Source organism: Corallococcus exercitus, from assembly GCF_042231735.1.
Taxonomy (GTDB): Bacteria; Myxococcota; Myxococcia; order Myxococcales; family Myxococcaceae; genus Corallococcus; species Corallococcus exercitus_B.
In genome coordinates, this window is sequence record NZ_CP102577.1 from 87,501 (window position 1) to 318,186 (window position 230,686).

Here is a 230,686-nt window from a genome sequence, read left to right on the forward strand (position 1 = left end):
TGAGGGGAGTCAAAAGAACCTGAAACCGCATGTCTACAAGCAGTTCGAGCACTACGGCGCAAGCCAGTGCGAGAGCGTACCTTTTGCATCATGATTCGGCGACTTAATATACGTAGCGAGGCTAAGCCGATAGGTGGAGCCGGAGCGAAAGCGAGTCCGAATAGGGCGCTAAGTTGCGTGTATTATAACCCGAAGCGGGGTGATCTACACATGGCCAGGTTGAAGTGCGGGTAACACCGCATGGAGGACCGAACTCATGAAAGTTGAAAATTTCTGGGATGAGCTGTGTGTAGGGGTGAAAGGCCAATCAAACTCCGTGATAGCTGGTTCTCCCCGAAAGATATTTAGGTATCGGCTCGGGTAATTCAATGCCGGAGGTAGAGCACTGAAACGGCTAGGGGTCTCACCAGATTACCAAACCGTATCAAACTCCGAATGCCGGCAATTGTTATCCCGGGACGCAGTCAGTGGGTGATAACGTCCATTGGCAAGAGGGGAATAACCCAGACCGACAGCTAAGGCCCCCAAATCTAGTCTAAGTGAACACTAGAAAGGATGTGGCAGGTCATTGACAACCAGGAGGTTGGCTTAGAAGCAGCCATCCTTTAAAGAAAGCGTAATAGCTCACTGGTCAAGACAGGCCGCGCCGAAAATGTAACGGGGCTCAAGACTAGTGCCGAAGCTTCGGGTCATGCGCGTCAGGCGCGTATGGCGGTAGGGGAGCGTCCCAGTTGCAGCGAAGGTAGACCGAAAGGGCTGCTGGAGCGACTGGGAGTGCTGATGCCGAAATGAGTAGCGATAAAGGGGGTGAGAAACCCCCTCGCCGTAAACCCAAGGTTTCCTGGGTCAAGTTAATCTTCCCAGGGTTAGCCGGGTCCTAAGCCGAGGCCGAAAGGCGTAGGTGATGGCAAGCAGGTTAATATTCCTGCGCCATCTTGCAGACGTTGAACTGAGGGAGGACGGAGAAAGCTAGGCGAGCTGACCGGTGGTTGTGTCAGTCTAAAGGCGTAGGGGTGTCGCGTACGAATAAAGGCGCGGCAGCTATCCCCGAGACCCCATGGCGCCCCGCAAGGGGTAAGTCGCTGATGCTCGGCTTCCAAGAAAAGTCCCGCAGGGAGTCTGCAGGGTGTCCGTACCGCAAACCGACACAGGTGGGTGAGGAGAAAATCCTAAGGCGCTTGAGAGAACTCTCCTCCAAGGAACTAGGCAAATTTCCACCGTAACTTCGGAAGAAGGTGGGCCTCTGGTAGGTGTAGGCGTACAGCCGAAGCCGAGAGAGGTTGCAGAGAAATGGCGGTAGCGACTGTTTACCAAAAACACAGGACTCTGCGAAGGCGACAAGCCGACGTATAGGGTCTGACTCCTGCCCGGTGCTGGAAGGTTAAGGGGATTCGTCAGCCGCAAGGCGAAGCGATGATCCGAAGCCCCAGTAAACGGCGGCCGTAACTATAACGGTCCTAAGGTAGCGAAATTCCTTGTCGGGTAAGTTCCGACCTGCACGAATGGAGTAACGACTTCCGCACTGTCTCGGAGAGGGACTCAGCGAAATTGAAATAGCTGTGCCGATGCAGTTTACCCGCAGCAAGACGGAAAGACCCCGTGAACCTTTACTACAACTTGACAGTGACACTAGGGATTGACTGTGTAGGATAGGTGGGAGCCTTTGAAGCCGGGCCGCTAGGTTCGGTGGAGGCAACGGTGAAATACCACCCTGTTGATTTCTGGTGTCTAACCATGTCTCGTCAGCCGGGACTGGGACACTGTCTGGTGGGTAGTTTGACTGGGGCGGTCGCCTCCCAAAAAGTAACGGAGGCGCGCGATGGTTCCCTCAGCCCGATTGGAAACCGGGCGTCGAGTGCAATGGCATAAGGGAGCTTGACTGCGAGACCGACAGGTCGAGCAGGTGCGAAAGCAGGTCATAGTGATCCGGTGGTCCTGAATGGAAGGGCCATCGCTCAACGGATAAAAGGTACTCCGGGGATAACAGGCTTATCTCCCCCAAGAGTTCACATCGACGGGGAGGTTTGGCACCTCGATGTCGGCTCATCGCATCCTGGGGCTGGAGCAGGTCCCAAGGGTTTGGCTGTTCGCCAATTAAAGCGGTACGCGAGCTGGGTTCAAAACGTCGTGAGACAGTTTGGTCCCTATCTGCTGTGGGCGTAGGATACTTGAGAGGCTCTGACCTTAGTACGAGAGGACCGGGTTGGAGGCACCGCTGGTGTACCAGTTGTCTCGCCAGAGGCATCGCTGGGTAGCCATGTGCCGATTGGATAACCGCTGAAAGCATCTAAGCGGGAAACCGACCTCAAGACCAGGTATCCCGGGCGCAAGCCCCTGAAGACTCGTGGAAGACTACCACGTTGATAGGCTGGGTGTGTAAGCGCGGTAACGCGTTAAGCTAACCAGTACTAATAAGTCGAGCGGCTTACTTCCCCCCTTCTCTTGCATGCCCCCACGCGGGGAGTAAGGGACTCGGGGCCAAGGCCGAGGCCAGGACGCCGTATGCGCGTCCGCCCGGAAGACATCAGCTATTCTCAATTGCTTCTTCGACTTCTCGAAGAGGCTTCATTCACGCAGAAACCTGCAACTTACCCTTCGTATGCACCGTCATTCGCTTTTCCGGTGGCAATGTCGGAGGGGTCACACCCGTTCCCATCCCGAACACGGAAGTTAAGCCCTCCAGAGCCGATGGTACTCCGCGGGAAACCGCGTGGGAGAGTAGGTCGCTGCCGGATTCTTTTTGAAAGCCCCTGACGCCGCAAGGCGCCAGGGGCTTTGTCTTTGCGGGCTTCGCTGCCGCCTGCGGCCGTCGCCGGCTTTAGCGTTGCTCCCGTGCTCGCGGGTGGCTCATTTCCCCCACGGGACCGAGGGGGAACCGGCCTGGTGGACTGCGGTCCTGCGCACGCCGAGGGTCGCACCGGGCCGACGTGGGGAGGCGGGTGGGTCAGTTCTGGCGGAAGGGGACGCCAAGTTCTCGGATTCCTTGGGGAAATGCGTCATCGTGGATGTTTGACCGGCGTTCCCACTGGATCTAGAGTCTCTGCTCCCCCCGGTCTGCGCACCGCCTGCCGCGGTCCGTACTCGCCGGCGTCGGGCAGCCCCGCGAGATGAAGAAGCCGACCTTCTTTGGGAAGTACCTGCTCCTCGAGCGCATCAACGTCGGCGGCATGGCCGAGGTCTTCATCGCGAAGGCCTTTGGCGTCGAAGGCTTCGAGCGCATCCTCGCCATCAAGAAGATCCTTCCGACGATGGCGGAGGATGACGAGTTCATCACGATGTTCATCGACGAGGCGCGGATCAGCGTTCAGCTGAACCACGCCAACATCGTGCACATCCACGAGCTCGGGAAGCACGAGGACACGTACTTCATCGCCATGGAGTACGTGGCGGGCCGTGACGTCCGCACGCTCCTGGAGCGCTACCGTCGCCGCAAGGAGATCATGCCCACCGCTCAGGCGGTGTTCATCGTCTCCAAGATGTGTGAAGGCCTGGACTACGCCCACCGCAAGAAGGACGCGCGCGGCCAGGATCTGCACATCATCCACCGCGACGTCTCTCCGCAGAACATCCTCGTCTCGTACGAAGGCGAGGTGAAGATCATCGACTTTGGCATCGCCAAGGCCGCCAACCGCTCGCAGAAGACGCAGGCCGGCATCCTCAAGGGGAAGTTCGGCTACATGAGCCCGGAGCAGGTCCGGGGCATGCCCATCGACCGGCGCAGCGACATCTTCGCGGTCGGCGTGCTGCTCTACGAGATGCTCACGGGCGAGAAGCTCTTCGTGGGCGAGTCGGACTTCTCCACGCTGGAGAAGGTGCGCAACGCGGACATCCCGCTGCCGCGCGAGTTCAATCCGAACATCTCCGCGGGCCTGGAGAAGGTCGTCCTCAAGGCGCTCGCGCGCGAGCCCGAGGATCGCTACCAGTGGGCGTCGGACCTGCAGGAGGACCTGATGCGCTTCCTCCTCGCGGGGGACGCCATCTACTCGTCGAAGCACCTGTCCGGCTTCATGAAGGAGGCCTTCGCCGAGGACATGCTCCGTGAGGCGGAGAAGATGGAGCGCTATGCCTCTGTCGAGCGCCCGGACCAGATCGAACACTCGGGCGTGACGGTTCCGCCCCCGGCCGCGGCGCCTCGCGCGACCGCGCAGAAGAAGTCACCCGCGCCTTCGCCTTCGGGCTCTCCCGCGGGCCGCGCCTCCACGGCGCCTGCCCAGCCCGCGCCTGGCTACATCCCTCCGCCCACCGACGAGGAGTTGGCGGAGATGGATGGCGCCGCGGACAAGACGCAGATCGTGGACTCCACGCACACGTTCCGGGCCCCGGAGACGCGGATCGCCGACAGCAGCGTCGTCGTGGACGACAGCATCACCGGCCGCTCGGAGAACCCCATTGACCGGGCGGGGCACCACACCAGCGCTTCTCCCTTCGCTCAGGACGACGGGAGAGGCGGCAAGGGCAAGAGCGGTCCCAAGTCCCAGGTCATCATCGGGGACGAGGGTGGGGAGGCCTACGCGGGCGCGACCATGATTGGCCCTGCGCCGACGGCGCCGCCTTCGCGCTCACGGGGGGGCTCTGCCGCCCCGGTGCTGGATCCCGAGGAAGAGGAGACCACTGGCAACATCACCCTCCCGGTGGGCGCGCGCCACAACGGCCTTCGCCCCCAGGCCGCTGAAGCGGACGACCCGGAAGGCGCCTACGACGACCAGGGCGACGATTTCGAGCGCGACGGCCAGGAGGACTACGGAGACGAGGGGCAGGACGGCGAGGAGCCGCCCTACGACGACGAGGCTGACGGCCCTGCGACCATCCCGCAGAAGGCTTCCAAGATGGCGAAGCCGGCCCCGGCCGCCAAGGTCGATGCCAAGGCCAAGGCCAAGGCACCCGCCGGACCGAAGAAGCCGCTGCCCAAGCCCGCCATCATCGGCGTGGCCGCGGGCGTGGCCCTGCTCCTCATCGTGGGCGTGATCTTCGTGGTGCGTGGCTCATCCACGGGCTCCGTGAACTTCGTCGCGCCCGTGGGAGCCACCGTCCTCGTGGACGGGGAGACCGTCAACGCCAACCAGGTCATCGAGCTCTCCGCGGGCCTGCACAATGTGACCGCGTCCGCCCCGGGCTACCAGCCCGTGACGCAGCAGATCGAGGTCACCGCCGGACAGGCGGCGGCCCCCATCCTCCTCAGCCTGAAGGCGGAGGCGGCTTCCAAGCCTCCAGAGCCCAAGCCCGTGGAGCCCCCGCCCTCGCCTCCGGCGACGCCTCCGGTGGTCGAGAACAAGCCGCCTCCCACGACGCCGGAGCCCCCTCCCGAGAAGCCCGTCGAGCCGCCCGCGCCGAAGACGTTCACGGCCCTGTTCGAAGGACAGGAGGGCGCGGAGATCACCGTCAACGGCAAGTCCCTGGGCAAGGTCCCCGGGGCGAAGCTCGGCGACCTGGAGATGGGCAAGAAGTACACCTTCACGGCGAAGCGCGCGGGCTACAAGCCGTTCTCCGGCGACTTCACGTCCAACGGTGACTCCGAGGTGCGTGTCCCCGTGGACATGGTGGCCGAAGCCCCGCCGCCCGAGCCGACGCCGAAGCCCACGCCTGCTCCTCCGAAGCCCAAGCCGCCGGTGGTCGCGGACCCGGCCCCGAAGCCCCAGCCCAAGCCTCCGCCTGCGAAGCCCGCCGTTGCCGCGACGGGCAAGTTCGCCTGCAGCACGTCACCGGCGGGCGCTCAAATCTGGGTGGACGGGAAGAACACGAACCGCGTGACCCCGGTGCCGCTGGGCAATCCGCTGACGCTGCCGGTGGGCAAGCGCAAGGTCGTCTTCAAGCTCAACGGCAAGTCGACCAAGCCCCAGGTCGTCGTCGTCGAGGCGGAAGGCGTGGCCAAGCTCATCAACATCAAGGTGGAGTGAACGGACGCACCGCGCCATCGGGCATCTTGTGCCCCCTGCGATTGTTGAACAGGGATGTCAGGGGGCAGGCTATGACGCCTCGCCCACGACGCTCCTTACGTTGAGGTGATGTGTTCATGAGCACGACGTCCACTCGAGGCAAGCCCGACGCTGGCCCCGCGCAGCAGCCGTTCACCTATCCCCTTCGCAAGGAGTTCGTGGAGCCCGACTGGCGGCGCATCCCGGGCTACAAGGACGTCACCGCGGCGGAGTGGGAGAGCTCGGTGTGGCAGCGCAAGCACACCGTGAAGAACCTGCGCGAGCTGAAGGCGACGCTCGGGGGGCTGCTGCCGGACGACCTGGCCGCGAGCATGGAGCTGGACCAGAAGGAGCGGGCGACGATGTCCATCCTCGTCCCGCCCCAGATGCTCAACACCATGAACCTGGAGGACCTGTGGAACGACCCGGTCCGCAGGTACATGCTGCCGGCGCTCGCCGACCGCCGCACGGACTGGCCCAACCACCCGCGCGCCAGCCGTGACAGCCTCCACGAGGCGGACATGTGGGTCGTCGAGGGCCTGACGCACCGCTATCCGACGAAGGTGCTGGCGGAGATGCTGCCCACGTGCCCGCAGTACTGCGGCCACTGCACGCGCATGGACCTGGTGGGCAACGACGTCCCGCAGGTGTCCAAGCACAAGTTCGCGACGGGGCAGAAGGAGCGCTACGAGCAGATGCTGGACTACCTGCGCCGCACGCCCACCGTGCGCGACGTGGTGGTGTCCGGCGGCGACATCGCGAACCTGCCCATCCAGGCGCTGGAGCCGTTCGTCAGCGCGCTGATGGACATCCCGAACATCCGCGACATCCGCCTGGCGTCCAAGGGACTCATGGCGCTGCCGCAGCACTTCCTCCAGGACAGCGTGCTGGCGGGGCTGGACCGGCTGGCGAAGAAGGCCGTGGAGCGCGGGGTGGACCTGGCGCTGCACACGCACGTGAACCACGCGCAGCAGCTCACGCCGCTGGTGGGCAAGGCGGTGCGCAAGCTGCTCGACATGGGCTTCCGCGACGTGCGCAACCAGGGCGTGCTCTTGCGCGGCGTGAACGACAGCCCCAAGGCGCTGCTGGACCTGTGCTTCACGCTGCTCGACCACGCGAAGATCCTGCCGTACTACTTCTACATGTGCGACATGATCCCCAACAGCGAGCACTGGCGGCTGTCGGTGGCGCAGGCGCAGAAGCTCCAGCACGACATCATGGGCTACATGCCGGGCTTCGCCACGCCGCGCATCGTCTGTGACGTGCCGTTCGTGGGGAAGCGGTGGATCCACCAGGTGGCGGAGTACGACCGCGAGCGCGGCATCTCCTACTGGACCAAGAACTACCGCACGAGCGTGGAAGCGAACGACGCCGGCGCACTTGAGCGGAAGTACGAGTACTTCGATCCCATCGACACGCTGCCGGAGTCCGGCCAGGCGTGGTGGCGGGAGCAGCCCAAGGCGGCGTGATGGACTCCTCCGCGGGCGCGACGGCGCCCATGTCGTCCCCCCGTCCCTCGCTCAGTGCCGAGGGGCGGGCCCGGTTGTTCCCGTCCGCGACCGACGCGGAGTGGACGGACTGGCGCTGGCAGCAGCGTCACTCGGTGCGCAACCTGGAGCAGCTGGAGCGCTACGTGCGCCTGACCCCGGAGGAGCGCGCCGGGGTGCAGGAGACGTCCTCGCTGTTCCGGATTGGCATCAGCCCGTACTACCTGTCGCTCATCGACCCGGAGCACGCGTCGTGTCCGGTGCGCATGCAGTCCATCCCGGTGCGCGCGGAGGCCCGGGTGCGGCCCGGGGAGCTGGAGGATCCGCTCGGCGAGGACAAGACGCGCCCGGAGGAGTGCATCGTCCACAAGTATCCGGACCGGGTGCTGTTCCTGGCCCTCGATACGTGCTCGGTCTACTGCCGCCACTGCACGCGGCGGCGCATCACCAAGGGCGGTGAGGCGGAGCTCACCAAGGACCAGATGCGCCGGGGCATCGACTACGTGCGCAGCCACCCGGAGGTGCGCGACGTGCTCATCTCCGGAGGCGATCCGTTCCTGCTGAGCGAGGAGCGGCTGGAGTCGCTGCTCGCGCCGCTGAGCGAGATTCCCCACGTGGAGATGATCCGCATCGGGACGCGCGTGCCGGTGGTGCTGCCCATGCGCGTCACCGACTCGCTGGCGCGCCTGCTGCGCCGGTACGCGCCCGTCTACGTCATCACCCACTTCAACCACCCGAAGGAAGTGACGCCCGAGGCCCGGGAGGCGTGCGAGCGGCTGGTGGACCATGGCGTGCCGGTGGAGAACCAAGCGGTGCTGATGCGGCAGCTCAACTCGGATGCGCGCATCATCAAGGAGCTGTCGCACGTGCTCCTGCGCAGCCGCGTGCGGCCGTACTACCTGCACCAGATGGACGTGGCTGAAGGGTGCGAGCACCTGCGCACGCCCATCGCCAAGGGGCTGGAGATCCTCCAGCAGCTGCGCGGTCACACCAGCGGGCTCGCGGTGCCGCACCTCGCGGTGGACCTGCCCGGTGGGGGAGGGAAGGTCACCCTCCAGCCCGACTACGTCATCGAGCGGGGTGAGCGGGAGACCCTGTTCCGCAACTACAAGGGCCAGACGTACGCCTACCCGGAGCCGGAGGAGACCGACTGCTCCTGCCCGTACGACGAGGTGTGGCAGGCTCGGTCGCGGGAGCTGGGCTCCAGGGGCCGCTGACGGCCGTCGCGGCGGGGCTACCTGCCGCGGCGCGAGCCTGACCTGGAGGCCTTCTTCCGGCTGATGGAGGACTTCGCCGGCACGCCGGCGGGGGCGCCCATCTCCACGACCGGCGAGTTCTCCAGGCTGCTGTCGACGTCCACGGAGGGCTCCGCGCCCTCCTCGGACTCCAGCTCCACGGGGTCCGCGTCGCTGAAGCCCTGCTGGATGTGGACCTCGCCGTCGCCCTTGCGCTTCTTCGCCTCGGCTTCCTTCTCCGCCTTGGCCTTGTCGTCGAGCCGCCTGGCCTCGTTGGCGACGCGCTGGTTGTCTTCGGGCGTCATCCGGGCCGTGAAGGTGGCGAACTCCTTCGCGGAGACGCCGTGCTTCTCCATGACCTTGGCGGCTTCCTTCTGCTGGTCGCGGATGGACTGGCCGCGCTCGGCGTTGCTCATCTCCGACGGCTTGCGGTTGCCGTAGTCGGCGTTCACCTTCGCCAGGGCCGCGGCCTCATCGCGCTGGATGGCCGCCACCTTCTCCGGCGTCAGGCCGTCGTCCTCCGCGAGGGCAGGGGCCGCCAGCATGAGCGACGAGGCAGCGAGCATCAACGAGAGACGGGTCTTCATGGGGAGGCTCCTCAATCCGGCCCATCATAGGCACGGAGTCAGAGGCGACGCATGGGCGGTTCTTCAGGGCGCCTGACACCGCGCGCAGCCGTCACCCGCGCCCGCGCACTGCTCGCGCGCCCTGGCGCAGCGCGGCGGCAGGTCGTCCCGGTCCGCCTGCTGCTCCACGAGGCCGCAGAGCTCCTCCGCCGTGGCGCACGTCTTCGCGGAGACGTCGCACTGCTGCGCGCACGTCAGGCCGTCTCCCTGCTCGCGGGCGCGGAGCTCGTCGAGGCGGGCCTCGATGCCGTCGATGGCCGCGTCGTCGTCCCCGGCCACCCGGGTGTCCACGTGCTTCGTGCAGCCCGCCAGCGTGATTCCCGCGATGAGGAGGGCCAGCCATGACCGGGTCGCTCGCATGGTCCTACCCATATGCGTCCGCTCAGGGCCGCGTCCAGTCAGCGGCGCTCAGGGGAGCGCATGCGGCGCTCGGGGCGGGGCTCGGGTTCAGGGGGACGGCTCCAATAGAGCCAGGCCGTGAGGGCCAGGAGCGCGGCCACGGCCAGCCTCCGCAGCCATTCCTCCCGCGCCCTCCCGGGCGAGTCCGCGTCGGCCTCGGCGGCCCGGGCCAGCGCGGCCTCCACTTCGGGTCCCAGCTCATGCATCCGCCGGCACAGCCAGGCCACGGGGGCGAGCGCCACCGGCACGGGCGCGGTGTCCTTCTCCACGGCCACGGCCAGCATGCGCTCCCAGGCGGTGGCTTCCTCCTGGCTCTCGGGGGACCTGGCGGACAGTCCCAGCTGACGGGACAGGGCCTCCGCGGAACGGAGCAGGAGCACCGCGAAGGCGTCGCTTGAAATCCCGTACCAGGCCGCGCACTCCGCCAGGGGACGGCGCTCCACGAGCCGGCGGACCAGCACGGCGGCCGTGCGGGGCTCCAGCTCGCGCAGGGCCGTGACGAGGGCCTCGGGGGACAGGCGGGCGGCTTCGGGGACGGAGGCGGTCACGGGGCTCCATTCTGCGGCATCCGCCTGGGGTTTTCGCGGGCTCCGGCCGTGGGGGTGCACCGGACTCCGGCCGATTTCTTGAGGCGGATCGCTCCGCCCCTAGACTGTTGGACCATGTTGCAACGTGTGGCACTGCTGCTGCTCCTGCTCGCGTCGTCGCGGGCGTTCGCCGTGGAGACGATGCGCATTGCCATGGATGACCCCGGCGACGAGGTCCGCGTGAGCGGCCGGGGCCTGGGCTTCGGCCCCGATGCCGAGGACGGCGCCTTCGTCCCCATCACCGCGGGCCAGGCCACCGTGCGCCGCCGCAACGGCAAGCTGGAGGTCAACGGTGCGCCTGTCATCGGGGATGCCATCCGCTTCCGGGGCGGCCTGGAGGCCACCGACGCGGGCGGCCCCGGCAATGAACCGCTCAAGGCGGGGAGCGCGCAGGTGCGTGGCGACGTCGTCGTGCGCCTCTTCAAGAGCAGCCTCCAGCTCATCAACGTCATCCCCCTGGAGGACTACCTCGCGGCGGTACTCGGCAGCGAGATGCCCGTGTCCTTCCCCCTGGAGGCCCTCAAGGCCCAGGCCGTGGCCGCGCGGACGTACGCGCTGCAGAAGAAGCTCGACGCCTACGGCGCCGCCTTCCACATGGGCAGCAGCGTGCTCCACCAGGTGTACGGCGGCGTGAACCGCGAGGACGCCAAGACGCGCGCCGCCGTGGAGGCCACGCGGGGCGAGGTGCTCACGTATGACCTGGCCCCCATCGAGGCGTACTTCCATGCCTCCTGCGGCGGGCACACCGAGTCCGGCCAGGACGCCCTCCAGCGGAACCTGCCGTACCTGCAGCCCGTCGACTGCCCCTGCGGCAAGCTGCCCGCCAGCCGCTGGACCGCGACCCTCTCCGAGGCGGAGCTGCGCAAGGCGCTGAAGTCCCCAGCGGACGGCATGCGCGTCACCGGCCGCACGCCCACGCACCGGGTGACCCGCGTGACGCTGGCGGATGGCACCGTGGTGGACGGCGTGCAGTTCCGCCGCAAGCTGGGCTACACGCGCCTCAAGAGCCTGGACTTCGACGTGGAAGCCTCCGGCAAGAACTACGTGTTCACCGGGCGTGGCTACGGCCACGGGGCGGGGCTGTGCCAGTGGGGCGCCAAGGCCTTCGCCGACCAGGGCAAGCCGTACCGGGAGATCCTCTCCCACTACTACCCGGGCGCCGAGTTCCAGCAGCTCTACTGACCTCCCACGCCGGTTCCGCGAGGGCGCGGGGGCTGCTACAAGCGCCAACCCCGTGTCGTCCCTCCTCTCCGACTACGATTTCGAGCTCCCCGAGGCGCAGATCGCCCAGGCCCCGCTGCCCGACCGGGACGCGTCGCGCCTGATGGTCGTCAGCCGCGCCACCGGCGCCTGGAGCCACCAGCACTTCACCGACCTCGTGGACCTGCTGCGCGAGGGCGACCTGCTCGTCCTCAACGACGCGCGCGTCATCCCCGCGCGCCTGCTGGGCCAGAAGAGCGGCACCGGCGGCCGCGTGGAACTGCTCGTGGTGCGGCCCGCCGCGGCGGCCACGCTCACCTCCGCCGCGCTCGGCGGCGCGCCTGAATCCCTCGAGTGGGTCTGCCTGGGTCAGGCGTCCAAGGGGCTCAAGCCCGGCCAGTCCGTCACCTTCGCCGGGGGCCTGTCCGCCGAAATCCTGGAGGCCCTGGGGGGAGGGGAGTACCGGGTGCGCTTCCACGCGGCCCCGGGCACGTCGCTCGCCAGCCTCCTGGACGCGGCGGGACGGCTGCCCCTGCCTCCGTACATCACCCGCGAGCCCAGCAGCGCGGACGCCGAGCGCTACCAGACCGTGTACGCGCGCGCGTCCGGCGCCGTGGCCGCGCCCACCGCCGGCCTGCACTTCACGCCCGAGGTCTTCGCGAAGCTCGCGGCGAAGGGCGTGCGGCGCGCGGAGGTGACGCTCGACGTGGGGCCCGGCACCTTCCTCCCCGTGCGTGAGGAGGTGCTGGACAAGCACCACATGCACCCGGAGCGCTTCACCGTGCCGGAGGCCACCGCCGCCGCCGTGAACGCCGCGAAGGCGCAAGGCCGCCGCGTGGTCGCCGTGGGCACCACCGTGGTGCGCACGCTGGAGTCCGCCACCGACCCGGACACGGGCCGGCTGCGCAGCGGCCCCGGCGAGACGGCGATGTTCATCCGGCCCGGCTATGTCTTCCGCCAGGTGGACGTGCTCCTCACGAACTTCCACCTGCCGCGCTCCACGCTGGTGATGCTGGTGAGCGCGCTCCTGGGGCGGGAGCGCACGCTCGCCGCGTACCAGGAGGCCGTGCGCGCGGGCTACCGGTTCTTCAGTTACGGCGATGCCATGTTGGTGAAGGAGTGAGTGCCGTGGTCGACGAGCAGGGCAGGGAAAAGGGCGAGAAGGGCGATACCCGCGTGCCCCCGGGGCTGGTGCGCTTCGAGCTGTTGCACGAGGACCAGAGCGGCACCAAGGCGCGGCGCGGCCGGCTGCACACGCCGCATGGCCCCATCGAGACGCCCATCTTCATGCCCGTGGGCACCGTGGGCAGCGTCAAGGGCGTGGGCCCGGATGACCTGAAGACCCTGGACGCGCAGATCATCCTGGGCAACACCTACCACCTGATGCTCCGCCCCGGAGAGCCGCTCATCGGGGAGATGGGCGGCCTGCACCGCTTCATCTCCTGGGACCGGCCCATGCTCACCGACAGCGGCGGCTTCCAGGTGTTCAGCCTGTCGGAGAAGCGGAAGATCACCGAGGAGGGCGCCGCGTTCCAGTCGCACCTGGACGGCTCGCGGCACTCGCTGTCGCCGGAGCGCTCCATTGAAATCCAGGAGACGCTGGGCGCGGACGTCATCATGGCGTTCGACGAGTGCCCCCCGTCCACCGAGGACCGGGCCTACCTGGAGAAGTCCCTGGCGCGCACCACGCGCTGGCTGCACCGGTGCGTGAAGGCGTGGAGCCGCGAGCGCTCGTCGCTCTTCGGCATCGTGCAGGGCGGCCTCCACGAGGACCTGCGCAAGCGCCACGCGGAGGAGATCTGCGCGGTGGACCTGCCCGGCTACGCGCTGGGGGGCTACTCCGTGGGCGAGGCGCCGGAGGCGATGCACGCGGGCGTGGCGTACTCGGCGCCGCTCCTGCCCCGGGACAAGCCGCGCTACCTCATGGGCGTGGGCACGCCGCTGGACCTGGTGACGTGCGTGGAGCAGGGCGTGGACATGTTCGACTGCGTGCTGCCCACGCGGTGCGCCCGCAACGGCCTGCTCTTCACCTCGGAGGGCAAGCTGGTCATCCGCAACGCGGCCTACGCCAAGGACCCCCGCCCGGTGGACCCTGCGTGCTCCTGCTACACCTGCCGCACGTTCAGCCGGTCCTACCTGCGGCACCTGTTCGCGGCGGGAGAAATCCTGGCGATGCGGCTCAACACCCTGCACAACCTCCACTACTTCCTGGACCTGATGGCCCAGGTGCGCCGGGCCATCGCCGAGGACCGCTTCGCCGCGTTCGCCCGGGACTTCCGGCAGAAGGCCATGGCGCAGGAGGCCGAACGCAAAGGCGGCCGGTGAGCGGGCAACGGGATTGCCGCGCTTCCGGCGTTCACTTGCTCACATGGGGCGCCCTTGCTAAGAGGCCACCCTTTCGGATGTTTTGACCCCACCCGTACGCCGGGTCGGGGCCTTTCCGAGTCCTTCCTCCCAAACGACGAGGCAGTACGTGGCTGACAGTTTCCTGATTCTCGCGCAGGCCGGGGCCGGTTCCCCCCTGGGGACCTTCGGCTTCCTCGCCGTGCTGGTGGCCATCATGTACTTCGTGATGATCCGCCCCCAGCAGAAGCAGCTCAAGGAGCACCGCAACCTGCTCGCGGGGCTGAAGAAGGGCGATGACGTCGTGACGTCCGGCGGCATCCTCGGTCGCATCCACCAGGTGGACGACTCCACCGTGACGCTGGAAGTCGCCAGCGGGGTGCGCGTGCGCGTGCTCAAGACGGCTGTCAGTGCGAAGGGAACCGTTCCGGTGGCGGGCGCCCCGGCGGCGGCCCCCGCTGAGAAGAAGGAGGAGAAGTAATGGACCGCGGCTGGTGGTGGAAGTTCGGAATGATTGTCGCGGTGACGCTGGGAACGATCTGGTTCCTCGTCCCGACGTACTACTCGCTGGTGGTGTTGGACCGCTCCGAGCGCAACAACATCGCCGTGCTGGAGCAGCGGCTGCCCGCGTGGGCGCCCCCCGCGAAGTACCGCCTCAACCTGGGGCTGGACCTGCAGGGCGGCATCCACATGGTGATGCGGGTGGACACCAAGACGGCCCTGCAGAAGCGCACCGAGCGCCGCGGGACGCAGATCGCCACCTACGTCAACGACAAGAAGCTGGGCGAGGTGACGGCGGACACGGATCCGGAGCGGCTGCAGCTGACGCTGACCGCGAAGGACCCGGCGACCATGGACGCCATCCAGAAGGAAGTGCTCGCCACCTTCACGGACTTCACCCTGGAGTCGCGCAACGGCGGCACGCTGGTGCTCAAGCCGGACGAGGGCCAGGTGAACCGCTTCCGTGACGAGGCCGTGGACCAGGCCATGCTCGTCATCCGCCGCCGCATCGACAAGTGGGGCGTGGCGGAAGTGGACGTGCGCAAGCTGGGCACGGACTCCATCCAGATTTCGCTGCCCGGCCGCAGCAACCCGGAGCAGGCCAAGGAACTGGTGGGCACCACCGCGCAGCTGGAGTTCCGGATGGTGGACGACACCAACCCGCAGGTGTTCGCGCAGATGTTCCAGCAGAACCCGCCCCCGGCGGAGAGCAACATCACCCTGGTGGAGGACGAGGGCTTCCCGCAGCTGTCCTCGCCCAACCGCGAGGCGCTGCTGGCGTACGCGAAGGACAAGACGCCGGAAGGCCGCGACGTCGTCACCGAGTGCGTGGCGAACCCGGTGAAGAAGAACGACTGCATCGCGTACCGCAGCTACCTCTTGGACAAGAACGTTCCGCTCACGGGTGAGAGCCTGGCGGGCGCGGACGCGTCCGTCAGCCAGATGAACGAGCCCGAGGTGAACATCGCGTTCGACCCGGCGGGCTCGCGCGAGTTCGAGCGGCTCACCGAGGCCGCCGTGGGCCGCCGCATGGCCATCGTGCTGGACGACAACGTGCACACCGCCCCGCGCATCAACGAGAAGATTGGCGGCGGCCGCGCGCGCATCACCATGGGCCGCGCCAGCGGGCGCAGCTTCGAGGAGTGGCTGGGCGAGGCGCAGACGCTGGCGCTGGTGCTCAAGGCCGGCGCGCTGCCCGCGCCGGTGACGGTGGGCGAAATCCGTCAGGTGGGCGCGACGCTGGGCGACGAGCTCATCAAGAAGGGCAGCCTGGCCGCGCTGGTGGGCCTGGCGCTCGTCATCGTCTTCATGGCCATCTACTACCGCAAGTCCGGCCTCATCGCGGACGTGGCGCTCCTGCTCAACGGCCTGCTCATCCTGGCGGGCCTGGCGTTCTTCAACGCCACGCTGACCCTGCCGGGCATCGCGGGCTTCGTGCTCACGCTGGGCATCGCGGTGGACGCGAACGTGCTCATCAACGAGCGCATCCGCGAGGAGCTGTCCCACGGCAAGTCCGCGCGCGCGGCGGTGGACCAGGGCTACGACCGCGCCTTCTGGACCATCTTCGACGCGCACGTGACGACGCTCATCGCGGGCTTCATCCTGTTCTTCACGGGAACGGGGCCCGTCCGCGGCTTCGCCACCACGCTCATCGTGGGCCTGCTGGCGTCGCTGTTCACGTCCATCGTCGTGACGCGCGTCATCACGACCTACTTCGTCCACGGCCGTAACGCGCAGTCGGTGTCCGTCTAACCGGCCCCCACAGGCGCCACGGGAAATCCGCCATGCAGATTCTCAAGCACAAGACGAACATCGACTTCATCGGCAAGCGCAAGCCGGCGCTCTTCATCTCCACGCTCATCAACCTGGCCATCATCGTCGGCATCGCCGCGGTGGGGTTCAACTTCGGCGTGGACTTCGCCGGCGGCACGGTGGTGGAGCTGAAGTACAACACGCCCACCACCGCGGAGCAGGTGCGTGAGAAGGCCCAGGCTGGCGGCCTTCACGACGTCAGCGTCCAGGGCGTGGGCGCGGCCGAGGAGAACTCCTTCCTCCTGCGCATGGGCGGCGTCACGCAGCTCACCGCGGAGAACGCCGAGCGCGCGAAGGCGGCCATCCAGGGCCTGGGTGAGGTGCGCAACGTCTACGCCGACATGGCCAACGGCATCGTGAACTTCCGCTCCGCGCAGCCCATGTCCGCGGAGGCGGTGAAGAAGGCCGTGCAGGACGGCGCGGGCATTGGCGTGCAGGAGGTGCGTGACCTGGGCGCGAACCAGGGCGGCACCGGCTACGACTACCAGGTCGTCGCGAGCGGCATGGCGGACAAGGTGTTCGCCGCGCTGAGCGCGGGCTCCGACAAGCCCGACTTCGAGCAGCGCCGCGTGGACTACGTGGGTCCGCAGGTGGGCAAGCAGCTGCGCAACCGCGGCATCATGGCGCTGGTGTATTCCATGGTCGCCATCCTCATCTACGTGGCGTTCCGCTTCGACTTCAAGTTCGGCCCGGGCGCGCTGCTCGCCATGCTCCACGACGTCATCATGGTGGCGGGCTACTACCTGGTGAGCCAGCGCGAGTTCAACCTCACGTCCATCGCCGCGCTGCTCACCATCGTGGGCTACTCGGTGAACGACACCATCGTCATCTACGACCGCATCCGCGAGGACATGGTGAAGTACAAGGGCAAGCCGCTGCCGGAGGTCATCAACATCGCCGTCAACGACACGCTGGGGCGCACCATCCTCACCTCCGGCGTGACGGCGCTGTCGCTCATCGGTCTGCTCATCTTCGGCGTGGGCGAAATCTTCGACTTCGCCATGGCGATGCTGGTGGGCATCCTCGTGGGCACGTACTCGTCCGTGTACATCGCCAGCCCGCTGGTCATCTGGCTGGACGAGCGCGCGCACGCCCGCGAGGGGCACTCCGGCGGCGCCAAGCAGGAACCGAAGACGGCCTGAGCCGGCCTCCGAGCCGGTTGACGCCTGGAAGCAACGAGGGCCCTCCTCCCATGCGTGGGAGCGAGGGCCCTTCGCTTTAGAAGCGCGCGCCCAGCGTGAGCGACGCGTCCATGAGGCCGCCGCCCGCGTCGTCCGTGGCGGTGGCTTCCGCGAAGTCCTGGTCGATGAGGACGCGGTACGTGCCGCGCACGCCCGCGGTGAGGCCGCCGGTGTTGAACTCCAGGCCCACCGCGAGCGGCACCTCTTCCATCAGGTCGCTGTCGTAGAGCCCCGCGCCCGCGCCGCGCACGTCCACGTAGGACAGGCCCAGGCCCACGCCCGCGAAGGGGCGCACCGCGGTGAGGAAGGGCGGCGACACCTTCACCAGCGCGCTGCCGCCGTTGCGCACCAGCGAGGGCGCGTCGAAGAGGCGCGTGTCGGCGACCTTGTTCTGCGAGCCCTCGTAGCCGACCTCGAAGCCGAGGAAGGTGGTGGGCTGGAGGTTGAGCGTGAGGCCCCACAGCGGGCCGGTGCTCGACAGGTCGCCCAGGTCGCCCGTGTAGTCGCCAATGCCGCCGCGCAGGAACACGTTCACGTCCCCCTGCTTCTTCTGCGCGAGCGCGGGCCCCGCGCCCAACACGACGACCATCAGGGCACCGCCCTGGAGAAACCTGCGAAGCATGCGGACCTCCTCTGTCCACGGGTGTGCACTCAAGCTGGGCACCGCGTACCCGCCGTGCAGGTCCACAGCAGGAAGGCAGGCGAGCGCACGGCTGAACACGCGTGCAGGAGGGAGGTGTGAGTGGACGGGTTGGACTGCCTTGGTCGGACGTCTGAGGTACTGTCCTCCTCCATGCGGTGGTTGCTTCCAGATGTCGTCGAGCAGGAGGTCGGTTCGCTTGCGGGTGAGCTGTCGCTGCACCCGTTGGCGGCGAGGGTGTTGCTCCACCGGGGCTACCGTACGCCGGAGGCGGCGTCGGCCTTCCTGTCGGACCGGCTGGCGGACCTGCCGGACCCGTTCCGGATGAAGGGCATGGGCCCCGCGGTGGAGCGCGTGCTGCGCGCGGTGCGGCTCAAGGAGAAGGTGACGCTCTACGGGGACTACGACGTGGACGGCGTGTCCTCCACGTCGCTCATGTACCTGTTCCTCAAGGAGCTGGGGGCCGCCCCCGCCACGTACATCCCGCACCGGCTGGACGAGGGCTACGGCCTCAACCTGGCCGCGGTGGAGCGCATCGCGCAGGACGGCACGCGCCTGCTGGTGACCTTGGACTGCGGCATCACCTCCGTGGCGGAGATTGCCCGCGCGAAGGAGATGGGCCTGGACGTCGTGGTGGTGGACCACCACACGGTGCCGCCCACGCTGCCGCCCGCCACGGCGGTGCTCAACCCGCACCAGCCCGGCTGCGAGTACCCCACGAAGGTGCTGTGCGCCGCGGGCGTGGCCTTCAACCTGTGCATGGGGCTGCGCAAGCGGCTGCGCGACGACGGCTTCTTCGCCACGCGCAAAGAACCCAACCTCAAGGCGCTGATGGACCTGGTGGCGCTGGCCACCGTGGCGGATGTGGTGCCGCTCACCGGCGCCAACCGCATCCTCGTGGCGCACGGCCTCCAGGAGCTGTCCCAGGGCCGCCGCCCCGGCATCCGCGCGCTGAAGGAGGTGGCCGGCATGGAGCCGGACGCGTCCGTCACCGCGGGGCAGGTGGGCTTCCGCCTGGGGCCCCGCATCAACGCCGCGGGCCGCCTGCACGACGCGTCGCTGGGCCTCCAGCTCCTGTGCGCGGACTCCGTGGAGACGGCGCGCTCGCTGGCGCAGGTGTTGGATCGCGCGAACGCGGAGCGGCAGGGCATTGAGAGCAGCATCCTCACGCAGGCGCTGGCGCAGGCGGAGGAGCACAAGGACGCGCGCGGGCTGGTGCTCTACGACGAGGGCTGGCACCCGGGCGTCATCGGCATCGTGGCGTCGCGCGTGGTGGAGCGCTACCACCGGCCCACGGTGATGGTGGGCGTGAAGGACGGGGTGGGGAAGGGCTCGGCGCGCAGCATCGAGGCGTTCCACCTGTACGACGCGCTCACCGGCTGCTCGGACCTGCTCATGCGCTACGGCGGGCACAAGCACGCCGCCGGCCTCACCGTGGACGCGAAGCAGCTGCCCGCCTTGCGCGAGGCCTTCGCGAAGATTGCCCTCCAGCGCCTGACGCCCGAGGACCTGATTCCGCGCTGCCGCGTGGACGCGGTGGTGAACCCGCGCGACCTGGACGCGACGGCGGTGGAGTCGCTGCAGAAGCTGGGGCCCTTTGGCCAGGGCAACCCGGAGCCGGTGCTGGTGCTGCGCGGCCAGCAGGCCCGGCCGCGCGTGCTGCCCCCGAAGTCCGGCGCCAGCGGCGCGGGGCACCTCAAGCTCGCGCTCGTGGACGCGCCGGAGCTGGACGCCATCGGCTTCGGCATGGCGGACCGCGTGTCGCTGGTGGAGGGGCCGGTGGACCTGGCCTTCCAGGCCGGCTTCGACACCTTCCGGGGCCAGCGCAAGCTGTCCCTGCGCCTCAAGGACGTGCGTCAGGCCGCCTGACGCCGTCCGCGGTACTCCTTCGCTACGCGAGCCCCCAGCGCACCCGGCCCGGCGACATCAGCGCGCCGGCCCGCGCCAGCTCGTTGAGGCGGAAGCGCTCCGCCTGGCGCTCGAAGGCGGTGCGGCAGCCCTCCGAGCAGAAGAAGTACCGGCGCTTCTTGTACTCCGACGAGGGATGGCCCTCCGGGGCCTCCAGGTGCCGGCCGCACACCGGATCCCAGTGCCGCGTGTTGCCCTGTTCCTGTTCCTGACCACCGTTCATCTTCCACCTCCAGCCCGACGCCCCAGACTCCCCCACCCGGGGCGAGTGTAAGCAGGGGTCGTGCCAGCGGTCCATCTCCTTGGAAGGCCAAGGAGCGCGGCCCTGGAGGGAGGGCAAAAGGGGGAAAAAGTTCAGCCCCCGCCACCGCTTCCCGGGTGGGAAGGGCGCGGGGGCCGAAGGGACGTCCAAGGGCCAGGCGCTAGAAGCCGACGCCGGCGCTGCCGCCGATGAAGAAGTCGTTGGCGTAGCCGCGCCTGAAGCCCATGGCCTCCAGGCGGAAGGTGAGGTTCAGCGTGCGCGACAGCGCGGGCCGGCCGCGGATGCCCAGGCCGTACTGGACGACGGGCTTGAGGCCGTTCACCTGGGTCTCGTCCTCGCCAATGGTGATGCCGGTGTTCTGATAGGCGAGTCCGCCACCGGCCTGGAGGAACAGACCGAAGGGCGAGTCGCCGAAGCGGAACAACCAGGCGGGTGCGAGCGTGAAGTAGTGAAGCCGCGTGTCCCCCTTGATGAATTCCGTGCCGTCACTGAGGCTGCCGTAGATCCAGCGCAGGTCCGCGAAGAGGGCCTCGCGCAGGGTCTCGTTCTCGGTGAAGAACGAGCGGCCGAACTCCCAGGTGGCGCGCACGCCCAGGCCGGGCTTGTTGTCGGAGAAGTCACCGCGGGCGCTGTCCACCATCAACAGGCCGGCCACCAGCTCCACCGCGACGCCCAGGTTGGGGTCGTCCAGGCGGGCCATGGCCCGGAAGCCGTCGTCGTTCTCGCGCTCGGCGGCCTCGCGGAACTCGTCCGTTTCATCCACCAGCTTGCGGCGCCGCTCGTACGCGTCGTCGTCCTCCTTCTGGGCCTTCTCCTGGGCGCGTTCGGCTTCCTGCTCCGGGTAGGCGTAGGGGTCGTCGTCGTCCGCGCTCTGGGCGAAGGCGGCGGGGGTGATGAGCAGGCTGCCAGCGAGGCAGGCCTTGAGCCAGGTGTTCAAGGGAGCGGGCCTCATTCGAAGATGCTGGGGCAGGTGGTGCCGCCCGCCGCGCTGGCCGGGCAGAGGTTGTCGCCGATGAGGTCCGCGCGCGGGATCTGCAGGTGGTCCATGAACTCGTTGCAGACGGCCTTGCGCAGCTCCAGGTCGGTGATGTGCGAGATGATGGCCCGGGCGGGGATGGCCAGCGTGAACAGCGACTGGTCCCCCAGCACCATCTGCGTGTACTGGTAGATGCCCGGCTTGCCAGGGTCCGTGTCGTAGTACGCGGAGACGATGTCGCGCTGCAGCTGGGCCTCCTGGCCGGTGGAGCGGCCCGCCTGGTAGAGCGCGGTCGCCAGCAGCGTGCCCACCATGTACTCGGCGCCGTCGGCGGAGAAGGTGTTCAGGTCCTGCTGCTGCACGCGGGCGTACAGGAGCGCGCTCATGCAGCGGTTGCCGTTGGACAGGTCCCGCGCGTCGGTGACGCCGGCGTAGGGGCCGCCGTCGAAGGAGGGCGCCATGAAGCGGGGGTCACACCCGCTGGGGCTGCGGCAGGTGGCGCCGTAGGCGTGGTAGTCCGCCAGGCCTTCGTCAAAGGACTTGAGCACGTTGGCGCCCTGGCTGGGCGCCTGCGAGCCCCAGACGGACAGCGCCAGGGGCAGCGACTGGCCGGCGTACGCCAGCCGGTTGAACACGAGGTGCGAGTACTCGTGCGCCATCACCGCCGCGTTGAGGGGCAGCGGGGCGCGCTGGATCTTCTCGAACGGGAGCACCAGGAACGACTGGAGCACCGGGTAGAAGATGGCGTTGTCCTCCGCCGGCTCCTTGCTCACCTGCGTCTGGATGAACTCCGGGAAGTAGTAGAGCGTCGGCGTGGGCTCGAAGGTCACGACCTTCACGTTGGCGACGGTGCGGAAGTACTCGTTGGCGCGCTCGAGGTTGTAATACGAGGTCACCATGTTCCAGGAGTGGAAGTCCGCGGGCCAGAGGACGTCCTCGCCCGTCTTCTCATCCTTCTGGGTGATGTAGCTGGCCTTCACGTCGTGGCCGGACTTCTTGAGCAGCACGTCCGCGATGGTGTCCTCCGTGGCGTTCTGGAGCCCGGGGTCGTTCGCGTCGATGACGATGCGGGCGCCGCCCTGGAGGTCGCCGACGGTGCCCTTCAGGCCGACGACGTCCTCGATGGTGGTGAGTTCGACCTGCGTGGGGACGTACTGGCCATTGCTGGAGCGGGACAGGACGGAGACCTTCACGGGGGCCTCGCTGTCCGGCGCGCAGCCCGTGGCCAGGGTCAGCCCGACGGCGGCGGTGATGACTGTTCGGAGCATGACGCCCGTTTTACTCCGGACCGCCCGGAACGTGTATTCCCCTCCGAACGAGACCGGGCTGGCGGGCAGCCACGAGGGGGGCGCCCGAGCCAGGATTCCTTGACGCGTCGTTTCCTCGATCCGCTATGGTGCCCGGCCTTCCTTCCCGAACCAAACGCAGGCGGTCTCCATGGCGGTCCCGTTCATTTCAGAGGTCAAGCGTACCCACACCTGCGGTCAGCTCACGGCCGCGAACGTTGGCGAAGAGGTGGTCCTCTTCGGCTGGGTGCACAACCGCCGAGACCACGGTGGCGCGGTGTTCATCGACCTGCGGGATCGCGAAGGGCTCACCCAGGTGGTGTTCGAGCCGGACAGCAAGGAAGCCCACGAGACGGCCGGCCACCTGCGCCTGGAGTACTGCATCGGCATCAAGGGCAAGGTGCTGTCGCGCGGCAAGAACGTGAACCCGAAGATGAAGACGGGGGAGATCGAGGTGAAGGCCTCGGACCTGACCATCTTCAACCGCTCGGAGCCCACGCCGTTCCTCATCGAGGACAACGTGGACACGTCCGAGGAGAAGCGCCTGGCGCACCGCTACCTGGACCTGCGCCGCGGGCCCCTCCAGAAGACGCTGATGACGCGCTCGAAGATGAACACGCTCGCGCGTTCCTACATGGCGGGCAACGGCTTCCTGGAGCTGGAGACGCCCTTCATGGGCAAGTACACGCCGGGCGGCGCGCGCAACTTCCTGGTCCCCAGCCGCCTGAACCCGGGCAAGTTCTACGCGCTGGCGGAGAGCCCGCAGCTCTACAAGCAGCTGTTCATGGTCGCGGGCTTCGACCGGTACTTCCAGATCGTGAAGTGCTTCCGCGATGAAGACCTGCGCCTGGACCGGCAGCCGGAGTTCACGCAGATCGACGTGGAGATGAGCTTCGTCACCCAGGACGACATCTTCACCATCATCGAAGGCCTGCTGAAGAAGCTGTGGGGCGAGGTGCTGGGCATCGACATCCCGACGCCCTTCATGCGCATGGACTTCTACGAGTCCATGGCGAAGTACGGCAACGACAAGCCGGACCTGCGCTTCGGGCTGGAGCACGTGGTGCTCACCGACGTCATCCGCGAGCACGGCGCCCAGGGCGGCGTGCCCATGATGTGGGAGGCGGTGCAGGACAAGGGCATCGTCAAGGCGATGGTCGTCCCGGCGGAGAAGGCGCTGTCCCGCGCGGAGAGCGACAAGCTGGAGGACTTCGCGAAGCAGGCGGGCGCCAAGGGCCTGGCGCGCGCGAAGGTGGGCGAGGGCGGTGAGTGGACCCAGTCCCCGCTGTCCAAGACGATTACGCCGGCGCTGCGGCAGGCCATCAACCAGGCCGTGAACGCGAAGACGGGCGACCTCATCCTGTTCCAGTTCGGCCGCGAGTCGCTGGTGCACACGGTGATGGCGAACCTGCGCGTGCACGTGGCGAAGAAGCTGGGGCTCATCCCCGAGTACGGCAGCGGCGGCCAGTGGAAGTTCCTCTGGGTGGTGAACCCGCCCCTCTTCGAGTTCGACGAGGAGACGAACACCTGGGCCGCGGCGCACCACGCCTTCACCCGGCCGCACGACGAGGACGTGCAGTACCTGGGGACCGACCCCGGCCGCGTGAAGTGCCACCGCTACGACGTGGTGCTCAACGGCTTCGAGATTGGCGGCGGCTCCATCCGCCTGCATGACCCGAAGGTGCAGAGCGAGGTCTTCAAGGCGCTGGGCATCCAGGAGGAGGAGGCGCGCGTGAAGTTCGGCTTCCTGCTGGACGCGCTCAAGTTCGGCGCGCCCCCGCACGGCGGCATCGCGCTGGGCATGGACCGCCTGGTGATGCTGCTGACGGGCGCGGAGTCCCTGCGCGACGTGATTCCGTTCCCCAAGACGAAGACGGGCACGGACACGATGACGGGCGCCCCCGGCGACGTGGACGAGAAGCAGCTGCGCGACCTGCACGTGCGCACGGTGCCGCTGCCGCAGAAGTAGTCAGCGTTACGACGCCGGGTGGAGGACACTCCCGGCGTGCCGCTTTCGTTCCTCGCCGCACCCCGGGCCCCGCGAAAGGCCCGGGGAGTGGCGGGAAGGTGACGGACGGCCCTCCTGCACGGCTGGACATCCTGACGCGCGTTGCCATTGAGGACCCGTGGCGTGCGAGGGAGCGGGCGCGATGCGGGCACGGGCCGTATGGGCGTGGGGGTTGGCGTGGGCCCTGCTGTGCGCGGGACCGGCCTTCGCCGCCGAGACGAAGATGCCCCCGGGCCTCAGCGGTGGATGGGGCGGGGCGCGCGGGCTGCTCTTCGAGCTGGGTGTCGGGCTCCAGGCCCGCTACGTGACGGAGCTTGCCTACAACGCGCGCGGCGGCAAGGGGCACGCGCTGCGGCAGGCGGGCCAGCTCAACGTGGGGCTGGGGCTGGACCTGGAGAAGCTGGCCGGGCTCAAGGGTGGCACCTTCCAGTTCACGTTCACGCACCGCAACGGCAACAACCTGAACGCGGACATGGCGTTGGGGAACCTCCAGCTGGTGCAGGAGGTGTACGGGCGCGGCAACGTCGGGCGCCTCACGCAGCTCTGGTACGACCAGCTCCTCTGGGACGGGCGGGTGCACCTGAAGCTGGGCCGCGTCCCCATGGGCGAGGACACGGCGGACTTCCCCTGCGACTTCCAGAACCTGAACTTCTGCGGCGCGCAGCCCGGCAACATCGTGGGCAACTACTGGTTCAACTGGCCGGTGAGCCAGTGGGGCACGCGGCTGCGCGTGGACGTGGCGAAGGTGGCCTACGTGCAGCTGGCCGCCTACGAGGTGAACCCGCGCAACCTGGAGGAGGCCTTCTACCTGGGGCACTTCAGCGGCGCGACGGGCGTGATGCTGCCCCTGGAGCTGGGGTGGAACCCGAAGTTCCTGGGCGGGCGGCTGGAGGGGCTCTACAAGCTGGGCGTCTGGTACGACACGTCCAACGCGCCGGACGTGCTCCTGGCCGACGTGGAGCGCGACGGGCGCTACGGCGCGTACCTCGTCGCGCGCCAGCAGCTCACGCACGTCCTGGGCGCGGAGAACGCGGCGCAGGGGCTCAACGTCTTCCTGCGCCTGACGCACACGGACCGGAGGACCTCCGCGCAGGACAGCCAGTACTCGCTGGGCCTGGGGTACACGGGCGTCTTCGGCCGGGCGGATGACGACGTGGGCTTCGCGCTGGGCCGCACGCACTCCAACGGGCGCTACGTCACCGCGCAGCGGCTGAAGCAGGCACAGGACCCCACCACGGTGGTGCCTCGCACGGAGTACCTGGGCGAGCTGTACTACAGCCTCCACGCGACGCCGTGGCTCGTGCTGCGGCCCAACCTCCAATACATCCGCCCCGGCGGTGACGAGGACGCGCGCAACATCGTGGTGCTGGGCCTCAAGGGGGCGTTGACCCTGTAGGGCATGTGGGGAGAGGGCCCCCTTTCCGTGCCGCTTCGCGGGTGGCCTAGAGTGGGGCCATGGCCCTGTCACCCTCGTGGGATGCGTGGCTGTCGGAGAACCTGCTGCGTGGCGTGCCCGTGGAGGCGCTGGCCCGGGCACTGGTCGCCGGAGGGATGGCCCCGGAGGAGGCCCGTTCGGAAGTCGCGCGCGCAGGGCGGCACCCGGCGGTGGAGGCCGGGGGGGCGCACGGGGCGCGGGCGGCGGAGGTGGTGTCGCTCCTGGACGCGCGCGCTTCGCTGCATGGGCAGTCGCGCCGGGGAGTGGAGCGGCGGCGGGGCGTGTCCGCGGAGGAGTTCCAGGCGCGCTACTACCGGGCGCACCGCCCTGTCGTGCTGGAGGACTTCCTGGAGGGCTGGCCGCTCTTGGAGCGCTGGCGGCCGGAGGCGCTGGCGCGCGACTACGGCGACGTGGAGGTGGAGGTCATGGCGGGCCGCGAAGCCCGCGCGGACCATGACCTGTCCCCGGACGCGTGCCGCACGGTGATGCGGCTGGCGGACTTCCTCCACCGGCTGGAGCAGGGCGGGCCCACCAACGACCTGTACCTCACCGCTCGCAACTTCGCGCTGGAGCGGCCGGAGCTGCGGGGGCTGCTGGAGGACCTGCGGCCGGCCCCGGGCTTCGTGTACCCGAAGCGGCAGCACGGGGGCCTCAAGCTGTGGGTGGGCCCGGCGGGCACGCGCACGGCGCTGCACCATGACGTGGACTCGGTGCTGTTCTGCCAGGTCCACGGGCGCAAGCGCTTCTGGTTGGTTCCGTCCTTCGAGACGCCTCGCCTGTACAACCACGAGCACGTGTGGAGCGCCGTGGACGCCGCGGCGCCGGACCTGGAGCGCTTCCCGGACTTCGCCGCCGCGCACGTGCACGAGGTGGTGGTGGGCCCGGGGGAGATGCTCTTCATCCCCGTGGGCTGGTGGCACCAGGTGTACGCGCTGGACGTGAGCGTGTCGCTGACGTTCCAGTCACTGGAGGTCCCGGGCGGAAACGCGCGGTGGCACACCTTCGGTTGAGGTGTGCCTTGTCCCGCTTCAATGGCTTGCGTCAGTCGTTGAGGTTTTCGCCCTTCGGCGTTTGAGGAAGGGGCGGCGTGGAAGGCGGCGGCGTGGGCGCGGGGACTTCAGGCGCCCGCTTCCGGCGGAGGTCCTCCTGCTCGGGGGCAACCGGGGGATTGGGGTTCGGGACGATTTTGTATGAGTTCTCGGGAGGCGTCATGGAGTCCGCTCGTGGTGGATGTGGACGACCCAAATGGTTCAGCCCGACTCAAGGGGGCCGGCGATGACGTCTTCCTTCCCCCCTGAATGGAGAACGTGGCTCGCGAATAACCTTGCGCGTGGGGTGCCCCCCGAGAGCCTGCGAGCCCGGTTGGAGGCGGCGGGAGTGGCCCCGGAGGTTGTCTGGGAAACGATTCGGGACGCGGAGACACATCCCGTCCTGACGCGGGCTCGTGAATTCACGACACGTCTGGGATTGCTTGAATCGTTGCTCGCGACGCGGTCGGCCTTGCGAAGACAGGCATTGCCAGGTCCGCGCGTGGAGCGGCGGTCGCGGCTGGCTCCGGCGGAGTTCTTCAATGAATACTACCGGCGCAACCAGCCGGTTGTGATTGAGGGGCTGATGGAGGACTGGCCGGCTCGGACGCGGTGGACGCCCGCGTGGCTGGCCGAGCATTTCGGGGACGAGACGGTGGAGGTGATGGCGGGGCGCGATGCCCAGGCGCTGCCGGACCTCCACGCGGACCGCCTGCGCCGGGACGTGCCGCTGCGGGAGCTGCTGGCGCGGTTCGACGGTGCGCCGGCGAACGACATGTATCTGGTGGCTCGAAACAGCCTGCTCTTGCGCGATGCGTTCCGGCCGCTGCTGGAGGACCTGCGTGCGCCGGAGGGCTACATCCAGCCGGACCTGCGCGAGCCCGACCGCGTGCACCTGTGGCTGGGGCCGGCGGGGACGCTGTCCAACCTGCACCATGATCACCTCAACGTCCTGTTCTGTCAGGTGTGGGGGCGCAAGCAGGTGTGGCTGGCGCCTTCGTGGGAGACGCCGTGGATGGCCAACGTGCGCGGCTTCTACAGCGCGGTGGACGTGCTGGCGCCGGACCTGGAGCGCTTCCCGGACTTCGCCCGGGTGGCGTTGCACACGGTGGAGGTGGGGCCGGGGGACACGCTCTTCATCCCGGTGGGGTGGTGGCATGCGCTGCGGGCGCTGGACCCGAGCCTGTCGGTGACGTTCGTGAGCTTCGAGCAGACACCCGGGATGAACACCTGCTGGCGGGAGGGCTGGCTGGGCGCCACGCCCTCGGAGGAGCACCGATGAGAGCTTCGCGAGAGGTGGAGGCGGGGACCTCGCCGCTGACGCCCGAGTGGCGGCGGTGGCTGGTGGAGAACCTGGTGCGCGGTGCGTCGCCGAAGGAGCTGGTGGCGTCGCTGGAGCAGGCGGGCGTGACGGCGGAGCAGGCGCGGCGGGCGGTGGAGGTGGAGCAACAGGAGCCCATCGTCGCGGGAGCGCTGCGCGCGGTGGGCATGCAGCGCAAGCTGGAGGGGCTGCTGGACGTGTACGCGGAGCTGTTCCAGCAGACGGAAGGGCCTCCGCGGGTGGACCGGCATGAAGCGCTGGCGCCCGCCGCGTTCTTCGACCGCTACTACTTCGACAACCTGCCGGTGGTGCTGCGGGAGGGCTGGAGCGCGTCGCTGGAGTCGCGGGCCTGGAGCCCCGGGAACGTCGCCGCGCTCCTGGGCGAGCGTGAGGCGAGACACGCGTGCTGCGTGCCGTTGTTCGAGGACCCCCGGCTGGAGTCCCTGGCTCGGGGCCTGACGACGCTCCGGGGCTTCACGGCGGAGGACGCTCGCGCGTGCGAGCCCCGGCTGTGGTGGGAGCCGCCCGGGGCGGAGGTCCCCCTGCGCTCGGCGCGGCGCAACGTGCTGCTGGCGCAGGTGCACGGGGAGCGGCGGCTCCAGCTCGTCCCGGCGTTCGAGCTGCGGCGCGTAACCACGGCGTCGGCCGAGCCCGGGGGCGACGACGCCCCGTTGCGCCTGGAGGTGAGGCTGTCGCCCGGAGAGCTGCTGCTGCTGCCGGTGGGGTGGTGGTACGGCTTCAGTGCGCCAGACGGCGGCGTCGCCGTCTCGTTCGAGTCCTTCGCGCTGCCTGAACCCAACGTGACGTGGGACGCCGACGCGGAGCCCCAGCCGTCGCCCCTGCCTCCGAGGGACTGAGCCGCGCCGGGCGCTACTGGTACAGCAGGACCTTGTCCACCCAGCGCATGCCGGGCTGTTTCTTGCGCCAGTCGAGGCGCTCGGCGCGCAGGGCCTGGGAGGGTTCCTCGCCGGACTGGATGCGCTCGCGCACCGCGCGGAAGAAGGCGCCCGCGTCGTTGGGAATCTCCGCCGTGGCGGCGAAGACCGCCCGGGCTCCCGACGCGACGAACGCCTGCGGCAGCGATGACGTCTCATGCAGGATGGGCGCGAGGCGGGCCGCGCTGCAGGCGCCCAGCACCACCAGCGGCGCACCCTGCAGGTGACGGCGGCGCAGCTCCTCCGCGGTGAGCGCGTAGCGGCCGTCCTGCTGCGGCGACAGCGCGATGACCGTGGCGTCCGACAGCGCGCGGTCCACCACGCCGTGCGCGTGGATGTCGATGTCCGTGGCCTGCTCCATCGCCTCCAGCACGCGCTCGGGCGTGGCCTGCGCGCCCTTGAGCCGCAAGAGCCGCTGCGCCCCCGCCAGGTCCACGTCCGTCGCGGAAGGCAGCCGCGCCAGCCTCAGCGTCATCGGCGGCTCCACGTCCGAGACGACGACGTGCAGCGGGGGCTTCGCGGGGGAGCTCGCGTGCGCGCCCGTGCTGACCCGGTAGCTCCAGGCCAGGTTCGCCGGCAGGATGCCCGCGCGGCTGTCCAGCGGGGGCGCGGCCAGCACCGCCACGCGGGGACAGTCGCGCAGCAGGTCCACCAGGTCCGCGGGCACCAGCCCCGTCAAATCGTCGCGCAGGGGCGTGGTGCGCGAGGCGTCATAGCGTCCCTGCACCTGGCCCTGTGGCCCGCGCACCACCGTCACGGTGCGCTCGGCCTCCACCGCCGCCGCCAGCACGCAGCCCTCCGGCACGGGCACATGGAGGCTTTCGGCCACCACGTCCATCGCTTCCCGGAAGGCCCCGGCGTGGCCCGCGCTCACCGCCAGCGTCTGGAAGGCCACCGCCCTCGCGTCGCGTGCATCCGCGTTCACGCGCAAGAGCGGCTCCGCCTCCGCGATGGCCTGCCGGAGCACCCGCTGGCCCTCGCGCCAGTCCCGGTCCACCTCGAACCGTCCCCGGATGAGCGTGGCCAGCACGCGCCGCCCCGCGTCTTCCCGCAGCGGTGACACCCGCTCCAGCTGCGCGCTCAGGCGTGCCGCGTCGGATGGCCGGGGCGCCAGGCGCGCCAGGTCCGCGAGGATCCACGCGGCCTGGAGCCCCGGCGACTGACTGCAGGCCAGTGACTCCTCCAGCTCCTGCCGCGCCTCCTGCGGACGGAAGCGCATCAGCGCCAGCGAGGCCAGGTTGAGGTGCGCCTGCGTGCGGGCCTTGCAGTCATCGGGCTGGCGAGCCAGGGACTCCATGAGGTAGGCGCGCGAGAGCGCCACCCGCACCTGGAAGCGCGTCGCGTTGGCCATCATCACCAGCGCCGCGCCCTCGCGGTCCCATTCCCCCAGCGCGGCGGCCTCCTGCCACGCGGTGCTCGCGGCCTCCTCCGCCTCCATCAGCCGGTTGGACGCGGTCGCGCGGCTGCTCAGCCGCAGGAGCACGTCCACGCAGCGCAGGGGCAGCTTGCGCGCGCGGCATTCCTTCAGCGTCTCCCGCAGCCGGTCCCCGGCCTGGGGCCCCTGTCCCGACAGGTCGTCCAGCCGCGCTTCCTCCTGCGCCACGCGTAGGAGGATCCACGGGTCCGTCTCTCCCACCGTCAGGGCGCGCAGCTCTTCATGCGTGCGCGCCACGCCCGGGGTGCGCAGGAGCGCGCCGAGCAGCACATCCTTCGCCGTGGCCTCCTGGCGCAGCCGTTCGATGAAGCCCGCCGGACTGGGATGCGCGTCCTGCACCAGCTTCGCGTACTCCCGAGCGAGCGGCGCCCGGCGCGCGAAGTCCAGCTTCGCCACCCGCCGCACGGTGTCCTCCAGCACGGTGCCTCCGGCCGCGTGGTCCAGCACCCGCGCCAGCGGCAGCAGCTCCTCCACCCGCGCGGAGTCCTCCGCCGTCGCCAGCAGGTCGTAGAAGGACTCGCGCGCCAGGCCCGGGAAGCGGGCCGCTCCCTCCACCGGCAGCGGCGCCTGGGGCGAGCGCAGCCGGGCGAGGAGCGCCTCGCGCGTGGCCTTCCATGCATCCGCCCGCGCCTGGAACCGGGCGCGCAACGTCCGCGCCTGCTCGCGCGCCTCGTCGCTCCAGCCGGGCTCGCCCTTCGCGGCCACCGCCTCGAACGCCGTGGCCGCGAGGAGCGTCAGCCCCAGCTCGCGCGCCATCACGGCCTGGTTCCAGCGCGCCTGCGGGTGCTCGGGCATGGCCTCCAGCGTGGCGTCCAGCAACGTCAGGGCTTCGTCGGAGCGGCCGCGCAGGATGGCGACGGCGGCCAGGTCGCTGTCCCGGTCCAACGACGGGGACGTGCGCATCAGGTACGCGCGCGCCTGCTCCGTGTCGCCATGCAGCAGGTAGCTGACGCCCACGCCGTGCGCATCCCCGCGCTCCTCCAGGCGGGACAGCGCGCCCAGGGGCACCGGCGGGGCCAGCGTGTCCCCGCCCCGGGGCGGCGCATGGGGGCGGTACACGTCCGCGGCAGGGAGGCTCAGCCGCACCTCCAGGGGACGGTGGGACGCGTCCGAGAGCCACAGCGCCGGGGTCTCCGGCCCGGTGCCTCGCTGCCTCCAGGCGCGCACGGCGACGAAGCCCAGCGCCATGCAGAGCGCCAGGGCCAGCAGGCCTCCCACGCGCGTCACGCCTTCGCGCCCCGGAAGGCGCGTGCCCCGGGGCGTTTGCCACATGCCTGCCATCCGGGGCCTCCCGCGCGCCCCCGCACCTGCTCCGCGGGTCCAGCGGGCACCAGTCTAGGGCCAATGCCCCCGGGCATGACAAACCGGGGGGCAAGGCGGCGTCCGGTGGCGGACCGCCTACTCCACCTTCTGGGGGGCCCGCGTGGACTCCACCACCCGGTGGATGGGGTACAGCTCGCCCACCTTGAGGCTGTCGTCCAGGAACTGCCAGCGGCAGAAGCCGTCGTCCGAGTGCGGCTCCAGCAGGTAGGTGATGAGCGTGCCCGTGCGCTGGTCGGTACCGACCAGGAGGGTGCCGGCGGGGAACTCCTGCTCGGAGCGCTCGGGGGCCACGGTGAGGATGGTCTCGAAGCGCACCGGCTTGGGCTTCTGGCTGAGCGGCACCTCGTCCTGGCCCGGGGGCGGCACGTTGGCGGCGACGTCCGGGCTGAAGGTCTCCTCGCGGCGGGCGATGCGGTAGCTGTCCACCTGGAAGCGCTGCGCCTTGGCCAGCTTCTCGTAGCGGATGCCGTGGCCGTCCAGGCGCGAGGCCAGCGACGCGGGCACCAGGTACCCGGCCGGCGTGCTCACCGCCTGCGTGGGCACGAAGGTGCGGTGGTGCGGCGTCTTGTAGACCTTCTTGCGCTTGCCCGGGTATCGGCGGCCCTGGATGCTGGCCTCGTCGAAGGAGTTGATGACGGCCGTGTCACCGTCCTTCACGTAGGCCGGGTAGTCGAACACCAGCGCGCCGTCCGACGCGCGCTGCGCGACGCCGTAGTTGATGCCCACCCACTCGCGCACGTTGGGGTTCTGGCCGCGCGCGATGATGGCGGCCTCCTCGAACTCGGTGACCCGGCGGTACTCCTTCGCGTAGCGGGCCGCGTCGCGGATGAGCTCCAGCACCCACGCGCGGATGACGGCGCAGCGGCGGGGGAAGTCGATGTAGCTGTACGTCTCCAGCAGCACGTCCAGCCGGCCCAGCAGGCCGCGGTAGTGGCTGCCGAAGCGGGGCAGGGCGGGGTAGGTGTGCCAGCCGGAGCGCGGGTCGCCCTCCTTGCGGAAGTTGCCGTACCAGAAGCTGTCGAAGCCGTGCTTCGTCTTCACCGCGGCGGACACGCGCTCGGCCAGCTCGCGGTTGTAGTCGCGCGAGGTGTGCAGGAGGTCCGCGTTGCCGTGCGGGATGTCGAAGGTGAGGTCGAACCCGTGGATGCTGCCGTCGGTGGTGTGGCAGTCCACGAAGAGGTGCGGCCACCACGCCTGGTACAGCTTCGCGAGGGCGCGCGTCTCCGGCGCCTCCTGCTTCATGTTGTCGCGGTTGAGGTTCCAGCCCTCGCCCGTGTAGCGCATGCCCACGCCGCCGGGCGGGTTCACCTGGCCCTCCAGGTTCTTCAGGTCCAGCGCGCGGTTGCCCTTGCTGATGCGGTCGTTGCCGTCCGGGTTGAAGTTGGGGACGAAGACGATGCACAGCCGGTCCAGCAGCTTCTTGCCCATGGACGTGAGCGTGAGGTCGCGCGCGAGCGCCTGGAGGGTCTCCTTGCCCTCCACCTCGCCGGCGTGGATGTTGGCCTCCACCATCACGATGAGCTTCTTCTGCTTCTTCGCCAGCTCCGGCGTGAAGCAGTTGCGGTCGCTCAGGATGAGCGACATGAGCGGCTGGCCTTCACCGCTCTGGCCGAAGTCCACGCGCTTCGCGAGCTTCGTCTGGGCACAGAGGGCGTCGACGAAGGCGACCACGTCGGCGCTGCGAGACGTTTCCTGGTAGTCGGTGGCTTCCGCGCGGGTGAGCAGCTTGGGAGTGGGCATAGGTGCCGCGCATCCGAGCGCTCCGGACCTGCGGCGTCAAGCACGCGCGAAGTGGGGCCGTCTTGCCGCGCCGTGGCGGTGTCCCATATGAAACCCGACGGAAAAAGTGCAGTGGAGGGGGCTTCATGACGCGGAGTGATCAGCGGCGCGGGAACGCGCTGGGTGTGCTGCTGCTGGGATGCGCGGCGGTGTGGGGCGCCGGGTGCAAGAAGGAGCAGCCCCCCGCGAGCGCGCCCGTGGACGCGGGCGTGGTGGCCGTCGCCGTGGCGGACGCGGGCGCTCCGGACGCGGGGACGGTCGCGAAGGTGGTGAAGCCGCTGCGGTTCTCGGACGTGACGCTCAAGTTCCAGGACAACCGCATGGCGGTGACCTACACGCTGACCAATCCGGGCACGGCGCAGGGGCGCGGGGATGCATGCCTGTCGCTGCACGACGACCAGGGCAGGGTCATTGAAGTGAAGCGGATGGGCGGCATCACCGTGAAGGGTGGGACGACGGACACGTTTGAGGACAAGGTGTCCCTGGGCGGGACGTCCTGGAAGCAGACCCGGACCGTGATGCTCTACACGGCCGGCGAATACCGCTGTTCGAGCGGAGCCCCCGTGGCGACCAGTGAGTTGCTGCGCCTGCTGCCCACGGGCCAGCCCGCTCCGGCGGACGCGCCTCCGCCTCAGCCGCAGCAGGACTCGAAGGCGACCGACTTCGAGGTGTCCGGCGTCGAGCTGACCCAGGCCGGGCTGTCCGACGACTACACCCTCACGTACACGGTGAAGAACGTGAGTGACCACCGGTCGTCGGGCTCGGGGTGCCTGCGGGCGTATGTGGGGCAGGAGGGCGCCCCCCACCTGGAGGAGTCGCCGGAGGGAGACTTCAGCCTGGCCCCGGGGGCTTCGGAGACGATCAAGGACTCCGTCATCTTCGACAACGACCGGAACTGGGACCGGGTGACGGTGCTGCGCCTCTTCACCAGCCCCTTTGGCTGCGCGGACGACGCGGACACGGACAACACCGGCTTCAAGTTCATGAAACCCGAGTCCGTCCATGCGCCGGAGGAGGGGGTGGAGGCCGAGCCCGTCAGTTACCCCGAGGACGAAACGGGGATGGACTCGAGCGACGCCTACGACCCGGAAGAGGAGTTCAACCACGAGCCGCCTGCCGCGGACGACGCGTCGCCGGAAACCCCGGGGAACTGATGCCGTGGTGGAAGCCGTGGGAGGACATCCCCGTCTAAGTAGGTGGCCAGAAGTTGATGAACAAGGCCTGCGGCCTGAAGGTTCTCCGCGAAGACGCGCGCCTTGCGAAGCGCAGCGGTGAGTCGCGACGGTGTGCATCCGCGGGCGTGACGGCGGGCCCACGGGCGGGGGCGCCCGCCGGGCGCGCCTTCGCCAAACCTGTCTGACAGTCGGACAGGTTCGCACTGCCTGGGGCCCAGGCCGGCCTGGCCCGGCAGCCGCCGAGAACAATGTGCCCACGCGTCCATGTCAGACCCCTCTGGTTGGATGGGCGAGGCTGAGACGAGGAGGAGGACGGTGATGGTGCGGGTGGGGCTCGTGGCGTACGTGGAGGAGCAACTCGAGCGCGAGATTTCGCTCGGGAGGCTGCCGAGGAACGGGCAGATTGGCTCGGAGCAGGTGCTGGCGCGTCGCTATGGGGTGAGTCGAGGCACCGTGCGCGAAGCGCTGCGGCGGCTGGCGGCGCGAGGCCTGGTGGTGCAGCGTCCCGGCCGGGTGACGCGTGCGGTGGCGCTGGATGAGTCGCTGACGCTGGAGAACCTGGGCCTGGCGCTGCATGACGCGCGCTCCGAGGAATGCCGGCGGCTGCTGGAGGGCTTCTTCAGCCTCAAGCGGCAGGTGCTGGTGGAGCTCCTGGCGGACTGCTGCGCGAGTGCCTCCGAGCGGGACGTGAGCCTGCTGGAGGACACCTGCTACAGGCTCTCGGACGCGGCGCACTGGAACCCCGGGGCACGGTGCGCGCAGCTGGAATTCGAGTTGCTGCGGCTGGCGGCCCAGGCGGCGTCACGTCCAGGGCACCTACTCCTCATTCAGTCCCTGCAACGGGCCCTGAGAGGCAACGCGGCCCGGCTGCTGTCCTTCATGGGCGGCGAATCCCTGCGCCAGTGGGCCCTGTGCGCGATGCACGCCTTGAGCGAGCGCGACGCGCAGGCACTTCAGCACCAGCTGCCTACGCTGATGAAGGCGTGCGATGAGGGCGTGCTCAACCGCTTCGCACCAGCCCCCCAGGAGCCTGTGTCTCCCGAGGTCCAGTGCGCCCAGGAGGGCCTCCTCGAAGCCCCCGCGTCAGCCACCGTGCAGGACGATGCGCTTGATGCACGCCCGTATGTTGAGGAGCACGGCCTTGATGCCCCCGCGTCAGTCACTGCGCAAGACGACGCTTTTGAGACACACCCTTCCGTGGAGGAGCACGGCCTCGGCGCCCCCACGTCAGCCACCGAGGCGCTCGGAACTTCCCCCTGCGCGCCCAATGAGGGGGGCGTTGGGTGGGCGTGCCGGGCGCGACCTTGGGAAGCCCCATCCGACTGTCGGACGGACTGCATCACGCCACCCAGGCCCCCAGGCCCAGGGGACTGCGCGCCTCCGGAAGCTCCGTTGCTCGCTCACCAGGGCGACCTGCTTCGTGTGCAGCCACGGCCCTTCGCTTCTTCCATCGTCCATGAAGACCCGCACGTCGCCCCTCTGAAAGAGCACTCCTGTGCCGACTGCCCCCGACGTATCCGCTTGAGCCGTGCCTCCGCCCCGGATGAGGCAACGAACTCCTGAGGGCCTATCTAAGTAGGGAGCCACAAGTTCCGAGACGAATGCAGGGGCCTTGCCCGTTCCCCCCCGCTTCGCCTCGGATTCGTTCAGGAACATTTGGCGACCTACTTAGCGCGCGGGCATCCCGAGCACGTAGGTGACGGCGCCCTTGCCCTTCTCGCGCACCTGGCCCACCTCCCAGGTGTAGCCGGGGCGCTGGAGGCCCCGCGTCAGGGCCTTCAGTTCCTCCGGCCGGTGGGCCCGGAGCGTGGACACCAGCCCGTCCCATGCGAGCGCCAGCGGCGCCACCGGCACCGCGTACGTGAGCAACAGGCGCAGCGGCGTCAGCGGCCGGATGAGCGGCGTGAAGAGCAGCACCAGCAGCGGCACGAGCAGCGTGCCCAGGACGCCGCCCGGTGTGCGGTGCACCACCTCGAAGGCCGCGAAAGCCTCACCCCTGCGCTGCGCGTCCTCCAGCACCTCGCGGACCTCCTCCGGGCGGAAGTGGTGCAGGGCGTTGAAGAGCGTGCGCATGCCGCGCAGGTCCTCCGGCACCTGCCGCGCATCCACCGGCCGGGACAGGTACGTCGCGCCTTCCGTCCGCGCCCGCTGGGCGGCCTCCGCGTTGGGGTAGAGGTCCGTGAGCACCGCCCGCGTCTCCAGGCCGTGCCGGGACTTCAGCAGCCGCTGCAGGCGGAGCACGGGCCCCTGGCCGCCGGAGCCCAGGTCCACCAGCGTGTCCGTGCCGGACGCCCGCAGCCCCTTCGCGAGCACGTCCGCCGCCGCGTCGAACAGCCCCATCCGCGTGGACACCGTGTGCAGGTAGTCCGTGGACAGGTTGCGCACCGCTGGCGGATACCAGGATTGATCAATCAGCTCGAACAGGTGCAGGCGGGGCAGCAGGGCAGGGGGCTCGGTGGCGGTGGAGTCCATGCGGGACAAGGTGCCGTCCACGCGCGTCCGGTGCACTGACCGCTCGCGCCAGAACGGCTTGCCGCCCGCGCCAGGCGGTCGCTAGCGTCCCTGCCCGTGACGTCCTCCGCTCCCCCTTCGCTCTCCGCCCGGCTGGCACGGCAGGGCCTGCTCGCGGCGGCGAAGCGTGGCGTGCCCGCGGAACGGCTCTGCGAGGAGCTGGGACTGCGGTGGTCGGACCTGGACGACCCGGAGGCGCGCATCCCCTACGCCGTCCTCGACGACATCCTGGAGCGCGCCGTGGCGCTAACCGGGGATGACCACCTGGGCCTGCACATGACCGGGCTGGACGTGATGGACGCGGACGATCCCGCGTCGCTCGTCATCCTCACCAGCACCCACCTTCGCGAGGCCCTGGTGCGCGGCTGCCGCTACCAGCGCGTGTGGGGCGACGGCGAGCGCTTCGTCGTGGAGGACACGCCGCACGGGGTGCGCATGCGCTTCACGCCGGTGGGCCCCTGCTGGCGGCCCGCGCACCGGCACCTCACGGAGCTGGCGCTGGTGCAGCTCGCCATGGGCGTGCGCGTCTTCACCGGCGCGGACGTGCGGCCCCTGCGCGCGCGCTTCGTCCACGCGGCGCCCGCGGACACGCGCGAGCACGAGGCCCTCTTCGGCTGTCCGCTGGAGTTCGATGCCCCGGCCAGCGACCTGGAGTTCTCCCACGCGGACGCGGACCGGCCCTTCGTCCACGCGGACGCGCTGCTCAACGCCGTCTTCGAACACCACGCGCGCCGCGCGCTGGAGCGGCTGCCCGTCACGGACACCCTGTCGGACCGCGTGCGCGAACAGGTGCGGCGGACGCTGGCGGGGGGCGACTTCTCCTTCACCGCCGTGGCGCGGGCCCTGCGCGTCCCACCCCGCACCTTGCAGCGGCAGCTGGCGGCGGAGGGCCGCACCTACGCGGGCATCGTGGAGGCGCTCCGGCGCGAGCTGTCCCAGGGCTACCTCCAGCGGCGCATGTCCATCGCGGAGGTGTCCTTCCTGCTGGGGTACGCGGATCCGGTGGCCTTCCACCGCGCCTTCAAGCGCTGGTGGCGCACGTCCCCCGAAGCCTTCCGCCGGGCCCGGGCTGGGAGCTGACAGGCAAGCGGGCCCCGGGCGCCTTCCGGGAAGGAAGCCGGGACTTTGTCGGGGAGCAGGCGTGCCTACGTTTTCCCCCATGAGGGCCGGGACCCTCGGGGAGACGACCATGTGGACACGCCACTTCAACGGGCTCGTCGTGCTGGGTGTGATTGGAACCGTGAGCTTCACGACGGGCTGCAATGAGCGGCAGCAACAGGCCGTCAACGAGAACGCCCGGCAGGTCGGGCAGGAGGTAGGCGAGGCCGCCAAGGACGTCCAGCACGGCGCCAGCAAGGCCGCGGACAGCCTCCGCGAGTCCAGCCGCGAGGCCGCCGACGGCTTCCAGGAAGGGGTGGGCGGCTCCGGCGACACGGCCTCCGAGGAACAGAAGGCCGATGAGCGCAGCGGTGACGGGCCGGACATCGGCCGCGACCCGGGCGTCATCCACGACGGCGAGGGTCCGCTGGAAGAACGCTGAAAGACGCAACGCGCCGGACACGCTGCGGCCCGGCGGTGTGTTTGAATGTGGACCATGGTCGCGGCCCCAGCCCTCCGTGGTCTTCCGGTGTCTCCCGCCCGCTGGCTGTGCCTGTTGCCGTGCCTGCTGACGGTGGCGTGCGTGACCACGCAGGAGGCGACGCGTGCCCCCTCGTTGGAAGAGAAGTGCGACGGCGGGAGCGCCTGGGCCTGCGAGACCTGGGCGAAGCAGCTCCAGGTGGATGGCCGCATGGAGGAGGCGGACCGGGCCTTCGGGCTCGCGTGCGCGATGGGCTCCACGTCCGCCTGCCTGACGCAGGGCAAGGATCGGCTGGCGCGCGGCGACCTGGACGGCGCGGAGCCGCCGCTGCGCAAGGTGTACGACGAGGACTCGGAAGAGGCCGCGCTGGCGCTCGCGGACATCCAGGACGCGCGCGGGGACGCAGCGGGCGCGGCGCACTTCCGCTACGAGGCGCTGGCCATCGACAAGTCGACGACGGAGTTCGCGATCGGCTGGCGCGTTCCGTTCGATGGCGGGTTGGGGTGGGCGCTGGACGTGAACGTGCAGCCCATGGGGCTCAAGGCGCGCCGGCTGACGCTGGGCGCCAACATGGGCCTGGACTCGAGGCGGCTGTCGCTGAACGCCACCGTGGGTTACCAGCACTTCGTGACGAACTGGTTCGCGCCCTATGGCCGGGCGCTGGTGGGCCCGTACCTGGACAACTCGCCCTCGCGGCGCACCCCCATCAACCTGGGGGCCGAGCTGGGCATGAAGTTCTTCGCGGGGCCCCTGGGCCACCTGGGCACCGGGTTCGGCACGTCGCTGGACGGCTCCACCTACTACTTCCTCGAAGCCGGACTGGACTGGGTGCTGACGCTGGCGGTGCTCGCGCACCTGTGACGGCTCAGGTCACGCCCAGCTTCGGGCACACGTCGTTGAAGACGCACTCCGCGCACTTGGGCTTCTTGGCCACGCAGGTGTAGCGGCCGTGCAGCACCACGGCGGGGCCGAAGAAGGTCCAGTCGTCCTTCGGCACCAGCTTCATCAGGTCCGTCTCGATGGCCTCCGGCTTCTCCTGCTTCGTCAGGCCCAGGCGCTGGCTGACGCGGGCGACGTGCGTGTCCACGATGACGCCGGAGGCCTGCTGGAAGGCGGTGTTGAGCACGACGTTGGCCGTCTTGCGCGCCACGCCGGGCAGCTCCACCAGGTCCTCCATGCGCGGCGGCACCTCGCCCCCGTGGGCGTCCAGCAGCGCGCGGCTCATGGCCTGCACCGTCTTGGTCTTCTGCTTGAAGAAGCCGGTGGGCTTGAGGTCCTCCTCCAGCTCGGCGGTGTCCGCGTCCGCGATGGCCTGGGGGCCGTCGTACTTCTTCCACAGCTCGGCGGTGACGCGGTTGACGCGCTCGTCGGTGCACTGCGCGGCCAGGATGGTGGCCACCAGCAGCTGGTAGGGGGTGTTCCAGTTCAGCTCGTACTTCGCGTCGGGATACTTCTCGCGCAGGCGTTCGAGCACCACGGGGACAAGGGCGGCGGGTTTCATGGGCGGGTCCTCACATCGACCGTTCGACGAGCGTCGTCAACTCCGCGTCGGTGAGCGGGAGCGGATTGCCCTTCATGCTGCTGGCGGCGCGGGCCTTGACGACGAGGCCGGGCACCGCCGCGTCGGTGAGGCCCATGTCGCGCAGGCCCCGGATGCGCACGGCGTGGACCAGGTCCTTCACCCAGGTGATGCTGTCCTCGGCGCGGGCGTTGGACTGGCCGGTGAGCAGCACCGCCAGCTCGCGGAAGCGGGGCAGGGCGGGGTGGTCCGGAGCGCGGGAGCGCAGCGCCTCCAGGTTCACCTCCAGGGTGGCCCCGAGCAGCGCGGCGCACAGCGCGCCATGGGCCGCGCCGAGCATCCCGCCCAGCGGCGCCGCGAAGCCATGCACCGCGCCCAGGCCCGCGTTGGCGAGGCACAGGCCGCCGAAGAGGCTGGCGAGGGCCAGGTCCTCGCGCTCCGCCGGGCCGGGGCCGTGCAGCACCGCTTTGCGCAGGGAGCGCGCCGAGCGCTGCATGCCTTCGCGCGCGAGCGCATCCGTGAGCGGCTGGGCGCGGATGGACAGGAACGGTTCAATGAGCTGCGACAGCGCGTCCAGGCCGCCCGCCGCGAGCACGGCCGCAGGCGCGTGCTCCAGCAGGTCCGGATCCACCAGGGCCACGCGGGGGAGCATCATCGGGCTGCGCAGGCTGGCCTTCACGCCGGCCTCCTTCGAGCCCAGCACCGCGTTGCGCGTCACCTCCGAGCCGGTGCCCGCCGTGGTCGGCACGGCCACGAACGGCAGCGGCGGCTTCGTCAGGGCCTGGCCCCGGCCGATGACCTCCAGGTAGTCCAGCGGGTCGCCTCCATTCGCGGCGAGCGCGGCGATGGCCTTGCCCGCGTCGAGCGCGCTGCCACCGCCCAGGGCGACGACCGCGTCACAGCCCGCGTCCACGGCGGCGGCGGTGCCTTCGCGCGCGAGGTCGACGGTGGGCTCGCCCGCGACGCGGAAGGAGGCGGAAGGGATGCCCAGCCGTTCGAGCCCCGCGCGGACGGGCTCGGCGCGGGCGGGATTGGTCCCGGTGACGAGCAGGACCTTCCGGCCGCCGAGGCCGCGCACGAGGTCGGGGACTTCCTGGACGCGGCCCGGGCCGAAGAGGACGCGGGTGGCGGTGGCGAACTCGAAGGGGGCGGACGTCATGTCACCAGGCCGCGTCGTCGGGGAAGCGGTTGGCGTAGCGGCGGGCGGTGCGGGGCTCGGCCATCATGGGGGCGACGGTGTCACGCCACGTGAGGTAGTGGGCGGTCTCCTTGTGCGCGGCGGGGGCGTCCGGGGAGCGGTAGGCCTCCACGAGGACGAAGCGGGTGGGGTCTTCGTTGTCCTGGCAGACGTCGAAGCGGGCGATGCCGGGCTCCTTCACGCTCTCGCGGGCGTTGGCGAGGGTGGCCTGGAGGAAGGCGTCGACGTGCTGGGGCAGCACGTGCACGTGGACATGGACGACGAGCAGGCTCGTGGGCATGGCGCGCACGGTAGCGCGGGCGTCCCCGAGCGGAAACCGCTAGGGTTCCGGGCCGTTCACTCCCTCAATTTCGGAGCAAGACAGCGCATGGTCTCGGACCTCTTCGACGCGTCCCGCTGGCAGCCGGTGGAAGGCCACAAGTTCAAGGACATCACGTTCCACCGCGCGGTGGATCAGGGCACGGTGCGCATCGCGTTCAACCGGCCGGAGGTGCGCAACGCGTTCCGTCCGAAGACGGTGGACGAGCTGGCCCGGGCGCTGGAGGCCACGCGGTTCATGACGGACGTGGGCGTGGTGCTGCTCACGGGCAACGGGCCGTCGCCGAAGGACGGCGGGTGGGCGTTCTGCTCGGGAGGCGACCAGCGCATCCGAGGCAAGGACGGCTACAAGTACGAGCCCGGCGAGGACGCGGCGGATCCGGCGCGGCTGGGGCGGCTGCACATCCTGGAGGTGCAGCGGCAGATCCGCTTCCTGCCGAAGGTGGTGATGGCGGTGGTGCCGGGCTGGACGGCGGGTGGCGGGCACAGCCTGCATGTCGTCTGTGACCTGACCATCGCGAGCAAGGAACACGGGATGTTCAAGCAGACGGACGCGGACGTGGCCAGCTACGACGCGGGCTACGGCAGCGCGCTCCTGGCGCGGCAGGTGGGGCAGAAGCGCGCGCGGGAGATCTTCTTCCTGGGCCAGGCCTACACTGCGGACGAGGCGTTCCAGATGAACGCCATCAACAAGTCCGTGCCGCACAAGGACCTGGAGAAGGTGGCGCTGGAGTGGGCGGCGGAGATCAACACCAAGAGCCCCACGGCCATCAAGATGCTGAAGTATGCCTTCAACCTCCCGGACGACGGGCTCGTGGGCCAGCAGCTCTTCGCCGGTGAGGCCACGCGTCTGGGTTACGGCACGGAAGAGGCACAGGAAGGCCGCGACGCGTTTGTTCAAAAGCGCAAGCGCGACTTCAAGCGCTTCCCCTGGACGTACTGAGCTTGAGATTCGGGTTGGATGGGGCATACCTACCCTGGTAGGTTGTCCCTCCATGCGCGTACTCCCACTGCTCAGGTATGGCCTCCTGCTTGTCCTGATCGCTTCGCCGTCCCTGGCGAGGGAGGTGTCAGACAAGCTCACAATCCGGACTCTCAAGGTCCCAGCTCATCCAGCACAGGAGGCGTCGTCCATCTATGTCTCCTGGCAGGTGGTGACAGCGCTTCGATTCGAGACGGAAGTGGATCCCGCCCGGACGAAGTTCCTGGGGTGGGAAGGACGTTTCGAAGCGCCGTTGATCGGAGGCAAGAAGGTCATCCTTGAGCCGCTGCGTGAGCTCGATAGCGGCGAAGCGTTACCCCTGCTGGTGACACTCGTTGATGGAACAGAGTTTACGTTCCTCGTGAGGGCCAAGAGCCGCGAGAGCTGGGGCTGGATCGACTATCAGGTCAACGTGTTCAAGGACCCCGACAGTTATAACGCGGTCCTCTCGTCGCTCTATGACTCGCTCAGCCGTGAGCGCAAGCTGAGTGAGGAGAATGAACGCTTCAAGAAGGAAGAGAACTCGGTTGACCACGCCTATGCGACGCTTCTCGCGAATGGACAGGTCAGGAAGACGCCGTTTCGGCGTGCGAAGTTCTGGCGCTCGAAGAACGAAGACATGGACATGGTTGTTGAAGTCTTTTCGGGTCCAGAAAAGGCAGCGGCCGTGATTCACCTGACGAACACCTATCATGGCCAGCCCTGGAGGTTCGATGGGGCCTATCTCACTCGCGACTTCTCCAGCTACACCGCTCGCCCGTTCGCGCTTCGCCTGAATCGCTCCGTTCTCGTTTCGGGGCAGTCGGGAAGGATCGCCGTCGTCGTCGACAAGAGCGCCTTTGAGGACAAGGATGGGCAACTGGCTGATCTGGCCCTCCAAATCTTCCGGGACGATGGGCTCCTCCAGGTGCTTGTCGCGATGGATCACACCCTGCTTCGGCAGTAGAAGTGGCGCTCATGCGCATGCCCAAGGCCCTGTTGCTCGGCTCCGTTCTCCTGCTTGGCGCCCCTTCCGGCTGCACAACGGCGGGCGGTGTAGCGCTACGCCCCGACGGAACCCCAGGACCGCAGGAGTGCCCGGCGAAGGCCCTCGAAGTCATGCGGTACCTGCGGCTGCGCGTCGGGGATGCAGCGCTGGCGGATCTCGATGCCAACCAGATCGACGCCCGCCGCATCTCGCTCTACGACGGACCCATTGAGAGCATCCTCAAGGACGACATGGGCACCCTTGAGGCGACGACACGCTTGTATGGGCAGGTCTGGACGAGCGGGCCCCAGGTCGTCATCCGCTGGTACGAGGCCCACCCACCAGACGGCGACAAGGTTCCCATCTGCGCCGTGGCGCGGCTCAGCCGGGATCAGATGAGGAAGTTGCCTGAGTCAAAGCCCGGAATGGCGATTCTCGACGGCTCTGTTGCGGCTGCCTACATCGTCGATTCATTTCGCTGAGCGTTAACGGAATTGTAGGAAGACCCAATGGCATACAACGCCAATTTTGACGTCGATGCCGTGATGGGCGTCCTTGGGACGATCAGTGAGAGGTTCCAGGACGGAACGCCCGAGGACGAGGCCCTGAGAATCGCCGCGGTGGCGTTGCTCTACGTCCGCGAGAACGGGAAGCTGGAAGACTATCGCGAGTACTTCCGGAGGTTCTTCATCCCCGCCACGGAGTCCATTGTCGTAGTCCAGTCGTTCTCGACGACAGAGGAGGCTGACGCCTGGCTCGCGCGGGGGCAGGGGAAGGAGGGCGACCTTGTTCGTGTCGCGGGAAGGGGCTTCCGGGTCATCCCTCGCAGGAAGGGCAGCGGGCTGATGTTTCTGCGCACGCCACTTCCCGAAGAGATGGAGCCCTGAGCTGGCTCAGATGTTGATGCGGGAGCTGACCGTCCGCACGTCCAGGCCCAAGGCCGCGAACTGCGCGGCGTGGGCCCGGAGCAATTCCAGCAGCCGGGGATGCACATCTTCTTCTTCGTTGGACAGGATGAAGCCGTAGTTCGTCTTGGACAACATCCAGGAGATCCACAGCATCTCCGTGGCCTCGTCCGGCGTGGGCGCGACGTCCAGGTCCGCTTCCGTCGACAGCGCGCCTCCCTTGCCCCAGCGCAATCCCAGACACGAGTACAGGACCTCGCCCGCGTCCTCCCACTGGAGGTTGTTCGCCCAGGCGTGCCGGAACGTCGCGAAGAAGATGACGTAGCGACAGAGGCTCTTCAGCGCCTCCAACTCACCGGGCTGCGGCGCATCCGTCCGCGTCACCGCGCTCACGGCCTTGGATGCCGGCTCCGAGACCTTCGCGCCCAGGTCCATGCGCTCGGAGCGCACGAACCACGGCGCTTCCTTGCCCGGCACCCGCGCCCGCAGGTAACGACAGACGAACGCTGGCGCTGAATGCGCCACCAGGTCGTCCGAGAACCGGTGCACCTCCTGCCATTGCGCTTCAATCTCCGCGCCGTGCTCCGCGAAGAACGCGTCGATGTGCTCCCCGAGCAGCTTCCAGAACAGCTGCCCCGCATGCGCGTAGCGGTGCCCCTCGCAGACCGGCGTCGCGGGCGCGAAGCCCTTCCAGTCGTAGCTGCCCAGCAGATGCTCCAGCCGCTGGTTGATGCTTCGTTCCGTCAACGCACTGGCCCGCGAGATGTACCCCGTGGGCCCCACCAGGAACCCGTTGGCGGCATGGTTGATCAACACCACCTCCCGCAGGTGCGGCATCAACAACCAGCGCAAGGGATTGCGCCGCAGGTTCCGGTGCGCGGCGATGGCGTACTGCTCCACGTTGAAGTGGCATTGCCCCAGGTGGTTGCCCAGCTCCACGTCCAGCGTCGCGCTCACCCGCGCCATCCGCTTCGCCGCTTCCCACTCCGCGCCATCCGAGGGCGTGAACGTCCGGCGCGTCACCGGTGAGCCGGGGGCCGTCGCTCCAGGCTCCCGCATCCCCAGGATGATCCGCTGGGGCATCAGCTTGCCGTCCACCAGCCGCAGCCGGAGGTCCACGTCCGGCAGGCAGTGCACGCCGTCCTGCTCATAGGCGTTCCAGGGCAGGTACAGCCGGAACGCCTGTGCATCCTCCGGGTCCCGGTCCAGGATGCTGGAGAACATCCCGTTGAGCAGCCGCTCCCCGAACCAGGCGTCGCTGCGCGAGGAGCCCGGTGACTCCCGCTCCATCCGGACCGTCGTCGTCTCCGGATAGTCCGCCTGGATCTTCGCGAGGCTCGGCGCCTGCCCCAGGCGGATCTGCAGCTGGTGCTGCCGCTTCACCAGCTCGATGGGCGCGACGGCCTTGAGCATCGCCAGCGCACGTCCCGGCGCGTAGGCCGTCGGCGGGGTGCCTTCCTCCACCACGAGCAGCCGGGCCAGCGGCGTCGATGGGTCGTATTCCCAGTACGGCAGCCGGAGCGTCCCGAAGTCGTGCTCCAACCCGCCGTGGTCGTCCGGCCCGCGCTCGGAACCGATGCGCTTCCACGTCTCCACCACGCGGCCGTCCTGGCGGAACGTGTGCTGCGGTTCGAAGAAGCGCAGCTCCAGGTCCGGCAGGTCCCCTTCACCCGCGTCCGCCGGGTCGTAGCGGATCTCGAACGCGCCATCCGGGCCCGTGAAGGTCTCGCCCAGGAAGTCGTCCGGCGTGCCGAGGTCCCGGTCCCACAGCTCCACCTTGATGTGGTGCAAGGGGATGGGCCCTTGCGGTCCGTCCTGCTCGAACACGAGCCGGCCCCGGGCCCGCGCGGGCAGGGTGGAGGCATCCCTCAGCGCTCGCGGCGCCCGCACCTGCTTGACCAGGTTGCGGCTGACCGCCAGCCGCTCCTTCATTCCCAGCCCCGCGTACCACCGGGCCAGCTCCTCCGCCTCCAGGAGCGGCGGCTCCCCGGCCTTGGAGGAGAACCCCAGCGAGGTCAGCAGGCGGCGCCACGCGGTGCGCATCAGCTCCGCGCCTCGAGATGGGAACGACGGGAAGCGGGCTTCATCGCGCGGGAAGGTACCATGCCTGCGGTAATCCCATACTCGTGCCCCCGCCCCCGAGGGCAGGCGGCTATTGGATCCACGGCAGCCCGCTCTCGTCACCTGCTCCGCATGAGCCGTGGCGCCTCCCCACATTGTCCGCCCTGCTTCCACCGGCGTACCTTCCGCGCCTCGTGCTAGTGGGAGATTCCATGAGTACCGATTACACGCTGACGATTCGCACGAGCTCGAAGCTCGGCGCGGGAACCAACTCGGCCATCTCCGTGGTCCTGGTGGGTACGAAGGGCGAGAGCCAGCCGTACCTGCTGGACAAGCGCTTCCACAATGACTTCGAGGCCGGCGCGGTGGATGCCTACACCGTCAAGGCCGAGGACCTGGGCGACCTGCTCCTGCTCCGGTTCTCCAACGCGGGCGGCGGCGTCGGAGGCGACTGGCTCCTCGACTCGGTGACCGTCACCACGACGGGGAGGCACTGGTTCTTCCCGTACTACCGCTGGGTCCTGGGCAAGACCTCCGCCGAGGTCCTCGAGGGCACCGCGCGGCTGCCCCAGCAGGTCCGGCACGAGCGGGAGCAGGTGGCCCGCAACGACCTGCTCCTGGCCCGCCAGCGCATGTATCCCTGGCGCCCCGCGGAGGCGACCGCCGGGCTGCCCGGGGCGCTCGACATCTCGGAGGAGCGGCCGCTGCCGAAGGACGAGCTCTACCGGGGCCTCGTGGACGGCAGCTACGAGGTCGTCATCGCGAAGACGCTCGCGGCCATCAAGCTGCACATGCCCGTGCTGAGCAAGGCGTGGAACGGCCTCGTGGACATCTTCGACTTCTTCAAGGGCCTCGAGCTGCCCACGCTCGCGAAGCGCTGGCAGGACGACGCGGAGTTCGCCCGGCAGGCCGTGCAGGGCATCAGCCCCGTCCACATCCAGTCCATCACCGCGCTGCCGGAGGGCATGCCCCTCACGGACGGTGAGCTGCGCGGGCTGCTGTCTCCGGGCACGACGCTCCAGCAGGCGCTGGCCGGCAAGCGCGTCTTCCTGCTCGACTTCGAGATCCTGGGCGACGTGCCCATGTTCAAGAAGACCGACAAGGACGGCGTCGAGGAGCGCCGGTGGGCGCCCGCGTCCCGCTGCCTGCTGTACCTGGATGACACGCGGCAGCTGCGGCCCATCGCCATCCAGCTGGGCCGCGACCCGGAGCTGGATCCGGTGTTCACGCCCAATGACAGTCCGCACGACTGGCTGGCCGCGAAGATCTACGTCCGGTGCAGCGAGGGCAACACGCACCAGATGGTGGGCCACGCGCTCAGGACCCACTTCATCGCCGAGCCGTTCGTGATGGCGACGATGCGCAACCTTCCGGACCCGCACCCGGTCTACAAGCTGCTGCGCCGCCACTTCCGCTACACGCTCGCCATCAACGATGGCGCCCGGAAGGGGCTGCTCGCGGCGGGCGGCGTGTTCGACGACCTCATCGCCACCGGCGGCCCCGACCAGGGACACGTGTTCCTGGGCAAGAAGGGCTACAAGGCCTGGACGCTCGCGGACAACAAGCCGCGCCCGGACATCGAGCGCCGTGGCGTGCTCGACCCGGCGGTGCTCCCGCACTACCCGTACCGCGACGACTCGCTGCCCCTGTGGGAGGCGCTGGAGGAGTACGTCGGCGGGGTGCTGGGGCATTTCTACAAGTCGGACGAGGACCTGGTGCGCGACACCGACATGCAGCGCTGGTGGAAGGACCTCACCGAGCACGGCATGTCCGTGGAGAAGCTGCCCTGCGCGGAGTTGAAGCGCGTCTCCGACCTCACCGACATCCTCACCACGGTGCTCTTCACGGTCAGCGTCCAGCACGCGGCGGTGAACTACCTCCAGTACGAGCACTACGCCTTCGTGCCCAACGCGCCCCTGTGCATGCGCCAGGCGCCTCCGCGCAAGAAGGGTGTCCTGGGGGAGAAGGACCTCGACGCGATGATTCCTTCCAAGACGCAGATGCTCTGGCAGGTGGCCGTGGGCCGCGCGCTGTCCAGCTTCGGGGAGGACGAGGAGTACCTCCTCCACGAGGGCGGCTGGCGCGAGGACTACTTCCAGGAGCCGGAGCTGCTCGCCATCCGCGACCGCTTCCACTCCCGCCTGCGCGCGCAGAGCGAGGCCGTGAAGGCGCGCAACGCGAAGAGCGCGGTGCCGTACACCGTCCTGCAGGCCGACCGCATCCCCTGCGGCATCACCGTCTAGCGCCGTCAGGAGACTCCGTCCGTGCCCAACGCTCTTTCTCGCGGCATCTTCAACCTGTTCTTCGGAGCGAAGCGCAAGCCGTTCGCGTCGCTGCCCGGTCCCCAGCCGGGAATCCTCGGCACCGCCGGGGACTTCCTGGGGGCGTCTCCCTGGGACGTCTGCGCGCGCTACGGCCGCGAGTACGGCGGCGTCACCCTCATCTGGATGGGGCCCAACCCCGGGCTGGTGCTCAACGACCCGGCGCTCATCGCGGAGGTCTACGAGTCCCCGCGCCGGATGGAGTTCGAGAAGGGGAACATCAGCGAGCAGATCCGCCCCTCGACGACGGACGACACGGCGTTCACGGCGGAGCTGCGCGGGGACTGGGTGCAGAAGCGCGCCCTGGAGCCCTCCGCGCAGTCGTGGGCTCCGGAGGCGCTGGCGGACCTGGTGGGCCCCATGCAGGCGTCCATCTCCGAGTCCCTGGATGCACTGCTGAAGCAAGAGCGCATCGACGACCTCGCGCCCGTGCTGCGCCGGCTGACGTTCGACGCGTTCTCGGTGGCTCAGGTGGGGGAGAAGCTGTCGGATCAGGTGTTCGAGGACTTCATGCTGCTCGCGCGGGCGGCGGACGCGCGAATCCAGTCGAAGCTGCCCCTGAAGTTCGTGAAGCCGCCCAAGGACTTCGAGGCGGTGAAGGCGCGCTTCTACGGGCACTTCGTGGACCGCATCCGCGAGGCGCGCAAGCGCCAGGACCCGCGTGCCATGGACCTCATGTCGCGCTACCTGCGGGAGACGCCGGGCATTGATGATCAGGTGCTGGCGCACATGCTCGGGGGCACCTATTTCGGCGGTGCGTTCTCCTCCAGCGTCACGCTGGTGGGGGCGTTCCACCAGCTCAACAAGTATCCCCAGGCCGAAGCGCGCCTTGTGGCCGAGGCAGCCTCGCTGGTGGCCGACGGCCCGCTGACGTCCGGGAAGCTGGAGGGCGCGAAGTGGGCGGAGGCCGTGGCCTACGAGGCGCTGCGCATCCTGCCGGCGGTCCGGGTGATGACGCGCACGCCGTCGAAGGACGCGCAGCTGGCCGGCGTCACGTTGCCGGCGGGGTCGATGATCATGATCTCGAACCAGCACCTGCACCGCGACCCGAAGCACTGGGAGGACCCGGACACGTTCAAGCCGGAGCGCTGGCTGGACGGGGGCGCGGCGAGGGACCCCCTGGGGAGCGGCTACTTCTTCCCGTTCGGAAGGGGGCCGCGAGCCTGCGTGGGCGCGGACTTCGCGATGGTGTTCCTGAAGACAGCGCTGACGACGATTGCCTCCCGCGTGAAGGTCCAGCTCGATTCGACGGATCCCTTCGAGGAGGGCTTCTTCTTCGGCGTGGTGCTGCCCAAGGGCGTCACCGGAAAGCTCGTCGCCCGGACGGCTCAGGCATCACAGGACGTGCGCGCCCGGAGCGCCTAGAACGGAGGGGTCGAGCAGAGCCGCCTCGCCCCCCCGCGGCCGCTGCTACTGGCTCGCGAGCGCGTACGGCCTGAGAGACACCACCGCGTTGCCGCGTGCTCCGCTGTAGTTGGTGTAGGTCTGGTTCTTCTCCAGGGTGTAGAACGAATCGACATAGTCGTCGTCGTTGGTGAACCATTCACCCGGCATGCGATCCACCAGCCCGCTGCCCAGGGCCACCAGGGCGCCGATCTCCGGCTGGCCGATGGCGGTCAGGATCTGGCTTGCGACATTGAACAGGTAGCTCACCAGCTCCTGGTAGCTGGTGTTGTCGTCGTGCTCCATGAGGATGACGTTCGCCGCGGCCCAGCGGTAACGCTCCCAGAAGATCAGGACCTGGTTCGGGGCGTAGATCCTGCCGTCCGTGTCCAGATAGGGCATGTCGACGATATCCAACTGCGGCGCGTCACGGCTGGGGTCGACACCATTGACGATGGCATAGACCTCCGCGTTACCGGAGATCCACGGCTCCTCGTCGTTGTTCAGGTAGATGCGGTCGAGGATCGTCACCGGAGTGCTGGTCACCGCGGCGGCCGTGTCCAGAACGGGCAGGGGACGTTGCCCGAGGGCCACGAGCTGCTCGCGCATCAGCTTGATGCCGGCGGCCAGGTCCCTGCGCGCGTCGATGTCCACCACCAACACCGGCTGGCCGGGCATGCGGTGCACGTCGAGGCGGTGCACGCGGCCAAGGCCATCGAAGGCCTCGATGAATCGCCACTGGGAATCATCGCCATCCGGTTCGTACGCGTAGAGGGGTTCAACGCCTTGCTGCAATGCCGTCAGCATGGACGCGCTGGCCAGACGAAGCTGCAGCAGGCTGTCGAGCTCACGATCGATGCCCTTGAGCCGACGGATGCTCAGGTCCGCTCGCTCCGCCACGCTCGTGACGGAAGCCGGGGCCGGCACGGTGCTCAGCCACTGCTTCAGGTCCACCGCGAGCTGCTCGCCGCTCAAGCGGGAAGCGAGAGCCTTTCGCAGCACCGGGTCCTGCTTCGCCAGGGTCAGCGCCACCTCGCGCTTGTCGGCGGCCAGCGACACGCTGATGCGTTCGCGCAGCGCCGCTGGCTTCATGGCGGCGGCTCGAGCTTGGGGGGCTGCGTTCACACAAACGAACAGCGCGATGACCATCCCTATCCGCTTCATTGGATTCTCCGATGGGTGAGAGAGGGCGCTGGTCTGAACCGTCAGATGCCTGATTTTCGCCCTTTCCTCAGAATGGACAATCCCAGGCATTCAAATCAAGATCCCTTTGTATGGGTGGGAATGGCCCCGATCGTTGATGTGTGTCCAATGTCAGGGGCTACGTCGCATCATGGAAAATGATGCCCATCGTGTGCCTCAGGCCTGAGCGCACGCGGCTGACACCGTGCCGCAGGTTGACGCGGTAGGGGCCTCGCGTGCCCTGGACAGGGCGATGATGCACCGCGAAGACGACTGCGTCTCCCTGACGCAGGGAGACGACCTCCGCGCGTGACTGCATTCGGGGGCGCTGCTCCGTCAGCACGAACTCGCCGCCTGTGAAGTCCCGGCCGGGTTCGGAGAGGAGAAGGGCCACCTGGAGCGGGAAGACGTGCTCGCCATACAGGTCCTGGTGCAGGCAGTTGTAGTCGTCCACGCCGTAGCGCAGGAGCAGGGGAGTGGGCCGCACCTGTCCGGCTTCGTGGCAGCGCGCGAGGAAGTCCGCGTGCGCGTCCGGATACCGCACGTCGATGCCCATGGCCGTGTTCCAGCGGTTCGCGACGGGCGCGAGGCACGGGTACAGCGCCGTGCGCAGCTCCGTCACGACCTCCGGCAGCGGATGGTCGAAGTATTTGTATTCACCCCGGCCGAAGCCGTGTCTTGCCATCACCACGCGGCTGCGGAAGGCGTCCTCCACGTCGTAGAGCAGCGCCAAGGCCTCACACTCATCGGGCGTGAGCAGGTGCTCCAGCACCGCGCACCCACGGGCATCCAGCTCCCGGCCCGTTGCCTCCCAGTCCACCACTCGCACCCGCGCCGGGACTCCCGCCACGGAACGGACCGCGAGCGCACCGCCGCGCCGTGCGCTCATCCCTGGGCCCCCCGCTTGAGCCCTTCTCGCCTGGAGGCCTCCGCCTCGCGGTCCAGCAGCGTGCGCTTGCGCTCCACGCCCCAGCGATAGCCAGACAGCGCTCCGTCGTTGCGCACCACCCGGTGGCAGGGAATCACCACCGCCAGCGCGTTCGCGCCGCACGCCTGGGCCACCGCGCGCACCGACTTCGGTGAACCAATCCGCTCCGCGATGTCCGTGTAGCTCGCCGTCTTCCCGGCCGGAATCTCCCGCAGCGCCTGCCACACGCGCTGCTGGAACGCCGTGCCCCGCACGTCCAGCGGCAGGTCCAGCCCCACACCCGGCGCCTCCACGAAGCCCACGACCTTCGCCACCAGCTGCTCGAACGTCGCGTCCCCGCCCACCAGCGTCGCCTGCGGGAAGCGGTCCTGGAGGTCCTTCGCCAGTGCGTCCGGATCATCCCCCATCAGGATGGCGCACACGCCCCGGTCGCTTGTGGCCACGAGGATGGGCCCCAGCGAGCACTCCGCGATGGCGAAGCGGATCTCCGTGTTCGCGCCCCCGGCGCGGAAGTTCGTCGGCGTCATGCCCAGGACCTGGCTGGAGGTTTCGTAGAAGCGGCCGCTGGAGTTGAACCCGGCGTCGTAGATGGCTTCGGTGACGGAGCCACGCTTCGTCAGGCCCGTGCGGATCCGCTCCGCCCGCTGCGCCGCCGCGTACCCCTTGGGCGTCAGGCCCGTCACGGCCTTGAACACGCGGTGCAGGTGATACGGCGACAGCCCCGCGCGCTCCGCCAGTTGCTCCAGGCTCGGCATCTCCTCGGACGCCTGGATGAAGCGGCACAGCTCGGCCACCCGGTCCGCGTGCTTCACGGCGAGCGAGGGCTCCCCCGGCTTGCAGCGCATGCACGCGCGAAACCCCGCCTGCTCCGCCGCCGCCACCGACGCGTGGAACTCCACGTTCTCCGGCCGGGGCGTCCTCGCACCACACGACGGCCGGCAGTACACGCCCGTCGTCCGCACGGAATAGAAGAAGCGCCCATCCGCCGCCGCATCCCGAGCGACGACCGCCGCCCAGCGCGGGTCACCCACCGTCGCCGCCGCGAGGGCTTCCGTCTTCGTCGCCATGCACTGCCTCCCTTCGATGTCCACGAGGCGAAACCTAACCCCCGGCATCCAGGCCAGCACTCCGCGCCTTGCGGTCGAATTCGGACCCGCGCCCCGGAAGACCCCCGGGGCGCGGGAAGAGCACTCCCGCTACCCGCAGGCGTCCACGAGCCTGCGCTCCGGCCGCTGCTCCCAGCCACGCCCGTGGAAGGCGGCGCCCACCACCAGCGGCATCGTCACCGTGGCCTCTCCGTACACCATCTGCTCGTGCACGGTGGACACCTTGCCCCAGCTGCTGGCCTCGCGCAGCGTGGAGCCGGACAGCGCGCCGTCACGCTCGTCCGCCACCGTGAGCTGCACCGCGTACTTGTGCATGGCCACCGGCTGCTCCACGAAGTCCGCCGCCACCACGATGTCCTGGGCGAAGTTCTTCGGCACGCCGCCGCCCACCATGAACAACCCCGAGTCCTCCATCCGCAGCCGGCACTTCGTCAGCTCCAGGAAGTCCCTCGCGCTGTCGATGGACACCTGGGGCTTCCCCGCGCGGTGCCACTGGTGGTGCACCAGCCCGAACCCCGCCGAGCAGTCGCTGAACGCCGGGACGAAGATGGGCACGCCCATTTCATGCGCCGCCAGCACCACGCTGTCGCGCGTCTTGCCGTGCTTCACCAGGTAGCGGCCCATCTCCCCGATGAACTCGCGCGACGAGTACGGGCGCGGCTCCAGCTCCGCCGCGATGCGCGCGATGGTGGCGTCGCACTCGCGCAGCTCGTCCTCGTCGATGTACGTGTCGTAGATGCGGTCGATGTGCAGCTCGCGCAGCGCGTTGTCGTCCGCGTCCGCGCGGCCCTTGTAGTGGCGGAAGCCCAGGGCCTCGAAGAAGTCCTGGTCCACGATGAGCGCCCCGGTGGAGACGATGGCGTCCACCATCCGGTGACGCACCATGTCCACCACCACCTGCTTCAGGCCGGCGGAGAACAGGCTGCCGGCGAGGCAGAGGATGACGCCGCACCTCTCGTCACGGAGCATGGCGTCATAGAGCCCCGCGGCGCGGCTCAGGTTGCGCGCCTGGAAGGCCATGTGCCCCATGGCCTCCACGAGGGGCCGCACGTCCAGGGCCTTGATGTCGATGTGCTGGATGGGAGCGCGAAGCAGCCCGGTCTTGCTGGGAGTGTCTGTCACGGCGGGTGTACCCCGACGGCCTGTGATGGAGGTCGGGAGGCCCTGGGCCGACAACAAGCGCCACCCGAGACGTCCTACGGTCCGGCCTCGGGGAGAGGGGGGACCGCCATCGGAGACGTCAGGTGGCGTGCGACCCCTGCTCCCTAACACGCCCGCCAGCCGGGTGCGAGCAATGCGTGGCGGCACGTCCGCGTATGACGTGACAGGATGCCGCACCCCAGTTCCTCCTTCCCATGAGCAAGCCATGTCCCACCTGCGTCTGATGTGGAAGCGCTCCCGTCTGCTCTGGCCCACGCTGGCCGCCTGCGCCGCGGTCCCCGCCTGGGCCGCTCCCGCGCCCATCGCCGTCCCCAACGCCGGCTTCGAAGCCGCCGCCTCCACCGGCCTGCCCCAGGGCTGGACCGCCTCCGGTCAGGGCAAGGTGTCCGCCCGCGGCGACGCGAAGGCGGAGGGCAGCCGCAGCCTGGCCATTGAAAGCCCCCAGGGCGGCGCGGAGACCACCGTCGCATCCGAGCCCGTGAAGCTCCAGGTGGGCCGCCTCTACCGGCTCTCCGCCTGGGTCCGCACGAAGGGCGTGCAGGCGGACGCGCAGGCCCGCTACCCCACGGCGCTGGGCGCATGTCTGTCCATGCAGAGCTTTCCCTTCACCAACTGCTCGCCGCCGCAGGGCGCGGACGCCAGCGGCCGGGTGCAGGTGCTGTTCTTCGCCACCCAGTCCAGTGACCGCGTGCGCGCGCACCTGGGCCACAACGGCAAGGCCACCGGCACCGCGTGGTTCGACGACGTGAAGCTGGAGGAGGTGGACGACATCACCGCGTACGTCCCCATGGAGAGCGTGCGCTGGGCCGGCAAGGGCTTCCGCTACGACGACGGCGGCTGGGTGTACGTGCACATCGAGGGCGAGCCCTACGAGCGCGGCCGGCAGTACGGCGAGCTCGTGTCGCAGGAGATCGTCCGCTACATCGAGAAGCTGGGCATCCAGAAGGACAAGGCGGACGCCGCGAAGGGCTGGGCGCAGGTGCGCCTGCTGGCGGACTCGCTGTTCCTGCGCCGCTTCGACCCTGAGTTCCTGGAGGAGATGAAGGGCATCGCCGACGGCGCCAACGTGGGCGGCGCGAAGTTCAAGGGCCCGGATGGCAAGGAGCGCGACCTGGACGTCCTGGACGTCGTCGCCCTCAACTCCGCGGTGGACCTGGGCCAGCTGGAGGATGCCAACCGCGTCACCGCGTCCCCGCTCTCCGGCCGCACCTTCCTCAAGGGCGAGGACGAGAACGGCCGGGCAGGGGAGGGCGACCACTGCTCGTCCTTCGTGGCCACCAAGTCCGCGACGAAGGACGGCCGCGTCGTCATGGGGCAGATCTTCATGTGGAACGGCTACACCGGCGTCCACTGGGACGTGGTGCTGGACGTGCAGCCCACCAAGGGCCACCGCTTCGTGATGCAGACCTTCCCGGGCGGCATCCACAGCGGCTCCGACTGGATGCTCAACGACGCGGGCATCGTCATCGGTGAGACGACGGTGGGCCAGACGCCCTTCAACATCGACGGCACCCCGCAGAGCAACCGCATCCGCAAGGCCGTGCAGTACGCGAACTCCATCGACGACGTGGAGCGCATCCTCAAGGACCGCAACAACGGCCTCTACACCAACGACTGGACGCTGGCGGACACCAAGACGGACGAGGGCGCGTGCCTGCTCCTGGGCACCGCGAAGACGCGCCTGTGGCGCACCGGCAGCAAGGGCAAGCCCTCCGACACGCCCGGAAACCTCAAGGACTTCATCTGGGCCAACAACAACAACCGCGACCCGGAGGTGCGCAAGGAGTCCGTGCCCAACGCGAGCAACGCCCCGGTGGACCTGGCCTTCAACACCTGGAACCGCGACATCGCCTTCCAGGAGGCCTACGCGAAGTACGGCAAGGGCGGCTTCGACGTGGACAGCGCCACGCGGATGATGGCCTCCAGCCCCATCAACCGCCCCCACGCGTGTGACGGCAAAATCACGACGTCGGAGATGACGGAGAAGCTGATGTTCCTCGCGCACTACGGCAAGACGACGCTGCGCGAGAAGATGGTGGGCAGCCGCTGGATTCCGGACCTGCCGGGCGCCACGCCGCACCTGTCCCTGGGCTACACCGCCTTCAGCCCCATCTACGTGGCGGACAAGCTCAAGGCCGCCAAGGCGAAGCAGAAGCCGGAGCCCAAGGCGGACAAGCCCCAGCGCGACTTCGCCCGCGTGAAGGACGCGCTCCGCTTCGACGAGAAGAAGCTCTGGGCCAACACGGTGTTCCCCGCGACGGACGCGGACAACTGGTTCGGCAGCGGGTCCGCCGCGTACTGGACCCAGCTCCGGGACCTGCCGGAGGGGGATGACCTCGCCAAGGCCTTCGACGCCCAGCGCGACGCGCTCGCGGAGCTCAACGCCCGCTACCTGTACATCACCGCCCGCGAGGGCGACGTGGTGCCCACCGCCGCGCGCACGGACTACGGCCGCTACGGCGCGTACGCGGTGCCGCGCATCAAGGGCACGTACCTCTTGCACCAGCTGCGGCTGACCCTGGGCAACGCGAAGTTCGCCAAGGTGATGGACGCGGTGCACGGGAAGTTCGCCAACAAGAAGCTCACCACGCAGGACTTCATCCGCACCGCCTCGGAGGCCGCGGGCCAGGACGTGGGCCCGCTCGTGAAGCAGTGGGTGGCGCGCGGGGGGCTGCCCGCGCCGCGCCTCACCACGCGCGCCCAGAAGGCGAAGGAGGGCTACGAAGTCACGCTGAAGGTGGACCAGTCCGGCACGCCCTGGCGCTTCGCCACGCTGGTGGAGGTGCAGACGGAGAAGGGCAGCGTGCTGGAGCGCGTGGAGGTGAAGGGCGCCAGCGACACCTTCACCGTGAAGGTCGCGGACCGGCCGGTGCGCGTGGTGTTCAACGCGGGCAACGACATCCCCGTGGCCCGCGAGCGCTACCAGACCCTGTCCAACACCCTGGACGACTGGGAGAAGCTCCTCTTCGTCTACGGCTCCGCGCGCCAGGTGGAGTCCATGCGCACGCTGGCGACGAACTACCGCGAGCAGCTGGCGGACGCGTCCCCGGAGCGGCTGGCCCCGCTCAAGCCGGACGCGGAGGTGACGGACGCGGAGCTGGCGGACCGCGACCTCGTCGTCTTCGGTGGTCTGGAGGACAACGGGCTGCTGGCGCGCCTGGCGGCGGAGAAGAAGCTGCCGGTGGAGCTGGGCCGGCGCTACTTCCGGTGGCAGGGCAAGACGTACGGCCGCGCGGATGACGGCCTGGCCATGGCGCTGCCCAACCCCTGGAACCCGAAGCGGACGCTGTACCTCTTCGTCGCCAACAGCGGCCTGGAGCTGTGGCACATGACGCGCTCCTTCCAGCGCGGCCTCCAGAGCTGGGCCCTGTTCCGCGCGGGCGAGGTGAGCGGCAAGGGCTTCCACGCCGCCGACGGCCTCACCCAGGAGCTGTCCGTGGAGCTGCCCGCGCCCAAGCTGGGCATGCTCACGCCCTGAAGAACGGCGCCCGAAACCGCGCGGAAGGCAGGAGTCCTTCCGCGCGGTGGGGGCGGGCCGCCGCGTCAGGGGGCTGGCGCGGGGCCGTGGTACTTCGGGACCAGCCGGGCCGCGAGGTCCATGGCCAGGGCCACCATGGTCATGGTCGGGTTCCAGGAGCCGCCCTGCGGCCAGAGGGCGCCTCCGGTGACGTAGACGTTCTTCGTTCCCCTCAGCAGGTAGTCCAGGGTGACCGGCGCGCTGTCGTCCTCGCCAATGTGGAGCGTCGAGCTCTCGTGCACGAGGGCGTCCACCCGCCGCTCCTTCTGTTCCGGGCGGTTGGAGGTCCAGGTCCCCGCGTCGGGAAGGCCGTGCCAGTACTGCACCCGGTCCGGTCCCTTCGGGCTGAGTATCTTCTCCAGGACCTCGAAGGTGCTCTGGTCCATCACGTCCCAGGTGTGCTGGTCGGACTCGTTCTCCGTCACCCGGAGCAATGAGTTGGTCGTGGGGTCCGCGTCCGCGCCGTTCGCCCGGAACCACGAGTTCGGATTGCGGTAGTCCAGCTCGCCGAGCACCGCGCAGACGAACACCACGTACTCCTTGGAGGACTGGAGCTGCGCCATGGAGGCGGTGGCCACCACGTCCGGCATGTACCGCAGCGCGGTGCCCGCGTTGCGCTCGGGGGCTCGGTCCGACAGCGCCGAAAGCTGGATGTGGAACTGCTGGGACCAGTCCTGTCCCTTGCCGGCGACGTAGCACGCGCCCAGCTCCAGGTTCCCGAGCTCCCCCCGGGGGTCCAGGTCCGCGCGGGGCACTCGCGCGACGATGGAGGTGATGAAGTGGGCGGAGAAGCGCTCCCCGACATTCTTGAGGTGGGGAAAGGAATTGCGCACGAGCGTCGTCGGAGGGAGCGTGCCCATGGCCAGGATGAGCTTCGCGTCATTGAGCGGCAGCACCCCGCGCGAGGTCACCAGCGCGGTCGCCCTGCCATCCTGCTGCACGATGCTTTCGACGATGCACTCCGTGGCGATGTCGAGCGGCGCGCCCTTGTGCTCCAGGTCCAACTGCCGCTGATGCATCACCAGATCGAGCAGGGGACCGGGGGTCGCATACTTCTGGAAGTCGATGCCGTTCGTGTCCGGGGAGCCGGAGGCGAGCGGCGCCGGTTCGGTCCGGTACATGGCGGGCGCCTGTCCCAGGCCCTGCTCCAGCAGGCGCTGGACGGTGAGCTGCAGGGCGCCGTACACGGGCCGCTGCTGCTGGATGATGCTCAGCTCCTCCGGGCCCCGGTGGGCGTCCACCTTGTCCGCGGGCCGCACCTGGAGCAGCGCCTCCGCGCGGGCGAAGTTCTCCTCGGCCGCCGCGATGGTGCGCGCCGGCCACCCCTGCAGCTCCTGGCCCTTGGGGCGGGGGCACCACGCGCTCCACTGGATGGACCGCCCTCCGAAGAAGGGCACCATGCCGTGCTGCCACCTGACGGTGCCATCCTCGCCGCTCGCCGTGGACGCCGCCAGCGTCCACGGGAACGTCTCCGTCAGGCCGCCCAGCGTTCCGACGAAAGGCAGCGGCAGGTTCTGGAAGTGTTCCGGCAGGAAGAAGGGGCCTCGCTCCAGCATCAGGATGCGGCAATGCGGGTTCTGCTCCAGCGCGCGGTGCGCGACGGCGAGCGCGCAGAAGCCCGTTCCGACAATCACCAGGTCGTACTTCTTCTCCTCCCGGGCCTTCTTCCACCCTGCGTTGGACAGGAAGAAGACGTGGTCCATCACCCGCTGCCCCGTGGGGGACTGGGGCCCGGGCGTGGGAAAGCCATGTTGGAAATTGGGAGTCGACGAAGCAGCGGACATGAGCGCTCCTTGTGGACAGTCCCGTGGGCCGGGATTGTCAGACAAAATCCTCCCATCGTGCGTGGCTCGGCTGTCAATGGTGAGAGGGATTGAAATGACTGGCACCGCGGTCGCGGGTCCCCTCGGACCTGTCATCGAGGGCAAGCCAGGCCTCGTATGGTTGACAGTCTGGATTCGCGGCTTGCATTCCCGCGCCTGTCCGGAGGCACCGGCGCCCGCTTCTCCCTGCTGGCGCCCGACAACACGCGTCCGGCACCTTCGTGAAGGTGGTGCAGCGCGTGCCCGTGCGGCTTCCCGGCAGCGACGCATGAACCTGTCCGACTGTCGGACAGGTTCGGGCCGCGTCGGGCGGAGGCCCCGGCCAGCACGGGGCCGGGGCTGGCACGGAGGCTGCCGTCAGAGCGTGACGGCCATCTCCACGTCCGCGCGCGAATAGCCGGTCTCCCGCGATACCTCCGGGCCGCTACGCGTCACGACGAAGCCATGCTTGCGGTACAGGCCCAGCGCGGGCCCCAGGGCGCTGTTGGTGACGAGGTACATCCGCTTCGCGCCGCGCTCGCGGGCCGTGGCCAGCGCGGCCCGCATCAGCGCGTCGCCCAGGTCGCGGCCCCGAGCCTCCGGGGCTACCGCCATCTTGCACAGCTCGAACGTCTCCGCGTCCTCGCGCCTCAGCGCGCACGTGCCCAGCACCTGCCCGTCCACGAGCGCGAAGAACACCTCGCCCCCCGGCGCCACGAACATGCCGTGGGGATCCGCGAACGAGGCCGCGTCCGAGCCCTCGATGCGGAAGTCCTTTTCAATCCACTGCCGGTTGAGCCGCTCGAAGTGCTCACGCAGCTCCGGCCGGTAGGGGACGACCTCGACGGAGGAGGGGGCCATGGCGCTCACGCGGTGGCGGTGGCGGCGGCGGGCTTCTTGCGCAGGAAGAGCGCGAAGATGAGCGCCACGATGCTGATGCCCACCAGCGTGATGAGGCCGTCCGCCGCGATGGTGGCGCGCGGTCCGATGTTCCGGAACTCCGACGCGTGCCCGTCCAGCGCCGTCGTGTAGCTGATGGCGAAGTTGGAGGCCGCGACGAAGAGCGAGTACTTCGTCGTCACCGCCGCGCCGTCGCTCACCATCTCCAGCACCATGCCGGCGAAGGCCGCGAAGCCCGCGCCGTTGGCCAGGCTGTACGCGAGCGAGCCCCAGATGAACGTGCTCGTCGTCATGGGCCCCGCCGCCATGGCGAAGGCACACAGCGCCGTGGCGCCGCCCATCAGCGCGTACGCGAGCTTGCGGTTCATCCGGTCCGACAGCCAGCCGCCCAGCAGCGAGCCCACCGCGCCGGTGACGCCCATGCCCAGGCCGCTCACCAGCTCCACCGTGTGCTCCGGCACCTGGTACGCGCCCGCCATCGCGCTGAAGAGGTTGGTGAGCGCGCCGCAGCTCACCGGTGCCAGGCAGAGGATGAGCATGATGAACCCGTCGCGGCTGAACGCCGTCTTCGCCAGGTCCACCACGATGCTCTTCACCCGGTTCACCGCCGTCCGGAACAGCGGCCCCGTGGGTGCCGTCGTGGGGTCGTGCCGCTCGGTGATCCAGAAGATGCCCGCGCCGCTCGCCAGCACCAGCGTGGAGAGCACGATGCCCGCCACCTGCCGGGAGAACCGGCTCGCGAGGAAGATGGCCAGCGCGCCCATGAGCGCGGTGGAGCCCACGTTGCCCGCCATCTGCCAGCCGCCCGTGCGCCCCTTGTCGGCCGGCTTGGACGTCGTGGCCATCAGCCCGTTGAGCGCCGCGTGCGCCGTCGTCGCCGCCGCCTGCAGCGCGGTGAGCAGCAGCGTGAAGAGGCCCAGGTGCCGGGCGGGCTCCGGGAACACCGCGCACGCGAGGATCAGCACCGCGGTGAGCAGCGTGCTCACGCCGTACCAGACGCGGCGCCACGGCCCCAGGTCGATGAGCGGCACCCACAGCAGCTTCCACGCGTGCGGGGAGAAGGCCGTGCCCGACAGCACGCCAATCTCCGCCAGCGGCATCCCGTCCTTCGCCAGCCAGTACGGCACCGCCGTCTGCAGGTAGCCCACGGCGGCGCCGAACTGCACCTCCAGCAGGCCGAACAGCGGGGGCCAGGACCAACGCGCTTCCTCGGCGGGCGCCGTGGCGGGAAGGGCTGTCTCTTGTTCAATCAAGGGCGACACCTACAGGTGGGGACAAAGGGAGGGTGGGATTCTAGACAGCTCCCGCGTCCTGCACAGCGCGACGCACCGCGCTGTCCCCTGGGCTGCACGGGGTGGGAGGGTTGCCTCCAACGGGCAGTCCTGGTCCGTGTCGGAAGGCAGGACTAGCTTGCCGCCCGCTTCCTCCCCAACCCCGAGGTCCCCCGATGACGTTGAAGACCCGACTGCTGGTCGTCTCCACGGCCGGCCTGTTCGCCGCCGCGCCCGCCGTGGCCAAGCCGCTGGATGGTGCCAGCACCGACGTGATGATCCAGGGCTTCCACTGGAACTCCGCCAGCGCGGGCGGGTGGTGGAACACGGTGAAGAACAACGCGGCCACGCTGAAGTCCGCGGGCTTCACGATGATCTGGCTGCCGCCGCCCTCCGACGCTGCGTCCACCCAGGGCTACCTGCCCCGGCAGCTCAACGTGCTCAACTCCAGCTACGGCACGGAAGCGGAGCTCACCCAGGCGCTCGCCGCGCTCAACGCGCAGGGCGTGAAGCCCATCGCGGACATCGTGGTGAACCACCGCGTGGGCACCGCCAACTGGGCGGACTTCACCAACCCGACGTGGGGCGGTTGCAGCGCGGTGGCCGCGGGCGATGAATGGCCGAGCGCCTGCGGCAACGCCGACAGCGGCGAGGGCTACGCCGCGGCGCGCGACCTGGACCACTCGCAGGCGAACGTGCGCGCGGACCTGAAGACGTGGATGAACACGCGGCTGAAGGGCGTGGGCTTCGCGGGCTGGCGGTTCGACTTCGTGAAGGGCTTCGCGGGCAGCTACGTGAAGGAGTACGTCACCGCGACGGACCCGTGGTTCTGCGTCGGTGAGTTCTGGCCGACGAACTACTTCGACGCGAACAACCCCAACAACTGGAAGCAGCAGATCACCAACTGGGTGGACGCGACCACGGGCAGCTGCGCCGCGTTCGACTTCGCCACCAAGGGCCTGCTCAACGACGCGCTCACCAACAACAACTACGCGCGCCTGAAGGCAGCCGACGGCAAGCCCGCGGGCGGCATCGGCTGGTGGGCCAGCCGCCACGTCACCTTCGTGGACAACCACGACACCGGCCCCAGCGAGGCGTGCGGCAACGGGCAGAACCACTGGCCGGTGCCGTGCACCAAGGTGATGCAGGGCTACGCCTACGTGCTCACCCACCCGGGCATCCCCACCGTCTACTGGGCGCACTACTTCAACTGGGGCCTGGGCAGCTCCATCAAGACGCTGATGGACATCCGCAAGAACGCGGGCCTCACCTCCGAGTCCACCGTCAGCATCCAGCGCGCGGAGAGCGGCCTGTACGCGGCCATCATCGGCGGCAAGGTGGCCATGAAGATCGGCAGCGGCGCCTGGAGCCCCGGCACCGGCTGGACGCAGGCCGCCTCCGGCACCGACTACACCGTGTGGACCTCCAATGGCACCACGCCGCCCCCCACCACCGCCAACGTGGAGTTCGTGTGCAACAACGGCACGACCGTGATGGGCCAGAACGTCTACGTCACCGGCAGCGTCGCGGCGCTCGACAGCTGGAGCCCCACCACCACGAAGATTCTCAGCCCCACCGCGTACCCCACCTGGCGCGGCACCTACGCGCTGCCCGCGAACACCACCGTGCAGTGGAAGTGCCTGAAGCGTGACGGCAGCGGCAACGTCGTGTGGCAGGGCGGGAGCAACAACTCCGTCACCACCCCGGCCGCCGGCGGCAGCATCACCGCCACCGCCAGCTTCTAAGACGCCGAGACAGGCGCCCCTGTTACATGTCTCTCCGGGGGCGCCTGTGTTTCATCTGTTACTTGAGTTCCTGTCTTCAAGCTGTCACAGGGAGCGGTTGACTCCCAGGGCGGGTTCCCCCACTCGCCCTCCTTGAAAAGGTGGACGCGATGAAGCGTGGAACGGCAGTGCGAAGCGTGGTGCTGGGCATGTCCGCGGTGGGCCTGATGGGTGCCTGTGGCGGCCAGCCGGAGCAGGCCCCGGCCCCCGAGTCCGGCGACACGGTGACGACGGCGACGCAGCAGCTGGTGCCGGCTCCGCCCACGCCGTTCGACAACTACCTGTACATCGCGGGCAACCTCTCCGTGGGCAGCGCGGTGACGGGGAACACCGGCACGTCGGCGAACTACGAGGGCTACACGCTCACCGTTCCCGCGCACACGCAGGTGGCGCTGGAGGTGACGCACCTGGGCACCGGCATGGGCGTGGACACGGGCCTCTACGTGTACGGCCCGAAGACGCAGTACGGCTACGGCTACCGCCCGCTCTACGGGGACGACGACTCCGGCTACGGCGAGCTGAGCAAGCTTCCGCTCGCGACCTTCGACGCGGCGGGCGAGTACCTGGTGGTGGTGGGCTGGAGCAACGGCCTGGCCAAGAACTACCGCCTCCAGGCCTCCTGCGTGGGCGGCGCGTGCGTGGCGAACCCCAGCCCGGCGCCGGCCAACACCCCGGTGAAGCTGGCGGCGTTCCCCCTGGAGGGAAACCTCCAGGCGCTGCTCAACGGCGGCAACGCGTACCGCGAGGACATGTACTCGTTCCTGGACCGGTATGACTTCGCGTGGCCGTACTCGACGCCCGCGTCGCTGGACGCCGCCGCGGCGGCGGTGCTCGCGCGCAGCGAGTACCAGGGCTACCGCAACGACGTGCCGGACACGTACACCTACGCGGCGTTCCTGTCGCGGATGTACAGCCAGTTCCAGCCGCTGCACCAGGCCATCCTCGACACCTACGGCGAGAGCGGCGCGAACGCGCAGGTGAAGAGCTACTTCCGCGAGTTCAGCACCGGCCCCAACGGCGACAACTGGCGCACGCTCAACATCATCCTGCTGCCCGAGTCCCGCCACGTCCTCGTGTACGAGCAGACCGCCCACGAGATCTGACGCACGCGGCAGGCCCCGAAAACACCACCGCCCTCCTCTTCGCGTACCGGAAGGGGAGGGCGGTCTGTTTTCGAAGCGCTGTGCTTCGGTGTGTCAGCTCACGGCGCGTGGGCCGGGGCCGGCTCGTGCGGCGTGGGCGTCTCCTCCTCACCGCTGGACCGCTTCGCGTCCCCACGCACCTTCTGCATGAGGATGTAGAGGCCGGGGATGAAGATGAGGTTGACGATGGTGGACACCAGCATGCCGCCGAACACCGCGGTGCCCAGCGAGTTGCGCGCCGCCGCGCCCGCGCCGGACGCCGTCATCAGCGGCACGACGCCCAGGAGGAACGCGATGGACGTCATGAGGATGGGGCGCAGGCGGACTTCGGCCGCCGTCACCACCGCCTCCAGGGCGCTCTTGCCCTGCTCACGCAGCTGCTCCGCGAACTCCACGATGAGGATGGCGTTCTTGGAGGACAGGCCCACCAGCATCACCAGACCCACCTGGCAGAACACGTCGTTGGCGAAGCCGCGCGCCACCTGCAACCCGAGGGCGCCCATGATGGCCAGCGGCACCGACAGGATGATGACGAACGGGAGGCTGAAGCTCTCGTACTGCGCCGCCAGCACCAGGAACACGAAGAGGATGCCCAGGGCGAAGATGATCATCGTCTGCCCGCCGGACTCCTTCTGCTCCAGGCTGATGCCCGTCCACTCCGACGACATGCCCTGGGGCAGCGACGCCTGGGCCACCTGCTCCATGGCCTCCAGCGCCTGACCGGACGACACGCCGGGAGCGCCCTGGCCGTTGATCTCCACGGAGCGGAACAGGTTGTAGTGCTTGATGACCTGCGCGGAGACGATGGGCGTCACCTTCACCAGCGACTCCAGCGGAATCATGTCCCCGGTCTCCGTGCGCGCGTAGAACGAACCGATGTCCTGGGGGCTGTCGCGGAACTGCTGCTCGGCCTGGACGTACACGCGGTAGGTGCGGCTGGCGTAGTTGAAGTCGTTGACGTACTGGCTGCCCATGTAGAGCTGCATCACGCCGAAGATCTGCTCGATGGGCACGCCCAGCGCCTTGGCCTTCTGGCGGTCCACCTCCACGTCCAGGATGGGCGTGTTGGCGTTGAAGGGGGTGAAGACGCCGCGCAGGCGGCCCTCCTCGTTGCCCTTCTGCACCATCTCCTGCGTGGCGTTGGCCAGGTCCTCCAGCGAGTGGTTGCCGGCGACGTCCTCCACGATGAACTGGAAGCCGCCCACGCTGCCCACGCCGCGGATGGCCGGGGGCTGGAAGGGGATGACGCGCGCGCTGCCAATCTTGCCCAGCGGCCCGCGCAGCCGCTCCACCAGCGCGGCCACGGACTGGTCCTTGCCCGTGCGCTCCTCCCACGGCTTGAGGGCCGTGAAGACGGTGGCGTAGTTGGACCCGTTGCCGCTGGGGGAGAAGCCACCGATGGCGAACATCACGTTCACCTCCGGCTGGGCCTTGAGCACCGCCTCCACCTCCTGGAGCACCTTCTCCGTCTGGGTGAGGGACATGCCCTCCGGCCCCTGCACGGAGATGATGACGTAGCCCTGGTCCTCGTCCGGGATGAAGCCCGTGGGCGCCGAGCGGAACAGCATCACCGTGGCGCCGATGCAGGCGAGGAACGCGACCAGCACGAGGAGGGGGTGCGCCAGCAGCTTGCGCAGGCCCCTGCCGTAGGTGTCGCGCGTCCAGTCCAGCACCTGGTCCACCTTGCGGAAGAAGATCCACTTGGGGCCGTGGTGGTGCTTGAGCAGCCGCGCGGACAGCGCGGGCGTGAGCGTCAGCGCGCAGAAGGTGGACAGGGCCACCGACGCGGCGATGGTGAGCGCGAACTGCCGGTAGATGGAGCCCGTGGTGCCCGGGAAGAGGGCCACCGGGATGAACACCGCCACCAGCACCACGGAGATGGCCACCACCGCGCCGGCCACCTCCTTCATGCCCTCGCGCGCCGCCTGGAACGGCTTGAGCCCGCGCTCCGCCATCAGGCGCTCGATGTTCTCGATGACCACGATGGCGTCGTCCACGACGAGGCCCGTGGCCAGGGTGAGGCCGAAGAGGGTGAGGGTGTTGATGGAGAAGCCCATCAGGTAGACGAACGCGAACGTGCCCACGAGCGACACCGGCAGGGTGAGCGCGGTGATGAGCACGCTGCGCCACCCGTGCAGGAACAGGAAGATGACCAGGATGACGAGCACGATGGCTTCAATCAGCGTGTGGACCACCTCGTTGACGGAGGCGCGCACCGCGAGCGTGGTGTCCGTACCGGTGCGGTACTCCAGGCCCGGCGGGAAGGCCTGCGCCAGCCGGTCCAGTTCCTTGATGACGCCGTCGCGCACGTCCAGCGCGTTGGCGGTGGGCAGCTGGAAGATGGCCAGACCCACGCCGGTGCGGCCGTTGAAGCGGAGCAGGGTGCTGTAGTTCTCCGCGCCCAGCTCCACGCGGCCCACGTCCTTCACCGTGACGGCGCGGCCGTCGTTGTTGCGCATGAGGACGATGTCGCCGAACTCCTCCGGCTCCACCAGGCGGCCCCGGGCGCGCACGGCGATCTGATACGGCTGCGCGTCGCTGGAGGGCGGCTGGCCCACCTGGCCGGCGGCCACCTGGAGGTTCTGCTCCTGGAGGGCGCGCACCACGTCCTGCGGCGTCATGTTGCGCCGGGCCAGCTCCGAGGGGTCCAGCCACAGGCGCATGGAGAACTTGCGCTCACCGAAGATGCGCACCTCGCCCACGCCCCGGACGCGCTTGATGGCGTCCTTGAGGTTCACGTCCGCGTAGTTGGAGAGGAACTTCGCGTCGTAGCGGTTGTCCGGGGAGGACAGGCCCACCGTCAGCAGCATCTGGCTGGAGGCCTTGTTCACCACGATGCCCGTCTGGTTCACCTGCGCGGGCAGGCGGGCCGCGGCGCGGCTCACGCGGTTCTGCACGTCCACCGCCGCCACCTCGATGTTGCGCGTGGGGGCGAAGGTGACGGTGATGGTGCTGGTGCCGTCGTTGCTGCTGGTGGAGGTGATGTAGCGCATGTCCTCCACGCCGTTGAGCTCCTGCTCCAACGGGATGGTGACGGCGGACTCCACCACCTCGGCGCTCGCGCCGACGTAGGTGCTGGTGACGGTGACTTGCGGCGGCGCCAGGTCCGGATACTGCGCGATGGGCAGCGTCGGGATGGCGATGACGCCCACCAGCGTCAGGATGATGGAGCAGACGATGGCGAAGACAGGCCTGCGGATGAAGAAGTCGACGAACACGGTGTGGCGCCTCTCTTGCGAATCGCCTGCTAGCGGCTGCCGCCGGTGGTGCCGCCACCACCGGAGGCTGTGCGCGGCAGCTGGGAGGACTCGTCGGTGTTCACGGTGACCTGCTTGGGGATGACGGGCATGCCGTCGCGCAGCATGTGCAGCGACGACACCGCGACGAGGTCGCCCTGCTTCAGGCCCCCCTCGACGACGTAGGACATGTCGCCCAGCGCGCCCAGGGCCACCGGGCGGCGCTCCACCAGCGTCTTGCCGTCCTTCTTCTCCACCACCATGGCGAAGGGCTGGCCGCTCTGGCGCACCACCGCGAGCGCCGGAATCTGGAGCGCGTCCCGCGTGGCGTACACCAGCCGCGCCCGCAAGAGCTCACTGGGGCGCAGGCCCACGGTGTTGCGGAAGGCGGCCTTCACCTCCACCAGCTGCGTGCGAGGGTCCGCCTGCGGCGCCACGTAGAAGACGGTGCTGGAGAGGATGACCTTGCCCTGCTGATCCAACAGCTCCAGCTGGGTGTCCGGCTTGAGCGACCGCGCGCGGAACGCCGGCACCGACACGCTGACCTCCAGCGCGTCCGCCTGGGCCACCGTCGTGAGCGTCGTGGTGGCGCTCACGAAGTCACCCACGCGCACCAGCACGTCGCCCATGGTGCCCGCGAACGGCGCGCGCACCACGTGGAACTGCAGCTGCACCTGGCGCTGGGCCACCGTCGCGCCCGCCGCGCGCGACGCCGCCTCCGCCGCCTTCACCGCCGCCTGGGCGCGCTCCAGCTCCTGCACGCTCGCCAGGCCCTCGCGGTTGAGGGACTCCGTGCGCGCCAGGGTGCGCCGGGCCAGCTCCAGCTCCACCGTGGTGGAGCTCTGCTGGGCCTGCGCGCTGTCCAGCGCCGCGGTCTCCTCGCGCGCGTCCACCTCAATCAGCGGCGCGCCGGCCTCCACCTTCTGGCCCGGCTTCACCAGAATCTTGCGCACGTAGCCGTTCACCTGCGGCAGCACCGTCACGCTCTGCCGCGACAGCAGCGAGCCCAGGTACTCCCCGGTGTCCCGCACCTCGTGCGGCGCCAGCGCCACCACCTGCACCTCGCGCGGCGGCGGAGCGGCCTTCGCCTCCGGCTTGCCCGAGCACCCGGCCACGCCAGCCACCAGCGCCGCGCCCAACACCGTCCTCGTCATCAGCGCCTTCAGGGGGCGTACCCTCGTCACCAGTCGCACCGGGCCTCCGTCAGGAACGCGTCCAGGCGGGCCTGGACGAGCTCGAATTCCCTCAAAACCAACGCGAGCTGGGCCTGGCGAAGGGCGGCTCCGCTCTGCACCAGCTCCAAGCTGCTACCTCGACCCACCTCGAAGGCCCGGCGCGTGAGCCGGTCCGTCCGGTCCGCGAGCTCCAGGGACTCGGCGGCGGTCTTCAACAATGCTTCGGCCACTTCCACTCCACGCCGCGCGCGGGAAATTTCCACGCCCACGTTGCGGCGGGTGGCCTCCAGCGACTGGGCCGCCTGCTGCTCGATGCCTTCGCGCTCGCGCACGAGCCCGCCGCGCTGACCGCCCTCCCACAGGGGGACGGACAGCACCGCGGACACGTTCCAGGTGGCGAAGCGGCCAAAGCCGGGGTCGGTGGTGAAGCCCACGAGCGTGCTGCTCAGTCCCAGGGTAGGCAGGTAGCCGGCGGACGCCTGGCGCCGGCTCTCCCGGGCCGCGTCCACGTTGGAGCGCTGGGCCACCAGGTCCGGCCGCGCGCTCACGTCCTGCAGGGGCGCGCAGTCCCGGCGCGTCTGGTCCACCAGCCCCGCGAGGTTGAAGGCCGGGTTGACGCCCACGCCGTGGTCCTCGCCCAGGGACAGGCCCAGCGACTCGCGCGTCCGCCGGAGCTGTTCGTCCCCGGCCACCAGCGACTGCCGGGCCACCGCCACGTCCTGGCCCACCCGCACCACGTCCAGCTGCGTGCCGGCGCCCAGTTCAAACGAGCGCTGGGTGAGGGCCTGACGCTCCAGGGCCTGACGCAGGCCCACGCGGTTGATCTCCGCGGCGCGCTCGGCGGCCACCGTGGCCACCAGCACCTGCGCCAGCCCCTGGGTGAGGCGGCGCTGCACGTCCTGGAGGTTGGCCACCGAGGCGCTCTCCGACGCCTTCGCGGAAGCCAGGCCCCGCCACGCGCTGACGTCGATGATGGACTGGGTGAGGGTGGCGGACAGCGTGCCCAGGGGGGCGCTGGGGGCCTTGGTCCCGGTGCCGGTGTTGGAGCCGCCCACGAAGCCGCCGCCCGCGGCGGACGGGACATCCGGGTGGAGCACGTCCACGCCCACGCCCGCCGTGGCCCGCGCGTTGGGCAGCAGCAGCCCCAGCGACTGGCGCCACCGGCCCTGCGCCCGCGTCACGCCGGCTTCCGCGCTGCGCAGGTCCGTGGACTGCTGGCGCACCCGGGTGAGGGCCTCGTCCCACGTCTTCACCTGCTCCGGCGCGGGAGGGACGGGCGCGAGCATCGGGTCATCCACCTTCGGCTGGAAGGGGACGGGGGCCGCGGTGGAGGCGCCGGCCTCAGGCGTGGCCGGCTGTTGCCGGGGCGCCGGGGCGGCGGAGGGGGTGGGAGACGGGGCCTGCGGCGCTGCGGCGAGGAGGAGGACGAGGAGGGCGCTGGGGGTGGCCATACTCTGGAGCGGCAGGTCTTTCCGGCAGGAGCGAGTGGTGGTACCCACCCCGGGATCTCTGCGCGCGGTCAAGATGTAATTGACAACCGTTGTTGAATGCAATCATCTCTTACGCCCATGACCCTCGCCGAGCAAGTGGCATCGACGCGACGCGCAGTGGTCCGGCTGCTCACCCAGAAAGTGGGAGAGCAAACGGACCGGCCGCTGATGCAACTGCTCGTGCTGAAGTACATCGGCGCGCACGGCATCCACAGTCAGGCCGCCATCGCGGAGCGGCTGCTCGTGGACGCGCCCGCCGTGAGCCGGCTGGTGGACCGCCTGGAAGAGGATGGGCTGGTGGCGCGCCGCGCGGGGGAGAACCGTCGCTGCGTGCGCCTGGAGATCACCGACGCGGGGCGCAAGGAGTGCCAGGCGCTGGAGCGCGCCGCGGAGTGGGTGGACGCCCAGGCGCGCACGTACCTGGCGCCGCCGGAGCTCGAGGAGCTGTCGCGCCTGCTGGACAAGCTCCAGACGGGGCTGTGCCAGCTGCTGGGCACCGAGCCCGCCGCGGCCCCGCGCAAGGACGACCCGTCCTGTGCGCCAGCCACCTCCAACGACAACGGGTGACGACGGGAGGAGGGAAGCCGGGCGCGTCCTGCCCGGCCTGCCGCCGCCCGCCGCCACCCGTGTGCCACGTCCGGGGGGAGTGGAGCGTCTGACTACCGGTGACGCGGGATGTTGCGGGCCACGTGCAGGGCCCACGCCTCGGCGGAGTCCAGCTCCGCGCGGGCTTCCGCGTAGCGGTCCTTCGCCTCTTCACTGGCGTCGTTGGCGAAGATGGCGTCGTGCAGCTCCTTCTGCGCCCGGGTCAGCCGCAGGCTGGTCTGCAACCACAGCCGGGCCGCCATGCGCGGCGTAATCACCACCTGGGTGGGATCCCACACCTCCAGGGCGGCGTAGTCAGCGGAAGACAGCTCTTCGTAGTGGGGGGCCTGCTCGGTTCGTGCGTTCATGCCCGGATGTTCGCCATGGATTCCGGGCAGGGCATCCGGGCCGCCTGGGCAGGAAGACGGCCACTGGTGAGCAGTCGAGGACAGTTCCTTCATCCCCTGGGGTACTCGCCTTCCTTGATTTGCGGGAAAACTTCATACAGTGAGGCTGGGGAAATGCTTCCCACACTGCAACCATGGAGGGACTGGGTGGCCTTCTCCTAGAATCCTCCGCTCCATGCGTGACGTGAGAGGGATTCCCTGGACCTGAACACCTTGAACAAGTTGCTCACCGTCGGCGTCCAGAACGGGGCTTCGGACATCCACTTCCGCCCGGGTGATCCGCCCATCTACCGGGTGAACGGCGTGCTGCGGCCGCTGAAGATGGAAAAGCTCCAAGCGGATCACACGAAGCAGGTGGCGCTGCACGTGATGAATGATCCGATGATGAAGGCGCAGGTGGACAGCGTGCAGGAGTGCGACTCGTCCTACAGCCTTCCGGGCGTGGCGCGTTTCCGGGTGAACATCTACCGGCAGCGCGGCTCGCTGGCGTGCATCCTGCGCATCATCCCGGATGAGATTCCCAGCATCGACGGGCTGGGGCTGCCGCAGGTGCTGAAGACCATCGCGGGCAACGAGCGCGGGCTGGTGCTGGTGACGGGGGCGACGGGGTCCGGCAAGAGCTCCACGCTGGCGTCGATGATCAACCACATCAACCACACGGAGAGCCTGCACATCCTCACCATCGAGGACCCCATCGAGTTCATCTACAAGAACGTGAAGTCCTCCATCTCCCAGCGCGAGATTGGCCCGGACACGCAGAACTTCGCCATCGCGCTGCGGGCCGCGCTGCGTCAGGATCCGGACGTCATCCTGGTGGGCGAGATGCGCGACACGGAGACCATCGACATCGCGCTGAAGGCTTCGGAGACGGGCCACCTGGTGCTGTCCACGGTGCACACCACGGACGCGTCGCGCACCATCAACCGCCTGGTGTCGGTGTTCCCGGCGGAGGAGCAGACCATGGTGCGCATGCGCCTGGCGGACTCGCTCAAGGCGACCGTGTCCCAGCGCCTGCTGCCGCGCGCCACCGGCAAGGGCCGCACGGTGGCGCTGGAGATCATGGTGCAGACGAAGACGGTGGAGCAGTACATCCGGGACGACCGCGCCGCGGAGCTGAAGGACGTCATCGAGAAGGGCCGCGACATGTTCGGCATGCAGTCCTTCGACCAGCACCTGACGCAGCTGTACCGCAACGGGGACATCACGCTGGAGACGGCGCAGAGCGCGGCCTCCAACCCGGCGGACTTCCAGCGCGCGCTCGAGTTCGACTGACGCGCGCGCCGGAAGGCAGGGCCTTGCGGACTACTTCTTCGCGGACGGCTTGTTGATGTTCGCGAAGAAGTCGTTGCCCTTGTCGTCCACGACGATGAAGGCCGGGAAGTCGACCACGTCAATCTTCCACACGGCCTCCATGCCCAGCTCGGCGTACTCCAGCACCTCCACCTTCTTGATGCAGTCCTGCGCGAGCCGCGCCGCCGGGCCGCCGATGGAGCCCAGGTAGAAGCCGCCGTGCTTCTTGCACGCCTCCGTGACGGCCGGGGAGCGGTTGCCCTTGGCGAGCATCACGAAGCTGCCGCCCTCCGCCTGGAACTGATCCACGTACGCGTCCATGCGGCCCGCGGTGGTGGGGCCGAAGGAGCCGGACGCGTAGCCCTCCGGCGTCTTCGCCGGGCCCGCGTAGTAGACCATGTGGTCCTTGAGGTACTGGGGCATGCCCTCGCCCCGGTCCAGACGCTCCTTGATCTTCGCGTGCGCGATGTCGCGCGCCACCACCAGCGAGCCCGACAGCGACAGGCGCGTCTTGATGGGGTAGCGCGACAGCTCCGCGCGCAGGTCGCTCATGGGGCGGTTCAGGTCCAGCTTCACCACGTCACCGGACAGGTCCGACTCCGCCGTCTCCGGCAGGTACTTCGCCGGGTCCGTCTCCAGCGCCTCCAGGAAGACGCCGTCGCGGGTGATCTTCCCCAGCGCCTGCCGGTCCGCGGAGCAGGACACGGCGATGGCCACCGGGCAGGACGCGCCGTGGCGCGGCAGGCGGATGACGCGCACGTCGTGGCAGAAGTACTTGCCGCCGAACTGCGCGCCAATGCCGGTGCGCTGCGTGAGCTTGAGCACCTCCTGCTCCAGCTCCACGTCGCGGAAGCCCCGGCCCAGCGCGTTGCCGGACGTGGGCAGGGTGTCCAGGTAGCGCGCGGAGGCGTACTTCGCCGTCTTCAGCGCGAACTCCGCGGACGTGCCACCCACCACGATGGCCAGGTGGTACGGCGGGCACGCGGCGGTGCCCAGCGAGCGGATCTTCTGCTCCAGGAACGCGAGCAGGCTCTGCGGGTTGAGGACGGCCTTCGTCTCCTGGAAGAGGTAGCTCTTGTTCGCGGAGCCGCCGCCCTTGGCCATGAAGAGGAACTTGTAGGCGTCGCCGTCGGTCGCGTAGAGCTCGATCTGCGCGGGCAGGTTGTTGCCCGTGTTGACCTCCTTGTACATGTCCAGCGGCGCCATCTGCGAGTAGCGCAGGTTGGACGTGAGGTACGTGTCGAACACGCCCCGGGAGATGGCCGCTTCATCACCGCCACGGGTGAGGACGTACTGGCCCTTCTTGCCCATCACGATGGCGGTGCCGGTGTCCTGGCAGGAGGGGAGCACGCCGCCCGCGGCGATGTTCGCGTTCTTGAGCAGCTCCACCGCCACGAACTTGTCGTTGGACGACGCCTCCGGGTCCTTGAGGATGTTGGAGAGCTGCTGGAGGTGGCCCGGGCGCAAGAGGTGGGAGATGTCCCGCATGGCCTCGCGGGTGAGCAGCGTGAGCGCCTCCGGCTCCACCTGGAGGAAGCTGCGCCCGCCGGCCTCGAACGTGGAGACGCCCTCCTTCGTGAGCAGGCGGTAGGGCGTCTCGTCCTTGCCAAGCGGCAGCATGTCCTGGAACTGGAAGTCACTCATCGCGGGCGGTCTCTTCGGAGAAGGGGTGGACGGCAGGGGACTCTACTCACCGGGCGGCGCGCGGGGCGGCACTTCGTAGAGGTAGACGGGCGTGCGGTACAGGTCCTGGAGCCTCACGAACCGCACCGGGTTCCACCCCCGGAGTCCGAAGGTGTGACTGAGGATGCGAGCCCCTTCCGGAAGCTCGGCGGCGAAGCGGGGCGCCAGGCGCGTCATGATGCCCGGGGACAGGTAGCAGACGACGCAGGTTGCGTCCTGGAAGGACGCGGCGAAGAAGTCCCCGCGTACCAGCGTGAGGTTTCCGCGCGGGAAGAGGCGCTGGCGCAGCCGGCTGAAGCACCAGGGCAGCCAGGACAGCTCGTACGCGACGATGCGCGCCTGGGGGCAGTGGTCCGCCAGGGCGAAGGCCACGTCCCCCCACCCCGAGCCCAGGTCCAGCACGGTGCCCCGCGTGTCCGCCGGGAGCATGGCCAGCAGCGCCCGCCGCACCCGGGGCGAGCTGGGCATGGGCGGCGCGCCCGTGCGCAGGGTGGACACGACGATGGACAGCACCCCCACGAGGAGCACCGCCCAGAAGAGCAGCAGGAGGAGGAAGGAGCCGGTCGCGCTCACGGAAAGGCGCGCATCATCGCGCGGGGGCGCCCTCGCGTGGGGCCCTACTTGCGCGGGTGGCCGGCGTCCGCCCGGACGACGCGGGGCGGGCTGGAGTCCGCCCGGGCGTTGGCGGGGGCCGGGGCGGGGGGCGGCTCAACCTCTTCGAAGAGGGCCCGGCCCAACACGAGGCAGAATGAGGCCCCTACGCAGAGTGCCACCACATGGAAGTAGTACGCCATGGCACTTGGGTCCAAGCATGGACCATACCAGCGGCGACCCTCCTCGGAAGGTGGGGGTCGGCGGGCCCCAGCTGTGACCGTCCTGGCTACAAGGCCCGTCCACCGGTGGCCGCCCAGGCAACAGCCCCCTCACCCGGGGTTCAACCCTTCGGACGCGTTGGTTTTCACCGGGCGCCCGCGAGGCCTCAGACGGAGGGCGCGGCCTCGGTGGGGTCCTGTTCGGGGGCGGGCGGGCGGTGCGCGGCGGACTCCAGCCGGTCCACGTTGCGCAGCTCCGGGAAGAGCCAGGCCCAGAGGCCCACGACGACCAACGTGCCCACGGCGCCAATGACCACCGCGTGCACGGCGCCCAGGGCCTCCGCGAGCGAGCCCGCGCGGAACTCGCCCAGCTCGTTGGAGGCGCCGATGCACATCATGTTCACCGCGCCCACGCGGCCGCGCATGTCGTCCGGCGTGGAGACCAGCTCCAGGGTGTGGCGCACCACCACGCTCACCATGTCCGCCGCCCCGCCAATGGCGAGCGCCGCGAGCGACAGGGGCAGGGACCTGCTCAGGCCGAACACCAGCGTGGCCGCGCCGAACACCGCCACCGCGGCGAACATCTTCCACCCGGCGTGGCCGCCCAGCGGCCGGAACGCGAGCAGCACCGCCACCACCGCGGCGCCCGCGGCCGGAGCGCTGCGCAAGAGGCCCAGGCCCCACGGGCCGGTGTGCAGCACGTCGCGCGCGTAGATGGGCAGCAGCGCCACCGCGCCGCCCAGCAGCACCGCGAAGAGGTCCAGGGTGAGGCTGCCCAGCAGCATCCGCTTCTGGCGCACGAAGCGCAGGCCCGCGACGAGCGTCTTCAGGGAGATGGGCTCGCGCGACGCGCTGCCGGTGCGCACCTTGAGCGAGAGGATCCAGACAATCGTGAGCGCGCACAGCGACGCGGACGTGATGTAGACGCCCTTGCCGCCCAGCCACCCGTAGAGCAGGCCGCCCAGGGCGGGGCCGGTGATGGTGGCCACCTGCCACGTGATGGAGTTCACCGCCACCGCGCGCGTCAGCTCCTCCGGCGGCACCAGGTAGGGCGTGAGCGCGGAGCCCGCGGGCGCGTAGAAGGCCCTCGCGGTGCCGAACAGCACCAGCACGCCGTAGACGAACCGCACGTCCGTGATGTGGCCCAGCGTGAAGACCAGGAGCAGCAGGCTGCACACCAGCATCACGCCCTGGCAGATGGCCAGGATGCGGCGGCGGTCGAAGCGGTCCGCCACCTGTCCGCCCAGCAGGCTGAAGAGGAGGAAGGGGACGAACTGGGCCAGGCCCGTGTAGCCCAGCGCGAGCGCGCTCCCGGTGAGCTCGTACACCTGCCAGCCGATGGCCACCGACTCGATCTGCGCCGCGAGCACCGCGCACAGGCGGGCGATCTGGTACAGCCGGAAGTCGCGGAAACGGAAGATGGACGTGGCGAGGACGGAAGGGGTGGCCATGGAAGTGGCTGCGCTGTAACGCAGCCCGTCCCCCGCCGCCAGCCACAAGGGGCGCTGGGGCCCCCGCGCGGCTTATGAGGTCGCGCGCATCCGGTTGAGCCGGTCGTAGTGGCGGTAGCCCAGCTTGTCGAGCGCGGCGGGCGGCGCGAGGCCGATGTCCACCAGCGTCTTGATGTCGTACGTGCCCGCGAGCACCGGCGGCGCGTAGTTGGCCACCGCCTCCGGCGTGCGGAAGCCGGGCAGCGGGAAGAGCACCTGGCTGGTGTGCACGTGCATGAAGTGCGCGGCGGACTGGCGCTGCCACCCCGGCACGCCCGGCGCGGTGATGACGTGCGGCGTGGCGAGGAACGTGCCGCCCGTCAGGATTTCCAGCTGCTGGCCCACCTGCGCCACGATGCAGCCCGCGGGCGCGGTGCCGCGCACCAGCTGGCCCTGCGGCGCGTCCGGCGTCGCGCGCGTGCGCAGGTACAGGCCGCTCTTGTCATCCGGCTTCGCGGCGGGGCGGCCCTCCGGGTCCAGGAACCGGCCGCCGGGCAGGAGCGTCAGCAGGTTGAAGTCGGTGTGCTCCTCGCCCCAGAGGATGCCGGTGTTCACCTGGGTGGGGCCCAGCGGCAGGTACTGGAGCGCGCGCGTGACGTGGGGCGCCTTGTCGCACGCGGCGGTGAAGGTGTCCTCTGGCAGGTTCAGCGCCAGGGCGGCGCCGCGCAAGAGCTTGAGGCCGGCCTCGTGCAGCGCGCGGCCCAGGGTGAGCAGGCCCTCCTGGAAGAAGGGCGGCGCGTCGTCCGGCCAGATGTTCTCCGGGTACAGCTCCGGGAACTCCATGGCGGACTGCGGGTCCGTGGGGGTGGGCGCCGCGAAGTAGCACTCCTTGAAGTCCGGCTGCCCGTTGCTCGCGACGGCGACCTCCGTGTTGGGAGGCGTCCAGCCGCGCTGGTACCAGAAGTCCGCGCGGCCCAGGGGGCGCTTCTCCGCGTCCGGACGGGCCACGAAGGCGGAGAACGCGTCGTAGAAGCGCTCCAGCGCCGGCGCGTCCACGCCGTGGTTCTTCACGAACACGAGACCGAAGACGCCAAAGGCCTCGCGAAGGGCCGCCGCGGCGCGCTCGAGGCGAGCCGGTTCACCCGACGCGAGGTCCAGCAGGTCGACCGTCGGAATGTTCATCGAGGAGGTGTCCGCCATGGTGGGCCCAGGTGTATCGCGCCCGGGCCCGCCTGAGGAGGGGGACCGTGCCTGTCCGCCCCCTGCCGTTCCGGGGAAATCCAGGAGGGCCCCTTCCTCCGTGCGCGCCGCTTCAGCGCGCGGCGACCGTCACGTCCACCGGGGCGCACGTCACCGGGGTGGACTTGTAGTCGCCGCCCGGCCGGGGGACGTCCTCCTTGCGCGTGGCCACGTCCATCAGCGGGTCGCCGAAGGTGATGCGGTAGGTGCCCGGCTTCTTGAAGTCATACGCCTGCGTCACCTCCACGGTGTTCTCCACCGTCGCGCCCGGCGCGATGGCCGTGTAGCTGTCCGCGGACGGGGCGGCGCGCTTCACCATGGGGCCCTGGTACTGCACCTCCTCACCATCGCGGGTGACGTGGAACACGGTGCCCAGGATGCCCTCCAGCGGCGTCTGCCACTTGAGGACCCAGGCGGGCGTGTCGGCGCGGTTGGTGAGCTTGAAGAGGACCTCCACGGGCTCGCCGACCTTGACCTTCGAGGGGGCGCTCAGGGCGCACTCCAGCCTGGGGGTCGTCATGGCGGAGGGCTCCGGAGCGGGCTCGGCGGCGGGCGGGGGCGTGGCGGCGGGAGGCGGCGTCGCGGCGACGGGGGCCTGCTGTTGCGCGGGCGGCTCCGCGGGCTTCGGCGTACAGGCGGTGACACCGGCGGCGGCGGACAGCACCGCGAGCCATGCGAGGTTCCTTCGTCCCAGCCCCATCACGTGATGCTCCTTGTGTTCGTGTGGCGAATAGAAAAGGGGCGCGAGCCCATGTGGCCCGCGCCCCCGGTCAACGGCCCAGCGTCACCTTACGGCAGCGCGGGGGTGTTCTCCGCGAAGTATTCGTGGCTGTCCGCGTTGTCACGCGCGCGCGTGGGGTTGGACCTGGCCAGGTTCTTGGCGGCCGTCTGGCCGTAGGCCCAGTCGTCCGTGCCGGCCACGACGGTGAAGTGGCTCATCTCGTGGACCAGCGTGCCCGCGCGCGAGTCCGTGCCCGTGTTGGGGGCGTTCCAGAAGGCGCCGCACACGTAGATCTTGTACGGCGAGGACGGGTACACGTACGCGTAGGTGCCGCTCTCGTTGCAGCTGCAGTCCACGACGACGGAGGCGGACGCAAACGCGTTCTTGATGCTGTTGAAGTGCGTCTTGATGGTGTTCCAGTTGGTGCTGGAGTACGTGCCGAACCACGTGGTGTAGCGCGTGGTCGCGGACGGCGTACCGCTCAGGTAGCTGTACGAGTTGTTGGAGTAGGTCTGCGCGCTGCTGAACGCGGTGGCGATGGCGCTCTGCTCGGAGCTGGTGCACGCGCCGGAGTAGGACAGACCCTGCGCCGTCACCTGGCGCATCGCCTCGGCCTCGTCGCGGGTGTTGCGGCGGCCCTCGATGAAGAGGCTGACCGCGTTGGAGGACAGCGCCGTCACGCCCTCACGCTGCTCCAGCTCGTAGCGGATGGTGTAGGTGCCGGAGACGGACAGGTCATACGCGTCCGACACGACGACCGGACCGGAGATGCTCTGGCCGGGGGCCAGGGTGATGAGGTCCTCGGAGCGGCCCAGCACGCGCTTGAAGTGCGCGCCGGTGTACTCCACGGCCTGGCCGTCACGCGACACCGACAGGCGGCCCTCGTTGAGGCCCTCGCCCGGCGCGTCCCACTTGTAGAGGCTGACCGGCGAGGAAGAGGTGTTGGTCAGCGTCACCTCCACCGTCACGCGCTCGCTGGCGGCCATGGAGGCCTTGCCCACGGACACCTGCGCCGTCAGGGCGCCCTGGGCCTGCTCCGTGGCCCCGGCCGGGGTGGACTCGCCCTCCGCCGGAGGAGCGCCGCAACCACTCAGCAGGGAGACGCCGACCACCGTGCCCATCAGCCACTTGAAACCGCGAAGGCTCTTGCTCACGAGGAACTTCCTTTCGGAAACGACGCGACGGAACACCCAAGGGGGAATGCCCGGGTCCGCATGCTTATAGGAGAAACCGGGCCCACTGATGATGGCATGAAATACTGTGAAATAAATGCCTACCGACTATTCGGGTTCACGCCGGGTCGCGGCCGACCGTGGCCGGCAGCGTTAGTCTTCACGCGGCAACTGGCACCAACGAAGACACGGCGAAGGGGTGGCGGACGATGCGCGCGGTGGTGTTCGAGCACGAGGAGCACGAGGGGCCGGGCCTGCTGGGGCCGGCGCTGGAGGCGGCGGGGTTCACGCTGGTGCGGCGCTTCCGGACGGTGAAGCGCGAGGACGTGGACGCGCCGCTGGTGGTGGTGATGGGCGGACCCATGGGCGTGTACGAGGCGGACGCCCATCCGTTCCTCAACGAGGAGCTGGCGCTCCTGGGGGAGCGGCTGGCGAACGACCGCGCGTGCGTGGGCGTGTGCCTGGGTGCGCAATTGCTGGCGGCGGCGGCGGGGGCGACGGTGTCTCCGGGCAAGAACGGCTTCGAGGTGGGCGTGGGGCCGGTGCGCTGGACGCAGGACGCGCTGAAGGACCCGGTGGTGGCGGGCGTGAAGCCGCGCACGGCGGTGGCGCACTGGCACGGGGACACGTACACGCCGGTGCCCGGCGCGACGCTGCTCGCGTCCACGGACCGCTACACGCAGCAGGCGTTCCGGCTGGGCAAGTCCTACGGCTTCCAGTTCCACCTGGAGCTGACGGCGCGGGAGCTGGGGCGCTGGCTGGAACTGGGGGCGGAGGACCTGGTCACCCGGGGCAAGGACGTGGAGGCGCTGAAGGCGCAGCTGCCCAAGCTGCAGGCGGCGGAGGCGGAGAACACGGAGCTCCTGCACCGGCTCGCGCATCAGCTGGCCAAGGGCCTACGCTGAGGGCGGTCCCCGGGGAGGGCCGGACGCCATGAAGCTGACCCGCCTGCATGTGCACCACTACCGCGGGCTCGCGCCGGACACGGTGCTGACGTTCGGCCCCGCGCTCAACGTGGTGGTGGGCGCGACGGGCAGCGGCCGCACGACGCTGCTGGAGCTGGTGTCCGCGGTGCTGTGCTCGGACTTCTCCGGGCTCCTGCGTGAGCCGTTCGCGCTGGACTACGCGCTGCGCTTCGACGCGCTGACGGTGGACGTGGCCGTGCGCAACGAACCCCCCGCGGCGCTGCCCGCCACGGCGGGGGAGGGTGGACCTGAAAAGGCAGGCCCGGGGGCCGCGCTGGCGCTGCCGCCCGGAGCGCTGGCGCACGGGCTGATGCCCTCCATCGTGGCGACGGTGCGGTGGGACGCGGCGGAGGACGCGCGGCTCGTCATGCGCGCGAGCGCCACGGGCTTCGCGTGCGAGGTGGCGGGCGCGGCCGGCTTCTCCAAGCGCATGCACTGGTCTGTGTTGGATCGCTCCGTGTGGACGCTGCTCTTCATGGCCGCGCAGTACCTGGAGCGCGGCGTGAAGGACCGGCTGAAGGACCTGCTGCGGGAGACGTTCCTGCTGGCGCCGCCGCGCTTCGACGAATCCCTGGGCATGTTCGAGCGCATCGGCGCCATCCGCTACGCGATGGAGCAGCGCGGAGAAGAGCTGTTTCCGCTGGGCCTCATGGCGCTGCCCACCTGGATGCCCGGCTGGCTGCGCGAGCAGGTGGAGCACGAGCCCGTGCCTCCGGCGCTGCTCCTGCGCCACGACGCCATGCCCCGGAGCTTCCTCGCGCGCTTCGTGACGCTGGCGGGCTTCGCGTCGGGCACGCTGTCCGTGGACGTGACGGAGACGACGCCGCTGTCCCAGGGCGGGCGGCTGGGCTTCAGCGGCTTCCGCTTCGCGTTCGTGCGCGCGGACGGCACGCCGGTGACGCAGGAGCAGCTGGGCCATGGCCAGAAGAGGCTGTTGTCCTTCCTCTACTACCTGGACGTGCACGAGGCCTTCGTCATCGCGGACGAGCTGGCGGACGGGCTGCATCCGGACCTGGTGCGCGCGTGCGTGCACGACGTGGGCGAACGGCAGGCCTTCGTCACCAGCCAGAGCCCGCTCGTGTTCGAACACCTGACGTTCGCCAGCGCGGAGCAGCTGCGCACGTCGTTGATCCGCTGCGAGACGGGCGCGGGACGCGGCGGCTGGCGGTGGACGCAGCCGACGCCGGAGGAGGCCGCGCGGTGGTTCGACGCGTACCGCGCGGGCTCCGTGCCGCTGGGCGCGGTGCTGCGCGCCCAGGGCTTCGGGTGAGGCTCAGGGGCCCGTCAGCCCCTTGAACAGGAAGCCATCGTCGAACCCGCGCGAGACGTAAGCCGTGGTGCCCAGGTTCAGGGTGCCGGAGAAGGTCCCCGCCCCCACGAACCCGCCCTGCTTGTTCACCGCCACGTCCGTGAAGTACGGGCGGCCCGTCGAGGAGTACGTGCGCCGCCACTGCTGCTGTCCCTGGAGGCGCTCCAGCCTCGCGGTGAAGAGCGTGTAGCCAGCGGACGAATCCACCGCGGTGGAGGCTCCGCCCACCACCACGCTGTCGTCCTCGGCCATGGCCACCGCGCCCACGGGCTGCGGGTAGCTGTGCGCCCAGCGCTCCTCGCCGGCCCGGGTCCACGCGACGAGGAAGCCCGCGTTCTTGCCCGAGCCGGGACCCGGGAAGTCTTGACCCGCGAACGTGAAGGCGTCGTTGAGTTGGCCGCCCGCCACCACGCGGTTGCCGTGCACCGCCACGCCGAGCGCGCCGCCGCTCGCACCCACCAACGCCCGCGTCCAGGCCACCGTGCCCGTGGGGGCCACCTTCCAGACTTGCGGGTCGGGGTACTGGATGCCCGCGAAGTAGAAGGCATCCATTTCATCCACAGCGACGCTGCTGCCGCCGCTCAGGTTCCACTGCTCGCGCACGGTCCACTGCGGCGTGCCGGCGGCGTTGAACTTCGTGAGGAAGGCCGTCTGCACGTCCGTCACCATCGAGGAATTGGGCCCCAGGCCAAAGTCCACCGTGAGCCAGGCACTGCCCGTCAGCGCGATGGCGTCCTGCGAGTCGGTGACCACGTCCGTGGGGAAGACCCTGCCCGTGAAATGCCGGGCCCACCGGAACTGCCCCGTCTTGCTCAGCTTCAGGAGGAAGGCGCCCGCCGGCTTTACGCCCTCGCCCAGGTCGACGGGCTGGTACGCATCCCCTGAGATGATGACGTTGCGCTCGCGGTCCACCGTGAGCCCCTGCGCGGCGACGGTGGTCTGCTGGCCGGGCTGGAGTACGCCCTCGAAGGTCCGGGTCCACAAGAGCGCGCCGGCCGGCGTGTACTTCGCCACCGCGAGCCCAAACTGATTGGAATTGCCCGAGCCGACCGGGCCCGCGCCCAGGTCCACGCTGCCTTGATAGTTGAACAGCGCGAGAATGTTGCCGTCGCGGTCGAAGGCCACCGCACGGGCCTGGTCCGAACCGGAGGAGCCCAGGTGCTTCGTCCAGACGAAGTCACCCCCCGCGAGCTCCGTCTCCTGTGAGCGCGGGGCGGACTCGGGCGCCTCCACGGGCTCGCACCCACCGAGCGCCACCGCCACCACGACGCTCCAGAGAAGCCGCTCGCCCATCCACCTGCATGTCATTCCCATGTGCACCCCGCTGTGTCCCCAAAGACAGACAGTGCGAGTTAGGAATGACCCGGGGTTTGGGACACTGCCCTGGAGGGCAGCGTGGGTTTGACGTTTGAACAGTCGTCAGTGGCCGGACAGCAGCTCCGTGCTGAAGGAGAAGCCGCCCAGCAGGTAGGGCATGGCGTTCACGCGGTTCTCGTGTTGGAGGTACCAGCCGGCGATGAGCAGCACGGTGGGCTTGCTCATGAGGCCGCCCGGCTTCGTGTCAAAGGCATACGCGACGATGGGGCCCACGCGGACGTGCGCATTGGTGGGCAGGGTGCGCCCGGGCAGCGGCTCCACCGCGGCGGTGTCTTCGTTGTAGCGGGGCCACACCGCGGAGAGCCGGGCGCCCAGGGTCCACTGTCCGGCCAGCCAGAGCAGGTCCGTGTCGTTGGCGAGCACCCAGCCCTTGCCGGGCACCAGCGTGTCCAGCGTCGGGTCGTAGAACGTGCCGCGCTCCCCGCCGTCGCGCAGCGACACGTTCCAGTACTCGATGGCCAGCTTCGTGCGCAGCGCCACCGACTTCACCTTCGCCTGGAGCATGGGCTCCACGAAGAAGTGGTGTCCGGAGGTGCCGTAGGCCGCGTCGTTGGTCGCGCTGCGCAGGTCGTCGTCGTAGGGCTGGAAGGAGTCCGGGTACGACTGGACGCTGCCGAAGGTGCCGAAGAACTGGACGTACTCGTAGCCGGCGCGGAGGTTGAACATCGCCACCGGTTGCAGCTCCACCACGGGGCCCAGCTTGAAGAACGCGGGGCTCAGCTTGAGGCTCGCGCCGGCGCTCGCGTACGTGTCGCGCAGCAGCAGGGAAGGGCTGTCGAAGAGGCGCTTCTGGTAGACGAGCCGGTTCTGCGACTCGAGCCCCAGCGGGTTGTAGCGGACGACGTTGAGCGTGGTGAAGTAGACGCGGCGCTCGGGCAGGGACGGCTGCACCGGGGGCGGCACGTCCTCCGTGATGGGCGGCTGGGGCTGCTGCGCGGCCACGGGCGCGCCCAGGCCCAGGAGGGCGAGCAGCGCGGCGCGCGTGAGCCCCTTCGACAGGGACGGTGAGCGGACAGGCGTCGGGCGCTGCGGGTACTCGTTCGCGGGCATGCGTCCTCTTCGGCGGGCGTCCGCGGGAGGGCCCCCGGGCAAGGGCCCCTCGTCGCGGGCAGCGGGAGCGTCGTGCACCTGACGCGCGCGCTTCAAGACGCACCAGGACGAAGCCGGGTGACACCGGGCGTCACCGGCGGCCTTCTCCGGCCGCGGGGCCGGGCTTCAGGAGGAAGGACGGCGCGCGCCCCTTGAAGGGCAGGGCGAAGACGCGCGCGGCCAGGTCGAAGTTGGCGTCGGTGGTGGCGTCGGTGCTGGCGCCGTCGGGGTCGCCATTCACCACCGCCAGCGAGTACTGCCACCGGCCGCCTTCGCCCTCGCCGTGCAGCTCCAGGCCCTCGTCGCGGTTGGGGACCAGGTCCACCGTGAGCGAGCGCTCGATGAAGGGGTTGTCCATGTCCGACTGGAGCAGCTCCAGCCCGAACGGCGTCTTGAACCGGCCCGTGCGCAGGCGGCCCCATTCCCCCGGACGGAAGTCGATGCCCGCGTCCTGGATGATGGATTGCCCGACGCCGAAGTCCGGCATGAAGCGGAAGTCGACGAAGCCGAAGCGCGTCCCGTCCAGGATGGGGCGCATGCGCCGCACGATGAACGTGTTGGTGCCGGTGCGCTCCGGGTCCTCCAGGAAGAAGCGCCCGTCGCCCTGGCGCTGCCCGCGCAGCTTGAGCACGAAGGCCTTGTCCGCGGACGACAGCGTGAAGCCCTCCTCCGACGCCTGGACGACCGCAGGCTCCGAGGCCTTCGGAGGCTCCGGGGCCTGGGCCCGTGCCTGAGGCGAAGCGAGCAGCAGGCCCGTGGCGGCGCCGAGGGCGGACACGCGGAGGCCTCTTGGGGGGAACGGGGGCCAGGGGCGGGAGTGCCCCGTGCCGGGAGGGCGCGACCGGGAAGCAGGCGGGCACGTTGAGAGTGGGAAAGTCCTGCTGTCAAGGATCGCAGGGAAGACCCGTTGTCACCTTCACTTGCCGGAGCCGGGGAGGTCTGGTTCATGCTGGGCGCCATGTCCGTGACAAGACCCCGCGCCGCATCGATGTACGTCGACCTGGACCGCGACGCGTGGCGCGAGCTCCGGGACTCCACGCCGATGACGCTGACGGCGGAGGAGGTGGAGCGGCTGCGGGGCCTGGGCGACCGGCTGGACATCCACGAGGTGGAGGACGTCTACCTGCCGCTGTCGCGCCTCCTGCACCTGCAGGTGGCGTCGGCGCAGTCGCTGTGGGCGGCGCAGCAGGCGTTCATGGGGCACTCGGTGCGCAAGGTGCCGTTCATCATCGCCGTGGCGGGCAGCGTGGCGGTGGGCAAGAGCACCACGTCGCGCATCCTCCAGGCGCTCCTGGCGCGCTGGCCGGATCATCCGCGCGTGGCGCTGGTGACGACGGACGGGTTCCTGCATCCCAACCGGGTGCTCGCCGAGCGGGGCATCATGAACCGCAAGGGCTTTCCGGAGAGCTATGACCGGCGCGCGCTGGTGCGCTTCCTGGCGGAGCTGAAGGCGGGGCGCGAGGAGGTGACGGCGCCGGTGTACTCGCACCTCGTCTACGACATCGTGCCGGAGGAGGCGCAGTCCATCCGGCAGCCGGACATCCTCATCCTGGAGGGGCTCAACGTCCTGCAGACGGGGCCGGTGGAGGGCGGGCGGCTGCCGCAGACGTTCCTGTCGGACTTCTTCGACTTCTCCATCTACGTGGACGCGAACGAGACGGACATCCGCCACTGGTACGTCGAGCGCTTCCTGCACCTGTGGGAGACGGCGTTCCGCGACGAGCGGTCCTTCTTCCGCCGCTTCTCGGAGCTCACGCGTGAGCAGGCCATCGCGCGGGCCGCGTCGGTGTGGGCGGAGATCAACGGGCCCAACCTGGCGGAGAACATCGCGCCCACGCGTTCACGGGCGCGGCTCATCCTGGTGAAGGGCAGCGACCACAAGGTCCGCCGCGTGCGGATGCGCAAGCTGTGAGCAGCGCTTCGGGAAGGACGGACATGGCTCCACGAATGGGTTCGCTCTGGGACGCGGTGGGGAACACGCCGCTGTTGCGCATTGGGTCGCTCAGCCGCCAGACGGGCTGCGACCTCGTCGCCAAGGCGGAGTTCATGAACCCGGGCGGCAGCATCAAGGACCGGGCCGCGAAGGGCATGATTCAACGCGCGGAGGCCACGGGGCAGCTGAAGCCCGGCGGCACGATTGTCGAAGGCACCGCGGGCAACACGGGCATCGGCCTGGGGTTGCTGGGGCGCGAGCGGGGCTACCGCGTGGTGGTGACGATGCCGGACAACCAGGCGCGCGAGAAGTACGAGCTCCTGGAGGCAATGGGCGTGGAGGTGCGGCGGGTGCCGGCGGTGCCGTTCTCCAATCCCTCGCATTTCTTCCACCAGGCGCGGGTGCTGGCGGAGGCGAACGGCTGGGCGTGGATGAACCAGTTCGAGAACACGGCGAACGGCGACTTCCACTACGAGACGACGGGGCCGGAGATCTGGGAGCAGGCGGAAGGCAAGGTGGACGTGTTGGTGGCGGCGGTGGGCAGCGGCGGCACGCTGTCCGGGACGAGCCGCTACCTGAAGGAGAAGAACCCGGCCCTGCGCGTGGTGTTGGTGGATCCGCCGGGGTCGGGGCTCTACTGCCAGGTGCGCACGGGGAAGATGGAGACGGCGGGCAGCTCCATCACGGAAGGCATTGGCATCATGCGGCTGACGGAGAACTTCCGGCAGGCGCGCGTGGATGAGGCGATGCGCCTGGAGGACCAGGACATGCTGGAGATGCTCTACCACCTGGCGCGCGAGGACGCGCTGGTGGTGGGCACCTCCGCGGCCCTGAACGTGAGGGCCGCGTGGGAGGTGGCACGCAAGCACCAGGGACAGGGCCTGCGCATCGTCACGTTCCTGTGCGACCACGGCAGCCGCTACGCCTCCAAGGTGTTCAACCCGGAGTTCCTCGCGTCGAAGCAGCTCACGGTGAAGCCGCTGCCGGCGGTGTGAGTCCTACTGGCTGGCAACCACCTTGAGCACGGGCTCCGGGGGCGCCTCCTCCTTGGCGGTGAGGGACAGCTCCAGGCTCCGGGCCACCAGCGCCTTGAGTGCCCACACCTCCGGAATCGTCTGGATGTAGACCCGGCTCACGCCGAAGGCCGCGGGGGCCGCCTCGACTTCGAACCCCGCGGCGAGGGCCTTCGCCTCGTCGAGGGGAACCCAGGTGGCGATGCACTTGCGCTTGCCATTGCCGAAGAACCGCACGAACCACTTCGTGGGTTTCTTGAAGGACACGTTGAAGTAGTTCGAGGTGTCCCGGTAGAGGACGTCCTCCGCCGCGTGGCCGTTCTTGGTGCAGATGTCCCGGATGACGCCGAAGAAGGTCAGCTCCTCCTCGGTGGGCTCCACGGTGGCGCGCCCCTTGTCGTCGCCGGTGGCGCGGGGCTCCGGGTCGAAGGCCTTGGCGCTGTCGGCCTTCACCGCGTTGGGGCCCTCCTTGGCGGTGGGTGCCTCCACGCCTTCGTTCAGCCGCTGGATGCGCTCCTTGAGCTTGTCGAGGAAGTCATCGCCCATGACGCGGAGGAGGGTGGGCTCGATGGCCTCCTTCGCGACCTCCGAGAGCCTTTCCATCACGGCGGTCGTCCGCTTCCCCTTGTAGATGTCCTCGGTGAGCCACTTGAGGAAGCCCTCGTGCTCGCCGGGGGATTTCAGGGCAGCGGACAGCTTGTCGATCATCCCCTGGCGGTAGCGGCTGTTCTCCGCGTCGGTGATGAGCGTCGTGGCGTTGAAGGATTCTCGGCTGAACTTGGAGAGGAACTTCGCGACCTTGGCCCAGTCCGACTTGGTGTCCTCCAGGGAGAACGTGAAGAAGGGCTCCGGGTCCATGACGTTGGGGTTCTCCAGGTCCCCGAAGAACAGGTAGTGGCACCCATCCGTGATGATGCCGAAGTGGAGTTCGGGGAGCTGGGAGAGGTAACGGGCCAGTTGCTGGGCGCGTGACTTGAGGTCCGTGCCCAGGGGTTTGGTCTCGATGACGATGAGGGGCTTCTGTCCCGTCTGGTCGAAGATGGCGAAGTCCATCCGGTCCGGGAGCTTCTTGCCGTCGCCCTGGACGAAGTCCGCCGCGTACTCGAGGCGCACTTCGCGAGGGAGACCGGGGTCGTAGCCAAGCAGCCGGATGAAGGGGACCACCAGGGCCAGCTTGGCGGTCTCTTCGTTGGTGATGAAGTTCTTGGAGTCCTGATAGCGCTTGACCAGCTCCAGCAATTGATTCGCGTCCACGGTCGTTCCCCCCCTGCAACCCGTCGAAGGCGGGCTCCGGGAACAACAATCCTGGGGAGTGTCTTTGTCCATACCTCCTACGAGTGAGTAGGGGTTCTGGCAGGTGTCCCAGGCAAGGAGGTTCCATCCTGCGACAGGATGCCTCCAGAAGCAGGTGGTTCTGGGGCGTGGGGCATGGAGGGGCCAGATGCGCATGGCCCACTGTCCCGGTGGACGTGGGAGCCCTGGGCGACATGAAGCGGTCCTTCCTCCTTGCTCACCGCCCCACGGTGTTGTCCGTAGAAGTCGGTGGGTGGAGCCTCGGGCTGAATGCCGGCCTCTGGAGACGAACCGTCCCAACCTGCCCGACAGTCGGACAGGTCTTCCAAAGCCGCGCCCGGTCCAGGCCCGTTGGGGGCGGCTGGAGCCGGCAGCGCCGCGGGGATGCCCTCGTAGGTGGAAGTGTCCTCAGGGGGCGCATGCGCATGCGTGGCGGGAGCAAACTGGTCGAGCACGCGCTCGTCGCACGCCTTCATCAGCGCAGGCAGCTGGTGCTGAAGTGCCTGCGCGTCGCGCTCGCTCAGGGCGTGCATCGCGCACAGGGCCCACTGGCGCAGGGATTCGCCGCCCATGAAGGACAGCAGCCGGGCCGCGTTGCCTCTCAGGGCCCGTTGCAGGGACTGAATGAGGAGCAGGTGCCCTGGACGTGACGCCGCCTGGGCCGCCAGCCGCAGTAACTCGAATTCCAGCTGCGCGCACCGTGCCCCAGGGTTCCAGTGCGCCGCATCCGAGAGCCTGTAGCAGGCGTCTTCCAGCAGGCTCACGTCCCGCTCGGAGGCAGTCGCGCAGCAGTCCGCCAGGAGCTCCACCAGCACCTGCCGCTTGAGGCTGAAGAAGCCCTCCAGCAGCCGCCGGCATTCCTCGGAGCGCTCGTCATGCAGCGCCAGGCCCAGGTTCTCCAGCGTCAGCGACTCGTCCAGCGTCACCGCTCGCGCCTGGCGCCCGGAGCGCTGCACCACCAGCCCCCGCGCCGCCAACCGGCGCAAGGCCTCGCGCACCGTGCCTCGGCTCACTCCAAAGCGGCGGGCCATCATCCTCTCTGAGGCCAGCCGTCCGTTCCTCGGCAGCCGCCCCAGCGCGATGTCCCGCTCGAGTTGCTCCTCCACATACGCCACGAGACCTACCCGCACCATCACCGTCCGCCTCCTCGTCCCACCTTCGCCCATCCAACCAGACGGGTCTGACATGGACGCGGATGCCGCCGTCCACCTTGCCAATGAGGACCGTGCGCCCCCGGGCCGGAGGCGGGGCGAACTGGTCCGACAGTCGGACCAGTTGGGCGAAGGCGCCTCCGGCAGGGCGCCTTTGACTGTGGCTCCATCCTGCCTTCCGCTCAATCACACCGTCGCGTCCCACTGCTGCATTCCTTGGGGCGTGCGTTCTCGCGGAGAACTCAGGAATGCAGGGTTTATCGACGAGCTTCTGACGCCCTGTCTAGGATGCGCGCCGTCCTCTTCCTTCACGGAGCTTCGATGGTGCGCACCCGGTTCGTAGGTCTCCTGGCGTTGCTGTTCGTCGCGGTCCCCGTCGTGTCGGGGGCGCAGGATGCCGTGGCTCCGGCGGCGGTGGCCTCTGGCGACGAGGCGACGCATCAGGCGCTGCGCGCCATCAAGCAGGACATGGAGGACGCGCTCAACAAGCAGGATCTGGACCGGCTGCTGTCGCACCTGCATCCGGACGTCGTGTTCTCCACCATGAACAACGACGTGCGCGTGGGGAAGGACGCCATCCGCGCGTACTACGCGGAGATGCTGGGCGGCCCGAACAGCGTCGTGAAGAAGGTCACGGCGAAGTTCGATGTGGATGCGCTTACGCGTCTGTATGGCAACTCGGGCGTCGCCTATGGCTCGTCGCTGGACCACTACATCCTGAATGACGGCACGGACCTGACCGTCAATGGGCGGTGGACCTGCACGCTGGTGAAGGAGGGCGACCGGTGGCTCATCGCCGCGTTCCACTACTCCACCAACGTGTTCGACAACCCCCTGCTCACCAAGGTGAAGAACGCCGCCATGGGCTTCGGGGCGCTGGTCGCGGTCGCCGCGCTCGCGGCGGGGTTCTTCATCGGACGTCGGGGACGCCGGCCGGCGACGGCTTGAGCGCGAGCCGCATGGGCTGGCGCTGGCCGTAGGTGAGCGAGCGCCACAGCCATTCGGCCGGACCGAAGCGGAAGTGCGACAGCCATGCGCGGCTGAACGGAATCTGGAGCGCGAACACCCCCATCGTCAGCGCTACACACTGTGACGGCGGCAGCTTGCCCACGAGCCCCAGCCCCCACCCGTCATAGAGGCAGAGGCTCACCACCGTCTGCATCAGGTAGTTGGTCAGCGCCATGCGCCCCACCGGCGCCAGCACGCCCATCCACCGGCGCCAGCGCTCCTTCTGGAAGAGCAGGGCGAAGGCGGCCACGTAGAACGCGGCGAGACCCAGGTAGCCCAGTTCCTGGATGGCGGACAGGGTGAACATCCAGTGTGCCTTCGACGGGTCCAGCAGCCCCGCGAGGCGCAGGTGCTGCACCACCACCCCCGCGCCATTTCCCAGCACGCCCAGCACCAGCCCCCAGCCCAGCAGCTTCCGGTGCCAGGCGCGGTGGCGCTCCACGTCCTGGAGCAACAGGTGCCGGCCCGCCAGCAGTCCCAGCAGGAAGCGGCCCAGGATGAAGATCATCCACAGCAGCCGCTTGAGCGTGGGCAGCATGTACTGGAGGAAGGTCGCGTTCGCGGCCTGCGTCGTCCAGAGCGAGTCGCTCTTGAGGCCCAGCAGCAGCTGCCCGCGTGTCTGGGCCTCCATGGCTTCGGTGGCCTTCGCGGCGTCGGCCGCGGCCTGCGAGCCGTGGAGCAGGATGGGACCGAAGTGCAGGAGCGCCGGCACCACCAGCGGGACCACCACCACCGACAGGCCCACCCACATCCAGAGCGTCCGGTCCGAACGGTCCCGGAAGAGGAGCAGCGCGAAGCCCAGCAGCGCGTACGTGGAGAGCACGTCTCCCGCCCACAGCACCGTGAGGTGCACCACGCCGATGCCCAGCAGCACCAGCAGCCGTCGCGAGTACACCGGGACGACGGAGGCTCCACGGCCCTCGGCTCGCTTCAGCTGGATGGAGAACCCCAGCCCGAAGAGGAAGGCGAACAGCGTGACGAACTTCTGGTTCACGAAGAAGTGGTAGAGCGCCGCGACGGCTGCCTCGAAAGGCGGTGCCGCCAGCGCCTGGGCCTGCTCTCGCGGCATGAGCACGCGGCCGCTGAACCACGCGAAGCTGTTCGACACGAAGACGCCCCACAACGCGAAGCCGCGCAGCACGTCCAGGAGCGGCAGCCGTTCAGAGGCGTCCACCGGGCGGGCGCTGGAAGCGGAAGGGACGGAGTCGGACATGCGTCCAGCAGATGCCTCCCTCCCGTTCCCGTCAACGCATGCAGCACGTCGTCCACCGTGGCCGCACCCCACGCGCGGGTATGACGACCGCGCGTGAAAGACTCAGGAGGTTTCGAGCACCGGCGACTCGCGCAGGAAGGGCATGCGACGCGGCAGCTTCCGGGCCCAGAAGGCTTCCACCGACCGGTGGAAGAGGCGCAGCAGCGCGACTCCGGGCCTGCCTTCCAGGTGGGCAAGCTCCTTCGCGGAACGGTCCAGCAGGGTGCGGGCCCGCTGGTATTCGCTCCGCGCCCACGTCCGTCCGGCTTCGGCCGAGAGCAGGGCGTCGAAGTCCTCCGGATCATGCCCCTGGGCGCGCACCTCCGCCGCGACGTCGGCGGGGACGTTGAAGAGGCCCTGGGACAGGTCCTCGCGCAGGTCGCGCATCACGGAACACCAACCCAACGCCGCGAGCAGGGAAGGGGCCTCATCCGGGCGCACCTGGGCGTCCGCGACGTGCAGCATCAGCCCCACGGAGAGCCGGAAGGTGTTGCCGAGTTGGGTCTGGAGCGTCGCCGCGTCCCACCAGCGCCCATCGCGTACCCGCTCGCGGTCGCGGCGCATCGTGCGCACCAGCTCGAACACCTGCCCGCGAGCCGCCGGATCGGTCAGCTCCGTGAGCAGCACCCGGCCGAGCGTGGTCGCGGTGTCGTGGAACTCTGTCACCGGGGCCTGCGCTCCGGTCTCCAACGTGCGCAGGAGCGCGTCGATGGCGTCCAGCGGCTCGCCTTCGACAGGACGGTCTCCATCCAGCACGTCATCCACCAACTGGAGGAAGCAGAACCCCACCCGCGCCCTGCGCGCCTTGCTCCAGCGCCCCAGGGATTGTTGATACAGCGCGAGCGCGATGAGGCCGTAGCGCGGGTGCCTGCGGGCGAAGCGGTACAGCTCCCGCGCGCAGAGCGCTTCCACCCGCACCGCTTCGAGGAACTCCGCCTTCCGGACCCGGGGCGCCACGACACGCCACGTGCCCCAGGCGAGCAGTGCTCCCGCGAGCACGTCCACCAGGTGGTGCTCGTGGATGAGCAGCGTGGACGCCGCGATGGCCAGCGCCCACAGCGCGAACGCGGTGCTCGCCACCGTGCCTGCGCGTTCGCGGTAGGCCAGGGCCGCCGTGCAGGCGAAGGCGACGTGGAGCGACGGCAGGTAGTTGCGCTCCAGGTTCATCGTGTCCGCGGCCTGGAAGACGGACGTCCAACCTCCGGTGACGGCTCGCGGCGGCCAGGCCACCTCGACCGGCAGGACGAGGAAGCAGAGCGCGCCCAGCACCGTCTCCGCGCACAGCGCCAGCGCGAAGGGCAGCATCCGCCGCCAGGTCCGGAAGATGAACAGGGACAGGAGCAGCAGCACGTCCATGCTGACGTAGACCGCGGCCCAGCCGGGCATGAACGGGATGCGCTGTTCGAACGGCAGGTCCACGCGCAGGCCGCCGGGATAGAAGCCCGTCACCCAGCTCGCGCCGCCGTACACCGCGAGGAAGAACAGCGCGAAGCCGAACGTCATCGCCCCCGTGCGCTTCAATTCCTCTCGCGCGGGCCAGCCGAAGAGCGGGCCCTCCGCCTGCGCCTCATCACCGGAGGACGCACTCACTTCGTCTGCTCCGGGAATGGCTTGGGCCCCCGCCACATCGCCAGCCAGACCCGCAGGAAGGACGGACGAGGGACGCCCTCATCCACGTAGCGGCCCAGGTAGAGCCAGGGCACCTGCGGGTGCCGGTGGTGCGCTCGGTGGTAGTGGTAGTTGAGGAACACCCAGCGCACCGGCGCCGCGACCTTCAGGTCCCACGCGCCTTCGCGCACGTCCAGCGGCGACCACGCGTGATCCGCGTACTGGAGCGAGCTCCAGTTCACCGCGAACGCCGCGTAGCAGAGCGCCCACCCCACGAGCGTCAGGTCCAGCGCGTACGCCAGCCCCGCCTGCACCGCCACCATCCCCAGCACCTCCACCCGGATGGCCGCGCCCGGTGCGTCCTCCAGCCGCCCCAGGTACGCGTCCGCTCCCGTCTGTTCCCCGTAGCGCGTGCCCGGGCCTCGCAGCCTTCGCAGCAGGCCCGGCGCGAGCGCGAACACCAGCGCCCCCAGCGGCACGAACAGCCAGTAGACGCCGGTCAGGATGACGTACCACTGCGCATACTTGAGGAAGCGGTGGTCGCCCGGGTGCAGGTAGTCGAACTGCTCGCGCGCCGTGCGGTTGTACCGGTGATGCGTGAGGTGGAACGCGCGCTGCAACGTGAACGACGTGGGGAAGAACGTCGCCGCCAGCCGGCCCAGCCCGTCGTTGATCCGTCGCGACGGATGCAGCACGCCGTGCGTCGCTTCGTGCAGCAGCGAGAACACCGTGTTGTTCACGTAGGAGAACACCCCGGCCGCCACCAGCCGCACCCAGAGCCCTTCCGCGTGCGACGCCGTCCACAGGCACAGCGCCCCCGCGCCCATCGCCGCGACGAGCAACAGCGCATTGAGCGCGGCGGGAATCGGCGGGGCGTCATCGGCGCGCATCGTCCCCGTCCTCGGGCAGGCCCACTGCGAAGTCGAGCAGCTGGCGCATCACCGGATCCGCCGTCGCGGTCGTGACGTTGAAGCGCATGCCGTCCAGCACGGACAGGTCCCGGCGCAGGAACGACGTGTAGAGCCAGCGCGACACGCCGAGCACCAGCGCCGCCGCGCCTGGAATCCGTCCCCGACGCGCCGCGACGGCGAGCCGCACCGACGTGCCCTCCGCCGCCGGCGTCAGGCTCGCCAGCAGCAGCCCCCGTGCACGGCCCAGGTCGCTCTTCACCGACATCAGCGTGCCGCCGTGCAGCGTGAGCTCCACGCGGATGCGGTTGCCCGACAGCGCCTTCATCAGCCGGTCGCTCGCGCCCGTGCCGATGACGCGCGACGTGTAGCGCAGCCGCAGGGTGTACCGGTCCGGCGTCTCCCAGGTGGGCGTGTCCCACAGCTCCCGGTGGTGCACCGTGCGCAGGTGCTCCAGGTCGAAGGCGTTCGCCGCCAGCGGCAACCAGGGACACCGCACCGTCACCGGAGGTCCCACGTTCCAGACATGCTCCCCACCCGCCAGGTCGGGTGGGGGAAACAGCGCCTGGGGCCCGTTGAAGACCAGCACCCCGCCAAAGCGCTCCTCCACCGGCCAGGCCCGGGGCCCCGGCAGGGCGGACACGTCGCTCCGTCCCGGCGCGGCGCGGCAGCGGCCCCCGCCATCGAAGCTCCAATGATGCAGCGGACAGCGCAGCTGCTCGCCCTGGACGGTGCCGTGCTTCAGGTGGGCCCCCAGGTGGGGACAGTGCGCGGACAGGGCGTGGACGCGCCCCTCCTGGCTCCGGAACACCACGACCTCGTGGCCTCCCACCTGGACGCCCATCGCCTGACCGGGGCGCAGGGCGGCGGAAGGGGCCACGAGGTACCAGGAGCGCGGGCGCGAGGGCCCGGGGAGGCGGTCCGGAGACACCCCGGCCGGGACGGGAACAACCATGCCCGGACCCTACCGGACCCGGTGTCTCCAGGGCCACGGGGGGGGCCGGTCGAGGCTGGCTTTACGCCCGGGTTCCTGGTTTGTCAGGCGCTGTGGAACCGGGCGCGCCGCCCCGACGGGGCGGGCCTGGGAAGGGACGTGTGACATGGCTGGTGATACGGCGGGCAGCAGTCGCGGCGGTTCGGTGCGGGGCGGCACGCTCCAGGTGGTGCAGTCCCTGGCGGCTCAAGGCGAGCCGGAGCGCGCGGCGCAGCTCTACGAGGAGCTGGGCGCGGCGCAGCGCGAACGCCTGCGCAAGGAGGCCGCGCAGGGGTCCGTGAAGGAGCGCCATTGGCTGGTGGACGTGCTGCGCCGGGCGCGCGACTTCACGGGCGCGGCGCGGCTTTTGGACGGCAGCGGCGACGACGTGTCGGTGGCGGACCTGTACGCGCAGGGCGGCCAGTTCGTGGCGGCCGCGGAGGCGTACCTGCGCGCGGGCGAGGTGGAGCGCGCCGCGGCGGCCTTCGAGCGGGGTGGGGCGCTGGAGCGCGCGCTGGAGGTCTACCGGGGCCTGGGCGCCCGCGAGTCCATGGCGCACTGCCTGGTCCGCCTGGGCCGTCCCTTCGAGGCCGCGGACCTCTACCACGAGCTGGGACAGGCCCACGCGGAGGCGGAGGCGCTGGGGGGCGTGCTCGCGGAGGATCCGCGCTACGTCGAAGCGGTGCTGCGCACGTGCAAGGTGCTGGACGCCGGAGGCTTCACGCACCGGGCGCTCGCGGTGCTGGCGGACGCGCTGAGCAGCTCCGAGCTCCTGCGCGCGGATCCGGTGCTGGTGACGGAGAAGGCGCGGCTCTTGCGGCGCATGGGCCTGGACGTGGAGGCGGAGGCGCTCCTCGCGCGGCTGGCCGCCGGCGCGACCGTGCCGGAGGCCAGCGGCTACCGCTTCCTCAAGGCCATTCCCATCTTCGGCGAGCTGACGCTGGAGGACATGAAGGACCTGTACCGGCTGGCGCGGCCCGTGACGGCCACGCCGGGCTCGGTGCTGCTGGAGAAGGGCGTGCCCGGCACGGGACTGCTCGTGCTGCTGGAGGGCACGGTGGACGTCTTCGCCGGCAACGAGCCGAACGCGCGGCACCTCAACACGCTGGGGCCGGGCTCGTTCCTGGGGGAGATCTCCCTCGTCCAGGACGGCCCCGTGTCCGCGAACGTGCGCGCGAAGACGGCGGTGCGCGCGCTGCGCATCACCCGCGAGAGCTTCCAGCACTTCCTGGCCACGCACGACGCGGCCTCGCTGCACATCTACCGGCTCTTCACGCAGAACCTCGCGGCGCGCGTGCGGGCACTGAGCGGCTGAACGCGGGAGCGCCCCGGTCCTTGTTGGCGCCCCGCACCAACGCCCTGCCCGTGAGGAAGCGGGCGAGCTTGGCGAGGGGGCCTTTCATCGGACCCAGGTTCATCCCCATCCTCCTGGACGACCCTCCTGTCCGGAAGGATGCCCCGATGGTTTCAATCGACGCACTGAGGCACCAGGCTCGCGCGAACTGGCACACGTGGTTGGCGTGGGTGGCCATGCCCATCGCCGCGCTCCCGCTCCTGGGGGTGGGTGGCCTTCGCAGGACCGGCCTCGTGGACGAGTTGACCGCGGGGGCCGTGGGGCTGGGCGTGCTGTCGCTGACGCTCATCGGCCTGGGGCAGCTCTCCCGGACGGCTGCCCGCCCGGCTGCCAGGAAGGCGTGGGAGAAGGCGCCGAAGGACTTCCCCATCTCCGGCGCGATGGTGCCCGAGGAGTTCGCCGCGTCGATGGCGTCCGGCCACTGACTTCAGGGACGGCGCTCGATGCCGATGGCGATGGAGGGGCCGGAGAGGGCCTCGCCGGTGCCATCGGAGAGCGACACGATGCCCAGGCTGGCGGAGAACACGGTGGTGCCAGAGCCGCCGGTGCCCTTGAGGAAGCTGCGCACGCCCAGCTCGCCGAAGCCCCATCCGCTGGCCGACCCCCCGCCCGCGCCGAAGAGGGAGAGGCTGGGGGTGAGGGGCACCTGGACCTCGCCACGTCCGGAGCCGAAGCGGAACTGGTTGTCGCGCGAGAGGATGGCGGAGTTCCAGGCGATGTGGAACCCGTCGAGCGCGCCCAGCCGCAGCACCTGCTGGAAGGTCGGCCCCGCGTTGGAGTCGCACACGGTCGTGGGGTCGAGGGGCTCGTAGGTGATGGGGTCGTACGTGTACTGCGGGGCGCACTCCTTCTGCCCGAACTGCCCGCCCGCGCCGAGCCCGACCTCCAGGAACGCGGTGGAGTAGGCCGCCGCGACGTACGCGGAGCCCGGCGTGTGGCGCAGGCCCGTGCCCAGCCCGAAGCCCACGGGGTCCAGCTGGGCGCTCAGCACCAGGGGCAGGTCCCCCGGCCGCCACGAGATGAACGCATCCAGCAGCAGGCCGCCCGCGCGAGCGGACTTGCCCTGCCGCGTCTTCGCATCCAGCGCGAGGAAGGGCCGCGCGTGGAAGCCGTAGCGCAGGCGCGGCACACCGGGCTCGGGGAAGAAGAGGCGCGCGGTGGCGGGGGCGTCCGTGACGACGGCGGTGTCACCGACGCGCACGTTCTCGCCCCGGCCCAGGCGGGCGATGGCGGTGTCCTCGCGCGATTCGACGACCCGCAGCACCACCTCGCGGGAGTCCTGCGTGCGGATGCGGACGCGCGTGCCTTCGCCGAGGCCCGCCGCGTTGCCACCGGAGAGCGTCACGTCGCCGTCGTTCACGGCGGTGACGGTGACCCGGGTGGAGGAGGGGGCCGCTGGGGGAGGAGGGGCCTGGGTGGGCGGCGGCGCCTGGGGCACGACGGTGAGGTCGCGCGTCGCGCCCAGCGCGGAGGCCAGCGAGTCCGGCCGCGGCTGTTCCGGCGTGGCGAGGGAGAACGCATGGGCCTCCTCACGCTGCTCGATGGCGAGGAGGGACTGGCCCACGACGACGAGCCGCACGAAGCGCCGGCCCTCCTCGATGCGGCGCACGAGCTGGGGCGCCGAGCCATCAATCTTGAGCACGGCGATGCCGCCACGCGCGAGGGCGGCGTAGGTCACGCCCTGGTGGACGACGGAGTCAAGGACAGGGCCCAGGCCCAGCGTCTCCGCGGCAAGGGAGGCCGGGGACGCGGGAGCCTGGGCGACGATGACAGAGGCGAGGAGCGCGGAGACGAGCATGACAGCCCGCTCTATATCGCTCCTGCGCCCCGGTGTTCCTGGCCTTCGGGTGACTAATCGACAAGCAGCCGCATCACGGGCGCGGGGTCCACGGCCACCATCAGCGGCCGCGTGAAGTTGCTGAAGGACACCAGCGCCTGCCCTGGCGCGAGCCGGGAGACGCGGTTCCACAAGCTCTCATCGATGCTCCCTACCGACTTCTGCATCCGGCTGATGACCGCGCCGTCGGTGATCTTGTGGATGATGAAGTTGTTGAGCAGGGCCAGCACCTCGTTGGGCAGGTGCTGGGGCAGTTGCGTGACGAAGACGAGGCCCAGCCACCGCTTGCGGCCCCGCTTCGCGATGCGCGAGACCTGCTCGAACAGGACGGGCATCTGCGAGATGCGACTGGCGGACAGGAACTCGTGGGCCTCCTCGATGATGATGAGCACGGGCGTCACATCGCCGCCCTCGCGGTCGGCCTTCTCGTAGGCCTCCTCCTGCCGCTCCTGGATGCCGCGCAGGATGTCCGCGATGACCAGGTTGTTGAGCTGGGGCGAGTCCGTGTCCGACAGGTCGATGACGGACACGCGGCCGGGGCTGAGCATCGCGTCGTACTTCACGCCCGAGGACGTGCCCCGGTCGAAGATGTTGAGCCGCTTCAGGCGGTAGAGCTTGCTGGCCAGGGCCTTCCAGCTGATCTCCGTGCGGCTGCTCGCGGCGTACACGCGCTGCATCACCAGGCCGGGATTGCTCTTGAACTCGCTGTAGAACTGCGGCCCGGAAGGCACGGGGGCAGGGGTCTCTTCAGGCTCCTCGCCGAGTCCCAGGTCCCCCTGCGCCGCGGCACGCTTGCGTGAACCCGCTCGGGTCCCCGCGCCGCGTCCCTCCAGCTTGCCTTCATCACTGAGGCTGTAGATGTAGGCGGTCACCACGTCCAGCACGTGCTGGATGGTCATTCGCGGATAGCCGGTGGTCAGCTCATCCACATCCATCACCTGCCGCTGCTGCTCCGGGTCCCTGGAGTCGGTCGGGAAGATCTTGAAGTCCTGCAGCAGCAGCTTGGTGACGTCATAGGCCTTGATGAACCGCTCGTGCTGCGCTTCGGACAGCTCCAGGATCTCCGCGAGGGCGTAGGGCGACAGGCTGGAGAAGTTCAGGGAGAAGCGGTGCAGGGCACGATGCCGGGGGTTGCGCGTCTTGCGCCCGTCCAGGTGATGGATGTGGAGATCCTTCACGCCTTCCGCCTTGTCTCCCCGCCGCCGGAGCGCCTCCAGCATCGCCTCATGGTTCGTGGGTTGGTGGATATGGGTGTACTCACCCTCCACGTCGAACACGATGGTGGCGATGCCCGCGAGCTGCGCGCGGTGGATGAGCGTGGCGACGGTGGTGGACTTGCCGCCGCCCGTCGTTCCGATGATGCCCGTGTGCCGGGGCAGGACGGACTTGTCCCGCGGGTTCAGGCGGGCCTCCATGCCCTCGTAGCCCACCACCATGCCAAGGCTCAGGTCTCCGCCGACGCCCAGCACGCGGGCGCTCTCCTTTTCATCCAGGATGAAGACAGGGCTCTGCGGACGGGGCCGGAAGCGCGGCGGATGCAGCGTCCCGCGCACCTCCTCGCCCAGCAGCTCCACCTCGGCGCGGCCGTGATAGTCGAACGTGTACGTCAGCTTCTTGCCGTGGGTGACCACGCCAATGGCCATGGAGGAGTTCGCGGGCACGGCGTTGGGCTCCGCGAAGGGCCCGCTCACGACGACCCCCAGGTAGGAACGGCCATCCTCCCGGGACTTCACCCGCACCAGCGTCTGGGAGGCCAGCCTGGGCAGGTCCTCCTTGGTCGACAGCACGGTGATGAGGTTGTCGTGGCTGGAGGACGTGTCGAAGTGGGTGAAGCCCACCGCGAAAGCCAGCTCAGGGTCGGCCTTCACCGCCTCCTGGGCCTCCTTCTGCGCGGCGGCCAGTGCGTGGAGGACCTCCCGTGGCGTCTCCTGGACGATGTTGTTCGTCGCGGGAGGGGGGCGGCTCCCGGAGGGAGGCGCCGAGGGCGGAGCCTGCGCCGGGCGCACCTGGGAGGACGCGGCGGACGCGGGCATGGGGCGCGCGCCGTTGGGGCCCGGAGGCCGGATGCCATTGCCAGCCGGCCGGATGTTGCCGTTCAGCGGATGCGGCGCCTGCCCGTTGCGGAGGCTGTTGCCATTGTGCGGCGGATACGGCCCCGGGCTGCCAGGACCTCGGCCATTGTCAGACATGGATGGATTTCCCCCTCGGTGGGACTAGCGGCGAAGCTTGCGGACGTTCAGGTACTGGAGGCTGGGATCGGCCTGGGCGTAGGCGTCCTGGACCAGGCCATGGAAGCCGTCCTCGCCAAAGACGCTGTGACAGGTCATCGCGGCGACATCCAGGAGCATGGGGTAGCCCTGCTCCGGCCGCAGGATGCTGTCCGCCATGGCGATGCGCACCGCGAAGTGGACATGCTCCTGGTGCGCGTAGAAGAGGCGGGGCGGCGAGTTGTTCGACGCGCGGTAAAGCCCCATCACGACCTGGGGGCAGTAGCGCTGGACGAACCGGCTCGCCTTCGCGAAGCCCTCGTCGTCATAGCGCCACCCTTCGAGGATCTCCTGCCCGTAGGACTCCAGCGTCTCGAGGATGGCGTACTCGCCCGCATCGAGCGAGTGCCCCAGCGTGAGGAACCCCCGGTGCTCGAGCTTGTCCGTGACGAAGACGAACTTCTGTTGCTGGGAGACCAGGTTCGCGAGCATCGCGAGCGATGCGTCCAGGAGCCCCCGGTAGCCGGAGCCGGTGACCAGCTCGTACGCCAGCGGGTTCCCGACTCCCATGCGCCATTCCGCCTGGAGTCGCTCGGCAAGGATGGCCCGCTCCGCATAGGTGCGGATGCCCCGGGTGGCCAGCTTCGACAGGCTGTCCTTGTTTCGCGGTGCATTGCGCGAACGGTTCTCCCGCCGCTCGACGTATTCGCGAGCCTGTTTGAAGGAGTCGTCCATCTGGAACGTGACCTCCTTGCGGAACAGCCGCTGGGAGAAGGTCCCCGATGAGCCGCCATAGCCGACCGCGGCGATGCCCAGCTGGGTGATTCCCAGGGCCAGGGTGTCGTGGGACACCGCGCGTCCATTCACCGCCTCGACCTTGCCCGGGAACAGGTAGCCGTCGAGGACGGCGCGCAGCTGCGCCTCCGTGGCCTGATAGACGCCCGCACCCTTGGGGGCGTGCGGGCCCGTCTTCAGGAGCGGCAGCAATTCCTTGCGCACGGAGGCACGCAGCACGTCCTCCTTGCCCAGGGCACCGCCAATCTTCTCCCGGAAGATCCGCATGATGTCTTCCAGGGGGAGCCCGTTTACCCACCGCTCCAGGTCGAGCGTCTGGGCCAGGGTCTCGCCAAAGGACTCGAGGTAGTCCCTGTCCCCGGCGAGTTCGCTGTCATCCAGGGGATCCGCCATGGCTAGCCCGGGTTCCTTTCGCCCAGCACCGAGGACAGGACGAAGCGCGGCGCTCCTTCCCGTTGAGCCAGCACCCGCGCGTAGGCCTCCGCCTTCCGCGAGGGGAGGCCAAACGCGCGTTGGAGCCGAGCGGCCCGCTCCTCGCGCGGGCCTTGCTTCATGACCTGCGTTGCGACGGCTTCGGGAGCAAGCCATTCAAAAGCAAGCCGGTCCGCGCGTTGTTCCACCCGCAAGACGTCCCCGGTGTGGATGTCGCCCAGGTCGTCCCGCTCCATCAGGTGGATCTGGGGCTTCATGGGAACGCCATCCAGCGCGGAGGTCAGCAGCTGCTCCGGCGTAGGCAGCTGTTGCAGGTCGAGCACCGGCAGGATGCTGTCGCCAAAGAAGCGCAGGGCCTTCTGGCGTGGAACCAGGTGGTCGAGGACGAAGTGCGCCAGCTCGTGCGCCGCCGTGAAGCGCTGCTCCTCCAGCGGGTCCTTGCGCGAATAGAAGAGGAAGGCGGTGCCGCGCAGGGCCACGATGCATCCGTGCATGTTCCGGTCGTCGCCTTCCGGCATGGACTTCCAGCCACGCCGGGACAGGTAGGCACGGACGGTGTGCACGGTGACTTCATCCAGGGAGACGAAGCTGACCTGCAGGACCTTCTGCGCGTCCGCGACGATGGGGCGAGGAAAGGTCCCGGGTTCGGGAAGACTGGCCACCTGGAGGGCATCCCGCAGCCAGCGTTCCCTCATGACTTCTTCTCGCGGTCGCGTGCGGCCAGGAGCACGGCGCGCGCTTCCGGCTCCAGGGGGCTGTTCTCCGTCGCGATGAGCGCGGCGGTGGCCTCCATGTCGCGCAGGACCTTGGAGAGCTCGAACCCGTCGATGCCGAAGTGCTCGGCGATCTGGTTCACGTGCTCGGAGAACGCCGCGCCTTCGGGCCTCCGGCACAGGGACACCCAGTGGAGCGTCTCCACCGTGCAGCCCAGCTTCTGGGCGAAGGCCTGGACCGACAGGTCTTCCAGGTCCCGGTACCACGCGAACACGGAGCCCAGCATGTCGGGTTCCCGCGCACCACGTTCGGCCGCTGCTTCCAGCCAGTCAGGATTCGTCATGGGTGTCCTCCTCCTTTCCGAGCCGCCTCAGCTGCTTGAGGAGGCGGTCGCGGTTCTGCTTCACCACCCGCTTGCGTTCGGGCGCGGGCAGCCCTGCCTTGCCCAGGGGGCGGGCCAGCTCCAGGGTGGAGCTCTCTCCCTGGAGGATGAGCCGGAGGACTCCCTGGTCCTCCTGCGTCAGGTTGCGACGTTCGAGTCTCTTCAGGGCCAGGGCGGTTTCCACGGCTGCCTCCATCTCTTCATTCGGAGGCCTCGCCTGGAGTTCGACCACGTCCGCGAATTTTTGTTCGCGCAGGACCCGGCGCTGGTGGGAGCGCCGTGAATCCAACACGTTCCGCCGGGCCACCAGCGTCAGGTAGCTGCGCAGGAGGGACTGGTCCCGGTCGTAGCCGTCAGGCCGGCCCAGGTACTCGATGACCGCTTCCAGGGCACACGCACGGGCCTCCTCGGTGTCGCACTTCATCTCCGCGGTGAGCGTCTTCAGCATGAACGGCACGAAGAGCTCGAAGACCTTCGCGTTCGCGACAGGCATCCGCTTCAAGACCTGGTCGTGAAGCGCCCACTCCTCTTCCCTTGATGGGTAACTCATCCCCCACACCTCACTGACATGCGCACGCCCGCTTTCAGGTTGGCTACGGTCCGTCTGGACTTTCGCTACAGCCCTGGAGAGTTCGACGGCGGAGCGTCTCCGTCCGAGCCGGGAGGTTGGCGGCAGGGAGGATCGGTGTCTGTACCTCGGAAGTGGTACTGCCTTTGAGAACAGTGAGTCCTTCGCGATCCCCCTGGATCGGAAAAGACACCTGTTTCAATGCAACGCGGCAGGTGGCGTTCCCCCGGACTTCATCCACGCGTCAATGGCCCGCCGCACCTCGTCACGGAGGTCCTGTCCAATCCGCGGATACGCGCTGTCATCCAGGTTCGCCAATGACACACGGGCCGACCAGGGAGGTCCGTCGAAGCCGCTGCCGTTGAGCAGCACCACGCCGTGTTTCCGGGCCAGCTTGAAGACGATGTCCAGCGGGTCGTGGTGCTCCCGGACGAAGCGGACGAAGTCCTCGCCCAGGTGCTCCCGGCACCAGGCCTCCAGGTCGAGCGTCTGGTAATAGGCCGTGCGCAGCGGATCCGCGTGCAGGGGAATGCCCATCCCTTCGAACAGGGCCTCGAGCCGGTCCTGGCAGATGCGCTGGCAGCGCTTCTTGTAGACGTCGTCCTTGTCCAAGAGCGAGAACAGCGAGAACAACGTCATCTGGAGCTGCTGGGGCAAGGACAGGCCCGCCGTGTGGCTCAGCGCCACGGCGCGGCTGTCCGCCACCATCCGGTCGATGAACTTCAGCCGCCCCGGGTGCAGCGAGGTGGCGCCATAGCGCGCCTCCAGCCGCGCACGGACCTTCGCGGGCTGCTTCGCCAGCGCCTCATCCAGGATGTTGTCTTCATGCAGCGCCACCACACCCAGCCGCCAGCCCGTGCAGCCGAAGTGCTTGGAGTACGAGTAGACCAGCAGCGTGTTGCGCGGCAGGTCCGCGGCCAGCGAACGGAAGCCGTTCACGAACGTGCCGTAGACGTCGTCGGTGATGATCAACAGGTCCGGCCGGCGCTTGCGCACCAGCTCCACCAGCTTGTGCACGGACTCCTTGCGCATGGCCACCGCGCCCGGGTTGGACGGGTTGACGACGAGGAACGCCTTGATGCGCGGGTCCTCCAGCTTGCGCAGCTCCGCGTCCGGGTACTGCCAGGTGTGGCGGCCGTCCTTCGTGGTGGCGCTCTGCTGGATGTCCACCGTGCGCAGCTGGAACTCGTCCAGCCGGGGAATCGCCAGATACGGCGTGAAGAGGGGCGAGCCCAGCGCGAGGGTGTCTCCCTTGTGCAGCAGGCCGTTCACCATCAAGGAGTGGAAGAGGTAGGTCATCGCCGCGGTGCCGCCCTCGACCGCGAAGAGGTCGAACCGGCCGTGCGGCGGCCGGCCCGCGAACAACTCCCGCGCCAGGTACTCCTGCACGATGCGCTCGGCGTGGGGGAGCATCCGGTCCGGGACCGGGTAGTTGTCTCCGATGACGGCGTCCGTGAGCTCCCAGATGAACCGGTCCGGGTTGAAGCCCAGCGTGTGCTCCCCGTACGTCAGGACGCCGCGTAGCAGCTGCACGGCGGGCTCGTCGTCGCTCGCATCCAGGAAGTCATGCAGGCGTCTGGCGATGCCCGGGGAGCGGGGCATGCCCGCCAGCCCCACGCCGGGCTCGTCCCAGGCCCGCCGGCTCTCCGCGAGCGCGAACTGGCCCAGCAGGAAGAAGGCCTCGCGCGGCGTGGTGGCGATCCAGTTGGGGTTGCCCCGGCCGGCGTTGAGCATCACCGCCTCGCGGGTCTTCACGGCCTCGTCCGCGACCTGGGGGAGCGCGTCCTTCAGCTCCAGGGGGCTGAGCTTGCGCAGCTCACGGTCGGAAGGGGCTCCCGGGTCCTCGGGCGTCTGCTCGGTCATGGCGTCCTCCTCCAGCGTGCGTCCAAGGTGAATCACCCCCGGGACGCGGGCCATGCGCCACGGGGTGGGGCGGGCAGCGGCAGCGGGCGGTTGGCCGGGCTCATCGGAAAAAGACAACCCGTGAGCGCACTCGGGCGAGCAGCGACGAATGAAAGGTCGGGGCCGGACACACAGTCCGGCAAGTACCGTGGAAGCGAGACCCGCCATGTCTTCATGGAGTTGCCGTGTCGCGACAGCACAGCGTGAACTGGATGACGCGCTCCGCGTCCGTTACCAGGTCTTTGGCGAGGAGATGCGGATGCTGGGGCCCAAGCGCCCGCGTGCGCCGCGCGAGGCGGACTGCTTCGACACGCTCCGGACCACCGCCCACGTCGTCGTCTACGCGGGCGCGGAGGCCGTCGCGACCGCCCGGCTGCTGACGCCCAACGCGGAGGTGGCCGCCTTCGCGGACACGGTGGTGGGGCTGGACATCGAGAAGAAGCTCGACCTGTCGGAGTTCGTCGCGCCGGGCCGCGTGTTCGCGGAGACCACGCGCTACTGCGTGACCCGGCGCTACCGCAACTCGGCGGTGCTGCGCCTCCAGGCGGGCCTGTACCGCGAGAGCCGCCGGCGCGGCGTCACCCACTGGATCGCTGCGGCCAACATGGAGACGGACTCCCAGGAGGAGGCGGACCTCTACTTCCAGGCCGCCGCGCGCCGGGGCTGGGTGAGCGACGGCTTCCGCGTCCGGACGCGGGAGTTCCCCCCGCCGCCCGTGGGGCCCCTGGCGGCCCGCCTCACCGCGGAGCAGCGTGACCAGGCCCGCCAGGACCTGGACGCCCTGCGCATGCCGCCCGTGCTGTCGCTGTTCGCGGACAAGATGGGCGCACGCTTCATCGGTCCGCCGCACTTCGATCCCGCCTTCCATCGCTTCACCGTGCCGCTCGTCGCCGCGCTGGATGCGATTCCCCAGCGGACGCTGGACCTCTTCGACTCGCTGGACGCTGACGCCGCCTGACCCCGGGCCGGCGCGCTCCTCACTTCCCCCTTCACCCTCAACGCCACACCCAACGGGCCTCCACGGGCCCCTGTCAGGAGACGTGTATGTGCAAGCAGCCCAAGCATGAGCAGACGGCGAAGACGGACTGGCTGGACTCCCTGCGGCACGAGGCGCGGATGCTCGTGCGCGAGCTGGACGCGACGGCGGGCGTCCGGCGCCTCTTCGAGGGGCGCATCCGTCAGGATGATTACGCCTACTACCTCATCCAGACGTACCAGTACGTGCGGTGGAGCGAGGGGTTCTTCACCGGGTCTGGCGAGCGCACGAAGCGCGAGGGCCAGAGCCCCGCGCTCGCGGACCTGCTGTTCCAGAAGGCGCGCGAGGAGAAGGGGCATGAGCAGTGGTTGCTCAGGGACCTGAAGGAACTGGGCTGGACGCAGGAGCGCGTGGAGCGCGCGCCCATCTGCCCCGCGGTGCGCGCCTACGTGGAGTGGAACCGCTTCACCACGCAGTCGGGCGTGCCCACGGCGTTCCTCGGCACGGCCTACGTGCTGGAGTACCTCTCGGTGAACAGGGCCCCGGACTCGGTGGACCGGCTCATCGCGGACAGCGGCATCCCCAACATCCACAAGGCCGTCCTCTTCCTGCGCGGCCACGGCGCCGCGGACGGCGACCACGTGGCGGAGCTGGAGTCGGTGCTGCGCACGCTCACGTCCCCGGAGGAGCAGGCCGCGCTGCTGCTCTCCGCCCGCACCACGCGCGCGCTGTTCCCGAAGTTCTTCCGGGAGCCCTGAGCGCGCCCCCGGACCTCCTCACCCCGGCTTCTGCCTCCAGGCGGCCTGGTAGAGGAGGTCCGTGCGGCTCTCGATGCCCAGCTTGGGGAAGATGTTGCGCAGGTGCGTCTTCACCGTGTTGAGCGTCAGGCCCAGGTCCTCGGCGATGGTCTCGTTCGTCCAGTTGCTGAGGACCCCCTCGACCACTTCCGCCTCGCGCCTGGAGAGCTTCTGGCGCCAGGGCTCCGGCATCGGGATGGCCCGCGAGCACTCCTGCAACACCAGCCCCCAGGGACGGCTGCCGCGCTGCTCCGGCAGTTCCACGAACGTCACCTTGAAGTTGTGCTTACCTGCGCCCTCATAAATACAGAATGTCGAAGAACTGAATGTCGGCTACTGGGTGACAAGCGCAGTCGGAAGAGATGCTATAAGTCTCCGAAAATTATTTTGAAGTAGCCGGGAAGTCTCTTCGGCAGAGAGGCCCCAGACCTCCGACAAAACCATCTCTGCATTCAAGGCATGCCAAGGCATCAAGGGAGAATCGCCATTCCTGACAAATGGCCCATCTGTTTCCGTGACGATCCTGGCTTGATCGATTGACTCTATCAATTTTCGCCCTTTATTGCTGCGCGCCATGGCAGGGCCGACGCTAAACCAACATCCAAGCTCGGCTGCGCTCGCTGCTTCTCGTGTCGTACCAGAAAACCAATGCAAAACAGGGACATTGGTTGCGGAGTGAGTCTCAAGCGAATCCAGGACTTCGGTAACGGCACACCTAGAATGCATGGAGAGGATGCGTCCCCCAAGTGTGTTGCAGGCGGACAGAATCTTGTTGAGCACTTGTTTTTGCAAGCCAAGTGACGGCCTGTGTTGTGGCGAGCCATCAAGTCCTATTTCACCGACATACCGTGCCTCTGGAAGGAGGCTGCATAAGAGGTCCACCTCCGAGTGACGTTCTGCGACCAACTCTGGATGCAGGCCGAGAGCAACCTTGATGCGGTCCGCATTGGAGACAATTTGGCGCGTGCGCTGCCATGTGCGGGGTGTCGTTGTTACTGCGAGCACATACATTCCGCGTTGTGCGATTCCTTCGACAATTTCTTTGGGGTTTGGGTACAAATCAATGTGACAATGGAAATCGATCATGAGATGCCAATGGATTCAAAGTAGCTTCTTAGCTCAAGAACACCGCGTTCTGCGATTGAGATATACGGCGCTGCATTTCCAAGATCTGCGGAGTTGAGGGCTCCTCCGATCCAGTTCTCAATTCCTGAGCGTTTAATGGTTTCGATCGCCATGCAGGCGGATTTGACATCGTCAAAGCCACGATGGCGAGGCCCGGGAAGAGAGAGGTCCTTGTATTTATAAGACGTCAAGTCTTGCAGCCCCCACCGATGTACTGCGGCGCGGCGGATGAGACATGGAACGCAGCGCCCACAATGCTCGAAACCACTGCGAGCGTATCTTCCACAACTCGTAGACCTGAAGACCAGTTCGCGCAGGAGTTCCTGGTTCGCGCAGGACAGCAGCATTTCGCCTTTTGTTTTGAACTGAAATGGGTTCGAGATGCTTACTCGAAGGTTGGCGGCGGTAAGGACTTTTTGTAGTTTTGCCAAATAAACGGGATGCGTTGTTCTCGTGCTCAGGCTTCCGAGTCTAAGCGATGTTAATGGGATGTTGAGGCTAATATACCCATTCTCAGGCATGAACAATTCGACGACTTCGCCGTCGCGATGCCGATCTAGGCTCGTGGCCGCGATTATTCCATAAGCTATAAAGATGAGCGATCTGGCTCGCTGGGATCTTTCAGAGGGTCCAGGAGGACGCACTAGATGATTTAATTGGAGATGCACTGACGTTGGAGCGATTCTGGCTGCAAAGTCTCGCTGGGTATGTTTGTCGCCTTTTGCGATCTGACTTACCAAGAGCGGCTGTTTGCCTGTGCTGACCAAGTCAATTGCGCCAACCAAACTGTCAACTCCACCAGAGAGCAAGCAGACGCTGTCGGCATTCTGGGCCAACTGAGTCCATGTGAAGTCGGGCAGCGTGCCTCCCTCCATAAAGTCAATGCGCCAGATGTCGCCTGTTAAGAAGCGGAGTGCTGATTCCAGTTGTGGGGCCTGCGCAGTCCAGAATGGGCGATCGATAACTGCAATGCTGAGATCGATTTCGCGTGTCCAACCGTCTGGACTTATGGAGCGGCTGCAACCTTCGTCGGCGGCTATGGCGGAGAGAGCAATTGAGAGAAAGTCCCAGGCATGGGGAGCCGGAGCTAGCTTTAGCTTGCGGAGTACCCAGTATAAAGAAGCGCCGGCGGTTCCTGTGACGCTGTTTGGGGCGTGATCGTACAGCGCATAGTGAATCTCGCGGGTCAAGTTCTTTCTGGAGGGAAGCAATTTCGCTGGAGCGCATATGACTTTCATTGGATGTACCCTTCGAAAACTTCAAAAGTGTCTCTAATCACTTGTCCCGTAAGCCCAGTTGCAGAACTTCTTGTTAGCCTCTCTCCGCGTTCCCTTCTAAGGCGAAAACAGGCGGCCAGTCTCTCTTGGACGTACTGTCTGACTTCTTCAAGACGCTGAACCCCTATGAGTGGAGTTGCAGCCTTGTCTAGAAGGGCCTTGCCTATATCGAGCTCAATTCTGTGGCAAAGGTCGCGAGCAATATAGCGCTCTGTGACATTTTCGATTTGCTCTTGAGTCAGGGCGGTCAGGTCGGATTCTGGATCTTGCTCAAGCAGATCTGCGATCGCCAGGGCGAGCGCATTTCTGCTTGCCTCGGCGTCCTGGGTGCCATCTGTCGGACGAATTGCATTGATTATTCTATCTCCAACTTCTTTTGCGGACAGTCCTGCGAGCGATGGCGCATCGAAACCAAGCTCGGACTGTATCGTTTGGCCTGAGCGTAGTGCGTCGAAGATGCCATAAAGAACTCCGGCCGTTCGAGCTGTTGCAGCGAGGCGTTGGGCCGCACGTTGTGAGCCACCAAGGCCCGCGCTGGTGTAGTGGCCAAGACCTCGTTGCAAGTCTTCGCGTGATCCGCTGCGTGCAAAGCTGCCAAGACCGCTGCGTGCTCCTGCGAATCGGCGCCCTTGCGCGAGTTCCGGAGCTATCCGAGCGGGCTCTGGCGTCGGCTGCGGTTCGAATGGTGTGTCCTCTGGCGAAGAAGGTTCAATCTCCTCCTGCGGGCCTTGTTGGGGTGCTGGTTCGAGTGGCGGCACCCAGGGAGGGAGTAATGGAACATTGCTGCTAGGCCCTTTGCTTGATGCAGATGTTCCCATTACTGAGCAGTCCTTAGTTCGGTTGTGATTGCACGCTTGACGGTTGTGGGGGTGTCTTCTTTGTTGTGCCAATGACTGAGGACGGCTTTGCCCCAAGATTTGTTGCCGATGGCGGGCACTATCGATGCACGCAATTGAACGCCTGGGACAGACTTCAGGAAATCAGCGAATCGGCTGGCTTGATGTGGATCTGCCTGTGAAACCGTAAGGCACGCATATAGAATGGGAGTTAGACTCCATTCTTGCGCTTGTCGGGCTTTGCTGAGGAGTCTGTCCATGATGAGCGCCACTTCGCGTTGCGGAAGTTCCTTCACCTTTGCTGTCAGGATGGCGCTCCCTTGCTGGGTAAGTCCCAGTAGAGCTTCGAGTAGACGAAACCCCTCGGCCGATAGTTGGTCGGTCGCGGTGATGATGGGTAAATGCTCACGGCTAACGTAAACCGTGGAACGCATGTCTACGTCAGCCAACGCTGGCTGCAGCGCCAGCCAATCCGTTATGAATTCGCCTTTCCAGGTGGAGGGGAGTTGCTCAATGGGGACAGCCAATGATGCTTTCTCTTCCCATTCTTTTAGGAACTTTGGTTTTCCGTCTTCGCTGTCGTTTATTTTGCTGATAAGAAAAGCGTATGCGTCTTCTGACCCGCACCGTTCAAATAGAAGCATTTTGGCAAGTGTTGCCTCGTCGACGGAGACGCCTTGCAGGCGCGCCATCGACAATCTTATCGATAGAGTGTTGAGGAAGCGCTTGATCAGTCGCGGGTTGCCCGCAATCTGCTTGGCAGTGGTCATCAGCGGAGCGAGCCGGTCTGCGAGTTCCAACTGGGCCGTTAGGACAGTGGGGCAGTTCTCAATCAAGGATGAGACAAATGCCCGGTCGACACGTTTGCCTTGCCAGGAGTCGCCTAGCTGTTTGCAGATGTTTGAGCGAAGGGAGTCGCGTGTTGCTTCCGGGAGTTGACTGTTTTCAATAAAGAGAAGCATTATGTAGGCGCGGACCTCCTGTGTCCCAAGAGGCGGAACGCGGATTGGTATTTGTATTAATTTGTCGAAGTAGTTTGTTACCATGTCGTCGGTCGCCTCGACATTCTTGAAGTGCGACCGCACGGCGTGTCGTATCATTTTGTCGTCGGCTGCGACGATGAAGGCGGTGCGCTCCATGAAAAGAAATAGTCGTATTGCCTCCAATGTCGAAATTGCCGTATTGGGAAGGCAGCGATCAAGGTCGTCAATAAGGACGACCATGGTTATGCCTGCCTCCTTGAGGGCTTGGTTGAAGCACTCTCTGATGTCGTGGATGGCCTTGGGTGGGGACTGGGGCTTCCTAAGGAGGGATTTGCCAGTTTCTGCAGCTCGTTTCCCAAGCTTTTCGAGCGCCTCCGTGTCTTTGGCCGTTACTTCGCCGTCAGCGAGGCCTTCTGCTGTACTCAGTGCTGCTCCAATCAATCCTACTGGAGGAAGTCCAAGGGCCATCGATGCAACCGAGCCTGCCGTGACCGTTGCGGCCCTGATCCAGTTGACCCTGTCCAGCAATTCGACTGCCTTTGTTAGATTGGTTTTGGAATTCTTCCCGTGCTCGACGAGGGCTTGCGCGATTACTTCCATTAGGGCTGCCCTTGCGTCGTCGTAGCCTTGGTATAGCCAGGCATTGAAGTTGATAAACAGGAACTTGCCCTTTCCTCGTTCCTCAAGTGAGTCGGCTATGAGTTTCACCATGGAGGACTTCCCAACACCCCATCCTCCGGAAATGCCTATGGAGAGTGGTCTGCCTGCTGCCTGAATGATTGTTTCTGCCGTTGTGTCGGCGACATGTCGAAAGTTGAGAAAGTCGCGGTTGGTTTCGCTGTCAGACCACATTGGGTGCTTCCTTTGTTTTGGATGGATGCCTTGAGTCGGCTGGTGGCTTGTTGGTTGAGGCGTTGCGGCGAAACAGTAAGGCTAGCTTGAATTGATTGATTGGTGTTGACTTTGCGTGAAGTTTGCGCTGGAGGCCGCCAGGGGTAGTCCGTGAGGTTCATGGACGAGTGATCGCCTCTCCACTGCGCGCTTGTCATCCGAATTCATGGCCTTGATAGTACCACTTACAGGTCCTGCTGAATGTCGGGACGAAGTCGGCGCAGGCCTGTGACGGAGCAACCAAGGACGAGGACACGGAAGTCGATGCCGTGCTTGCGTTCGTCGCGGACCTCAATCCGGCACAGTTGGTTCTTCCACGCCAGCGCGTGCTCCACGAGCCTGCGCTCGCGTCCATGCCGTTCTTAGCTTCAGGACCTAGGCGATCAATGCAGGTGACGATGCCGTCCAGGCAGAACCCACGTCGTTCCTTCCGGGATGCATTGGCTTGTCACCGTTGACTCTTCCCGGGTCGCAAATATCGCTGGCAAAAAAGCAGCTTCACCACTGGCGACGATTTCGCGAACCATACTCCTTAACCTGAACTGGCCTTTTCCAGCGATCAGTTCAGCCCTGATTTACGTTAGGTGCTGCTACCCACCATTTTCACCCCGGCTTCTGCCTCCAGGCGGCCTGGTAGAGGAGGTCCGTGCGGCTCTCGATGCCCAGCTTGGGGAAGATGTTGCGCAGGTGCGTCTTCACCGTGTTGAGCGTCAGGCCCAGGTCCTCGGCGATGGTCTCGTTCGTCCAGTTGCTGAGGACCCCCTCGACCACTTCCGCCTCGCGCCTGGAGAGCTTCTGGCGCCAGGGCTCCGGCATCGGGATGGCCCGCGAGCACTCCTGCAACACCAGCCCCCAGGGACGGCTGCCGCGCTGCTCCGGCAGCTCCACGAACGTCACCTTCAGGTCGTGCTTCGCCCCGGAGCGCGTCCACGTGTCCATGCCCAGGGCCCGCTTCGTGCCCGGCGCCCGGAGGTGCGCCAGGTGCTCTCGCAACTCTTGCGGCAGCCGCGCGTCGTTCGCCTTCAGCTCCTCCGGGTACCAGCGCCGCAGCAGCTCCGTGGCTCCCGGCGTCCGCAGCTTCTCGTGCTCCGGTGGATCCATCACGACGCACTCGGCGCCCTGGTGGCGGAAGAGGGCGTCCAGAAGGTCGCCCCGCGTCGCCTCGTTCCCGAACAGCCGGCAGTTGCGCACGGTGTTCGTCAGGTAGGGCGTCAGGTCTTCGAGGAGGGCCTGCTCCCGCTCGGAGAAGGGCAGGGCGTGCTCGCGGTACAGCGTGAAGCCGCCGTGCCAGTCCTGCCGCAGGTCCAGCAGCACCGCCATCACGTGCTCCAGCGGCAGCCCCAGCTCCCGGCAGCGCAGGTACAGGAGGCTGCGCTTCAACTCCTTGCGCGACAGCGTGTCCGAGTCGCGCACGAGGTTCACCGTGGCGAGCTCTGGATAGTGCGCGAAGAGGATGCCCGGCGCCCCCAATCCCATCCACTCGTAGTCCCCGGGACGCTCCGGCCTGGACACGCACAGCGCCGCGTAGTCACAGGGCAGCAGCTGCGCGAGGGTCCCCTGGGCCCGGGCCAGGACCTCGGTCAAATCCAGGGAGCTGGAGAGCACCTGGGTCAGCTCGAGCAGGAGCGCCTGTTCGCGCGCGGTGAGAACCATTCGACGGGCCTCCTTCCATCCGGTCCGTGCAAGGACATACCGGTGGGGAGGCCTGGGGGTCTGTACCCCGCAGTGGGTATGGACGGGCTTCGCTCACACGAAGCCCGCCCACGCCTGTCATTGCGATGTCTGTCGATGCGGCGACGGCGCTAGTTGCCCGCGCTGCCTTCCACCGGCGGCGTGCCCGTGGTGGGGCTCGCGGAGCTGCCCATCTTCTTGTTCTGGTCCCAGGCCGGCGGCGTCACTTCCATCTTCGCCCCCTTGTTGCCCGGGGTGCCGGAGTTCGGGGCGCCCGGCTCCGCAGCGGACGAGTGGTCGCTCGTGCTGTTACTCCCCTGCTCGGTGGAGCCGGAGCCGCCGACGCCTTCATCCACGCTGCCCGGCGCCACGGCGTTGTCGTCCGCCTCGTCCGCGGGCTTGAGGTCCTCGGAGTCCGAGGAGGCGGCGCCCGAGCCGCCCGTGGCCTTGTCCCAGCGCTCCGCGCTGTCCTGGGGCGCGTCCGTGGACGGCTCCTGCATGGGCGGGGTCTCGTGGTCGGTGTGGCTCTGCGCGAACGCCTGGCCGGAGAAGGCGAGTGCTGCCAGTGCTGCCATCAGGGGGAGCTTCATGGGTGGCTCTCCTTCGAAGAACGTGTGTGCTTCGAAGGTGGCGACCGTTGGGTGGGAAACAAGCGCTTGACGCACACCCGGCCCCAAGCCGCATCCCCGCTCGTGGGGCGGACAGGCGTCCTTCAGCCCGCCAGCGCGCGCGGCGGCACCGAGCCCACGGTCCAGGCGGTGAGCTTGCGCAAGAGCTCCGCGCGGTCCTCCGGCACGGAGAAGAGGTGGTCCGCGCGCGGGTAGAAGGCGTAGGTGACGCGGCCCTCCAGCTTCAGCGGCGAGAGCATCTCGTAGAACTGGCGCTCGTGGTTGAAGGACAGCCCCATGCCCCCGGAGAACACGAAGCACAGGCTGACGCCGCGCTCCAAGAGGTGCTTGTAGTCCTGCGTCAGCTGCGAGCGCTCGGGGTACTCGCGCGTGTAGACCTCGTCGGCTTCTCCGGCCTCGCGCAGCTGGGCGGGCAGCTTGCGCTTGCGCAGGAAGCGGGTCCACCGGCGGGGGCTCAGGTAGCGCAGCTGGAAGCGCAGGTGGTAGCCCAGCGTGCGGTACGTGTACCCGTCGATGAAGGCCGCCGCCACCACGCGCTCATCGGCCACCGTCACCGCGTGCGCGCTGTCCACGCCGGAGCACAGGCCGATGAGCGCGAAGCGCTTCTGGCCCTTCTTCTGCTCCAGGTAGTCGAGCGCCGCGCGCGTCTCCTCGCGGGCGCGCTGGAACTCGTCGGAGCCGCCCTCCCGGCGCGGGCGGCTGTCGCCCAGGCCGGACAGGTCGAAGCGCAGCGTGGTGATGCCGCGCCCCGCCAGCCGCCGGGCCAGCTCCACCCACAGCCGGTACGGGCCCACGTGGTGGTTGAGGCCCACGTTGGACAGCACCACCGCGGGCGCCTCCGGCAGGACCTTCGCCGGGTCGGGCTCCGTGAGGATGCCCACGAGGCTCTGCTCGGGGCCAAAGGTACAGATGCGCTCGCGCATCACGCGGCCTCCTTCAGGAGCGTGGTGATGGTCTGCAGGATGCGGTTGGACAGGAGCGCGGACTCCTGGCCGCCCGCGCCCTCCTCGGGCACCAGGTGGTGCTGGAAGGGCAGGCCCGTCGCCTCCAGGCGCTCCTGGAGGCGCTGGTACTCGGGCCGGGCCGCGCCGGCCACCAGGTGCGTGCGCGTCGCGGGCCACGCGGGCAGCGCGGCCAGGTCCAGCGCGAGGATGTCCTCACGCAGGGCGCGGGGGAACGCGAAGCCGAGCAGCTCCTCGCGCACCTCCAGCGGGCTCTCGGGCTGGGGATACAGGGTGCGGGTGTCCCGGCGCGCCTGGAGCAGCTCCAGCTCCTGGAGCCAGGCCTCGCCCTGGACCAGCGGTTCCCAGAGCACGAGCGCGGCGGTGGACAGCCCCTCCGCGGCAGCGCGCACCGCGAGCGCCGCGCCCAGGCGCAGGCCCACGAGCGCCACGCGCTGCACGCCCGTCACGTCCTGCAGCTCATTGGCGGCGTTGCGGATGTCCTGGACCCACGTGGCCACGCGGCCCTCGTGGACCTCTCCGGCCGAGTCCCCCGTGCCGTAGTAGTCGAAGCGGAAGACGTGGAAGCCCTCGCGCGCGAGCATCCCGGCCAGCTTCCGGAAGGCCCAGTGCGTCAACATGTACTCCTGGGCGGCGGGATAGCAGAGCACCACCCCGGTGGCGCGTTCGGCGCCCTGCGCGGGGTGGTGCATGCCAAAGAGCTGTCGTTCGGAGGTGCCGAAGAAGCAAGGCGTCACGGTCTGACCATTCTCCTCGGAGGGGCGCTCAGTCCGAGCGCCCCGGCAGGTTCCGCTTCAGCTTATTGAACAAGCGTTGCGCCAGGGGAACAGAAGTCTCCTGGGCGGCAGTCTTTGGCGGCGTGATGGGCTGCGTCCTGGCGGTCGAGGCAGCGGTCGGCACCACGGGCGCGAGCTGCGAGGCCACCTGCTCCAGCGTGTTGAGCAGGAGCGTGCGCGGGTGCAGCTCCTGGTTCAGCTCCTTCCGGACGCGCATCACCACCTGGAACGACAGGAGCGAGTGCCCGCCGATGTTGAAGAAGTTGTCGTGCACGCCCACCTGCGCGATGCCCAGCACCTCCCTCCAGATGCGCGCCAGGTGCTGCTCCGCCGGCGTGCGCGGCGCGACGAAGGCGTCCTCGACGGGACGCGTGGTGCCCGCCGGGGGCGGCAGGGCCTTGCGGTCCACCTTGCCGTTCGGCGTGAGCGGCAGCGCCTCCAGCTCCACGAAGTGCTGCGGCACCATGTACTGCGGCAGCTGCGTGCGCAGGTGCTTGCGGAGCTCCGTGTCCGTGTAGGCCTGTCCCGGCTTCGTCACGAGGTACGCGACGAGGCGGCGGTCGCCCGGGCGATCCTCGCGCACGAGGGCGACGGCCTGGGCCAGGGACGGGTGCGAGGCCAGCGCCGCCTCGACTTCGCCCAGCTCGATGCGGAAGCCACGCAGCTTCACCTGCGAGTCATTGCGGCCCAGGTACTCCACCGTGCCGTCCGCCAGCCACCGGGCGAGGTCGCCCGTGCGGTACATGCGCTCGCCAGGGCGGAAGGGGTTGGGCAGGAAGCGCTCCTGCGTCAATTCCGGCCGGTGCAGGTAGCCCAGCGTCACGCCGTCGCCGCCGATGTACAGCTCGCCCGCGACGCCCACCGGCACGGGGGCCAGGTGCGCGTCGAGGAGGTAGAGCTGGGTGTTGGCGATGGGGCGGCCGATGCGGATGGAGGAGAGGGGAGGCTGCACGCGCCAGGTGGTGGACCAGACGGTGGTCTCCGTGGGGCCGTACATGTTCCAGAGGCTGGCGACGCGGGCGAGCAGCGCCTCGGCCAGCTCTCGCGGAAGGGCTTCGCCGCCGCACAGGGCCTTGAAGCCCGGACGCGGCTGCCAGCCGGCCTCCAGCAGCAGGCGCCAGGTGGAGGGCGTGGCCTGCATGACGGTGACGGCGTTGGCTTCCAGCGCCGCCTTGAGCAGCGCGCCGTCGGAGGCGGTGTCGCGGGAGGCGAGCACCACCTGGGCACCGGTGGTGAGGGGCAGCAGCAGCTCCAGCACGGCGATGTCGAAGGAGAGCGTGGTGACGGCCAGCAGCACGTCCTGCGAGGAGAGGCCCGGGGCCTCCTGCATGGTGCCCAGGAAGTTCACCACCGCCCGGTGCGGCACGCGCACGCCCTTCGGCTTGCCCGTCGAACCCGACGTGTAGATGACGTACGCCACAGCTTCGGGCGTGACGCCGGGAACCTCGGGGGCCGTGTCCGCCTGCGACGTGGTGTCCTCGACGAGGAGGGCCTTCGCCGTGGTGGAGGGCAGGGTGCCCTGGATCGCGCGCTGCGTGACGATGAGCGACAGCTTCGCGTCCTCGACCATGAAGGACAGGCGCTCGGGCGGGAAGCCGGGGTCGAGCGGCACGTAGCCCGCGCCCGCTTCCAGGATGCCCAGCAGGCCCACCACCATGTCCGGACCGCGCTCGGTGAAGAGGCCGACGAGGCTTCCCGGCGTGACCCCCTCCTGCTTGAGCGCGTTCGCCACCTGGTGGCTGCGCTGCAGGAGCTGACGGTAGGTGAGCGTCACGGCGCCGGAGCGCAGGGCCACAGCGTCGGGCGTGGCCTGGGCCTGCGCGGCGACGAGCGTGTGGACGAAGGCGCTCCGGTCGAACGGCCTCTCGGTGGCGTTCCAGTCCACCAGCACACGCTGCTTCTCCGCCTCGGGCAACAGCGGCAGGCTCGAAACGGGGACTCCCGCGTCGGACAGCGCGGCCCGCAGCAGCGTGCGGATCTGCTCGAGCATGCGGACGACGGTGTCCCGCTCGAACAGGTCGGTGTTGTAGTCCATGCCGCCGACGATGCCGTTGGCCGTCTCCTTCACCCAGAAGCTCAGGTCCAGTGGCGTCGCGTGCGCGTGCACGTGCACCTGGCCGTAGGTGAGGTCACCCAGGCTGGAGCCACGGTTGCGGACGTCCTGGAAGGTGAAGAACGTCTGGAACAGCGGCGTGCGGCTCAGGTCGCGCTGCACCCCCAGCTGCTGCATCAGCAGCTCGATGGGCATGTCCTGGTGGCCGAACGCCTCCATGCACGTGGTGCGCACGCGCTCCAGGAGCTGCCGGAACGTCAGCTCCGGCGCCAGCTGCGTGCGCAGGACGAGCGTGTTGACGAAGAAGCCCAGCAGGTCCTCGACCTCCGGATGCGAGCGGCCGCGGATGGGCGTTCCCACGACCAGGTCTTCCTGGCCGCTGTAGCGGTGCAGCAGCGTCTTGAACGCCGTGAGCAGCACCATGTACAGCGTGGCGTTGGACTCGCGGCCCAGCTTCGTGAGCGCGTCCACCTCCGCGCCGGTGAGCACGAAGGGCTCGGTGCCGCCCTTGAGGCTCATCTGCGCGGGGCGCGGCTTGTCCGTGGGCAGCTCCAGCGCGGGCAGGTTCCCGGAGAGCTTCCCCTTCCAGTAGCGCGCCTGGCGCTCCAGCTCCTCGCCCTGGAGCCAGTTGCGGTGCCACTCGGTGAAGTCCGCGTACTGGATGGGCAGGGTGGGGAGGTGGGGCTCCTGGCCCCGGGTGAGCGCGGAGTAGATGATGTCCAGCTCGCGCAGGAACACGTCGAACGACCACCCATCCCAGATGAGGTGATGGGGCATGAAGAAGAGGACGTGCTCGGTGGCACCCAGCCGGAACAGCGTCAGCCGGAACAGCGGCGGCGCCGTGATGGGGATGGACTCGTCCGCCAGCGCCTGGAGGCGGCGCAGCAGGTCCTCCTCGCGCGTGTTCGCGGGGACGGACTCCAGGTCCACCGGCTCCAGCTCCACCGTCAGCTCCGGAGCCACGTGCTGCACCGGCGTGCCCTCATCCCACCGCACGAAGGTGCGCAGGGACGCCTGGCGCTCCAGCAGCTTGTTGAAGCTGAAGCGCAGCGCGCCCACGTCCAGCGCGCCGTGGAGGCGGAACGCGGAGGGCAGGTTGTAGACGGCGGTGCCCGGGTTGAGCTGCTCCAGGAACCACAGCCGCTGCTGCATGAGGGACAGCGGCGCGGGCTCGGTGCCGGCGCGGGGCGAGATGCGCTGCGCGGGGCTCGCGGCCCCATCGTCGCCGCGCACCAGCCGGGCCAGCTTCTCCACGGTGGGCGCCTCGAACATGCGGCGCAGCGTGAGGCTGACGTCCAGGTCCCGGCTCGCGCGCGTGAGGGCCTGCGACGCCAGCAGCGAGTGGCCGCCCAGACGGAAGAAGTCCGCCGTGACGCTCACCCGGCGCAGCCCCAGCACGTCCGCGAAGATGGCCGCGAGCTTCTGCTCCGTCTCGTCGCGAGGCGCGACGTAGGCGTCCTCCTGCGACTCCACCTGCGGCGACGGAAGGGCCTTGCGGTCCACCTTGCCGTTCGGCGTGAGCGGCAGCGCGGGTAGGGCCACGAAGTGCTGCGGCACCATGTACTCCGGCAGCCCCTGCTTGAGGTGCGCGCGGAGGACTTCATCCGAGGGCGTCGTCTGCCCGGGCCGGGCGATGAGGTACGCGACGAGGCGACGGTCGCCAGGGCGATCCTCGCGCACGAGGGCGACGGCCTGGGCCAGGGACGGATGCGAGGCCAACGCCGCCTCGATTTCGCCCAGCTCAATGCGGAAGCCGCGCAGCTTCACCTGCGAGTCATTGCGGCCCAGGTACTCCACCGTGCCGTCCGCCAGCCACCGGGCCAGGTCGCCCGTGCGGTACATGCGCTCGCCAGGGCGGAAGGGGTTGGGCAGGAAGCGCTCCTGCGTCAGCTCCGGCCGGTGGAGGTAGCCCAGCGTCACGCCGTCGCCGCCGATGTACAGCTCGCCCGCGACGCCCACCGGCACGGGGGCCAGGTGCGCGTCGAGGAGGTAGAGCTGGGTGTTGGCGATGGGCCGGCCGATGCGGATGGAGGAGAGGGGAGGCTGCACGCGCCAGGTGGTGGACCAGACGGTGGTCTCCGTGGGGCCGTACATGTTCCAGAGGCTGGCGACGCGGGCGAGCAGCGCCTCGGCCAGCTCACGCGGAAGGGCCTCACCGCCGCACAGGGCCTTGAAGCCCGGACGCGGCTGCCAGCCGGCCTCCAGCAGCAGGCGCCAGGTGGAGGGCGTGGCCTGCATGACGGTGACGGCGTTGGCTTCCAGCGCCGCCTTGAGCAGTGCACCGTCGGAAGCGGTGTCGCGGGAGGCGAGCACCACCTGGGCACCGGTGGTGAGCGGCAGCAGCAGCTCCAGCACGGCGATGTCGAAGGAGAGCGTGGTGACGGCCAGCAGCACGTCCTGCGAGGAGAGGCCCGGGGCCTCCTGCATGGTGCCCAGGAAGTTCACCACCGCCCGGTGCGGTACGCGCACGCCCTTCGGCTTGCCCGTCGAACCCGACGTGTAGATGACGTACGCCACGGCCTCCGGAGAGACGTCCTGCGCAGGCAGCGCGGACTCCGGCTGCGACGCCGTGTCCTCGATGAGCAGGGGCTTCACGCTGGTGGACGGTAGGGCCGCCACCAGGGCCTGCTGCGTGAGGATGGTGGAGAGCTTCGCGTCCTCGACCATGAAGGCGAGGCGTTCAGCCGGGAAGCCAGGGTCCAGCGGCACGTAGCCCGCGCCGGCCTCGAGGATGCCCAGCAGCCCCACCACCATGTCCGCGCCGCGATTCGTGAAGAGGCCGACGAGGCTTCCGGGGGCAACGCCCTCCTGCTTCAGCGCATGCGCCACCTGATGGGCGCGCTGGAGCAGTTGCTGGTACGTGAGCGTCACGGCGCCGGAGCGCAGGGCCACCGCGTCGGGCGTGGCCCGGGCCTGGGCGGCCACGAGCGTGTGGACGAAGGCCTCGCGGTCGAACGGCTTCGCGGTGGCGTTCCAGTCCACCAGCACGCGCTGCTTCTCCGCGGCGGGCAAGAGCGGCAGGCGCGACACGGGACTTTCCGCGTCGGCGACCACGCCGCGCAGCAATTCTTCGTAACACGCCATCCAGCGGCGGACCGTGGAGCCGTCGAAGAGGTCGGTGTTGTACTGGCACTCCAGCACCACGCGGCCATGGGCCTCGGCCGCGTTGATGAAGAGGTCGAAGTTCTCGAAGTGGCGCGGGTTGCTCGCCAGGGTGCAGGTGAGGCCCTGGAACGCGAGCTGCTCACCCGTGACGGCCTGGTCCACGTTGAACAGCACGTTGACCAGCGGCAGCCGGCTGGGGTCGCGCGGCAGCGCCAGCTGCTTGAGCAGCGTGCCGAACGTGTACTCCTGGTGCTCGTAGGCATCGAGCATCGTGGTGCGCAGCTGCTTGAGCACCTGCGTGAAGGGCGCCTCCGCGGCGACGTTGCTGCGCAGGGGCAGCGCGTTCACGCAGTGGCCCACCAGGTCCTTCAGCCCGGCCACGGACTGGCCCGCGGCGGGGATGGCCACCACCACGTCTTCCAGCCCCGTCAGCCGGTGCAGCAGCGCCTTGAAGCCCGCCAGCAGCGTGGTGAAGAAGCTGCCGCCGTGGCGCGCACCCACGCGCTTGAGCTGCTCCACGAGCGCGGGCTCCAGGACGTAGTCCTCACGCCGCGAGCTGTACGTCTTGGACGGCGGACGGCGCTTGTCGAGCGGCAGCTCCAGCACCGGCAGCGTGCCGGAGAACTGCTTCAGCCAGTAGCGCTCGTGCTCCGCGTACTCCGGCGTCGTGGCCAGCTGCGCCTGCGCGCGCGCGTAGTCGCTGAACGTGGGCGCGGGCGAGAGCGTGGGCGGGGTGCGCCGCACGTGCGCCGAGTAGAACGCCGCCAGGTCGCGCAGCATCACCGCCATGGACCAGCCGTCGCACACGATGTGGTGCGCGGTCAGCGTCAGCAGGTGCTCCTGGGCGGACAGCCGCGCCAGGCGCGGGCGCAGGAGCGGCCCGGTCTCCAGGGGCAGCGGTGTCTCCACCTCGTGGGTGACGAGCTCGCGGACGCGGGCGTCGCGCTCGGAGGGCGGCAGCGCGTCCAGCGACACGACCTCCAGCAAGAGGGGCGTGGCGGCGGCGACGCACAGCGTGAGGCCATCCGCGCTGAACGTGGTGCGCAGCGCTTCGTGCCGCGCCATCAGGTCCTGGAGCGCGGCGCGCAGGCCCTCGACGTCCAGGGGGCCTTGCAGCCGCACGGACATGGATTCGTTGAAGGCGCACGACGCGTCCGGGCCCATCTGCACGCCGGTCCACACCTCGCGCTGGGGCTCGGTGGACGGCGCGGTGAGCAGCAGCGCGGGCCCGGCGAAGGGATCGAAATCGTCGGGCAGGTCCTGCGTCGGGGAGTCGGGGGTCTTCATCGGGTCTCGCTCAGCTTGACGAACTTGCCGGGCACCGTGGGGTGCGGGACGAACCAGGCGGGGTTGCCCTGCGGATCACGCCCCAGGCGGGCGCCGGGGACGGGGGGCTGGTTGGAATCGAACGCGGCGGGGGCCTGCGGCTGGGGCCGCGCCGTGCCGGGCAGGAAGCCCGCGTCCTGCAGCTCCGTGACGCTGTCCTGGAACGCGGTGATGAGGCGCTGCACGTCCGCATCCGAGTGCGCGGTCGTGAAGAAGCACGGGAAGCCATCCCAGATGTGGATGCCCTTGTCGCGCAGCAGGCAGAACAGCAGGTCCGCGTTCGCGACGTCCGCCGTGACGAACGTCTTCCACAGCGACCCGAAGTGCTTGATGCGCAGCGGGGCGCCCACCTCGTCGAAGAACGCGTTGAGCGTGCTGGCGAGCCGGTCCGCCTTGGCGCTCACGCTGCGCTGGAGCTCCGGGCCCGCGGCCTTCATGTGCTCCAGCGCGGCCTTCGCGGCGGCGAGCGCCAGCGGGTGGCGCACGAACGTGCCGGCGAAGTACGTCACACCCACGGTGGGCACGGAGTCGTCACCGAACTGCCAGTGGCCGCCGTCCAGCGCGTCCATGAACGGGCGCTTGCCCGCGATGACGCCGATGGGCATGCCGCCGCCCACGACCTTGCCGTAGGTGGCCACGTCCGCCTGCACGCCGAACACCGCCTGGGCACCGCCCGGGTGCATGCGGAAGCCGGTGATGACCTCGTCGAAGATGTAGACGGAGCCGGACTTCTGCGTGAGGTCGCGCAGCTGGTGCAGGAACTCGCGCGGCTGGAAGTCCGGGCGGCGGCTCTGCACGGGCTCCACCATGATGGCCGCCAGTGAGTCCGCGCGGGAGCGCAGGATTTCGAGCGACTCCGGCGTGCCGTAGTCCAGCACGAGCACGTCCTGCACCGCGCCCGCCATGATGCCCGGGGCGGCCGGCACGGTGCGCAGGCTCTTGGTGCCGCGCACCAGCACCTCGTCGAAGATGCCGTGGTAGCTGCCGGAGAAGATGGCCACGGTGCTGCGGCCGGTGACGGTGCGGGCGATTCGCAGCGCGCCCATCACGGCCTCGGAGCCGGTGTTGCAGAGCGCCGCGCGGTCCGCGCCGGTGAACTCACAGACGAGCTTGGCGACCTCGCCGGCCAAGGGGTGCATGGGCCCCAGCTCGTAGCCGTCGTCCACCTGCTTGTGCACGGCCTGGGTGATGAAGTCCGGCGCGTGGCCGAACATCACGGAGCCGAAGCCGTTGAGCGCGTCCAGGTACTCGTTGCCGTCCACGTCCCAGAGCTTGGAGCCCTTGGAGCGGTTCACGGCCAGCGGGTAGATGAGCTCCTTGAGCAGCGGACGGAAGCCCGTCACCACGCGCGGATCCGACAGCTGGCTCCGGTTCTCCTGGGCGGAGCGCTTGGAGCCCTGCGTCTTCGTCGTGTAGCGGCGGGTGAAGTCCTCCAGGAACGTCTGCTGGCGGGGCGTGAGCGAGTCCTTCGGCGCGAGGCTGATGCGCGCGATGGCGCCGAAGGCCTTCTTCACGTCGTACTTCACCGGGCCCTTGAGGTCGGCCTCATCGGACGCGGCGGCCGGGGCGGGCGCGGGCTGCGTGGCCTGGGGCTGCGCGGCCGTGTTCTGCGAGGCCTGCGGCTGCGCGGCCACCGGCTCGGACGGGGCCTGCGCGGCGGGAGCCGGGGCGAAGGACTGCGGGGCCAGCGCCTGCGCGGGCTGACCGGATAGGAGCGCGAGCTGCTGGGTCATCAGCCAGAGCTGCTGCGCGACGACCGCCTGGAGCGTCCCAGCGGGTGCTGCCAGCGCCTGCGCCTGGAAGGCACCTGCCATGGCCTGCGCCGGGAACGCGGCACCCGCGGGCATGGCCTGCGCCGGGAACGCAGCGCCGGCAGGCACGCCCTGCGCGAAGGCACCCCCAGCAGCCGCCTGCGCCGGGAACGCGGCGCCCGCGGACGTGGCGACCTGCGGCTGGCCGAGGATGTTCGCGGTGAGCTGCGCGGTCGGCGCGGCGGCGGCCACCGGCGCGGCCTCCGGGGGCATGCGGCCGTCGAGGAACGCGGCGAGCTGGCCCAGCGACGGGACCTCCTCCAGCAGCTGCCGGAACGTCACCTTCACGCCGAACTGCTTCTGCACCGCGAGCGCCGCCTGCGTCAGCACCAGCGAGTCGAGCCCCAGCTCCAGGAAGCTTGAGCCCGGATCCGCGTCGGCCAGCTCCAGGCCGCTCAGCTCCTCGAACAGGGTGCGCAGGGTGGGGACAAGACGCTCGGCACGGGGAACAGGGGCGGGACTCACGGCGACTCCGGTGGAGGGTGTGGGGGCGGGCACGGACGCCCGCTCGAGGTCGATCCAGTGGCGCTGCCGCTGGAAGGGATACGTAGGAAGGGTGACGCGCTGGCGCTGCTCGTCGGCGTGGAAGGCCCGCCAGTCCAGGGCCACGCCCCGGCGCCAGAGCTGGCCCGCGGCGTTGAGGAGGGCGCTCCAGTCGGCTGCGTCGCCGCTGGACTCGCCCAGGGAGGTGAAGACCCGCGAGCGCTGGTCGGCCGTGGCCTGCTGCCGCGCCAGCGTGGCGAGCGTCACGCGCGGGCCCACCTCCAGCAGCAGGTGGTCGCCCTTGTCCCAGAGCGTGCGCAGCGCGGGCGAGAAGCGCACCGTGTCGCGCAGGTGCCGCGCCCAGTACTCGGGCGACGTCGCCTCGGAGGCCTTCAGCCACGTGCCCGTCGCCGTGGAGACGATGGGGATGCGCGGCTCGGACAGGCGCATGCCCTTCACCGTCTCCAGGAACGGCGCCACCGCGGCGTCCATCATCGGCGAGTGGAACGCGTGCGACGTCTGGAGCAGCCGGCACGGGGTGCCCTCCGCCTCCAGCGCGGCCTGGAGCCGCTGCACGGCCTCCGTGGGCCCGGACACCACGCACAGGCGCGGCCCGTTGTCCGACGCGATGGCCAGCCCGTCCGTCAGCCGGGGCGCCACCGCGTCCGCGGACAGGCGCACCGACAGCATGCTGCCCGGCGCCTGCGCCTGCATGAGCAGGCCGCGCTTCGCCACCAGGTGCAGCGCGTCCTCCAGCGTGAAGACGCCCGCGAGGCACGCGGCGACGAACTCGCCCACGCTGTGGCCCACGAGCGCGTCCGGCCGCACGCCCCAGCTCCACCAGAGCTGCGCGAGCGCGTACTCCACGGTGAAGAGGGCCGCCTGCGCGAACGACGTCTGGCGCAGCGCCTCGGAGGCCTCGGGCGACTCGGGGGCCTTCGGGAAGAGCACCTCGCGCAGGTCGCGCCCGAGCAGCGGCTTGAGCACCTCCGCGCACGCATCCACCGTGGCGCGGAAGGCCGGCGCGTGGCGGTACAGCCCGTGCGCCATGTCCGGATGCTGCGAGCCCTGACCCGGGAAGAGGAACGCGACCGGCGGCGTGGACTCCAGGCCGGAAGCCTCCGGCTCGGCCGCCGTCAGCGCCCGCACGGCCTCCTCCTGCGTGCCCGCCACGACAGCACGCCGGAACGGGAACGCCTTGCGCCCCGTGGCCAGCGTGTGCGCCACGTCCGCGAGCGATTCCTCCGGATGCGCCTGGAGGTGCGCGGCCAGCCGCTGCGCCGCCTGCGTCAGCGCCGCGGGCGTCTTCGCCGACAGCGTCAGCAGCTGGCGCGGCTTCGAAGGACCGGAGGCCGGACGCTCCGGCGCCTCCTCCACCACGACGTGCGCGTTGGTGCCGCCCACGCCGAACGAGCTCACGCCCGCGCGCAGGGGGCCCGTGCCCTCCGGCCAGGCGGAGCGCTTCGTCTGGACGAAGAAGGGGCTGCGCGGAAAGTCGATCTTCGGGTTGGGTGCCTGGAAGTGCAGCGTCGGCGGCAGCTCGCGGTGCTTGAGCGCGAGCACCGTCTTGAGCAGGCCCGCCACGCCCGCCGCGGCGGTGAGGTGGCCGAAGTTGCTCTTCACCGAACCGATGGCGCAGAAGCCCGTGTCCGCGGTGTGCGCGCGGAACGCCTGCGACAGCGCCTCCACCTCGATGGGGTCGCCCAGCGGCGTCGCCGTGCCGTGCGCCTCCACGTAGCGGATGGTGCGTGGGTCGATGCCCGCGTTCGCGTGCGCCGTCGCGATGGCGGTGGCCTGGCCCTCCACGCCCGGCGCCGCGAAGCTCACCTTGGCCGCGCCGTCGTTGTTGATGCCCACGCCGCGAAGCACCGCGTGGATGACGTCGCCGTCCGCCTGCGCGTCCGACAGGCGCTTGAGCACCACCGCGCCCAGGCCGTCGCTGAAGAGGGTTCCGGTGGCGTTCGCGTCGAAGGGCCGGCAGTGCCCGTCCTGGGAGAGCATGCCGCCCTCCTGGTACAGGTGGCCGGACTTCTGCGGCACCGTCACGGACGCGCCGCCCGCCAGCGCCACGTCGCACTGGTGCGTCTGGAGCGCCCAGAAGGCCTGCGCCACCGCGACCAGCGACGTGGAGCACGCGGTGTTGAGCGACAGCGCGGGCCCGCGCAGGTCCAGCTTGTGCGCGACGCGGGTCGCCACGTAGTCCTTCTCGTTGGCGACCATCGCCTGGAAGGCGCCCACCCGGCCCACGATGTCCTGCCGGGGCAGGACGTGCAGCGGCCCATAGCTGTTGTTGTGCGTGCCCGCGAAGACGCCGATGAGGCCGGGATACGTCTCCGGCACGCAGCCGGCGGACTCCAGCGCCTCCCACGCCGTCTCCAGGAACAGGCGCTGCTGCGGATCCATCACCTGCGCCTCCTTCGGCGTGATGCCGAAGAAGGCCGCGTCGAACAGCTCCACGCCGTCCAGGATGCCGCGCGCCCGCACGTACTCGGGGGCGTCACGCTCGGCGGCGGGGACGGACGCATCCACCTCCTCGCGCGTGAAGGTGGCGACGGACTCCACGCCGCCCACCAGGTTCTTCCAGAACGTCTCCACGTCGGGCGCGCCGGGGAAGCGGCCCGCCATGCCGATGATGGCCACCGGCTCCGCGCCGCCCGCGGCCTGCTGGCGCTTCGCCTGCCGTGCCTCCGCCAGCTGCTTGAGCGACGGGCGCGACGCATCCCCGCTCAGCACCGCCGCCAGCTGCGCCACGGTGGGGGACTGGAACAGCTGGACGATGGGGATCTCCAGCCCGTGCGCCTGCCGCAGCCGCGCCACGCACTGGAGCGCGAGCAGCGAGTTGCCGCCCAGCTCGAAGAAGCTGTCGTGCACGCCCACCCGGTCGATGCGCAACAGCTGCGCCCACGCCTCCGCGAGCGTGCGCTCCAGCGGCGAGCGCGGCGCGACGAACGCCTGCTGCAGCTCCGGCCGCGTGGGCAGCGGGGCGGGCAGGGCGCGGCGGTCAATCTTGCCGCTGGGCGTGCGCGGCAGGGCCTCCAGCAGGACGAACGCGGAGGGCACCATGTAGTCCGGCACCCGCGTGGACAGGTGGCGCCGCAGCGCCCCGGCCGCGTGCTCCAGCGTGCCGTCCGGGACGACGTAGGCGACCAGCCGCTTGTCGCCGGGCACGTCCTCGCGCGCCACCACCGCCACCTGCTTCACCGCCGGGTGGCTGCCGAGCGCGACTTCAATCTCGCCCAGCTCGATGCGGTAGCCGCGCACCTTGACCTGGCCGTCGATGCGGCCCAGGAACTCCACGTTGCCGTCCGGCAGCACTCGCGCCAGGTCGCCCGTCTTGTACGCGCGCTCGCTGGTGCCGGGCTTGAGCGGGTGCGGCACGAAGCGCTCCGCCGTCAGCGCCTCGCGGTGCAGATAGCCGCGCGCCAGGCACACGCCCGCGAGGTACAGCTCGCCGGACTCGCCGTGCGGCACGGGCTTCTTCTGCTCGTCCAGCACCAGCAGCTCGCAGCCGTCCAGCGCCTTGCCGATGGGCGGTAGCGCGGGCCACGCGTCCGGGGAGCCCCGGAGCACGTAGCTGGAGACGACGTGCGTCTCCGACGGGCCGTAGTGGTTGTGCAGCGCGCAGCCCGGCAGCGCGGAGAAGAACGCGCGCAGGTGGTGCGTCACCTGGAGCTGCTCGCCCGCGGTGACGACCTCCCGCAGCGACGGCGGCACCTTCTGGTGCGAGGTGGCGATCTCCGCCACGTTCTGCAGCGCGATGAAGGGCAGGAACAGCCGCTCCACGCGCTCGTCGGCCAGGAGCTGCAACAGCAGCACGGCGTCCAGCCGCAGCGCGTCCCGCACCAGCACCAGCGTCCCGCCGGAGCACCAGGTGCCGAACAGCTCCTGGAACGACACGTCGAAGGACAGCGGGGAGAACTGCAGCGTGCGCGTGCCCGGCCCCGCGATGGACTGGCCCAGCTGCCACGCGATGAGGTTGGCGAGCGGCCGGTGTCCCATGGCCACGCCCTTGGGCGTACCCGTGGAGCCCGACGTGTAGATGGCGTAGGCCAGCCCCTCCAGGCTCGACGCGTCCACCGGCGAGGCCGGGGCGTCGGCGGCGAAGAGGGCAGGGGATTCATCCAGGCACAGCACCGGACCCGCGAAGGCAGGCAGGCCCGCGCGCAGCTTCGCCTGGGTGAGCAGCACCGGCGCCTTCGCGTCCTCCAGCATGAAAGCCAGACGCGGCGCGGGGTAGGCCGGATCCAATGGCAGATACGCGCCGCCCGCCTTGAGCACGGCCAGCACCGCCACCACCATCTCCACCGAGCGCTCCAGGCACACGCCGACGAGCACGTCCGTGGTGACGCCCAGGCTGCGCAGGTGGTGCGCGAGCTGGTTGGAGCGACGGTCCAACGCCGCGTACGTCAGCCCCGCGCCCTCGAACCGGACCGCCTCGGCGTCAGGCGTCCGGGACGCTTGCGCAGTGAAACGCGCCACCACTGTCTGCATGAGCGCTGCATCCACGGACATATCCCCCACGGTCATCCGACCTTCCGGTTCCGAACACTTGAAATTGATGTGGATGGGAGAGGCCGTCCAACCCGGTCATGCAGCATGCCATGCCTGGAAAGGAATGATCGCGCCCGGGCAGATTCCTTACAGCCGGACGGCCTCTTGGCCGCCCTCCAGCCATCGCATTCAGAGAAAGCGCGAAAAGAACGCCAACACCCTGCGTGGATATTCTTCCGGCGAGGCCTGGAGGTAGCTTTCGTGCCCCGCCCCCGGCACGCGCCACTTCTCCCAGGGGCCTTGACCTTGGCGCAGCAGGTCATCCAGCGCGGCGTCCGGCACCCAGGGGTCCATCGCGCCGGCCACCAGCAGGACGGGACGGCCCGCCAACGCGGCCATGTCCCGCGCGGGTTGGACGGCGTTCACGTCCACGCCCGCGCGCTTCATCACCCCCAGCGCCGGCCACAGGCCCAGGGGGCCCCAGTGTCCCAGCTCATCCTGGAGCGCCTGCGCGGGAGCGACGGCCGCGGCCTCCACCACCACGGCCTTGAGGCGCGGATCCTCCGCCGCGGCCTTCAGCACCGAGTAGCCCCCCAGCGAGAACCCGAGTGCGCCGATGCGCTTCGCGTCCACCTCCGGCTGACGCGTGGCGAAGTCCACCGCCGCCCGCACCTGGGCCGCCTCGCGGTCCCCGTAGGTGGACACCGTTCCGTCGCTCTCCCCATGGGCGCCCAGGTCGAAGAGCACCAGCCCGTACCCGGCCTGCGCCAGGAACCGGGCCTCGGGCAGGAGCTGCGTGCGGTTGCCTGACAGGCCATGGACCAGGACGACGAGCGCCCCGTCGCGCGGCGGCAGGTACCAGCCCTTGAGCTGGAGGCCGTCGCGGTCCTGGAACGCCACGTCGCGCAGGCCCGCGAGCTCCGCTTCCCGCGGAGGGCTCCCCACCGGCTGCCGGGGCGGGTGCACCTCCTGGGAGATGTAGCGCGCGCTGCGCACCGCGACCCACGCCGCCATCGCCAGCAGGGCCACGCCGCCCAGCACCAGCCCGGCGACGAGCGGACGCTTCACGCGGACTCCCGCGCCACCCACGCGTCGATCTTCGCCTCCAGCACGTCCAGCGGCAGCGAGCCCGTCAGCAGCACCTGATCATGGAAGGCCTTCACGTCGAAGCGCTTGCCCAATGCGGCCTCCGCCCGGTCGCGCAGGGCGCGGATCCGCAGCTGGCCGACCTTGTACGCCAGCGCCTGGCCCGGCCACGCGATGTAGCGGTCCACCTCGTTGGTGACGTCCAGCTCCTGGCGCGGCGCGTTCTCCATGAAGAAGTCCAGCGCCTGCTTCCGCGTCCACCGCTTCGCGTGCAGGCCGGTGTCCACCACCAGCCGCACCGCGCGCCACATCTCGTAGGCCAGCTGGCCGAACTTGTCGTGCGGGTCGTCGTACAGGCCCAGCTCGTCGCCCAGCGACTCCGCGTAGAGCGCCCAGCCCTCGTCGAAGGCCACGTAGGACGTGAAGCGGCGGAAGTCCGGCACGTCGGTCTGCTCGGAGGCCAGGGACACCTGGAAGTGGTGGCCGGGCACGGCCTCGTGCAGCGTCAGGGGCACCATCTCCCAGACGGGCCGCGTCTCCGGCCGGTAGAGGTTCACCTGGAAGGTGCCCGGCCGCGAGCCGTCCGCGGAGGCCGGGAAGTAGAAGCCCGTCGTCACGTCCGGGGCCATGGCCTCCGGGATGGGTTCGACGACGTAGGGCTTCTTCGGCATCGTGCGGAACAGCCGCGTGAGCAGCGGGTCGATGCGCTTCGTCAGGGCCCGGTAGCGCGCGAGCAGCGACTCACCCGTGGGCTCGTAGAAGCGCGCTTCCGTGCGCAGCTTCTCGAAGAAGGCCTGCCGCGTGCCGGTGAAGCCCGTGCGAGCCATCACCCCGTCCAGCTCCGCGCGCAGCCGCGTCACCTCCGCGAGCCCCATCGCATGGATTTCTTCGGGCGTCAGCCGCGTCGTCGTGTGCCGGCGCGCGAGCACCGTGTACATCGCCTCGCCGTCCGGGAACTGCCACACGCCCACGGTCTCCGGGGCCGCGGGCAGGTACTCCGTGGTGACGAAGTCCAGCGCGCGCTGGAGCGCGGGGACCACGGTGTTCGCGATGGCGTCACGGCCCGCCTGCTGGAGCCTCCGCGCGTCCTCCGCCGGGATGTCCTTGGGCATGCGGGTGAAGGGCCCGTAGAAGCCGCTCCGCGTCGGGTCCTTCACCACCTGCCGCTCCAGCTGCGGCGGGATGCGCTGGAGCACGATGCGCGGGTGGATGCGGTGCTGGCGCATGCCCTCGCGCATCAGCGCCACCACCTGATCCGCGTAGGCGCCGAAGCGCTCCAGCCGCTTCACCCAGTCCTCGTAGTCCCGCACCGTCTCGAAGCGCAGGGTGTCCGCGAGCTGGTACGCCGTCTGGAGCCCCGGCGGCTGCTTGAGCCCCTCCGGCAGGCCGCCCATCTGGTTGAGGGGCAAGAGGTGTGACTTCACCCCGTACTCCTCAATCCACGTCTCGTGCATCCGGCGGAAGAGGTCCAGGTGCAGCCGGTCCGCGTCGCTGTCCAGCCCGGCGCGGTCCACGTCCTGGAGCCGGCGCAGCACGTCCTGGCTGTGCCGGTGATCCGCCTCCAGCGCGGCGAGGCTCAGGTCGTCCCACCTGTCATTCCAGCGCCGGTCCCCCAGCAGCGACGCATAGGTGGGGTACTGCTGGAGGGAGTACTGCCACTCCGCTTCGAGCAGGGCATGCAGCGAAGCGGAGGCGGCACCGCGCCGGGGGACGGACTCGGATGACATGGACGGACTCCGGAGTGGGAAGCGCGACTAGACGAACAGCGAAGGATCGAACTCGTCCACGTTGACCGGCAGGAGCCGGGGCAGGGGACGCTGGAAGACGCGGGCGTTGAGCTCCAGGTCCACGACCTTCAGGCCCATCGGGGTGAGCTCGCGGAAGCGCTGGCTCACGTACTCGCGCAGGCCCAGCACGGCGACCTGGCGCTTCTCCTCCAGCAGGGGCTTGAGCGCCTCCGCGAAGTCCGCGCCGTCGTGGCTGGCCAGGCCCACCGCCGCTCCCGGGCGCTGGGTGCGGATGTTCTCCAGCAGCTTGAGGATGCCCAGGTCCACGACCTTCTGATCCGGCCGGCCGTGCAGGAGCGCGACCTCACAGCCCGCGGACTTCAGCGCGCGCACGAAGCCAATCATCGCGTCCGGCAGCTGCTCCCCGCGCGCGTTGAGCACCACCACGCAGCGCACCGGCTTGGGGAAGTAGGTGTCGCAGAAGGCGACGAGCCGGTCGAACTGCACCCGGTCCTGGGGCTCGGGCTTGCGCCCGACGATGTTGGAGACGGCCCAGTCGACGTTCTCGGCGTCGATGAGGACGTAGGATGCGGCGGCGGGACGGGCGGATTGCATGGCGGACACCATACGCGGGCTGCTGGCCGTTGTGGGTTTTCATCGACCCATGCGAATCCGTTGGAACTCCTCCAACAGCAGCTCCGACACGCGCCGCACGCGGGGAATATCCAGCGCGGACCTCGCGCACACGAGGTGCGTCTGGCTCCGGGAGAAGGGGCCCAGGTCCAGCTCCAGGGGGACGAGCTGCGTCGGGCGTGTGAAGCGGTGCGCCATGCGCGCCATCACCATGGCGCCCAGGCCGGCCTCCGCCGCCGCGAGCATCACCAGGTAGCTGTCCGCCGTGAAGGACGGGCTGAAGCCGGGGACCATCGACTCCAGCTGGGGGTTGGGCGGGACGGCTTCGAAGGGCGGCGCCCACGCCACCCAGGGCAGCTGCTGGAGCGTGACCTTCTTGGGCAGCCGGGCCTTCAAGGCCTTGGACACGAAGACGGCGTTGGGGACCTCCAGCGTGTCCACGAGCTTGAGGTCCGCGCTCGTGGGAGGCCGCCCGCGCAGCGCGAGGTCCGCCTCGCCGCGCCCCAGGTCCAGGTACTGAACCTGCGACTGCACCTCCAGGCGCAGGCCCGGGTGCTTCTGGGCGACGAAGGCGGCGAAGGGGGCCACGAAGTCGAAGCTCAGGTAGGGCGTGGCCGTCACGCGCACGATGCCCCGGGGTGAGCTGTCCGCGGACTCCGCCGCGCGGTGCAGCTCTCCGGCCCACTCCGCCATCTTCTTCGCGGGCACGAGCAGCCGCTCACCGGCGGAGGTGAGCGCCGCGCCATCCACGCTCCGGCGGAACAGCGCCGAGCCCACCGCGTACTCCAGCGCGGCCAGCCTGCGGCTCACCGTGGGCTGACCGATGCGCAGCCGCCGTGCCGCCGCGCTGAAGCTGCCCGTCTCCGCGATGGCGAGGAACAGCCGGGCGTCGTCCCAGGAGATATCCATGAATGGATGGCATCATGCCGTTTTCGTCAATTTCCATCCACGGGTGCATCCCGCATCTTGCCGCCTGTCCCGAACGCCCGGTGCCCCGGGCCGGCAAGAAGGAGTCCCCGCCATGAAGTCCTCCCTGCTCGCGCTCTGCCTGTCCGTCGTGGGTTTCACCACTGGCTGCGCCACGTCCTCCCATGCCGTCCAGAAGTCCGCGCTCGGCGTGACGCGGCCCGCGGATGCGCTGCTCGCGCAGCTGGACGCGCCGGGACCGGTGGAGCTGGAGACCGTGGCGTCGTGCGACTGGGCCGTGGACCGGAGCGGTCTCATCAACCTGGACCACCCGGTGGCGGAGGCGGCGCACCTGGAGGACGGGGACGAGCCCATCCAGGTCTTCTTCCACGCGCTGCGCCACCCGACGCGCGGGCTGTACATCGTGGACACCGGCGTGGAGACGGCGCTGCGGGACGCGCCCGAGCGCTCGGCGTTGCGAGGCGTCGTGGCGAGCGCGATGCACATGGAGAAGATGAAGGTGCTGGCGCCGCTGGGCGAGTGGCTGGCGAAGCAGCCCCAGCCGCTCTCCGGCGTCTTCCTCACGCACCTGCACCCGGACCACATCAGCGGCATGGCGGACGCGCCGGCGGGGACGCCCGTCTTCACCGGCCCGGGCGAGGCGGGCAGCCGCGCCTTCGTGAACCTGCTGGTGCAGGGCGCCACGGACCGCGCGCTGGAGGGCAAGCCGGCGTTGTCGGAGTGGAACTACACGGCCGACCCGAAGGGCCTCTTCGACGGCGCGGTGGACGTCTTCGGGGACGCTTCCGTGTGGGCGCTCTGGGTGCCGGGGCACACGCCGGGCAGCACCGCGTACCTCGTGCGCTCCACGAAGGGGCCGGTGCTGCTCCTGGGAGATGCCAGCCACACGCGCTGGGGCTGGGAGCACGACGTGGAGCCGGGCACCTTCACGCAGGACGGGCCCCGGAGCGTGGAGAGCTTCAGGAAGCTGCGCGCGTTCGTCGCCGCGCACCCGCAGGTGGAGGTGCGCTTCGGCCACCAGCACTGAGGCCCTCCAGGCCTCCCCGGAACGCGCGGCGGTAGGCGAGGGGGCTGGTGGTGACGAAGCGCTGGAAGTGTTCGCGGAAGGTGGTGAGCGAGCCGAAGCCCACCTTCTCCGCGATGGCCTCCACGGACTGGCCGGTGGTCTCCAGCAGGTGCTGGGCGCGGCGCACGCGGGCGTGGAGGAGCCACTGGAGGGGCGTGGTGCCGGTCTGCTCCCGGAAGCGGCGGCTCAGGGTGCGCTCGCTCAGCGCGGCCTTCCGGGCGAGGGCCTGGAGCGTGAGGGGCCGGTGCAGGTGGTCCTCCATCCAGTGCAGGAGCGGCTCCAGCGACGCGCCTTCGGGCGCGGGGGGCACGTGGGTGATGAACTGGGACTGGCCGCCGTCCCGCTCCAGCGGCATCACGGCCAGCCTCGCCGCGTCCGCCGCCACCGCGGCGCCATGGTCGCGCCGCACCAGGTGGAGGCAGAGGTCCAGCCCCGCCGCCGCGCCCGCGGAGGTGAGGAGTTGGCCGTTGTCGACGTAGAGGACGTTCGGATCCACCTGGATGGCGGGATGGCGCCGGGCCAGCTCCTCCGCGGCCATCCAGTGCGTGGTCGCGCGCAGCCCGTCGAGCAGCCCCGTCGCGGCCAGGAGGAACGCCCCCGTGCAGATGGACGCGATGCGCGTGCCCCGGCCAGCCGCCGCGCGGAGCGCCTTCAAGAGCGCGGGAGGGACGGGCGCGGAGAGGTCCGTGATGCCGGGCAGGAAGATGGTGTCCGCGCGCGCCAGCGAGCCCAGGCCATGGTGGGTCTTCACCCGGAACGCGCCCGCGTGGACCTCCGGGGTCAGGCCGCAGACGCGGACCTGATAGCCGGGGCCCCCGAAGGGCAGCCGCACGTGGCGGAAGACCTCGGTGGGAATCGAGAGGTCGAAGGGCACCACTCCATCCAGCGCGACGATGGCCACGGTGTGCATGGCGGGAAGATGCCAGGGCGGGGTGTTCCCGCCAAGGCGGCCCATGGCGGGAAGTCGTCGAAAGATGGCGTTTCCGCCACTCACGGTGCGGGGAGGGCGTGTGGCATATGGGCGGGGTGTGACGGATGCACGGTGAGGGTTTTCGCGTGTTGATCTACCGCTTGCTGCTCCTGCTGAAGTTCGTGGGCGTGGTGCTCTACGGGGGTGGGCTCGTGGGGGCGCTGGCCGCGACGACGTCGCAAGACCGCAAGCGCGCGGTGCACGCCATCGCGTCGCCGGGGCTGGTGGTGACCTGGACGGCGGGCTACCTGCTCACGCTCCAGTTCAACCTCGCGTTGACGGAGGCGTGGATACTGGGCGGGCTGGCGCTGTCGCTGGTGTCGCAGCTGTCGCTGGTGGCCATGGCGACCCGCGAGCGGCGCACGCTGCCGGGCGCGCTGATGGCCGCGGTGCCGTTCTTCCTCGTCCTGGTGTTGATGGTCTTCCGGCCGCGCTGGCCCTGGGTGGACACATGAGTGCGCTGAGACAGCTGCGGTGGGTGGCCTTCCTGGAGGGGATGTCCTTCCTGGGGCTGCTCTTCATCGCGATGCCGGTGAAGTACCTGCTGGGGCAGCCCCTGGCGGTGAGGGTCGCCGGAAGCATCCACGGGCTCCTCTTCCTGCTCTTCGTGTCCTCGCTGTTCCGCGCGGCCTCCGAGCACGGCTGGCCGGCGCGCCGTTCCTTCGCGGCGTTCGGTGCGTCGCTGGTGCCGTTCGGGACCTTCGTGCTGGACCGCGCGCTGCGGCGGGAGGAGCAGCGCGCGGGTGACCACAGCACCACTCAGTCGCAGGAGCTGCCTACCGCAGGCGGAACGAGCCCTCGGAGATGATCAGCAGCTCTACGCTGGTGTTCGCCTTGGCGCCGAAGGCCGTCAGGGTGGCGGTGGCGTTGCCTCGCACCGCGGCGTCGTAGGTGGTGAAGGCGTTGACCACCGCTTCAGAGAGCGCCGTGGCGGAAGCCTTGCCGGACTGCTCCAGGACGCTGCCCAGCGTGGCTTCGAGCACCACGCCCGCCTGCGCTCCCGCGTGCACCGAGGAGTCGAAGGCGAGCTGGTTGCTGCTCGTGACCCCCAGGTACGTGCCCATCACGGATGCGCTGCCGCCGGTGGCGAGCTGGGCGTCGTAGGACGTCCATGCCGTCGCGGCGTCACCGGCCGAAGAGGCGCCGGAGAGGTTCGTGCGCAGCGCCATGGCGGCCGTGTTCGCCTGGGCCAGCACCGTGTCGGTGGCACTGGCGCCCTGGAGCAGGGCCTTCACGGCGGCCTCGGTGGCGCGCGCCTCCAACGCGGCGGCGGCCCGCATCGACGCGTCCGCGACCGCGATTCCCGCGCCCGTCGACAGCCGAGCCTCCACCGCCATGCGATAGGCCACGCTGGCCTCGCGCTCCGCTTGCTGGTCCTGCACGTCGTTCGCCTGGGGCGTGGCCGCGCGCACCTCCGCGAAGAACGTGTCATACGCCTGCGCCGCCTGCCCACCCGTGTCCAGCGCCGCGTCCAGCTTCGCCGCCGCGTCCAGTGACGCGCTGAAGAGCTGGTCCTGCGTGATGACCACACCCGCACGGGCATACGCCTTGATCCGCGTCGCCTGCGCCGCGCGCACCGCCGCGCCGAGCGCCTCCACCGACTCCGTCGCCGTCTCCTTGAGCTGACCGCGCACCGCCGTCGCCTGCTCCACGTTCAGCCGCGCGCGCAGGTCCACCGTGTCCACGCCGCCCGGTGCCTCTCCGTCCCGCACCATCTGGACGTAGACCTCCGCCTCCAGCGAGGACTCGCTGGTGATGGGCGGCGCCGTGCGCACGTCCTGGCCGGACTGCGGCGCCGTGGAGTCCAGCAGCGCGGAGCCCACCGTGATGCCGGACTTGTTCACCGCCTCGATGATCAGCCGCTGCCCCGCGTCGTCCAGCTCCAGCGTGTAGCTGCCGTCCGCCGCGACGTCGGCCTCGGCCAGTGTCGTCAGGTCACCCGCCGCCAGGACGCGGCTGATCCGCACCGTGGTGGTGGCCGCCGCCGTCCCGTCGCCCCCCAGCGCGGGCGCGCCGTCGGTAAGCCCCTGCGACTGCTGACCGCCACCGTTGGTGACGTGCCCCCGGACCTGCACCTTGTCGCCGCCGCCACAGGCCGCGAGCCACAGACCTACGACTGCACCCAGCACCACTTCACCCGCGCGACGCGTCCGCATGTGTAGGGAACCCCCGCCGGGCTCGAACCCGCCTCGGCATTGGAGGGGAATACAACCAGGGGAAACGCAGGATGCAAGCAGCCGGGCGTGCCGCGGCCCCGGGCCGCCGTCAGCTCATCTTCTCGAGCAGGCTCCGGAGCTCCGCCTGCTCCGCCGCGCTCAGGCGGCCAAGCCGCGCGCCGAACGCGTCCGACAGCAGCGCCAGGCCCCGCGCCGTCACCTTGCGTCCGGCGGGGGTGACCTGCAGCCGGTGCCGGCGCAGGTCCTCGGCGTCGATCTCCCGGCGCAGGAAGCCCGCCGCCTCCAGCCGCTTCACGTACACCGTCACCGTCGGCTTGGGCATGCTCAGCGTCGCCGCCAGCTCCGCCGGGTAGGGCGTCTCCTCCACCTGCGCCAGCACGAACAGCTCCTTCATCTCCAGCCCCAACTTGGAGATGTCCGGGGAGACACCGGAGATGACCGACATCAGCAGGTTGTAGTTCAGCGACCAGATCTTCGCCGGGTCGATTCTCGACATGGGCCCTTGCGCGGAAATTGGTACAAAATTAAATCAGTTTAAGGCTGAACCAGTTCGGCCTCCCCAAAACGGTAACACATCCCCAGGAGCCCCCATGTCTCTCAGCCACTACGTGACGCTCGGCCGCTCCGGCCTTCGCGTGAGCCCGCTGTGCCTCGGTGCGATGACGTTCGGTGAAGACCTCGGCTGGGGCACCAGCGTGGAGGAGTCCGAGCGGATCATCGACCGCTTCATCGACCTGGGCGGCAACTTCATCGACACGGCGAACTTCTACACGAAGAGCCACTCCGAGAAGATCATCGGCGACCACGTCGGGCGGCACGCGGCCCGGCGCGACCGGCTGGTCATCGCGACGAAGTTCAGCGGGAACCTCTACCCCGGGGATCCGAACGGGGGCGGCTCCGGCCGCAAGTCCATCATCGCGGCCTGCGAGAACTCGCTCCGCCGCCTGCAGACCGACTACATCGACCTCTACTGGCTGCACAACTGGGACAAGCACACGCCCATCGACGAGACGATGGCCGCGCTCGAGGACCTCGTCCGGGCCGGCAAGGTCCGCTACCTCGGCGTCTCCGACACGCCGGCGTGGAAGATCGTCGAGGCGAACATGACGGCGCGCTTCCGGGGCTGGTCCGCCTTCATCGGGTTGCAGATCGAATACTCGCTGCTCGAGCGCAGCGTGGAGCAGGAGCTGGTGCCCATGGCCCTGGAGCACGGGCTGGGCATCACGCCCTGGTCGCCGCTCAAGAGCGGTGCGCTCAGCGGCAAGTACACCCGCGCGAACGCGGGACAGCTGAAGGGCGACCGGGGCGCCTTCATCGAGCCCTACCTGAACGAGAAGACCTACACCGTCGTCGACGCGCTCGAGGCCATCGCCCGCGCGCACGAGAGCACCCCGGCGCGCGTGGCGCTGGCCTGGGTCATGGCGAAGCCGGGCGTGGGCTCCACCATCATCGGCGCGCGGCGCATGTCGCAGCTCGAGGACAACCTGAAGGCCGCCGAAGTGAAGCTCACGGCCGAGGAGCTGGGCCGGCTGGATGAGCTCACGAAGCCCACGTTCGGGTTCCCGCAGAGCATGGAGCCCATGTTCCCCGCCATCCACAACGGAGGGACGTCCGTGAACGGCGTCCAGATGCCGGCTTCGCCCTTCGGCGTGGAGAAGGGCGACAAGGTCTACTGACCGCGCTCACCGCCGGGGCCGGGGCTTCACGCCCGGCCCCGTCTCCTCGCGCGCGAACGCGTCCGCCACGAAGTCCACGAACACGCGGACGCGGGGCGACAGGTGCCGGCGCTCCGGATAGACGACGAACACGTCGGGCCCCGGCGAGTCCACCTCGCCGAGCACGGCCCGCAGCTGTCCGGAGGCCAGCGCCCGCGCGGCGACGAACTCCGGGATGCGCGCGATGCCCACGCCCTCCATCGCCAGTGCCAGCAGGGCCTCGTTGTTGTCGGACGCGAACGGGCCGGGCACGTCCACTGGCGTGCCATCCAGCCGCCACGGGACGCGCTGGCCGTCGCGCAGGTAGGCCAGACACGCGTGGCGCTGGAGGTCCGCCACCCTCCGGGGCGTGCCGTGCCGTCGCAGGTACGCGGGCGACGCGCAGATGACCGCGCGCGACGCGCCCAGCCGCCGGCGGACGAGCCGCGCATCCGCGCTCTCCCCCATGCGCAGGCCCACGTCCACGCGCTCCTCCACCAGGTCGATGAAGCGGTCCGTGAGCCCCAGCGCGCACTGGACCTGCGGGTATGCGGCGAGGAACGTCGGCAGGCGCGGCACCAGCCAGTAGCGGCCCAGGTCCATGGGCGCGGTGACGTGCAGCGGGCCCCGGGGGCCCTTTGATTCGCGCAGCTCCCCCTGCGCCGCCTCCAGCTCCGCCACGATGCGCTGGCCCCGCTCGAAGAGGGACAGCCCTTCCGGCGTGGGCTGGAGCCGCCGCGTGCCGCGCTGGAGGAGCAGCACGCCCAGCCGGCCCTCCAGGCGGGCCACCGTCTTGCTGACCGCGGAAGGGGACACGCCGAGCGCCCGGGCCGCCGCGCTGAAGCTGCCCGTCTCGAGCGTACGCACGAAGGCGCCCAGCCCGGCGAGCGGCTCCTGGATGAGGGTCATTCAAGAACTCTAGGAACAGGACATGTGCCCGGCAAGCCACTACCCGTCCACCGGGGAACAGTGCAGGTTTCCTCCCATTCACGGGAGCGGATCATGAAAGTCTTCGTGTTGGGCGCGACGGGGTACATCGGCGGGTCGGTGGCGGCGCGGTTGCTGGCGGCGGGGCACCAGGTGGTGGGCACCGCGCGGACTCCGGACAAGGCGCGGGCGCTGGAGGCGCGCGGCATCCAGGCGACGGTCGCTTCCTTCGACGACCTGGACGCGCTCGCGCGGCTGGCGAAGGAAGCCGACGCCGTCATCAACGCGGCGTCCGCGGACGAGCGCAAGGTGGTGGAGGCGCTGCTCGCCGCGCTGAAAGGCTCCGGCAAGCACTTCATCCACACCAGCGGCTCCAGCATCGTCGCCACCGACGCGGGCGGCGAGCTGACGGCCGGCGTGCACGACGAGGACACGCCCGTCGAGCCCGTGCCGGAGAAGGTGGCACGCATCTCACTGGACAGGACGGTGCTGGACGCCGCGAAGGACGGCATCCACACGAACGTCATCTGCCCGTGCCTCATCTACGGCAAGGGGCTGGGGCTGAACCCGGACAGCGTGCAACTGCCGCCGCTCATCCAGTACGCGCGGGAGACGGGGACGGCGCGCTACATCGGGAAGGGAGAGAACGTCTGGTCCAACGTGCACATCGAGGACCTGGCGGACCTGTACCTCCTGGTGCTGGAGCGCGCGCCGGCCGGGACGTTCTTCTTCGCGGAGAACGGCGAGGCGAACTTCCGGGACGTGGTGACCGCCATCGGCAAGAGCCTCCACCTGCCCGTGGCCAGCATGCCGCTGGCGGAAGGGGAGAAGCGCTGGGGCGTGGAGCTGGGGCGGCTGGCGCTCGCGTCCAACAGCCGCATCCGCGCGAAGCGGGCCCGCGCCCTGGGCTGGAAGCCGCACCGGCCCTCCGTGTTCGACGTGCTCGCGGAGCTGAAGTAGGCGCCCGGCCGGTCACCTCGAGGCCGGAGGTTTTCCGGTGCCCGGATGCGGGGCTCGGTCCGTATGCCTGGGGACCCCGTCCTTCCACCGAGCCCGTGATGCCCTCCGTCCCACGCTGGTCCTGGTTCTCCGCGCTGCTGCTGGGGGCGCTCTGCGCCTGTGGCGGGTCCGTCCCTCCCGGGGTGGCGCCCCCCACGAACCCGGTCCTGGCCGCGCGGCTGGATGCGGCGCGCGAGGCCATCCGGGCGGACACGTGCTTCCGGGAACGGCCGGACGGTGCGGGGTGTGAGTGGGGGGACTTCGCCTACGACCCTGGCGCGTTCGCGATGCGCCACGACAGCGGCGAGGCCATCCTCGTCATCGACGACTTCCCCACGCTGCCGCTCCGGGCGCTGCGCTACCACAACCGCCTCCGGGGGTACTTCCGGGTGGACGGGCAGGGGCGGCTGGCGCCGGTGCCCTTCTCCTGGCGCCTTCCCGCCACGCTCTCGCGCACGCTCCAGTCGTTCGCGACGCCGGACTTCCTCCCCGCGGAGGAGCTGCGCACCCTGTCGGCGCCGCTCGCGGAGACGTACCCCGCCCAGGTCATGGAGAGCGTGGGCCACGGCAGCTTCGTGTTCTCGTTGCTGGTGGAGACGAACCCGCACCAGCCCCTGGTCCTGCTGGACACGTTGAGCTTCACCGCCTTCGCTCCGGAGGAGTTCTGCGACGGCTCCGGGACGCCCGAGTCCCTGGAGCGACTGCGCGCGAAGGCCTCGGTCGTCGCGGAGGAGCTGCGCGGCCTGATGGCGGCGCACGGCGTGCGCTACGTCAACCTGAGCTCGGGCGTGACGCTGGCCTCGGTGCGCCAGGACTGGTCCGCGTCCTGCCAGGGCCCGCTTCCGGACGACCGCGTGCTGCGCGCGAAGCTGGCGGCCTATACGCCCATCTACACGGCGCTCTTCCACACGCCGGGCGTCTTCACGGCCCAGGCCGCCATCGACGCGGCGAGCCCGGAGGACAACCCCTTCGACTTCGCGTCGGAGGCCTTTCCCAACCGGCTGCGGGTGGGGTTCTTCACGGTGCTCGAGTCCGGGCTGGACGCGGAAGGGAAGGGCGCGCATGAGGGCCTGGGCGGATGGCCAGGGCAGGCCAACGTGGACCTGTATGTGAATACGGGCGTGCTGCCCCAGCGGCCCTTCGAGCACAACCGGACGCCGCTGCTCCAGGTGGATGCCTTCGGGGTGGACATCCTCCCCATCACCCGGGCCACGACGTCCTGGGTCGCGCCCCTGGCCCTGTCCCGGTTCATCCACGCGCGGTCCGCGCACTTCGCGGGCCAGGAGCTGTCCGACGCGCTGATCCTCCAGGTGCTCGGACGGATGAGGCCGCCCAGCTGCGAGGACCTCCCCGGGGCCGTCTGCCTCTACCAGGACCCGCTGCTGCACGGGCAGACGGAAGCGGTCCGGCTCGGCTACCGCCCTCGCGAGTACGTCGCGCCCTGAGTGCTCCCCGCGGGGCGCGATGGTGTAGGAAGGCCTCGTGACGCCTCCGAGCCTTCCCTCGCGCCCCGTCTCCACGGCTGCCTTCCAGGGCGTGACGCTGGTCTTCTTCGCGGGCTGCGCCGCGTGGCTCGTGCGCGAGTCGCGCGAGCTGGGCGGCCGTCCCGGGATGATGGCGCTGGGGGTGTCGGTGGCCGCGGGCGGACTGGCGCTCGTGGCGCTGGGCGCGCTCGTGGGGCTGTGGCGCGGTGGGCGGCTGGTGGCGCTGCGCTCGCGCGCGGAGATGGGCACCTATGCGCTGGTGCTCGCGACCATGGGCGTGCTGGCGCTGGTGGGGCTGCGGCTGCTCTCCTCGGAGGGCCGGCCCGCGCTCGCCACGTTCTGCCTGGGCGTCGCCGGGTGGCTCGCGGGCGTGGGGCTGCATGCGGTGCCCGCGCTGTTCCTGGGCCCCACTGGCTTCATCGACTCGCTGGGGCGGCGCACGCCGTTCTCCCGGCTGGAGTGGTTCTCGTTCCAGCGGGAGCAGGGGGACCTGCCCCGCGTGCGGCTCCAGGCAGGGCACGGGACGCGGCTGCTGCTGGCCGCGCGGCTCGACAGCTCGGAGGAGGAGCCGGTGCGGGCCGCGCTGCTCGGGGCGGGCCTTACCGTCCGGCGGCGGTAGCGGCCTTCCACGGGTCTCCCCCCACGCCGAAGGCCTCCAGCTGGAAGGACTGGGTACCGGAGACGCGCACCAGGCCCAGCGCCGGAACGGCCGGCGACCACTGCGCGGTGATGCCTCCCGCGTACGAGTACTCCGTCACCGCCAGCTTCTTGCCGGCGATGGTCTCCGAGCCCTGGCGGAGCAGGTGGGGCTGGCGGTCAGCGCCCGGTTGGTTGAAGGGCGCGGGCGTGTCGGACGGCGGCCGGCCCGGCACCCGCAGCCGCATGAGCAGCACGCTCTTCGCGCTGAAGCGCTCGCCCTCCACCAGGAAGTCGAAGCCCACACGCCCGGTGGCGGGCACGTCGATCTCCAGGAGGACCCACCGGCCGCGCTTGCCCTCGTAGCGTCCCGGGCCCCCCATCTTGATGACGAACTGCGCGGGCCCGTCCGGCGACATGTTCACGTAGCGCGCCCAGCCGCCTTCGCGAACGACGAGCGGCAGCCCGAACAACGCATCCGGCGCGCGGTCCTGCGCCCGGGCGGGCAGCGCCGCCAGGCCCATGAACAACACCGCGAGCAACAACACACTCCGTCCCATGCGTCCTCCACGCTTGTCCGGCGCGGAGCCCCGGTCCCATAGTGCTGTTCCCATGCGCCGCCTCCTGTGTCCCGTGTGCACCGCCGTGCTGCTCTCCGCCACGCCGGCCACGTCCGCCGCGCCCGACGCGGGCACCGCTCCGGCCCGCCCCGCCACGACGGCGGCTCCCACCGACGCCGGAACGCTGGCCCCGGCGGATCCGCCCATCGCCCCCGAGCGCCTCGCGGAGGCGCGCGCCCTGGTGCCGTCCCTGCTCCTGTACGGCCAGCTCCAGCCCGTCGTGGGCTCGTGGGTGGAATACACCGTCCAGTCGAAGCAGGGCATGTCGAAGCAGGGCACCTTCACCGTGCGTGCCGCCGTGGTGGGCGAGACGCCGCGCGAGCACGACACGCTCTACCAGGTGGAGCTGGACTACCAGACGGCGCCCCGCGCCCTCTTCGTCGTCTGGGTGTCGCGCGCCGGCACCGCTCGCGCCGTGGTGGAGCGGCTGGCCCTCTCCGTTCCGCCCAACACCCCCGTCTCCATCCCCGTGGACCTCCTCGCGGACCACGCCACGCTCCGGGGCGTGCCGGTCCGCCAGCGTGACCTCGACCTGCGCACCGGCCCCTTCGCCGGCAAGGGCCGCGAACAGACCTTCCGTCTGGAGTCCGGCCAGAAGATGACGGTGGTGACCGCGGCCCAGGTTCCCGTGTTCGGCGTGGAGTCCCTGCGCGACGCGGAGTCCACCTGGACGGCCCAGAAGAGCGGCACCGGTGCCCGGCCCGCGCTGGACGCCGTGCCGCTCTCGCTGCCCCGGCTGCCCGTTCCCTGACGCCGGGGCGCCTTCAGCCGAACGGATAGCCCAGCACGCAGTAGAAGCCGCGGATGTAGATGGTGAGCGCCGCGAACATCTCCGGCGCGAACGTGGTGATGGCGCCGAGCCCGAACATGAGCGCCATCAGCAGGATGGTGAACTCCGCCATGGCCTGCCCCCGCGAGCGAGGGCGCCGCAGCCACCGGTAGCCGCGCGACAACAAGCCGTTCATCGATTCGACTCCTGGGGAGGGGGAGGGGAGGTACGTTCGATGACGAACGTGATCAGCGACTCCGGAGGACCGTCCTTGTCCAGCGGAGACAGCGACAGCGACACGCGCTCACCGGGACGCTCGAAGTCGAGCAGCTCCACGCCCTTGGCGAGGCGCCGCTCCGAAGGGGTGTAGCCCCGCGAGGGCATCTGCGCCCGGTAGAACTCCGCGAGCATCTGCGGCGTGCCGTGCGCCACCTGGGTGAGCGTGGTGCTGCCCGCGCCGCGCCCGGCGCCCTGCTCGTCCACGCGCAGCACCGTCAACGCGCCCGGAGGCTGCGGCAGCGACGCGGGCGCCGTGCCCTGCAGGTGGATGCCCTCGGGCGCCTCCACCAGCGACGGGAACACGAGCGTGCGCGTCGTGGCGCCGCCCACGCGGATGGTGGTGACGGCCACCATCGCGCCCAGCCGCTCGTCGTAGTAGTTCACCGCGCCGCCGCCCGCGCCGTCGTCCTGCGTGACGATGTTGCGGCCCCGGAGCCGGAACTCCCGCGCGTAGAACTCCAGCACCTCGCCCGGCGGGTGGTCCGTCTCGAAGTAGCCCAGCTCCATGGGGCTGCCGTTGGCCTCCAGCCGGCCCATGGGCACGAGCACGGCGCCGGGAAACGGCGGGAACACCCGCTGCACCCGGCCCACGCCCGCATCCGGAAGCGGCGGCGCCGGAGGCAGCGCCAGCTCGGGAGCGGACGGCTTCGCACGGGGCTCGGAGGGAGCGGCCGGCGGGTCCTTCATCAGCGCGGCGGTGGCCACGAGCGCGAGCAGCCCGCCCAGGCCCAGCCAGCGCGTGAGCGCGCCCGTGTGGTCCGTCAGGCCACTCATGGCACGCAGGCGTCGCTGTTGTAGTGGAAGTAGGCCGCCGCCGCCGTCGTGGACTGCGAGTACTCGGACTCCGGGGCGTAGGAGAGGGTCGTGCCCTGGAAGAAGTTCCCGCGGCACCGGTATGAGCGCATGGGCCAGTTGTCGCCCCGGCCTCCGGAGTTGGTGAGCCCGCGCTTCGTCTTGATGGCGTTGGGCTCGCAGCTGCCGAAGCAGTAGCTCGTGTCGTTGCGCCAGTACGCGGCCTGGAGCACGTCGCCGGGCACCGTGCGCGTCGGCGGTCCCGCGGCGAACCTGCCCGCGGCCGGCACGTCGCGGATGAGCACGGAGTCGCGGACGTATTCCTCGGAGAAGGGGAAGTCGAGCCCCAGCACGGACAGCACCGCCTCGATGGCCTCCAGCGCCCCGCCGCCGCCGCTCGCCACGCCCGCGTACACGATGCGGCTCACGCGGTCGTGCGTGCGCTGCTCCACCCGCTCATACGTCTGCGATGGCGCGTCACCCGGCTCCCACGCCCGCCACGTGTCGTGGAAGAGGTAGAAGTGCTCCTCGAAGTTCAGGTCCAGCTGGTTGCCGTCGAAGCCCGTCGTGTAGAGGGCGATCTCCCGGGGGATGATGCGGTTCACCAGCTGGACCTGCACGTCCGCCTGGACCGCGCCCTCGCTGGGGTTGAACCCCATGTCCCGCACCAGCTCCTCCGGCGTGCTGCCCAGGGCGCCCAGGGCCGCGCCCGCCAGGCCGCCCATGCCCGACTGGGAGCCCATCTTCGACAGATCCACGCTCTCCAGCGGCGCGTCCGCGTTCCGGGCCTGGACCTGGATGGTGATGCCGTTCTGGTAGGCCGTGCCCAGCGTGCCCGTCTTGGTGGAGCCGTCCAGGTCCTGGTAGCGCTGCCGCGCCTCCGCGACGATGCCGGGGAGGTCCTGGCGCACCGTGCGCTCGAAGGCCACGAAGCGCGCCATCTCCGCCATCTTGATGCGCGCGCGCTGCACCTCCCAGAAGTAGTTCGCCCAGAGGACCAGCACGATGATGAGCGGCGCCAGCAGCGCCAGCTCCACCGTCGCCGTCCCCCGCGCTGCCCGGCGGGCGTGACGCATGCCGGGGCGCATCAGTAGTTGATGCCTTGAATGAGCCATTCGCTGTCCTCCCAGGCCGGCACCAGCCACTTGAGGTGATCCGCGTCCCAGTGCGTCTGGATGGGCGCCAGGCGCGCGGTCCAGAGCGGGTTGAAGAAGTTGGGCTCCTCCTTCCACTGGCCGGGCCGGTGGTAGATGGCGCGGCCCACCGCCATGGCCATCATGCCGCCGGTGCGCTGGCGGAAGTCCGCCGCGTAGCCGTCCTGCTTGCCGCCCACGTACTGCCAGGTCATGTCCAGGTACGACTCGCGGATGCCCTCGTCGTTGTTCTCCGCGACGTTGTACTTGCCGTCGCCGCTGCCCTCCATGAACGCGTTCTGGGACAGGTTCTCCAGCTCGTAGACCGGCTTGTTGCCGGTGCGCTCCGCGCCCATGTCCTTGCCCAGGACGATGAGGTTGCACGGGTAGCCGAAGTGGTTCTGCCGGGGGCTCACGAAGCTGGTGTCGGACGTGACGAACGGCGTGATGCCCAGCCACGGGTGGTGGTCATCCGTCTTGCTGGAGCCGTATTCCTGGTGGAAGCCGCCCCGGTTGTCCGCCGCCGCCCGGAAGCGCAGCCGGAAGACGTCGCTCCAGCCGAAGAGGAAGCAGGTGGGGCGCACCTCGATGCGGATGTCGTCCGACGCGAAGAGCTGATCCTTGCGGTTGTTCTCGAAGCCCTCGTCGAAGCTCTTGATCTGACTGTCCGCCGTCTTGCGGATGCGCAGCTCCCCAATGCCGACGCACAGCCGGAACTCCCACTTGCGTCCAATGAGGATGGGCCCCTCGCCCTGCGCCGTCCACGTGCGCCGCACGCCGTTGGCCAGGTTGCCCATCAAGAGGCGGTACTTGGCCATGTTCGGATCCGACAGCTTGTTGGCCGACGCCAGCTTCGCGCGCGTGAGCATGCCGGTGGGGTCCATGCCCATGGTGGGACTGCTGCTGAAGGGGCCGTCATCCAGGACGTGGAGGAAGTTCTTGGCGTTGGAGTAGTTGATGTCGGCCGGGTTGCCGAACAGCGAGGAGACGGAGGCGTTGTTGAAGGACTGCCCGGAGTCCATGTCCGCGGTGACGTCCGCCCGGGGGTCGGTGCCCGAGATGACGTTCCCATGTCCCTGCGTGGTGTAGAGGTCGAAGAGGGTGCCCGTGAGCATGGCCTCCTGGGCCAGCCACAGCGCGATGTTGAGCGCTGTCAGCACGGGGATGAGCAGTCGTGAGACCGTCTCCACCGTGACCTTCCAGGCTTTTATCGCCGCGGACACGGCCGCGAAGACGGCGCCGATGCCGGGGATGTATTGCAGGTACTTGGCCGCGACGCCGATGGTGCGGTCCAGGTACACCGCGTGGCTCACGTAGGACATCACCGTGAGCATCGCGGAGTAGTGCACGATCATCGCGCGGTTGGTGTACGCGAGGAAGTTGTAGGCCCGCGCCTCCTTCACCGCCAGCGAGTACGCCTGCGCGTCCGCGGCGTCCTGCAGCTTGATCTTCTCGTACACGCCGCGGCCGATGCCCACCGACGTCATGATGGTGACGGCCAGCACCAGCATGACCACCACCCCAAGCACCATGGCCTGCCCGCGCTCGTCGCGCCGCAGTCTCCGCAAGATCCGAAACATCCGAGGGGGTCCTTCTGGCCAGCGTCGGGGGAGACGCTAGCCGTCCACCGCGCATGCGTTGGGGCCGTATGCGCCGCTGTTGAGGAGGTTGGACTGCATGCGCATCGAATAGGTGGCGACGACGGGGATGGCGAAGACGTTGCTGTCGGCGAGCGTGCGGATCTTCTGGTGGTCCGGGGTCTGTCCCGCGCCCTGGTCCTCCAGGTGGTCCGTGAGGCTGCCGCCGTTCACCTTCTGGGTGGTGAAGTTGACGCCCCGCATGGCCAGGCCGTTGAGCGCCTCGCGGCCCATGTAGAAGGCGTGCAGCTGCCAGTTCGCGAACGGGATGCGCATTTCGTAGAAGTACGTCACGCGCACCGTGAGGAGGTTGGCCTCGATGACCTGCGCGTTGCGCACGTCGTCGTAGTCCAGCTCCCGCCCCTGCATGTGTGAGCCATACGACGAGAAGAGGCCCGGCAGCTGGCTCTTCCGGGGGTTGAGCACCTCCACCCGCACGCGCTCCAGGTCCACCTCCTGGTAGCGCTGGTTCTGATCCGCCAGCTTCGGATCCGTGTAGGCGTCATGGACCAGCGCCACGTTGATGAGCGTGTCCACGCGGCCCTTGCCGCCGGACTTGGGCGGGCCCAGGGTGGGCAGCACCGCCACGTAGGCGGCCTTCTTCATGATCTCGCAGTCGCCGTGGTTGACGATGCCCGCGCGCGCCGCCCGGTACGCGGCGTACTCCGTCATCAGCCGCGCGTGGTGCAGCGTCCCCAACTGGAGGATGCCCAGGATGAGGAACACCATCACCGGGATGACCAGCGCGGACTCCACGAGCGCCTGACCCGACTCACCGGAATGGGTTGGCTGGGACTTTTTCATGGGGCGTCCAATCTTCACACGGTGTGTCATGGGGATGCCAGTCGGCGGCCGCCCGGACGTCCGCCAGCCTTCTCCATGAAACAGGACCGTATCCCATGCAGGACGCGGAGAGACGGTATCGGGCGCGTGGACGCGTCCGGCCGGCGGAGCCCACCCGCCGGGTGGGGGTGGACTTTACCGGGAGCGCCGCGCGGGCTTCGGACCGTGCACCAGCGTGGCGACGAGCGTCTTCACCAGCGCCTCCGCCGGTGCGCCCTGGAACCCGGAGCAGGTGAGCTTGAGGCTGATGATGCCGTGCAGCCCCGCCCAGAACACCTCCGCCAGCCGCTCGGCGGACGTGGCTTCAAGCGCCCGGCCATCCGCCTTCAGGTCCTCGAAGGCCCGCACCAGCAGTGCGAAGGACTTCGGGCCCGCGCCCTCCTTCTTGTCCTGGAAGAGGTCCGCGGACAGCTTGGGGTCCTCCATGAAGACGAGGCGGTAGGTCTCCGGGTGCTTCAAGCCGAAGGCCAGGTACGCCTCCGCCAGGCGTGACAGCCGCTCCGCGGGCTCCTTCACGGCGGCCGCCGGCTCCAGCAGCGCGAGCAGCTCCTGGAAGCCGCGCACGCACAGCTCCCGCGCGATGGCGTCGCGGTTCTCGAAGTGGAGGTAGAGCGTCGCGGGCGCGTACTCCACCGCGTCCGCCAGCTTGCGCATGGAGAGCGCGCCAAAGCCTTCCTTCATCACCATGTCGCGAGCCACCTGGAGGATGTGCTCCCGCAGCTCCGCCCGCTGACGCTCCTTGCGCTCCGTGACGCCCATGTCACGAGGGTAGGCCTTGACGAAAAGAACGGCCACCAATAGATGAACGGTGTTCACTGAACGATGTTCATAAAATCGTCAGCTGTTCATTCCCGGGAGGACGACATGGAGACGGTGGCGTTGTTTGGCGCTTCGGGCGTCGTTGGGCAGAGCGTGGCGCGGACGCTCCAGGCGCAGGGCCGGCCGTACCGGGTGGTCGGACGCTCGGAAGCAAGTCTGCGGAGGGAGTTCGGCGCGGATCCCCGGGCGGAGGTGGTGACGTGGAATCCGGAGGACCCGGCGTCCATCCGGGCCGCGGCGCGGGGCGTCCGGACGATCATCTACATGGTGGGGGTGAACTACTGGCAGTTCCACCTGCACCCGGAGCTGATGCGCCGCACGCTGGACGCGGCCATCGCGGAGGGCGTGGAGCGGGTGGTGCTCATCGGCACGGTGTATCCGTACGGGATGCCGCGCACCGCGACGGTGCCGGAGTCCCATCCGCGCGAGCCGAACTCCTTCAAGGGCCGCATGCGCAAGGCCCAGGAGGACCTGCTGCTGGAGGCGGACGCGGCGGGCGCCATCCAGGGCACCATCCTGCGGCTGCCGGACTTCTACGGGCCGGGCGTGGAGCGCAGCTTCCTCTACCGCGCCTTCGTCGCCGCGACGCAGGGCAAGCGCGCGCCGCTCATCGGGCCGCTCGACACACCGCATGAGTTCGTCTTCGTCAACGACGTGGGCCCCGTCGTCGCCGCGCTGATGGACGAGCCCCGCGCGTATGGCCGCTTCTGGAACCTGGCGGGCGCGGGTGTCACCACGCAGCGCGAGATGGTGAAGGAGCTCTACGCGCAGGCGGGCCACGCGCCGAAGACGATGACGATGGGGAAGACGCTGGTGCGGCTGGTGGGCCTCTTCGACCCGTTCATGAAGGAGCTCGTGGAGATGTACTACCTGCTCACGAACCCCGTGCTGATGGACGACTCCGCGCTGCGCGGCCTCCTGGGCACGGTGCACAAGACGCCCTACGCGGAGGGCATCCGCCAGACGCTCGCGGCGCTGCGCGGGGACCCGGCGGCGAAGGCCCGCCCGGCGCCGGTCCCCGCGACGACCTGAGCCCCGGCGCTCAGGCGGGCCGGGGCGTGGGGGGACGCACGCCGCCAATGCCGCGCTCCCGCGTGCGGGCGTTGGCCAGGCGCTGCCGGTGGCCGGCGAGCAGATCGCTGCGCGTGAGGATGCCCACGACCTGCTCCGGCCGGGCGCGGGAGACGACGGGCAGGCGGCCCACGCCCTCGTCCACCATCAGGTCGGCCGCCTCGCGCAGGGAGCTGTCGTCGAACACGACCGCCGGGGGACGCTTCACCACGTCCTTCATCCGCCGGCCGGCGCTGTCCTGGCTGTCCAGCAGATCCCTCCGGGTGACGACGCCCACGAGCGCCCCCTCGCGGGAGACGACGGGGAAGCCCTGGTGGCGGGAGCCCGCGGCGTCGGACGCAAGCCACGCGCGCACCTCCTCCAGCGGCATGTCCGCCTGCAACATCACCACGGGCTTGAGGCCGTGCTCGCGCACGAGCGTCTGGCTCAGCGCGTCCGAGCCCAGCTCCGTGGGGATGCGGGCGCCTCGCCGCGCCAGCTTCTCCGTCATGATGGAGTGACGCATGAGCAGCGCGGACACCAGATAGGACGCCGCGCACCCGGCGAGCAGCGGCAACAGGCCCATCGGCTGCCGCGTGGTCTCGAAGGCGAACACCACCGACGCCAGCAGCGCGCGCGACGCTCCCGCGAAGAGGGCGGCCATGCCCACCAGCGCCGCGACGCGCACGTCCACGCCCAGGCTGGGGAACAGCTGCGTGGCGAGCAGCCCCAGGCCGGAGCCCAGGCCGCCGCCCAGCGTGAAGAGGGGCGCCAGCGTGCCGCCGGACGTCCCGCTCCCCAGCGCGACGGACCAGGAGATGAACTTGAGCGCGCAGAAGACGAGCATCGCCGTCCCCACGAAGTGGCCGGACAGGATGTCCTCGATGTTGGTGTAGCCCACGCCCAGCGTGCGCGGGGACAGCCAGCCCACCACGCCCACGACGATGCCGCCCAGCGCCGGCCACCACATCCAGTGGATGGGCAGCTTCTCGAACGCGTCCTCCAGCCAGTACACCGCGCGCGTGCACAGCACGGAGGCGCCACCCACGATGAGGCCCAGCACCCCATAGAACGCGAGCGCCGTGCCGGACGGCGTGGTCAGGTCCGGGATGGCGAACGCGGGCGCGCCGCCCATGAAGGCGATGCGCACGCCGGTCGCGGTCGCGGTGGCCAGGGCGACGGGGATGACGGAGCGGGGCTTGAACTCGAAGAGCAGCAGCTCCACGGCGAGGAGCACGGCGGACACCGGCGCGCCGAACGTGGCGGCCATGCCCGCGGCGGCGCCCGCGGCGAGCAGCGCCTTGCGCTCGTCCGCCGTGACGTGGAGCCCCTGTCCCAGGAGCGACCCCAGCGCGCCGCCCGTGGCGATGATGGGCCCCTCCGCGCCGAACGGGCCGCCGGTGCCGATGGCGATGGCCGACGACAGCGGCTTGAGCAGCGTCATCCGGGGCGGGATGCGGCTCTGGTTGAAGAGCACCTGCTCCATGGCCTCCGGGATGCCGTGGCCCCGGATGGCCCGCGAGCCGTAGCGCGCCATCAGTCCCACGATGATGGCGCCCGCCACGGGCACGAGCACCACCCAGCCTCCCAGCGTGTTGGCCTCGGGTGACACCGGCTGCACGGACAGCCGCCCGAAGAAGGCCAGGTTCGTGACGAAGTGGATGAGCGTGCCCAGCCCCTGCGCCACCAGGCCGGCGACGGCCGCGAGCCCCACCGCCAGGACGCTGATGTACACCGTGCGGGAGTCCACCGACACGGAGGTGGCGGGGGTGCGCAGGCTGGCGAGCGCGGGGCCCATCGACGGGGCCACGGGGAGGCCGGACCGTTCCTCCGGCCTTTCGCCCAGGCCCTCCTCGATGCGTTCAACCTCAGGCTTCTTCATCCGGTTGCTCCCGTGTCTTGCGGCGCCGCGGAGGGCGCGAGGCTTCGTCTTCGAAAAAGAGCGGGGCTTCGTCCCCACCGAGCCCCAGCGCGCGCACCCAGGCGTCCAATCCCTGGACCAGCCCCGCGCGCACGTCGGGCTTCAGGCCCCGCAGCCCGGAGATGAGCCGGGCCTGGGCCATGGGCGGCGCCTTGCGCACCAGCGTGCGGCCCTTGGGCTCCAGCGCCACCTCCACCCGGCGGCCGTCCTCGTCGGAGCGGCGGCGGCTCACCAGTCCCTGCTCGATGAGCTTCGTGACGACGACGGACACGCTGCTCTGGTGCGTGAGCGTTCGCTCCGCGAGCGTGTTGATGGAGCAGGGCCCGGACTCCGCCAACTCCTGGAGGATGAAGAGCTGGGCGCCGCTGATGCCCACCAGCCGCTCGGACGCGCGAGCGGAGACCCGCAGCAGCCGCACCAGCCGGCGCACGCCGTCCATCGCCGCGCGCACCTCGGCGGAGACGTCCGCGGGCGGCGTTCGATTTGAATGGGAGCCCATATATCTGCCCGCAACCTACGGGGCAGGGGGCACGGGTACAAGCAAAAGCGCGGGGGATGCCCGGCCGCCTGGGGGCCGGCGGGAGGGCGGCGCTCGACGAAGGGGGAGCCCCCCACCCTCGGAGCGCGCGGCCCGGGACGTGCCACGGCGGGAACCACCGCGAGGCCCGGCCATGGCGCCCGGGCCCCGCGACGCAGCGAATCCGGCTCAGGTGCCGGCGGTGACGGCCTGCTCGGCGGCGGGGTGCTCCTCGCTGCACACCTGCGAGGCGTCGTCCGCCTGGCGGGCCTCGTCCGCGGTCACCGAGGCCGTGGTGGTGGGGGCGACGGCGACGCCGCCACAGGACTGATAGTTCGTGTACTCACCGCACGTCGTCTCCACCGTGACCCCGATGTAGCAGTACGCGTCGCACTCCTGCGTGCGACAGCCCAGGTAGCTGCACTGGGGCGGCAGGGCAAAGGCAGCCGTGGGGGCCAGCGACAGGACAGCCGAGACCGACAGCAGGGACTTCACCAGCTTGCGCATGTGTGCTCCTCGTGAGGGAACGGCGCGGCGAGTGTGGCCCTCCTTCCCAGACAAGTAAATGCAGGCGGTGGGAGGGTTTGGAGTCACCCCAGGGTGATGACTGTCATTGGGGAACTTTCCGGCGTGGCGGTGCGGCGCCGGGTGTCGCGGCCGGAACCGGCGGGTCCGGGCGTTCGCGCTGGGCCAGGAGCCAGTCACAGAAGAGGCGCGCGGCCGGGCGCAGCCGCCGGTGCGAGGGGTACACCACGAAATAGCTGGCGCGGGTGGGCACGATGGGACCGGGCAGCCGGATGAGCCGGCCGTCCGCGAAGTAGGGCGTGACAATCTTCTCGCGCGCCAGCGCCGCGCCCAGGCCCTGCACCGCGGCCATCAGCGCGCCGGTGGTGTCGCTGAAGCTGTAGCGCTCCTCGAAGTGAACCCCGCGCACGTCCGCCGAACGGAACCAGTCCTGCCAGCCCTGGCGGGAGAGGTCCGCGATGAGCGGGAGCTTCGCCACGTCCGCCGCCTCGCGCGTGTGCTCGATGCCCGCGAGCCGCGGGGAGGCCACGGGAAACAGGGCGTCGTCCATCAGCGGCTGCGCGCTCAGGCCCGGCCACGGGGGCTGGCCATAGCGGATGCCCAGGTCCGGCCCGCCCTCGTCGAAGCGGGTGAGCGCCATCTCCGTGTCCACGTGGATCCGCACGCGCGGGTGCTGGGCCGTGAAGCCGGGCATGCGTGGCAGGAGCCAGGTGTACGTCAGCGAGTGCACGGTGGTGACGCGCACCACGGCGTCCTCGTCCCGCGACCGCTTGAGGCCCCCGAGCACGTTGTCCATGTCCGACAGCGCGGTGCTGGCGGCGTCCGCGAGCTGGCGCCCCTCGGCCGTCAGCGCCACGCCCCGGGCATGCCGCTGGAAGAGCACGACGCCCAACCGGTCCTCCAGCTTGCGGACGTGGTGGCTGACCGCGCTGGCGGTCAGGTGCAGCTCCTCCGCCGCGCGGGCGAAGTTCTGGTGGCGGGCGGCGGACTCGAAGGCCGCCAGGGCGGGGAGCAGGTCGGTGCGCAGGGTCATGGGCCGAGCCTCAAATCTGGCTCATGTCTGACACGGAAACGATGCGCTTGTGAAGCGGAGGTGACGGCGTGAAGAAAGGGCCAGACAGAAGTCAGATTCCTTCCTCGCACGAGGGGGCCGCCATGAGCGCATCCGTTCCCGTCCATCCCCAGGCCGTGACTCCCACCTTGAACCGGGCGTGGCTCACGCCCCTGGAGCTGGGCGGGCTGGCCGCCATCTGGGGCACGTCCTTCCTGTTCCTGCGCATCGCGGCGCCGGCCTTCGGCCCCGTTCCCCTGGTGGCGCTGCGCCTGGTGCTGGGCTCGGCGGTGCTGATGCCCTTCCTCTGGCGCGCGCGCGGGGCCATCCGTCCCGAGCTGTGGCCCCGGCTGGCGCTGGTGGGCGTCATCAACGCGGCGGTGCCCTTCTCGCTGTTCGCCTGGGCCGCGCGGCAGGCCCCCGCGGGCATCGGGGCCATCACCAACAGCATGGCGGTGCTCTTCACCGCCCTGGTGGCGTTCCTCTTCTACGGCGAGCGCATCGGAGGCCGGCGCGCGGTGGCGCTGCTCGTGGGCTTCGCCGGGGTGGTGGTGCTGGCCAGCGGGAAGGCCGCGGGCGCGAGTGTCGCCTGGGCCGTGGCGGCGGGGACCACGGGCGCGTTCCTCTACGGCATCGGCTCGAACCTGGTGCGCCGCCACTTCACCGGGCTGCCGGCCTCCGCGGTCGCCGCCGCCACGCTGGCCAGCGGCGCGGTGCTGATGCTGCCCTTCGCGGTGGTCATGTGGCCCGCGGAGCCCATTGGCACGCGGGCCTGGTTGGCGGCGGCGGCCCTGGGCGTCATCTGCACCGGCTTCGGGTACGCGGTGTTCTACCGCCTCATCCAGCGCATCGGCGCGCCGCGCGCCGCCGTCGTCACCTACCTGGTGCCGCTGTTCGCGCTGACCTGGGCCTGGCTGCTCCTGGGCGAGCCGCTGACGCCCACCATGCTGGTGTCAGGCACCCTCATCCTGGGGAGCGTGGCGCTGGGACAGTCCGCCTCGGCGCCGAAGGTGAAGTGAGGCGTCAGCGCCGCTCGAACTTCCAGATGCCGTAGCCGTCGCGGACCGTGGGCATGAACCGGCGGACGATGAACGCCGGGACGCGCTTGCCAGCGAGCTCCAGCGCGCGCAGCGGGACGGAGGTGGAGGACGCGACCGTGTAGCCCGCCTCCAGGAGGGGGGCCTCCGGCGTGTCCGTCATGTCCTGGAAGGACGCGCCCATGCTGGCGAGCACCTCGTGCAGCTCGCGGCTGTACTCGCGCTGGAAGGTGGCGCGCATCAGGTCGCAGTACACGGCGTGGTGGGGGAACACCTGGGCGAGCACCGCGAACATGTCCCGGCGCTGCGCGTTCGACAGGTACATGAGCACGCCCTCGATGATGACGTGCGTGCGCCGCGAGTCCTGGTAGGGCGCGAGCTTCCGCGCCAGCGACTCCGCCGCGAAGTCGATGGAGAGGCGCTCCAGCGGGTTGCGCGCCTCCGTCACCGGCAGCTTCGCGTCCTTGAGCGTGAGGATGGCGGGCTCGTCCACCTCCAGCCACCGGCCGCCGCGAAGCCGGTAGGCCCGCGTGTCGAAGCCCGCGCCCAGCACCACCACCCGCGCGTCGGGGGCCCGGTCCAGCTCCTCCTGCAACAGCGCGTCGATGATCTGATGCCGCGCGGCGTTGCTCGCGTTGGCCTCGCGGAAGGACTGGAAGCGGGCCCAGACCTGCCGCGCCTCGTCATCCATGAAGCGGGACGCGAAGGTGTCACCGCACAGCGGCCGGGGCTGGCGTGCGTCCTCGGCCCGGCAGGCCAGGGTGTAATAGGCGGTCTTCGAAATGGCGTTGGCCATGGGGGGCGCTCCTTGAAACCTGCTCGCAGCTTGCATGAGATACGCGCTTTCACGAAAGGTTGGTCCAGATGCGATTCGTGATGGCGCTGGGTGTGGTCGCGTTGGGCGCGGGTTGCGCGCACTCCCCGAGGACGGCGGGCCCGGCGGAGCCTGACCTGGCTTCGCGGGCCCGGCAGCTCTCGGCGGAGGCGGAGCAGGCCTATGACTCGCTGGACTTCGAGCGGTGCGCGGAGCGCTTCCGCGCCTCCGGCGAGGCGGACGTGGAGGGGCCGGACCGCGCGGAGTCCTTCTATCGCTCCGCGGGGTGCGCCTCGCTCGCGGGCCACACGGACGCGGCCGTGGAGGTGCTGAAGCGCGCGGTCCAGGGCGGCTACTACGACGCGGATCATCTCGAATACGACCCGGAGCTGGCGGCGCTGCACCCGCTGCCCGCGTGGAGCGGCATCGTCGCGGAGGCCCGCGCCAACCTGGCGAAGGCACCCGAGGCGCCCTTCATGACGATGACGCTCATGGGCGTGGATGCCTTCGGTTCGCGGAAGGTGGACCGGGAGACGATCCAGCGGCTGATGGGGCTGGAGGTGGGCAAGCCCATCGTGCACAGCGCCGCCATCTTCAGGCAGAAGGAGGCGGCGCTGCGTGAGCAGTACGGCCTGGCCTTCGCCCGCGTGGGCATGTCCATCTACTTCGCCGCGGAGCGCAAGGGCACCGCCTTCGTGGTGGTGGACATGGTGGATGCCGAGGACGCGGGCCGGCTGCGCTTCCTCCCGGAGCCCAAGGGGCACCCCACGGATCCGGAAGGACTGGTTGCCCGGTGGAACGACTATGTGCAGCGCCTGCAGCAGCTCCAGATGCAGGGGAAGCTGGCTGAAGACTCCAGCTGCAAGGTCGCGAGCTGCGTCGGTGGGTTCGGTCATCCGGACCTCGCGGCCTTCGAGCCGGAGTTCCTCGCGAAGGTGCCAGGGCAGCTGGACGCGCTGACCGCCGTCCTGCGCGAGGAGGCGGACCCGGAGAAGCGGGGCGCGGCGGCCTACCTGCTGGCCTACGCCCCCACGAACGAGGAGACCGCGCAACGGTTGCAGCCCTTCATCCGGGATCCGGAGTCCTCCGTGCGCAACAGCGTGCTGCGCGTGCTGACGGCCACGCAGGAGGCCGCGACGAAGCCCCTGGTGGACCTGGCCGCGGTGGCGGACGCGGTGGCGATGCCGACGGCGACCGACCGCAACAAGGCGACGTACCTCCTCTCCTACCTGCTGGACGACCTTCCACCGGACGCGCTGAAGGCGCAGCGTGCCGGGCTGCTCCGCCAGCTGGGAGAACGGCTGGTGGAGATGTCCGCGCTCACGTTGCCCATCAACCGCGACCCCGCGGTCCAGGTGTTGAAGCAGCTCTCCGGTGAGAAGTACGAGACCGCCGACGAGTGGCGCGCGTGGCTCGCGCGTCAGCCGAAGACGGCGGGGTAGGGGACCCGTCAGTCCGCGACGACGACGGACACGGGCGTGGAGAACTGCCGCACGACGCAGTCCTCCGCGCTCCCGTCCTCCCACGCCAGCATCGCGAACTCGGCCGGCGCGTCGAGCGCGACGATGGGGTGGTGCCACACGCCCCGGTGGTAGTTCACGCCCTGGCCGGGGCCGCACACGAACGCGACGAGCCCCTCCAGGTCGGGCCCGCCAGAGGGCGCGGTGGGCGCGACGCACACCAGGAAGCGCGAGCAGCGCATGGGCAGGAACGCCTGGCTCGACTGGGGATGGTGTTCGAGCAGCTTCACGGTGAAGGGGAGCGGCTGCGGCACGGAGCGGAACACCGCGAGGTTGGGCTTCGCGCCCGGCCGTCCGTTCTCCAGCCGCGCCGACCAGTCGAACCGCACCGCGGTGCCCTGGTTCGCCGAAGCGCCGCTCTTGAGTCCGGCCGACACGACGTCCCCGAAGGGAGCGAAGCCCTCCGGCGTCAGGGGCAGGGCGACGATGGAGCGGAGCGGGGCGGGAGCGTCCTTCATGGGAGGACGACTATAGGGGCGCGTGCCCCGGGACATCAGGCCGCGCCGGGCCGCGTTCCGGTGGCAACGGGCTGTCCGGACTCAAGGGAAGTACGACTCTTTCTTGACATCACGCGTCCGCGCCTCTACAGGAAGTGAAATTGAGAATGCGTATCGTTTTCATGTCCGGGTCCCCGTCCCGGCTGGAACGGCACATCTCTCATCCCCCCCATCCAAGAGGCCGTTGCCGATGAAGCATCTGTTTGCCTTGCGTTCCTTGCGACTCTCCACCGCGGCGGTCGCCCTGTCCCTGTTCGTGGGCTGCGGCGATTCGGAAGAGGAAGGAACCGACCCTGAAGGACCGCTGTATGCCATCACCACGCAGCAGCTGGTGGCGGACCCCGTTGAGAGCTACGTGGTGGTGACGCCGCACGCGGAGCAGGCCGCGTCGCTGTCGCTGGAGGGCGCCATCAAGGTGCCCGGCCGCGCGCTGGGCGTGGGCATCCCGAAGTCCGGCTCCGTCTACGTGGTGAGCGACGAGAGCGCGACGGTGACCCGCTACACGCTGAACAGCGCCGGGAAGCTGGAGGCCGCGGGCACCGTGAGCTTCAGCGGCCAGGGCGTGACGTCGCTGGGCGAGTACCAGGCCAACTTCCAGTTCGTTTCGGAGACGAAGGCGTACTTCTTCGACGGCAACGCCGCGCGGATCGTCATCTGGAACCCCACCGCGATGACGGTGACGGGCACCCGCCCGCTGGACTCGCTGCTCATCCCGGACACGGTCATGGCGTTCTCCGGCGCGGTCGTGCACACCGGCGGGCAGATCCTCATGCCCGTGGGGTGGCGCCCGGTGGAGGGCACCAACGTCACGAAGAGGGCGGGCATGGTCGCCATCGACACCGCGACGGACGCCGTCACGGTCGCGACGGACGACCGGTGCGGCTACACGCACGACGCCGTGCTCGGCACCGACGGCAAGGTGTACGTCGCCACGGAGGCCTACGGCGCGGCGGTGCGCCGGGTGATGGGCCTGGACGCGCCGGAGCCCTGCCTGCTCCGGTACGATCCCCAGACGCGCCTGTTCGACACGACCTTCTACCGCTCCCTGGACTCGCTGGTGGGCGGCGGCTTCGCGGGCGCGCTCATCCCCAGCCCCACGGCGGGGACGGCGTACGTGCGCGTGCTCGACGAGAGCATCGCCCCGGTGACGGAGGGCACGCATCCGCGCACCATCGCGAGCGGCACTGGCTGGCAGTGGTGGGAGCTGAAGCTGGACACGCTGACCGCGTCGCGGAAGGCCGACATCCCGTCCACCTCCGGCAGCGTCTTCCTCTTCGAGTCGGAGAACCAGACGCTCTACACCGAGTTCGGCGCCGGCGCGTCCTCCACCACCTTCCGGGTGCTGGGCGACAACGGCAAGGCCACCGTGACGACGCAGGGCCTGTCCTTCTCCTTCCTCCAGCTGCGCTAGCCAGGACCCAAGACCATGAACGGAAATCCGATGCGTCAGTGGATCCGCGGCGGCCTGTCTGTCATTGCCCTGCTGGCGGCGACGCCTGCCTTCGCCACCAGCACGGGCATCACCGGCAACTCCAGCAAGGATGGGGCCACCTGCAACACGTGCCACAACGGCGGCGCGGCGCCCACCGTGGAGCTGGAGGGGCCCACGACGCTGGAGAAGGGGGCCACCGGCCAGTACACCTTCATCATCCGTGGCGGCGCCGCGAAGACGGGCGGGGTGGACATCGCCGTGGACAACACGGGGGCCAGCCTCGTGGCCGGCACCGGGATGAAGAAGCTGGGCAGCGAGCTGACCCACTCCGCGCCCCAGGCCTTCACGGGCACGGAGCTGCGGTTCAACTTCTCCCTCGTCGCGCCCGCCACGGACGTGACGCTCAACCTCTTCGGCGCGGGCAACTCGGCGAACGCGGACCAGAAGAGCGATGGCGACCGCGCCGCCGCGACGAAGCTGAGCATCAAGGTGGGCAATGGCTCGCCCGTGGCGGAGGATCCGGGCAAGGACGAAGGCGAGGACTCCGGTGGCTGCACCGCCGCGAGCAGCGCCCCGGTCTGGGCGCTCGTGCTGGCGGGGCTGCCGCTGGCCGTGCGCCGCCGCCGTCGGAGCTGAGGCACGGCAGGCGGTCCTGAAGGAGGCGGCCCCTTTCCCGCGTGAGCAGGGAAGGGGCCGTGTTGCATCAGTCCGCGAAGGAGTTGGGCGCCTTGCTGAACCCCGCCTTCGCGTGGTGCGCCAGCCGCTCCGAGCGCGAGGCGTGCTCCAGCGCGGCGATGATGGCCTTCTCCGCGTCCGGCCCCCACTCCTTCACCTTGGCGGGGTCCACGCCCTTGTCCTTCACGTACTTCTCCAGCGCGGCGGCGGCGACCTTCGCGCCCGAGCCGGCGTTGACCGCGAGGTCGGTCAGGATGGCATTGCCATACTCGCTGGTGACGACGTCCTTGAGCTTCAGCTTCGCCGTCTTGGGTTGGCCCTCGGCATCCCTGCCCGTCACCGACACCGCCCTGTCGCGGGTGCCGGAGATCTTCCCCTCGTTGGCGTACTTGATTTGAGCCTGCTGCATGGCCGGGTCGGCGCCGGCGGCCATGAAGACGGCGGCCAGCTTCACGTCGGTGCGGATGGCCTCGGCCGCGGCCACGCCCTTGAGCACCGTGCCGTCCGGGCGGGTGAGCACCACGCCCTTGGCGTCGACGTCGATGCCGAACTTGCCGAAGCTCTTCTCGTACTGCGCCGGGTCGGTCTTCTTCAGGTCGCGCATGAACCCGGCCAGCGTGCCGTTGCCGTCCTTGCCGAGCGTCCACTGGGTGAAGCCCCACGAGACGCGCCCGGTGTCCCAGGTGTTCACCTTGCTGAAGGTGCCCTCCAGGCCGGAGATGGACGCGAGGATCTTCTGCCGGTCCTCGCTGATGCCGCTCTTCTCCAGCTGGGACGTGACCTGGGCGGCGGAGTCACCCGACACGGCGCCGCCATCCACCGCGTTCCACGAGTTCGTGTACGCGGTCTCACGGCCATCCCGCATGGTCACGGTCGTCCCGTTCACCGTGACCTCCGAGCGGGTCTGCTTCACGGCGACCATGGGCGCGTACGCGTCGACCCGCGCGAGCAGCCCGTCCTTCACCGTCTTCGCCCGGGCCTGCGCGTCGGTGACCTTCGCCTTCGCCGCGTCGAGCGCGGTCTTCTGGGACTGACGGAACTTCTCCGCCTCGACGGGGTCCTTCGGCACCTTCGCCTTCTTCTGCTGCTTCTCCAGTTTGGCGAGCCCGCGCTCGGCGACCTTCACCGCCGCGGTGGCGTCGCGGAGGTCCTGGTTCGAGCCGATGTGCTCCTTCATCCACGCCTTGACCTTCTCGCCCTCGGCCTGGACGGTCGCATCCGCGGCCGTGAGCTTCTCCTGCGCGGCCTTCTTCGCCGGCTCGGTGGTGGCCGCGGTGACGGCCGCCTGCGCCTTGTTGCGCGCCTCCACCGCCTTCTTGAGCGGGGCGTAGAGCTTCGCCTTCGGGGGCTTCCAGGTGGCGACGTTGCGGGGGATGAGGTTGTTGAGCTCGACGGCGTTCCCGCGCTGGATGACGCCCTCGTCCTTGGACTTCACCTGGATGGCATCGAGGTTCTTCTGGATGTCGCTCGCGGTGGCGGCTGAGACGTTCGTGGTCGCCGCGGCCTTGGCCGTGGCCTTCACCGGCGCGGTGGGGGCGGCCGGCCCCTGGCGCCCGAGCGCCGTGAGCGCGCGCTTCAGGTCCGCGCCCTCGAGCTCGAGGTTGAGCGCGTCCTCCAGCGGCGTGCCGGTCAGCTTCTCGTACTTCCGCGCCACGTCCTTGAGCTGGGATGGGTCCAGGCCCTCCAGGGCCTCGAAGACCGCGGCCTCGTCGGTGCCCCAGATGTCATCCATCGCCGTCTTGAGCTTCGCCGCGGCGGCATCCGCGGCGCTGGTGGGCGCCGCGCGCCTCTGGGTTCCCGCGGAGGCGGACAGCGGGTTGAAGGAGAAGCCCTGGTGGGAGGGGGGGCGCCCGCGAATCTGGTCCGCCAGCCGCTTGAGCGTCGCGCCCGAAGCGCCGCCCGCGACGGCCTTGAGGAGGAAGGTGCGCTCCGCGTCCGCGTTGGAGCGGGGAGAGGCCTTGGTGCTGAGGCCCGCCTTCGCCAGCAGGGTCGACAGGTCCTTCTGCTGCGCGGGGCTGAGCCCGCCCAGCGCGGTGGCGACCGCGCCCGCGTCGGCCGGGGACATGCCGCTGGAGAGCGCCTTCAGCAAGGCCTGTCGCGTGGGGCCATCCGGAAGGGCGGAGAGCTGCTGCTCCATCTTCCGCTGCGCCGGAGCCTTCGCGCCCGCCGCGACCGGAGCGGCCATGGACGAGGCGGCGCTGGAGCGGCGCGAGGACGCCACGGTCGCGGCGGAGGGCGCCTGCGTGACAGGCGTGTCCACACTCGCGACGGACGTCGTCTTCGGGTCAGGGGAGCCGGAGATCTTGACCATGGGCTCTCCAGCCTAACGCACTGTCCGTATGACGGACATCCCGCGGCCGGAACGCCGGGCAGGGGAGCGGAGGAAGCGAGCGCAGGGTTCCCGGTCGAGGAAGGGCCGGAAGCTCGCGGCGCGCCCCGCCTCCTTCCTGCCATCCCGAGCACCCATCTCCACCGTCAGTGGGGGAGGCAGAGACTGTCATGGCGCAGGGATATTCCATCAACATCGGTTTGAACTCGGTGGATCCACGGCACTACGCGGGCTGGGATGGCCAGCTCCAGGCGTGCGAAGCGGATGCCGAGGACATGATCAGCATCGCGAAGGCGCAGGAATTCAGCCGCATCCGCCCCTTCCTCACGAAGGACGCCACGCGCGCGAGCGTGCTCGCGGAGCTGGGCGAGGCGGCGTCGGTCCTCCAGGCCGGAGACCTGTTGCTGTTCACCTACTCGGGGCACGGCGGCCAGCTCCCTGACATGAACGGGGAAGAGGACGACGGCCTGGATGAGACGTGGTGTCTGTACGACGGGGAGCTCGTCGACGACGAAATCTACCAGGCGATGACGAAGCTCAAGGCCGGCGTGCGGGTCTTCATGCTCTCCGACAGCTGCCACAGCGGCTCGGTGAGCAGTGTGGCCTATGCGGCCCTGCGCTCCAGCGGCAGCCTGCAGCTGCTGGCGGATTCAATGCGGAGCACGGAGGCCACGGAGCGCCGCTTCAAGGAGATGCCCCTGGGCATCGAGCAGCGCACGTACCGCGAGAACAAGGCGATGTACGACGCCATCTTGAAGGGGCTGCCGAAGGAGGACCCGAGGCTGACGCTCAAGGCCACGGTGCTGCTCATCTCCGGCTGCCAGGACAACCAGCTCTCCAGCGACGGCGTGTACAACGGCCTCTTCACGGCCAACCTGCTGCGCGTCTGGAACGGCGGGAAGTTCAAGGCCAGCTACCCGACCTTCCACCGCCGCATCCTGCGCAAGATGCCGCCCATCCAGTCTCCGGCGTACTCCATCATCGGAGTGCCGAGCCGCGAGTTCGAGCGGCAGGTGCCGTTCCGCGTGGGCTGAGATGGGATTGCCCTCGCGGCGACGAGGAAGCGATGCCGCTCCACGCGGCATCGCTCCCTTCAAGTCAGCAGCCGCTAGTCCTTCGTGCAGACGACGTCGTCGACCTGGAGGTGGCCGCGGTCGGCGACGCTGCGGCTCGGATAGAAGAGCAGGCGCCAGTCCCGCACGTTGCCGGTGAAGCGGAAGAACACCGGCTGCCACTCATCGCTGTCGACGGCGATGAAGTCCGTCTGCGGGCTCCAGCCGCCGCTCGAATAGAGGCGGTGACGGATGCTGCCGTGGCCGCGCACCCGGTACGAACAGGAGTAGCTGCCGGTCGGCACGTTGAACTTCTCCAGCGAGAAGCGCTCCGCGACCTCGATGGGGACCACGAACTGCAGCGCCGCCGAACCGCCGTGCACCGCGCTCGTGTAGCGCACGAGCCGCGAGGGCTTGATCTCCGTGCCCGGGTCCGCGACGCCGTTGTCGAGGCCGTACCAGAAGTCAGGGACGAAGTTGTTCCCGTAGTAGGGGATGGCGCGGGTGCTCCAGTTCTCGAAGCCACCATTGCGGATGATGTTCGCGGAGTGGTCGGCCGCGACGCAGCGCTTGGTGGCCGGGTCGCAGGCGGGCAGGGCGCCACGGCAGTCGTAGGTCGTGAAGCAGGCCCCTTCGGCCAGCTCGCACACGCCCGTCGTGGGATTGCAGCTCGTCGCGGGGTTGTTGCACGTCACGCCAGCGCACGGGTCGCCCTCGACGCAGAGGTGCGTGGCGGTGTCGCAGACGGGCGTCTCCGGAGTCCCCGCGCAGTCGGCGTGGCGCACGCAGCGCTCCTCCGCGGTCACGCACGTGTGGGTCGCATCGCAGGTCTGCCACTCGTTGCAGTCCGCGGCGTCTTCGCAGCGGCCGGAGAGCGGCTGGCAGGTCGCGGTGGCGTTGTCGCACCGCGCCCAGACCTCACAGCTGACCTGATCACAAGGCTCGGGAGCCCGGACACAGCGGACGTCGTCGATGAGCAGATGCTCGCCGCTGGTCTTCTGGACGCTGAAGATGAGCTCGAACGTCTCGAAGACGGCGTTGGCCAGGTTGAAGGAGTAGGCCACCTGCTTCCACGTCTGGGTGTCGACGGCGGTGTAGCCCGAGTAGTTGGAGTAGTCGGTACCAAAGAAGGCGTTGCGGACCTCACCCTTCCCCCGTACCTGGTAGGTGCAGGAGTAGCGGCCCGCAGCCATGGACTTCGCCGCGGTGCTGAAGCGCTTGTGGGCGTCCGTGGTGTTGATCAGCCGGGCCGCGTTCACGCCCTCGAAGGCCTGCGTCGTGACCTTCTGCACCGCTTCTTCGATGTTCGTCGTGCTCCCGGACCACAGCGCCGGAAGCGCTCCGGGCCATTCCTCGAAGCCCCCGTTGTCGATGACGTTCACCTCGACAGGCTGGCCTGCGTCCGGCGTCTCGGTGCCGGAGTCAGGGGTCTCCGTGCCCGCGTCGGGCGTCTCGGTGCCGGAGTCAGGAGTCTCCGTGCCTGCGTCCGGCGTCTCGGTGCCGGAGTCAGGCGTCTCCGTGCCGGAGTCAGGGGGCTCCGAGCCCGCATCAGGCTCCTCGGTGCCTGCATCCGGCAGCGGGTTGCCCGAATCAGGCGTCTCGACGCTCGCGTCGGGCCGGGGCTGCCCGGCATCCGGCGCCTCCGGCGAATTCGAATCACCGCATGCGACCACCAACACCAGCAGCGAAGTCAGACACACTCGAAACAACGTCAACGCGAGCCTCCGGTTCCAGTACCGGATCTTTACTACCACACTGTTCCGGGTGGGCTGTCAGCGGCCCTCCGCGCCGTCCTGCCCCACGCGGGAGCGGGCCGGGGGGGACCTCCTGGCGCACCGAGGCCCCGTAGGTCACGAGCATGGCGGCAGCGAGCGCGGCCAGGGCGCCTCCCAGCGCGAGGGGGCGCTCCCACCTACTCCACGTGCGAGTGGCCGTCCGGGGGCCCATCTCCCGCGGTTCGCGAGGGAGAAGACGCGTCCCGCAGCCGGGTGCGTCAGCCCATTCCGCCGGCCAGCTCCCGGGCTGCCTCGATGAACAGGCGCAAGGGCTCCGAGCGCTGTGCGCGGCTCGGGTAGTAGAGGAAGAAGCCCGGCACGGTGGGCGCGTAGTCCTCCAGCACCCGCACGAGACGTCCGGAATCCAGCGGCTCCTGGATGGATGGCTCCAGGGCATACGTCAGCCCCAGCCCCGCGGCGGCGAATGCCACGCCGGCCATCTCGTCGTTGGTGGCGATGCTGCCCTGCACCGGGATGCGCCAGGTCTTGCCGCCGCGCTCGAGTTCCCAGGCATAGGGAGTCCCGGTGGTCTGTGAGCGCAGGACGATGCACTTGTGCTGGAGCAGGTCCTCGGGGCGCTCCGGGCGGCCGTGCTGCTTGAGGTAGGCCGGCGCACCCACCACCACGAAGCGGAAGGCGTCCGTCAGTCGCACCTGCACCATGTCGCGCTCGAGGGTCTCGCTCAGGCGCACGCCTGCGTCGTAGCCCTCCGCGACGATGTCGATGAGGCGCTGTTCGACGATGACGTCCACCTCCACGCGGGGATGGCGCGCCTGGAAGGAGGGCAGCACGGGCGTGATGAGCAGGGGCACCGCGGCTCGTGGCACGGACAGCTTCAGCCGTCCGACCACCTCCCCGGGCTGCGCCAAGGCGCCCTGGAGCGCGGCAGCGGCCTGGGCAAGGCCTGGACCGGCCTCTTCCACCAGCCGTCGCCCCGCGTCCGTCAGGGCCACGCTGCGCGTGGTGCGCTGGAGCAGGACCACGCTCAGCTGCTCCTCCAGCTGCCGGACGGACTGGCTCACGGCCGCCGTGGAGACGCCCAGCTCGCGCGCCGCGCCACGGAAGCTCTGGAGCCGCGCGACAGCAAGGAACACGTGCAGCTGCTGGAAGGGGGCTGTCTTCATCGCGATAGGTCACTTTCCGCGCATCTCCGGGCCGCCATCAACTCCTGCTTAACGGCCCGTTCGCTCCTCGCCATCTGGCGCCCAGAGGGCGCGCCGCGTACTCCTCTCATCAGGCCCCGCTGCTCCAGAGAGCGCGATGCGCGGGGCCCTGGCTCAACGCGGACGTCGAGTCCTTCAAGCGCGTCCCTCCACCTGAGAGAGCTTCATGTCCATCCCACTCGCCGGAGCGCCCCTGGCGCCGGCCTCGCGTTCCACGTCCTGGGGCGCCGTGTTCGCGCTCACCCTGTGCGTCTCGACGCTCATCGCGTCCGAGTTCATGCCGGTGAGCCTCCTGACGCCCATCGCGTCGGACCTCCACCTGAGCGAAGGCCGCGCCGGTCAGGCGATCTCCGTGTCCGGGCTCTTCGCCGTGCTGACGAGCCTCTTCATCGCGTCCGTGGCCCGGTCCGTCGACCGCCGCAAGCTGCTCCTCGGGCTCACCGGCTCGATGCTGGTCTCGGGGCTCGTGACCGCCCTGGCGCCGAGCTTCACCGTGCTCATGGTGGGCCGTGCGCTCATCGGCGTGGTCATCGGCGGCTTCTGGTCGTTGTCGGCGGCCACCGTCATGCGGCTGGTCCCCGAGTCCAGCGTGCCACGTGCGCTCAGCCTGCTGAACGGCGGCAACGCGCTGGCCACCACCATCGCGGCGCCGCTCGGCAGCTTCCTGGGCCAGTACATCGGGTGGCGGGGGGCGTTCTTCGCGGTCGTCCCGCTCGCGGCCATCACGCTCGTGTGGCAATTCCTCACGCTGCCTTCGATGCCCACGGAGCGCGCCGCTCCGCCTCCGAGCACGTTCGCCATCCTCCGGCGTCCCCGGGCGCTGTGGGGCATCCTGGCGGTCACGCTCTTCTTCATGGGCCAGTTCGCCCTCTTCACGTACCTGCGTCCCTTCCTGGAGACGGTCACGCGGGTCGGGGTGTCCACCCTGTCGTTGATGCTGTTGGGGATGGGCGTCGCGGGGCTCCTGGGCACGTATCTCATTGGCTTCCTGGTGACCCGGCAGCTGTCCGCGGTGCTCATCGCCGCACCGGTGGCGATGGCCGTCATCGCGGTCGCGCTGGTCGTCCTCGGCCAGTCCGTCGCGGCAACGGCCGTCCTCCTCGTGGGGTGGGGGCTCATCGGCACGGCGGCGCCGGTCGCATGGTGGACGTGGCTCAGCCGCACGCTGCCGCGCGACGCGGAGGCTGGCGGCGGCCTCATGGTCGCGGCCATCCAGCTCGCCATCACGGCTGGCGCTTCGCTCGGAGGACTGCTGTTCGACCGCGGCGGCTACCAGAGCACCTTCGTGCTGAGCGCCGCACTGCTGGGAGGAGGGGCCCTCCTGGCCCTCCGCGCATCAAGAGATGTCTGTGTTGGCGAGGCCGAGGTCCCCATGGCGTCGCTGAAGAGCGTCACCTGAAATCCCATCAACCCAAGAGGATGAAGACAATGAAACAGCGTTTGCTTGGCGCACTGCTGCTCGGTTCATTCGCCGCACCGGGAGCCTGGGCTGCGTCCCCGGCCTCCGTGGCGCGTCCCACGCCGGGCCTCGCGTCCGGGGACACCTCCAACGGCGCGGACAACTTCTACACGAGCGACAAGGTCACCGTTCAGAAGGTCGTCTTCAAGAACCAATACAAGATGAAGGTCGCCGGGAACCTGTTCGTTCCCAAGGGCCTGAAGCGCGGCGCGAAGAACCCGGCGATCGTCGTCGGACATCCCATGGGCGCGGTCAAGGAGCAGAGCGCGAACCTGTACGCCACGAAGCTGGCGGAGCAGGGCTTCATCACCCTGTCCCTGGACCTGTCCTTCTGGGGCGAGAGTGAAGGCCAGCCGCGCAACGTGGTCGCGCCGGACGTCTACTCCGAGGACTTCAGCGCCGCGGTGGACTTCCTGCGCACCCAGCAGGTTGTCGACAGGGAGCGGATTGGCGTCCTGGGGATTTGCGGCAGCGGGAGCTTCGGCATCAGCGCGGCCAAGATCGATCCCCGCATCAAGGCCGTCGCGACCGTCAGCATGTATGACATGGGCGCCGCCAACCGGAACGGGCTCAAGCATTCGGTGACCCTTGAACAGCGAAAGAAGGTCCTCGAGGAGGCCGCGCTCCAGCGCGACGTGGAGTTCGCGGGAGGCGAAACAAAATACACGAGCGGGACGCCCGAAGCGCTGACGGACAGGTCCACTGCGATTGACCGTGAGTTCTACGACTTCTACCGGACCGCGCGGGGACACAGCTCGAACACCACGACGCATCCGACGCTCAGCAGCAATACCCGGTTCATGAACTTCTATCCGTTCACGGACATCGAGACGATCTCTCCCCGGCCCATGCTCTTCATCGCGGGTGAGAACGCCCATTCCCGGGAGTTCAGCGACGAGGCCTACCGGCTCGCCGGTGAGCCCAAGGAGCTGGTCATCGTGCCGGGCGCGGGCCACGTGGACCTCTACGACCGTGTCGGCCTCATCCCCTTCGACAAGCTGACCACGTTCTTCCGGACGAACCTGAAGTGACCCAAGCCCCTCTCTCCCTGCGCCCGGAAGAAGCTTCAGCCAGAGTCCATCGCTGCTCATCGTATGGGGCTCCCTGCCGCGCGGCATCGCGTCATGCTCCGCGCCCGCCTCGCAACGCCCCCGTTTCCACTTATTGATCCTCGTCAATGCGGGCGAGGGCGGTCACCTCCACTCTGGGGGCCACAACGTCGCTGAACGTTCTGGAGCCCTCGTGATGAACATCTCCCGCCTTCACTCCCGCACCCTGGGAGCTCTCTTTCTTCTTCCGTTCTTCGCCTATGGCATCGGCACCGCGATCGTCACGTCCGTCCTGAAGGAGCCGGCGCATCTGCCCTTGCTGGCGGGTCAGAGGACGCTGTTCGTCGGGGGCGCGCTGCTGCTCCTGTTGGACGCCCTCTTCGTCGTCGGGATTGGCGTGCTGTTCTTTCCCATCCTCCGCGAGCGGAGCCCGGGCATCGCCCTCGCGTACGTCTGCACCCGGGTCATGGAGGCGCTGACCCTCATCGTCGGCGTCGTATTCCTGCTGTGCATCCTTCAGCTCGGAGATACCGCGCAAGGACGGACGGCGCTGGATCTGGTGACCCTGTCCAACCTTCTCTCGAAGGGGAACTTCTGGGCGTACCAGGTCGCGATGCTCATCCTGGGGGTCGGCAGCGTGGCGTTCTGCCTGTCGCTGTACCGCTCCCGGCTTCTTCCCGCGTGGCTTCCGCTGGTGGGCGCGGCGGGCTACGGGCTCCTGGCGCTGGGGTCCGTGCTCGAGATCTTCGGGCTGCCGTGGAGCATCTTCTTCTCGGGGCCCGGGGGCTTGTTCGAGCTCGTCCTGGGCGGCTGGCTCATCGCCAAGGGGTTCCGGACGGTCACGCCTTCCGTCGCGGCGTAGCTGGCTTGCCGCGCGTGGCGAGACGCTTGCGGATCCGGCTCAGCGACTCGGGCTTCACGCCGATGTAGCTGGCCAGCTGGTACTGGGGTATCCGCTGGAGGATGTCCGGCCGCGTCTTCGCGAGCTTGAGGTAGCGCTGCTCCGGGGTGTCGCTGAGATGGGAGGCGAACCGCTCCTGCTGTTCCGCGAGGACCCGCTGCATCACCATCCGGGAGATGCTCTCGAAGCGAGGGAAGCGCCGGTACAGGTCCCCCTCGCGTTGCTCGGTGCCCACCACCACGGTGGTGTCTTCCGCGCAGACCAGGAAGTGCTCCGCCGGGGTCTGGTTCATCATGCTGTGAATGGAGAGGACCCAGTCGTCCTCGGTGAAGAACCCGTTGCTGTGCTCTTCACCGTCGACGACGGAGTACTGGCGGACGCAGCCCTGGAGGACGAAGTAGGCCTCGGTGGAGACCTGGCCGGCCATGAGCAGGTGCGCGCCTTTGGGAAAGGTCTTCACCACCATGCTGTCCAGGATGGCCTGGGCCTCCTCGTCCGACAGAGGCGCGATGCGGCGGAAGTAGTCGACGAGCCTGTTTTTCATGAGGGCACTGCACGACCGGCGGGGACTCCATCATTCACGGCCAGGACGAAGCGTGCCCAGGCCGTGTCGAGCTGGGTGAGCAACACACTGCGAAGGCTGCTGTTCGCCTGGGCATCCATGGGGGGAGCTTCCCATGGTTCTCCTTGCGAGTGGCCCGTCATCGGTCCACGCTCGCGGGATGGAAAATCCTTCTGCTGAGTGGAAGCTGCCGTGGGACGGAGGGTGCCGCTGCGGGAAGGTCCGCCTGCGGGTCACCCTGCCGCCGATCGTCACCATGGCGTGTCACTGCACCGGCTGTCAGCGCATGAGCTCCAGCGCGTTCAGCCTGACCATGGCGGTGCCCACGCCCGGCTTCCAGATCCTCTCCGGCGAGCCGGTGGTGGGCGGGCTGCATGGGGCGTCGAAGCACATGTTCTGCGGCTACTGCATGACGTGGATGTTCACGCGGCCCGAGGGCATGGATGACTTCGTGAACCTGCGGCCGACCATGCTCGACAATCCGGGCTGGTTCGTGCCGTTCATCGAGACCTTCACGAACGAGAAGCTGCCCTGGGCGACGACGCCCGCGGCGCACTCCTACGCGACGCTGCCCGATCCGTCCTTGTACGAAGGGCTCATGCGCGAGTTCGCCGAGAAGGGCGCGCGCCCCAGGTAACCGGCGCACCGCCCCCTGGTTGCAGGGCAGGCCGCCAGGCTGTGTCCCTGCCCGCCATTGTCCCCAGGACCGAGAGGCATCCTCCCGGTCCGTCTCCATCTTCCGAGGATGCACGCGGGGCCCGGACGTGGAGACGATGCGTGAAGGTAGACCTGTTCCAGCTCTTCGCGGTGTCCGCCGTGGTGATGGGCCTGGCCCAGACCCTCACGAAGGAGCGCATCTTCGCCGGGCTGCGTGAGCGGCTCGGCGGGAAGGACACCTGGCTTGGCTACCTGGTGTCCTGTCCCTACTGCGCTTCGCACTACTTCGCCTTCGTCCTGGTCCCGCTCACGGGGACCTACGCCATCGACGTGACGGTGGGCGGCTGGGTGGGCGGGGTGCTGCGCTGGTTCCTGTCCTCCCTGCTGATCACCGTCATCGCGGCCTTCTTCCGGGTCGTCTTCTGGTTCGTGGACGAGACCCAGGGCCTGGTGCGCCGGCGGCAGCGGACGGAGGAAGAGGAGATCGCCACCAGGCGCCTCATGCGCAAGAAGGTGGAGCAGACCCTTCCTCCACGCGAGCGCACCGAGCCCCCCGAGCCGCCGCACTGAGCTCGCGCTCCGCTGGCGGGAGAAGCCCCGCAACCCTGGCACCCGCGGGGGCGCTGCCCATCCCTCAGGCGCGGACCATGCCCCCGTGCCGCAGCGGCCGTTGCCGCCGGCCGCGCCGCGCGAGGAACCACGCAATCGGGAAGAGGACCGCGAACCCGACCAGCGAGGACACGACGACCATCACTTCGGCGTTCTGATCCCCCATCCCCTGGGTGGCCACCACCATCGCCGCGGCGATGTTGCGTTGCCCGGTGCCCAGCCCCAACACCACGTGTCCTCCGCGGTACTCGCGGCCGAAGACCCAGCCGATAGCGAAGGCGCCCGGAATCAGGATCAGCGGGGCGAAGATGGCGCCTGTATGGATGATGCGCACGACGCCCCCGAAGTTGGCCACGAGGGTCGCGGCGACCAGCACGGCCAGCGCCCCCATGGCGAGCTTGCCCAACCGGGGCCGGAGCCGTTCCGCCAGCGTCGGGTGCCGGGCCCGGACGGAGAGCCCCGCGCCCAGGGGAAGAATCATCGTCCACAGCAGCGGCAACGCGATGGCCGCCGGACGCACCCTCACGTCCGGCACCACCAGCGGGACCACCAGGGGCATGTAGACGACGGTGGCCAGCATGAGGAGCACCGTCAGTGACGCGCTCAACGGCATGTTGCCGCCCGCGACCGCGGTGAGCCTCACGAGGAATAAAGCACCCGCCGCCGTGCCGAGGAGCATGAAGCCGGAGGCATGGGACCTGTCCAGGGGGACCACCTGCAGCACGCCGTACGCAAGCAGTGGGACGAGGACGAAGTTCGTCACCAGCGCACGGATGGCCCCACGCGAGTCGCGCAGTGGGCCCAATATCTCGCGAAGCGTATGGCTCAGCCCGACGGCGAGCATGGTGCAGACGGAGAACACCAGGATCCCGATGCTCGACAGCGCCTGAAGGAGCCCGGCCCTCATGTGTTGAAGGTCACGGTGGCCGCACGAAACCGCAAGCCCGCCGGACGACCGCGCGACCGGACTGCCAGGCAAGGACCGGCCCGCGCGCCCCGCGTGAGCGTCACCCAGGCGGATGGCCGGACCGAGACGCGCGGCTTTGCAGGCTCGTTCGTCGTCCGCATCTCTCGGGAGGAGGCACGCGACGATGGCGAAGAGAAAGGGGCGGACTCCGAGGCGGATCGAGCGGGACACCTACCCGAGGCCCGAGCACCGCTTCCCGAATGCGAAGATCGGGATGACCTGGCAGGACTCGGAACCCGACTCCCCCGGCTTCCAGAGGGCGCCGCCGGGCGCGCCGAACATCGTGCTCGTGCTGCTGGACGACGTGGGCTACGGGTGGCCGAGCAGCTACGGCGGGCTCGTGCGCATGCCCACCTCGGAGCGGCTGGCGAAGGAGGGCCTCACCTATTGCCAGTTCCACACCACCGCGCTCTGCGCGCCCACGCGGGCGGCGCTGCTCACCGGCCGCAACCACCACTCGGCCGCTTTCGGGGTGGTGGGGGAGATGGCCACCGGCTACCCGGGTTACAGCGGCATCCTCTCGCGGAGCTGCGCGACCATCGCGGAGCTGCTGGGCCCCAACGGCTACGCCACCGGCTGGTGGGGGAAGAATCACACCACCCCGCTGAACCAGGCCTCCGCCGCGGGGCCCTTCACGCACTGGCCCACCCGGCGTGGCTTCGACTACTTCTACGGGTTCCTCGGCGGAGGGACGGACCAGTTCTATCCAGCGCTCTACCGCGACACGACCCCCGTCAATCCAACGGGCACGCCGGAGCAGGGCTACCAGCTCACGCGGGACCTCGCGAACGACTGCATCGCCTGGATGCGAGCGCAGAAGGCCATTGCCCCGGAGCGACCGTTCTTCGTGCACTTCGCCCCCGCCGCGGCGCACGGCCCGCACCAGCCGCCCCTCGACTGGCGCGGGCGGAACGCCGGCCGCTTCGACATGGGCTGGGACCGCTATCGCGAGGTCGTCTACCAGCGGCAGCTCGAGCTGGGCGTCATCGCCCCGGGGACGAGGCTGACCTCCCGGCCGGAAGAGCTGCCGGCCTGGGACAGCTTCGATGCCGAGGCCCAGGCGCTGCTCCGCCTCCAGGCCGAGAACTACGCGGACTACCTCGAGCACTGCGACCACGAAGTGGGCCGGCTGGTCCACGCCCTCGAGGAGCTGGGCGAGTTCGAGAACACGCTCTTCCTCTACATCCTCGGCGACAACGGCTCGAGCGCGGAGGGCTCGCTGACCGGGACCCTCAACGAGAGCGCCAGCATGCAGGGCATCGAACCGCCCATCGAGGCGAGCCTCGCGCGGATGGGGGAGTGGGGGCTGCCGGGAACCACGCCGCATTACGCGGTGGGCTGGGCCTGGGCCGGGGACACCCCGTTCCAGTGGATGAAGCAGGTGGCGTCCCATTTCGGGGGCACCCGCAACGGGATGATCATGAGCTGGCCCTCTTGGATCGCCGACAAGGGCCAGAAGCGCTTCCAGTTCCATCACGTCATCGACGTCGTTCCCACCCTCCTCGAGGCCGTTGGAATCCGCGAGCCGGTCAGCGTCGACGGCGTGCCGCAGAAGCCGATGGAAGGCGTGAGCATGGCGTACACCTTCGACCGGGCCCACGCGGAGGCGAAGAGCACGCGCACCACGCAGTACTTCGAGATGCTGGGCAACCGCGCGCTCTATCACGACGGCTGGACGGCCTGCTGCCGGCACGGCCGGCTCCCCTGGGTCACCCGGGGCAGTGCCCGCTTCGACGAGGACACCTGGGAGCTGTACCACCTGGAGGAGGACTTCAGTCAGGCGGAGGACCTGGCGGCCCGCTACCCCAGGAAGCTGCGCGAGCTTCAGGACCTGTTCCTGCTGGAGGCGGCGAAGTACGACGTGTTCCCGCTGGATGATCGCTTCGCGGAGCGGGCGGATGTGAGCTTGCGGCCGGGCTTCTTCGCCGGCCGCAGGCGGCTGACCCTCTACCCGGGCATGGTGCGGCTGCCGGAGAGCAGCGGCCTCACGCTGGCGAACGTCGACCACGCCATCACCCTCCACGCGCGACTGCCCGAGGAGGGCGCGGAGGGCGTGCTGGTGTGCCTGGGCGGAGATACCGCGGGCTGGAGCCTGTTCGTGGAGGACGGGCGGATGCGCTACCACTACAACTGGTTCGGGTTCGAGCGCTTCGACGTCCTCTCCGGGACAGCGCTGCCTGGCGGCGAGGCCGAACTGCGGATGGAGTTCACCTGTGAGACGCCGGGGACTTCAGGAGGGCCGGCCGTGGTGCGGCTCCTCTGCGACGGCGCAGTGGTGGGGCAGGGGCGGATTGCCAGGCAGGTGCCAGGGTATTTCGGCCTCGGCGAGACCCTTGATGTCGGAGAGGACACGCTCTCCCCGGTCTGGCCCGGCTACCGCGACCGGTTGCCCTTCCGCTTCAACGGAAGCATCGACCGGGTGGAGTTCGAGCTTGGCGAGGCCGCGCCACGCCCCATGGCGGAGCTGCTCGAGGAACAGCTCCATCAGGACTGAGGCGTCACGTGGAAGGACTCGACCCGGTTCCGAGCATGTTGATTCGCCTCGCATTGGCCTTCGCGCTGGGGGTGCCCGTGGGGTGGGAGCGAGAGCACCGGGCGCTCTCGCCTGGCCTGCGCACGTTTCCGCTCGTCGGCATGGGAGCGTGTGCATTCCTGCTCATCGGTCAGCATGCCTTCCCTGGCGAGGCGCGCGCTCAGGGCTATGTCTTTCAGGCGGTGTTGAGCGGCATCGGGTTCATCGGAGGAGGCGCCATCGTCAAGGGCAGGGGAGAGATCCAGGGGATCGCGACCGCCGTGAGCATCTGGATCACCGCCGCGGTCGGGGCTGCTGTCGCCTATCGGCTCTATTGGCTCGGGGCGGTCCTGTCGCTCACGACCGTGGCGGCGCTGCAGCTGCTCAAGCCGTTCAAGGAACACACGTAGCTCAGGCTCGAGCAGGAGCCTGGTTGGATCACGGAGCCGCCAGCGCCGGATGCAACCAGGACGGGTCGGCCCCTACAGGCAGATGTACTGGTATCTTTCCGCGCCGACAATACAAGTCGCGCCCAGCTGCGAGCAGGCTCCACCGGGGGAGAAGTTGGTGCAGTTGATGGACTGGCAGGAGAAGGCGCACGTACCGGTGTTGGTCCATACTCCACCGGTGGCGACGCACGCTCCGTTGCCGCAGGTCTGTCCGCTGTCAGAGGTCGTGCCGGTTTCCTGCCCACCTGGGGCGAGGGCCGCCCGGGCCTGTGCGGTGGCGGCCGGCGTGGGACTCACGGTCTTCGAGGTGCAGCTCATGCTGCCCAGTGCGAGCGCGCTGAGCAGGAGAGCGGAGATTCTGGCTTTGTGCATGGGTCGCCTTAGAGCCTGGAATGCGCGGGAGATGCAACAAGGCCCAGGCTTTTGACGCTCAACGCCACGGCCCTTTCCCGGGCATCGCCGCGGGACATGAGAAGGCCGCCCGCGGAAGGAAGAGCTCCTTCCCCCGCGGACGGCCCTGGACAGCGGAGGCTCACGAGGCCGCGGCTGGCGGCCCCGAGCTCAGCCCCTACTCGGAGACGTACACCCGGCCGATGAACTCACCCGTGTTACCGGCGGCGTCCGTGGCCGTGACGATGACGTCGTTGTAGCCCGTATCCGCCACGCGCACGGAGTGGGTGACGGTGTTCGTCCCCTCGCCCACGCTGGAGTGCTCCACCCAGTTGGTGGACACCGTCGAGGGCGACGCATCCGTCACCTCGCTGGTGATGTCCACCCAGACGGAGGGCTGAGCCTCGTCCGGAAGGGGCGAGAGGATCCGGATGACCGGCGCGGTGCGATCCACGGTGACGACGCGCGTCTGCGACACCACCCCGCCCTGGGCGTCGATGGCCGTGAACACGATGGTGTACGTGCCCTCCTCCAGCGTCAGGAAGTGCACCGCGTGCCCGCCCGCCACTTCCGGCTCCACCGGGATGGGCGCCCCATCGTTGACGGTGAAGTACGCGAAGATGATGGGCGCGCCGCTCGGGCCCGGCAGGATGTAGCCACACGCCTTGACCTGCTCATCGCGCGTGTAGCGGGGCATGTTGCACATGGTCATGTCCGGCGGCGGAGCCGACGGATCCGTCACGTAGATGGTGCTACCGCAGCTCACCGACTGCCCGCCGAAGTCCGTGGCCGTGTAGGTCACGGGCGTGGCGCCGGGCGCGTAGAGCTGGGTGGGAGGGCCGGACACGGAGGCCACGGCGCACGTATCCGTCGCATGGGCCGCGGCGGGCGTCACCACCGCCCCTTCCGAAGACGGAGCCTCCACGATCAACGGCCCCGGGCAGACGATGGACGGAGCCTGGGTGTCCACCACCGTCACCTCACGGCTGGCCGAGGCGCTGAGCCCCGCACCGTCCGTCGCGGTGTAACCGATGTTGTAGACGCCCACCGTGCCGACATCGACCGCGCCGGAGCGGACGAGGTTCGCGGTCAGGTCACCCGCGCAGACGTCCGACGCGGTGGCGCCGGGGTCGGCGTACGCGCCGCCGTTGCACTCGAGGCTCTGCGACGCCGGCCCCACCAGGGCCACCGTGGGGGCCAGGGTGTCCTGCACGCTGACGGTGCGCGAGGCGCTCGCGGCGTTGCCGGAGGGATCCGTCACGCCGTAGCGCACGGTGTAGCTGCCCGGGCGCGAGGTGTCGACGGTGCTGGACGCCACGACCGCGCCCGAGAGGTTGCCCACACACGCATCCGCGGCCGTGGCCCCCGCCTCGTTGTACGTGCCGACATTGCACTCCAGGGTGGCGGTGGCCGGGTTCGGCGTGACGACGGGAGCCTGGGTGTCACGGACCACGACCGCGCTGGTGCAGGACGCGCCGTTGCCCGAGCTGTCCGTCGCGGTGTGCGTCACGACGTGGCTCCCCAGCGGATAGAAGGCCGGCGAGGGGCTGTTCACCGACGGCGTGCCACAGTTGTCGCTGGCGCTCGCCATGCCGGTGTCCACGTTCGCGCCACCGCCCACGCACTCCGCCTGCTGGTTCGCGGGGCAGCTCAGCACCGGCGCGCTGCTGTCCACCACCTGGACGCTGGCGGTGCAGCTGCTGGACAGCCCCGTCTGGTCCACGCACGTCAGCGTGACGGAGGTGGTCCCCAGGCCGAAGAGGCCCGCGGGCGACTGGGTGCAGCCCACCAGGTCGCCGTCCGGATCCGAGGACCCGTTGTTGACGTTGCCGGCGACGCCACAGGTAGCGCCCGCGTCCAGCACCAGGTCGCGGCACAGCGCCGTGGGCGGCCGCTTCGTCTGGGTCCAGTCCTTGAGGGCGAGGTTCGACAGCGCCACCTCTCCGCTGTTCTTCACGAACGAGGCCTGCACCTGGTCGCGCCCCACGCCGCCGCTGCCCACGTAGGTGAAGCTGGCGTGGCCCGTGCTGTTCGTCGCGGCCTGGCCGGTGCGGCCGGCGTTCGGGCCGGCGTTGATGAGGAAGGACACCATCCGGTTGACCAGGGGGCGGCCCAGGTCATCCTGCAGGGTGGCGGTCACCGTGTGGGACTGGCCCACCTCGCTCGTCGCCAGCGTGGGCCCGAGCACGATGCCCTCGCCGACGATGGCGGCCGCCGAGCGCAGCGACAAGGCGGCGAAGAAGATGTTGTCGTCGTTCGAGGCGTTGAACGTCCTGATGGCGATCTGCGTGGCGCCGTGGCTCACGAAGGGCAGCACGTTGTACAGCTCGTCGTCGATGCGGGGACCGGGGCCCGTGGCCGAGGGCGAGGGGTTGTCGTTGGTGTCATCCAGGCCGCCCACCGTCAGGAGCGCGCCGTTGGCGGAAGCCCCGTCATCCTGACCGCCCGCGACGGACGTCAGCCGCTGGTTGTTGACGTCCACCGTGCTGCGCTGCTGCTCGTTCGCAGAGCCAATCTGGCTGCCGAACGAGATGCCCAACGACAGGTCCAGGCCCAGCTTCGGGTCGTTCTTGTTGAGGGGCTCCGAGAGGGAGATGTTGAACGTGTCACCCGTGGTGTTCTGGGCCCCGAAGAGCAGGATGGCCGTGTTGACGGCGGTCTCGCTCGGGTTGTCGAAGATGACGGTGAGGACCTCACCTTCGATTTGCGACGTGGAGGACTCGGAGATGGTGAAGGACACGCGGCCCGCGGGAGCGGCGTCGAGCTTCCCCTTCACCAGGGACGTCACGTCCGCCCAGTGGTTCCACGAGCTGATGCTGTTGGCGATGCTGGTGGTCCAGGCCACGGCCTGGGAGTCGATGCGCACGTCCGTGTTGCCGAGCTTGTACCCCGAGAAGCCCGTGCTCGCCGCCGCCAGGTAGGCGCGGCGCACGGTGGCGCCCGCGGAGGGCTTGTTCGCCTGCACGATGCCGCTGGGACCGTTGGTCCCCAGCCCGTCGATGGAGAGGGTGATGAAGCCCGACTCGGTGACCTTCAGCACGTTCAAGGCGGAAGCGGAGACCCGCTCCTGCTGGAGCCGGCGGGCCTCCGGCTTGAATCCCGCGGGCCTCGTGCCAGGCAGGGCCCCTTCAGAGGGGGCGGCCTCCACCGGGGAGGCGCCCCCCGTCGTGGCCTGGGCGCCCTCTTCTGGCGCGGGCGTTCCACAGGCCGTCATCCACAGGCCGAGCGCCACGGTTCCTATCCATCGGCTGAGACTGCTTCGCATGGTGTTTCTCCTGAACGTCGTTGAACGTCACTTGGGCCGCGTGAAACGAAGGCAAGGCAATGCCCCGCCAGGACGGGCGCCTGGATGCGCGCCCGTGGAGGACGAAGCTTCGGTTTGGGATGACGGGCCGGAGAGGCCGCGTCAGGCGTGAACGGGGTTCAGCCCCGGCGTACGGAGGCTTCGCGCCGCCTGCGGCGCAGCAGGGCCGCCAGGGACACCACCAACCACCCGGTGGCCTCCGCCGCGCTTCCCGTGCGGCAGCCGCATCCGGATGCGTCCTCCGGCGCCTGGGCCACGACGCGCACCTGGAAGGCACAGCTCGCGCTGTTGCCCGACGCATCGCTGGCGGTGAGTTCGACGGAGGTCTGGCCCACGGGGAACGTGCTTCCGGAAGGAGGGCTGTAGCTCAGCGTCACCTGGGAGACGGCGTCCGTCGCCTGCGCGGCGCCGTACTGGACGGCGCCCCCCTTGTCGCTGGAAGCGACGGCCTCTTGTGAGGGCGGGCACGTCACCTGGGGCGGGGTGGTGTCACGCACCTTCACCCGGAAGGAGCAGGTCTCGGTGTTTCCCGCGGCATCCGTGGCGGTGACCACGACGGCCGAGTCCCCCAGAGGAAACAGGGTGCCGCTGCCGAGGCTGTAGCCCAGCTGGGGGGGCGTGCCGCTGTCATCGCCGCCTTGCGCGGGGGCATAGGAGACCTGGGCCCCGCTCGCGGTGGTGGCCTCCGCCGTCACGTCGCTGGCGCAGACCACCGTGGGAGGAGCGCAATCGCCGAAGCTGGCGGCGGGGACCGTGAACAGCTCGTCGCCCTGGGTCCCGTTGGTGGCGCGGAAGTAGACCGAACTCCCCACCAGGCTCAAGACCCGGGCTTCCGAGCCCGTGGACCCGGGCGCCAGGTCCGCCACCAGCCGGGTGCCGGCTTCGGTCCCGTCGCTGCTCCAGGGTTCGGCGCCATGGGTCCCGTCGTCCGCCACGAAGAGCAGGACTTGCCCCACCCGGATCAGGGCCGAGATCGCGGAGCTGTCGGCGCCGGCGCGCAGGTCCTTCACGAGGGTGGTACCGGCGGCCGTGCCGTCGCTCCGCCACAGTTCGCGGCCGTGGGTGCCATCATTCGCCACGAAGTAGAGCCAGGCCCCATGGGCCGTCAGCTGCGCGGGGAGCGCGTCGCCTTCCCCCGTGCGGACGTCTCGAACGAGCGTGGTTCCCTCCGGGGTGCCATCGCTCCTCCACAGCTCCTGACCATGCATGGGGTCGCTCATGCTGAAGAAGAGCGTGCTGCCCACCGCTTTGAGTTGCTCCGGGGAGGAGTGGGAGGTGACGGAGGGAGGCGCGAGGCGGCGGGTGCCCTCGGCGGTGCCATCACTCCGCCAAAGCCCTGGCCCGTGGGTGCCGTCATCCGCGGCGAGGTAGAGCCCCCCGTCAAGGACCGTCAGCTCCGTGGGGAAGGAGGACTCGGCGCCCGGGCGGAAGTCCTTGACGAGCGTGGTACCCGCCACCGTGCCGTCGCTCTTCCACAACTCATAGCCTGACACCCCGTCCTCGGCGGCGAAGAAGAGGGTGTTGCCCACGGACGTCAGCGACGTCGGCTGTGCGCCGTTGCTCCCGGGAAAGACATCCTTGACGAGAGTCGTGCCCGCGGCGGAGCCGTCGCTCTTCCACAGCTCGAAGCCCGATACGCCGTCGTCCGCCACGAAGTAAAGACTGTCACCCAGGGCCAGGAGGCTGGTGGGCAGGCTGGAGCCCCCGCCCGGGACGATATCCTTGACGAGCGTGGTGCCCCCCTCCGTGCCATCGCTCTTCCACAACTCAAGCCCGTTCGTGCCGTTGTCCGCGATGAAGAAGAGGGAGCGCCCCACCACCGTGAGTTGGGAGGGCGAGGAGCCATTGGCGCCAGGAAGGATGTCCTTGACGCGCGTGGTCCCGGTGGAGGTGCCGTCACTCCGCCAGAGCTCGACGCCACTGACACCGTCGTCGGCGACGAAGAACAGGGTATCGCCGACGGTCACGCCCGCCCCCGGGGTGCTCCCTATCGCCCCGGGGGCGATGTCCTTGAGCAACGAGGGCGGACGACACTCGGGAGCGGGGGTTCCTGCCGCCGAGGGAGTACCCACCGACAGCAGTCCCAACAACAGCGGTGCACACCTGCTCTTCTGCTTCAGCAGCGTCCGGTTTGCCATTCCACCCCCCATGACAGCCAGTCCTGGCCACCGGTTCGAGTCAACGGGCGGAGGACGGCGAAGAAATGGGCACCCGGCGGCATCCAACCCTACAGATGGGGCCCGTTCTATTGACGTATCGTCCTTTAAAAATACACGAATAGTCAACTCCAGCCAGGACCCTCAAGCGATTTTTTTTGCTTGGCAATGCTGGGTATGTGCACACCCAGATCGGCAATCGTTGTCACCGGCTACCTGGGTCTTGATTGACGGATGAACGCCAGGGATTGGCCAGGCCGCGCGACAATCACTGCTCAGGCTGGGGGCGCGTGGAGACCTCTCATCCCCGCGCAGCGCCACACTCCGGAATCGCAAGGAGACGCCGGAGCAACTCCGTGTAAGCCCCTGGACGCTTGGGGGCATGAGCCACCTGTCTACGGAACCCGGAAGCAGGCTCGACCAGCGCGAGGCACGAGTCCGGGCGCGGTTCGCAGCGGCTCTCAGCGAGGCTCAGGCGCGGTGGGCAGGAGGAGGACGCATCAGCGCGCCGTCAGTGGAGAGGAGCGCCGAAACGGTTCAGCCCCGTAGGCACCCTGTGTTTCCAGGGTACCTACGGGGCTGTTCCAGTGTCCCCGACGGGATTCGAACCCGTGTTACCGGCTTGAAAGGCCAGCGTCCTGGGCCTCTAGACGACGGGGACGTCGTCACTGCTTGAGTCGCGGGGGGCTCGAACCCCCGACCCTCGGCTTAAAAGGCCGGTGCTCTACCAGCTGAGCTAGCGACTCGCTATTCTTTTTTTAGCTCCAGCCGCGGATCCGCCAGCGGCTCCGCGAGGCGCTTCCTACCAGCAGCGCCCGGGGAGTTCCACTGGCGATCGCAGGCGCCGCTTCCTGACACGCTCCGTCCTGGCCCCGGTGAACATCCGGCCCCCCGGCGCCCTCCGCCCGTCAGCGTCCGGCGCTATACACAGGGCATGTCCCAGGAAGTTCCCGAACCGCCCGACACCGAGGACGAAGAGGCAGGGGAGCAGGCCCCGTTCCGCCGCTACCTCACCCGGGTGGGCGCCGAGCGCATGCACCGCGAGCTGCTCCAGCTCCTCAACGAGGCGCGCCCCAAGGTCACCGCCGAGGTGTCCGCCGCCGCCGCCCAGGGCGACCGTTCAGAAAACGCCGAATACATCTACGGCAAGAAGCGCCTGAGGGAGATCGACCGGCGCATCCGCTTCCTCTCGAAGCGCCTGGACACCGCCACCATCGTCAACCCCTCGGAGCAGGAGGACCGCTCGAAAGTCTACTTCGGCGCCACCGTTACCCTGGAGGACGAGGCCGGAATCCGCAGCACGTATCAGATTGTCGGCTCGGATGAGATCGACGCCTCTGGAGGCCGCATCAGCGTCGAGTCACCCATGGGCCGCGCGCTCCTGCGCAAGGCCCCGGGCGACACGGTGGAGGTGCGGCGCCCCCGGGGTGAGATTGAACTCACCCTGGTGGACATCCGCTACGACTAGGACGCCCCCATGCCCCGGACGCCAGAGCTCAGCACCCACGCTCGCCGCACCTATTCGCGCCTGAGCAGCGTGGACCTGGCTGCGTCCGCGGAAGAGGGCCTGTCGCTGGACGACCTGGGCCTGGAGTCCGGCAGCGACCGCGTGGGCCTGGCGTTCGGCACCTACAGCCGCGAGGGACTGGAGCGCGCCCTGCAGGCCTACGGCTTCGCGAAGCGCCTGGAGGAGCGCGTGGGCCCCTTCGAGCTGCGCCTGTCCTGCCAGGATCCGTTCCAGCCGCGCCTCACCCTGCAGAGCCGCCGCTACCACACGCCCGTCGTGGACCTGTCCCTGCGCCAGGCCCCGGGCTCGGAGGTGGGCTTCACGCGCGCGGTGGCGGAGGCCCCGCTGCTCTACGTGGACAGCCTCCTGCTGCAGCACCCGGGGCGCCCCTTCGACTGGGCCCGGCCGCCCCTGCCCGGACAGCTCCACCCGGGACTCTCCCTGTCGCGCGACATCCTGGAGCTGCTCCACCTCATGGCCCGCCGCATCGGCGCGGAAGGGGTGGCGCTGACGCCCGCGACGTTCTCCGCCGCGTGCGTCTACGAGCCGTGCTTCTCGTTCGTGGACGGCGCCGCCCAGGGACGCTTCAGCGCGCTTCGCCGCGCGGGCCGCGGCTGGCCCCGCTGGCTGCTGGCGTGGGCGGTGGAGCTGGGCTGCATGCGGGATGCGGAGGGCCAGCAGGCCCTCTTCACGCCCACGCCGATGATCAGCCCCCTGTCGCGGCGGCTGGCCCGGCGGCTGGACACGCGCGGCTGGCACCGGGCCCGGCGCTCCCACGCGCAGCAGGTGCTGTCGCTGGATGAAGAGGCGCTGCAGGCGCGCTTCCCCTGGGCCCGCATGCCTCCCGGCCCTCCGCCCGAAAGGGTGGTGGAGCTGCTCGGGTATGATCCGCTGGCGCCCGCGTCGCCGTACCAGGACGCCTGCGAGCCGGCGGCGGCTCCGCCGTGGACCGCCGCGACGTCCTGAGGGCCCGCTGTAGCGCCCTGTTCCGTCGGGAATGCCGTGCTCTTTCGGACGGACGTTCGCCTTTCCCGACGGGAATGCGGCTGGTTCCCCCTCGTTCGGTGCCTATATTGAGAGGCGTCGGTCCTCCACGGTCGTCGCTCGCTGTCAGCAATCGCACCCGAACCAGGTCAGGTCGCGAAGCCCTCGATGCGAAAGAACTTCATCCTCGACACGAACGTCCTCCTCCATGACCCCCGCAGCATCTACGGGTTCAAGGACAACAACGTCATCATCCCCATCTACGTCATCGAGGAGATCGATCAGTTCAAGCGCGATCTCTCCGAGCTGGGGCGCAACGCGCGACTGGTGGCGCGCTACCTGGACTCCTTCCGCGCGGAAGGCTCCATGAAGGAGGGCGTCCCGCTGCCGCACGGCGGGATGCTCCGCGTGGCCTTCACCGACCGTTCGCTGCCGTCCTCCATGGCGGACAGCAACCTGGTGGACAACCGCATCCTCGCGGTGGCCCTGGACCTGATGGAGACGGAGCCGGACACCCAGGCCGTCTTCATCACCAAGGACACCAACCTGCGCATCCGCGCCGACGCCCTGGGCCTGTCCGCCCAGGACTTCGACACCGAGCGCGTCGAAATCACCGACCTCTACACGGGCTTCACGGAGCTGCTCGTCCCCACGGACATGGTGGATCAGCTCTACAAGCCCGGCGGCGAGGTGGAGGTGCCGGCCCAGGACCGGCTCTTCCCCAATCAGCTGGTGCTGCTCAAGGACGAGCTCAACCCGTCCCACACCGCCATGGCCCGCTTCAACGGCGCCAAGGCGCGGCTCGTGCCGCTCGCGCGCCAGAGCAAGGAGGGCACCTGGGGCATCCGGCCGCGCAACATGGAGCAGGCCTTCTGCCTGGACCTGCTGCTCAATGACGACATCAAGCTCGTGACGATTGTCGGCAAGGCGGGCACGGGCAAGACGCTGCTCGCCATCGCCGCGGGCCTGCAGAAGGTGACGGAGGAGGGGCTGTACCACAAGCTGCTGGTCAGCCGGCCCATCTTCCCCCTGGGCCGGGACATCGGCTACCTGCCGGGCAGCGTGGAGGAGAAGCTCAACCCCTGGATGCAGCCCATCTTCGACAACGTCGAGTTCCTCATGAACCTGAGCCGCGCGGACAAGAAGGCCGGGCGCGGCCACCATGAGCTCATCGACCTGGGGCTGATGGAGATTGAGCCGCTCACGTACATCCGTGGGCGCAGCATCCCCAACCAGTTCATCATCGTGGACGAGGCGCAGAACCTCACCCCGCACGAGGTGAAGACCATCCTCACCCGCGTGGGCGACAACACGAAGATCATCCTCACCGGCGACCCGTTCCAGATCGACAACCCGTACGTGGACTCGACGAACAACGGCCTGGTGCACGTGGTCAACCGCTTCAAGAACGAGAAGATCGCCGGCCACATCACCATGGCCAAGGGCGAGCGCAGCATGCTGGCCGAGTTGGCGGCCAACCTGCTGTAGAGCGCCCGAGCCCCGCGCCTGCTAGAGACGTGTCATGACCCAGGACGGCACCGACAAGCCCGACACCCCCGGCGAGGAGAAGAAGCCCCTCGTCGAGTACCCCTCCGTCTACGAGTACAAGGTGATGGGCAAGGCGACGGTCGAGGAGACGCCCGGCTTCGAGGAGCACGTGCGCTCGCTCTTCCGGCGGAAGATGGGGACGGAGGTGTCCCCGGACTCCATCCACGTGCAGCACAGCCGCAAGGGGAAGTTCGTGTCCCTGAGCGTGTCCGTGCTGCTCATCTCCGAGGAGCAGCGCCGGGCCATCTACACGGAGCTGCACCAGGATCCGCGCATCGTCTACTACCTGTGAGGCAGGCGGTGCGTGGGCGGATGCCGCAGGGGGGCCCGGGGCCCGCCGATGGCTGGAAGTCCGGCCAGGGTGCGTATATGAGGGTGGAATGAGTCCCGCTGAGCACTTCCCGCTGTACCACCCGCCGGGGGCGCAGCGCGCGTTCGGATCCGACGACGCCACGCGCCGCTTCGCCAAGGTGGCCCAGCTCGAGCAGGGCTCGCGCGTGCTGGTGCTCGGCTGTGGTCCGGAGGGCAGCGCCGCCGTCCTGCTGGCCCAGGAGCTGAAGTGCTCCGTGGTGGCCGTGGACACGGAGGAGGCCCTGGTGTCCCCCGTGCGCGAGCGCGTGCGCTCCCAGGGCCTGTCGGATCGCATCGAGGTGCGCCGCGTGGCGCCGGATGCGCTGGGCATGCTGGACGGCCCCTTCCACGGCATCCTCGTGCCGGGGCGCGTGCACTACCCGCTGGACGTGTCGCTGCGCGTGTTCCGCCCGCTCTTGGGCAAACGCGGCCGCGTGGGCTTCACCTTCCCGGCGCGCGTGGGCCGCTTCACGCCCAAGCCCGTGCTGGACTTCTGGGAGAAGCGCCTGGGCGCGCCGCTGCTGCTGCCGCGCGAGCTGCTCCAGGCGCTGGAGACCGGCGGCTTCGAGCCCGAGTCCGTGGAGTCGCTGCACGACACGGAGCTGGACGCGCTCTACAAGGACATGGAAGCGCACCTGCCGGAAGGCGCGTCGCCGGAGAGCGCCACCTTCCGCGAGGAGCTGGCCCTGCACCGCGAGCACAACCAGCGGCCGGGCGTCAGCTACGCGTTCGCCGTGGGACGGCGCAAGGAGCCGGGTGAGAAGCCCCCGGCGTCGCGCGACCGCGGCTGAGAGCAGCAGGGGGTTTGCAGCGTGGGGGAGGGCCCGGAGGCTTTCCGGGCCCTTCAACCGCCGGGACTACTGCACGCCGTTGAAGTCGAGCAGCTCGATGGACTCGGGCGCCACGGACAGCGTGACCTGCTCGCGGTAGCCGGCCGCGTCGCCGCCGACCTGGAAGGGCATGGGGCGCGCGAAGCGGATGGTGACCTCGCGGGCGTGGAAGTCGTGCAGGCCTTCCGGAGCCCAGCGGCCGTTCCACAGGCGGGGCAGGTTCGCCAGCACCTGCGTGGGCGACACCTGGCCCAGGCGCAGCTGCAGGAAGCCCCGGCGGTCATTCGCGTGGGGGAACATGCGGAAGCCGTAGCCGTAGAAGGGCATGGTGCCCGCGGCGGCCATCATCAGCTTGCCCCGGAAGAGCACCGCGCCCGGCGCCAGCGGCCCGCCCACGGCCTGGCCTTCCGCGCCCAGGCGGTAGGCCTCCGACGGGCCATTGACGACTTCACACTCCACCAGCACGGAGCTGGTGAGGTAGTGCGGCACCGTCTTGAAGGCCACCGCGGAGAAGTAGCCGCCACCGCCGGACATGACCCGCTTGAACATGCCCTTGCCCAGCGACTCCTTCACGGAGATGTAGTCGTTGAGCACCTTGCCATCCACGCCCAGGCCCGCGAAGGGCGCGCGCTGGCCGTCCACCTGCACCAGGTCCATGGTGCGCACGCCGGGCACTTCCGCCGCGCGGGCGCGCACCACGTCGTTGAGGATGCCGTCGCCCCGGGTGCTGGACGCGTTGACGAACGCCGCGATGCCGTTGCCCGTGCCCAGCTTGAGGATGCCGAAGCGCGGCGCGCTCTGACCGGCGAACTTCCCGCGCGGGCCCACCTGCTGGAGCACCTCGTTGACGAAGCCCATGAAGGTGCCGTCGCCGCCGCCGGTGAACACGGTGGGGTAGCCCCGCTCCAGCACCGTCTGCGCGATGCGGCGCGCGTCCAGCGGCGAGCGCGATAGGAACAGGTCCTCCTCCGGCACCACGTGCGACAGCAGCTTGACCACCCGGGCATCCACCTTGCGGGCGTTCGCGTTCAGCAGCACCGCGACCTTCGGTTCGGCGGACGGCTGCGCCGCCGGCGAGCGGCGGAAGTCCGTGGAACGGAGGGGCTGAACCAGCATGGACGACTCCAGGGGGGCGGGGAGCGGTATGACAGCGCTGACGCGGTTTGGACTGTGCACTTTTCTCGCCAACCCCTGACGCGTGGCGTTAGCCGGGCGCCCTGATGTGATTTCGAGGGGTTGAACGGTCCGCTGGTGTCCAATATGCCCGCCCGGTTGCTACCGCGGGGTGACGGCGGTGTAGAGCGCGTTACGCACCCGTGGCGCCCGGATGGCGTTCCGGTGACGCGGTGCCTCCTGGGCGCCCGCGGGGCCTGCGCACTGCGCTACGCAGCGGCCGTCATCACCTTTGCGCTGGGTGCCCGGGCCTACGGGGAAACCCGTCCTCGCGTTTGACACGCCGGGGGGGGTGGTTACGTTGGGCATACATCGGGATTTCGCAGGAAAAACGCAGTCATTTCCAGAGGATGGGAACCGTGGGCAAGATTATCGGAATCGACCTGGGCACCACGAACAGCGTGGTGGCGATCATGGAGGGTCGCGAGCCCAAGGTCATCGTCAACGAAGAGGGAGCCCCCACCACGCCTTCGGTGGTCGCGTTCACGAAGGACGGGGAGCGCCTGGTCGGTCAGGTGGCGAAGCGCCAGGCCATCACCAACCCGGAGCAGACCGTCTACTCGGTGAAGCGCTTCATGGGCCGCCGTTTCGAGGAGACGACCGAGGAAGCGAAGCTCGTCCCCTACAAGGTGGCCCGGGGCCCCAACGGCGACGCTCGCGTGGACATCGCGGGCAAGCAGTACAGCGCGCCGGAGATCAGCGCGCAGGTGCTGCTGAAGCTCAAGCGCGCCGCGGAGAACTACCTGGGTGAGAAGGTGACGGAGGCGGTCATCACCGTCCCCGCGTACTTCAACGACGCCCAGCGCCAGGCCACGAAGGACGCCGGTGAGATCGCCGGCCTCACGGTGCGCCGCATCGTGAACGAGCCCACCGCCGCCGCGCTCGCGTACGGCATGGACAAGAAGAAGGATGAGAAGATCGCCGTCTACGACTTCGGCGGCGGCACCTTCGACGTGTCCATCCTGGAGGTGGGCGAGAGCGTCGTGGACGTGCTCGCGACCAACGGCGACACGCACCTGGGCGGCGACAACATCGACCTGGAGATCATGAACTGGCTGATCAGCGAGTTCAAGAAGGACACCGGGCTCGACGTCAGCAAGGACAAGATGGTCATCCAGCGCCTGAAGGAGGCGGCGGAGAAGGCCAAGATCGAGCTGTCCAGCGCGATGCAGACGGACATCAACCTGCCGTTCCTCACGGCGGACGCGTCCGGTCCGAAGCACCTGAACGTGAAGCTCACGCGCGCCAAGTTCGAGCAGATGATTGGCCCGCTGGTGGAGCGTTCGCTGGAGCCCTGCCGCAAGTGCCTCAAGGACGCGGGCCTGGAGCCCAAGGACCTCAACGAGGTCGTGCTCGTGGGCGGCACCACGCGCATCCCCATGGTGCAGGAGGCGGTGAAGCGGCTGTTCGGCAAGGAGCCGAACCGCACGGTGAACCCGGACGAGGTCGTGGCCGTGGGCGCCGCGGTGCAGGCGGGCGTGCTCTCCGGCGAGGTGAAGGACATCCTCCTGCTGGACGTGACGCCGCTGTCCCTGGGCGTGGAGACGCTGGGCGGCGTAATGACGAAGCTCATCGAGCGCAACACCACCATCCCCACGCGCAAGTCGGAGACCTTCTCCACGGCGGCGGACGGTCAGACGCAGGTGGAGATCCACGTGCTGCAGGGTGAGCGCGAGATGGCGGGCGACAACCGCAGCCTCGGCCGCTTCCACCTGACGGGCATGCCCCCGGCGCCGCGCGGCGTGCCGCAGATCGAGGTGACGTTCGACATCGACGCGAACGGCATCCTCAACGTCAGCGCGAAGGACAAGGCGACGGGCAAGGAGCAGAAGGTCACCATCAGCCACTCGTCCGGTCTGTCGAAGGACGAAGTGGAGAAGATGGTCAAGGACGCGAGCGCCAACGAGACCGCGGACAAGGCTCGCCGCGAGCTGGTCGAGGTGAAGAACCAGGCGGAGAGCCAGGCCTACGCCGCGGAGAAGATGGTCAAGGAGAACAAGGACAAGCTCACCCCCGACGTGGCGAAGGCCATCGAGGACGGTGTCGCGGAGCTGAACAAGGTCCGCGAGGGGCAGGACAAGGACGCCATCAAGGCGGCCCTCGAGAAGCTCCAGCAGGCCAGCTACAAGGCGGCGGAGGAGATGTACCGCGCCACCGGCGGCGCGCCGGGCGCCACGCCTCCTCCGGGCGCCGAGCCCTCCGCGGCTCCGGGCTCCAGCGCCCAGCCGTCCGCGAAGGACGACGTGGTGGACGCCGAGTTCCGCCAGTCGTAAGGCCATGAGCCACCCGCCGCCTGGCGGGGGCTGAAGTCCGAGGGCCGGTGCTCCGACGAGGGGCGCCGGCCTTCGTCTTTCCGGACGGGTGTGCCGGACGCGGGATGAGGGCCGGGAGCAACCCCGCGATTTCACGCGGGCCTTGGGTGGCGGAGGCACTGCAAGGGGCGGGCGGGTTCCTCGCAGTCCCGCACGAAGGTGTCCGCCCCATGTCCCGCATCGACTCGCTGCTGTCCGCCGTCCTCCCGGACGTCGCCGCCCCTGAAGTCACGTCCGTCCCCTCGGCCCCGCGCGCGGAGGCGCCTTCACGGACGACGGCCGCTCCGGCCAACTCCGTGGAGGTGTTTCGGGACGCCGGCGCGCCGGCCGCGAGTCCCACGCGGGCAGCGCAGGTGGCGCCCCGGACGCGGGAGGGCAATGGCTTCGACTTCGGCGTGGGGGGCGCGTTCCCGCCGAAGCCCACGGGCTCCCTGCAGGAGCAGGTGAAGCAGGGCGCGCGGCTGATGGAGCAGACCCAGGCCGCGGCCTTCAGCGTGACGTTCGAGCAGGGGCCCGCGATGGATGCCTACGCGCGCAAGCAGCTGGGGCACCTGGACCCGAGCCCGCCCATCGCGGGCGCGCCCACGGCGCTCACGGACTACACGAGCAGCATCCCCGGCGTGTCCGCGAAGGCGGCCTTCGAGGCCTTCGTCAGCAACCCGGAGCTGCTCTTCGGCGCGGCGGGCATCTCGCTGCGGCCGGCGGCGAGCGCGCTGACGGACGGCGCCCGGCTGTTCCTGGAGGAGCAGGGGCCGCCGCCGGTGTGGGCGCCCATCACCGTGAAGCTCAACGAGACGGAGCGCGTCGTCCACATCACCACCCTGGACGGACACCCGCTGCGGGGCACCAACCAGTTCGTCTTCGACGACGACGGCAGCGGAGGCACGTGCATCCGACAGTACTCTGCCTTCCAGGGCAGCTCCCCGGCGACGTCGGTGGGCCTCGTGCTGATGGATCCTATTGAACGGCAGCACGACATCTGGCGCAGCGTGCACGGACAACTGCATGAGATGCTCAAGCCGCGTTGACATACTGGGCCCTGGGGGAGGTGACGCATGACGACGCTCCAGACGACACCGCCGGGACATGACGTGGTCCTCTACGACAGCCACTGCCGCGTGTGCAGCGGCGCCGCGAGGGAGATGCGCAAGCTGGTGGGCGGACAGGGCACGCAGCTGCTGTCGTTCCGCGACGAGGGCGTCCTGGACGCCTTCCCGGGGGTGAGCTTCGAGCGCTGCGAGAAGGCCATGCAGCTCATCCAGGCGGATGGCCGGGTCCTGGAGGGCGCGGAGGCCATCGTCCGCGCGCTGGGCCGGCGGCCACTGGGGCGGCTGCTCTACGTGTACTACGTCCCGGGCTTAAGGCACCTGGCGGACGCGGTGTATGGGGTGGTGGCCCGCTACCGCTTCCGCATCGCGGGTCGCGACTGCCCCGACGGGGCCTGCGCGGTGCACTTCAAATAGGGGGAGGGGCGCGGGTAGCATGCGGCCTTCCCCGCAGCCCCTGGCCCTTTCGTGACCTCGCCTCCTTCGAACCTGCAGGCCGCCCAGTCCTTTCGCCGCTTCTTCGGGGAGCTGCGGGAGACGTACCTGGAGCGCGAGACGCTGTTCACGCAGATCGAGCTGGCGCTGCTCTGCCGCGAGCACGTGCTGGTGGTGGGGCCGCCCGGGACGGCGAAGAGCGCGGTCGCCAGCGCCGTCCTGGGGCGCATCACCGACGAGGTGTCCGGGCTGCCGTCGCTGTTCTCCAAGCAGATCGCGGAGACGACGCTGCAGACGGACCTCATCGGCCCGGTGGACTTCAAGGTGCTCACGGAGACCGGGCGCACCGAGTACCTCACCGACGAGGGCATGCTGGGGGCGGTGCACGCGTTCCTGGACGAGGTCTTCGACGGCCGGGACATGCTGCTGCGCTCCATCCTCAACGTGATGTACGAGCGGGAGCTGAAGCACGGCCGCAAGGTGACAGCCGGCCGTACCGAGTGCGTGGTGATGACGAGCAACCGGTACCTCACGGAGGTGCTCGCGCGCTCGCCGGAGCTGCTCCTGGCGTTCGCGGACCGGTTGAGCTTCATCAGCTTCGTGCCCAAGGCCTTCGCCCGGCGGGAGAGCCGGGCCGCCATGCTGCACCGGTTCGTGCACGGGACGCGGCCGGACCTGCGCGCCACGCTGACGCTCCAGCAACTGGACCTGCTCCAGGACGCGGTGGCCCAGGTGACGGTGCCCGGCCACGTGCTGGAGGGCGTGGAGATGCTGACGGACGCGCTGGAGCGCGCGCTCGTGGCGCAGGTGTCGAAGCTGCCGGACTACGTGCCCACGAAGTACTTCTCCCAGCGCTCGGTGGTGAAGGCGCTCTGGACGCTGAAGGCGGCGGTGGTGCGCGATCAGATCTACCGCCGTCCGGACCGGCCGCTCGAGGCGACGGTGGAGGACCTGGACGCGCTGCGCTGGTTCTTCCTCCTGGGCGGCCCGCCCGCGGCGGAGGCGGACGCGCTGCTCAAGGCGGCGGTGGATCCGCGTGAGCGGGCGCAGCTGGAGATCGTCCGGCTGGAGCAGCGCACCTTCGACGAGGTGCTGGGCAAGGTGCGCCAGGAGCTGGGCGGCGGCGTGGAGCGCGAGGCGACGACGCTCGCGGCCGCGGATGACGTGAACGCCGCGGAGGGCTTGAGCCGCAACTGGCAGGCGGGGGTGGTGTCCAGCACCGCTCGCGGCGTGCTGGGGAAGCTGGTGCCCGGACCGCGCCACGGCCAGAACCGGGCCCCGCTGCTGGTGGCGGCGCGAGCGCTGGTGGTGGCCCTGGAGCAGCGGCTGTCGCGGGGCATGACGGCGGGGCAGGGAGAGGGGCGCGGCGGCGTGTCGCTGCTCATCGCCATCCGCGACGTCCTGGAGTTGTGCCGGGCGGTGCCGGAGCTGAAGCCGGGCTACCCCGCGCTGTGCGAGGCGTCCGCGCGGTTCCTGGAGCAGGCGCTGGAGATGAGCGCGTCCGCGGCGGAGGGGCTCGCCTTCGAGGACAGCGTGAAGATGGAGTGGCTGGTCGGGCTCGCGGAGAACCTGGAGGAGGAGCTGGGCGTGATGGGCTCGCTGGCGGCGATGCTCAGCGAGGCGGTGCCCTCCCTCCACGAACGGCTGCGCGACGCGGACCGGGCCACGCGCCGACGGGTGGTGGCCGCGCTCCGGCGCCGGGTGTCGGCGGCGTTCCCCGCGCAGGCCCCCCGGGGCCGCAAGGATCCGCTGGACGCGCTCTCCGCGGACTCGCGGCGCCTCACCCAGCTGGAGAACGCCCTCACGGCGTTGGATCCGTCCCAGGCGGGATTGAAGCAGGAGCTGCTCCGGCCGCTGAGCATCGCGTACGCGCGCGAGGTGCTGGGCGCGACCCCGTTCGAGCGCATCGAGCAGTACGGCCGCGCGGTGCAGGCGGTGGCGGAGAACCTGCGGCGCGAGGGCGTGACGGCGGAGCCGGTGCTCGCCGAGTGCCGCGACCTGATGGAGAACCGCCTCCGGGAGCATGCCCGCGTGCTGTCGCGCGAGGTGGCCAGCCCCCCGCCGGCCCCCAACGCCGTGCTCAACGGCGACGCGTACACCTACTACCGGGGAGAGCTGTCCGCGCAGGCCCCCGACGGCGAGCTGAACGCGCTGGTGGGCCTGGACGGCCAGCTGATGGCGGCACGTCCTCCGTCGGCCTCGGCGTTCCTCTCCGACACCGTGCGAGCGGCGGTGGCCGAGGCGGAGCTGTCCTTCCTCCAGTCGCGCATCAAGTACCTGCGCAGCTGGCTGACGCAGCTGCTGTCCACGTTGCCCGCGCCGGACGCGCTCAACAGCCGTGCGGACGCGGAGCGCACCTTCGAACGGCTGGTGCGCAGCCGCTTTCCCCAGCTCGCGCTCAAGGAAGGCGAGCTGGTGCGGCTCAAGGCCACCCTGGGCATGCTGGAGGCGCTCCCGGGCGAGCTGGGAGAGAGCGCGCGCAAGCTGTCCACCCAGCTTCGCGGCATCGACGAGGACTTCGGGCGCTTCAGCCGGCAGGTGCTGGAGCGGCGGACCGCGCAGTGATCGCCAGGGCCGTGCACGGAAGGCGGCGCTGAGGCGTGCTGGCGCGTCGGCTCACCCCCCTGCGGCAGCGCCTGGATGCGCTCCGCCAGCCCGTCGCGGCGCGTGGCGGCGCGTGGTCCTGGCCCTTCGGCCGCAAGCTGAAGGGGCCGGAGGACCTGGGCCTGCCGGTGCTCGTGGCGCTCGACCGGGAGCTGGACCGCGTGGGCATCCACACCGCCGCGGATGCCCGGCTGCTGCTCGCGCTGGGCACGCAGCGGGGCAGGGCGGGGGCGCTCGCGCAGGGCCTGGCGGCGCGCGCGAACCAGGCGCTGGAGGAGTACGAGGAGTGCCTGCGCCTGGTGGAGCGCGCGCACCGCTCCGGGGAGCTGCCCGCGGGGGCGCTGACGGCGCTCGACCGCGGCTTCGTGCGGCTGGCCCGCGCGATGAAGGTGGCGGATCTCTTCGGACGTCCGCTGGAGGCGCAGGGCGGAGACGACGCGCCGTTTGAAATCTTCGAGCGCCCGAGCGAGACGACCCGGGAGCGGCCTCCCGCCAACGCACGCCTGGCCATCGCGGAGCTGCTGGCCGCCCGCGCGCGGGACAACGTCATCGACCTGGTGCAGAAGCGGCGCGACCTGGACCTGGCCCACGAGATGCTGCTGCGCCTGGGCACGACGGACGCGGACCGCGCGCGGAGCATGGCGCTGCGCAACGACGTGGCGGAGGCCCGCGAGCGGGTGCGCGAGGTGCCGCCCACGCGCTCCCTGGAGGCGCTGGTGCGCGGCGTGCGGGAGACCGCCCAGAAGGATCCCCGGGGCGCCTATCGTTCGCTGCAGGGCCTCTACGAGCGCGCCATCGAGGCGGGGGACGCGGAGCTGGCCTCGGCGGCGCGGCGCGCGCTGACGCCGCTGCTTCCCCCTGAAGAGCGGCTGACGCGGATGGTGGAGGAGGCGGAGGCGGGGGCTCGGCTGCAGTGGCTGGGGGAGGCGGATGCCGAGGAGGACTCCGGACGCGAGGCGGAAGATGCGCCGGACGAGCAGCTCGCGGACCTGGCGTTCTCCCTGAAGCCGGAGCAGCTGGCCACGTTCGACCTGGCGGCGGGGTGCGCGCGCTACTTCGACGTGGAGGACGCGCTGTCGGAGGAGATCGTCGAGAAGGACGCCGCCGCGGCCCGGGCCGTCCCTCGCCAGGTGCCTTATCCCACGCAGACGATGTCGTTCGCCACGACGGGGAGCCTGGACGAGGTCCACCACTTCGTCATCACGGATCCTCGGCGCATCCTCCAGGACCTCGCGGCGCACCGGCAGCTCGTGCGCACCTACCTGGACGACGCGCCGCCCCCCAAGCCGCGCAAGGTGAAGCGCACCGCCGTGCGCGTCTACGTCTGTGACGCCTCCGGCTCCATGCACGGTGCGCGGGCCCGCTTCCGCGACGCGCTGATCATCGCGGAGCTGAACAACCTGCGCGTGAAGGCACGGCGCGAAGAGAACTTCGACCCGCTCTACTTCAGCTTCTTCAACGACGTGCCCACGGAACTGGCCCGCGTGGACACCGCCGCGGAGGCGACGCGGCAGATTGAAAAGCTCTTCCGGGACTCGCCCGCGGAGGGGCAGACGGACATCTCGCTGGCCCTGCTGTCCGCGTTCGACTCCATCCGCGCCGCGCAGGGGCGCGACCCGTACCTCGCGCGCGCCACGGTGGTGCTCATCACCGACGGCGAGGACCGCGTGGACCTGGACCTCATCCGCCGCACCCGCGCGCCCATGGGCGCCCTGGACATCGCGCTGAGCTTCATCTCGCTGGGCGAGGAGAACCCGGACCTCAAGTCCCTGGTGCTGGAGCAGCGCGCCGCCGGAGGCCGCGCCTTCTACCACCCGCTCTCCGACGAGGAGATCCGCTGGGCGCGCACGGAGTTCGACACGCCCTGGCGCACGCTGCTGCCGCGCGACGTGCCGGCCTCGCTGGAGGCCCTGGAGGCGCTGGCCCCGCACCTGGACGCGCTGGAGGCGGTGGCGGCTGGCCGCGCACCCGGGACGGGGGTGGCCGTGGAGGCCTCCTTCGACGCGCTCTTCCCCTCCACGCCCCCGGCGTCCACCGTGCCGGAGGTGCCCGGCATGGAGCTGGTGGCGCGGGTGACGGACATCCTGGAGGCGGTGGGCGAGGCCGCGTCGCTCGCTCCCGCGGACCGGCGCGCGACGGAGAGCGTGGTGCTCCTGCAGCACCTGCTGTCCGTCTACGGACTCACGCCCGCGCGCTACCTGGCCGTGCTGTCCGGCGGCGCGCGTCCGGTGGGCGAGGCGCTGGAACGGGTGCGGCTGCTCTGCCGCCCGTTCGGGTAGGCTTCAGGGCACGCGCCATGTTCGGCTTCCTCAAACGCAAGAAGACGCCTCCGGCGCCCGTGGACCCGCTGGCCACGTTCGACCGGCTCATCGAGGACCTGGAGCGCCAGGCGGCCGAGGTGCGCAAGTCCGCCGCCACGCTGCTGGCCCTCAAGGGCGAGCTCTCCCGCGGGGTGACGCGCTACACGGCCCGCCTGGGCGACATCGCCGGACGGCGCCAGACGGCGCACGACCGGGGGGACGCGAAGGGCGTGGGCGTGCTGGAGCGCGACCGCGTGCAGACCGAGCGCCTGCTGGAGTCCACGCGCGAGTCGCTGCGGCGCGCGGAGCGGGACTCGGAGCTGCTGCTGGGCGCGGCCAGCGAGCTGGGCGAGCGCGTGGCGGACCTGCGCATCGAACGCGAGAGCGCGTCCGCGCGGATGGCCGCGGGCGGCGTCGTCACCGAGGCCTTGCGCGAGCAGGTGGAGCGCTTCGACCGGGTGATGGCACTGGAGGCCGCGCGCGACGAGGTGGAGAAGGCGCACGCGCTGGCGGACATCTACCGCGAGGAGCACCAGCCCCCCACGACGCCCGAGCGCGTGAAGTAGGGGAGGGGGCCTAGTTGCGCCGCGCCGTCTGGTGCAGCTCCAGCACGATGTTGCCGCCCTTGAGCAGCCGCACCGCGCCGGACGTCTGGCTCACGACGAGCGCGATGCAGTGGGTGGTGGAGGTGATGCCCGCGGCGGCCGCGTGACGCGCGCCCAGGCCCAGGGGAATCTTCACCGTGTCGTCGTTGGCGGACAGGTAGCGGCCCGCGGCCAGCACCACGCCGTCCTCGCGGATGACGAACGCGCCGTCCAGCACGGAGAAGTTCTTGATGGCGTCGCGGATCTTCGGGTCGAGCACGTTGCGCTCGGACTCCGACAGGCCCTGGAACGGGTTGATGGTGAGCTGCCGGCTCTTCTCCAGCACGGCCGTGTGGTCGCCAATCGTGATGATGGTCCCGATGGGGTGGCCCTCGAAGCCCTCCTGGCCAATCTGGAGCGCCAGCTGGATGAGCGCGTCCACCACCTGCGAGTTGAACTCCTCGCCCAGCTTCACGCCCTCGATGGCCAGCCGGTCGTCCAGCGACCCGCCGATGCGCATCTGCATCAGCGTGTCCGGCGCGCGGCCCACCTTGCCCGTCATGCAGAGCACGAGGTCGCCTTCCTTGAACGCGCCCTGGGACAGCGCGGACACGAGCGCCACCTTCACCCGCTCGGTGCGCGAGTAGTCATACGCGGGGATGACGAGCGCGCGGACCTTCTTGTGCTGGTGCTCCTGCGCCAGCTTGTCCAGCGTCACCGCGTACACCAGCTTCTTGCGCGCGGGCTTACCCCGGAGGTCCTCCGGCGGAATCGGCGTGTCGCTGATGTAGAGGAAGTGGTCGACCTCGCTCTTGGCGGCCAGGGAAAGCGCCGAGCGCAAGAATTCCCGATCGAACTTCGTGTTGTCGCTCAAGGCGCCCCTCGTGCACCCACGTTTTTAAAGCAGGTCAGCTTGACACTGGCAGCTGCCTGAATAAAGCTTTCGGGCCCTTTTTTTCGGGGTCAGGCCCCCTCTACCCGTCCAACGGAGCCGCAGGCTGTGAACCAGAAAGATCTCAAGCGTTACAAGAAGATGCTCGAGGACAGCAAAGCGAGCCTGCTCGAAAGCGCGAAGAAGACCCTGGTGGAGGAATCGTCCTTCGACACGGACGACCTGCCTGACGAAATCGACCAGGCCGCCTCCGAGTACACCCAGTCCATGGTCTTTCGTCTGCGCGACCGGGAGAAGTTCCTCCTGCAGAAGATCGACGCCGCGCTCAAGCGCGTGGAGGACGGCACCTTCGGCATCTGCGAGCGCTGCGAGGAGGACATCTCCCCCAAGCGTCTGGATGCGCGTCCGGTGACGACGCTCTGCATCCGCTGCAAGGAAGAGCAGGAGAAGAAGGAGAAGTCCTACGGCTGAAAGGCCGTTGGCTTCACCGGGCCGCACGGTGCTCCCGTGCGGTCCGCGCTTCAGCGTGCAGTCGCTTCAGGCCGCCGCGGGCTGGATCTCCACCCGCAGCAGCTGACGGCCGATGAGGAAGTGGTCGCCGTTGTCGACGAAGGTCGGCCCCGCCAGACGGATGAAGGTGCCGTTGGACGAGCCCACGTCGCGCACCATCAGCCGGTCCCCCCTGACCTGTAGCAGCGCATGCCTCCCGGACACGAAGCCGTCCGTGGGGAAGGCGATGTCGCCCTGCTCACGACCCAGCAGGTTGTCGCCGTCCTTGAGCGGGAAGGCCGCGCCGCGCAGGCCGCCCTCCAACAGCTGGATGAGCCGCAGCCGGTAGCCTGGATCCGGCGAGCCCCACACCTGCGTGCCGCCGGGCCCCAGCGCCGCGGCGGGGATGGGCTCCAGCACCAGGCGCTGACGGCCCAGGCGCAGCTCTCCGCCGGCGGGCAGCTCGCGCTCGTTGCGCAGGCGCACGAAGACGCCGTTGGCGCCGCCCACGTCCTCAATGGCGAGCCGGGCGCCGGAGAAGAAGAAGCGCGCCTGCACGGGCATGATGAACGGGTCGTCGTTGAGCGCGATGTCCGCCTGCTGGCCGCAGGTGAGGGTGTCGCGCTGCATGCGCACGAGCGACTCGGGGCCGCCGTCCGCCCGCACCACGCGGATGGACACCTGCGGGCGCGACGAGACGTGCGCCACGGCCATCACCATCGTCCCGGAGCGCAGCGCCGAGCCACAAGCTCGGCACACAGTGGCATCCCGGGAATTCTCGGTGTCACAGCGGGGGCAATATTCCACGGCGTCCATGGGAGCTTCCCTTCTAGCAGGCCCGCGCCGCGTTGGGGGGCCCGAGAAGCGCACGGCTTGCTCCCCACCCGAGGGGCATGGTGAAGTCCCGGCCCCACTGACTGGACGCTGACGTGTACTGCCCTTCCTGCGGCGCTGACGCCGAAGACTCTTCCCGCTACTGCCCCGCCTGCGGCGCGACGCTCCTGCGCTCGGCGGAGGGCGGCGACGAATACGTGGGCAAGACGATTGCCTCCAAGTACCGGGTGGAGGCCCTCATCGGCGAAGGCGGCATGGGCAAGGTGTACCGCGCCCGTCAGCTCGCGCTGGACAAGGTGGTGGTGCTGAAGGTGCTGCGCCACACGCTGCTGTCGGACGAGCGCACCGTCGCGCGCTTCCAGCGCGAGGCCAAGGCGGCCAGCCGCCTCAACCACCCCAACTCCATCAGCGTGCTGGACTTCGGCCAGGCCGACGACGGCGCGCTCTTCATCGCGATGGAGTACGTGGCCGGGCAGGACCTGCATCAGATCCTCAGCCGCGAGTGGCCGCTGGGCGAGGCGCGCGTGGTGCGCATCGCCCTTCAAATCCTCAGCGCGCTGTCGGACGCGCACGGCGCGGGCGTCATCCACCGGGACCTCAAGCCCGAGAACATCATGGTGGAGCAGCGCCGCAACGAGCCGGACTTCGTGAAGGTGCTGGACTTCGGCATCGCGAAGATCACCGACTCGCAGGACGAGGGCCCGGCCCTCACGCGCGCGGGCTTCGTGTGCGGTACCCCCGAGTACATGTCGCCGGAGCAGGCGCGGGGCGCGGTGCTGGATCACCGCTCGGACCTGTACGCGGTGGGCGTCATCCTCTACCAGCTGATGACGGGCCTCTTGCCCTTCGAGTCCGACTCGGCGGTGGGCTTCGCCACCAAGCACCTCACCGAGGAGCCGCCCCCGCCCACGCGCCGCCGTCCGGACGCGCGCATCTCCCCGGGCATGGAGCGGCTGATCCTCCGCGTCCTGTCCAAGGACCCGGATGACCGGCCGGCCAACGCCGCGGCCTTCAAGACGGAGCTGCTCGCGGTCGACAAGGAGCGCCGTCGCGGCGGGGCCAGCAGTGCCAGCGACACCGGCGGGCGCCGTCCCCAGGCCTCCGGCGTGCTGGCCCCCATCCCGCGCAGGTCGCAGGCCGCGCACAACGCCGCGCGCAACAACACGGGCTGGAACGACGTGACGGTGGAAGCCACCGTGCAGGGCCTGCCGAACTCGCGCACCCCTGTCTCCGAGGAGGCCACGCTCGCGCCCGAGGGCACCCGCACCTCCGTGGTAGCGCCCGCCTCCAACGGCGGCGACGGCATCATCCTCTTCTTCAAGGCGCTCACCACGGTGCTGGTGCTGGGGGCGGTGGGCTTCTTCGTCTACTACTTCGGCATTGGCGCGGGCAGCGGCTCCGAGGGGGGCCAGTACGTGGCGCCGCCCAACGCGCCCCGGCTGCTCACGTCGGGTTCGGATCAGCCGGACTACCTGCGGCAGATCCCCAGCAACGCGCGCAACGTGGACAAGGCGCGCAAGCTGACGCAGGACGGGGACCGCGACGTGCTGGCCGGGGAGCTGGGCCGCGCGACCTCCAGCTACAAGGAAGCCTTCAACTTCAACCCGGAAGCGGAGCTGGCCCTCAAGCTGGGCGAGCTGTACTGGCAGCGCGACAACACCGACGAGGCCCGCGGCTGGTGGGTGCGCCACCTGACCGACATGCCGGACTCGCGCGCGCGTGCGTACATCGAGGTCCGGTTGGGCAGCCCGGTGGCGCGTCCCTCGGCGCCCTGAGAGCCCGGCTGGATGACGCCGTAGTCGGGCCCGGCCTGTTGGGGCCCGGGCCGCTCCCCGTCAGCCCAGCGTCTCCACCTGCATGACGTGCTGGCCCAGGCGGACGCGGTCGCCCGGGCGCAGGGGGCGCTCCGTCGCGGGCGGGATGCGCACGAAGGTGCCCAGGCCGCCGGAGAGGTCGCGCAGCATCGCGCCCGTCGCCGTGGGGCTCAGCTCGCAGTGGCGGCCGGCGAGCCCCTCGTCGTTCGGGTACGCGAGGTCGCAGTGGGCCTGCCCGATGGTGAGCAGCGCCGCGGCCGTCACCACCGCGCGGCCCGCCCTGCCACCCATGTGCACCTCTTCCACGCCGTACAGCGCCTGGCCGAGCGGCACCGGCGAGCCGTAGGCGTTGGGCCGGCCCGCCACTGGCGGTGGGGACTCCACGCGGCCGGTGAAGCGGAACAGCCGCTGGCCGGCGCTGAAGAGGGCGCGCGGCGCCAGCGGCTCCGTGCCGGCGAAGGTGACGTAGACGCCCGACGCGCTCGACTCGTCGCGCACGAAGAGGGCGCCGTCCTTCACCAGGAAGGTCGCGTGCAGCGGCGACACGAAGACGTCGTCCGGGAAGAGGATGGCGCCGCGCTGGCGGCCCACCACGCAGCCCGTCACCGGCAGCTTGTAGCGCTGGCCGCGCGTCGTCCCGGCGATCACCGCCAGCCCGAAGCGCGACGCCACCGGAGCCGGACGCGCCGTCGCGCCGGTGGTCGTGGGGGCCGTGGGGGGCGTGCCACCGGGGACCGGGGCCGTGGCCCCCGTGCCGCCCCGGGGGGGCAGCGCGCTGTCCGGCACGGGCGGAGGCGGACGGGTGTTCGCGGGCGGAAGGGCGGGTCCGTAGCCTGCTCGCGGCGGGGGCGGCGGCGTCCCGGCGGGCTGCGCGGCCCGGCGGGCCTCCACCATCAGCCCCTGGGCGGCGGTGGGCGGCGGGGTGCGCGCGGAGGGCTTGAGCCCGGGCGGCACCGCGCTGGGAGGCGGGGGCGGCGTGGGCGGGGCCAGCACCTCCCCCGGGCGCGTGAAGCTCGCGACGGCGGCGGGGCGGCCGGGGCCCACGACCGGGGGCGGCGTCGCCGGCCGGGGAGGGGGCGCGGCCACCGGACGGGGGGCCGCGGCGGCCTCTTCCAGCGCCTGGCCGCACAGCACGCAGGTGGCCGAGCGTGGCGGGTTGTAGCCGTCACAATTCGGGCAGACCACCGGGAGCGCGGACAGCAGAAGCAGAGACATGGGCAGTGGGCCAATCTAGGGGGGCGTGAAACGCCGGGTCAATGAAAGCCTCGGACCCGTGTCCAAGGCGCCCGGGCTCCATCCAGGACCCGGCGGGGCACGCGATGTTCCAGGGTAACGTTGCCCCTGCTGTTTGAGGCAGTTACGATTGTCACCGCCTCGATGATTCGCCTGAACGACATCCTGCAGCGGGTTGCGTCGTACCACCCGGACCCCGACCTGGACATCATCAAGAAGGCGTACGTCTACTCGGCCAAGGTCCATCAGGGGCAGCTCCGCAAGTCCGGAGAGCCCTACCTGATTCATCCCCTGGAGGTGGCGGGCATCCTGGCGGAGCTGAAGCTGGACGAGGCGTCCATCGTCACCGGCCTGCTCCACGACACCATCGAGGACACGCTCGCCACCGCGGAGGAGCTCACGGAGCTGTTCGGTCCGGAGGTCGCCCAGCTGGTGGACGGCGTGACGAAGCTGTCCAAGTTCTCCGCGTCCGCGACGCTCTCCCAGGAGGAGAAGCAGGCGGAGAACTTCCGCAAGATGATCATCGCGATGGCGCAGGACATCCGCGTCATCCTCGTGAAGCTGGCGGACCGCACGCACAACATGCGGACGCTGGATCACATGTCCGAGGAGAAGCAGGCCCGCATCGGACAGGAGACGCTGGACATCTACGCGCCCCTGGCCAACCGCCTGGGCATCTCCTGGATCAAGACGGAGCTGGAGGACCTGTCCTTCCGCTACGTGAAGCCCCAGGAGTTCTTCGCGCTGGAGGAGCAGCTCAACAAGCGCAAGAAGGAGCGCGAGGCGTACATCGAGGACACCTGCGACCTGATGCGCGCCAAGCTCCAGGAGCGCGGCCTCAAGGGCGACGTCAGCGGGCGCTTCAAGCACGTCTACAGCATCTGGAAGAAGATCAAGTCGCAGGGCATCGACTTCGATCAGATCCACGACATCATCGCGTTCCGCATCATCGCGCCGTCCGTGCCCGCCTGCTACGAGGCGCTGGGCATGGTGCACCAGATGTGGAAGCCGGTGCCCGGGCGCTTCAAGGACTTCATCGCCATCCCGAAGCCCAACATGTACCAGTCCCTGCACACCACGGTGATTGGTCCGTTGAGCGAGCGCGTGGAGGTGCAGATCCGCACCGCGGAGATGCACAAGATCGCGGAGGAGGGCATCGCGGCGCACTGGGCCTACAAGGAAGGCCGCGCGCCCATCTCCAAGGACGACGAGAAGTTCGCCTGGCTGCGCCAGCTGATGGAGTGGCAGCAGGACCTCAAGGACCCCAAGGAGTTCCTGGAGACGGTGAAGGTGGACCTCTTCACCGACGAGGTCTTCGTCTTCACGCCCAAGGGCGACGTGCGCAGCCTGCCGCGCGGCGCGACGCCGGTGGACTTCGCGTACGCCATCCACTCGGACGTGGGCGGCCGGTGCGTGGGCGCCAAGGTGAACGGCAAGATCGTCCCCCTGCGCTACAAGCTGAAGAACGGCGACACGGTGGAGGTGCTCACCAGCCCGCAGGCGCACCCGTCCAAGGACTGGCTCACCTTCGTCAAGACGAGCCGCGCGCAGCAGCGCATCCGCGGCTTCATCAAGCAGCAGCAGCGCGACAAGAGCCTGCAGCTGGGCCGCGAATTGGTGGAGCGCGAGTTCAAGCGCTTCCAGCTCAACTTCAACAAGCAGATGAAGTCCGGCGAGCTCAAGAAGGTCGCCGAGGAGCTGGGCTTCCGCGTCGAGGACGACCTGCTGGTCGCCATCGGCTACGGCAAGGTGACGCCGCAGCAGCTGGTGCAGCGCATCGTGCCGCAGGACAAGCTGGCGCAGGCGGAGCCGCCTCCGCGTCCCACGGACGGCAGCGGGACGGGCAGTGGCACGGGGGCGAACGCCTCCATGCTGCCGGGCCTGTCGCGCATGACGGACCTGGCCAAGCGGCTGGTGGGGCGCAACAGCCGCAGCGGCGTCCAGATTGGCGGCGTGGACGACGTGCTGGTGCGCTTCGGGCGCTGTTGCAACCCCGTTCCCGGAGACCCCATCGCGGGGTTCATCACCCGGGGGCGGGGGGTGACGGTGCACACGGTGGGGTGTGAGAAGGCCCTGGCCACGGACCCCGAGCGGCGCGTGGACGTGTCCTGGGACGTGAAGGGTGACTTCAAGCGGCCCGTCACGCTGCGAGTGCTCACGGCGGACCGGCCGGGCCTCCTGGCGGACATCACCAACACGTTCTCCAAGAAGAGCGTCAACATCTCCCAGGCGAACTGCCGGGCCACCGGCGACGACCGGGCCGTCAATACCTTCGAGGTCACCATCTCCGACCTCAAGCAGCTGACGGACCTGATGCGCTCCATCGAGCGGTTGACGGGCGTCTACTCGGTCGAGCGAATCTAGCCCCGGCCTGTGCTACAGCGCGCGGCGGACCCGCGGCCCCCGTCTTCCTGGACGGGGCCGCCTCAACGCGAGGTGTGCTGCATGGCGCGCAAGGCAATCCACTCCGACGACGCCCCCAAGGCGATTGGCCCCTACTCCCAGGCCGTGCAGGTGGACGCCGGGAAGATGACGTTCCTGTCCGGCCAGATTCCCCTGGACCCGAAGACGATGGAAATCGTCCCCGGGGACGTCGTCGCGCAGGCCGAGCAGGTGATGAAGAACCTGAAGGCCGTGCTCGCCGCCAGCGGCCTGGACTTCTCCCACGTCGTGCGCTGCACCATCTTCCTCACCGACCTGGGGGACTTCGCCAAGGTGAACGAGGTGTACGGCCGCGCCTTCACCGGCTCCCCGCCGGCCCGCGCCACCGTGCAGGTGTCCGCGCTGCCGCGCGGCTCCAAGGTGGAGATCGACGCCATCGCCGTGTCCTGACGCCTCACGCCGGACACGAGCATCCGCTGGAAACACGAAGGCCGTCGGTTCCCGCTGTGGGAGCCGACGGCCTGGGTGCTTCAGCAGCAGTGGGGGAGGGCTACTTCGCTTCCGCCGCCATCACCACGCCGGCCTTCTTCAGCTCCTCGTCGATGACCTTCTTGAAGACATCGTAGGGCTGCGCACCCACCAGCGTGCGGCCGTTGATGAAGAAGGTGGGCGTGCCGTTGGCGCCCTTGGAGGCACCGTCCGCCATGTCCGCTTCAATCTGCTTGTCGAACTTGCCCGAGTCCATGGCGGTCTTGAACTTGTTCATGTCCAGCTTCAGCTCCTGGGCGTACTTGTCCAGGCTGGCGCGGTCCAGCGCGCGCTGGTTGGCGAAGAGCTTGTCGTGCATCTCCCAGAACTTGCCCTGCTCGTGGGCGGCCATGGAGGCCTGCGCGGCGGCCTTCGCGTTCTGGTGGAAGGACAGGGGCTGGTGCTTGAAGGCGATCTTGACCTTGCCCTTGTACTCCTTCTCCACCTGCTCAAGCGTCGGCACGGCGCGGCTGCAGAAGGGGCACTCGAAGTCGGACCAGGCGACGATGGTCACGGGCGCGTTCTTCGGACCGCGAACCGGGGCGTTGCCCACTTCCACCTTCTGCACGGCCGGCTCGGCGGGCGCCGCGGGGGCGGCCGGAGCGGCGTTGACGTTGTCCAGGTTCAGCTTGGCGTAGAGGTCCTCCGCCTTGGTGCCGGCGGCGAGCGCCTTGTCGGCCTTGGCGATCTCCTGGTCGATGAGGGGCTTGAAGGCCTCGAAGGGCTGCGCGCCGGAGAGGAAGCGGCCGTTGATGAAGAAGGCCGGCGTGCCGTTGGCGCCCACCGCCATGCCCGCGGCGGCGTCCGCGTCCACCTTCGCGGAGAACTTGTTGGAGTCCAGGGCCGCCTTGAACTTGTTCATGTCCAGGCCGATCTCCTGGGCGTACTTCTCCAGGTCACCGCGCTCCAGGGCGCGCTGGTTGGCGAAGAGCTTGTCGTGCATCTCCCAGAACTTGCCCTGCTCGTGGGCGGCCATGGAGGCCTGCGCGGCGAGCTTCGCGTGCGAGTGCATGGGCAGCGGCTGGTGGCGGAACACCACGCGCACGTCCTTGCCGTAGGTCTCCTTGATCTTGTTGATGGTGGGCACGGCGCGGCTGCAGAACGGGCACTCGAAGTCGGACCACTCGACGATGGTCACCTTCGCGGTGGCCGGGCCAACGGCGGGGGAGTCCGCGGGGACGTCCACCTTCTTCGCGGCGGCGGGGGGCTCCGCCTGCTGCTGGGCGCGGGCCGGGGCGCGCTCGACGCCCTTCTCCATGATGCGCGCGTACACCTGCGACGGGGCGACGCCGCTCTTCACCAGGCCCTCGGCCTTGGCGAGCTCCTCGTCGATGAGGGCCTTGAAGTTGTCGATGGGCTGCGCGCCGGAGAGGAAGCGGCCGTTGATGAAGAAGGCCGGCGTGCCGCTGGCGCCCAGCTGCTGGGCCAGGGCCTGATCCTTGTCGATGGAAGCGCCCAGGCGGGAGTCCGCCATGTCCGCCTTCCACTTCGCCACGTCCAGGCCAATCTGCTTGGCGTAGCCCTCCAGGCTCTCCCCATCCAGCTTCTTGTTGTTGGCGAAGAGCAGGCTGTGCATGTCCCAGTACTTGCCCTGCTCACCGGCCGCGAGCGCCGCGAGCGCCGCGGGGCGGGCGTGCGGGTGGAAGGACAGCGGGTTCTGCCGCATCACCACGCGCAGCTTGCTGCCGTAGTCCTTCTGGAGCTGCTCGACGGTCTTGTCCGCGCGGCTGCAGAACGGGCACTCGTAGTCGGAGAACTCCACGAGGGTGACCAGCGCGTTGACGCTGCCCTTCGAGGGAGCGCCGTCGACGGGCACCTTGAAGATGGTGGGGTCCACGGCGCGCGCGGGCTTGTTGGCTGCCTGCGCGACGGAGGGCGTGTTGCCGGGGGTGGTTTTCGAGCCGCTGGCGGCACGGCCGCCAACGAACCCGAGCACCAGGCCGACCAGCAAGGCCACGATGACATTGGGCTTCATGGGTTGGGAATGCTCCTGCGCCATAGGTCCGACTCCGGGCCCCAAGCGGGTGTCTGGGTAGGGAAAGGGCGGGGTACTTAACAGAGGGAATTCCAGACACGCAAGCCGCGATGACCGCCTGCGTCCGCCACGAATCCAGAGGCCTCGAAGGGGCGGACAACGACGCAGGGAGGACCAAAATTCCCTCTCACGGCGCGCGTCCTGCCACTTTGGCAGTCAGGGTTTCGTGCCAGGATGCACGGCCATGGAAGCCGGTGTGCGTGTGGATACGTCCGGGGCACTCTGCCCGGTGCCCATCCTGGAGATCGCCAAGGCGATGCGCCGCCTTCCGGCCGGGGCGCTGGTGGAGCTCATCTCCACCGACCGCGGGCTGGAGGCGGACCTGCCCGCGTGGTGCGACGCGACGGGCAACACGCTCGTCCGCATGGAGCGCCGCGGCGCCCACTATGTGGGCTGGGTGCGCAAGGCGGGGTGAGCCTCCGTGGGGCGGGGGCCTACAGCAGCTGAAGGACGCGGTCCTCCAGGCGGCGGCCGCGGCTGACGCCGAGGATGAGCACCTGGTGCTGGAGGAGGTGGCCGACGGTGCGGCTGATGACCTCCTCGGCCTTGTGGGCCTGGCCGTCGAAGCGCACTCGCAGCACGTCCGGGCCCTCCATGCGCGCGTCGGTGACGCCGGGCAGGGAGGTGATTTCGGGGATGATGACGTCGCCCCGGGCAATCTGGACGCGGAACTCGGCGCCCTGGCCGGTGAGCTCGGACATGGTGCCCGCCTGCGCGAGCGAGCCCTTGTCGAGGATGGCGGCGGCGTCGCACAGCTCCTCCAACTCCTGGAGGTTGTGGCTGGAGACGACCACCGTCTGCGTGCCCTTCATGTCCTTGATGACCTGGCGCACCTGCGCGGCGATGCGCGGATCCAGGCCGGCGGTGGGCTCGTCCAGGAGGACGAGGGGCGGGCGGCCCATCAGGGCCTGGGCCATGGCGGCGCGCTTGGCCATGCCGTGGCTGAGCGCCTGCGTCTGGACCTTCCAGGCCTCCATCAGGCCCACCTTCTCCAGGGCGCCCCGGGCCTCGTGCTCCGGCTGGGGCAGGTCCGACAGGCGGGCCCAGTACATGAGGAGCGCGCCCACCTCCCAGCCGGGGGGCAGCACCGCGTCCTGGGGCAGCGCGCCCACGCGGCCCTTGAGGGCGCCGGGCGTGGTGGGCGACACGCCCATCACCTGGAGCGAGCCCTCGGACGGGTAGAGGTAGCCGCACATCATGGAGAAGGTGGTCGTCTTGCCGGCGCCGTTGGGTCCGATGAGGCCGAAGACGTCACCCTGCTGGACCTGGAAGCTGACCGCGTTGACGGCGACCTTGGGGCCGAAGCGCTTGGAGATGTTGGACAGCTGGATGGCCGGGTCGCTCACAGGTCCCTCGCGCGCAGGACGCCGTAGGCGCCGAAGAGGAAGACGGCCGCGAAGGCGGCGTACGCCGCGCCGCTGACGGCGAACTCGGCGAGCTTCGGGTGCAGCAGGTTGCCCGAGTAGTTGGACGGGGACAGGTAGCGCACGAAGCGCAGCAGGTTCTCCGCGCTCACGGCCCGGCCCACGGAGTCCATCAGCCAGAAGACGAAGAGCAGGATGAAGTTGAAGACCAGGCTCACCGCGGGGCTGCGGAAGAGGCTGGAGCACAGGCTGGTGAGGGCCACGTAGGCCAGCGAGAAGACGATGGTGGCGACCCAGAACTTCAGGAGGTTGAGCACCAGCACCCCGAAGGCGAAGTCGTCGTTGAGGATGCGCGCGTAGATGAAGATGGCCAGGTCGATGAACAGCACCAGCCCCACCAGCAGCGTGGCCTGGGAGAGGAACTTGCCCAGCAGCACCGACGAGCGGCGCGCGCGCACCGTGAGGTAGCGCATGGAGCGCGGACCCACTTCGCCGCTCACCTGGTCGAAGCCCATCAGCGCGATGTAGGCGGGCAGGAAGAAGAGGGTGACCTTGAAGACGATGAGCACCACGATGGGCACCTGCGCCAGGGCCTCCATCATCGCGGTGTCGTTGTTGGTGAGGAAGCCCAGCACTCCCTGGTGCAGCTGCTCCGCGGCCTTCGTGGCGAACTCCGAGTCCTCGCCGTTCGCGCCGAGCTTCGCGTTCAGCTGGGCTTGCAGATCCCGGGTGACGAAGCCCACCACGAGCAGCACCAGCGCGGAGAACATGCTGTAGAGCCCGAGCAGCACGATGGCCCGGCCGCTTCTCACGGCCCGTCGCAGCTCCGCTGCCCAGATCACCAATGTCTCTTTGAGTCCGTCCAAGGTGCACAGGACCCTACTGGACCTCCGGTCACCTTCCCAGGTTTCTCCCTGACGAAGGCAGCAGTCGAGGAGGCAAGCCGTGGACAGCGCGCCCTCAGCGACTAGGATCCGGCGGTCTGCTCCCTGCCCCCCAAGGAGAGCCCCGAAGCATGACGAAGCGCCGCCTCCTCGCCGCCCTGCCGCTGTTCCCCCTCACGCTGCTCCTGGGCGCCTCCGCGCCCGGGACGGACGCGAGCACCGCGTCGTCACCCGCCGCCCCGACGGACGCCCAGGCGCTGGCGCAGGCCGTGACCGCGCTGGCAACGGACGCGGGCCCCGCGGGTGCCCGTGCGCTGGTGGAGAAGGTGGAGGCCGAGCAGCGCGCACAGGCGGCTTCGCCGGACGCGGGGGCCGCCGCGAGCATCGCGCAGGCTCCGGACTCCGGGACGACCCCTGAAGCCGTGGTGGCCGGGCCGGGCACGGACACGCGCCCGGTGGATGCCCGCGCGCTGGCGGAGGCGCTGGCCACGAAGGACGAGGCCGCGCTGGAGCCCGGCATGGTGCCCCCGATGCCGGTGCCCTCGCGGGAGAAGGCGCCGCCGTTCGGCAAGCTCCAGGGGCTGCCCCGCGCGCAGGACCTGGTGGCCCGCGCGAAGCTGGAGGGCAACAAGCTGGTGGTGAAGGGCGGCAAGAGCGCGCCGGATCAGGTGCTCACCATCGACCCGGGCCTCCAGGCGTCGCTCACGAAGATCATGCAGAACTACCAGGTGCCCTACGGCGCCGCGGTGGTGCTGGAGCCCTCCACCGGCCGCGTCCTCGCGATGGCGGAGCACTCGGAGGCGAAGCCGGAGCTGCGCGGGCTGCCCGTGCGCGCGGTGTACCCGGCCGCGAGCATCTTCAAGATCGTCACCGGCAGCGCGCTGCTGGAGGCCGGCGTGTCGCCCGACACCGAGGCGTGCTTCCACGGCGGCAAGCGCCGGCTGAACGAGCGGCAGCTCGAGGACACCGAGCGCGACGGCGCCTGCTATTCGCTGGCGCTGGCCATGGGCAAGAGCGCCAACGTCATCTTCGCCAAGATGACGAGCAAGCACCTCTCCGCGGACGCCCTCAAGCGCATGGCGGCGCGCCTGCGCTTCAACCGCGAGATTCCCTTCGCCCAGCCGCTGGACGTGTCGCTCGCGTACATCCCGGAGGACGGCTTCGCGCTCGCCAACACCGGCGCGGGCTTTGGCGACGTGTACCTGTCCCCGCTGCACGGCGCGCTGCTGGCCTCCGTCGCCGCCAACGACGGCCGCTGGGTGGACCCCGTGCTGGTGGAGCCGGAGCCCTTCATGCCCCTGCCGGAGCCGGAGCCGGTGCTCACGCCCACCGCCGCGCGCGAGCTCACGCGGATGCTGGAGGAGACCGTCACCCACGGCACCGCGCGCGGCGTCTTCCGCGAGCGCGGCTTCCAGGTGAAGGACGCCGTGGGCAAGACGGGCACGCTCGCGGACCGCGAGCCCTTCCGGGACTACTCGTGGTTCGTGGGCTTCGCGCCCAAGGACAACCCGCGCATCGCCGTGGCCGCGCTCATCGTGAACGACCCGAAGTGGCGCATCCGCGGCTCCTACCTGGGCCGCGAGGCCCTGCGCCTGGCGCTGGAGCGCATCCCCGCGCCGGTGGAGGTGACGGCCCCCGCGGGCGCCGCCGGCAAGCACTGAGGCGCGGCGGTCAGGACAGCGGACGCGGGGTGAGCTTCACCAGCCCCGTGTCCACGAAGCCCTGGAAGAACTTCAGCGCCTCCAGCTCCTGCAGCGGCGACACGTGCACGATGGCCGCCACGTCCCGCCGTCCGTCGATGCGCGACAGCAGGTAGCGCTCCGGTGACGTGAGCGGCAGCGTCTTCAGGTGCGCGGGCGTCACCATCAGCGCCGGCACCCGCGACGGCTCCATCAGCGCCTTGCGCAGCTCCGCGAGCAGCCGTCCTTCCGCGTCGCGCAGCAGCTTCGCGGTGTGCTCGGAGGGGGCAATCTCGTGCGCGCGCCGCACCAGCGCCTCGCCGTCGCGCAGGTTGCCCGCGTCCAGGAAGAGCTGGGCGGCCTGGAGCACCTCGTCGGAGGAGGACTCGGAGCCGATGACGCCGCCCGAGTCCATGTCGTCGTCGTCATCCTCCACCACCACGACGGTGTGCGAGCCGGGCTCCGGGGCGGGCAGGGGCGCCTCGTCCGACACGCGCAGCGCGTCCTGCCGGTAGAGCGCGTACAGCCGCTGGTAGAGGAAGAAGTCGGTGGCGTGCAGCGCCAGCGCGATGCCGTCGATGCTCAGGCCGTCCTTCGCCAGCTGCACGATGCGCTCGTCCATGCTGCCGGCCTTGCGGTCCGTCAGCTTGCGCTCGTCCACCTCCAGGCGCACGCGGCCGGAAGGGAACACCGCGCGGATGGCCTGCCACGCCGTCTCGCGGAACTCGCCCTCGCGGTGTACGTCCAGGAGGTCCACGCTGACGTCCAGGCCCTCCAGCTCCGGCGCGGCGTCCGTGGCGCGGAAGTCGAAGCCGCCTTCCTCCCAGGTGAAGGCATCCAGCAGCATCTCCCGGAACTTGTGGGAGAGCGTGGTGCGCACGGTGGCTTCCGACACCGTGCCCGTCATGATGAGGATCTTCCCCAGCAGGATGTGCGTCTCCGCCTGCGTGGCGAACGCGCGCTCCAGCTGGTCCTCCGTCAGGTGGCCCTGGTTGATGAGGAACTGGCCGAAGTACTCGCGCGGCTGGTTGGAGCTGGCGGTGATGACGTGGCCGTCGCGCAGCTGAAGCTGCTTGCGCACGTCTCCCCGCTCCACGTTCAGGGTGCCGGTGGCCCGGCGATTCCCGAGGTGGACGACCAGGTCCTTGAGGGGCATCGTCGAAAAATCACCACACACGCCGCGCATCGAGCGCCCATCCTGCAACGCATGCGAGTCGATATCTACTCGAAACCCCGGTGTTCCCTCTGCGTGAAGGCCCTCGCCGTGGTCGAGGAGGTACAGGGCCGGCTGCCGTTCGAGCTCTACGTCACCGACATCCTCCAGAGCCCGGACCTCTTCGAGGCGTGGCGTTACGACATCCCCGTGGTCCTCATCGAGGGTGTGCCTGCCTTCAAGCACCGCGTGGACGCCGAGGCCCTGGAAGCCCGGATCCGCGAGGTGATGAATGGCATACCCATTGCTAAAACCGTGGGCCAGGATGGGTAACGGAGTGCCCTTTCCTAAGAAATCCGAGGGGATACGAAGGGCGCAAAAGTGACGGGGCTGTAAATCTGGGCGGGTGGGAGGGGTGGTGGGGCAGAAAATGCTGGAAAGGAGGGGTCGACGGTGGGCGTGAAGCGCAAGCGAGCGGGAAAGTCGGGCCAGCCTCCTACGGTGCTGCTGGTGGAGCCGCGCGCGGAGGACCTGGAGCGCACCCGGGCGCTCCTGGGCGAGGCGGGCTTCCGCGTGGTTCCCCTGACGCGTTTCGACGCGGCGGTGCCCCTCTTCGAGGTGATCCGCCCGGACGCGGTGCTGCTGGCCGCGCAGCCACCGGACTACGCGGCGGTGCAGACGGCGCGGCGCCTGCGCCAGGTGGGCAAGGGCACGGTGCCGATGATGTACCTGGTGGATTCGCATGACCGGGACGCGTGGCGCTACTGCGTGGAGAAGGGGCAGTGCGTGGACGTGGTGCCGCGCGCGGTGGATGGCGCGGAGCTGTCCATGAAGCTGCACGCGCAGATGCGCCTGAAGCAGTCGGTGGAGCGCGCGGCGGCGGGCGAAGAGGCCGGCACGGCGCTGGCGCTGCATGATCCGGTGACGGGGCTCTACAACCGGCCGTTCCTGCTGGCCCTCATCGGGCTGGAGGCCCGCCGGACGGAGCGCTACGGCGGGACGTTCTCGGTGGTGGCGGCGGAGGTGACGGGGTGGAGCGCGCTTCGAAAGGAGCACGGCAAGAGCATGGCGGAGCGGCTGCTCGTCTACAGCGCGGTGGTGCTGGGACAGACGGTGCGCGAGGCCGACGCGGTGGCACGGGTAGGGGACAGTCAGTTCGCCATGCTGCTGCCGGGCACGCCCTCGGAGGCGGTGCCGGAGGTGCTGGCGCGGGTGGAGGCGCGGTTCGAGGCCGCCCGGTTCCAGATGGAGGGTCGCGTGGTGCGCACGGCGCTGGAGCTGGGGGCGGTGAGCTTCCCGGACACGGTGGGGGCTCCCACCCAGCTCCTGGGCGCGGCACTGCAGACCTTGAGGCGTACACGCGAGCTTCGGCGGGCGGCCGGTCCGGCCCGCTTGATGTCGGTTTGATTCAGTTCACGAGGGTTTGATGCACAGGGCGAGCGGAGGCGTGGGGATGGATCGGATCGCGGTGCTGGTGGTGGATGACGAGGAGTCGGTGCGCACGTTCCTGTCCGAGCTCTTGGGCAGCTCGGGCTACCAGGTGCGCTGTGCGTCGAGCGGTTCGCAGGCGCTGGAGATGCTCTCCGGTGGCTCGTTCGACGCGGTGCTGCTGGACGTGGTGATGCCGGAGATGAGTGGCCTGGAGGTGCTTCGCCGCTACCGTGGGACGGGCGGCACGGCCCCGGTCATCGTGTTGAGCGCGCTGTCCGGCGCGGACGACGCGGTGCGCGCGCTGAAGATGGGCGCGTCCGACTATCTGGCGAAGCCCTTTGGCAACGACGAGCTGCAGGACGTGCTCGCGCGCGCCCTGGGGACCCGGGTGCCGGAGCGCCAGGCGACCGCGCCCGCGCCCCGCGTGGTGCTGACGCCCGCGGAGGCCGCGGCGGAGGCCCGCGTGCTCATCTCCACGTCGCCGGCCATGCGCCGCGCGCGTGCGCTGGTGGAGCGCATCGCGGACACGGACGTGCCGGTGCTGCTGCTGGGTGAGTCCGGTACGGGCAAGGAAGTGATTGCCCGGGAAATCCATGCGCGCAGCCAGCGCCATGGCCGGCCGTTCATCAAGGTGAACTGCGCGGCGCTGCCGGGAGAGCTGCTGGAGAGCGAGCTGTTCGGCCACGAGCGCGGCGCCTTCACGGGCGCCACGGCGGAGAAGCCGGGCAAGTTCGAGCTGGCGGACCAGGGCACCATCTTCCTGGATGAGATTGGCGAGATGGCCATCCGCCTCCAGGCGAAGCTGCTCCAGGTGCTGCAGGACGAGGAGTTCTTCCGCGTCGGTGGCAAGAAGAGCGTCCGCGTGGACAGCCGCGTGGTGGTGGCGACGAACCGCGACCTGGAGAAGGAGATCGCGCTCGGCAACTTCCGCGAGGACCTCTACTACCGCCTCAACGTGGTGGCCATCCGCCTGCCGCCCCTGCGCGAGCGCCGCGAGGACGTGGTGCCGCTCACCGACCACTTCCTCAAGAAGTACGGCCGCGGCTTCATGACGAACGTGTCCGAGCTGCCCTCCGAGGTGCTCCACGCGTTCACCGACTACGAGTGGCCGGGCAACGTGCGCGAGCTGGAGAACATGGTCCGCCGGCTGTGCGTGTTGAAGGACCCGACCCTGGTGCTGGACGAAATCCACGCCGGGGGCCGTGCTCCGGCGAGCGCCCCGTCGCTGCCCACGTCGTTCGGGGGCGGGGACGAGTTCATCCCGCCGCCGTCGCGCCACCTGGACGAGTCCGCCCGCGTCTTCGCGGCCCCGCCGCCCTCGCATGCGGCGGTCTCGAACTCGGGCGTGCAGGTGCTGGAGATGCCCGCGCGCGGCGTGATGCTGACGCCGGCCCCGGTGTCGGACGCCACGCCGTTCAACGCCGTGACGCCGCAGCGCTACGCGAACCCGTTCGACGCGCCCCAGCCGCCGCCCCCGCCGCCTCCGGCCGGGGAGCTGTCGCTCAAGGACATTGGCAAGCGCGCGGCGATGCTCGCGGAGCGCGAGGCCATCCTCGCGATGCTCCAGCGCACCGCGTGGAACAAGCGCCGCGCCGCCGGCAAGCTGCGCATCAGCTACAAGGCGCTGCTCTACAAGATCAAGGAGTGCGGCATCATCGACCCTCGCGCGAGCGCGGAGTTCTGAAGCCGGCCTTGAAGACGTGAGACGACGGCCCTTCTTCCGGATGACGGGAGGAGGGCCGTTCACGTTGGGGGCGGGCCTTGCGCGGAGCAGCCGTTGCCCGGTATCGCGGAGGGCATGACCGCTCCGCTCCTCCTGCTTGGCTGTGGCTACACGCTCACGCGGTTCGCGGTGGCGGAGGCCCGCGCGGGCCGCGAGGTGCTGGCCACGACCCGGGATGCGGCCCGCCGCGCGGTGCTGGAGGGCGCGGGCGTCCGGGTGGTGTCCATGGATGAGGCGCTGTCACGGACCGCGGGCGCGCACGTCGTGGACTCCGTTCCGCCGGATGCCGGGCTGGATGCCCGCTTCGCGCAGGGGCTGGCCGGCTCGCGTCCATCGCGGCTCGTCTACCTGTCCTCCACGGGCGTCTATGGCTCCGCTCGCGGGCACGTGGATGAGTCCACGCCGGTGGATACGGCCTCCGCGACGTCCCGGGCCCGGCTGGAGGCGGAGGCCCTCTTCCTTCCGTTGGGCGCGAGCGTCCTGCGCATCGCGGGCATCTACGGCCCGGGGCGCGGCACGTCCGGACGGCTGAAGGCGGGCACGCTGCGCATCCCGGAGTCGGGTGGGGGACGGCTGTCGCGCATCCACGTGGACGACCTGGTGGAGGCGGTGCGCGTGGTGCTCGAGCGCGGCGCTCCGGGCGAGGTGTACTGCGCGGCCGACCGCCGGCCCGCGACGCAGGAGGAGACGGCCTCCTGGCTCTGCCAGCACCTGGGGCTGCCCATGCCGCCGCGCGTGCCCTTCGAGTCGCTGCATGAGTCCCTGCGCGGCGACCGCGCCATCAGCGCCGCGAAGCTGGAGGCGCTGGGCTGGACGCCGCGCTACCCGGACTTCACCACGGGCTTCCTCGCGGCGATGGACGAGGAGTCGCGCGGCCAGGTCCTCCCAGCCGCGGCGCGATGACGCGCTCGAACACCCGCATGCAAGCCTCGCGAGGACTCCACCCGGACTTCCTTCGCGACCTGGCGCGGGAGGGGCGGCCCGGGACAGTGGCGAATTCCGGACGGCGGAACCGGGCGTTCCGTGGGAGGCCGCCCGCGTCATCAGCGGATCGCGATGGATGCCATCAGCCGGGGTCGGGGCGCACCTTTGCGAGGTGTCAGTCCCCGGTGACAGGCTTGCGCTTTCGAGCCGCGTGGAAGCGCGCGGCGTTGCGAATCCTGTCCGCTGGGGGAACCGAAGATGTCCAGGTCGTTGCTGTTCGCGGCGTTCAACGAGGGCGTCCACCGTTCCATGGCCGGCAACCACGAGGCCGCGGTCCAGTCGTTTGATCAGGTCCTCAGCGTGGATCCGCGCCACTTCCCCGCGCTCACCGCGAAGTCCTTCGCGCTCAAGCAGCTGGGGCGCACCGAAGAGGCGCTGAAGGGCTTCCAGCGCGCCATCGAGCTGGACCCGGCCGCGGCGGACCCCCACCGCGAGGCCGCGCTCTGCCAGCTGGAGCTGGGTGAACCGGAGGCCGCCGCCCTCCTGATGGAGCGGGCGGTCCAGCTCAACCCCACCCCCGGCTACCGCGAGGCCGCCGCCATCGAGGTCTACTCCCTGGGTAATGCCCTGTTGACCCAGGGCCGGCGGCCGGACAAGGCCCGCTACCGGCTGGCCCGTCAGGTCTTCGAACTGGCGCTGGAGCTGTCGCCCGCCTACGTGGAGGCGGCCAAGGCCCTGGCGGACGTCTGGGAACACCTGGGGGACCCTACCCAGCGGGAGCACTACACCCAGCTGGCGACCCGCCTGCGCCCCGCCTCCTCCTAGGCCGCTCCCATCAAATTTTTACAAAAGCGGAGGGAAAGGGCGGGACGCCGGTGTTGAATGCCGAGCGGCCCCCCCACCAGGAGAACCCTTCGCATGATCGTGATGCTCGAGCCGGATTCCCCCGAATCCGTCGTGAATGCCGTCCTCCAACTCGCTTCGCAGTACGAGGGCGTCACCCCGCGTGTCCATGTGGTCCGGGGCGCCGAGTCCACCATCACGGAGCTGTACCTGCTGGGCTCCACCGCGCAGGTGCCGCTGGAGCCCTTCCAGCAGCTGCCCGGCGTGCGCCAGGTGGTCCGCGTCTCGCAGAAGTACCGCATCATCGGCCGGCACGGCGGTCAGCGGACCACTGCGGGCTTCGAGTACAACGGCGTCACCTTCGATGACCGCTCGGTGAACCTCTTCGCGGGCCTGTGCGCGGTGGATTCGCTGGAGAGCGTGGACGCGATGATGGCGGCGCTCGCCCGCTGCGGCATCAACACCACGCGCATGGGCGCGTACAAGCCGCGCACCAACCCGTACGAGTTCCAGGGCCTGGGCGCGAAGTGCCTGCCCTGGGTGTTCGACTCCGCGGGCAAGCACGGCATCAAGGTCATCGCGATGGAGGTGACGCACCCGCGCCACATCGACGAGATCAACGACGCGCTGAAGAAGTCGGGAGCCCCCACGGGCGTGATGCTCCAGGTGGGCACGCGCAACGCGCAGAACTTCGAGCTGCTCAAGCAGATTGGCCAGCAGCACGCCTTCCCGGTGCTCTTCAAGCGCGGCATGGGCATCACGCTGGAGGAGTCCCTCAACGCGTGCGAGTACGTCGCGAGCGAGGGCAACCCCAAGATTGTCTTCTGCCTGCGCGGCGTGAAGACGCACCTGGGCGACCCGCACCGCAACATGGTGGACTTCGCGCACGTGCCGGTGGTGCGCCGCCTCACGCGCATGCCGGTGTGCGTGGACCCCTCGCACGCCATTGGCCGCGCGGAGGCCCCGCCGGACGGGCTGCCGGACATCTTCCACGCGATTGGCCAGGGGCTCATCGCGGGCGCGTCCATGGTGCTGGTGGACTTCCACCCGACGCCGGAGAAGGCGCTGTGCGACGGGCCGCAGGCGCTGCGCCTGGAGCAGCTGGGCGCGCTCCAGCGCTACACGAACATCGTGCGCGCCGCGTACACGGAGGCCGTGAGCAACGGCGATGGGACGCAGGCCGCCGCTCCGGCCCAGGCCGTCAGTCGCTGAGCGCGTAGCTGCCCAGCACCCGGAGCGACGTGCACACGCTCCGGGCTTCGGCCAGGGCCGCCTTCACCGGCGCGGAGTCCTCCGCGCCATCCACGTCCAGGCACCAGCGGTAGTCCCACGCGCGCACGCCGCCGGGCCGCGACTCCAGCCGCGCGACGTTCACCCCTCGCGCGGCGAAGGCCGAGAGCACGCCCGCGAGCGCGCCGGGGCCGTTGTCGAGCGTGAGCACCACGGACGTCTTCCACCGCGAGCCCAGATTGGGCGGTACGGCCGGGCCCACCGCGAGGAAGCGGGTGGCGTTGTCCGGTGAGTCCGCGATGTCCTCCGCCAGCACCGTGAGGCCGTAGAGCTCCGCCGCGGTCCGGCTGGCGATGGCCGCCGTGCCCTCCAGGGCCTCCTGCGCCACGCGCCGCGCGGCCACGGCGGTGTTCGCTTCGGGCACGGGCTGGAGGTGGTGCTTCCTCAGCCAGGCCCCGCACTGCGCCAGCGCCTGGGGATGCGACAGCGCGCGCGTGAGGCCCTCCAGCGCGCGGCCCGGCGGCGCGAGCAGGCAGTGGCGCACGCGCAGGCGCAATTCACCGGCGATGGGCGGGGTGAACTCCAGGAGCAGGTCCACCACCTCCGCCACCGGCCCCGCGAGCGCGCTCTCCATGGGGACGACGCCGCCGTCCACCGTGCCCCGGGCCACGGCCTGGAAGACGTCGCGGAAGGTGGGGCAGGGGATGCGCGTCACCGAGGCGCCGAAGAGGGCGCCCGTGGCCTCGTCGCCGTACGCGCCGCGCTCGCCCTGGAAGGCGATGCGGCGGGGGGCGGCATCAGCCATCGACGGGCTCCGCTCGCGGGTACGTGCCCAGCACGCGCAGCGACGACGTGAGCGGGCGCAGGTCGTCCAGCGCGGCCGTCACCGCGGCGGATGCGGCGTGGCCCTCCACGTCCAGGTAGAAGCGGTACTGCCACGGCGCGCCCGGGATGGGGCGCGACTCCAGCTTGGAGAGGTTCACCCCACGCTGCGTGAGCCGCTGCAGCACCTGGCCCAGCGCGCCCGGGCGGTGCTCCAGCACCACCAGCAGCGACGTCTTGCACGGCACGTCCGGCGCGAGCGGCGTGGGCTGGCGCCCCACCTCCACGAAGCGCGTGAAGTCCGAGCCGGGCTGCAGGTCGCGGGCGAGCACCACGAGCCCGAAGCGGCTGGCCGCGGACTCGCTGGCGATGGCGGCCACCGTCACGTCGTTGCGGTCCGCGACCATCCGCGCGGCGACGGCGGTGTCCGGCCCCAGCACGGCGCGGGCCCCGGGCACGTGCGTGCGCAGGAAGTCCTCGCACTGCGCCAGCGCCTGCGGATGGGAGAGCACCTCGCGCAGGTCCTCCAGCTTCGCGCCCTTCACGCCCAAGAGCCGGTGGTCCACCTGGCTCACCACCTCGCCGGTGATGACGGCGTCGCCCGCGGCGAGCACGTCGTAGACCTCGTTCATGCTGCCGGCGGTGGTGTTCTCGATGGGCAAGAGCAGCAGGTCCTGCGCGCCCTGCTTCAGGGCCTCCACGGCCTGCCGGGCGGTGTCGAAGCCGGTGAGGAGCACGCCGCCAGGACGTTGGCTGTAGCGCTGGCGGGCGGCCAGGTGGCTGTAGGAGCCCTCGACGCCGAGGTAGCCCACGCGCAGGGGCGTGGTGTCCAGCCGGGTCACCAGCGCCTGCTGCCGGGCCACGGACATGTCCAGGATGACGCGGTAGAGGCGCTCCACCTCGTGCGGATCCAGGCCGCGCTCCGCTGCCCGGCCGCGCAGCTTGCGCAGGAGCAGGTCCTCGCGTTGCGGGTCCCGGAAGGGCCAGGCCGTCACCAGCTTGGCGCGCGCCACGTCGTCGGCCAGGGCCATGCGCCGCTGGAGCGCATCGAGGATGTCCTCGTCGATGCGTTCAATCTGCGCCCGCAGGGTCTCCAGGGAGGGGATGTCCGCCATTGCCGGAACATAACAACTCGCGTCGGAGGAGCGGACTTCTCTGGAGGGCCCTTCACATTCCCAGGCGCCGGGCGAGCTCCGGGGGCACCGGGTAGACGGACTCCTTCGGCAAGAGGCGCGTGGCCTGGTCCGCGCGGCCGTCGTCCAGGTGCTTGCGCAGCTTCTGGACCAGGGGCGTGAGGTCGGTGATGGACACGGTCCAGTCCTCCACGAAGCGCTGGATGACGGCGCGGCTCAGGCCCACCTGGATGCTGTCGTGGGGCAGGCCCGCGCCGCGCAGCGTGCGCTCTGGGTCCCACTGGACGTGGACGGGCGCGGACTCGAAGGCCTTGCGCCACGCGTCCGGGGAGCCGTGGGCCTTCGGCTCGTAGCCGGTGAGGACGGCGGAGCCCAGCGCCTCCTCCCAGCCGGAGCGCTTGATGCGGACCGCGAGCGTGCGCTCCTGGCCGCTCTTCCGTCCAAAGTTGGAGCGGTGCATGAGCCACAGGAGGCTGGGTTTGATCCACGTCATCCGGCCCACGGAGAACGGCGGGCCGAACTTCTGCTGCTTCACGGCCACGTCCGCGATGGCGTCGGAATAGGCCTGGTACATCACGATGGTCGCGCGGTCGAAGTCGGCGCGGACTTCGCGGGCTGCGCTCATGGGCGGGCTCTGGGCCTGGCTTTCGGCTTGGGCTTTGACGCGGCGGTCTTGGGAAGCTTCGTCTTGCCCATCTTCAGGACGAGCTCGAAGTGCTCGGCGGGGGTGGGCGTCACGCTGAGGCGGCTGCGGGTGAGCAGCGGGAAGTCCTTGAGCGCGGGCGTGGCCTTGATGGTGGCGAGCGTCACGGGCGTGGTGAAGGCGACGACGGGGCCCACGTCCACGGAAGCCCAGTCCTCGCCGGGGGCGGTGGGGTCCGGGCCCGGCTTGGAGAGGACGCACGCCACGCCGACGACGGCCTTGTCCTCATTGGAGTGGTAGTAGAGGCACAGGTCCCCGGGCGTCATGGCCCGCAGGTTGTTGCGTGCCTCGAAGTTGCGCACGCCCGTCCACTCCGTCCTGCCGTCCTCCTCCAGCTTCGCGTACGCGTAGACGGAGGGCTCGCTCTTGATCAACCAGTACCGCGCAGTCGCCATGGCGGCGCACCCTAGCTCAGGGAGGCGTCTCGCGCGCCTGGGCCGCGCCTTGTTGCTTGAAGAGCTCGAAGACCCGCTCCTCGTCCATGAAGGCGACTTCACGCCGCGTGGGATCCGCATCCGTGTAGCCCACACGCCGGGCCGCGTCGTCGAGTCCGGGGAAGCGTTTGCGCACCTCGGCCCAGATGGTCCGGTCGTCTTGGGTCATGGAGCAGGGAAGGGGAATCAGGATGCGGGCTTTCAGCCCCGGGGAGAGTGCATCCGGCAGCTCGTTGAAGGAGAGGAAGTCTCCCGAAGAAAGCGGCATGGGGAGCTCCGTCCGGGTGAACACCCCCACCACGGGCAGGGTCCGGATGACGACGCCGTCCAGCGGGGTCGGCGTGGAGCGCGAGGGACGGCCGTAGGTGAGGGCCGACATGCCGATCTGCACGGTGCAAAGGTCTGGATGGACGGAGAGCATGAGGGCGTCGCCCTCGCGGATATCGACCTCGAAGTCGCGGGAACCCTCGACGGCCGAGTCCTTCAGGAAGACCGCATGTCGGCCGCTGGGGACCGGAAACGCGAGGTGATGGTCGACGTGGAGCACCGGTGCCACGGGCTGGTCATCCACGCGCAGGACGACGTCGCGGTCAGGTTGCTGGCCCGTGGCCACGACGTGGAGGAGGCCGCCCTCGGGACGGCCATCGCTGTCATCGCTGTTGCTGAGCGCGGACAGCACACCCCACAGCACGAGCACCGCCGCGAGAAGCCCCAGGGCCACCTTCGCGTAGCCCGGTGAGCCAGCGGGGTCGTTGGGCTCCGGTGGGGCGTGTCCGGCCGCGGGCGCGGAGAGGACGGAGAACACCCACCGCACGAAGAGGACCGCGAGCAGGATGCCGAGTGCTTCCAGCGCGTAGCCCTCGGTGATGGGGCGGATGAGGCGGAGCATGGTGTCCTCCTGAGCGTCTTCAGGACCTCTTCCGGGGCTGGAAGGGGCGGGGCCTCCTGCGCACCGAGCAGGGTGTCACTCGTCGGCGGGGGACCTGATTCGGAGAGCAGGGAACTCACATTGGCGCACGGCTTCCCCCCAGAAGTGGCGTCCGAGCTACTTCTGGGAGTCATGTCACGCCCGGTTTTGGAGCGTCAAGGCACGGGGCTCACGCCCCACAGCCCCACGGTTCCGTCCCCCTGGCCCCAGGCGATGAAGCGACCGTCGGGTGAGAAGACAGCGTCACTCGTCTGGAGGTCTTCATCGTCTGAGTGGCTGAACAACACCTCGCCGGTATCGAAGTGGTGGACCGCGAAGCCACGGCCGTCGCCCGATTCGACAAGCAATGTCCCGTCCAGACTGAAATCGAGATTGCTCGCGTATTGGCAGTGGGGGATCGATTTCAGGATGCGCCGTTCATTCACATCCACGACCAGGACCTCGCTTGCGTTTCCTCCGACGACGAGGAGCGGCTGGGTGGGATGGAATGCAACGCTCCACACGAACGGCAGCTGTTCAATGGGCAGATGCCACGGCTGGGCGTTCGTCGTCAGGTCCCAGAGGTAGAGACACTCGTGCCCCTGGTCATGATGCGAAATCACCGATGCCGCGAACCGTGAGTCCCGGGAGAAGGCACACTCCTTCACGGTGAAGTCCCCCTCGATCCCAGGCAGGTCGCGAATCTGTTTCCAGGACCTCACGTCCCATAGCCAGGCCCCGTCACGTTCCAGGATGACCAGCAACGTGCCGTCCCTGGACGCGCCCAAGCCGGAGACAGGAGAGGGAAGGGTGTCCTCACGCCAGAGCGAACCGTCCGTCGTGGACAAGGAGAGGAGTCTCGGGCGCCAGGGTGTCGCGGCCTCGCCGACCGGCGGTCCCCCGGCCACGATGAGGTCCGCGCTCGAGAGAAAGGCCACACTGGGCTCCAGTTTCAATTCGACCGAGCCAGCGGGGACGTCCGATGCCGTCTCCAGATTCCACCACCGCAAGCGGTAGGGTGTGTTCAGCTTGTCTATCGAGAGCAACCGGGTGCCCAGCGGGTCGAAACCGAGGGTCTGGCCCCAGCCCAGTTCGATTCGTGAAGGGCCCAGTTGCCGCACACGCTTCAGGCCGGCCGCGTTGGCCGGGGTGATGACTGCATGGGTCAGGTCCGTCGGGCTCATGTCGTGTAGGCCGGAATGGAAACGCACGTGGGAAGGAAGACGCTAACCGTCAGGTCCCTGGCGGACGCAGCCATGGGCAGGGCGTGGACGCTCGAGGAGACGCGGCCTGACGACCGCGAGGCCCTCTTCGAGGCCTATCTCGCGGCGGCGCGCCTAGGGAAGATGGAGGCCATGACGAACGTGGGCCTCCATCTCCTCTCTGGAGACGGTGTCCGGCGTAACCCGAAGCGTTCCCGGATGTGGACCGAAAGGGCAGCCGCGCTGGGGGACGACGTCGCGGCGTTCAACCTGGGCCTCGCCTATGACCACGGAACGGGAGTCCGGAAGAACAAAGGCCTCGCGGAGGCCTGGTATCGCCGGGCCGTCGCCCTGGGGTGCTCCGTCGCCGAGGGAAGTCTGGCGCATCTGCTGCTCGGGGGCCCCGAGGCCCACCGCCAGAAGGAGGCGATCCGGATCTACCGGAAGCTCGCACGGCAAGGGCACCCGATTCCGGCATACAACGTCGGTCTGGCGTATGAGTTTGGAATGGGCGTCCGCAAGAACCTGAAGCGAGCCACTGCGTATTACGAAATGGCCGCGAAGGGCGGCGACGTGGATGCCCAGCTGGCCCTGGGCTACAACCATCTCAATGGCAATGGCGTTCCTCCAGACGCCATGCGTGCCTTTGGCTGGTATCGCCGGGCGGCGAAGCAAGGGAATGCCAAGGCATCCTTCAGCCTGGGACAGATGTTCGCGCAAGGCCTGGGCGTTCCCCAATCCAAGGCGCGAGCCTCGCGGCACTTCCGTGATGCCGCGAGCCTGGGACATGCGAGGGCCGCCAGATGGCTGCGGAAGCTCCAGAAAGCCTGATCACCCCACGTTCGTCTTGCTGAACACCCGCAGCGCCTCCGCCACGCTCCAGGCCTGGGCGAAGCAGCCTCGCGGGCGGTAGGGCTCCGTCGCGTCGAAGATTTCAGAAATCTGCCCGATGCCCGCGTGTGACAGGTGGGCCTCCATTCCAACAAGCAGAGCCCTCGCGGCCTTCAGGTCCGGGGCCACCTTCAACGTCGCGTCTACATAATGGCCAATCAGCCAGCCCCACACCGTGCCCTGGTGATAGGCCGCGTCCCGGGTGCGCAGGTCTCCGTCGTACGTCGGCTTGTAGTCCTTGCTCCCCGGCGCCAGGCTGCGCAGCCCCACCGGCGTCACCAGCTCCCTGCGCACCACCTCCAGCACCCGAGCCCACCGCTCGCGCTGCAACACCGGGTGCTTCAGGGAGATGGCGAAGACCTGGTTCGGCCGCACGCTCGCGTCCTCACGGCCGTCCTCTCCGTCCACCACGTCGTAGAGGCAGCCGCCCGCTTCGTTCCAGAAGCGCTGGTTGAAGCTGCCCTGCGCCCGCTCCGCCGCGCCCCGGTACGGGCCCGCGTCCTGGCCCAGCCGCTCCGCCCAGCCCGCCATCAGGCGCAAGGCATTGAACCAGAGCGCGTTGATCTCCACCGCCTTGCCCCGGCGCGGCGTCACCACCCAGCCGTCCACCTTCGCGTCCATCCAGGTGAGCTGATAGCCCTCCTGTCCCTGCCGCAGGAGCCCGTCCGCCGGGTCCACGCCGATGTGGAAGCGCGTGCCCTTCTGGTGGTGCGCCACGATGTCCTGCAACGTCGGGAACAGGTCGCGCAGCAGGGACTCGTCTCCCGTCTCCTCCAGGTAGCGGTCCACCGCGTGGAAGAACCAGAGTGTCGCGTCCGCCGTGTGGTAGACGCCCTCGTTCTCCCCGTCCGGGAAGTAGTTCGGAATCAGCCCGTCCCGCACGTAGTGCTCGAACGTGCGCAGGATGGCCGCCGCCTCGCGGTAGCGCCCCGTGGCCAGCGTCAGCCCGTCCAGGCTGATCATCGTGTCCCGGCCCCAGTCCGTGAACCACGGGTAGCCCGCGATGACGCTCCTCGCCTCCAGGCCCATCGACCGCGCCCACGCGGCGTCCGCCGGCCTTGGCGGATCAATGATGAACTGGTCCGCCGCCAGCACCAGCCGCGCCGGCACTCCTGTCCGCCCATGCTCCGGGGCCTGCTCCAGCAGTCGCTGCTGCCGTAGCAGCTCCCGCTCGAAGACCTCCGCGGGCTTCCGCTCCAGCAGGTGGACCGGCTTCTCCGTCGTGAGCCCGAAATACAAAGTGCCCCCGGGCTTCAACGTCGCGGTGAAGTAGCCCGGCGAGCGCTGCACCTCCGTGAAGTCATACCCGCGCGCCTTCTCCAGCCGCAGGTGCTGCGGCTTCGACGTCTCCTCCAGGCTCACGAACGGAGTGGGCCCCTCCGAATACAGCCGCATCCGCTGCCGGGGACCGTCCTCGCCGTTGCGCAGCTCCACCAGCGGGCCACGCAGCGTGACGATGGGCTCTCCCGCGTCCTTCAACAGGGGCCCGTCGTGCGGGCGCAGCACCGGGAACGGCCGCAGGTGCAGCGTCACCTCCGGGCCAGACAGGTGCCGCCACTCGAGGAACACCGTGTCCTCGCCGTGCACCATCACGCAGCGCCGGCGCAGCCGCGCGCGTCCCACCGCGAACTCCCAGACGGGCATCAGCCCCTCCAGGTGGAAGCGCCGCAGGTGCCTCGCGCCATCCTCCCGCGCGCTGCCGTCCGCGTGCTCCTCGCAGGCGAGCCGGTAGCGCTCCCCGTCCACCAGCGCCGTCTCCTCCAGCCGCGCCATCAGCACCGTGCGGCCCAGCTTCTCCAGCGTGGGGATGAAGAGGCCGTGGTAGCGGCGCGTGTTGCAGCCCACCACCGTGCTGGAGGCATAGCCCCCGCGGCCGTTGGTCAGCAGCCACTCGTGGGACACGCCGGTGCGGAAGTCGGCGCCGTCCGGGAAGTCGAACGACAAGCGGGGCAGGGCAGGGGCAGGTGCATTCACGCCTTCGTCTCCTCCTCGCTCGTCGACACGAGCGCGGTCTGTCCGGGCAACGGCCATCGTCCATCCTCCGGAATCGGAGGCGTGCCCATTGCGCAGTCTCGGGCCTGGTCACTGGACAACAACGAACGGCCGTCTGTTCGTGCCCAGGTGGAGGCGCACCGGCCGCCCGCCTTCATGCCCGCCGGGAGCGAATCCCGAACACGCGGCTTGGGTGGAGCCGTGTGGGGAGGGTAGGAAGGAGGGAGGGGAGGACAGCCGGACGGCCAGGCCCTCGCCTCCATCGCGAGCGCGCCGGAACCCCGGTCCCTGGAACCCTTGCGACGGACCCCCTGGGGCCGCACCTCACCCAGAGCCTTCGGGTGTGCACCGATTTCCCGAGGAGACACGGCGTGGCCATCGTGAAGTCAGCGGGCATCAGCGGCCGCCAGCACGGGCTGGCCGAGCAGGTCTTCTCCCGCGCCGCCGGCGCACCGCTCGTGCCGGGCAACGACGTGAAGCTGCTGCGCGACGCGCGCGAGAACTACCCCGCGTGGCTGCGCGCCATCCAGCAGGCAGAGCGCTCCATCCTCTTCGAGAACTACATCATTGAAGATGATGAAGTGGGCCGCGGCTTCGCGGAGGCGCTGGCCGTCCGTGCTCGCGACGGCGTGCAGGTCCGCGTCCTCTATGACTGGCTGGGCTGCCTGGGCCCCGCGTCCCACCACTACTGGCGCTCCCTGCGCGACGCGGGCGTGGAGGTGCGCTGCTTCAATCCCTTCCAGTTCGACCGGCCCCTGGCGTGGTTGGGCCGCAACCACCGGAAGACGCTCACCGTGGACGGCGAGGTGGGCTTCGTCTCCGGCCTGTGCGTGAGCCACAAGTGGGTGGGCGACGCGCGAAAGGGCGTGGCCCCGTGGCGCGACACCGGCCTGGAGATCCGCGGCCCCGCCGTGGCGGACCTCGTGCGCGCCTTCGCTCAAGGCTGGAGCACCGTGGGGCCTCCCCTGGATGAAGAGGGCTGCCTCTCCGCCCGGGCCTCCACGCCCATGGGCGACGTGTCCCTGCGCGTGGTGGCCGGGGTGCCCTGGAGCGCGGGTTTGTTCCG

General features: G+C 69.6%; 188 protein-coding genes, 2 tRNA genes and 2 rRNA genes (2 of these 192 only partly in view). 88 read left to right on the forward strand and 104 right to left on the reverse strand.

Going from position 1 to position 230,686, the window contains the following annotated elements:
• The 5 genes from NR792_RS00430 to NR792_RS00450 form a co-directional block, all read left to right on the forward strand.
• A 23S ribosomal RNA gene (locus NR792_RS00430) occupies positions 1-2,433 on the forward strand (it extends 534 nt beyond the left edge of the window).
• A gap of 185 nt (positions 2,434-2,618) precedes the next feature.
• A 5S ribosomal RNA gene (gene rrf, locus NR792_RS00435) occupies positions 2,619-2,735 on the forward strand.
• A 372-nt stretch (positions 2,736-3,107) separates the two neighbouring features.
• The gene (locus NR792_RS00440; RefSeq protein ID WP_375758098.1) at positions 3,108-5,894 is read left to right on the forward strand and encodes a protein kinase; all 2,787 of its coding nucleotides are present in this window, start codon (positions 3,108-3,110) and stop codon (positions 5,892-5,894) included.
• Positions 5,895-6,010: 116 nt separating this feature from the next.
• Positions 6,011-7,381, forward strand: coding sequence for a KamA family radical SAM protein (locus NR792_RS00445; protein ID WP_375758099.1), 1,371 nt, complete (start codon positions 6,011-6,013; stop codon positions 7,379-7,381).
• Positions 7,381-8,616 (forward strand): KamA family radical SAM protein, encoded by a 1,236-nt coding sequence (locus NR792_RS00450; RefSeq protein ID WP_375758100.1) that lies wholly within the window; start codon positions 7,381-7,383, stop codon positions 8,614-8,616. The genes NR792_RS00445 and NR792_RS00450 overlap by 1 nt, the downstream gene beginning before the upstream one ends.
• A 17-nt stretch (positions 8,617-8,633) precedes the next feature.
• On the opposite strand, the gene NR792_RS00455 is transcribed toward NR792_RS00450, so the two are convergent.
• From NR792_RS00455 to NR792_RS00465, 3 genes are all read right to left on the reverse strand, one after another.
• Positions 8,634-9,221: a hypothetical protein gene (locus NR792_RS00455; RefSeq protein ID WP_375758101.1), complete on the reverse strand. Its 588-nt coding sequence runs from the start codon at positions 9,219-9,221 to the stop codon at positions 8,634-8,636.
• A 63-nt stretch (positions 9,222-9,284) separates the two neighbouring features.
• Complete coding sequence (locus tag NR792_RS00460) at positions 9,285-9,620, reverse strand: hypothetical protein (protein WP_375758102.1); 336 nt, start codon at positions 9,618-9,620, stop codon at positions 9,285-9,287.
• A gap of 38 nt (positions 9,621-9,658) precedes the next feature.
• Positions 9,659-10,207, reverse strand: coding sequence for a hypothetical protein (locus NR792_RS00465; RefSeq protein ID WP_375758104.1), 549 nt, complete (start codon positions 10,205-10,207; stop codon positions 9,659-9,661).
• Between the two features lie 114 nt (positions 10,208-10,321).
• On the opposite strand from NR792_RS00465, the gene NR792_RS00470 reads away from it, so the two are divergent.
• From NR792_RS00470 to secF, 6 genes are all read left to right on the forward strand, one after another.
• Positions 10,322-11,428, forward strand: a complete 1,107-nt coding sequence (locus tag NR792_RS00470; RefSeq protein ID WP_375758105.1) for a SpoIID/LytB domain-containing protein — start codon at positions 10,322-10,324, stop codon at positions 11,426-11,428.
• Positions 11,429-11,480: 52 nt separating this feature from the next.
• Complete coding sequence (queA, locus tag NR792_RS00475) at positions 11,481-12,569, forward strand: tRNA preQ1(34) S-adenosylmethionine ribosyltransferase-isomerase QueA (protein ID WP_375758106.1); 1,089 nt, start codon at positions 11,481-11,483, stop codon at positions 12,567-12,569.
• A gap of 5 nt (positions 12,570-12,574) precedes the next feature.
• Positions 12,575-13,771: a tRNA guanosine(34) transglycosylase Tgt gene (gene tgt, locus NR792_RS00480; protein ID WP_375758107.1), complete on the forward strand. Its 1,197-nt coding sequence runs from the start codon at positions 12,575-12,577 to the stop codon at positions 13,769-13,771.
• 148 nt (positions 13,772-13,919) lie between these two features.
• Complete coding sequence (gene yajC, locus NR792_RS00485; RefSeq protein ID WP_375758108.1) at positions 13,920-14,270, forward strand: preprotein translocase subunit YajC; 351 nt, start codon at positions 13,920-13,922, stop codon at positions 14,268-14,270.
• Positions 14,270-16,042, forward strand: coding sequence for a protein translocase subunit SecD (secD, locus tag NR792_RS00490; protein ID WP_375758109.1), 1,773 nt, complete (start codon positions 14,270-14,272; stop codon positions 16,040-16,042). Before yajC ends, secD begins: the two co-directional genes overlap by 1 nt.
• 32 nt (positions 16,043-16,074) lie before the next feature.
• Entirely contained in the window at positions 16,075-17,244 is a 1,170-nt protein-coding gene (gene secF, locus NR792_RS00495) for a protein translocase subunit SecF (RefSeq protein WP_375758110.1), read from the forward strand.
• A gap of 76 nt (positions 17,245-17,320) precedes the next feature.
• Here the strand turns inward: secF and NR792_RS00500 are convergent, their stop codons facing one another.
• On the reverse strand, positions 17,321-17,905 hold the full coding sequence (locus NR792_RS00500) for an outer membrane beta-barrel protein (protein ID WP_375758111.1): 585 nt from the start codon (positions 17,903-17,905) through the stop codon (positions 17,321-17,323).
• A 171-nt stretch (positions 17,906-18,076) separates the two neighbouring features.
• Here NR792_RS00500 and recJ point away from each other — a divergent pair, with 171 nt between their 5' ends.
• The gene (recJ, locus tag NR792_RS00505; RefSeq protein ID WP_375758112.1) at positions 18,077-19,792 is read left to right on the forward strand and encodes a single-stranded-DNA-specific exonuclease RecJ; all 1,716 of its coding nucleotides are present in this window, start codon (positions 18,077-18,079) and stop codon (positions 19,790-19,792) included.
• Between the two features lie 22 nt (positions 19,793-19,814).
• On the opposite strand, the gene NR792_RS00510 is transcribed toward recJ, so the two are convergent.
• From NR792_RS00510 to NR792_RS00520, 3 genes are all read right to left on the reverse strand, one after another.
• Positions 19,815-20,054: a YHS domain-containing protein gene (locus NR792_RS00510; protein ID WP_120524508.1), complete on the reverse strand. Its 240-nt coding sequence runs from the start codon at positions 20,052-20,054 to the stop codon at positions 19,815-19,817.
• 199 nt (positions 20,055-20,253) lie between these two features.
• The gene (locus NR792_RS00515; RefSeq protein WP_375758113.1) at positions 20,254-21,030 is read right to left on the reverse strand and encodes a hypothetical protein; all 777 of its coding nucleotides are present in this window, start codon (positions 21,028-21,030) and stop codon (positions 20,254-20,256) included.
• Positions 21,031-21,041: 11 nt separating this feature from the next.
• Entirely contained in the window at positions 21,042-22,337 is a 1,296-nt protein-coding gene (locus NR792_RS00520; protein ID WP_375758114.1) for a hypothetical protein, read from the reverse strand.
• A 169-nt stretch (positions 22,338-22,506) separates the two neighbouring features.
• Between NR792_RS00520 and aspS the strand changes: the two genes are divergently transcribed.
• The 5 genes from aspS to NR792_RS00545 all read left to right on the forward strand — a co-directional run bounded on the left by aspS (position 22,507) and on the right by NR792_RS00545 (position 29,004).
• Entirely contained in the window at positions 22,507-24,324 is a 1,818-nt protein-coding gene (gene aspS, locus NR792_RS00525) for an aspartate--tRNA ligase (protein WP_375758115.1), read from the forward strand.
• Between the two features lie 157 nt (positions 24,325-24,481).
• A complete protein-coding gene (locus tag NR792_RS00530) occupies positions 24,482-25,759 on the forward strand; it encodes a carbohydrate porin (RefSeq protein ID WP_375758116.1) in 1,278 nt (425 codons plus the stop codon).
• A 59-nt stretch (positions 25,760-25,818) separates the two neighbouring features.
• The gene (locus NR792_RS00535) at positions 25,819-26,808 is read left to right on the forward strand and encodes a cupin-like domain-containing protein (protein WP_375758117.1); all 990 of its coding nucleotides are present in this window, start codon (positions 25,819-25,821) and stop codon (positions 26,806-26,808) included.
• Positions 26,809-27,313: 505 nt separating this feature from the next.
• The gene (locus tag NR792_RS00540) at positions 27,314-28,108 is read left to right on the forward strand and encodes a cupin-like domain-containing protein (protein ID WP_375758118.1); all 795 of its coding nucleotides are present in this window, start codon (positions 27,314-27,316) and stop codon (positions 28,106-28,108) included.
• Complete coding sequence (locus tag NR792_RS00545) at positions 28,105-29,004, forward strand: hypothetical protein (RefSeq protein WP_375758119.1); 900 nt, start codon at positions 28,105-28,107, stop codon at positions 29,002-29,004. The genes NR792_RS00540 and NR792_RS00545 overlap by 4 nt, the downstream gene beginning before the upstream one ends.
• 13 nt (positions 29,005-29,017) lie before the next feature.
• Here NR792_RS00545 and NR792_RS00550 read toward each other — a convergent pair whose 3' ends face one another.
• Both NR792_RS00550 and NR792_RS00555 read right to left on the reverse strand, forming a co-directional pair.
• Positions 29,018-31,798: a CHAT domain-containing protein gene (locus NR792_RS00550; protein WP_375758120.1), complete on the reverse strand. Its 2,781-nt coding sequence runs from the start codon at positions 31,796-31,798 to the stop codon at positions 29,018-29,020.
• Positions 31,799-31,915: 117 nt separating this feature from the next.
• A complete protein-coding gene (locus NR792_RS00555) occupies positions 31,916-33,580 on the reverse strand; it encodes a M14 family metallopeptidase (RefSeq protein ID WP_375758121.1) in 1,665 nt (554 codons plus the stop codon).
• Between the two features lie 125 nt (positions 33,581-33,705).
• Between NR792_RS00555 and NR792_RS00560 the strand changes: the two genes are divergently transcribed.
• Together NR792_RS00560 and NR792_RS00565 are read left to right on the forward strand one after the other, a co-directional pair.
• Complete coding sequence (locus NR792_RS00560) at positions 33,706-34,773, forward strand: hypothetical protein (RefSeq protein ID WP_375758122.1); 1,068 nt, start codon at positions 33,706-33,708, stop codon at positions 34,771-34,773.
• A 339-nt stretch (positions 34,774-35,112) separates the two neighbouring features.
• A complete protein-coding gene (locus NR792_RS00565; RefSeq protein ID WP_375761555.1) occupies positions 35,113-36,357 on the forward strand; it encodes a FadR/GntR family transcriptional regulator in 1,245 nt (414 codons plus the stop codon).
• Positions 36,358-36,462: 105 nt separating this feature from the next.
• On the opposite strand, the gene NR792_RS00570 is transcribed toward NR792_RS00565, so the two are convergent.
• Positions 36,463-37,266 (reverse strand): hypothetical protein, encoded by an 804-nt coding sequence (locus NR792_RS00570; protein ID WP_375761556.1) that lies wholly within the window; start codon positions 37,264-37,266, stop codon positions 36,463-36,465.
• Between the two features lie 96 nt (positions 37,267-37,362).
• On the opposite strand from NR792_RS00570, the gene NR792_RS00575 reads away from it, so the two are divergent.
• The 3 genes from NR792_RS00575 to NR792_RS00585 all read left to right on the forward strand — a co-directional run bounded on the left by NR792_RS00575 (position 37,363) and on the right by NR792_RS00585 (position 39,745).
• Complete coding sequence (locus NR792_RS00575) at positions 37,363-38,385, forward strand: AraC family transcriptional regulator ligand-binding domain-containing protein (protein ID WP_375758123.1); 1,023 nt, start codon at positions 37,363-37,365, stop codon at positions 38,383-38,385.
• Between the two features lie 109 nt (positions 38,386-38,494).
• The gene (locus NR792_RS00580; protein ID WP_375758124.1) at positions 38,495-38,845 is read left to right on the forward strand and encodes a hypothetical protein; all 351 of its coding nucleotides are present in this window, start codon (positions 38,495-38,497) and stop codon (positions 38,843-38,845) included.
• Between the two features lie 87 nt (positions 38,846-38,932).
• A complete protein-coding gene (locus tag NR792_RS00585) occupies positions 38,933-39,745 on the forward strand; it encodes a hypothetical protein (protein WP_375758125.1) in 813 nt (270 codons plus the stop codon).
• 4 nt (positions 39,746-39,749) lie between these two features.
• On the opposite strand, the gene nth is transcribed toward NR792_RS00585, so the two are convergent.
• From nth to NR792_RS00600, 3 genes are read right to left on the reverse strand one after another with little or no spacing between them, the layout of a single operon-like run.
• The gene (gene nth / locus NR792_RS00590; protein WP_375758126.1) at positions 39,750-40,385 is read right to left on the reverse strand and encodes an endonuclease III; all 636 of its coding nucleotides are present in this window, start codon (positions 40,383-40,385) and stop codon (positions 39,750-39,752) included.
• A 10-nt stretch (positions 40,386-40,395) separates the two neighbouring features.
• Positions 40,396-41,562, reverse strand: coding sequence for an iron-containing alcohol dehydrogenase (locus NR792_RS00595; RefSeq protein ID WP_375758127.1), 1,167 nt, complete (start codon positions 41,560-41,562; stop codon positions 40,396-40,398).
• A gap of 1 nt (position 41,563) precedes the next feature.
• Positions 41,564-41,881: a putative quinol monooxygenase gene (locus tag NR792_RS00600; RefSeq protein ID WP_375761557.1), complete on the reverse strand. Its 318-nt coding sequence runs from the start codon at positions 41,879-41,881 to the stop codon at positions 41,564-41,566.
• An 87-nt stretch (positions 41,882-41,968) separates the two neighbouring features.
• Between NR792_RS00600 and NR792_RS00605 the strand changes: the two genes are divergently transcribed.
• Genes NR792_RS00605 through NR792_RS00620 form a run of 4 tightly spaced genes read left to right on the forward strand, consistent with a single transcriptional unit; the run spans position 41,969 to position 44,755 of the window.
• The gene (locus tag NR792_RS00605) at positions 41,969-42,862 is read left to right on the forward strand and encodes a 1,4-dihydroxy-2-naphthoyl-CoA synthase (RefSeq protein WP_120564234.1); all 894 of its coding nucleotides are present in this window, start codon (positions 41,969-41,971) and stop codon (positions 42,860-42,862) included.
• 52 nt (positions 42,863-42,914) lie between these two features.
• Positions 42,915-43,847 (forward strand): DUF2381 family protein, encoded by a 933-nt coding sequence (locus NR792_RS00610; RefSeq protein WP_375758128.1) that lies wholly within the window; start codon positions 42,915-42,917, stop codon positions 43,845-43,847.
• A gap of 11 nt (positions 43,848-43,858) precedes the next feature.
• Positions 43,859-44,350 carry a serine/threonine protein kinase gene (locus tag NR792_RS00615; RefSeq protein WP_120564239.1) on the forward strand — a complete coding sequence of 164 codons (492 nt, stop codon included), beginning with the start codon at positions 43,859-43,861 and terminating at the stop codon, positions 44,348-44,350.
• Between the two features lie 27 nt (positions 44,351-44,377).
• Positions 44,378-44,755 carry a hypothetical protein gene (locus NR792_RS00620; RefSeq protein ID WP_375758129.1) on the forward strand — a complete coding sequence of 126 codons (378 nt, stop codon included), beginning with the start codon at positions 44,378-44,380 and terminating at the stop codon, positions 44,753-44,755.
• 6 nt (positions 44,756-44,761) lie between these two features.
• On the opposite strand, the gene NR792_RS00625 is transcribed toward NR792_RS00620, so the two are convergent.
• On the reverse strand, positions 44,762-46,816 hold the full coding sequence (locus tag NR792_RS00625) for a lipoxygenase family protein (protein WP_375758130.1): 2,055 nt from the start codon (positions 46,814-46,816) through the stop codon (positions 44,762-44,764).
• 230 nt (positions 46,817-47,046) lie between these two features.
• Here NR792_RS00625 and NR792_RS00630 point away from each other — a divergent pair, with 230 nt between their 5' ends.
• Together NR792_RS00630 and NR792_RS00635 are read left to right on the forward strand one after the other, a co-directional pair.
• A complete protein-coding gene (locus tag NR792_RS00630) occupies positions 47,047-49,077 on the forward strand; it encodes a lipoxygenase family protein (RefSeq protein ID WP_375758131.1) in 2,031 nt (676 codons plus the stop codon).
• 21 nt (positions 49,078-49,098) lie between these two features.
• Entirely contained in the window at positions 49,099-50,520 is a 1,422-nt protein-coding gene (locus tag NR792_RS00635; RefSeq protein ID WP_375758132.1) for a cytochrome P450, read from the forward strand.
• A 45-nt stretch (positions 50,521-50,565) separates the two neighbouring features.
• On the opposite strand, the gene NR792_RS00640 is transcribed toward NR792_RS00635, so the two are convergent.
• From NR792_RS00640 to NR792_RS00655, 4 genes are all read right to left on the reverse strand, one after another.
• Positions 50,566-51,687 carry a DUF3103 domain-containing protein gene (locus NR792_RS00640; RefSeq protein WP_375758133.1) on the reverse strand — a complete coding sequence of 374 codons (1,122 nt, stop codon included), beginning with the start codon at positions 51,685-51,687 and terminating at the stop codon, positions 50,566-50,568.
• A gap of 172 nt (positions 51,688-51,859) precedes the next feature.
• On the reverse strand, positions 51,860-52,609 hold the full coding sequence (locus tag NR792_RS00645) for a 2OG-Fe(II) oxygenase (protein ID WP_375758134.1): 750 nt from the start codon (positions 52,607-52,609) through the stop codon (positions 51,860-51,862).
• A complete protein-coding gene (gene ada, locus NR792_RS00650; protein WP_375758135.1) occupies positions 52,606-53,715 on the reverse strand; it encodes a bifunctional DNA-binding transcriptional regulator/O6-methylguanine-DNA methyltransferase Ada in 1,110 nt (369 codons plus the stop codon). The genes NR792_RS00645 and ada overlap by 4 nt, the downstream gene beginning before the upstream one ends.
• 129 nt (positions 53,716-53,844) lie before the next feature.
• Positions 53,845-54,876: a deoxyhypusine synthase gene (locus NR792_RS00655; RefSeq protein ID WP_375758136.1), complete on the reverse strand. Its 1,032-nt coding sequence runs from the start codon at positions 54,874-54,876 to the stop codon at positions 53,845-53,847.
• Positions 54,877-55,120: 244 nt separating this feature from the next.
• Between NR792_RS00655 and NR792_RS00660 the strand changes: the two genes are divergently transcribed.
• On the forward strand, positions 55,121-58,393 hold the full coding sequence (locus NR792_RS00660; protein ID WP_375758137.1) for a C45 family autoproteolytic acyltransferase/hydolase: 3,273 nt from the start codon (positions 55,121-55,123) through the stop codon (positions 58,391-58,393).
• A gap of 65 nt (positions 58,394-58,458) precedes the next feature.
• Here the strand turns inward: NR792_RS00660 and NR792_RS00665 are convergent, their stop codons facing one another.
• From NR792_RS00665 to NR792_RS00675, 3 genes are all read right to left on the reverse strand, one after another.
• A complete protein-coding gene (locus NR792_RS00665; protein ID WP_375758138.1) occupies positions 58,459-60,216 on the reverse strand; it encodes a GMC oxidoreductase in 1,758 nt (585 codons plus the stop codon).
• 396 nt (positions 60,217-60,612) lie between these two features.
• A complete protein-coding gene (locus NR792_RS00670) occupies positions 60,613-61,095 on the reverse strand; it encodes a GNAT family N-acetyltransferase (RefSeq protein WP_375758139.1) in 483 nt (160 codons plus the stop codon).
• A 5-nt stretch (positions 61,096-61,100) separates the two neighbouring features.
• Positions 61,101-62,387, reverse strand: a complete 1,287-nt coding sequence (locus NR792_RS00675) for an MFS transporter (protein ID WP_375758140.1) — start codon at positions 62,385-62,387, stop codon at positions 61,101-61,103.
• Positions 62,388-62,581: 194 nt separating this feature from the next.
• Here NR792_RS00675 and NR792_RS00680 point away from each other — a divergent pair, with 194 nt between their 5' ends.
• Positions 62,582-64,150 carry a glucan 1,4-alpha-maltotetraohydrolase domain-containing protein gene (locus NR792_RS00680; protein ID WP_375758141.1) on the forward strand — a complete coding sequence of 523 codons (1,569 nt, stop codon included), beginning with the start codon at positions 62,582-62,584 and terminating at the stop codon, positions 64,148-64,150.
• Positions 64,151-64,299: 149 nt separating this feature from the next.
• Positions 64,300-65,292 (forward strand): hypothetical protein, encoded by a 993-nt coding sequence (locus NR792_RS00685; RefSeq protein ID WP_375758142.1) that lies wholly within the window; start codon positions 64,300-64,302, stop codon positions 65,290-65,292.
• Positions 65,293-65,390: 98 nt separating this feature from the next.
• Here NR792_RS00685 and NR792_RS00690 read toward each other — a convergent pair whose 3' ends face one another.
• From NR792_RS00690 to NR792_RS00700, 3 genes are read right to left on the reverse strand one after another with little or no spacing between them, the layout of a single operon-like run.
• Positions 65,391-68,549 carry an efflux RND transporter permease subunit gene (locus NR792_RS00690; protein WP_375758143.1) on the reverse strand — a complete coding sequence of 1,053 codons (3,159 nt, stop codon included), beginning with the start codon at positions 68,547-68,549 and terminating at the stop codon, positions 65,391-65,393.
• A 29-nt stretch (positions 68,550-68,578) separates the two neighbouring features.
• A complete protein-coding gene (locus NR792_RS00695; RefSeq protein ID WP_375758144.1) occupies positions 68,579-69,721 on the reverse strand; it encodes an efflux RND transporter periplasmic adaptor subunit in 1,143 nt (380 codons plus the stop codon).
• A 26-nt stretch (positions 69,722-69,747) separates the two neighbouring features.
• On the reverse strand, positions 69,748-71,193 hold the full coding sequence (locus NR792_RS00700) for a TolC family protein (protein WP_375758145.1): 1,446 nt from the start codon (positions 71,191-71,193) through the stop codon (positions 69,748-69,750).
• Between the two features lie 207 nt (positions 71,194-71,400).
• Between NR792_RS00700 and NR792_RS00705 the strand changes: the two genes are divergently transcribed.
• Positions 71,401-71,799, forward strand: coding sequence for a MarR family winged helix-turn-helix transcriptional regulator (locus tag NR792_RS00705; RefSeq protein WP_375758146.1), 399 nt, complete (start codon positions 71,401-71,403; stop codon positions 71,797-71,799).
• A 92-nt stretch (positions 71,800-71,891) separates the two neighbouring features.
• On the opposite strand, the gene NR792_RS00710 is transcribed toward NR792_RS00705, so the two are convergent.
• Entirely contained in the window at positions 71,892-72,185 is a 294-nt protein-coding gene (locus NR792_RS00710; RefSeq protein ID WP_338269909.1) for a FruA-associating protein, FapA, read from the reverse strand.
• Between the two features lie 252 nt (positions 72,186-72,437).
• Between NR792_RS00710 and NR792_RS00715 the strand changes: the two genes are divergently transcribed.
• Entirely contained in the window at positions 72,438-73,496 is a 1,059-nt protein-coding gene (locus NR792_RS00715) for a type IV pilus twitching motility protein PilT (protein WP_375758147.1), read from the forward strand.
• A 30-nt stretch (positions 73,497-73,526) separates the two neighbouring features.
• Here NR792_RS00715 and NR792_RS00720 read toward each other — a convergent pair whose 3' ends face one another.
• The 6 genes from NR792_RS00720 to NR792_RS00745 all read right to left on the reverse strand — a co-directional run bounded on the left by NR792_RS00720 (position 73,527) and on the right by NR792_RS00745 (position 80,553).
• Positions 73,527-75,158 (reverse strand): fumarate hydratase, encoded by a 1,632-nt coding sequence (locus NR792_RS00720; protein WP_375758148.1) that lies wholly within the window; start codon positions 75,156-75,158, stop codon positions 73,527-73,529.
• Between the two features lie 42 nt (positions 75,159-75,200).
• A complete protein-coding gene (locus tag NR792_RS00725) occupies positions 75,201-75,770 on the reverse strand; it encodes a class I SAM-dependent methyltransferase (RefSeq protein WP_375758149.1) in 570 nt (189 codons plus the stop codon).
• Positions 75,771-76,176: 406 nt separating this feature from the next.
• A complete protein-coding gene (locus NR792_RS00730) occupies positions 76,177-77,460 on the reverse strand; it encodes an MFS transporter (RefSeq protein ID WP_375758150.1) in 1,284 nt (427 codons plus the stop codon).
• Positions 77,461-77,532: 72 nt separating this feature from the next.
• Positions 77,533-78,639, reverse strand: coding sequence for an isopenicillin N synthase family dioxygenase (locus NR792_RS00735; protein WP_375758151.1), 1,107 nt, complete (start codon positions 78,637-78,639; stop codon positions 77,533-77,535).
• A 112-nt stretch (positions 78,640-78,751) separates the two neighbouring features.
• A complete protein-coding gene (locus NR792_RS00740) occupies positions 78,752-79,378 on the reverse strand; it encodes a protease (RefSeq protein WP_375758152.1) in 627 nt (208 codons plus the stop codon).
• Positions 79,379-79,467: 89 nt separating this feature from the next.
• A complete protein-coding gene (locus tag NR792_RS00745) occupies positions 79,468-80,553 on the reverse strand; it encodes a M35 family metallo-endopeptidase (RefSeq protein ID WP_375758153.1) in 1,086 nt (361 codons plus the stop codon).
• Positions 80,554-80,780: 227 nt separating this feature from the next.
• Between NR792_RS00745 and NR792_RS00750 the strand changes: the two genes are divergently transcribed.
• Together NR792_RS00750 and NR792_RS00755 are read left to right on the forward strand one after the other, a co-directional pair.
• Positions 80,781-81,476, forward strand: coding sequence for a glutamine amidotransferase (locus NR792_RS00750; RefSeq protein WP_375758154.1), 696 nt, complete (start codon positions 80,781-80,783; stop codon positions 81,474-81,476).
• A 28-nt stretch (positions 81,477-81,504) separates the two neighbouring features.
• On the forward strand, positions 81,505-82,806 hold the full coding sequence (locus tag NR792_RS00755) for an ATP-binding protein (RefSeq protein ID WP_375758155.1): 1,302 nt from the start codon (positions 81,505-81,507) through the stop codon (positions 82,804-82,806).
• A gap of 3 nt (positions 82,807-82,809) precedes the next feature.
• Here the strand turns inward: NR792_RS00755 and NR792_RS00760 are convergent, their stop codons facing one another.
• The 3 genes from NR792_RS00760 to NR792_RS00770 form a co-directional block, all read right to left on the reverse strand.
• The gene (locus tag NR792_RS00760) at positions 82,810-84,138 is read right to left on the reverse strand and encodes a hypothetical protein (protein ID WP_375758156.1); all 1,329 of its coding nucleotides are present in this window, start codon (positions 84,136-84,138) and stop codon (positions 82,810-82,812) included.
• Positions 84,139-84,264: 126 nt separating this feature from the next.
• Positions 84,265-85,272: a hypothetical protein gene (locus tag NR792_RS00765; protein WP_375758157.1), complete on the reverse strand. Its 1,008-nt coding sequence runs from the start codon at positions 85,270-85,272 to the stop codon at positions 84,265-84,267.
• Positions 85,273-85,402: 130 nt separating this feature from the next.
• Complete coding sequence (locus NR792_RS00770) at positions 85,403-86,089, reverse strand: porin (RefSeq protein WP_375758158.1); 687 nt, start codon at positions 86,087-86,089, stop codon at positions 85,403-85,405.
• A 180-nt stretch (positions 86,090-86,269) separates the two neighbouring features.
• Here NR792_RS00770 and coaA point away from each other — a divergent pair, with 180 nt between their 5' ends.
• Together coaA and NR792_RS00780 are read left to right on the forward strand one after the other, a co-directional pair.
• Positions 86,270-87,223, forward strand: a complete 954-nt coding sequence (coaA, locus tag NR792_RS00775) for a type I pantothenate kinase (protein WP_375758159.1) — start codon at positions 86,270-86,272, stop codon at positions 87,221-87,223.
• 23 nt (positions 87,224-87,246) lie between these two features.
• Complete coding sequence (locus NR792_RS00780; RefSeq protein ID WP_375758160.1) at positions 87,247-88,239, forward strand: cysteine synthase A; 993 nt, start codon at positions 87,247-87,249, stop codon at positions 88,237-88,239.
• Between the two features lie 3 nt (positions 88,240-88,242).
• On the opposite strand, the gene NR792_RS00785 is transcribed toward NR792_RS00780, so the two are convergent.
• Both NR792_RS00785 and NR792_RS00790 read right to left on the reverse strand, forming a co-directional pair.
• Entirely contained in the window at positions 88,243-89,511 is a 1,269-nt protein-coding gene (locus NR792_RS00785) for a type I restriction enzyme HsdR N-terminal domain-containing protein (protein ID WP_375758161.1), read from the reverse strand.
• 77 nt (positions 89,512-89,588) lie between these two features.
• Entirely contained in the window at positions 89,589-90,683 is a 1,095-nt protein-coding gene (locus tag NR792_RS00790; protein WP_375758162.1) for a FadR/GntR family transcriptional regulator, read from the reverse strand.
• A gap of 339 nt (positions 90,684-91,022) precedes the next feature.
• On the opposite strand from NR792_RS00790, the gene NR792_RS00795 reads away from it, so the two are divergent.
• A complete protein-coding gene (locus tag NR792_RS00795; RefSeq protein ID WP_375758163.1) occupies positions 91,023-91,649 on the forward strand; it encodes an SgcJ/EcaC family oxidoreductase in 627 nt (208 codons plus the stop codon).
• Here NR792_RS00795 and NR792_RS00800 read toward each other — a convergent pair.
• From NR792_RS00800 to NR792_RS00815, 4 genes are all read right to left on the reverse strand, one after another.
• Entirely contained in the window at positions 91,612-92,922 is a 1,311-nt protein-coding gene (locus NR792_RS00800; RefSeq protein WP_375758164.1) for a DUF418 domain-containing protein, read from the reverse strand. The two genes, NR792_RS00795 and NR792_RS00800, sit on opposite strands and share 38 nt — an antisense overlap.
• Positions 92,923-93,024: 102 nt before the next feature.
• Entirely contained in the window at positions 93,025-94,551 is a 1,527-nt protein-coding gene (locus NR792_RS00805) for a phosphatase PAP2 family protein (RefSeq protein WP_375758165.1), read from the reverse strand.
• Positions 94,548-95,459 (reverse strand): fatty acid desaturase, encoded by a 912-nt coding sequence (locus tag NR792_RS00810; RefSeq protein ID WP_375758166.1) that lies wholly within the window; start codon positions 95,457-95,459, stop codon positions 94,548-94,550. Before NR792_RS00810 ends, NR792_RS00805 begins: the two co-directional genes overlap by 4 nt.
• Entirely contained in the window at positions 95,446-96,432 is a 987-nt protein-coding gene (locus NR792_RS00815) for a Rieske 2Fe-2S domain-containing protein (RefSeq protein ID WP_375758167.1), read from the reverse strand. Before NR792_RS00815 ends, NR792_RS00810 begins: the two co-directional genes overlap by 14 nt.
• Before the next feature lie 145 nt (positions 96,433-96,577).
• On the opposite strand from NR792_RS00815, the gene NR792_RS00820 reads away from it, so the two are divergent.
• Both NR792_RS00820 and NR792_RS00825 read left to right on the forward strand, forming a co-directional pair.
• Positions 96,578-97,765, forward strand: a complete 1,188-nt coding sequence (locus NR792_RS00820; RefSeq protein ID WP_375758168.1) for a cyclic nucleotide-binding domain-containing protein — start codon at positions 96,578-96,580, stop codon at positions 97,763-97,765.
• Between the two features lie 146 nt (positions 97,766-97,911).
• Positions 97,912-98,229, forward strand: coding sequence for a hypothetical protein (locus tag NR792_RS00825; protein ID WP_375758169.1), 318 nt, complete (start codon positions 97,912-97,914; stop codon positions 98,227-98,229).
• 2 nt (positions 98,230-98,231) lie between these two features.
• Here NR792_RS00825 and NR792_RS00830 read toward each other — a convergent pair whose 3' ends face one another.
• From NR792_RS00830 to aspD, 7 genes are all read right to left on the reverse strand, one after another.
• A complete protein-coding gene (locus NR792_RS00830) occupies positions 98,232-99,602 on the reverse strand; it encodes a hypothetical protein (protein ID WP_375758170.1) in 1,371 nt (456 codons plus the stop codon).
• Positions 99,603-99,655: 53 nt separating this feature from the next.
• On the reverse strand, positions 99,656-101,830 hold the full coding sequence (locus NR792_RS00835; protein ID WP_375758171.1) for an ATP-binding protein: 2,175 nt from the start codon (positions 101,828-101,830) through the stop codon (positions 99,656-99,658).
• Between the two features lie 24 nt (positions 101,831-101,854).
• Positions 101,855-103,036 carry a hypothetical protein gene (locus NR792_RS00840; protein WP_375758172.1) on the reverse strand — a complete coding sequence of 394 codons (1,182 nt, stop codon included), beginning with the start codon at positions 103,034-103,036 and terminating at the stop codon, positions 101,855-101,857.
• Positions 103,037-103,038: 2 nt separating this feature from the next.
• Positions 103,039-103,770: an ImmA/IrrE family metallo-endopeptidase gene (locus NR792_RS00845; protein ID WP_375758173.1), complete on the reverse strand. Its 732-nt coding sequence runs from the start codon at positions 103,768-103,770 to the stop codon at positions 103,039-103,041.
• On the reverse strand, positions 103,767-104,132 hold the full coding sequence (locus tag NR792_RS00850) for a hypothetical protein (protein WP_375758174.1): 366 nt from the start codon (positions 104,130-104,132) through the stop codon (positions 103,767-103,769). The genes NR792_RS00845 and NR792_RS00850 overlap by 4 nt, the downstream gene beginning before the upstream one ends.
• Positions 104,119-104,721: a hypothetical protein gene (locus NR792_RS00855; RefSeq protein ID WP_375758175.1), complete on the reverse strand. Its 603-nt coding sequence runs from the start codon at positions 104,719-104,721 to the stop codon at positions 104,119-104,121. Before NR792_RS00855 ends, NR792_RS00850 begins: the two co-directional genes overlap by 14 nt.
• A gap of 216 nt (positions 104,722-104,937) precedes the next feature.
• Positions 104,938-106,602: an aspartate 4-decarboxylase gene (gene aspD / locus NR792_RS00860; RefSeq protein WP_375758176.1), complete on the reverse strand. Its 1,665-nt coding sequence runs from the start codon at positions 106,600-106,602 to the stop codon at positions 104,938-104,940.
• 205 nt (positions 106,603-106,807) lie between these two features.
• On the opposite strand from aspD, the gene NR792_RS00865 reads away from it, so the two are divergent.
• On the forward strand, positions 106,808-107,599 hold the full coding sequence (locus NR792_RS00865; RefSeq protein WP_375758177.1) for a GNAT family N-acetyltransferase: 792 nt from the start codon (positions 106,808-106,810) through the stop codon (positions 107,597-107,599).
• Positions 107,600-107,685: 86 nt separating this feature from the next.
• Positions 107,686-108,375 (forward strand): iron-containing redox enzyme family protein, encoded by a 690-nt coding sequence (locus NR792_RS00870; protein WP_375758178.1) that lies wholly within the window; start codon positions 107,686-107,688, stop codon positions 108,373-108,375.
• An 18-nt stretch (positions 108,376-108,393) separates the two neighbouring features.
• Here the strand turns inward: NR792_RS00870 and NR792_RS00875 are convergent, their stop codons facing one another.
• The 15 genes from NR792_RS00875 to NR792_RS00945 form a co-directional block, all read right to left on the reverse strand.
• Complete coding sequence (locus NR792_RS00875) at positions 108,394-108,687, reverse strand: response regulator transcription factor (protein ID WP_375758179.1); 294 nt, start codon at positions 108,685-108,687, stop codon at positions 108,394-108,396.
• Positions 108,688-108,747: 60 nt separating this feature from the next.
• The gene (gene qatD / locus NR792_RS00880; RefSeq protein ID WP_375758180.1) at positions 108,748-109,500 is read right to left on the reverse strand and encodes a Qat anti-phage system TatD family nuclease QatD; all 753 of its coding nucleotides are present in this window, start codon (positions 109,498-109,500) and stop codon (positions 108,748-108,750) included.
• Positions 109,497-110,729, reverse strand: a complete 1,233-nt coding sequence (gene qatC, locus NR792_RS00885; RefSeq protein WP_375758181.1) for a Qat anti-phage system QueC-like protein QatC — start codon at positions 110,727-110,729, stop codon at positions 109,497-109,499. The genes qatD and qatC overlap by 4 nt, the downstream gene beginning before the upstream one ends.
• Before the next feature lie 44 nt (positions 110,730-110,773).
• Positions 110,774-111,379 carry a Qat anti-phage system associated protein QatB gene (gene qatB / locus NR792_RS00890; protein ID WP_375758182.1) on the reverse strand — a complete coding sequence of 202 codons (606 nt, stop codon included), beginning with the start codon at positions 111,377-111,379 and terminating at the stop codon, positions 110,774-110,776.
• Between the two features lie 254 nt (positions 111,380-111,633).
• Positions 111,634-113,487, reverse strand: a complete 1,854-nt coding sequence (locus NR792_RS00895) for a P-loop NTPase fold protein (RefSeq protein ID WP_375758183.1) — start codon at positions 113,485-113,487, stop codon at positions 111,634-111,636.
• A gap of 642 nt (positions 113,488-114,129) precedes the next feature.
• The gene (locus NR792_RS00900) at positions 114,130-115,179 is read right to left on the reverse strand and encodes a LuxR C-terminal-related transcriptional regulator (protein ID WP_375758184.1); all 1,050 of its coding nucleotides are present in this window, start codon (positions 115,177-115,179) and stop codon (positions 114,130-114,132) included.
• Positions 115,180-115,328: 149 nt separating this feature from the next.
• Positions 115,329-115,787, reverse strand: coding sequence for a hypothetical protein (locus NR792_RS00905; protein WP_375758185.1), 459 nt, complete (start codon positions 115,785-115,787; stop codon positions 115,329-115,331).
• A 122-nt stretch (positions 115,788-115,909) separates the two neighbouring features.
• The gene (locus NR792_RS00910) at positions 115,910-116,749 is read right to left on the reverse strand and encodes an alpha/beta fold hydrolase (protein WP_375758186.1); all 840 of its coding nucleotides are present in this window, start codon (positions 116,747-116,749) and stop codon (positions 115,910-115,912) included.
• Positions 116,749-117,525, reverse strand: coding sequence for an alpha/beta fold hydrolase (locus tag NR792_RS00915; RefSeq protein ID WP_375758187.1), 777 nt, complete (start codon positions 117,523-117,525; stop codon positions 116,749-116,751). The genes NR792_RS00910 and NR792_RS00915 overlap by 1 nt, the downstream gene beginning before the upstream one ends.
• A gap of 28 nt (positions 117,526-117,553) precedes the next feature.
• Complete coding sequence (locus NR792_RS00920; protein WP_375758188.1) at positions 117,554-124,009, reverse strand: amino acid adenylation domain-containing protein; 6,456 nt, start codon at positions 124,007-124,009, stop codon at positions 117,554-117,556.
• Entirely contained in the window at positions 124,006-130,821 is a 6,816-nt protein-coding gene (locus NR792_RS00925; RefSeq protein ID WP_375758189.1) for an amino acid adenylation domain-containing protein, read from the reverse strand. Before NR792_RS00925 ends, NR792_RS00920 begins: the two co-directional genes overlap by 4 nt.
• Before the next feature lie 201 nt (positions 130,822-131,022).
• Entirely contained in the window at positions 131,023-131,901 is an 879-nt protein-coding gene (locus NR792_RS00930; RefSeq protein ID WP_375758190.1) for an alpha/beta hydrolase, read from the reverse strand.
• Entirely contained in the window at positions 131,898-133,646 is a 1,749-nt protein-coding gene (locus NR792_RS00935) for a DUF885 family protein (RefSeq protein WP_375758191.1), read from the reverse strand. Before NR792_RS00935 ends, NR792_RS00930 begins: the two co-directional genes overlap by 4 nt.
• Positions 133,647-133,673: 27 nt before the next feature.
• Positions 133,674-134,261: an NYN domain-containing protein gene (locus NR792_RS00940; protein ID WP_375758192.1), complete on the reverse strand. Its 588-nt coding sequence runs from the start codon at positions 134,259-134,261 to the stop codon at positions 133,674-133,676.
• 39 nt (positions 134,262-134,300) lie between these two features.
• Entirely contained in the window at positions 134,301-135,188 is an 888-nt protein-coding gene (locus tag NR792_RS00945; protein ID WP_375758193.1) for a LysR family transcriptional regulator, read from the reverse strand.
• Positions 135,189-135,300: 112 nt separating this feature from the next.
• On the opposite strand from NR792_RS00945, the gene NR792_RS00950 reads away from it, so the two are divergent.
• Complete coding sequence (locus NR792_RS00950; RefSeq protein WP_375758194.1) at positions 135,301-136,233, forward strand: MBL fold metallo-hydrolase; 933 nt, start codon at positions 135,301-135,303, stop codon at positions 136,231-136,233.
• Here NR792_RS00950 and NR792_RS00955 read toward each other — a convergent pair.
• Positions 136,166-137,182: a GlxA family transcriptional regulator gene (locus NR792_RS00955; protein WP_375758195.1), complete on the reverse strand. Its 1,017-nt coding sequence runs from the start codon at positions 137,180-137,182 to the stop codon at positions 136,166-136,168. The genes NR792_RS00950 and NR792_RS00955 overlap by 68 nt on opposite strands.
• A 146-nt stretch (positions 137,183-137,328) precedes the next feature.
• Between NR792_RS00955 and NR792_RS00960 the strand changes: the two genes are divergently transcribed.
• Both NR792_RS00960 and NR792_RS00965 read left to right on the forward strand, forming a co-directional pair.
• Positions 137,329-137,697 carry a hypothetical protein gene (locus NR792_RS00960; RefSeq protein WP_375758196.1) on the forward strand — a complete coding sequence of 123 codons (369 nt, stop codon included), beginning with the start codon at positions 137,329-137,331 and terminating at the stop codon, positions 137,695-137,697.
• Positions 137,694-138,050, forward strand: a complete 357-nt coding sequence (locus NR792_RS00965) for a DUF3817 domain-containing protein (RefSeq protein WP_375758197.1) — start codon at positions 137,694-137,696, stop codon at positions 138,048-138,050. Before NR792_RS00960 ends, NR792_RS00965 begins: the two co-directional genes overlap by 4 nt.
• Here the strand turns inward: NR792_RS00965 and NR792_RS00970 are convergent.
• Positions 138,019-139,398, reverse strand: coding sequence for a hypothetical protein (locus NR792_RS00970; RefSeq protein ID WP_375758198.1), 1,380 nt, complete (start codon positions 139,396-139,398; stop codon positions 138,019-138,021). The genes NR792_RS00965 and NR792_RS00970 overlap by 32 nt on opposite strands.
• Positions 139,399-139,507: 109 nt before the next feature.
• Positions 139,508-139,915, reverse strand: coding sequence for a MarR family winged helix-turn-helix transcriptional regulator (locus tag NR792_RS00975; RefSeq protein ID WP_375758199.1), 408 nt, complete (start codon positions 139,913-139,915; stop codon positions 139,508-139,510).
• A 94-nt stretch (positions 139,916-140,009) separates the two neighbouring features.
• Between NR792_RS00975 and NR792_RS00980 the strand changes: the two genes are divergently transcribed.
• Positions 140,010-141,095, forward strand: coding sequence for an aldo/keto reductase (locus NR792_RS00980; protein WP_375758200.1), 1,086 nt, complete (start codon positions 140,010-140,012; stop codon positions 141,093-141,095).
• 6 nt (positions 141,096-141,101) lie between these two features.
• On the opposite strand, the gene NR792_RS00985 is transcribed toward NR792_RS00980, so the two are convergent.
• A complete protein-coding gene (locus NR792_RS00985; protein ID WP_375758201.1) occupies positions 141,102-142,022 on the reverse strand; it encodes a LysR family transcriptional regulator in 921 nt (306 codons plus the stop codon).
• Positions 142,023-142,115: 93 nt separating this feature from the next.
• Between NR792_RS00985 and NR792_RS00990 the strand changes: the two genes are divergently transcribed.
• From NR792_RS00990 to NR792_RS01000, 3 genes are all read left to right on the forward strand, one after another.
• On the forward strand, positions 142,116-143,000 hold the full coding sequence (locus tag NR792_RS00990; RefSeq protein WP_375758202.1) for an NAD-dependent epimerase/dehydratase family protein: 885 nt from the start codon (positions 142,116-142,118) through the stop codon (positions 142,998-143,000).
• A gap of 98 nt (positions 143,001-143,098) precedes the next feature.
• Entirely contained in the window at positions 143,099-144,484 is a 1,386-nt protein-coding gene (locus tag NR792_RS00995) for a hypothetical protein (RefSeq protein WP_375758203.1), read from the forward strand.
• Positions 144,485-144,521: 37 nt separating this feature from the next.
• Positions 144,522-145,142 carry a hypothetical protein gene (locus NR792_RS01000; RefSeq protein WP_375758204.1) on the forward strand — a complete coding sequence of 207 codons (621 nt, stop codon included), beginning with the start codon at positions 144,522-144,524 and terminating at the stop codon, positions 145,140-145,142.
• Here NR792_RS01000 and NR792_RS01005 read toward each other — a convergent pair.
• Positions 145,123-145,719, reverse strand: a complete 597-nt coding sequence (locus NR792_RS01005; protein ID WP_375758205.1) for a hypothetical protein — start codon at positions 145,717-145,719, stop codon at positions 145,123-145,125. The two genes, NR792_RS01000 and NR792_RS01005, sit on opposite strands and share 20 nt — an antisense overlap.
• Positions 145,720-145,771: 52 nt before the next feature.
• On the opposite strand from NR792_RS01005, the gene NR792_RS01010 reads away from it, so the two are divergent.
• Complete coding sequence (locus tag NR792_RS01010) at positions 145,772-146,530, forward strand: hypothetical protein (protein WP_375758206.1); 759 nt, start codon at positions 145,772-145,774, stop codon at positions 146,528-146,530.
• Positions 146,531-146,543: 13 nt separating this feature from the next.
• Here NR792_RS01010 and NR792_RS01015 read toward each other — a convergent pair whose 3' ends face one another.
• The 6 genes from NR792_RS01015 to NR792_RS01040 all read right to left on the reverse strand — a co-directional run bounded on the left by NR792_RS01015 (position 146,544) and on the right by NR792_RS01040 (position 151,991).
• Positions 146,544-146,744 (reverse strand): hypothetical protein, encoded by a 201-nt coding sequence (locus NR792_RS01015; protein ID WP_375758207.1) that lies wholly within the window; start codon positions 146,742-146,744, stop codon positions 146,544-146,546.
• Positions 146,741-147,601 carry a hypothetical protein gene (locus NR792_RS01020; RefSeq protein ID WP_375758208.1) on the reverse strand — a complete coding sequence of 287 codons (861 nt, stop codon included), beginning with the start codon at positions 147,599-147,601 and terminating at the stop codon, positions 146,741-146,743. Before NR792_RS01020 ends, NR792_RS01015 begins: the two co-directional genes overlap by 4 nt.
• Positions 147,598-148,695, reverse strand: coding sequence for a TadE family protein (locus tag NR792_RS01025; RefSeq protein ID WP_375758209.1), 1,098 nt, complete (start codon positions 148,693-148,695; stop codon positions 147,598-147,600). The genes NR792_RS01020 and NR792_RS01025 overlap by 4 nt, the downstream gene beginning before the upstream one ends.
• A gap of 11 nt (positions 148,696-148,706) precedes the next feature.
• On the reverse strand, positions 148,707-150,332 hold the full coding sequence (locus tag NR792_RS01030; protein ID WP_375758210.1) for a pilus assembly protein: 1,626 nt from the start codon (positions 150,330-150,332) through the stop codon (positions 148,707-148,709).
• A gap of 36 nt (positions 150,333-150,368) precedes the next feature.
• Positions 150,369-151,193 carry a TadE family protein gene (locus NR792_RS01035; protein WP_375758211.1) on the reverse strand — a complete coding sequence of 275 codons (825 nt, stop codon included), beginning with the start codon at positions 151,191-151,193 and terminating at the stop codon, positions 150,369-150,371.
• Between the two features lie 174 nt (positions 151,194-151,367).
• On the reverse strand, positions 151,368-151,991 hold the full coding sequence (locus NR792_RS01040; protein WP_375758212.1) for a TetR/AcrR family transcriptional regulator: 624 nt from the start codon (positions 151,989-151,991) through the stop codon (positions 151,368-151,370).
• A gap of 105 nt (positions 151,992-152,096) precedes the next feature.
• On the opposite strand from NR792_RS01040, the gene NR792_RS01045 reads away from it, so the two are divergent.
• Complete coding sequence (locus NR792_RS01045; RefSeq protein WP_375758213.1) at positions 152,097-153,083, forward strand: NAD-dependent epimerase/dehydratase family protein; 987 nt, start codon at positions 152,097-152,099, stop codon at positions 153,081-153,083.
• Positions 153,084-153,093: 10 nt separating this feature from the next.
• On the opposite strand, the gene NR792_RS01050 is transcribed toward NR792_RS01045, so the two are convergent.
• The 4 genes from NR792_RS01050 to NR792_RS01065 form a co-directional block, all read right to left on the reverse strand.
• Positions 153,094-154,983, reverse strand: coding sequence for a chloride channel protein (locus NR792_RS01050; protein ID WP_375758214.1), 1,890 nt, complete (start codon positions 154,981-154,983; stop codon positions 153,094-153,096).
• Positions 154,970-155,521 (reverse strand): MarR family winged helix-turn-helix transcriptional regulator, encoded by a 552-nt coding sequence (locus tag NR792_RS01055; protein ID WP_375758215.1) that lies wholly within the window; start codon positions 155,519-155,521, stop codon positions 154,970-154,972. Before NR792_RS01055 ends, NR792_RS01050 begins: the two co-directional genes overlap by 14 nt.
• A gap of 207 nt (positions 155,522-155,728) precedes the next feature.
• A complete protein-coding gene (locus tag NR792_RS01060) occupies positions 155,729-156,046 on the reverse strand; it encodes a hypothetical protein (RefSeq protein WP_375758216.1) in 318 nt (105 codons plus the stop codon).
• Between the two features lie 103 nt (positions 156,047-156,149).
• Positions 156,150-157,097 carry a LysR substrate-binding domain-containing protein gene (locus NR792_RS01065; protein ID WP_375758217.1) on the reverse strand — a complete coding sequence of 316 codons (948 nt, stop codon included), beginning with the start codon at positions 157,095-157,097 and terminating at the stop codon, positions 156,150-156,152.
• A gap of 122 nt (positions 157,098-157,219) precedes the next feature.
• On the opposite strand from NR792_RS01065, the gene NR792_RS01070 reads away from it, so the two are divergent.
• A complete protein-coding gene (locus NR792_RS01070) occupies positions 157,220-158,134 on the forward strand; it encodes a DMT family transporter (protein WP_375758218.1) in 915 nt (304 codons plus the stop codon).
• Positions 158,135-158,138: 4 nt separating this feature from the next.
• On the opposite strand, the gene NR792_RS01075 is transcribed toward NR792_RS01070, so the two are convergent.
• On the reverse strand, positions 158,139-158,948 hold the full coding sequence (locus NR792_RS01075) for a class I SAM-dependent methyltransferase (RefSeq protein ID WP_375758219.1): 810 nt from the start codon (positions 158,946-158,948) through the stop codon (positions 158,139-158,141).
• A 68-nt stretch (positions 158,949-159,016) separates the two neighbouring features.
• Here NR792_RS01075 and NR792_RS01080 point away from each other — a divergent pair, with 68 nt between their 5' ends.
• Positions 159,017-160,408: a hypothetical protein gene (locus tag NR792_RS01080; RefSeq protein ID WP_375758220.1), complete on the forward strand. Its 1,392-nt coding sequence runs from the start codon at positions 159,017-159,019 to the stop codon at positions 160,406-160,408.
• An 8-nt stretch (positions 160,409-160,416) separates the two neighbouring features.
• Here the strand turns inward: NR792_RS01080 and NR792_RS01085 are convergent, their stop codons facing one another.
• Complete coding sequence (locus NR792_RS01085; protein WP_375758221.1) at positions 160,417-160,944, reverse strand: ureidoglycolate lyase; 528 nt, start codon at positions 160,942-160,944, stop codon at positions 160,417-160,419.
• Positions 160,945-161,191: 247 nt separating this feature from the next.
• Between NR792_RS01085 and NR792_RS01090 the strand changes: the two genes are divergently transcribed.
• Positions 161,192-162,394 (forward strand): MxcI protein, encoded by a 1,203-nt coding sequence (locus NR792_RS01090; RefSeq protein WP_375758222.1) that lies wholly within the window; start codon positions 161,192-161,194, stop codon positions 162,392-162,394.
• A gap of 15 nt (positions 162,395-162,409) precedes the next feature.
• Positions 162,410-163,051 carry an MXAN_6652 family MXYO-CTERM-anchored protein gene (locus tag NR792_RS01095; RefSeq protein ID WP_375758223.1) on the forward strand — a complete coding sequence of 214 codons (642 nt, stop codon included), beginning with the start codon at positions 162,410-162,412 and terminating at the stop codon, positions 163,049-163,051.
• Between the two features lie 67 nt (positions 163,052-163,118).
• Here the strand turns inward: NR792_RS01095 and NR792_RS01100 are convergent, their stop codons facing one another.
• Entirely contained in the window at positions 163,119-165,401 is a 2,283-nt protein-coding gene (locus NR792_RS01100) for a hypothetical protein (RefSeq protein ID WP_375758224.1), read from the reverse strand.
• Positions 165,402-165,589: 188 nt separating this feature from the next.
• On the opposite strand from NR792_RS01100, the gene NR792_RS01105 reads away from it, so the two are divergent.
• Positions 165,590-166,453, forward strand: a complete 864-nt coding sequence (locus NR792_RS01105) for a caspase family protein (RefSeq protein ID WP_375758225.1) — start codon at positions 165,590-165,592, stop codon at positions 166,451-166,453.
• Positions 166,454-166,527: 74 nt separating this feature from the next.
• On the opposite strand, the gene NR792_RS01110 is transcribed toward NR792_RS01105, so the two are convergent.
• Together NR792_RS01110 and NR792_RS01115 are read right to left on the reverse strand one after the other, a co-directional pair.
• Positions 166,528-168,186 (reverse strand): invertase recombinase-like protein, encoded by a 1,659-nt coding sequence (locus NR792_RS01110; RefSeq protein WP_375758226.1) that lies wholly within the window; start codon positions 168,184-168,186, stop codon positions 166,528-166,530.
• Positions 168,187-168,464: 278 nt separating this feature from the next.
• Entirely contained in the window at positions 168,465-169,370 is a 906-nt protein-coding gene (locus NR792_RS01115; RefSeq protein ID WP_375758227.1) for a LysR family transcriptional regulator, read from the reverse strand.
• Between the two features lie 205 nt (positions 169,371-169,575).
• On the opposite strand from NR792_RS01115, the gene NR792_RS01120 reads away from it, so the two are divergent.
• From NR792_RS01120 to NR792_RS01130, 3 genes are all read left to right on the forward strand, one after another.
• The gene (locus NR792_RS01120; protein ID WP_375758228.1) at positions 169,576-170,808 is read left to right on the forward strand and encodes an MFS transporter; all 1,233 of its coding nucleotides are present in this window, start codon (positions 169,576-169,578) and stop codon (positions 170,806-170,808) included.
• A gap of 29 nt (positions 170,809-170,837) precedes the next feature.
• Complete coding sequence (locus tag NR792_RS01125) at positions 170,838-171,899, forward strand: alpha/beta hydrolase (RefSeq protein WP_375758229.1); 1,062 nt, start codon at positions 170,838-170,840, stop codon at positions 171,897-171,899.
• Positions 171,900-172,113: 214 nt separating this feature from the next.
• Complete coding sequence (locus tag NR792_RS01130; RefSeq protein ID WP_375758230.1) at positions 172,114-172,779, forward strand: DUF4386 domain-containing protein; 666 nt, start codon at positions 172,114-172,116, stop codon at positions 172,777-172,779.
• On the opposite strand, the gene NR792_RS01135 is transcribed toward NR792_RS01130, so the two are convergent.
• Complete coding sequence (locus NR792_RS01135; RefSeq protein WP_375758231.1) at positions 172,757-173,362, reverse strand: Crp/Fnr family transcriptional regulator; 606 nt, start codon at positions 173,360-173,362, stop codon at positions 172,757-172,759. The genes NR792_RS01130 and NR792_RS01135 overlap by 23 nt on opposite strands.
• 274 nt (positions 173,363-173,636) lie before the next feature.
• Here NR792_RS01135 and NR792_RS01140 point away from each other — a divergent pair, with 274 nt between their 5' ends.
• Together NR792_RS01140 and NR792_RS01145 are read left to right on the forward strand one after the other, a co-directional pair.
• The gene (locus tag NR792_RS01140) at positions 173,637-174,017 is read left to right on the forward strand and encodes a GFA family protein (RefSeq protein WP_375758232.1); all 381 of its coding nucleotides are present in this window, start codon (positions 173,637-173,639) and stop codon (positions 174,015-174,017) included.
• A gap of 140 nt (positions 174,018-174,157) precedes the next feature.
• On the forward strand, positions 174,158-174,607 hold the full coding sequence (locus NR792_RS01145) for a hypothetical protein (RefSeq protein ID WP_375758233.1): 450 nt from the start codon (positions 174,158-174,160) through the stop codon (positions 174,605-174,607).
• A 64-nt stretch (positions 174,608-174,671) separates the two neighbouring features.
• On the opposite strand, the gene NR792_RS01150 is transcribed toward NR792_RS01145, so the two are convergent.
• Complete coding sequence (locus NR792_RS01150) at positions 174,672-175,553, reverse strand: bile acid:sodium symporter family protein (RefSeq protein ID WP_375758234.1); 882 nt, start codon at positions 175,551-175,553, stop codon at positions 174,672-174,674.
• Positions 175,554-175,737: 184 nt separating this feature from the next.
• Here NR792_RS01150 and NR792_RS01155 point away from each other — a divergent pair, with 184 nt between their 5' ends.
• Positions 175,738-178,107, forward strand: coding sequence for an arylsulfatase (locus NR792_RS01155; protein ID WP_375758235.1), 2,370 nt, complete (start codon positions 175,738-175,740; stop codon positions 178,105-178,107).
• An 8-nt stretch (positions 178,108-178,115) separates the two neighbouring features.
• On the forward strand, positions 178,116-178,535 hold the full coding sequence (locus NR792_RS01160; protein WP_375758236.1) for an MgtC/SapB family protein: 420 nt from the start codon (positions 178,116-178,118) through the stop codon (positions 178,533-178,535).
• 72 nt (positions 178,536-178,607) lie between these two features.
• Here NR792_RS01160 and NR792_RS01165 read toward each other — a convergent pair whose 3' ends face one another.
• From NR792_RS01165 to NR792_RS01185, 5 genes are all read right to left on the reverse strand, one after another.
• Positions 178,608-178,946 carry a hypothetical protein gene (locus tag NR792_RS01165; protein WP_375758237.1) on the reverse strand — a complete coding sequence of 113 codons (339 nt, stop codon included), beginning with the start codon at positions 178,944-178,946 and terminating at the stop codon, positions 178,608-178,610.
• 196 nt (positions 178,947-179,142) lie between these two features.
• A complete protein-coding gene (locus NR792_RS01170) occupies positions 179,143-182,229 on the reverse strand; it encodes an immunoglobulin-like domain-containing protein (protein WP_375758238.1) in 3,087 nt (1,028 codons plus the stop codon).
• Positions 182,230-182,387: 158 nt separating this feature from the next.
• On the reverse strand, positions 182,388-184,235 hold the full coding sequence (locus NR792_RS01175) for an ELWxxDGT repeat protein (protein ID WP_375758239.1): 1,848 nt from the start codon (positions 184,233-184,235) through the stop codon (positions 182,388-182,390).
• A gap of 777 nt (positions 184,236-185,012) precedes the next feature.
• Positions 185,013-185,085 (reverse strand) — tRNA-Glu (locus tag NR792_RS01180).
• Positions 185,086-185,097: 12 nt separating this feature from the next.
• A tRNA-Lys gene (locus NR792_RS01185) sits at positions 185,098-185,170 on the reverse strand.
• Positions 185,171-185,358: 188 nt separating this feature from the next.
• Here NR792_RS01185 and greB point away from each other — a divergent pair.
• The 5 genes from greB to NR792_RS01210 all read left to right on the forward strand — a co-directional run bounded on the left by greB (position 185,359) and on the right by NR792_RS01210 (position 189,605).
• Positions 185,359-185,892, forward strand: a complete 534-nt coding sequence (greB, locus tag NR792_RS01190; protein ID WP_375758240.1) for a transcription elongation factor GreB — start codon at positions 185,359-185,361, stop codon at positions 185,890-185,892.
• A gap of 9 nt (positions 185,893-185,901) precedes the next feature.
• Positions 185,902-186,897 (forward strand): deacetylase, encoded by a 996-nt coding sequence (locus tag NR792_RS01195; protein ID WP_375758241.1) that lies wholly within the window; start codon positions 185,902-185,904, stop codon positions 186,895-186,897.
• A gap of 186 nt (positions 186,898-187,083) precedes the next feature.
• Positions 187,084-188,403: a PhoH family protein gene (locus tag NR792_RS01200; RefSeq protein WP_375758242.1), complete on the forward strand. Its 1,320-nt coding sequence runs from the start codon at positions 187,084-187,086 to the stop codon at positions 188,401-188,403.
• Between the two features lie 34 nt (positions 188,404-188,437).
• Positions 188,438-188,755: a YbeD family protein gene (locus tag NR792_RS01205; RefSeq protein WP_375758243.1), complete on the forward strand. Its 318-nt coding sequence runs from the start codon at positions 188,438-188,440 to the stop codon at positions 188,753-188,755.
• A gap of 88 nt (positions 188,756-188,843) precedes the next feature.
• Positions 188,844-189,605: an SAM-dependent methyltransferase gene (locus tag NR792_RS01210; protein WP_375758244.1), complete on the forward strand. Its 762-nt coding sequence runs from the start codon at positions 188,844-188,846 to the stop codon at positions 189,603-189,605.
• Positions 189,606-189,671: 66 nt separating this feature from the next.
• On the opposite strand, the gene NR792_RS01215 is transcribed toward NR792_RS01210, so the two are convergent.
• A complete protein-coding gene (locus NR792_RS01215; protein WP_207050414.1) occupies positions 189,672-190,760 on the reverse strand; it encodes a diacylglycerol kinase family protein in 1,089 nt (362 codons plus the stop codon).
• Positions 190,761-191,176: 416 nt separating this feature from the next.
• On the opposite strand from NR792_RS01215, the gene dnaK reads away from it, so the two are divergent.
• The 6 genes from dnaK (at position 191,177) to NR792_RS01245 (ending at position 200,080) form a co-directional block, all read left to right on the forward strand.
• Positions 191,177-193,090 carry a molecular chaperone DnaK gene (gene dnaK / locus NR792_RS01220; RefSeq protein WP_375758245.1) on the forward strand — a complete coding sequence of 638 codons (1,914 nt, stop codon included), beginning with the start codon at positions 191,177-191,179 and terminating at the stop codon, positions 193,088-193,090.
• Positions 193,091-193,299: 209 nt separating this feature from the next.
• Complete coding sequence (locus tag NR792_RS01225; protein ID WP_375758246.1) at positions 193,300-194,157, forward strand: hypothetical protein; 858 nt, start codon at positions 193,300-193,302, stop codon at positions 194,155-194,157.
• A 27-nt stretch (positions 194,158-194,184) separates the two neighbouring features.
• Entirely contained in the window at positions 194,185-194,592 is a 408-nt protein-coding gene (locus tag NR792_RS01230) for a thiol-disulfide oxidoreductase DCC family protein (protein WP_375758247.1), read from the forward strand.
• Positions 194,593-194,643: 51 nt separating this feature from the next.
• On the forward strand, positions 194,644-197,175 hold the full coding sequence (locus tag NR792_RS01235; protein WP_375758248.1) for an AAA family ATPase: 2,532 nt from the start codon (positions 194,644-194,646) through the stop codon (positions 197,173-197,175).
• Positions 197,176-197,210: 35 nt separating this feature from the next.
• The gene (locus NR792_RS01240) at positions 197,211-199,493 is read left to right on the forward strand and encodes a VWA domain-containing protein (RefSeq protein ID WP_375758249.1); all 2,283 of its coding nucleotides are present in this window, start codon (positions 197,211-197,213) and stop codon (positions 199,491-199,493) included.
• A 17-nt stretch (positions 199,494-199,510) separates the two neighbouring features.
• The gene (locus NR792_RS01245; RefSeq protein ID WP_375758250.1) at positions 199,511-200,080 is read left to right on the forward strand and encodes a PspA/IM30 family protein; all 570 of its coding nucleotides are present in this window, start codon (positions 199,511-199,513) and stop codon (positions 200,078-200,080) included.
• A 10-nt stretch (positions 200,081-200,090) separates the two neighbouring features.
• Here the strand turns inward: NR792_RS01245 and NR792_RS01250 are convergent, their stop codons facing one another.
• Positions 200,091-200,972, reverse strand: coding sequence for a diadenylate cyclase (locus NR792_RS01250; RefSeq protein ID WP_207050421.1), 882 nt, complete (start codon positions 200,970-200,972; stop codon positions 200,091-200,093).
• 126 nt (positions 200,973-201,098) lie between these two features.
• Between NR792_RS01250 and NR792_RS01255 the strand changes: the two genes are divergently transcribed.
• A complete protein-coding gene (locus NR792_RS01255; RefSeq protein WP_120529590.1) occupies positions 201,099-201,461 on the forward strand; it encodes a TraR/DksA C4-type zinc finger protein in 363 nt (120 codons plus the stop codon).
• Positions 201,462-201,527: 66 nt separating this feature from the next.
• On the opposite strand, the gene NR792_RS01260 is transcribed toward NR792_RS01255, so the two are convergent.
• Positions 201,528-202,295 carry an FHA domain-containing protein gene (locus tag NR792_RS01260; protein WP_375758251.1) on the reverse strand — a complete coding sequence of 256 codons (768 nt, stop codon included), beginning with the start codon at positions 202,293-202,295 and terminating at the stop codon, positions 201,528-201,530.
• Between the two features lie 113 nt (positions 202,296-202,408).
• On the opposite strand from NR792_RS01260, the gene NR792_RS01265 reads away from it, so the two are divergent.
• Positions 202,409-204,088, forward strand: coding sequence for a protein kinase (locus NR792_RS01265; protein ID WP_375758252.1), 1,680 nt, complete (start codon positions 202,409-202,411; stop codon positions 204,086-204,088).
• Between the two features lie 60 nt (positions 204,089-204,148).
• On the opposite strand, the gene NR792_RS01270 is transcribed toward NR792_RS01265, so the two are convergent.
• The gene (locus NR792_RS01270; protein ID WP_375758253.1) at positions 204,149-205,342 is read right to left on the reverse strand and encodes an FHA domain-containing protein; all 1,194 of its coding nucleotides are present in this window, start codon (positions 205,340-205,342) and stop codon (positions 204,149-204,151) included.
• Between the two features lie 162 nt (positions 205,343-205,504).
• On the opposite strand from NR792_RS01270, the gene NR792_RS01275 reads away from it, so the two are divergent.
• Both NR792_RS01275 and NR792_RS01280 read left to right on the forward strand, forming a co-directional pair.
• Positions 205,505-207,724 (forward strand): RelA/SpoT family protein, encoded by a 2,220-nt coding sequence (locus tag NR792_RS01275; RefSeq protein ID WP_375758254.1) that lies wholly within the window; start codon positions 205,505-205,507, stop codon positions 207,722-207,724.
• 81 nt (positions 207,725-207,805) lie between these two features.
• Positions 207,806-208,192, forward strand: coding sequence for a RidA family protein (locus tag NR792_RS01280; protein WP_207050426.1), 387 nt, complete (start codon positions 207,806-207,808; stop codon positions 208,190-208,192).
• Positions 208,193-208,292: 100 nt separating this feature from the next.
• Here NR792_RS01280 and NR792_RS01285 read toward each other — a convergent pair whose 3' ends face one another.
• The gene (locus NR792_RS01285; protein ID WP_375758255.1) at positions 208,293-210,245 is read right to left on the reverse strand and encodes a DsbA family protein; all 1,953 of its coding nucleotides are present in this window, start codon (positions 210,243-210,245) and stop codon (positions 208,293-208,295) included.
• 244 nt (positions 210,246-210,489) lie between these two features.
• Between NR792_RS01285 and NR792_RS01290 the strand changes: the two genes are divergently transcribed.
• On the forward strand, positions 210,490-210,720 hold the full coding sequence (locus NR792_RS01290) for a sulfurtransferase TusA family protein (protein WP_375758256.1): 231 nt from the start codon (positions 210,490-210,492) through the stop codon (positions 210,718-210,720).
• Positions 210,721-210,739: 19 nt separating this feature from the next.
• Here NR792_RS01290 and NR792_RS01295 read toward each other — a convergent pair whose 3' ends face one another.
• Together NR792_RS01295 and NR792_RS01300 are read right to left on the reverse strand one after the other, a co-directional pair.
• Positions 210,740-211,651, reverse strand: a complete 912-nt coding sequence (locus NR792_RS01295; protein ID WP_375758257.1) for an ABC transporter ATP-binding protein — start codon at positions 211,649-211,651, stop codon at positions 210,740-210,742.
• Entirely contained in the window at positions 211,648-212,535 is an 888-nt protein-coding gene (locus tag NR792_RS01300) for an ABC transporter permease (protein ID WP_375758258.1), read from the reverse strand. Before NR792_RS01300 ends, NR792_RS01295 begins: the two co-directional genes overlap by 4 nt.
• 149 nt (positions 212,536-212,684) lie before the next feature.
• On the opposite strand from NR792_RS01300, the gene NR792_RS01305 reads away from it, so the two are divergent.
• Positions 212,685-214,214 carry a penicillin-binding transpeptidase domain-containing protein gene (locus NR792_RS01305; protein ID WP_375758259.1) on the forward strand — a complete coding sequence of 510 codons (1,530 nt, stop codon included), beginning with the start codon at positions 212,685-212,687 and terminating at the stop codon, positions 214,212-214,214.
• Positions 214,215-214,224: 10 nt separating this feature from the next.
• Here NR792_RS01305 and NR792_RS01310 read toward each other — a convergent pair whose 3' ends face one another.
• Complete coding sequence (locus NR792_RS01310; RefSeq protein WP_375758260.1) at positions 214,225-215,388, reverse strand: DUF4388 domain-containing protein; 1,164 nt, start codon at positions 215,386-215,388, stop codon at positions 214,225-214,227.
• Between NR792_RS01310 and NR792_RS01315 the strand changes: the two genes are divergently transcribed.
• From NR792_RS01315 to NR792_RS01340, 6 genes are all read left to right on the forward strand, one after another.
• Positions 215,281-215,718 (forward strand): glutaredoxin family protein, encoded by a 438-nt coding sequence (locus NR792_RS01315; RefSeq protein WP_375758261.1) that lies wholly within the window; start codon positions 215,281-215,283, stop codon positions 215,716-215,718. The two genes, NR792_RS01310 and NR792_RS01315, sit on opposite strands and share 108 nt — an antisense overlap.
• Before the next feature lie 120 nt (positions 215,719-215,838).
• Positions 215,839-216,792, forward strand: a complete 954-nt coding sequence (locus NR792_RS01320; protein ID WP_375758262.1) for a diguanylate cyclase domain-containing protein — start codon at positions 215,839-215,841, stop codon at positions 216,790-216,792.
• A gap of 46 nt (positions 216,793-216,838) precedes the next feature.
• Entirely contained in the window at positions 216,839-218,500 is a 1,662-nt protein-coding gene (locus tag NR792_RS01325) for a sigma 54-interacting transcriptional regulator (protein ID WP_375758263.1), read from the forward strand.
• A 114-nt stretch (positions 218,501-218,614) separates the two neighbouring features.
• Positions 218,615-219,442: an NAD-dependent epimerase/dehydratase family protein gene (locus tag NR792_RS01330; RefSeq protein WP_375758264.1), complete on the forward strand. Its 828-nt coding sequence runs from the start codon at positions 218,615-218,617 to the stop codon at positions 219,440-219,442.
• A gap of 279 nt (positions 219,443-219,721) precedes the next feature.
• Positions 219,722-220,288 (forward strand): tetratricopeptide repeat protein, encoded by a 567-nt coding sequence (locus NR792_RS01335; RefSeq protein ID WP_375758265.1) that lies wholly within the window; start codon positions 219,722-219,724, stop codon positions 220,286-220,288.
• Positions 220,289-220,381: 93 nt separating this feature from the next.
• On the forward strand, positions 220,382-221,518 hold the full coding sequence (locus NR792_RS01340) for a 3-deoxy-7-phosphoheptulonate synthase (protein WP_375758266.1): 1,137 nt from the start codon (positions 220,382-220,384) through the stop codon (positions 221,516-221,518).
• On the opposite strand, the gene pheA (NR792_RS01345) is transcribed toward NR792_RS01340, so the two are convergent.
• The 6 genes from pheA (NR792_RS01345) to NR792_RS01370 form a co-directional block, all read right to left on the reverse strand.
• Positions 221,508-222,341: a prephenate dehydratase gene (pheA, locus tag NR792_RS01345; protein ID WP_375758267.1), complete on the reverse strand. Its 834-nt coding sequence runs from the start codon at positions 222,339-222,341 to the stop codon at positions 221,508-221,510. The two genes, NR792_RS01340 and pheA (NR792_RS01345), sit on opposite strands and share 11 nt — an antisense overlap.
• On the reverse strand, positions 222,334-223,473 hold the full coding sequence (gene pheA / locus NR792_RS01350) for a prephenate dehydratase (RefSeq protein WP_375758268.1): 1,140 nt from the start codon (positions 223,471-223,473) through the stop codon (positions 222,334-222,336). The genes pheA (NR792_RS01345) and pheA (NR792_RS01350) overlap by 8 nt, the downstream gene beginning before the upstream one ends.
• A 52-nt stretch (positions 223,474-223,525) precedes the next feature.
• A complete protein-coding gene (locus NR792_RS01355) occupies positions 223,526-224,116 on the reverse strand; it encodes a DUF4291 domain-containing protein (protein ID WP_375758269.1) in 591 nt (196 codons plus the stop codon).
• A complete protein-coding gene (locus NR792_RS01360) occupies positions 224,113-224,589 on the reverse strand; it encodes an EVE domain-containing protein (protein WP_375758270.1) in 477 nt (158 codons plus the stop codon). The genes NR792_RS01355 and NR792_RS01360 overlap by 4 nt, the downstream gene beginning before the upstream one ends.
• A 16-nt stretch (positions 224,590-224,605) precedes the next feature.
• Complete coding sequence (locus tag NR792_RS01365; RefSeq protein ID WP_375758271.1) at positions 224,606-225,517, reverse strand: hypothetical protein; 912 nt, start codon at positions 225,515-225,517, stop codon at positions 224,606-224,608.
• Positions 225,518-225,711: 194 nt separating this feature from the next.
• Entirely contained in the window at positions 225,712-226,719 is a 1,008-nt protein-coding gene (locus NR792_RS01370; protein WP_375758272.1) for a WD40 repeat domain-containing protein, read from the reverse strand.
• Positions 226,720-226,734: 15 nt separating this feature from the next.
• Here NR792_RS01370 and NR792_RS01375 point away from each other — a divergent pair, with 15 nt between their 5' ends.
• Complete coding sequence (locus NR792_RS01375; RefSeq protein ID WP_375758273.1) at positions 226,735-227,568, forward strand: tetratricopeptide repeat protein; 834 nt, start codon at positions 226,735-226,737, stop codon at positions 227,566-227,568.
• Here the strand turns inward: NR792_RS01375 and NR792_RS01380 are convergent, their stop codons facing one another.
• Positions 227,569-229,602 carry an amylo-alpha-1,6-glucosidase gene (locus NR792_RS01380; protein WP_375758274.1) on the reverse strand — a complete coding sequence of 678 codons (2,034 nt, stop codon included), beginning with the start codon at positions 229,600-229,602 and terminating at the stop codon, positions 227,569-227,571. It abuts the gene before it with no gap.
• A 389-nt stretch (positions 229,603-229,991) separates the two neighbouring features.
• Between NR792_RS01380 and NR792_RS01385 the strand changes: the two genes are divergently transcribed.
• On the forward strand, positions 229,992-230,686 hold the beginning of the coding sequence (locus tag NR792_RS01385; RefSeq protein WP_375758275.1) for a phospholipase D-like domain-containing protein. Its footprint extends 859 nt past the window's final position; 695 of the gene's 1,554 nt are visible here — the first part of the coding sequence; the start codon lies at positions 229,992-229,994; its stop codon lies off the right edge, out of view.

Coding starts and splice junctions, on each gene's coding strand:
- NR792_RS01025 (WP_375758209.1), bottom strand. CDS start 148,695: ATGCGTCACGCCCGCCGGGCAGCGCGGGGGACGGCGACGGTGGAGCTG.
- aspS (WP_375758115.1), top strand. CDS start 22,507: ATGGCGGTCCCGTTCATTTCAGAGGTCAAGCGTACCCACACCTGCGGT.
- NR792_RS00800 (WP_375758164.1), bottom strand. CDS start 92,922: ATGTCCGACTCCGTCCCTTCCGCTTCCAGCGCCCGCCCGGTGGACGCC.
- NR792_RS00820 (WP_375758168.1), top strand. CDS start 96,578: ATGGCTGGTGATACGGCGGGCAGCAGTCGCGGCGGTTCGGTGCGGGGC.
- NR792_RS00640 (WP_375758133.1), bottom strand. CDS start 51,687: ATGGTCATCGCGCTGTTCGTTTGTGTGAACGCAGCCCCCCAAGCTCGA.
- NR792_RS00965 (WP_375758197.1), top strand. CDS start 137,694: ATGAGTGCGCTGAGACAGCTGCGGTGGGTGGCCTTCCTGGAGGGGATG.
- NR792_RS00995 (WP_375758203.1), top strand. CDS start 143,099: ATGCCCTCCGTCCCACGCTGGTCCTGGTTCTCCGCGCTGCTGCTGGGG.
- NR792_RS00755 (WP_375758155.1), top strand. CDS start 81,505: ATGAAGCTGACCCGCCTGCATGTGCACCACTACCGCGGGCTCGCGCCG.
- NR792_RS01210 (WP_375758244.1), top strand. CDS start 188,844: ATGAGTCCCGCTGAGCACTTCCCGCTGTACCACCCGCCGGGGGCGCAG.
- NR792_RS00895 (WP_375758183.1), bottom strand. CDS start 113,487: ATGTGGTCTGACAGCGAAACCAACCGCGACTTTCTCAACTTTCGACAT.
- NR792_RS01030 (WP_375758210.1), bottom strand. CDS start 150,332: ATGTTTCGGATCTTGCGGAGACTGCGGCGCGACGAGCGCGGGCAGGCC.
- NR792_RS00935 (WP_375758191.1), bottom strand. CDS start 133,646: ATGTCATCCGAGTCCGTCCCCCGGCGCGGTGCCGCCTCCGCTTCGCTG.
- NR792_RS00630 (WP_375758131.1), top strand. CDS start 47,047: ATGAGTACCGATTACACGCTGACGATTCGCACGAGCTCGAAGCTCGGC.
- NR792_RS01280 (WP_207050426.1), top strand. CDS start 207,806: ATGGCGCGCAAGGCAATCCACTCCGACGACGCCCCCAAGGCGATTGGC.
- NR792_RS00760 (WP_375758156.1), bottom strand. CDS start 84,138: ATGGGCGAGCGGCTTCTCTGGAGCGTCGTGGTGGCGGTGGCGCTCGGT.
- NR792_RS00735 (WP_375758151.1), bottom strand. CDS start 78,639: ATGGCGGACACCTCCTCGATGAACATTCCGACGGTCGACCTGCTGGAC.
- NR792_RS01165 (WP_375758237.1), bottom strand. CDS start 178,946: ATGCACAAAGCCAGAATCTCCGCTCTCCTGCTCAGCGCGCTCGCACTG.
- NR792_RS01375 (WP_375758273.1), top strand. CDS start 226,735: ATGGAAACGCACGTGGGAAGGAAGACGCTAACCGTCAGGTCCCTGGCG.
- NR792_RS00455 (WP_375758101.1), bottom strand. CDS start 9,221: ATGAAGACCCGTCTCTCGTTGATGCTCGCTGCCTCGTCGCTCATGCTG.
- NR792_RS01020 (WP_375758208.1), bottom strand. CDS start 147,601: ATGAGTGGCCTGACGGACCACACGGGCGCGCTCACGCGCTGGCTGGGC.
- NR792_RS01285 (WP_375758255.1), bottom strand. CDS start 210,245: ATGAAGCCCAATGTCATCGTGGCCTTGCTGGTCGGCCTGGTGCTCGGG.
- NR792_RS01215 (WP_207050414.1), bottom strand. CDS start 190,760: ATGCTGGTTCAGCCCCTCCGTTCCACGGACTTCCGCCGCTCGCCGGCG.
- NR792_RS00580 (WP_375758124.1), top strand. CDS start 38,495: ATGTGGACACGCCACTTCAACGGGCTCGTCGTGCTGGGTGTGATTGGA.
- NR792_RS01055 (WP_375758215.1), bottom strand. CDS start 155,521: ATGGGCTCCCATTCAAATCGAACGCCGCCCGCGGACGTCTCCGCCGAG.
- NR792_RS01035 (WP_375758211.1), bottom strand. CDS start 151,193: ATGAAAAAGTCCCAGCCAACCCATTCCGGTGAGTCGGGTCAGGCGCTC.
- NR792_RS01245 (WP_375758250.1), top strand. CDS start 199,511: ATGTTCGGCTTCCTCAAACGCAAGAAGACGCCTCCGGCGCCCGTGGAC.
- NR792_RS00955 (WP_375758195.1), bottom strand. CDS start 137,182: ATGCACACCGTGGCCATCGTCGCGCTGGATGGAGTGGTGCCCTTCGAC.
- NR792_RS00510 (WP_120524508.1), bottom strand. CDS start 20,054: ATGAACGGTGGTCAGGAACAGGAACAGGGCAACACGCGGCACTGGGAT.
- NR792_RS00610 (WP_375758128.1), top strand. CDS start 42,915: ATGCGCGTACTCCCACTGCTCAGGTATGGCCTCCTGCTTGTCCTGATC.
- NR792_RS00730 (WP_375758150.1), bottom strand. CDS start 77,460: ATGGCCACCCCTTCCGTCCTCGCCACGTCCATCTTCCGTTTCCGCGAC.
- NR792_RS00970 (WP_375758198.1), bottom strand. CDS start 139,398: ATGCGGACGCGTCGCGCGGGTGAAGTGGTGCTGGGTGCAGTCGTAGGT.
- NR792_RS00545 (WP_375758119.1), top strand. CDS start 28,105: ATGAGAGCTTCGCGAGAGGTGGAGGCGGGGACCTCGCCGCTGACGCCC.
- NR792_RS00780 (WP_375758160.1), top strand. CDS start 87,247: ATGGCTCCACGAATGGGTTCGCTCTGGGACGCGGTGGGGAACACGCCG.
- NR792_RS01120 (WP_375758228.1), top strand. CDS start 169,576: ATGTCCATCCCACTCGCCGGAGCGCCCCTGGCGCCGGCCTCGCGTTCC.
- recJ (WP_375758112.1), top strand. CDS start 18,077: ATGCGGTGGTTGCTTCCAGATGTCGTCGAGCAGGAGGTCGGTTCGCTT.
- NR792_RS00460 (WP_375758102.1), bottom strand. CDS start 9,620: ATGCGAGCGACCCGGTCATGGCTGGCCCTCCTCATCGCGGGAATCACG.
- NR792_RS01355 (WP_375758269.1), bottom strand. CDS start 224,116: ATGAGCGCAGCCCGCGAAGTCCGCGCCGACTTCGACCGCGCGACCATC.
- NR792_RS01305 (WP_375758259.1), top strand. CDS start 212,685: ATGACGAAGCGCCGCCTCCTCGCCGCCCTGCCGCTGTTCCCCCTCACG.
- NR792_RS01340 (WP_375758266.1), top strand. CDS start 220,382: ATGATCGTGATGCTCGAGCCGGATTCCCCCGAATCCGTCGTGAATGCC.
- NR792_RS01075 (WP_375758219.1), bottom strand. CDS start 158,948: ATGGCCAACGCCATTTCGAAGACCGCCTATTACACCCTGGCCTGCCGG.
- qatD (WP_375758180.1), bottom strand. CDS start 109,500: ATGATCGATTTCCATTGTCACATTGATTTGTACCCAAACCCCAAAGAA.
- NR792_RS00990 (WP_375758202.1), top strand. CDS start 142,116: ATGAAAGTCTTCGTGTTGGGCGCGACGGGGTACATCGGCGGGTCGGTG.
- NR792_RS00700 (WP_375758145.1), bottom strand. CDS start 71,193: ATGGCCACCCCCAGCGCCCTCCTCGTCCTCCTCCTCGCCGCAGCGCCG.
- NR792_RS01205 (WP_375758243.1), top strand. CDS start 188,438: ATGACCCAGGACGGCACCGACAAGCCCGACACCCCCGGCGAGGAGAAG.
- NR792_RS00535 (WP_375758117.1), top strand. CDS start 25,819: ATGGCCCTGTCACCCTCGTGGGATGCGTGGCTGTCGGAGAACCTGCTG.
- NR792_RS01270 (WP_375758253.1), bottom strand. CDS start 205,342: ATGTCTCTGCTTCTGCTGTCCGCGCTCCCGGTGGTCTGCCCGAATTGT.
- NR792_RS00765 (WP_375758157.1), bottom strand. CDS start 85,272: ATGCCCGCGAACGAGTACCCGCAGCGCCCGACGCCTGTCCGCTCACCG.
- NR792_RS00835 (WP_375758171.1), bottom strand. CDS start 101,830: ATGTCTGACAATGGCCGAGGTCCTGGCAGCCCGGGGCCGTATCCGCCG.
- NR792_RS00670 (WP_375758139.1), bottom strand. CDS start 61,095: ATGGCCCCCTCCTCCGTCGAGGTCGTCCCCTACCGGCCGGAGCTGCGT.
- NR792_RS01170 (WP_375758238.1), bottom strand. CDS start 182,229: ATGCGAAGCAGTCTCAGCCGATGGATAGGAACCGTGGCGCTCGGCCTG.
- NR792_RS01060 (WP_375758216.1), bottom strand. CDS start 156,046: ATGCGCAAGCTGGTGAAGTCCCTGCTGTCGGTCTCGGCTGTCCTGTCG.
- NR792_RS01150 (WP_375758234.1), bottom strand. CDS start 175,553: ATGAGGGCCGGGCTCCTTCAGGCGCTGTCGAGCATCGGGATCCTGGTG.
- NR792_RS00870 (WP_375758178.1), top strand. CDS start 107,686: ATGTGCAAGCAGCCCAAGCATGAGCAGACGGCGAAGACGGACTGGCTG.
- NR792_RS00940 (WP_375758192.1), bottom strand. CDS start 134,261: ATGCAATCCGCCCGTCCCGCCGCCGCATCCTACGTCCTCATCGACGCC.
- NR792_RS00910 (WP_375758186.1), bottom strand. CDS start 116,749: ATGCGCGAGCGCATCTGTACCTTTGGCCCCGAGCAGAGCCTCGTGGGC.
- NR792_RS00810 (WP_375758166.1), bottom strand. CDS start 95,459: ATGCGCGCCGATGACGCCCCGCCGATTCCCGCCGCGCTCAATGCGCTG.
- NR792_RS00975 (WP_375758199.1), bottom strand. CDS start 139,915: ATGTCGAGAATCGACCCGGCGAAGATCTGGTCGCTGAACTACAACCTG.
- NR792_RS01095 (WP_375758223.1), top strand. CDS start 162,410: ATGAACGGAAATCCGATGCGTCAGTGGATCCGCGGCGGCCTGTCTGTC.
- NR792_RS01100 (WP_375758224.1), bottom strand. CDS start 165,401: ATGGTCAAGATCTCCGGCTCCCCTGACCCGAAGACGACGTCCGTCGCG.
- NR792_RS00685 (WP_375758142.1), top strand. CDS start 64,300: ATGAAGCGTGGAACGGCAGTGCGAAGCGTGGTGCTGGGCATGTCCGCG.
- NR792_RS01365 (WP_375758271.1), bottom strand. CDS start 225,517: ATGCTCCGCCTCATCCGCCCCATCACCGAGGGCTACGCGCTGGAAGCA.
- NR792_RS00905 (WP_375758185.1), bottom strand. CDS start 115,787: ATGAAGCTCCCCCTGATGGCAGCACTGGCAGCACTCGCCTTCTCCGGC.
- NR792_RS01085 (WP_375758221.1), bottom strand. CDS start 160,944: ATGAAGGACGCTCCCGCCCCGCTCCGCTCCATCGTCGCCCTGCCCCTG.
- NR792_RS01155 (WP_375758235.1), top strand. CDS start 175,738: ATGGCGAAGAGAAAGGGGCGGACTCCGAGGCGGATCGAGCGGGACACC.
- NR792_RS01050 (WP_375758214.1), bottom strand. CDS start 154,983: ATGAAGAAGCCTGAGGTTGAACGCATCGAGGAGGGCCTGGGCGAAAGG.
- NR792_RS01005 (WP_375758205.1), bottom strand. CDS start 145,719: ATGGGACGGAGTGTGTTGTTGCTCGCGGTGTTGTTCATGGGCCTGGCG.
- NR792_RS00900 (WP_375758184.1), bottom strand. CDS start 115,179: ATGGTTCTCACCGCGCGCGAACAGGCGCTCCTGCTCGAGCTGACCCAG.
- NR792_RS00840 (WP_375758172.1), bottom strand. CDS start 103,036: ATGGCGGATCCCCTGGATGACAGCGAACTCGCCGGGGACAGGGACTAC.
- NR792_RS00605 (WP_120564234.1), top strand. CDS start 41,969: ATGGTCTCGGACCTCTTCGACGCGTCCCGCTGGCAGCCGGTGGAAGGC.
- NR792_RS00560 (WP_375758122.1), top strand. CDS start 33,706: ATGACGCGGAGTGATCAGCGGCGCGGGAACGCGCTGGGTGTGCTGCTG.
- NR792_RS01335 (WP_375758265.1), top strand. CDS start 219,722: ATGTCCAGGTCGTTGCTGTTCGCGGCGTTCAACGAGGGCGTCCACCGT.
- NR792_RS00945 (WP_375758193.1), bottom strand. CDS start 135,188: ATGGATATCTCCTGGGACGACGCCCGGCTGTTCCTCGCCATCGCGGAG.
- NR792_RS01105 (WP_375758225.1), top strand. CDS start 165,590: ATGGCGCAGGGATATTCCATCAACATCGGTTTGAACTCGGTGGATCCA.
- NR792_RS01010 (WP_375758206.1), top strand. CDS start 145,772: ATGCGCCGCCTCCTGTGTCCCGTGTGCACCGCCGTGCTGCTCTCCGCC.
- NR792_RS00620 (WP_375758129.1), top strand. CDS start 44,378: ATGGCATACAACGCCAATTTTGACGTCGATGCCGTGATGGGCGTCCTT.
- secF (WP_375758110.1), top strand. CDS start 16,075: ATGCAGATTCTCAAGCACAAGACGAACATCGACTTCATCGGCAAGCGC.
- NR792_RS01195 (WP_375758241.1), top strand. CDS start 185,902: ATGCCCCGGACGCCAGAGCTCAGCACCCACGCTCGCCGCACCTATTCG.
- NR792_RS00520 (WP_375758114.1), bottom strand. CDS start 22,337: ATGCTCCGAACAGTCATCACCGCCGCCGTCGGGCTGACCCTGGCCACG.
- NR792_RS01065 (WP_375758217.1), bottom strand. CDS start 157,097: ATGACCCTGCGCACCGACCTGCTCCCCGCCCTGGCGGCCTTCGAGTCC.
- NR792_RS01115 (WP_375758227.1), bottom strand. CDS start 169,370: ATGAAGACAGCCCCCTTCCAGCAGCTGCACGTGTTCCTTGCTGTCGCG.
- NR792_RS00615 (WP_120564239.1), top strand. CDS start 43,859: ATGCGCATGCCCAAGGCCCTGTTGCTCGGCTCCGTTCTCCTGCTTGGC.
- NR792_RS00450 (WP_375758100.1), top strand. CDS start 7,381: ATGGACTCCTCCGCGGGCGCGACGGCGCCCATGTCGTCCCCCCGTCCC.
- NR792_RS00790 (WP_375758162.1), bottom strand. CDS start 90,683: ATGGTGCGGGTAGGTCTCGTGGCGTATGTGGAGGAGCAACTCGAGCGG.
- NR792_RS00660 (WP_375758137.1), top strand. CDS start 55,121: ATGTCCCACCTGCGTCTGATGTGGAAGCGCTCCCGTCTGCTCTGGCCC.
- NR792_RS00600 (WP_375761557.1), bottom strand. CDS start 41,881: ATGCCCACGAGCCTGCTCGTCGTCCATGTCCACGTGCACGTGCTGCCC.
- NR792_RS01045 (WP_375758213.1), top strand. CDS start 152,097: ATGGAGACGGTGGCGTTGTTTGGCGCTTCGGGCGTCGTTGGGCAGAGC.
- NR792_RS01325 (WP_375758263.1), top strand. CDS start 216,839: ATGGATCGGATCGCGGTGCTGGTGGTGGATGACGAGGAGTCGGTGCGC.
- aspD (WP_375758176.1), bottom strand. CDS start 106,602: ATGACCGAGCAGACGCCCGAGGACCCGGGAGCCCCTTCCGACCGTGAG.
- NR792_RS00595 (WP_375758127.1), bottom strand. CDS start 41,562: ATGACGTCCGCCCCCTTCGAGTTCGCCACCGCCACCCGCGTCCTCTTC.
- NR792_RS00695 (WP_375758144.1), bottom strand. CDS start 69,721: ATGACGAGGACGGTGTTGGGCGCGGCGCTGGTGGCTGGCGTGGCCGGG.
- NR792_RS01275 (WP_375758254.1), top strand. CDS start 205,505: ATGATTCGCCTGAACGACATCCTGCAGCGGGTTGCGTCGTACCACCCG.
- NR792_RS01290 (WP_375758256.1), top strand. CDS start 210,490: ATGGAAGCCGGTGTGCGTGTGGATACGTCCGGGGCACTCTGCCCGGTG.
- nth (WP_375758126.1), bottom strand. CDS start 40,385: ATGAAACCCGCCGCCCTTGTCCCCGTGGTGCTCGAACGCCTGCGCGAG.
- NR792_RS00980 (WP_375758200.1), top strand. CDS start 140,010: ATGTCTCTCAGCCACTACGTGACGCTCGGCCGCTCCGGCCTTCGCGTG.
- NR792_RS00865 (WP_375758177.1), top strand. CDS start 106,808: ATGTCTTCATGGAGTTGCCGTGTCGCGACAGCACAGCGTGAACTGGAT.
- NR792_RS00720 (WP_375758148.1), bottom strand. CDS start 75,158: ATGAGTGACTTCCAGTTCCAGGACATGCTGCCGCTTGGCAAGGACGAG.
- NR792_RS01360 (WP_375758270.1), bottom strand. CDS start 224,589: ATGGCGACTGCGCGGTACTGGTTGATCAAGAGCGAGCCCTCCGTCTAC.
- NR792_RS00710 (WP_338269909.1), bottom strand. CDS start 72,185: ATGAACGCACGAACCGAGCAGGCCCCCCACTACGAAGAGCTGTCTTCC.
- NR792_RS00440 (WP_375758098.1), top strand. CDS start 3,108: ATGAAGAAGCCGACCTTCTTTGGGAAGTACCTGCTCCTCGAGCGCATC.
- NR792_RS00500 (WP_375758111.1), bottom strand. CDS start 17,905: ATGCTTCGCAGGTTTCTCCAGGGCGGTGCCCTGATGGTCGTCGTGTTG.
- NR792_RS00570 (WP_375761556.1), bottom strand. CDS start 37,266: ATGGACTCCACCGCCACCGAGCCCCCTGCCCTGCTGCCCCGCCTGCAC.
- secD (WP_375758109.1), top strand. CDS start 14,270: ATGGACCGCGGCTGGTGGTGGAAGTTCGGAATGATTGTCGCGGTGACG.
- NR792_RS00555 (WP_375758121.1), bottom strand. CDS start 33,580: ATGCCCACTCCCAAGCTGCTCACCCGCGCGGAAGCCACCGACTACCAG.
- NR792_RS01260 (WP_375758251.1), bottom strand. CDS start 202,295: ATGGACGCCGTGGAATATTGCCCCCGCTGTGACACCGAGAATTCCCGG.
- NR792_RS00920 (WP_375758188.1), bottom strand. CDS start 124,009: ATGAAGACCCCCGACTCCCCGACGCAGGACCTGCCCGACGATTTCGAT.
- NR792_RS00645 (WP_375758134.1), bottom strand. CDS start 52,609: ATGAGCGCACGGCGCGGCGGTGCGCTCGCGGTCCGTTCCGTGGCGGGA.
- NR792_RS00855 (WP_375758175.1), bottom strand. CDS start 104,721: ATGAGTTACCCATCAAGGGAAGAGGAGTGGGCGCTTCACGACCAGGTC.
- NR792_RS01135 (WP_375758231.1), bottom strand. CDS start 173,362: ATGAAAAACAGGCTCGTCGACTACTTCCGCCGCATCGCGCCTCTGTCG.
- NR792_RS00625 (WP_375758130.1), bottom strand. CDS start 46,816: ATGCGCACCGCGTGGCGCCGCCTGCTGACCTCGCTGGGGTTCTCCTCC.
- coaA (WP_375758159.1), top strand. CDS start 86,270: ATGTCCGTGACAAGACCCCGCGCCGCATCGATGTACGTCGACCTGGAC.
- NR792_RS00830 (WP_375758170.1), bottom strand. CDS start 99,602: ATGCTCGTCTCCGCGCTCCTCGCCTCTGTCATCGTCGCCCAGGCTCCC.
- NR792_RS00825 (WP_375758169.1), top strand. CDS start 97,912: ATGGTTTCAATCGACGCACTGAGGCACCAGGCTCGCGCGAACTGGCAC.
- NR792_RS00950 (WP_375758194.1), top strand. CDS start 135,301: ATGAAGTCCTCCCTGCTCGCGCTCTGCCTGTCCGTCGTGGGTTTCACC.
- NR792_RS01225 (WP_375758246.1), top strand. CDS start 193,300: ATGTCCCGCATCGACTCGCTGCTGTCCGCCGTCCTCCCGGACGTCGCC.
- NR792_RS01080 (WP_375758220.1), top strand. CDS start 159,017: ATGCGATTCGTGATGGCGCTGGGTGTGGTCGCGTTGGGCGCGGGTTGC.
- NR792_RS00795 (WP_375758163.1), top strand. CDS start 91,023: ATGGTGCGCACCCGGTTCGTAGGTCTCCTGGCGTTGCTGTTCGTCGCG.
- NR792_RS00470 (WP_375758105.1), top strand. CDS start 10,322: ATGTTGCAACGTGTGGCACTGCTGCTGCTCCTGCTCGCGTCGTCGCGG.
- NR792_RS01130 (WP_375758230.1), top strand. CDS start 172,114: ATGAACATCTCCCGCCTTCACTCCCGCACCCTGGGAGCTCTCTTTCTT.
- NR792_RS00850 (WP_375758174.1), bottom strand. CDS start 104,132: ATGACGAATCCTGACTGGCTGGAAGCAGCGGCCGAACGTGGTGCGCGG.
- greB (WP_375758240.1), top strand. CDS start 185,359: ATGTCCCAGGAAGTTCCCGAACCGCCCGACACCGAGGACGAAGAGGCA.
- NR792_RS00565 (WP_375761555.1), top strand. CDS start 35,113: ATGGTGCGGGTGGGGCTCGTGGCGTACGTGGAGGAGCAACTCGAGCGC.
- NR792_RS00705 (WP_375758146.1), top strand. CDS start 71,401: ATGCAACTGCTCGTGCTGAAGTACATCGGCGCGCACGGCATCCACAGT.
- NR792_RS01370 (WP_375758272.1), bottom strand. CDS start 226,719: ATGAGCCCGACGGACCTGACCCATGCAGTCATCACCCCGGCCAACGCG.
- NR792_RS01125 (WP_375758229.1), top strand. CDS start 170,838: ATGAAACAGCGTTTGCTTGGCGCACTGCTGCTCGGTTCATTCGCCGCA.
- pheA (WP_375758267.1), bottom strand. CDS start 222,341: ATGGCTGATGCCGCCCCCCGCCGCATCGCCTTCCAGGGCGAGCGCGGC.
- NR792_RS00665 (WP_375758138.1), bottom strand. CDS start 60,216: ATGTCCGCTGCTTCGTCGACTCCCAATTTCCAACATGGCTTTCCCACG.
- NR792_RS01140 (WP_375758232.1), top strand. CDS start 173,637: ATGGCGTGTCACTGCACCGGCTGTCAGCGCATGAGCTCCAGCGCGTTC.
- NR792_RS00815 (WP_375758167.1), bottom strand. CDS start 96,432: ATGGTTGTTCCCGTCCCGGCCGGGGTGTCTCCGGACCGCCTCCCCGGG.
- NR792_RS01230 (WP_375758247.1), top strand. CDS start 194,185: ATGACGACGCTCCAGACGACACCGCCGGGACATGACGTGGTCCTCTAC.
- NR792_RS00680 (WP_375758141.1), top strand. CDS start 62,582: ATGACGTTGAAGACCCGACTGCTGGTCGTCTCCACGGCCGGCCTGTTC.
- NR792_RS00985 (WP_375758201.1), bottom strand. CDS start 142,022: ATGACCCTCATCCAGGAGCCGCTCGCCGGGCTGGGCGCCTTCGTGCGT.
- NR792_RS00550 (WP_375758120.1), bottom strand. CDS start 31,798: ATGGCAGGCATGTGGCAAACGCCCCGGGGCACGCGCCTTCCGGGGCGC.
- pheA (WP_375758268.1), bottom strand. CDS start 223,473: ATGGCGGACATCCCCTCCCTGGAGACCCTGCGGGCGCAGATTGAACGC.
- NR792_RS01200 (WP_375758242.1), top strand. CDS start 187,084: ATGCGAAAGAACTTCATCCTCGACACGAACGTCCTCCTCCATGACCCC.
- NR792_RS01310 (WP_375758260.1), bottom strand. CDS start 215,388: ATGCCCCTCAAGGACCTGGTCGTCCACCTCGGGAATCGCCGGGCCACC.
- NR792_RS00740 (WP_375758152.1), bottom strand. CDS start 79,378: ATGGGGCTGGGACGAAGGAACCTCGCATGGCTCGCGGTGCTGTCCGCC.
- NR792_RS00445 (WP_375758099.1), top strand. CDS start 6,011: ATGAGCACGACGTCCACTCGAGGCAAGCCCGACGCTGGCCCCGCGCAG.
- NR792_RS01015 (WP_375758207.1), bottom strand. CDS start 146,744: ATGAACGGCTTGTTGTCGCGCGGCTACCGGTGGCTGCGGCGCCCTCGC.
- NR792_RS00750 (WP_375758154.1), top strand. CDS start 80,781: ATGCGCGCGGTGGTGTTCGAGCACGAGGAGCACGAGGGGCCGGGCCTG.
- NR792_RS01330 (WP_375758264.1), top strand. CDS start 218,615: ATGACCGCTCCGCTCCTCCTGCTTGGCTGTGGCTACACGCTCACGCGG.
- NR792_RS00845 (WP_375758173.1), bottom strand. CDS start 103,770: ATGAGGGAACGCTGGCTGCGGGATGCCCTCCAGGTGGCCAGTCTTCCC.
- NR792_RS01040 (WP_375758212.1), bottom strand. CDS start 151,991: ATGGGCGTCACGGAGCGCAAGGAGCGTCAGCGGGCGGAGCTGCGGGAG.
- ada (WP_375758135.1), bottom strand. CDS start 53,715: ATGGCGACGAAGACGGAAGCCCTCGCGGCGGCGACGGTGGGTGACCCG.
- NR792_RS01070 (WP_375758218.1), top strand. CDS start 157,220: ATGAGCGCATCCGTTCCCGTCCATCCCCAGGCCGTGACTCCCACCTTG.